We start from the raw sequence: 230686 nt of genomic DNA, 5'->3' as shown, positions 1-230686 counted from the left end.
TTGTTGTACAACATGCAGGGCAACGGAGTGGCCTGGAACACCGCCGCCACATGCGCCTTCATCTCGCGCCAGTCGCCGCAGTACACATAAGGTGGCAGCACCATCAACCCGCTGCAGCCCGCGTCTGCCGCCATCTTGGCGATCTTCACCGCTTCGTCCGTACTCAACGCCGACACCCCGGCCACTACCGGCGAATTGGGCCCAATCGCCTTCACCGCCGTCTTCAGCACGGCTTCCTTTTCTTCGAATGTCAGCGTTGCGCCTTCGCCCAACGACCCCAGCGCCACTACGCCGGAACACCCGTTCTCGATCTGCCACTGGCAGTGCTTCGCAAAAAACTCGTGATCCACGCTCATGTCTTCCAGGAATGGCGTGGTGATGGCCGGAATAACTCCGTTCCAGTTCATGATTGCCTCGTTTCTATCAAGCTCTCGACCTTCACCGGGAATACCGGCGGGCGCATCGAATCCGCGCCCCAGCCAAACAAAAATCGTGTCGCTCCGCCGCACACGCGGCCCTGGCACGCACCCATGCCGCACCGCGTCTGCAGCTTCGCCTCGCGCCAGCTCTTCATCCCCTCCAGCGCTCCGCGCGTCACGTCCTCGCAGCGGCACACCAGCGTCTCCGCCTGCGCCAGCCTGCGCAACTCCGGCCGCGGCTCAAAGGCCCGGGCCAGCGCGTCCGCGAACGAATGCGTCCTGGCCCTCTGCGCGAAAAGCGTCTGCGCCAGCCCCTGCAAGCCCGCCGCCGCCAGTCCGGCGATCTCGCCTTCCACCAGCGACTTCTCCACACCGCCAATGCCCGTCACCTCGCCGGCCGCAAACACGCTGTCGACGCTCGTCTCCTGCCACTCGTCCACCACCACTGAGCCTTGCGTGAGGGGGCAACCCAACAGCGCGGCGAGTTCCGTATTCGGCGTCAGCCCGTAACCGACGGCCACGGCATCACAGTCCTGTTCCACCAGGCGTCCGCCGCAGCGCATGGCCACTCGCTCCACACGCCCCCGGCCTTCGGCCGACTCCACCCAACTGCCTGTATAGAACGGCACGCCCCACAGCGACATCATCAGCCCCGCGCCCTGCGCCAGCTTCCCGGGCTCCATCAGCAGCCGCGCGCCGAAGCCCGCCATCCGCGGCCATTCCGCCTGTTCGACCACCGCCGCCACAGCCGCCCCGCGCTTCCGCAGCAGCGAAGCCACCGCCATCAATAGTGGACCCGACCCCGCCACCACAATCCGCTTGCCCGCCACAGCCAGCCCCGACTTCACCAACGCCTGCATTCCACCCAGGCCAAAGACACCCGGCAACGTCCATCCTGGAAACGGCACAAACAGCTCGCGCGCACCGGTCGCCAGTACGTAGCTTCGTGCTTCCGGCAGTGTATCGGCGGCCACACATCCTGCGCGCAGCTCCGCCCCGCATTCCGCAAACCGTGCAAGCCACGGCTGAGCCAGATCGTTCCGCCAGATCTGCCCGCCAGCCGCTGGATTGTCGTCCAACACCAGCACCCGCGCGCCCGACTCCGCCGCCCGGCACGCCGCCGCGATGCCTGCGGGACCCGCGCCCACCACCACCACGTCCCAGCGCCTCATGACGTGGTCACCTGCATACCCTCCGCGCAAAGCGTCTGGCAGCTGCGGCAGTGCTCCACGCCGTCCACCGTCACCCGGCATTCAAAGCAGATGCCCATGCCGCACAGCGGAGCCCGAGGCTCGCCCGTCACCGAATGCCGGAACGCCGTCACACCCGCATTCAGCAGCGCCGCCGCCACCGTCGTACCCGCGTCCACCTGCACCGGACGTCCATCGAGAATCACCGTCAACCGCTTACTCATGCATGCACCGCCCGGGCAAGTAGGGCTCCACCGGAATCGGAGGCGTGCGCTTCAGAATCTGGTCCGCCAACAACCGCCCAGTGCCCAGGGACGTCGTGATCCCCAACCCTTCATGCCCCGTCGCCAGCCACACACCCTGCGTTCCCGGCACCGGTCCAATCAAGGGCAGCTTGTCCGGAGTCGCCGCTCGGAAGCCGGTCCACGTTCGAATCGCCGTCAACCCCGTGATCTCCGGCATATACTCCGCCGCACGGCTCAACATGCGGCTGAGAATCGGCCGGTCCACTCCACCATGCTCCACGCCATACTGCCGCGACGACCCAATCAGCACCTGCCCCGTCTTCCGGGGCTGCGCATTGAATGCCACCGAATCGCCACTCGACGAATGCGCGCTCTTCAAATACCCCAGTTCAATCAACTGGTGCCGCACAAAGCCGGGATAGCGATCCGTGATCACCAGATGCCCCTTGCGCGGAGCCACCGGGATTCCTGGCGTCAGCCGCACCGCTTTTGCTCCGGCCGCATTCACCACGGCGCCGGCCGCAATCACCTCGCCATCCGACAGCGTCACCCCACCATCCCGCAGTGTCATCACGCCCACTCCGGAAACCACCTTCGCGCCGCACTCGCGCAGCAGCCAGCTCGCTGCCACCGGCGGGTACACCACGGAATCGCCGGGCACCAACAGTCCGCCCGCCATGCCTTTGCGCAGATGAGGCTCCGCCTCTTCCAACTGCCGTCGATCCAGGATCTCCGCAGCCACGCCTCGCTCGGCGTAAAACGCGTGCTTGCGCCGCACTTCGGCCATCTCTTCCTCGTCCGCCGCCACCCACAACGTGCCGCACGGCAGATGCTCGACGCCCGCCGGCATCGCCCCCACACGCTCGTTCCACATCTTCACCGACAAGGAGGTCAACTGGAACTGCGCCTCAGAGTCGTCCATCACCACAAGATGACCCATGCCCGCCGCGGTCGCTCCGCCACCCACGACAGACTCCTCCAGCACCATCACCGACAATCCGCCCGCCGCGCACTCATAGGCGCACGCCGCCCCCACAATCCCTCCGCCCACAATCACTACATCGGCGGAGCGGCTGCTCATCCGCGGATCCCCCAACAAAACGGATCGTCCTCGTTTAAAACAAGGCGCGCCTCCGCGTTCACAAAGGCGCTGCCGCGAATACTCGGATATACCTGATCCCCGGCCGCGCGCACCGTGCCCTCAAAAACCGAGCCCACGATGCTCTCCTGCCGCCACACCTGACCCTCGGCCAGCTTTCCATCGGCGTAAAGACACGCCAGCTTGGCGCTGGTGCCCGTCCCGCAGGGCGACCGGTCATAGGCCTTTCCAGGGCACAACACGAAGTTCCGGCTGTCGGCCACCTGTGAGGGCCCAAACACTTCGATATGGTCGATCTCCTGCCCGTTCGCGCCCGTAATCCCGCGCGCCGTCAGCGACTGCCGCACCTTCCAGGTGAACTCGGTCAGGGCCTCCAAGTTCCGGAACTCCACCGGCACCGGCGACGAGCCAATCAGGTAGAACCAGTTCCCGCCCCAGGCAATATCGCCGACCACCGTCCCATAGCCCTTCACATCCACCGGCACGTCTTTCGCCAACCGGTAACTGGCGACATTCGAAACCGTGACCTCGCCCGACTCGTGCAGCTCCGCGCTCACCTCACCGACAGGTGTCTCGATCCGCACCGTCCCCGGCACAATCCGTTCCAGGTAGGCCAGCGTGGCCACCAGCCCGATGGTTCCGTGACCGCACATCCCCAGGTATCCGACGTTGTTGAAGAAGATGACCCCGGCGGCGCAATCGCGGTCCACCGGATCGCACAGCAGCGCCCCCACGACCGCGTCCGAGCCGCGCGGCTCGTTCACAACGGCAGACCGGAACTCGTCATGCCCGTCCCGGAACGCAGCCAACCGTTCCGCCATGGACCCCTGTCCTAAATCTGGTCCGCCGCCCAGCACCACCCGGGTCGGTTCCCCGCCCGTGTGCGAATCCACCACATGCACTTCCCGCCGTATCTTCATCATTCATCCCTCAGTATCGCCCGGACCCATTCAACCCCGGTGCCAACGCAACCATCCCAACATCACCAACTGCGCCCCCAGCATTACCCCCGGCGTAGCCGGGGGCCCGCCGCGATCCCAACCTCGCCATCCACCACCCATCAACAATCCCATCCCAACACCACCCCCAGCATTACCCCCGGCGTAGCCGCAGGCGAAACCGGGGGCCCATCCCAATCCCAACGTCGCCATCCGCCACCCAACAACCGCACCATCCAAAGCCCGTCCCTCACTCATAAAACCGCCAGCTCGTGTTGAACTTCTTACTAAAAGGCACATTCAGCAAACTCGCCCGCACCAGCTCAATCGGAATCGAATTCTCCTGCAGGATCCGGTCGTGAAACGCCCGGTTCGTCATCTTCCCCGACTCCACCAACTCCTTGTGCAGCGCCCGAATCTGTAATCCACCCAACAGGTAAGCAGCCTGGTACAACGGCCCGTAATCATCGCTCTCGAACGACCGCCTCACTTCCCCCGCCGCGTTATCCCGCTCATGCCCCACCCGTTCCACCAGGAAATCGATACACTCCTGCGCCGTCATCTTCTCCAGGTGGAAACTCAGCGAAAAGATGATCCGCGCACAGCGGTGCATCCGCCAGAACAATGCACCCACCCGATCCTCCGGCCCCTGCTGGAACTTCATATCCCACAGCAGCATCTCCCAATACAGCGCCCAGCCCTCCACCCCAAACGGCGTATTGAACCCCTGCCGCCACGGCCGGTAGCGGTCGCTCATGAACAACTGCAGGTGATGCCCGGGGATCAGCTCATGAAACACCGTCGCCCGCGAGAAGTGGATATTGTTCCCGCGCATCGACATGAGCTTCTGCTCCTGCGTCATGTCATCTGTCGGATAGGAAACACTGATCACTTCCCCGCCCGTGAAGAACGGATTCACCAGTTGCCGCGACGGAGTCATCATCTCCATCCGCCAGATCTCCTTGGCCAGCGGCGGCACCGTCACCAGGTCATGCTTCTCAACAAATGTTTCGGCCTCCAGGGCCAGTTGCCGGATCAGCTCCGGCTGCTGCCCCGGCTCCACATGCAGTGTTTTCACCTTCTCCAGCGCCTTGTGCCAGTCGTCGCCCAGCCCCATCTCCCGCGACGCCCGTTTCATCTCGTTCTCGCACCACGCAAATTCCTTGTTCGCTAGCGCGATCAACTCCTCCGGCGTATACGGAATCATCTCGGCCTGCAGTTCGCTGATCAGTGCTTCCCGGCCAATCGGCGACCCCACCACGGTCGTCTTGTCATCCGGCTTGACGCCCACAATCTTCTCGCGCAGAAACACGGCATACCCGTCCAGCGCCTTGTCCGCGTTTTTGTAAGGATCGGCCGCCCACCAGGTGAATACCGGATCATAGCCGGCATAGAACGTGTACCAGTGCTCCATCGTCCGCCGCAGCTTCTGCACAGCCGTGGCAGCCCGGTTCGCCGTCGTCTTCCTGATCCCGGTGGCCCCCGGCTTCAACTCCGCTTCAATCGACTTCCGCAGCGCCTCGATCTGCTTCCGGATCTGGTCCAGCGTGGCCGCCGCCTTCGCCGAATCCACCTTCTCCATGCGCTGCCGCGTCTCTTCCAACTCGACGATCGCTCCCCGGAACGGCAGCAGCGCCGCGGCCTCGGCGTCAATTTTCGCCCGGAACTCCAGTTGCCGCTGCGACCGCAGGATGTCATTCCTCAGCAGCAGCCAGTCGATGCGGCTCTCCTGGTTCAGCTTGTCGAAATCCATCCCTTCGACGCGAGCCAGCCATTCTGTATTGAACTTCTGGAACCGCGCCCTGCGGGCCGCCGACGATTCCACGCGGTACCGCCGTTCCAACGCCGACCGGTCGTTCTGATACCGCTCCACAGCCGGCCGCAGGGCACTCTGATTGCCGTCAAACTCGGGATCCGCGCCAAAAACGGCGCCAACGAAGACACTCGACAAACCAAAAACCAGGACGCGGAGAAGCAAAAGGACCTCCATGCAAGCGCTTTAGTATTTCTACCGCGCAAGCCGGTCCCGGCGCCACTCCAGGGGAGTCACCCACCGCACCCCTGGGCACCGCTCGCAAGCTGAAAGCTGAGAGCTGACCGCTGAAGGCTCTCAGCTCATACCTGACAGCTAGGGAAACTCCTCGCCTAGCCCTTCATCTCCGCCCGAGCCTTCGCCACCACTTCCAGGAACTGCTGGGCCCGTTCCGTGAACACTTCATACGTCCCGGCCTTGATCGTCTTCGCGTCCACCAGTTCGCCGCCCACGGCCACCGCACACGCGCCAGCCTTCAGGAAGTCGCCAGCCGTCGTCAGGCTCACACCACCGGTCGGAATCATCTCGATCTGCGGGAACGGTCCCTTCAGCGCCTTGATGTACTTCGCGCCGCCCACGTTGTCGCAGGGAAACACTTTCACAATATCGGCGCCGGCCTGCCAGGCAGCCAGTACTTCGGTCGGCGTCAGCGCGCCCGGGCAGATGGGCCGCGAGTAGCGCTGCGCCATCTCGATCGTCTTCAGGTTCAGAGCGGGCGTCACGAAGAACTGCGCACCGGCCAGCATGCAGATCCGCGCCGTCTCCGGGTCGAGCACCGTGCCCGCGCCCAGCACCATCTTGTCGCCGAATTCATCGGCCAGCTTCTCAAGCACCTTCACCGCGCCCGGCACCGTCATCGTCACTTCGGCCGCGCGGATTCCGCCCTTGTAAATGGCCTCAATCGCCTTATAAGCACTGTCAGCGGTAGGAGTACGTACGACCGGAACGATGCCGATCTCGAGCATTGCGGAGAGGATACTCTCTTTTTTCATGTATTCAATGTATCAAAGGCGCCGGAAATCAGGCAGCACCGTGCCGTGCCACGACGCCAGCCGGTCCAAAGTCGCCTCGTCGCCCGAATGCTGCCATTACACCACCCCAGCAGAAACCTGCGCCCGCTCCGCCACCGCCCGTGCCCCGGCCCGCCCCAGATAGCGCTCCAACTGCTTCTGCTCACACCGCTCCAGGTCCACCACAATCAGCCCGTCCAGGCAATCGCCAAACCCTCGGTCCAAATGGAACCCGCACAACTTCCCGCCCAGCCTCAGGTACTGCCGCACCAGCACCGGCACGCCCTTCCCATCCGGCTCCAATTCGCGGATCAGCCGGTCCAGGTCGTCGACATCCGCCGGCCGCGGCCAGTCCGCTGACGGTCTCCCCCGGTACGGCGACCGAGCCGCCGCCCATTGCGAAAGTTGCCCGTCGAAACAATGCTCCGCCAGGAACCGCGCCAGCAGCGCGCGCGATGCCGGGCAATAGTCGGCGCTCACGCTCACCGGTCCAAACAGGAACCGGTACTTCGGCCGAGCCACCACATACTGCCCAATCGCCTTCCACAACAGCAGCAGCGGTTGGAAACCCCGTTGAAACTCCGGCGCAACAAACGACCGCCCCAACTCCAACGCCGGCCCCAGGCGGTGAAAAAAAGCGTCACTGAACCGAAACAGCGTTGAAGTATACAACTCCTGCCCCGCATCGGCGCCGCATAGCCGGTAAGCTCCAGCCACCTGCCGCTTCTCCTCATGCCACAGAATCAGGTGGTCATACCAGGAGTCGAACCGGTCCAGATCATACGGCCGCCCCGTACCCTCACCCGCCGCCCGGAAGGTCACCTCTCGCAGCCGCCCCACTTCGCGCAGCGACATCGGAGCCTCATCCGCCCGCGCACAATACACCCGCAGCGCACCTGCGCTCGCCAACAGCCGCTCCGGAGCCAGCGCCCGCAGTTCCCGCTCCATCCACTCCGCCGGCACCGCCGCCCCCACCGGCTGCAGCCGCCGCACCACCCGCGGCTTCACCGGCTTCCGCTCCGCCAGCCAGTACGTCCTCCGCCGCAGCTCGGCCGTCGAGTGATCCTCGCTGCTCACCGCATGGCCCACCCGCGCCTCAATCTCCCGGTCCCGCTTATTCAGCAGCTCATGCGGCAACAGCGCCGTCCTCAGCCGCGGATGCACCAGCCCCGCAATCTGGAACAACGCGCTGTTGCACCCCGCAAAATACACCGGCACCACCGGAGCCCCGCACTGCCTGGCCAGCCGCGCCGCCCCTTCATTCCAGGGCGGATCCACGATCTCCGTCTGCCCCCACCCCGCATGCGACACCTCGCCCGCCGGAAACACGATCAGCGCGCCTCCTCCCCGCAACCACTGCCGCGCCTCGCGCATCCCCCGTGCGTTCTCCCGTGCCGCTCCGCCAAACGGATCCACCAGAATCAGGCTCTCGCGCAGCTCCGGCACCATCCCCAGCAGCGAATTCGCCAGCAACCGCACATCCGGCCGCACCCGGGCCAGCATCGCCTGCAACACTGCACCCTCTATCAACCCATACGGATGATTCGCTACCACCACCAGCGGACCCGTGGCCGGAATACGCGCCATATCCGCCGCCTCCACCCGGATCGTCACACCCAGCGCGCGCAGCACCTCCTCCGGGAACGCCCCTGCGTTCTGCCGCGCGCGCACGCCCTGGACTACCTCCTCCAGGCGCTCAATCCGAAGTAACTTCCCTAGCGCACCCGCTACCGGTTCCGGAGCGAACCGCCGCAGGGCGCTTTGAAAAACGGGTGTAGGCTGCATCTACCCCGACAAGGTAGGCTTTGTGTTTGAATCCGGCGTGACGCCGCCATGAATACTGGAAAAACGCCGGTTAACCCGCCAATTCCCCTTGCACCGCGTTGGTACGATGGGAGTATGAGGATGTTCTCAGCCCTATTTTCGACTTTGGCCCTGGCCGGCGCTCTCGCCGCCCAGACTCCGGCCCCCACCGCCGCCGCCCCCGCCGCGCCCAAACCCGCGCGGGAAAATGGCCTCTACACCACCATTCAGATCACACAGGGCGGGCAGCCCTTCGGCACCGTCGTCCTGAAAATGTACGAAACCGAATCGCCCATCACCGTGAAGAATTTCGTCGACCTCTCCCTCGGCCGCAAGCTCTGGACCGATCCCAAAACCGGGGCCCGCGTCCGCCGTCCCCTCTATAACGGACTCACCTTCCACCGCGTCATCCCCGGCTTCATGATCCAGGGCGGCGACCCCACCGGCACCGGCATGGGCGAAACCGACGTGATCAAGGATGAGTTCCATCCCACGCTGAAGTTCGACATCCCCGGCCGCCTGGCCATGGCCAACGCCGGCCTCGGCACCGGCTCCTGCCAGTTCTTCATCACCGACGGACCCACGCCGCACCTGAACGGCAGACACACCATCTTCGGCCAGGTTGTCGAAGGCCAGGAAGTGGTCACCAAAGTGACACGCGTCCCCAAGCTCGGTGAGAAGCCCGCTACGCCCGTCGTCATCGCCAAGGTCAGCTTTGAACGCGTCGGACCTGTGCCGGTCGGCGGCGTGATCCTCGGACCCGCGACCCCGGCCGCCAAACCGGCGACGAAGGCACCGGCTACCAAAGCCCCGGCCACCAAAGCCCCTGCCACCAAGGCGCCGGCAACCGGTACGCCTGCGACGAAAGCTCCGGCGACGAAGGCGCCCGCCACAAAGGCTCCGGCCGCCACGCCCGCCAAGAAGTAGCTCTACTCCGGCGTCGGCTCGTCCAGCGGCACCTCGGCAAAGAAGACTTCTTTGTTGGTGATCGCCTCGCGGATGCCGGTGATGTAGATGACCGCACTTTTGCGATAGCGCGTCTCGAAATAGAAGAATCCAGACGCGCTATCGTTTTTGATAATCGACTTCGCCCCGAACGCCCGCGTCTGGAGCTCGATCGCCGCCAGCGGATTCTTCTTCTTCGGCAGCGGGATCGGCATCGGATACTTCACACCGCTACCCGGCCTCTTCACACCCATCAGGTAAGGCAGATCGGTCGCCGCGATCGGCAGCACCTCGTTCCCCGGGAACTGATACGCCACCTTCATCCGGTCCAGCAACAGCGTCTGCTCACCGGTGTTTTCGAAGATCAGCAGCACCGGCAACACCCCGTATTCGTTGGGGTTCACTTTGCCAAACGCCGGCTTCGTATCCGTGTCGCTCTCATAGCGCACAGCCGCGATTTTCAGCGTCCCGATGGTCTGCTTGGAGGGGTAGGACGACGCCGGACCATGCTTAAAAGTGCTCTGCGCCAGCAGAAACGCCGCCGCGGCGACTCCACAAAGGGCTAAAATCAGGGGTTTGCGGGCCAAACTCATTTATCTCCTCTACTGGACCCTACAGGCCCTCGCCTTTCCATTTCTCCTACTGTATCTCGCGCTCCGCATCCACCGGAATGCCGCCTATGCCAATAAGGTCATGGAACGCTTCGGCTTCCTGCCAGACTCCCTGCACCGGACGGTGCCCGGAGCCATCTGGTTGCACGCCGTTTCCGTCGGCGAGGCCATCACCGCCGTCGGCTTGTTGCAGCGGCTGAAGCAGGAACTGCCCTTCGCCCCCATCTACGTCTCCTGCACCACCCTTGCCGGACGCGCCATGGCCGAGCAGAAACTCACGGGCCTCGCCGACGGCGTCTTCTATGCCCCTATTGACTACCGCTTCGCCGTCCGCCGAGTCCTCCGCGCCCTGAAGCCCTCCGTGGTCATCGTCATGGAGACCGAGATCTGGCCCAATCTCTATCGGGATACCTGCCGCTCCGGCGCCCGACTCCTCGTCGTCAATGGCCGCATCTCCGACAAGGCCCTCCCCAAATACCTGCGCTTCCGCTGGTTTTTTCGCGCCGCCCTCGCCTGGCCCGACGCCATCCTCGCTCAGGACGCCATCGCTAGCGCCCGCTACGAACAACTCGGTGCTCCTCATGCAATTGCCGCCGGAAACCTCAAGTACGACTTTGACCCCGAATCCACATCCATCGCGCCCGCCGTGCACGACTGGCTCCGCCGCTACGACCCCGAACGAATCTGGATCGCGGCGTCCACCATGCCGCCCGCTGAACCCGGCGACCCCGACGAAGATGACATCGTCCTCGAGACCTTCGAACTCCTCCGCGAACGTTTTCCCCGCCTCCTGCTGATCCTCGTCCCCCGCCGGCCTGAGCGCTTCGACGAAGCTGCCGCCAAACTCACCGCGCGCGGCATCCCCTTCCAGCGCCGCTCCAAGCTGACCGAGGAATCCGTACCCGTCCTTCTAGTCGATACCATCGGCGAACTCAGCGGCCTGTTCCGCGTCGCCGACGTCGTCTTCATGGGCGGCACTTTCCCCCATCGCGGGGGCCACAACATCCTCGAACCCGCTGCCTTCGGAGTCCCTGTCGTCACAGGGCCCCACATGGAGAACTTCTCCGAGATCGCCGCCGACTTCCGAGCTGCCGGAGCAGTGGTCACCGTGAAGGAACCCGTGGATCTGGCGATCGCCGTCGGCCGCCTGCTGTATGACCGCTCCATCGGCGAGATCGGCCGCCAGCTTTCCGACGAACGCCGCGGAGCCACCGGCCGCGCCGTCGACGCCGTCGTCCATGCCTACGAAGCAGCCGTCGTCCGGCCGATTGGCTGGAATCAGCTGGGCTGGCTCTGGCAAGCCGGAGTCGCCGTCGATCGCGCCCTCAAGACCATGCGGCTCGACCAGCCGCCCCAACCTGTCATCAGCGTCGGCAACCTGGCCATGGGCGGCACTGGAAAAACCCCATTTGTTCTATGGCTTTGCGAACGCCTGGCGGAACGTGGCCACCGTCCCGCCGTGCTCACCCGGGGCTATCAACGCACCACCTCCGAGCCCGTCACCACCCTGCTGCCCGGCGAACGCGCCTCCGTCGAAAGAACCGGCGAAGAAGCCCAGTTGATCCTCCGCGCCGGTCATGCCGCGCTAGGCATTGGAGCCGACCGCCAGGCCGCCCGTTGGGCGTTGTCCAAACAGTATCTCTACGACGTGATTGTCCTCGACGACGGCTTCCAGCACTGGCGCATACGCCGCAATCTGGACATTGTCCTCATCGATGCAATCGACCCGTTCCGCAACGGCCTGCCGCCCAGAGGCACCTTGCGCGAGCCGTTCTCCGCCCTCCGCCGTGCCCAGGCGGTCGTCATCACCCGCACCCAACCTGGCCGCACCTACCAGGGCCTGCTCGACGAGATCCATCGCCACAACCCGCGGGTCCCCATCTTCCAGGCCAGCGTCCAGGCGGAAGTGCCAGCCGTCCCGCCCGGTACAACGGTAGGCGCTTTCTGCGGCCTCGGGCAGCCCGAGGGCTTCAAGCAAACTCTTCAGAACCTCGACTTATCTATTTCATTTTTCAGAGTTTTTCCGGATCATCACCACTACACCGAACAGGACCTGCAACCCATGTCGATGCGCTCGCAGTTGCTGCTGACGACAGAGAAAGACCTGTTGAATATCGATCCGGACCTGGCCCAGACCTGCAAAGTGGAAGCCGTGCGCATGAAGCTGATTTTGACGGACGAACCCAATTTGCTGGACCTGATCGGCAGAGTCCTGCCGCCGCTCGAGTAGGCTCCTACTCCTCGCCCAAAGGCAAACCCTGCTGCACCGCAGCCCCCTCCAGCGCCAGCAACGCCCTCTTCACTTCCAACCCAGCCGAGAATCCGGTGAGCGACCCGTCGCTGCCAATCACCCGGTGACACGGCACAAACACCGGCAACGGATTGCTCCCATTGGCCGCACCCACAGCCCTCACCGCCTTGGGCCGCCCGATCGCCTGTGCGACATTCGCATAGCTCCGTACTTCGCCGCACGGAATCTCCGTCAACTGCTGCCACACCTGCTGCTGGAAAGCCGTTCCATCCAACCGGAAAGGTACAGTAAACAGGCGCAGCCGTCCGGCCACATACTCCCGCAATTGCCGCCGTGCCTCCACCAGCACCGGCAGGGCATCGTCTCGATCCTCGGCCCGCCAACCCGGAGGGGTATCCTCCTCGCGTTTCGCAAACCACGCGCGGCGCAAAACATCACCTTCGGCTTCGACAAACAGCACCAGCCGGGTTCCCAGGGGGACGCAGGTCCACTTCGACATGCCTTCAGTATAGGGCGAGCTCAAACCGGGTCCGGACGCGCAGCGGCCGGGCGTTCATGCGGCGCGCCAGCTTGAGTGTGTCGCGGTTGTCGTCACGCGATTCGAAGCGAAAGTGGGACGCCTGATGGGCCATCCCCAAATCGACCGCTGCGCCCAGCAGGATCGCATTCGCCACCCCGGATTGATAGCCGCGAACAACAAACCGCCCTTCCACCTTCCAGACATTACCCAGTTTCTCGGTGATCAGCGCGCCCACCGGACGACCATTCTCCAAAATGACGGGCGAACGGTCCCACCGGCCCGCCTCGCGATCAAGCCGCAGAGGCGCCTCCGCTAGATCTTCCCGTTGGGCGACGTACGCGGCAAACAATTGGGCCACGGCTTCCAGCGGAGCCCGGGCCAAGGTGGTAATCACCCAGCCGGCCGGCACGCGGTGGCGTGCCACCAATTCATCGCGCATCCTGCCGAGAATCTGCGCCGTGGCCGGAAAATTGGCTTCGAACGTCGTAATTCGAGTGACGGCCTCAAAACCGTGCTTCTCCAGGAACGGCTGGGCACCTGGTTCGGCCAGCGTGTCGTAAGCAGTCACCATGCGCCGGGCGCCGCCTGCCCTGGCGGCCTCCACGGCAGCTTCGAAGACGTACGAACCCAATCCTTGGCGCCGTACCGGCGGCACCACCCTGAGCCCCAGCCAGGCGTCATGCCCATCGAACCGCAGCACCGCGGCGCCCCCCACCCGCGGCCCACTCTCCGGGTGCAGGATCAGACCTTCAATCGGGCAATCGGTCCGTCCACAGGCTTCCGGCACCAGCGCACGGCAAATCGCCCAATCCGCACCCTGCGCCCGCCGGATCCGCCCCTTCATGGCTTGGCCGCCAACTCTGCCGCGCGCTTACGGTGGAACCGCGCCTTCTGCGGGTTGACGATGGCCTTCTCGCTCAAAAACGCAAGCCAACGATGCGCGGCGGAGGTGGGCCGGTAGCGGACCGACGTCTCCAACGCCTGAATCGCCCGTTCCGCCTGACCTTCCTGAGCCAGCGCAACGCCTAGCAGCAGGTGCGCCGCATGGTCGTCATAGCGCAGGTTCACGGCGTCCAGCGCCATCGACGCCGCCTCGGCATTGCGCTTCAATTCCAGCAGCGCACGAGCCCGGCTCATACAGGCTGGCTGAAACTGCGGATCCAATTCGAGCGCTCGCGCCTGGCACTCCTCGGCATCACTCCACCGCCCCAACCTCTCGTAGACAAGACCCATGCGGTGCTGCAGTTGCGCGTTCCCCGCCCCGCGCCGGCCGGCCTCCGTCAGCAGTTCGAGAGCAGCCCCGGTCTCCCCAGCCGCCAGGGCCAGGTTCGCCCGGATCAGCCAGCCATGCGAACGATGTGGGTCTTCCGTCAGTACGGCGTCCACCGCGGTCCGCGCCTCGTCCAGCCGTCCAACCATCTGATAACAATGTGCCAGTGCCAGGCGCGCCGTTGCCGACGGTTGCACGGTGATCACGCGCTCCAGCAGCGGAATCCCCTCGGCGAAGCGGTTCGCGGCCATGTGCACATGCGCCAGCGTGCCTTCGTTTTGGGCAGTGACCCGCTCGAACTCGGCCGTCCGCCCGGGCTCGACATAACCGAGCTCCGCCAATTCGGCCAGGGCGCCGGCGCGGTCCCACTCGTCTTTTGGCTCCTCCACCGGCGCAGCTTCCCAGGTGGGAATGCGTACATCGTCTGGAGGATTCACAAACGCGTCGGGCAGAATCCGGCCCGGCATATCCTGTCCAGCCGGCAACCCGAACAGTTGCAGGACAAAAGGAACCACGTCCAGCAGCCCGGCCCCAAACACCAGTTCATCCTGGCGCAGCCCTGGTCCGGCGGCGGCAAAGACGCCATGCCCGCGCTCCCACCCGCTCGCGGGGTCGTCGAGCGTGGGCTTACCCGAAGGTCGCAGCCCGTCGCTGTGAAATCCATTCTCGGAAACAAGCACAATCGCCGCATCCGGGCCCGCCAGCGCAATCAACCGGCCCAGCAGGGCGTCGTGATAGCAGTAGACGCGTTCCACCACCGCCTGGTAGATCTCGAAATCCCCCTCGGAGACGTGCTCCCTGCGAGGCGGATGGAATGGCATGAACGTGCGGCAAACCGCATCCAGCGAGGAGTAATGAACGGCCAGCAGATCCCAGGTTTCGTTCTCCATCAACCAGGTTGCCGCCCCGTGCACGCTGAGAGCCTCGGCCAGGGCGATGGCCAGCGTCAGCGGGCGAGTGTCTGAAACTTGGTCCACCCGCTCCAGCGCGGGGATGAACGCCTTCAGGTCGTCCCCTGTCAGATCGCCGGCATGGATGCGGTATTCGGAGAGTGTGTCACTGAGGGAGCGGGGCTGAATGCAACCACCGGGGAGCGCCCAGGGCTGGCCATACGCGGCCCTTGCCTTGGGGTACAGATTCGAGATGACGACCCCTGCTACAGATTCCGCCGGCTGGCTGGCAAACCAATTCACGGCCAGCGAGCGCAATCCGGACTGCGCCAGGAGGTTCCAGAGGGCTTTGACTTGGCGGGCAGTGGACGAGGCCAGGCGGGCCGCGCCTGTGGCTTCGTCCGGTTCGAAGGGACCTAATACACGATGGCGATCGGGGGTGTGACCAGTGACGATCGAGGTCCACAACAGCGGCGACAGCATCGGACTGAGGGAGGCAAGGTCACCCTTGACACCCTGTTCCACGAGAGACTGCAGGGCCGGCAGTTCTCCGGCGTCCAACAGCGGATTCAGTACTTTCCAATCCGCCGCGCTCCAGCCAACCAGGACGACCCTGCGAGCCAGACGCTCCGCCATCTTTACTTGGCAGCTTTACGGCGGCGCATGGCGGCGATGCCGGCAGCACCAAGGGCGAACAAAGCCAAACTGGACGGTTCGGGGACGGACGAAGTCTGGCCGACAGCAATCCCAGCCCGGTTGTTCGTCTCGTAGGCATATTCCATCAGCCGGACATCCAACTGGCCTTGCGCAAGCAAACCATTCACCTCAGGAGTACCTGTGCCGTAGACTTCCAGCCGCGCCCAGCCATAGTGGGCAACTCCACCTATATCAAAGGTCAGGCCCATATACTGATTGGGCGCAATGGCGTAAGGCCCGCCGCTGGAAGTGACAACACCCGCCTGATCGACGGCGCCTTTGGTGAGCTTGTACGGTGAAGTAGCGTTGAATGTTGTGGTCGCATTGACCGGTGTCGCGAACGCGAGCGGGTCGGTCACGCCTCCACCGGGGAAGCTCACTACAGCATCAAAGGTCGTGGCTGAGTCACCAGCACCGGACTGGAAGGTGAAATCGTTCACCAGATCTCCGTCCAAGTCCAGATTGAACGAGCTTCCAGCCGTGTCCAGCGTCGGCCCGCCATAGTGGATGACCGCCGCATTGGCGGGGGTTGCGCTGACCAGCGCCGCTCCTCCGGCCAGGGCATAAGCAAACAGGCGGGAATCGAGCGATTTCGATTTCCCTGTTACTGCACTTCTCATTTGTATCCTCGGTGGTTATCGATTAATGACATCCGCTGTACCTCCGGGGATACAGCGCCCTGCGGACATGGATGCGAGTGTAACATTTTGTGTATCTCGACCCCACGAGCCACCCGGCCGGGGCGCCGCTTATAATCGGAGTGCACCTCCATGCCGCGCGGATTCCCTCTCTTTGTCATCGGCTTCTGCTTGCTGATCCTGCTGTGTTGGATCGGTCTTAGCATCACTCATCAGGACCGCACCATCGACACCGAGATCACCATCGCCGCCCCTCCCGAAGCCGTCTGGCGCATCCTCACCGACACCGGCAACTACGCCATGTGGAACCCATTTATCCTGACGCTCTCCGGCACTTTGTCCGAGGACGAGAAACTGCACGTCACCATCCGTCCGCCCGGCGATAGTGAAATGGATTTCATGGCCCGCATCCTCACCATTACGCCGAACCGCGAACTGGCCTGGCGCGGCGGTCTGCCCGTCCCTGGACTCTTCACCGGCGACCATCGCTTTGTCCTCGAGCCCACCGGTGACGGACGCACTAAGTTCAAGCAATCAGAGAACTTCTACGGCCTGTTGGTGGGCCCGCTGTTCGCCGGCATGCTGGACCGCACCGAGATCGGCTTCCGCGCCATGAACGAAGCACTCAAGGCCCGTTGCGAGTCCCATCCTTAGCCAGACTCGCCGCGATTCCGCATGTCACCCGGCAGTGCGGATTGCTACAATTGATTGAAATCCCATGGCTGTCAGTCAAGAACTGTTGGAAATCCTGGTGTGCCCGGTCTGCAAGGAATCCGTGGCCCTCACCGACGACAAAAGCGGCCTGAAATGCCCGGCGTGCCATCGGGTGTACCCGATCCGCGACGACATCCCAGTCATGCTGGTGGATGAAGCGCGGGTTGAGGAGTAACGCCCCCTAAGCGGCGCTCCCATGGCCACCGTCGTCGAGCAGTTGCCCCCCGGCGCACGGGTCCTGGTTGTGCGGTTGAGATCGCTGGGCGACTGTGTTCTGACGACGCCCGCCCTTTCCCTGCTCAAAAACCATAGGCCGGACCTGCAGATCGGAATTGTGGTCGAAGACCGCTTCGCCCAGCTATTTGAGGGCAACCCCGACGTCTCGGCCATCCTGCCGCCCTCCAAACGGGCTGTCCTCGGTTTTCATCCCACATTGGCGTTGAACTATCATGGCGGCTCGCGCAGCGCCACACTCACCGCCCTTTCCCTCGCCCCGCGGCGCGCCGCCTTCGGCCACTTCCGCCAGCAATGGGTCTATAACCTTCCCATTCCGCGGGCCCAGCAGATTCTGGGCGAAGAAAGAACAGTCCACACCGCGGAACACCTCGCTTCCGCCGTGTTCTATCTGGGAGTGCCCATCTCCGAAATCCCCCGCGCCCGCCTGTTCGCCGCACCCCCGGCGCAACGCCCGGCCTACTCTGTCCTGCACCCCATGGCTTCGGCCCCGGATAAAGCCTGGCCCGCCGCCCGCTTCCTCTCCGTCGCCCGCCATCTGCGCGACTCCGGACTGCCGCCTGTCGTCATCGGCGGCCCCGGCGACGACCTCTCCGCCTTCGCCGGGTTCGAAAAACTGGAGGCCGCCCCCTTGGAACAGGTGAAGTCGCTGCTCTCGGGCGCGGAACTCTTTGCCGGCAACGACAGCGGCCCGGCTCATATGGCCGCCGCCTTCGGGGTGCCCGTTGTGGTCCTTTACGGAACTTCCGATCCCATCATCTGGGCGCCCTGGAAAACCCGCAGCCAAGTCCTTTCCAGCCCCTCCGGGCTGGCCGGCGTCGCGGTGGAGCAAGCCATCGCGGCCGTGGAACGCCTGCGGGGGGTGACGCAGTGAAGGAACTCGTCCGCCTGTTGGGCTACGCCCGGCGCTACACCCCGGCCCTGCTGCTGGCCGTCTTCCTGATGCTGGTCTCCGGCGTGGGCCGCACCATGCTGCCCATCCTGTTGAAGCCCATCTTCGACCGCGTCCTGCAGCCCGATACCGTGGATACCCGTGTCGCGCTGCCCATCCCCGCGTGGACAGGCATTCACCTCTATCTCGATCAACTGATTCCGTTCCCCATCCACAACGTCTGGACGCTGGTCGCGGTCGCCATTCTCGTCGTGTTCCTGCTGAAGGGCATTGCGGACTACTTCGGCAACTATCTGGTGAGCTACTCCGGCCTCTCGGCCGTGACAGATCTCCGCCAGCAGGCCTTCGACAAGGTGGTGGGCGAGGAGCACGAGTTCTTCGGCAGCCACTCCACCGGACGCCTGATGTCCTCGCTGATGAGCGATATCGAGAAGATCCAGCTCGCCGTCTCGCAAATGCTGGCCGACTGGCTCAGGCAGGTCTTCGCCGCCCTGGGTATGATCTACGTTTTGTTCCAGAGCGATTGGATCCTGGCCCTGGTTTCCACCACCGTCCTGCCGTTTGTCCTGCTGCCCACCGCCCGCCTGGGCAAACGCATCCGCCGCTCGACCCGCAGCGCGCAGGATCACGCCGCCGAAATGAGCGAGATCCTGCAGGAAGCGTTCAGCGGCCACGCCGTCGTAAAGAGCTTTACCGCCGAGAAGATCGAGAGCGACCGCTTCCGCCAGGCGGCCGCCAAGTTCAAACGCTCGTCCCTGCGCTACATTTCGTTCCAGGCCCTGCCGTCGCCCATCATCGAATTCTTCGGCGCCGCCACCATCGTCGGCCTGCTCACCTACGCCCGCACGCAAATCAAAGCCAATCACATGACCAGCGGCGACTTCATGAGCTTCGTCGTCGCCCTGCTGCTGCTCTACGAGCCCGTCAAGCGCCTCACCGGCATCCACAATATCTTCCAGCAGGCCGAAGGCGCCAGCCAGCGCGTCTTCGAATACATCGACCGGCCGCAGCAGATCATCGAGAAGCCGGCCGCGCCGGAATTGCCCGATTTCCGCGAGTCCATCCGTTTTGAGAAGGTCAGCTTCCGCTACCCGAACACGCCCAATGGCTTCGCCATCAGCGAGCTTCAACTCGAAGTCCATCGCGGCGAAGTGGTGGCCCTGGTCGGGCCCAGCGGCGCCGGCAAATCGACCATCGCCGGACTGCTGCCGCGCTTCTATGACGTCGAAGGCGGAGCCATCAAAATCGACGGCCGCGATATCCGCGACGTCCGCCTGCACAGCCTGCGCCGCCGCATCTCCGTGGTGAGCCAGGATACATTTCTGTTCAACGATACGGTGGCCGCCAACATCCGCTATGGCCGTCCGGACGCCACGCTCGACGAGATCAGGGACGCCGCGCAAAATGCGATGGCGGCCGACTTCATCGAGGCCCTGCCGCAGGGCTACGACACCCTGGTGGGCGAGCGCGGAGCCAATTTGAGCGGCGGCCAGCGCCAGCGCCTGTCCATCGCCCGCGCCCTGCTGAAGAACGCCCCCATCCTGATCCTGGACGAGGCTACCTCGCAGCTCGACACCGAAAGCGAAGTGCTGGTGCAGCACGCCCTCGGCAACCTGATGCGCAACCGGACGGTGATCGTCATCGCCCACCGCCTCTCCACCATCCGCCGGGCCGACCGTATTGTCGTCATGGACTGCGGCGCCATCAGCGAGATCGGCACGCACGACGAACTCATCGGGCAGGGCGGCATCTACCAGCGCCTGCACGAGTTACAGTATGTTGATTTGGAGCACTGAGATATGAGTCTCCGCAGTATGACGGGCTTCGCCCGGGTCCGCAAAACGAACGAACTGGGCGAGATTACGTCCACCGTGAAGAGCGTGAATCACCGCGCGCTCGACCTGCACACGCACATTCCGGGCGAATTGGAGCAATTCGAGCCGCTGCTGCGAGGCGTGGTCAAGAAGTATGTCTCGCGCGGTCACGTCGATGTCCGCATCAGTTTCACCCCCGCTCATGCCACCGCCGCCGCGGCGCTCAACCGGCCCCTGTTCGAAGCCTACCTCACGGCTTTGAAGGAGGCCCAATCCGCCTATCAGATCGCGGCCGAGCCCGACGTCCACATGGCCCTGCGCATCCCCGGCATGTTGGCCCAGCCGACAGGCGAGGAAGACGCTCCGGCTGAGCTCGAGCAACTGGTGACCTCGGCCCTGGAAGAGTCGCTCAGCGCGCTGAACGTCTTCCGCGAACGCGAAGGCGCCGAGATCCGCCAACTGCTCAAGAGTCACAACGCCGACATCCGGCGCGACGCCCTGGAGATCGAGAAGCTGCGCGCTCCGGCTGTTGAACACTTCCGCGCCCGGCTGGAAGAACGCCTGGCGGAACTTCTGAAGGGTGTCGCCATGGATCCGCAAAGACTGGCCCAGGAAGCCGCCGTGCTGGCCGACCGCAGCGACATCACGGAGGAGCTCGGCCGCCTGCAGGTGCACTCCCGCGAGTTGGATGTGCTGCTCGACAAAGGCGGCGAACTCGGCAAGAAACTGGACTTCCTGATGCAGGAGATGAATCGCGAGACGAACACCATCCTCTCGAAGACCTCCGGCGTCGGCGAATTGGGCCTCAAGATTACCGGCCTGGGCCTGGAAGCAAAGGCGAACATCGAGCGCATCCGCGAACAGGTGCTGAACCTCGAATGAGCCAAGTCATCATCATTTCCGCGCCTTCCGGCTCGGGCAAATCCACGCTGGTCCGGAATCTGCTGGAACGCGACCCCAACCTGATCTTTTCGGTTTCCTATACGACCCGCCCGCCGCGCGGCCAGGAAACGCATGGCCGCGAATATAACTTCGTGAGCCGTGAAGACTTCCAGGCAATGATCGAGCGCGGCGAATTCATCGAATGGGCGCCTGTATTCGACGATTTCTACGGCACGCACCGCTGCTATGTCGACCAGGGCCTGCGCGAGGGCAAGGACGTGGTCCTCGACATCGACGTAAAGGGTGCGCGACAATTGAGGGAGAAGATCCCGGAAGCGATCAGTGTCTTTATCCTGGCCCCCTCCCGTGAGGAATTGGAGAAACGGCTTCGAGCCAGGGGGGATGTGTCGGAGGAGGTCATCCGGAAGCGGGTGGCTGAAGCAGCCCGGGAGATTCGCGATTTCGGCCGGTACGATTATGTGCTGGTCAACGACGATGTGGAAGTCGCTTCCAATCTGCTGTGTTGTATCGTGATGACCGCACGCGTCCAGCGCAAAAACGCCGGGATGCAGTCACGGGTTGAGCAGATTCTGGCGACGTTTGAGAAAGAATAAGAGGTCGCAAGATTATGGCCGACAAAGTCAACCGCACTCCGATCCACGCAATTCCGGACGATCCGGAAGGCAGCGCCTACCGGTTTATCATTGTGGCCGCCAAGCGCGCCCGGCAGTTGCAGGGCGGCGCCCGCTCGTTCCTGCCCAGCACGTCGAAGAAGCCCACCGTCGCCGCCATGGAAGAAGTCCGCCGCGGCCTGGTCAGCTACTACGACGCGGCCCTGCAGACCCCCAATCCGGACGGCGAACCCGAAGCCTAGACTTTAGCCGACATGGCGTCCTATTCTGCGATTTTGGGCGTAGGCGGCGGAATCGCGGCTTATAAGGCCGCTGAATTAGCGCGCGCCCTCATGGAACGCGACTTCTCCGTCACCACCGTGATGACCGAAGCCGCCCAGGAATTCATCCGCCCGCTCACTTTCGCCGCCCTCACCGGGCACAAAGTCATTACCGATATGTTCGGCGCCGGCTCAGCCGACGACGTTTTGGCATCCAGCGTCGAACATATTCGCGTCGCGCAGGAACATCAGATCCTTGTCGTTGCGCCCGCTACGGCCGACCTGTTGGCCCGTTTCGCGCACGGCCTCGCCAACGACTTCCTGACTACGCTCTACCTGGCGTTTGAAGGGCCCGTCGTCCTGGCTCCGGCCATGAACACCGCCATGTGGCAGCACCCGGCCACCCAGGCCAATCTGGAAACGCTGAAGGCGCGCGGTCATGTGATCCTCGATCCCGACGAAGGCTTGCTCGCCTGCGGCACCACCGGCCCCGGCCGCCTGCCCGATCCGCAGCGCATTGCCGACCGCACCCTGCGCGCCCTCACCCAGCGTCACGACCTCGACGGAGAAACCGTCCTGCTTACCGCCGGGCCCACGCGCGAGCCGCTGGATCCCGTCCGCTTCATCTCCAATCGCTCGTCCGGCAAGATGGGCTACTCCCTCGCCCAAGCCGCCGCCCTGCGCGGCGCCCGCGTTGTCCTGGTCAGCGGACCCGTCAACCTGCCCGCGCCGGAAGGTGTCGAAATGGTGCCGGTGCAGACCGCCCAGGAGATGTACACCGCGGTGATGGACAACCTGGAAGCCAGCACCATCGTCATCAAGGCCGCCGCCGTCGCCGACTATCACGTCGCCAACGTACCCACGCAAAAGGTCAAGAAGAGCGCCATGCGCCTGTCGCTGGAGCTCGACCCGACACTGGATATTCTGGCCGAAGTCGGTCGCCGCAAACAGGATCGCCTGCTCATCGGTTTCGCCGCCGAAACGGAAAACATGGTGGCCGAAGCGCGCCGCAAAATGCAGACCAAGAACTGCGACATGGTGGTGGCCAACAACGTCTCCGCCGATGGCGTAGGCTTTGAAAGCGACCAGAACGAAGTAGTACTGGTGCTCAGCACAGGCGAAATCCAGCCGCTGCCCCGCGCCTCCAAACGCGCCCTGGCCGACCAGATTCTCGACCAGATTCTGAAGCTGCGCCTGGCGCTGCACCAGCGGCAGTAAGGGCCTCAACGGACCATGGACCGCGACCAGCTCAAGCAGTACCTGGAGTTTTACCGCGACCTGGGCGTGAAGAGCGTCTTCGTGGACCAGGCCCAGGCTCCGCTGGCCGCCGCACCCCAACCCTCCGTGACGCCTCCTCCCCCAGTTCGAGCCAGTACGCCACCGCCACCCCGTGTCGAAATCCCGGCCCTCCGGCCAACCCCTCAACCGGATATGAGTAGATCCACCGAGCCGCCTAAGTTGTTTCCCTCTGATTTCCCCGTATCTCCAGATAATGACACTCTTGTCAAGATTCGCGAAGATATGGGTGACTGCCAGCGCTGCCGGCTGTGTAAGGGCCGGAAGACCATCGTCTTCGGGTCAGGGAACGAGCATGCCCGGTTAGTGTTTGTCGGGGAGGGGCCCGGTGCAGACGAGGACGAGCAAGGATTGCCGTTCGTCGGCCGGGCCGGCCAACTGCTGACGCAGATGATCGACAATACCGCCGGCAAGGAGGGCTTCTCCATCCGGCGGCCCGACGTCTACATCTGCAATGTGGTGAAATGCCGTCCGCCGGAAAACCGCACGCCGGAGACGGACGAGATGGAGATCTGCGGCCAGTTCCTCTCCCGCCAGTTGATGGTCATGAAGCCGCGCGCCATCTGCGCCCTGGGCGGTACGGCCGCCAAAGCGTTGCTCGGCACCAAGGAAGGCATCACGAAGATGCGCGGCAAGTGGCACATGTGGCGCGAAATCCCGGTGATGCCCACTTACCATCCCTCTTACTTGTTGCGCCCCACCAGCGGCCAGGTCGCCAAGCGCGAAGCCTGGGAAGATCTCAAGAAAGTCCTGCACTATGTCTATGACGACCCGCCGCGGCCTCTTTCTGACTTTTGAGGGCCTGGACGGCTGCGGCAAGACCACGCAGATGCGGATGCTGGCCCAGCGCCTGCGCGCCTGCGGCGAGACCGTGATCGAGACGGCTGAACCCGGCGGCACCGCCATCGGGGGAGCCATCCGCCGCATTCTGCTCGACCCGGCCAATGAACACCTGGGCCCTACGGCCGAGATGCTGCTCTACTTTGCCGCCCGCGCCCAGAATCTCGACGAGATCGTCACGCCCGCCACGGCGCGCGGGGAGATCGTGCTCTGCGACCGCTGGACCGACTCCACCTGGGCCTACCAGGGCTATGGGCGCCAACTCGGGGTCGATGTCATCCGCTCGCTCGATCGCATCGCCTGCCGCGGCCGCCAACCTGACCTCACGCTCTGGATCGACGTCGATCTCGAAACCAGCCTGAATCGCGCCAAGTCCCGCAACGAAGAGACTGAATCGGCCGACCGCATGGACGACCAGAGCCGGTCGTTCTATGAGCGCGTCCTGCGCGGCTATGAGGCCCTGGAAGCCGAGGAACCGGGGCGCGTGGTCCGAGTCGACGGCCGGGGCGATCTCGACACCGTCGCCGAACGCGTCTGGCGTGTCTTCCACGATTACCGGGAGATCCATGTTTAAAGACTTCTGGGGCAATCCCATCGTCGCCGGCGCACTGTGGAAGATGATCGAGACCGATCGCATTCCGCAGACCATCCTGCTCGCCGGCCCGGAAGGCGTCGGCAAGGCGACCCTCGTCCGCCGCTTCGCCGCCCAACTGCTGGGCGATGCCGGGAAGATCGAGCTCGACGATCTGAGCCGCGAAGAGAACCGCGCCATCCTGGCCGACCGTGAGAAGTGGCCCAGCGAAAAGCGCTCAGAAGATCCCCTGCTGTTCGCCTCGCACCCCGACTTCCTCACCTTTCCACCCGATGGCCCGCTGCGCCAGATCTCCATCCAGCAGATGCGCCAGGCGAAAGAACGCGCCCAGATGCGCCCGCTCAAGGGCAAGTGGCGCGTCTTCCTCATCGACCAGATGGATCGCGCCAACATCCAGGCCGCCGATTCGCTGCTCAAAACGCTGGAAGAGCCGCCCAGCCACATGATCCTGTTCGTGACGGCTGAAAACTCCTACGACCTGCCCTCCACCATCCGTTCGCGTTCCGTCATCTTCTACCTCACGCCCGTCGCCGAAGAAGAGATGAAGGCCTTCGCCAAGTCCAAGCAGTTGAAGGATGCCGAACGGCGCGTATCGCTCGCCGGAGGCTGCCCCGGCCTGGCCTGTTCGCTCGACCTGGCCGCCTATGAGAAACGCCGCGGCGTCATGCTGGCCCTGCTGGAAGCCGCTTCCGGCCAGACCAACTTCGCCGCCTGGGCCCAGAAATCAGAGTCATTTCTAGCCAGTAAATCGGAAAAGCTCGACTATCACTTCAAGCCTCTGTATTCGCTATTGGAAGACCTCGCCATCCTGCACGGCGGAGGTACGCACATCCGCAATCGCGACCTCCGCGAAAGCCTGCAGAAGATCGCCGGGCGCATTTCCTTCGACTGGCTGCGGCAGGCTGTCGAACAGGCCGATCTCCTGGTCACCCTGCAAAGGCGCAACGTACAGAAGGGTCCTTCCGTCGACAACTATGTAGTGTCGCTCCGGGGAATTTAGCCGCCCGCACGGCTAAAAAAATCGGCGTGCCAGATAGAACCGGCACGCCGATGCTTGCAACAAAAACTCACTTACCGTCAAACCGCGTTAAGCACTCAGGCTGGTCACCGGAACGGGCTCCGGCAACAGGTCCGGAATCGCCTCACGGAACACATCGTCGATCCGCGTGGCGTAGAAGAACTGCATCTCCTCGCGCACGTGCTTGGGCAGGTCGCGCAGATCTTTGCGGTTCGCCTCCGGAATGATCACCCGGTTGATACCGGCCCGCCGCGCGGCCAGCACCTTCTCCTTCAAGCCGCCGATGGGCAGCACACGCCCGGTCAGCGTGATCTCACCGGTCATCGCCGTATCGTGCCGGGCCTTCTTCTTCGTGTAGAGCGAAGCCAGGGCCACGGCCAGCGTGATGCCGGCCGAAGGACCGTCCTTCGGAATCCCGCCCGACGGCACGTGGATGTGCACGCCGAAGTCGGAGAACGCCTGCGGATCGATGCCATACTCCTCGGCATGCGCCCACAGGAAGCTCTGGGCCGCCTTGGCCGACTCCTGCATCACCTCGCCCAGTTGTCCGGTCAAGGTCATGCCCTTGCCCTTCGGCAGCAGCGTCGCCTCGATGTAGAGGACATCGCCGCCCGCCGGGGTCCAGGCCAGGCCCGTCGAGACGCCGGCCGGCAGGTTCTCACGCGCCGGCTCCGGCACGTAGAACTCAGGTCCCAACAGCTCAACCACCATGGCGGAGTCCATCGCGATGGGTTCCGTCCGCCCTTCGGCGAACTTCAGCGCCGCCTTGCGGCACAGCCTCGAGATGCCGCGCTCCAGGTTGCGCAGCCCGGCTTCGCGTGTGTACGACTCAATCAGTTTGCGCAGCCCGTCCGCGGGGAACGTCAACTGCTCTTCCGTCATGCCCGCCTCGGTCATCTGCCGCGGGATGAGGTACTTGTTCGCGATCGCGACCTTTTCTTCCTCGCTGTAACCGGCCAGCCGCAGCACTTCCATGCGGTCCAGCAGCGGTTGCGGCAGGCTGTCCAGCGTGTTCGCCGTCGTGACGAACATCACCTTCGACAAGTCAAAGGGCAGGTCCAGGTAGTTGTCGCGGAACGTCGAGTTCTGCGCCGGATCCAGCACTTCCAGCAGCGCCGCCGCCGGATCGCCCCGGAAGTCGCGGCCCAGCTTGTCCACCTCGTCCAGCATCAGCACCGGGTTGTTCGCACCCGAGCGCCGGATGGCCTGGATCAGGCGGCCGGCCATGGCACCGATGTAGGTCCGCCGGTGGCCGCGCAGCTCGCTCTCATCGTGCAATCCGCCCAGGCTCATGCGCTCGAACTTACGGCCCAGCGCACGGGCGATGGACTGGCCCAGCGACGTCTTGCCGACGCCGGGAGGTCCCACAAAGCACAGGATGGGCGCCTTGGCCTTCGGATTCCGCTGCAGCACACCCAGGTGTTCCAGGATGCGCTCCTTCACGTCCTCCAGGCCATAGTGGTCGTCGTTCAACACCTGCCGGGCACGGGCGATTTCGAGGTTGTCCTCGGTCTGCTTCGCCCACGGCAGGTCGAGCACCAGGTCGAGCCACGTGCGCAGCACATGCCGCTCCGGCGACTGGTCCGGCAGACGCTCAAAGCGCTTGAACTCGCGTTCCGCTTCCTTGCGCGCCTCGTCCGGCAGCACCGTCTCGGCCAGCCGCTTGCGCAGCTCTTCGGTCTCCGCCTTCGAAGGATCGTCCTCACCCAACTCCTGCTGGATGGCCTTCATCTGGCGCCGCAGCACATAGTCGCGCTGCTCCTTGGACATCTCTTCCTGCGCCTCGGACACGATCTTCTGCCGCACTTCCAGCACGCGGATCTCTTCCGTCAGATACTGCACGGCGAGCTCCAGCGCTTCCTTCAAAGTGCCGGCGGAAAGCAGCGTCTGCAGCTTCTGCATGTCGAGGTTGAACGCCGTCGACAACAGCCACATCAACTGCTGCGGATCGTCCGCATTCGTCATCAGGTTCGAGATCTGCTCGGCCGCCTGCGGATTGATGCGTTCGATGGCCTTGGCCGCGACTTCAAACAGGGCGGTCTGCAGCGCTTTCTCTTCCGTCGAATGGTCGGCCGCCAGCGGCATGGGCGATGCCTTGGCGGTGAGATGTCCGCCGGTCTGCTCCACGCTGACAATTCCTACGCGGTCCAGTCCGGCCACCACAATTTCAATCAGGGCCGGCGACGTCCGCAGTACCTTGCGGATCTTGGCGCGCGTCCCGAAGTTGTGCAGATCTGAAGCCCCGGGGGCCTCATTGGCGGGGTCGCGCTGCGCGAGCAGGATCAGCTCGCCTTCATGGTCCTTGATGGCGGATTCCACCGCGGCGCGCGAGGCGTCGCGGCCCACCGACAGAGGGAGCACCAGCTTCGGAAAGAGCACGATATTCTTCAAAGGAAGAACCGGCAACGTCACGAATTCGATTTGGTCTGGCATTGGGCTCCTTACTCAAGCAATACGGCCTCAGCTCTCCGCTATAGCCTATTGCATAACTCTCTTCTCGTTGCTGCTTCTTTGATTGCCGCCGGCGCGGTTTGGGTTCCGCGCCGGCGGCAATTTACTGCTTACTGCGCGGCGACCGGTTCCCGCTGTTCGAAAACCAGCTCGCCCTTATGGGCCGAGACGAAGATGTGCTGGCCGTCCCGGATCTTGCCTTCCAGCAGCGCGCGCGCCAGTCGCGTTTCCAACTCACGCTGGATCGCCCTCTTCAGCGGACGGGCGCCGTAATCCGGCTCGTAACCCACGCGCACCAGGTGGTCCTTAGCTTCGTCCGACAGATCCAGTGAGATGTGCCGGGCCGCCAACCGCTTCCGCACCAGGCCCAATTGGATGTCCACGATCCTCCGGATGTGTTCGCTCCGCAAGGCATGGAACACCACCGTCTCATCCACACGGTTCAGGAACTCCGGCCGGAACGACCTGCGCAATTCCTCCAGCACGGCGAGCTTCATCATCTCGTACGCCGTGCCGGCGGTCTCACCCGAATAGTTCCTGATCCGGTCGCTACCCAGGTTCGATGTCATGATCAGGATGCTGTTGCGGAAGTCCACCGTCCGGCCCTGGCCGTCCGTCAACCGCCCATCGTCCAGCACCTGCAACAACACGTTGAACACGTCCGGGTGCGCCTTCTCGATCTCGTCCAACAACACCACCGCATAAGGGCGGCGCCGGATGGCTTCCGTCAACTGGCCACCCTCTTCAAAACCGACATAGCCAGGAGGCGCGCCGATCAGCCGGGCCACCGTGTGCTTCTCCTGGTACTCCGACATATCCAGCCGGATCAGCGCCTTTTCGTCGTCGAACAACGTCTCGGCCAAGGCCCGCGCCAGCTCCGTCTTGCCGACACCCGTCGGCCCCAGGAACAGGAAACTGCCGATGGGCCGGTTCGGATCGCTGAGCCCGGCACGAGCCCGCTGCACCGCCTCCGCCACCACCTGCACCGCCTCGTCCTGGCCCACCACTCTCGTATGGAGCTGGCTCGCCAGGTGCAACAGCTTGTGCAGTTCGCCTTCCAACAGCTTGGTGACCGGAATGCTCGTCCAGCGCGCCACCACGTGCGCGATGTCCTCCTCGTCGACCACTTCCTTCAGCAGGCGCTTGTGGCTCTCCTGCTCGTGCAGGCGCTTCTCTTCCTCGAAAACCGAGCGCTCCAACCCGATCAGCGTCCCGAACTTCAGCTCGGCCACTTTGCTCAGATCATAGGCCCGCTCCGCGATGTCGATCTCGCGCTTCGTGTCCTCGATCTTCTCTCTCAGCGACCGCAGCCGCGACACGGCGTCCTTCTCGCTGGTCCACTGCGTCTTCAGCGCATTGGTCTCTTCCTTCAGCGAGAAAATTTCCTCTTCCAGCTTGGCGAGCCGCTCCCGCGAGGGATCGTCGGTCTCCTTCTTCAGCGCCTGGCCCTCAATCTCCAGCTGCATCGTGCGCCGCATCTTCTCGTCGAGCTCGGACGGCATCGAATCGATCTCCGTCCTCAACCGCGCAGCCGCCTCGTCCACCAGGTCAATCGCCTTGTCCGGCAGGAAACGGTCCGTGATGTAGCGGTTCGACAGCGTAGCCGCGGCCACCAGCGCCGAATCCTTGATCCGCACGCCGTGGTGGACTTCATACCGCTCCTTCAACCCGCGCAGGATCGAGATCGTGTCTTCCACGCTCGGCTGATCCACCACCACGGGCTGGAAGCGGCGCTCCAGCGCGGCATCCTTCTCGATGTACTTCCTGTATTCGTCCAGCGTCGTGGCGCCAATGCAGTGCAGTTCGCCGCGCGCCAGCATCGGCTTCAGAAGGTTGCCGGCGTCCATCGCGCCCTCGGCCTTCCCTGCCCCCACCACCGTATGCAATTCGTCGATGAACAGAATGATCTGGCCTTCGCTGGTGGAGACTTCCTTCAACACAGCCTTCAGCCGCTCTTCAAACTCGCCGCGGAACTTGGCTCCGGCAATGAGCGCGCCCATGTCCAGGGCAACGACTTTCTTGGATTTGAGCCCTTCCGGCACGTCGCCGCGCACAATGCGCTGGGCGAGCCCCTCGGCAATGGCCGTCTTACCCACACCCGGTTCGCCGATCAGCACCGGATTGTTCTTCGTCCGCCGCGACAACACCTGGATCACGCGCCGGATCTCCTCGTCGCGCCCGATCACCGGGTCCAGCTTGCCCTGCGAGGCCATAATCGTCAGGTCGCGGCCATACTGCTCCAGCGCCTGATAGGTGGTCTCGGGATTCTGCGAAGTCACCCGCTGGCTGCCCCGGATCTCCTTGATGGCCGCTTCCAGCTTCGTCCGGTCGCCCACCACCTGCCCCGCAACGCCGTTGCCGGCCTGCAGCGCCAGCAGGATGTGCTCCACCGAGACGAAATCGTCCTTCAGCTTCTTGGCTTCCTGCTCGGCATTGCCGATCACAGCCGCCAGGCGCTGGGTCAGGTACATCCCCTGGCCCCCGCCGCCCGACACCTGCACCTTCGGCAGCTTCTCCAGTTCGGACATCAGCCGGCGGTGCGCGGATTCCAGATTGATCCCTGCTTTCAACAGGATAGACGGCGCCAGGCCGTTCTCCTGTTCCAGCAGGGCCAACAGCAGGTGTTCATTGTCGACCTGTTGGTGCGACAACCGCGCGGCCAGAGTCTGGGCGCCGCGAATGGCTTCCTGTGACTTTTCTGTGTAGCGATTGAGGTCCATAGTTGAGTACCTAACGAGCTCAAGCGGAGTCTATCACACTTGAGCAAATCCTTGTATGAAAACGTGAGCGTTCAACTGTCAGATGTAGAGACCCACCCGAAGGTTTCAGCTTTCCTGCTACCCCCTCCCGGCACAACTCCGCCCCCCTCATCGGCCAAATCGGCCGACACCTCCGGCTCAACTCCGTCCGTCTTTCAGTTTTCAGCTAGTTTTTGGCAAGGACCCGGAAGTCCCAGATCTGGATCTCACCCTCGCCCTCGGCGTATTGCACCATCGCATACTCCCCGGGCGTCAGCGGCTTCGTCGGCCACACCTTATAGAGGTCGTCGCTCAACTGCTGGCGGAAGACCTCCACCAGGTCCATCTCGAAGCTCACTAGATTGGTCACCGGCTGGCGCGTCCACACCGCCACTTCCCGGACGCCCTTGCCCGGCTTCAGGCGCACAATGGAGAACCGCTGGACGTTGGCGATGCGGAAATAGAAGTTCTGCACCGGATCCGTCACGGAAACGGCCGAGTTGTCGCCAGGCAGTTCCAGCACGGCCTTATTCGAGATGATCGGCAGCGGCGACATCGCCTTCAGGAACGACCGTTTCTTGTCGCCCCGCATCTTCATCTCGGCCGTCTTCACTTCGAGGACCTTGTCGTTCTCCACGAAGTAGACACCCGAGTCCACCGGGATCCGCCCAATCTCGCGCTTCATCGCCCGATCGAACTTCTCCTCGGCATCCTCAATTGCCGCGTCCTTCTTCTCGGCCTCGACTCGCGCCTTCCGCTCGCCTTCGGTCTTTTTAAGATCGACCAGCTCCAGCGGAATCTCTTCCCAATCCCCGCGCTCCGTCGAATAGTAGCGGACGCGGTCCTCCAGCACCTTGTATTCGGTCACCGAGTGGTAGCCGCCCTCCTTCAGATACAGCTTGAAGGTATCGGCCCAGGCCAGGGCGGTCAGGAGAATCAGTGTGAGTACGACGCGCATGGCACTCCCTTCCTCTATTATGGGAGTCGTGATTCATAGACGCACGCTCGGACGCACAGGTTGGCAGATTTCTGAGATCGGCTACGGAGCCTGGGGCCTTGGTGGCAACCAGTGGCGCGGCCATGCCGAAGACGACGCGCTGGCCGCCCTGCGCCGCGCCCTGGAGCTGGGGCTCAACTTCATCGATACCGCCCTCGCCTATAACGAAGGCCATAGCGAACAGCTCATCGCCCAGACCCTGAAAGAGACCGGAGCCACGCCCTACGTGGCCACCAAAGTCCCGCCCAAGAACCGCATCTGGCCCGCCCAGCCAGGCATCGGCCTCGACGACGTCTTCCCCTACGACTACGTGGTGGAATGCACCGAGACTTCCCTGAAGAACCTCGGCGTCGAGACCCTCGACCTGCAGCAGTTCCACGTCTGGAACCCCGAATGGATCGCCCGCGACGAGTGGAAGAAGGCCATCGAGGACCTCAAGAAGGCCGGCAAAGTCCGCTTCTGGGGCATCTCCATCAACGACCACCAGCCCGACTCCGCCCTGGAAGCCTGCCGCACTGGCTTGATCGATACGGTCCAGGTGATCTACAACATCTTCGACCAGACCCCGGAAAAGCAGCTTTACCCGCTCTGCCAGGAACTCAACATCGGCGTCCTCGCGCGCGTTCCTTTAGATGAAGGCGCTTTAACCGGAGCGATTACCCCCGATACCGAATTCGACCCGGCCGAATTCCGCGCCTGGTATTTCCGCGGCAATCACAAACAACTGGTGTACGACAAAGTAAATTTATTGCGGGCCGCTTTGGAACCCGCCGCCCTCAATGAGACCCTGGCAGAGACGGCTCTGCGCTTCTGTATCTCGCACCCCGCGGTCTCCACCGTGATCCCCGGAATGAGGAAGATTCGAAACGTAGAACAGAATATGGCCGTCTCAGAGAAGGGGGTCTTACCCGCCCCGGTTCTCGAAATCTTACGACGCCATGCCTGGGAAAAGAACTTTTACTCTTAACCTCCTTGTGGGAGGAATTCTGCTGTGGGGCGGATCCGCCCGCGCGCAAACCGACTATTTCCCATTGCAGGCCGGGAATCAGTGGATCTACCGCTCCACCGCCGGCTCGTTCACCCTCCAGGTCGTGGAATCGCAGGCCGCCGGAGACCAGGAGTACTTCCTGGTCCGCGGCCTGCCGTCCCAGCCCGAAGTCCTGCTCCGCAAGGACGACGCCGGCCGCATCTTCATCTGGGACGCTGCCTCGAAGACCGACAAGGTCTGGCTCGACCTCACCGCCGCCGAAGGCGTGGAAACCGAAACCGGCGTCGACTCCTGCAACAAGTCCAGCGTCGTCACCAGCCGCCAGGCCGCCTACAAAGGTCCGGTCGGCGAGTTCAGCAACGCCCTGACGGTCCGCTACACCATCGCCAACTGCGCCGACGCCGGCATCGACTCTGATGCCTGGCTGCCCTCCGTGGGCTTGCTCCGCCGCACCTGGCAGACCTTCGCCGGACCCCGCCCCTACGACCTCGTCTACGCCAAACTCGGCGGCCGCACCGTCATCTCCGAGCCCGAACTCGCCTTCGGCCTTTCACTCGACCGCGCCGTCTATGTCGCCGACCTCATGCCGCCCGTCGACCCCAACAAGGCCGTGCCGCTCCTGCTGCTGCGCATGACCCTGCGCAATACCACGAGAGACAATTTGACCTTGAATTTCCCCTCCGGGCAGGTCTACGATTTAGTCATTCGCAGCGCCAACGGCAGGCAGGTTTATCAGTGGTCGGCCAGTAAAACCTTTGCCGCCGTGCTGCATAGTGAGACGATCAAAGGCGAATCGAATTGGGTGGTGAGCGTCCCGCTGGGCGACCAGACCACAGCGGCCAGCCAGCCCTGGCCCGACGGCCGGTATACAGTGGAAGCCTGGCTGACGACCGATGGCGGCAAGTTGTATGGGGGGACCGTTGCTTTTGAAATCATGGCGGTGCACTAATCTCCTGATCGCGCTAGCCTGCGCTCCGGCGCTGCTGGCAGCGGACTGGCTGCCCCTGCAGACGGGCAACCAGTGGGTCTACCGCGGCAGCGGTACCCGCCAGACTGAGCCGCTCGTGCTGCGCGTGGGCGAATCGCGCGAGTTCTCCGGCCATACTTACTATCAGCTCCAAGGCCTGCCCGACGGCTCCTACTGGCTCCGCAACGACGGCGATCGCGTCCTGCAGTGGAAGGAAGATACCAGCGAGGATGCTCTCTGGTACGACTTCTCCCGCAAAGTGGGAGAAACCTACGGCACCTCGCTCCCGGGCGGCATTGGCGCTGCGGTCATCACCAGCAAAGAGGAATCGATCAAAACCGTCGCCGGGAAGTTTTCCAACGGCATCGCCTTCGCCTATCCCAGGGTCTTTCAGGTCGGCATCACGAAGGAAGTCTTCATCGACGGCGTGGGCTTGGTGACACGCGCCGTCAACACCGGCGGACCCTCAACGGCCAGCTACGAACTCGTCTACGCCCGCCTCGGCTCCGCCACCGTCCTCAAAGGACCCGAGAATGGCATCCAGCTCTCCCTCAACGAAGACAAAACCTGGGCCCGCCTGCAGGTGGACGCGCAACCGTCCTCCGGCAAAGTCCTACGGCTCTACGATGAGACCGGCAGTGAAGTCTGGTCCTGGTCGAGTGAACAGAAGTGGTTCAGTGTAACGGGCGATCCCAACGTGGAACTCCCGGCCATGAAACCCGGCCCCTACGTCCTGACCGCCGAAGCGGGCGACAACCGCATCAGCCTGCCCTTCACCGTCCAGCAGCCTTAATCCGCCGACTCAATCCGCAGTTGATGGTTCAGCCGGATCAGCCGCAGCACCTGCTGCATGCCGCCCGCCCGCTCCAACCCAGGAATGAACAACGGCCCCGGCTGGTCGTTCAACGCCGCGATCTCCGGATCCAGCAGGTCCACACTCAACGGCACGCCGGCCGGAGTCACCGCCGCCGCCACCACGCACCACGACCCCGCCTTCCCGTTGCACGACATCGTGATCCGCGTCGGCCGCGTCGAATTCAAATACGACAGCGCCGTCAATATGTCCGATACCCGGTTCGCATCGTCGCTGCGCTGGAACGTCAGGCACGTCCGCCCGCAACTGATGCCCGGCGTCATCGCACTCCCCGTCTGATACACATCCACCGTCAGCAGCGATGCCCCCCGAGCCAGGAACTGCGACACCGGCCGGCTGCGCCGCGCCGCCTCCGACCCGCCTGGATCGATCACCAGCGCCGCCTCAGATGTCCGCCCCGGAGCCCAGCGCGCCGGAACCCGTTCGCCCGACCCCGCCCGCTCCAACAAGACCATTTGACCCGCCTGGATCGCTTCCACCCGCCGCGGCCAAGTAGCGCCCACCGTCGACGCCAGCAACCGCCGCGCATCCTGGTCCGACAACGCCTTCACCCGCTGCCGCGACATCTCGCGCCAGCTCGCGAACACTTCATCCTGCGACAACGGATGCAGATCCGCCGGCAGCGCGCCAATCAGCAGATCCTCCGGCTTGAACTTCGCCTGGACACTCTCGCGAGCCGCCGAAAACGGGATGTCCGGCTTCAAAACATTGAACAGAAACCGGTAAGCCTCTTCCCTGCTCTTGCGGTTGTAGTTGTGGCCCGAATCGATCTGGATCGACGAGACCGCATCCGGATTCCCATACAGCCGGTAAATCGACTGGATCGCCGGATACTCTTCCTCCGGCGTCCGCTTGGTCCAGTCCTTCTTCGAAGACAGCAGCAGCATCGGCTTCGGAGCCATCAACGCCGCAATCTCCATATTGTTGGTGCCCAACCGCAGCCCCGGAGCCTCTTCGCACGTGCAATCGCCCTGGAACGTCGCCGACACCATGCAAACCGGAATCGCGGCCTGTAACCGCTCGTCCACCGCCGCCAGCAGCAGCGATTGCGTAGCTCCGCCCGACGCGCCCGTCACCGCGATGCGCTTCGCATCCACCACGTCCAGCGATTCCAGGAAATCCAGCGACCGGATCGAGTTCCACAACTGCAGGCCCAGCGGGCTGAAACCCCACTGCTCTTCCTGTTCTGACTTCCCAAACGTGTGCGAAGTCTGCCGCGTATCGTTGTAGCCCACCATATCGTAGGCAAACGCGGCATAACCCTGCGCAGCCAGGTTGGCGCACAGTGCGGGCACGGAATAATCCGAGGCATCATGCACGCGGCCGTTCTTCCAATGACCGTGCGGCACTAATACAGCCGGTATCTTCTTAGTACTTCCTGTATTCTTCGGGAGATAAAGATTGCCAGCCAGATAATAACCGGGAATTGTCTCCAGCAGGATCTTCTCAACAATGAAGCTGCCTTGGTCCAGCGCGTCAAATCTTCGCGCATGCAAAGCCGACTTCGGCAGCATCGGCTCCAGCCCCGCAGCCGTTAGAATCTGCGTTCTCAGGTGCGCGCGCCGCAGCCGCCATTCATCAAGGTTTCGATAACTGGGGATCGAATAGTGCGTCCCGACATCCCGGCGAAACAAGGATCGGATGTCGCCCCACCGGGATTGTCCCCAGATCAGGCCAATGATGAACAACCCAAGTAGGCACGCACTCCACGCTCTCCGCATTTTGCAGTTTCCAATCGGTTATTAACTGAGTTAGGCACTGCGCCAAGGGATTTTCCTAACGTAGAATTCCCCTATCGGATTAGACGATCCAGCCCTATCGAGGGGTTACAAATTCTTCATGCGAACGATAACCATCCTTGGATTGGCCAAACAGGGCTATCGCCCTTAACGCCCTTTACAATTCCACCCACCCGGCCGCGTTACACTCTGAAGAATGCGAATCGGGATCCATTGCTCCACGTCGGGCGCGCTGGTCAACGCGGCCAAAAAAGCCCAGGAATTGGGCGCCAACTGCCTCCAGATCTTCTCCGCCAGCCCCCGTATGTGGCGCGCCTCCATGCCCTCTGAGGAACAGACCAAAGAGATGAAGGATTTCCGCGCCGCCAACGACCTCACCCCGCTCGTCATCCACGACAGCTACCTCATCAATATGGCGTCCGCCGACTCCGCCATCCGCGAGAAGTCCGTCGCCGGTTTCCGCGGTGAACTCGAGCGCGCCATCGCCATCGGAGCCGAGTACCTCGTCATCCACCCCGGCAGCGCCAAGGACCATACCCTCGAGCTCGGCATCGAAACCCTCGCCCGCTCCCTCGAACGGGCTTCCGAAGGCCTGAAGCCCAAAAACCTCACCCTCCTGCTCGAAAACACCGCCGGAGCCGGCTCCACCATCGGCCGCACCTTCGAAGACCTCAAAGCCATCCGCGACCTCGCGTCTGAAAACGTCCCCTACCCCATCGGCTACTGCCTGGACACCTGCCATCTCTACGTCTCCGGCTTCGACGTCTCCACCGAGGAAGGCCTGGAGAAAACCGTCCGGGAAGCCGAGCTCATCCTCGGCCTGGAGCACATTCCCGTCATCCACACCAACGATTCCAAGGGCGCTTTCGCCTCCAAGCTGGACCGGCATGCGAACATAGGAGAAGGTCACATCGGGTTGGAAGGGTTTCGCAGGATTCTGAACCATCCAAAACTGCGGGACAAGGCGTTCGTGCTGGAGACTCCCATCGACCAGCCGGGCGACGACCAACGCAATGTGGACGCACTAAAATCTATATGCCGGAAAAGCCGTACAACCACCAGGAAATCGAGCTGAATTGGAGCCAGCGCTGGTCCGCCGATCCTGAGCTCTACAAAGCCGTCAACGACGGCGCCAAGCCCCGCTACTACGTCCTCGAGATGCTGCCCTACCCCAGCGGCCGCCTCCACATGGGCCACGTGCGGAACTACTCGATTGGAGACACGCTCGCCCGCTATCAGTGGATGCGCGGCTTCGACGTGCTCCACCCCATGGGTTGGGACGCCTTCGGCCTGCCCGCCGAAAACGCCGCCATCAAGAACAACCGCCATCCCAGCGAGTGGACCCATTCCAACATCGCCCACATGAAGAAACAGCTCCTGCGCATGGGCTTCGCCTATGACTGGGATCGCGAAGTCTCCACTTGTGAGCCCGAATACTACCGCTGGAACCAGTGGTTCTTCCTGCGCATGATGGAACGCGACCTCGCTTACCGCAAGGTCTCCCTCGTCAACTGGTGCCCGGAGTGCGCCACCGTCCTCGCCAATGAGCAGGTGGTGGACGGCTGCTGCTGGCGTCACGAAACCACGCCCGTCGAACAGCGCGAACTCGTCCAGTGGTTCCTGCGCATCACCGCCTACGCCGAGCAACTGCTCGACGACATGAAACAGATCGAGGCCGGCTGGCCCTCCCAGGTGCTCACCATGCAGCGCAACTGGATCGGCCGCAGCGAAGGCACCGAGGTCGATTTCGGCCTGGCCGGCACCGACCAGAAGATCCGCGTCTTCACCACACGCGTCGACACCATCTACGGCGCCACCTGCGTCATCCTCGCGCCCGAGCATCCCCTCTCCAAACAGCTCTGCGAGGGCGCGCTGGCCGTCCAGTTGAAGGCTATGGTCGACGACCAGAGCCGCAAGGACCCCGAGAACCTCGTCAAGGAAGGCTTCTTCACCGGCCACTACGCCGTCAACCCCTATAACGGAGCCACGGTCCCCATCTGGATCGCCAACTTCGTCCTGTGGGGCTACGGCACCGGCGCCATCATGGCCGTCCCCGCGCATGACGAACGCGACTTCGAGTTCTGCACGAAATACGGCATCTCCATCGTGCCCGTCATCCGCCCCGTCGATGGTCCGCTCGCCATCATCGCCACTGAACCGTTCACCGAATACGGCATTGTCGAGAACTCCGGCGAATGGTCCGGCCTGGCCAGCGCCGACGCCCGCAAATTGATGAGCGCCCGCGCCAAGGAAAACGGCTTCGGCGAAGCCTCCATCACTTACCGCTTGAAGGATTGGGGCGTCTCCCGCCAGCGCTACTGGGGCACGCCGATCCCTGTCGTCCATTGCCCGGCCTGCGGCGTTGTGCCCGTGCCCGACGACCAGTTGCCCGTCCTGCTGCCCTCCGACGTCGAACTCACCGGCCAGGGCAAATCGCCGCTCGCTAACCATCCCAGCTTCCTCAATACCACCTGCCCTAAGTGCGGAGGGCCGGCCCAGCGCGAAACCGACACGATGGATACGTTCGTCGACTCCTCGTGGTACTTCTTCCGCTACGTCGATCCCAAGAACGACAAGCTGCCCTTCACCCCGGAGACCGTCCAGCCCTGGTTCCCGGTGGACCAGTACATCGGCGGCGTCACCCACGCCATCCTGCACCTGCTCTACTCGCGCTTCTGGTGCAAAGTGATGCGCGATATCGGCTTGGTCAAGGTAGACGAGCCCTTCAAGAACCTGTTCACGCAGGGTATGGTCCAGCTCAATGGGCAGACCATGTCCAAGTCCAAGGGCAACATCGTCGACCCCGATGACATGGTCGAAAAGTACGGCGCCGATACCTGCCGCCTGTTCACACTCTTCGCCGCTCCGCCGGAGAAGAACATGGACTGGAACGAGTCCAGCGTCGAAGGCCAGTATCGCTTCCTGACGCGGCTCTTCAAGTGGGTGACGCGCAATGCCGACGCCACCGAAGGCAGCGGCGAGACCGATGCCCAGGCCCTGCGCAAGCTCCACCAGACCATCCGCAAGATCACCTCGGACTTCGACAACCGCTGGCACTTCAACACCTCCATCGCCGCCTTGATGGAACTGCTGAATGCCCTCCAGGCCGCCGAAGCCGGCATGTCCCCGGCCGTCCGCCAGGAAGTGGCCGCCAAGCTCACGCTGCTCATCGCGCCCTTCGCGCCCTATGCCGCCGAGGAACTCTGGGCCACCATCGGCAACACCGGCCCCGTCTTCCGCCAGTCCTGGCCCGCCTTCGATCCGGAGCTGGCCAAAGAAGAGGCATTGGAGATCCCCGTCCAGGTCAACGGCAAGCTGCGCGGCCGCATCACCGCCGCCCACGGCTCCACCAAAGAGGAGCAGGAGGCGCTCGCCCTGGCCGACGAAAAGGTGCTGGCGTTCATCGCCGGCCGCCCCATCGTCAAGGTCATCACCCTGCCCGGCAAACTGGTCAATATCGTCATCAAGGGCTAAACCGGCCAGCGGGCTCGCCCCACGCGGGCCCGCTGCTACTTCCGCCGCAGCTTCAACGTCATCCCCACCGTGATCGTCCGCCCATAGCCCGGGGTCGCATGGATCCGCGACATCGGCTCTTCCCCCGGCAGCCGCGACTCGAAGTAGTTCTGCGTCTCGTAGTAAAACCGGTTCATCAGGTTGTCCACGCCCACGTGCAGGTCGATGTTCCGGCTGACCCTGCGAGAAACCCACAAATCAAAGACCGTGTTGCCCGAAGCCACAATGGAGGCGTCTTCACCATCCAGCCGGTAGTGGTCAATCGCCCGCATCCGCAACGACCCGCTCCAACTCCGCCAGCCCGACAACGTCACCCCCGCGTTCGCCACGAAGTGCGGAGCGCTATCCACATACACCCGCGGCGTCCCCAGGTAAAACGCGTTCGTCACCTTCGTAATGCCGCCGTTCAACGAAACAAACCGGTTGAACTCGACTGACGCCTTCGTCTCGAAACCGTACGACCGGCTGGGCCCTTTGAATTCAATCGTGCCGTCATCCGGGATGTACACCTGCTCATTCGACCGCGCGATGTGGAACCCCGCCGCCTGCAGCGCCAACCGGCCCGTCCGGAACGCCACGCCCGACTGCGTGAAATCCGTCGTCGCCACCCGCTCCATCTGCGGGTTCTTCACAATCGCCCGCGCATCGGAAGTCGAGATCCCGCGCCCATAGTTCGCAAACAACGTCACCGGCACCCTGTGCGAAGGAGTGTAGGAAGCGCTCGCCTTCGGCTGCCACCGCCCTGCATTCTCCACACCGCTGCCCAGCGGATCCACGCGATCTGCCAGGTCGAACCGGAACGCATCAAACCGCAGCCCGGCGCCCAGCAGCAGCTTGCCTTGCAGCAGGCTGAAGTTCTCCTGCACATAGCCCGCGCCATTCGTAATATCGGCCTGGGCCCGCGAAGTCACACCCGTCGGTGTCCCGTCGATCCGCGGATACAGCCCGACGTTGATCTGGTTCGCGTGGAAGTTCGCGCCAGTCGACAAGTAACCCGTCATCCCCAGAAACTTATGCGGCCGCAGGTACTGCACGTTCGCCCCCTGCTGCAACCGCGAATCGTGCTGCTGGAACGCATCGCCATTCACCGGATCGTTCAGATAAAAGGTGAAGTCCATGAAGTGATCGAACAACGACCGCCCCACAAACGCGTCCACCTTCCACACCTGCCCGTTGTCGCCCTCCTGGCGCAGATACCCGGCCAGCGTCCCGTTCCACTGCCTGATCCCATTCGTCGGATTCACGGCGCCATACGGGCTCAGCCGCCCCGCGATGATCTCGTCCACCGGCAACTGCCCCGAGGAATAGGAATCCGCCCGCCCGGCATTGAACTTCAAGGCCACCTGCCGCCGCTCGCCCATCCGCTGCGTCACGTTCGCCGTCACGTTGTCCCGCCGGTACCCCAGCGGATTGAGGAACGGTCCGTTCGAGAACGACCCCTCATACGCAAACAGCGCGTCCGTATTCTGCAGCGTCGGGCTATAGGAGAAGAACCCCCGGGCCGTGTCATACGACCCACCCTGCATCCGGAACGTCAGCTCATCCGGCATCGTGTCCCGGGTCAAAATGTGCACCACGCCCAGGCCGCTGAAATCGCCATACTCCGCGCTGAACGGCCCGTTGATCAGGTTCACTTCCTTGATCAGCTCCGGCGACAGGCTCTTCAAACTGCCCAAATAGCCCTGCCCGTGCCCCTGCGTCGACTGGTTCTGACCCACGCCGTCCGTCAGCACCTTCAAGCCGCCGCTCACCCCGCCGTGATCCAGGTTGAAGCCAAACCGCCGGATCTCCACGCTCTTTGCGCCACCCTCGTGCTGCCCTGCATTGATCCCCGCATCCAGGATGTGGAAGATTTGGTCGTCCCGCGAAAACATCGTCTTCTGCACCACTTCGCCGTTGCGCCGGTCGATCGTCACCTCCACCGGACTCCCCTGCACCACCACGCTCTGATGCAGCACCGGAATCACCGGAGGCTCGTCCTTGGCCTTGGTTTCTTCCTGCGCAATCGCGCTTCCAGCCACCATCAACAGGCACATCGAGAATCGGTACATCGGGTTCCTTTGTGGCATGGTATCACGATCATTAGAATCGTATGCGTAAAATCCCGGAGGCTTCTCAGACACCTACGACATCCAACTGCAATCGGATTCCGTACATCTTCGTGAAAGGCAAAAACACCACGTGAGATCGTTTGCTTGGATGTGTGTCTGGATCCTCGTCCCGCTCGCCACCGCCCTGCTGCGGACCCCGGAAGATCGCGCCTTCCTCGAGCGCCTGAAACGCCGCGAACCCGATGCCGCGGCCGAGCTCTACGACCGCTACGGTCGCCTCATCTATTCGCTCGTCTTCCGCATGGTGCGCAACCAAGCCGTCGCCGAAGAGCTCGTGCAGGAAGCGTTCCTGCGTGTCTGGCATCGCTCGCAGTTCTTCGATGCCGAAAAAGGCGGCTTCACCACCTGGATCCTCGCCGTCGCCCGCAACCAGGCCATCGACTACCTGCGCTCCGTCACCGGCCGCCAGTGGAAAGGCGAAGTCGCCATGGACCGCATGGACGAACCCGCCCTCTTCCAGGGCATCGAAGAGGATCTCATCCAGTCGGACCGCATCCACCAGGTTCGCGCCGCCATCACGAAGTTGAAGGATACTCACCGCCAGGTCATCGAGCTGGCTTACTTCGAGGGCCTCTCCCAAACCGAAATCGCGGAACGCATCAGCCAGCCCCTGGGCACCGTCAAAACGTGGCTGCGCACCGGCCTGAAGCTGCTGCGCGATGAACTCGACGCGAAGGTGCCCGCATGAACTGCGACAAGTACGTCGAGGAGTTCGAACTCTACGCACTCGGCCTGCTGGAACAGGCCGAGCAGGCCGAACTCAGCGCACACCTCAATACCGGCTGCGAAACCTGCCAGGCCCGCCTCCGCCATGCCCTGGCGCTGAACTCCATCATTATGCGAAGCGTCGACGAACTGGCTCCGCGCCGCGGCCTGCGCGGCGCCGTCATCCGCACCCTCACCGGCCGCGAATCCTCGCCTGCCTGGTCATTCATCTGGGCCGGAATCGCCGCCGGACTCCTGCTGCTCACCGTCTGGATGGGCAACCAGAATCACGAACAGCAGACCCTGCTGGCCGACGCCCGCCATCAGCTCGAATCGCAAAAAGAGCGTTCCGCGCGCATCCAGCAGGCCTTGGCGGTTCTCGGCGATCCCGGCACCCGCCTCGCCACCGCCGGCCGCGAAGAGGTCAAACCGCGGGCGACTTACTTCCTCAATCCGCGCCGCGGCGTCGTCGTGATCGGCGCCAACCTGGCTGGCCTCGATTCCGCCCACGTCTATCAGATGTGGATCATTCCCAAGGGACAGAACCCCAGGCCCGCCGGCCTGTTCCGGCCTGATGCGGCAGGCAACGTCGTCCACCTGTTCGAGACCCAAATTGCGCCCGGAAGTACGGCAGCGCTGGCACTTAGCGTCGAGCCGGAAGCAGGCTCGGCTGCTCCGACGACGACCCCGATGCTGGTGGCTCCGGTAACCGGCGACTAGGAAATTGCGGGCCGCCGCAGCCCCCTGCGGTGCGCCCGCCACACCAGGATCGACGTGATCCAGTAGTTCCAGACCGACGACAGGGTGACACCCGTCAGGCTGGCCAGCCACAACGGGAACCCCTGCGCCCTCAAGCTGTTGGCGATCTCCAGATTCACCATCAGGCCGATCAGGCAGGCCAGGTAGAACAGCACCAGGCCCACCATCAGCCCCGCGCCCTGCAGCCTTCTGGAGCGGAACGTGAACGCGTTGTTCAGGAAGAAGTTCACGGCAATCACGATCGACGAAGACCAGATGAAGGCTTGCGAGAACTCCACCCCAAAGCGCAGCATCAGCAGGATGATGGACAGATTCACCAGCACGCCGAAGGCGCCCACCATGCCGAAAATCACATAGGTCACCGGCACATAGGCGCCCACCCACTTGTCCAGCAGCAGATGCAGGTACTCCAGGCTGACGATGATGTTCAGTTTGCTCTCGCCGCGCGCCCGCACCCGGAACGTGTAGCCGACTTCGCCCAGCTGTACCGGGCGGCGCGCACTGGCCAGCAAGTCCAATAGAATCTTAAAGCCGGTGCTCGAGAGATCCCTCACGACTTCGTCCAGGAAGCGCCGGTCCAACAGGAAAAAGCCGCTCATCGGATCCGACACCGGCGTCTTCGAAATCGAGCGGCTCAGTGCCTTGCCGGCATTCGACAACAGCACCCTCGACTGCGAGAACTCGCCCATCCCGCCGCCTTCGACATGCCGCGAGCCGACGACGATATCCAGCTGCTGTTGCTTCAACTTAGACAACATCTGGGGCAGCACGCGTTCGTCATGCTGCATGTCGCCGTCGATCACCGCCAGGTAAGGCGTGCTGGTCGACATCATGCCCTCAATTACGGCCGAGGCGAGGCCTTTCCTATTGATTCTTTGGAGGATCCGGATCCGGGGATTGGTTTGGGCGACAGCACGGACATGCTCGGACGTGCCGTCGAGCGAGTCATCGTCTACAAATACGATTTCATACTCAATGCCGGCCAGCGCCCGGTCCACTGCTTCAATCAGGGGCAGAACGTTCGTTTTCTCATTGAAAGTAGGGACGATGACCGCGAGTTCCGGCATTGCGGGGAGAATACCACACTAAAAAGCCCCGGCGAGCCGAGGAGCTTCACCGGGGCCTTCAGTCGAAATTTTTAACGCGCACCAGATGCTGGCGAGCTGAGTTCAGGCTACCTGCGTAGCCCGGTGCCGGTTCATGATCTCCTGCATCTGATCTTTGATGTGGAGCTTCAGTTTCTTCAGCCGGTGTTCCTCAATCTCGTCTTGATCAGTCAACGGCGACTTGTGTTCGATCGCATCGATCTGCCGCTTATACTCAGCATGCTTCTCAGCGAGGGCTCGAAACTCGTCGTTGGCTTGCATCAGGTACGCCTTGAGCTCTTCCTGCGAGAATTTCTCCATATGGGTGGTTCTCCTTGTATCGGGATCCACGCCGAGTCGGGTTGACTTGGACACTGGCTCGGTGTGCTCTCAACAACTGCATCATAAGGTTCAGCGGAGCCCCTCAGGGCCGCTGACACCACGACACTATCATTTTTGCCAGCATCTTACAATCCCATGAACGCCGTACGATGGGTGGACCGCCAGACCCCTTGAAAACAGGGGCTTTTGATCCTGTTATCCGCGGGTCATCATGATCGAATCTTCTACGGGGTAGTTGTAGTACTTACGGCGGTGACCCGTTTTCTTGAACCCGTGCTTGCGATAGAACTCCAGTGCGGGCCTGTTCGTCTCGCGCACATCCAGATACAGGACCTGAAAATCGAGAGTCGCCAGCAGCTGAGTGGCCACGCCCCGCCGCTTCTGCGCCGGTTCAATCGCAACATTCAGGATCTCCGCCTCTGTCCGTCCATCCACCCCATTCGGCAGGGGATGGAAGCACAGGAACCCGATCACGGCGCCGTCTTTCTCGGCCATCATGGTGCTATAGGCCAGGTAGTCGATCGGGTTCCATTGCGCCCCCGTGGGGTTCGCCTTCTGGAGCCGCTCGATTGCATCCATGTCCGCCATCGTCATCGGTCGTATCGTCATTGCTTCCGCCATACTTCCACCTGTTTCGCGGCCAGCGCCGGCCAGCCGTAGCGTTCGATCGCCAACTCGTACGCGGCCTGCGCCAGCGCCGTCCTGCGCTCTTTGTCTTCCAGTAGATACTGGATGCCCTCGGCAAACTCCCGGGCCGTGTCTGCAATCCACACACTCTTGCCGTGTTCCAACCCCAGCCCCGCCACACCCGAAGGTGTTGATACGATGGCCCGCTGGGTCGCCATCGCTTCCAGGGCCTTCAGGTTCGTACCCGCCGACACCACCGTGGGAATCAGTACTAGATGCGTATCTTTATAGAAAGGACGCACGTCCGAAATGAAGCCATGCAGCCGGATGCGCGGGTCGCCCGCGGGCTGGCTCCAGTACAGATGCGGGTCCGGACCGGCCACCACATCCACCTCCAGATCCCCTAACTCCTTCGAAAGAATGGGCCAGACCTGCTCCCGGAAGAAGCGGTAAGCAGCCACGTTCGGGAAGTGCCGAAAGCTGCCAATGAACAGCAACCGCCGCGCCGGTCCCTCTTCAGGAGCCGGGAGGAACCGTTCCAGGTCGACACCATTGGGAATCACGGCCGCACCGGGGTGGTTCAGCAGGCCGGCATCCTTGTCGCTCATCGCCACCACCCGGGGGAACCGCTTCAGCACTTGCTTCTCATACCGGCGCCAGCGGTACAGATCCCACCACGAGCGCAGCGACCGCTCCTGCGCATGCAGCTGCTCGAAGAGATCCCAGGTGACATCGTGTTCCACCAGGACGTCGCCGCCGTAGCGGCCCAGCATCGTGTACTCCACCTGGAGGATTTGGCCGTTCAGTTCCCGCCGGAGTTGCTCGTGCAATTCCGGGGTGTAATACTCGCACGCCTCGGGCGGCAAAAGGGTCGACCAGCGCGGTTCTCGATAGCGCGGTTTCTTCGCAATATACAGAGTTGTGCAGAATTCAGTGAGCTGCGCGAAGTCCGATTCCGACTGTCCATCTTCAAAGGCAAATATCGTCACATCGCAATATCTCGATGCGTTCCGTAGCAAATTGTAGATCCGGACGGCTCCGCCATGCGACAGCGGGTAGGGGCAGTAGGGGCTGAGGACCGCGACTTTCAGTGCGCCGTCGCGAGCCGGACGGCCCTCGATCTTGCGCCAAACTCTAGGCAAATCAGAGACTTCGCGCTTCCGTCCGGGCCACCAGGAGGGCCGCAACCAGATGCGGTCCAGGGGCACGCCGGCGACAAAAAGGGCCGAAGCGAGGGGTGTCGACCAGTGCAAATGGTGACGGTCCAAATTACCGTGAAAAGCGAGCACTTTGCCGGCACAAACGGTGCAGGCCGCCGTGAGTACTCCACGGTGGGAAACCGGAGCCGCGGCCAGGCCCACCCGGTAAGGAGCCAGCGCCCGTCTCGCCCTAAGCCAGATTTCGCCGGTACTATCCCCCTCCTCGACGGGGATATATACCACTCGCCGATCAGGGACTAGTTCGCGCAGCTTGTCGCCATGCGGACCCGGACCGAAGATGGCGATGACCGCTTCGGGTTCCTTGCCGAGCAGCGAGAAGAACGCGCGCTTGAGAAACTGCTTCATGCTTTCGGGCGGAGGGCGATTTGCAGGACCAGCCACGAGGCCATGGGCAACACAGCGACCCCGAGGCAGACCGGAGTGAAGCCATACCGATCGACGACGCGGCCGACCCCACTCGAAAATACACCCTGCAGCAGCCCGTAGACGCTCGTCAGGCCCGAGACGGCGAAGGCGGCGTGCCCTGCTCCGAAGAGGTCGAGCGGCAGCGCGTAGATGTTCACGCTGGAGGCGACGCAGGCAAAGAACGACAGGCAGATGAAGGCGGTGGCGAGTCCCGGAGTGGGCATGAACGGCACCAGCGCCCCGAACAGCAGCAGCAGCGAGCCGCACAGGATGACGCGCAGGCGGGCCGGGGTCACGTCGGCCTTCTGGCCGGCCCAGCGCATGGTCAGCCAGCCTCCGAAGAGGCCGCCGGCGGTAGCGAAGATGGGCGGAATCCAGGCGAGCTGGAAGTTGGCTTCGTGCTGCGGCATGTGATGAACACGCACCAGGAATACTGTAGTCCAGTTCACCCACAGCGAGTAAACAGACATGAGCAGAACGTTGGCCGCAAGCAACGCCCAGTAGCGGCGGTCCTGTAGGATGGCGCGGGCCGGCGCGGCCGCTTTTGTTTCCGGCAGCTGCGGAACACGCTTGGAGACGAAGAACCAAAGCGGGATCCAGAGGAACCCGAACGCGCCGAGCATCACAAACGCCATGCGCCAGCCGTAGAGTCTCGAAATCGTTTCGGCCAGCAGGGGTGCGGCGATGGCTCCGAGGGTGAGTCCGATTTGAAAAACGGCGGCGCCCATGGCACGTTCGCGGGGCGGCAGGTAGATGGCCGAGGCTTTGCCGGTGGCGGGGATGCCGCCGGATTCGCCCAGGCCCAGCAGCCCGCGCGTGGTCATGAGGCCCCTGAGGGAACTGGTGAAGCCGGTGGCCATGCCGGCGAAGGACCAGAGCCCGACGGAGAGGGAGGCTCCGATGGGAAGGCCGAGACGATCGATCAGCAGTCCGGCCAGCGGCGCGGCCAAGGCGTAGGTTAGCGAGAAGACGAGGATCACGTCGCCATAGCCGCCGGCGTTGATGTGGAACTCGCGCATCAACTGGGGCGCGAGCGCGGCCAGGATCTGGCGGTCCATGAAGTTGAGGGCGTTGGCCAGCGCGAAGACGGCGATCGCCAGCCAGCGTAGTTGGGAGACCATTACTGGAGTTCGACCGTCACGACTTCCTTGGGACCGGGCTTGTCCACATATTCGATCTTCACACGGCGGGGCGGGCGCTGCGGTCCGCAGGAGAGCTGGATCTGTGCCTGGTTGGCTCCGAAGACGGCGATTTTGCCGGGGTCGTTGATGATGAACGAGACGGGCTTGCCGTCGGAGCCACGGGCGGAAAGAGTGGCTTTGCCGCCGGCCCGGCATGTGACGCCGTCGAGCGTTCCGGTGAAGCCCACGGCGGGCGGACCGTCCCACCACTGCTCCACTTTCTTATTGCCGACTCCGCCGCCCTTGGCGTTGGCAGCGGCCTCGGCGGCGCGGATGCTGGCCAGGCTCTCGTTCTTCACGCGCTCGAGCTCGTCCTGTTCTTCCTTCTTGAGACGGGCCTTTTCGGCGGCTTGCAGATCGTAGCGCGTCTGTTCGAACTGTTCGCGGGCGGCGGTGATGACGGCGCGTTCCTTCTCGTTGGGAGCGACGCGTTCGGCGGCACGCCAGGCCTTCTCGGCGTCGTCGTATTTCTTGCCGTCGAATTGGGCCTTGGCGAGTTCGATCCAGTATTTGGGATTGCGCGGAGTGAGTTCCGTAGCCTTCTTATAGAGGGCCGCTTTGCGGATGGGCCCGGGCTCCATCGCGGCGAGCTGGGCATAGGGCTCAGCCCAACGCGGATTGCGCGTGGCGGCGCGCTCCAGCAGTTTCTTGTCTTTGTCGAGCAGGCCGAGTTCGTAGAGGCCGCGGGCCCCGGCATTTTCAGTATCGAGGGCCATCTGCTGCAGGGCCTTCTTCGCGTCTTCGGGCTGCTTTTCGGCAAGCAGGGCGAGGCCGAGGCCTTCAAAGCCGAGGGGACCGGGGCGGTCGTTCTGGGCGGTCTGATAGGCGATGCGGACCTTGTCCGGGGCAGCCTGTTGGGCCATGAGTTCATCGCCGGGCAGGACACGCAGGCGGGAGGGCAGCATGGGCACGAAGGTGAAGGCGCGGTCGGGGTCGAGCGGGCGGCCGGCTAGCGTGACGGTGAGGAAGTTGCCCGATTTCAAATACTGCTCGACTTCGGCATCGATGGCGGCCTTGGGCTTGCCGAACGCATTGCGGAAGGCAGCGTCGGGCTCGGCTCCGTTGGCGAGGTTTGAGAGCAGGACTTTGGTGCGGACAGCGGATTCGGGATTAGTGAGCAGGTATTGGAGCAGGGCCCAGGTTTTGGTGCGGGCGTCCTGCGGCGGAGGGACTCCGAGGACGACCTTGCCGCCCTTGAGTTCCATGGTGGAGAAGAGGTCGGCCATGGCGGCTTCGTACTCGTCGGGGATGCGGCCGGTAAGGTTGTCCTCAATGAACATGACGGCAAGCTGGCGGAACCAGGCGATGGGCGGGGTGCTGCCTGCAGGCCAGGTGACCAGCCAGCCGTCGCGCGTGAAGCCGATGCGCGGAGGAGGCGGGTTTTTCGAAGGTTTGGAGACAATGACGGTGATGGGCCAAACGGAGGTGAGTTCCTTGCGGCCGACGGCTTCGCCGAAGATGAAACGGAACTGTTCCAGGTGGTAGAGGGCGGCGCGGGCGCGGTCGTCACCGGCGTCGGTGTAGACGATGAACGGGCCGGACTTGGTTTCGTTCCAGGCGGCGGAGATGGGTAGGGTGGCCAGAACGATGGCAGGCATCCAGGAGGAGGTTCGAGCGCGCATGATTCAGGAGATGGGTCCTTCGCCGCTGGACAACGCGGAGAGGATCGCCTCTCTTCTTTTATCGGCGGCTTGCACGGACGCGTCAAGGGATACCCAGTAAGTCATGCCCGCCACGAGGAACGCGCTGCTGAGCACGATGTAAAACGCCCAGTGGGAGTCGAAGGCGTAGCGCGCCAGATAAGCCAGGGCCACGGGAATCGCCAGGATGGGGTAGAAGAGCAGCAGCATGCCCTGCACTTTGCCGCTGGAAGAACGGCGCCAGGACTGCGACGCATCCACAGGCCGCGGGAAATGGGTGGACGCCAGGTTGCCCATGGCCAGCAGGAAGGTGCAGAGCAGAAGGGTGACCGCGTAGGCTTCCGGGATTTTGTAGAGCGGAAACTTCAGGCGCAGCAGCAGCACGACGCAGGTGACGATGGTGACTTCCAGCAGCAGGAAAAAGACCGCCGTGATGTTCTTGGCGAGCAGTACCGTGGTGAGGGTCACGGGCATCACGTAGTAAGCCTGCGTGGCCGTGCGGTCGAAGCCGAAACAGTTCCAGAAGAGCACCTCGCCCAACAGCAGGGCGGCATAGAGGCTGACCCAGACCAGGATGTTTTCACTGAACACGCCGCGGGTGCTGTTGCGGCCCAGGATCATGGGCAGCCAGATGACGAGGCCGAAACTGAAGCCCATGAAGAAGACCAGCCGGAAACGGGGCGCGCGGATGAGGGAGCGGATCTCCTTCTCGACCAGGATGCTGAGCGGCTCCGGCAGCACTTTGCCGGGCCAGCGGTAGAAAGCCTCGGCGAGGGAGATGGCCCGGGCGGAGGAGGTGGAGCGTTCCTTCGAGATCACCTCGGCGGCATCCCAGCGCAGGCCGCGCTGGAATTGCGAGTATCCGAACCAGGCGGCCACGGCTACCCAGGCGACGAGTGCGAGCAGTGGCAGCAGGGCGAAACCGCCGGCGGCCAGCTGGGCGGTGGCGCGCCAGGGCCAGGGGAAATCGGGGATGCGGCTGCCGTACTGCTGGTAGAGGCCCTTCCATTTGTCGGGCGGGAAGAAGGTGACGATCAACTGCGGCAGGGCGCTGAGCAGGACGAAACCGAAGACCACCACTTCGCGAACGCCGCGGCGGGCCAGCAGGCGAGTGAGCAGGTCGCGGACTCCGGCAGAGAGCAGCAGGTTGAAGGCGCAGAAGGGGATCAACGCCAGGGCGCCCCACCAGGGCACGATGGGGCTGCGCAGGAGGCCGATGGCTCCGCCAATGATAATGAGGACGACCTCGGCGCCCGTGGTGAGGCGCAGCAGTACTTCGATGACGAAGAGTTTGGCCGGCAGGATGGGGTAGACGATCAGGCGGCGAAGGTCGAGCGAGACGCCGGTGGTGGCCAGCATGACGGGGACGAACTGCCAGTAGACGGTGGCGACCAGCAGGCCGGTGCCGATGACGGTGGCCAACGTGTTGTTGGTGGAGATCTGCGGGATGCCGGTGGCAGCCAGGAAGGCGAGGAAACAGACGCCGCCATACCAGACGAGTGAGGAGATCCAGTAGACCGCGCGCCCGGAACTGGAGCCGCCGCCGGAGAACTTGTTGTAGATCCCCTTGAACTGGGCCCAGAGAATGGCGCGGACCTGATCGTTGAGGAAGTTCATTGGCGTTTCACAGCCAGTCGATGGATTCAGAGGCGCGGGCCGGTCCGCCGACGACGCGAACAAAGATGTCTTCCAATGTTTCGGGGGCGCCGGGACGGTCGGGATCGGCGGCGACACCGGCTCGGAGTTCGGAGAGTGGACCATCGACGGCAATGCGGCCCTGGTTGATGATGGCGACGCGGTCGCAGAGGCGTTCAACGACTTCGAGAACGTGGGAGGTGAGGAAAATGGTGGCGCCCTGGCGGACCTGATCGAGGAGGATGTCCTTCATGAGGCGCGCGCCGACGGCATCGACGCCTTCGAAGGGCTCGTCGAGGAGGTAGAGTTCGGGCCGGTGGATGAGGGCGGCGGCCATGGCGACGCGCTTCTTCATGCCCTTGGAGTATTCCCCGATCAGTTTGCGGCCGGCGCCGTGGAGTTCGAAGAGTTCGAGGAGCTCGGAGGTGCGCTGGTGGGCGAGGTCGCGGCCGAGGCCGTACATACGTCCGACAAACTCGATGAACTCGCCGCCGGTGAGGTGATCGAAGAGGAGGGTATCGTCGGGCACGAGTCCGATTTTGCTTTTGATGGCGACGGCATCGCCGGGCATGTCGTGGCCAAGGATCCGGATGGAGCCGGAGGTGGCCGGAGCGAGGCCCATCAGCATGCGGATGGTGGTGGTTTTGCCGGCGCCATTGGGACCGAGAAAGCCGAAGAAGCAGCCGCGTTCGACACGGAGGGTGAGTCCGTCGACAGCGGCTTTCTCGCCGTAAACCTTACGTAGGTCTGTCACTTCGATGGCGGGCCCGGGTTCTGGAAGCACTCGAATCTATCGTAGCTGGTTAGCAGCCCGTGACAGTAGTCGCGCAGCCGCGTTCGCACCGCCGCCGGTAACGGAATGAACCTCAAGGCGATTTCGAAGCCATTCCGCATAGGGTCCCCTCATTGAGTGGGGGAAGGCCGGCGCCGGAGCGAACCCAAAGGGCGACAAGGGGTTGCGGCCCATGGCAGTGTCGAGCCGACCTCCGAGTGGCCGGCACTCGTTCGGCCGGCTCTTCGCGCCCTGGGCTCGCAAGCCCTTGCCGCGCGGCTAGCGGGACTCCTGTCGCGGACTGCTATCAGGTGATTTACATTAAGGCCCTGGGGAGGCCTAGTTCTAGGTAATAGTACTGGCCAGCCGATAGGGACAAAGAAATTAAAAAGCCTATATCGCCCTGGATACCGTGGCGTGTGAGGCCGATAGAGATATCGTGAGCCCGAGTATCCTAAACCGCGTCTCCTACCGCGAACTGGCTATGCGCAGCCTCGACAAGCTGCCGCCGTTTTCGCCGGTGCTCAACCATCTGATCGCGAGCCTGGCGGATGACGACGTGTCGTTCGCGCGGCTGGCGGATGTGATTGAGCGGGACACGGTCTTGTCGGGCAACATCCTGCGGCTGGTGAATTCGGCGCTGTATGGGCGGCGCGGGACGATCAGCAGTGTGCGGGCGGCGGTGTCGATTCTGGGCATCAATAAGCTGCGCAACTACCTGCTGGGCCTGTCGGTATCGAGGATGTGGGCCAAGGTGGCGACGCCGCCGGGCTGGTCGATGGCGCGATTCAACGATCATTCGGTTTCGGTGGCGATTCTGTCCGATCTGCTGGTGCAGAAGACCAAGGTGGACTTCCCGGAAGGCGCGTTTGTGGCCGGGCTGCTGCACGACCTGGGGCGGATGATGATTGCGATCGCGCTGCCGAAAGAGTTCGTGCTGATCCAGAACGAGCATCGGGATTCCGGGCAGCCGCTGGAAGTTTGCGAGCACAAGATGTTGGACGTGACGCATGCTGAGTTGTCGGCGGCGGCGTTATCGCGCTGGAATCTGCCGGTGTTGATCCAGAAGGCGGTGTTGTACCACCACCGGTCTGAGATCGATCCGACGGTGGGCAGCAAGGGCCCGTTGACGTTAAGCGCCGTGGTGGAGACCGCGAATTCGCTGGCGAATGAAGCGAAGCACGGGATCACGGATACGGATGAGCAGTTGGCGGAGCCGACGGCAGAGGCGCTGAAGCGGATTGGGCGGGTGGATCTGGAAGAGGGGCTGATGGTGCAGTTTGAGGCGGAGCTGCATGCGGTGCGGTCGCAGTTGTAGGGACTTCGGCGCTCCGATCAAGCTTTGTGTTTCAGGGATTCAACGGTCATTCAGTATAGATGCACGCGCCGGCTACCTGACCGGATGGCGCGGTTTACCCAACTCTTGAATGATTCGGGTGGCGGCTACTGACCCGATCTCAGCCGTGTGTGTACACTGCCCGCTGATGAGGATCCGGCGGCCGACGGGCAGGACGCCCTTCCAGGGATCGGGCCACTCGACGTTGCGGTCTTCCACTCGGACGATGACGTGTTTTGTGGCTTGGATTTTGCGCGCGAATACGACGTATTCCTTGCCTAATTTGAAGCCCCAGCCACCGCAGTCGCCGGCAGGATTCTGGTCGTAAACTGCCAGTTCCTTTGAATCTGGCCCCTTCCAAATCGACATAACCTTGAACCGGATTCGGTACCGGTGACGACCGTATTCGGAGGGTGCCAGTTCCTGCCTCTCGATGACCTGGCCGGTGAAGACTGCTGCGGCCTGACGGACTGCCTCCGGAACAGGCGGAGCTTTGCAGTCGCAGGCGTAGAGCGGTACGAGTGGCAGGAAGGCGGCCAGGGCGAGCTGAATCGCGGACGAACGGAATGAACAGGTTCCCGATGACATGCTGCCCCTGCCTGGGAATCTAGGCACCAAAAACCATTTGTCCTAACTGGTCGCCGAGCCGGGCTACTTCGACCGGATCGGTTGAGTTGCGGAAGCTTTCAGCGAGCTCGACGAACATCTGGTCTTCCCTTCCCGGCAATCCGTTTGCTGCATCTGGGGGATTGTGATCGCACTTTTGCGGCGCCGGCTCGCGCGAGGGACTCATTCCACCAGTTTGCTACTAAATATCGAGGAATGCCCAGCTATTTCGTGGCCGCGATCGGGCCCGGCTTGGCGATCTCCGCCAGGCTCCCCATCTGCTTCGCCGTCAGCGCCCGGTCGAACACCGCGACACCTCCGATATAGCCCGTAAAGCCCACGCTTTTGGACGTGTGGATCACCCGCCCTATCGTGAAGGGGCCGCCTTCCTCCTTCGTCTTTGGGTTGTACAGGTCGTGGCCGAACCAGAACGGGTTCGCCTTCAGGGCTACCAGTTCCCTTTGGACCACCTGCCAAGGGCCCTTCCCTGCCCGCCGCAGATGGACGCGCACTTTCGTATAGCGAAACGTCTGCAGTTCCTGCCGGCTCGTCGGCGTCGATTGCTCCACTTGGCGGCGTAGCGGTTTGCTCTCCGGGGGCTCGTAATACTGGTCTGCGGGAAAGGCCGGGTCCTCGCCCTCCTGCAGGCCCGGTTGACGGTGCAGTTGAGCCTGCTGCCAGCCTTTGGCCGGCCATTGGAAGAAGGGGTGCTTCTGCGGATTCTCGATCCAGAATTCCGTCGCCTTGCCGTTCAGATACGCCGTCACCTCGTTCTTCCGGTTGTCGAAGGTGAAGCCGGCGAGCTGCCACGACTGGTCCAGGACCTGCTCCGGGGCGCCGGACGGGACGGCAGGCAGCACCTCCGGGGTCGACGCCAGGTTTCGGGCGTAACGGTCTCCGAAGGAGCTGCGGCCGTTTTCGGAGACGTGGACCGCCGATGCTCCGTTGTTGGCCGCGAGTCCGGCGAAGAGGGCGTACTGGCGCATGCCTCGTTCCACACGAGCCACGCCATTGCCGAGGTCCGTGCCTTCGTGCCAGATGCCGGCCAAGGCGTGGTTGCCGCTTTCGCGGATCAGCCAGACGAGCATGGAGACGGAACGGTTCGGGCCCTTCACGTCCAGCGGCGTGTCATGCAGACGGTCTCTCGGGAGGATCAGGCATGGGCGGAAGTTCGGGTCCGTTTCCTGACGGATCTGGATCGCCTGGCCGAAGGGGCCACGGCCCAGCAGTGGGAAGTCGGCATAGGTGGCGGGACGGCCTTGCTGCCAGTAGTCGTGGACGTAATTGATGGCGTCGAGATGGAAGTCCGCTGTCGCGCCTGGTCGCTGATGAGCCGTGAAGCAGCCTTCGGCGTCTTTCTCGACGAAGTCCCAGAGGGCTACGAAGCCCGGGGTTCTCGTCACCTGGCGGGTCCGTTCCTGGACTTGGGGGTCGGCGGCAGGCAGCATGGCGGCGGACAGCAGGAGGGTTACGAACAACTTCCACATTTCACGGATATTGTTTCACCTGGAGGTTCTTCGGTTGGGGGACGTTCCGGCCATGGCCACCTGGGGTCTACTTAGAACTTGCAGACTCACGGCGTTTTGGGCCACGGCGGAACGTCCCCACTGGATTAGTTGTGGGCCGACATTGCTACTACGGCGTCGTACTGGAAGCGCAGGAAACGGTAGAGTTCGTCTTCCAGGATGCGCTCCTGGTCGGAATGAGCGCCGTAGCCCTTCTCCAGTTCTTCGACGTCCAGCAGCGGACCTACGCCATAGCACTGCATGCCCTTGGCGCGGAAATACGACATATCCGTGGCTCCGGTGAGCATGCTGGGCAGCGTCACGGCTCCGGGGTAGTGCTTGCGCTGCATGGCTTCCAGCGTTTTGAACATCTCGGTATCGAGCTTGGAGACGGGCGCCGCCGGACGGCCGAGGGGCTGGCGCTGGATCTCCACCTGGTCGTCACCAATCTTGCGCTTGAGTTCGGCGAAGAAGGCGTCGAGGTCTTCACCGGGCAGGGCGCGGATGTCGAGCGTCACTTCGGCGGCGGCCGGGATCACGTTGTTGCGATAGCCGGCATGAAAGATGGTGGGCGAGATGGAGGTGCGCAGCATGGAGTAGTGCGCGGGTTCGTTGGCGCGCAGGTATTCCTGGATGGCGGCGGAGCGGTCTGGGTTCGCGAGACCGTTGTAGCGGGCGGCTTGCTCGGGTCCGCTCACGGTGGCGAGGCGTTCGAAATAGGTGCGGGTGGTGTCGTTGAGCTTCATCGGCGGCTGCCAGTTGGCGGCTTTTTCCACGGCGCTGGAGAGACGGGCGATGGCGTTGTCGACGCGCGGGACGGAGCCGTGCCCGGCGGTGCCGGAGGTCTTGAGAACGGCGCGGGCCGGGATCTTCTCAGACGTCATGATGTTCACAGAGATGAGCTTGCCGCCGCGGCGCATGGCTCCGCCGCCTTCGGCCAGGCAGAATTCGGCGTCGATCTCGGCCCAGTGCTCTTCGGCGATGAAGCCGGCTCCGATGGAGGAGTTGCCCTCTTCGGCGGCTTCCGCGAGGAAGATGACGTCGCGGTCGAGGGTGACGCCGAGGCGCTTCAAGGTGACCATGGTCATCAGGCAGGCGACGAGGTTGTCCTTGTCATCGACGGTGCCGCGGCCGTAGATGTAGCCGCCGGCGCGGTCGGCTGAGAAGGGGCCGTGATCCTTCCACTTGGTGGGGTCGATGTTGACGACATCGGTGTGGCCGACGATCAGGATGGGCCGCTTGGAGCCGTTGCCTTTCAGGCGGGCGACGAGGTTGGGGCGGTTGGGCACCTTGGTGAAGGTCTTGACCGGGATGCCTTCAGCTTCCAGCACCTGTTTGACGTAGTTGGCGGCCTCGGTTTCGTTGCCGGGCGGGTCGCTGGTGTCCATGCGGATGAGGGCCTGGAAATGTTTGAGGGTTTCGGCCTGGATCTTCGGCCAATCGGGCTCGGCGGCAAGGGCGGCCAGACAGAAGGGCAGGAGCAGGAAGAGCCGGGGAGTCATTGGGCGAGTATAACAATGGAGCCGCAAGCGGATAGAATGTGACCGAGGTATCCGGATTATGAGATGGTTTGCTCTCCTTCTGATTCTGGCGCAGGCGGTGCTGGCGCAGGCTCCGGCGGGTCCGCCGAAGATCAAGACGCTGCTGATTACGGGCGGTGCCGTGGGCGGTCACGACTGGAAGACGGTGTCGCCGCTGCTGGTTAAGGCGTTGACGGAGACGGGCCGTTTCGACGTGCGTGTGACCGAGGAGTTCAAGGGTGCCGGCGATGAAACCTTGGCCGGGTATGACTTGGTGGTGCTGAACTTCTACGACGGCCGGAATAAAGAGATGTGGTGGGGCGACCGGGCGCAGACCGCGTTGTTGAACTACGTGCGCGAGGGCAAGGGCCTGGTGATGTACCACTTCTCCACGGCGGCGTTTGACGGCTGGACGGAGTACGAAAAGATGTCGGGCGGCAACTGGCGTCCGAACTATGGCCACCACTCGGCGGCGCACGATTTCACGGTGGACATTACGGATGCGAACCATCCGATCACGAAGGGGCTGGCGAAGAAACTGCGGCAGCCGAATGATGAGCTGTATGCGAATCTACGCTGGCAGCCAACGGGCACCTATCACGTGCTGGCCACGGCGTGGGACGACCACAAGCTCTACAACGCCAACGACAAGCAGCCGAAGCCGGGCGACGGGCTGAATCAGCCGATGCTGTGGACGCTGGAATACGGCAAGGGGCGGGTCTTCGGGACGGCGTTGGGGCATGACGGTCCGGCGGTGAAGACGCCGGCATTTGTCACGACGTTTGTGCGTGGAGCGGAGTGGGCGGCTACGGGCTCGGTGACGACCGCGATTCCGCCCAAGCTGGCTGACGGACCGAAAGTGGAAGAGGCCCAGCCGAGCGTAGTGACTCCGGGCGTGGGCTCGGCTCCTGCTTCCGATGCGGTGGTCCTGTTCAACGGCAAGGACATGACGGGGTGGGTGAAGAAAGATGGAACCCCTTCGGGCTGCAAGGCGGTGAAGGGCGAGATGCACTGCAAGACGGGCGCGGGCGATGCTTATACGGCGGCGAAGATCGGCAGTGCACAGATTCACCTGGAGTTCCAGATTCCGGCGATGCCGGACCAGAAGGGGCAACTGAAAGGGAACAGCGGCGTCTATCTGCAGTCGTTGACTGAGCTGCAGGTGCTGGACGGGTATCAGAATCCGACCTACGCCACGGGCGTGGTGGGTGCGATATACGACCAGTATCCGCCGCTGGTGAATGCGTCACGTAAGCCGGGCGAGTGGTCGAGCTATGACATCGTGGTGCGGCTGCCGAAGTGCAAAGAGCGGAAGCAGCAACTGGAGCCCGGCTATGTCACGCTGCACCTGAACGGTGTACTGGTGCAGGACCGGAGCGAGCTGCGATTCCGGCCTGGAATGTGCGAGGCCGCTCCGTTGATGCTGCAGGATCATTCGGGGTTCCCGGGGGCTCCGGATACGACGATGAAGTTCCGGAACCTGTGGTACCGGCCGTTGGAATAGCGCTACTTCAAGGTGACGCGGCGCCCGGTCTTGGCCGATTCGCGGGCGGCTTCCAGGATCTCGGTGACCACCATGTTGTTCTCGAGAGACGAGAGGCCTGAGGGTTTGAGGGTGCCGCGCACCACGGCCGTGAGGTAAGAGATCGAATCGCTCTCGTCGGCCGGCAGGGCGGCGGGCGTCTCGGTGCGTTCATCATTGCGGCCCGGTTGGCGGGTGCGCAGGATGTTGCCTCCGACGGCGATGGCCGTGCCCTTCTCGGTGTAGACTTCGAGGTCCTTGCGGCTGTAGGGCCAGTTCCAGGAGCCTTCGATGATGCCGATGGCCTTGGGATACTCCACAAGCACATTGGCTTCGTCGTCGACATTCGGATAAATGGCGGGCTTGATGCGCTGTGTCATGGCGGTGACGGCGAGGGGCCGCTGGCCGTCCATCAGCCAGGTCATCAGGTTGGCGCCGTAGCAGCCGAAGTCGAACAGAGCGCCGGCGCCGTTCTTGACGGGATCAGCCAGCCAGCCGAGGAACTCCGGCCCGACTCCGATCTCCTTCGGACCCTGGTGGCCATCCATCGCGACCATCTTGCGAATATCGCCGATCGCCTTCTGCTTCTTCACCAGGTTGTAGATGGCGGCGTGGCTGCGATACCAGGTGGTCTCGTAGTTCACGATGACGTGGATGCCGGTGGTGGCGGCGGCATGTTGGATGGCCCGCGCGTGTTCCATGTTCACGGCCAGCGGTTTCTCCATCATCACGTGAATCTTTCGGATAGAGGCGGCCTGGACGATGATGGGGTGATCGAAGGTGGAGGTGAACGACGCGACGGCCTCCGGCTTGGTCTTGTCGAGCATGACATTCAGGTCAGTGAAGAACAGGCCGGGCTCGAGGTGATACTTTTCGGCGTACTTGGCGTGGAGTTTGGTGTCGGGGTCGTAGAGGCCGACGATCTGGACGCGTTTGCCTTGGGCGTTGCGCAGGAATCCATCGACGTGGCCGTGGACCAAGCCGGCGATGGCGAGGCGCAGCGGCGGCGCGGAATCCTGGGCAAAAACCGTGGCGGCGAGGGAGGCGAGAGCGAGGGTCCGAAAAAAGGTCACGGCAGCATCATATCCTGGAAGGAACCCCATGGGTGCGAGTAATCAATATCTGGACTTCCTGCATGAGTGGCTTTCGCCTCTGGGCGAGATCTCGGCACGAGCCATGTTCGGCGGCCACTGCCTGTATTGCGACGGGCTGACATTCGCCCTGGTGGCCGGCAACACGTTGTATCTGAAGGCGGATGAGCTTTCCAAGGCGAATTTCACGGACCTCGGACTGAAGCCCTTCCAGCCGTTTCCCGACAAGCCGGAGGTGATGCAGTACTACGCTCCGCCGCCTGCATTTTTCGACAATGAGGAAGAGATGGAACGATGGGGGCGCCTGGCCGTCGAGGCCGCCCGGCGGGCGAAGGCCAGGAAGGGGAAACGCAAGCGTGCCTGAGCCGCGTCAGAAGATAGCCGGGACGATACAATGGCTATGGGAACCAGAGCCTCGAGATTCTGCCCTCCGGACCTTGAACGCGGCCTGTTGCCGCGAGCGAATAACAAACCAGTGAACGAATCCAACAACAGTCACCAAGCGCATCACCCGACCTTCCGCGTAGCTGTCAGCGCTAACTTTACGGCCGAGCCCATCCGGCCGGTGCTGGCATTCTGGGGCCGGGTCCTGAATCGGGAATTGGATCTGCGCTTTGCGCCCTACGACCAGATCCTGCAGACCGTGCTGGATCCATCCGGCGAATTCGCGCAGAACGACCATGGTGTGAACCTGGTGTTGTGCCGTTATGAGGATCTGGGCCACTTTGAGAGCTACAGCACGGAGAGCCTGCAGCGCCTCGAAGAGATCGTGCAGGAAATGACCGGTGCGCTGAGGTCAGCGCCCTCACACCTGCCGGCGCCCATCCTGTTCTGCCTCTGCCCGCCGTCACCGGAATTTGCCGCCGATCCGGCCTGCGCCGCCAGCCTGGAACGCGCGCGGCGTGTGATTGCCCATACACTGGGCGAAACACCCGGCATCCAGTGCATCGACTATACGGAGATCGACCGGACTTACCCGGTGGAGAACCAGCACGATGCCGAAGGCGAGCGCCTGGGCCGGATCCCCTATACGGAGCAGTATTTCGCCGCCCTGGGCACCGCGCTGGTGCGGCGCGCGCAGGCGATGTTCATGCCGCCTTACAAGGTGATCGCGGTGGATTGCGACAACACGCTGTGGCGCGGCATCTGCGGGGAAGACGGCCCGGCCGGCGTCACGTTGGACGCGCCGCGGAAGATGCTGCATCAGTTCCTGCTGGAGCAGCGCGAGGCCGGCATGCTGCTGGTGATGGCGAGCAAGAACAACGAGCAGGACGTCTTCGACACCTTCGCCGCCCACCCCGAATTCCCCCTGCAATTGCGCCACTTCACCGCCTGGCGGCTGAACTGGGAATCGAAAGCCGGCAACCTGTCGTCACTGGCTGAGGAACTGAATGTCGGCCTGGATACGTTCATTTTCCTTGACGACAATCCGAAAGAGTGCGCCGAAGTGGCCGATGGGGCGCCCGAGGCCCTGCCGCTGGTGCTGCCTGAAGACATCGAGGAACTGCCCGATTTCCTGCACCACATCTGGGCCTTCGACCACCCGGTGATCACCGAGGAAGACCGGCAGCGCAGCACCCTCTATGCCCAGACCCTGGAATTCGGCCGCGAGATCAAGCGCGCCACCAGTCTGGAGGAGTTCATCGCCGGCCTGAACCTGCGGGTGGACTTCCAGGCGCTGGCCGCGGAACGCCTGGGCCGCGTGGCGCAGCTTACACAGCGCACCAACCAGTTCAACTGCACCACCGTGCGCCGCAACGAGCAGGAGATCCAGGCGCTGCTGGCCGACGGCCGCTACCGCTGCTTCACCGGCGAAGTGTCCGACCGCTTTGGCGAGTACGGCCTGGTGGGTGTGCTCATCGTGGAACGTCGCGAGTCCGAAATGCGGGTGGACACATTCCTGCTGAGTTGCCGCGCCCTGGGCCGCGGCGTGGAGCATCGCATGCTCTCCGCGCTGGCCGAAGAGGCCCTGGACCACGGCATCTACACAGTGACCGTGGCCTTTCGCCCGACCTCAAAGAACATGCCGGCTCGGCAATTCCTGGACAGCATTGGGTTCGGGACGGTCGAGACCGAAGGCGACGAGATCGTCTACCGCTACCCGGCCACGGAGTTGCAGGCGCTGCGGTGGAAGCCGAATCGTCTCAATGCCGATGAGGTGGCGCCGAAGTCCAAGTCGAAACCCAAGGCGCCGGCCGTACGGCGCTTCGTCGAATTCGCGCGCATTGCCCATGACCTGCGGACCCCGGCCCAGGTGGTCAACGAAGTTCGCCGCCAGGCGCAGGCCGTGCTCGCCAATTCCACGGCACCCGATGCTCCGGCCAGCGATGTCGAACGCCGGCTGGCCGCGATCTGGACAGAACTGCTGGAGCGCCCAGCCACCTCGGTCAACTGCAACTTCTTCGACCTCGGCGGTCACTCGCTGCTGGCCGTTCTCCTGCTGATGCGGGTGAAGGAAGAGTTCGGCGTCGAGCTTTCGGTAGACGATGTCTACTCGGGCACATTGACGCTGGGTGAACTGGCGCGCACCATCGAAGCGCACCAACTGGGCGCCATGGACGCCGATGAGTATCACGCCCTGCTGGCCGAGATCGAAGGGCTGTCGGATGAGGAAGTACAGGCCCTGCTGCAACAGGAAGAGCAGGCAGGCGAGAGCGGGCAGCACTAATGCGCATCCTGCTGACGTCGAACGCGTCGTATGATCCGCCGCGGGGCGGGTCGACGCGGTCGAACCTGGCCTGGCTGCGGCACCTCGCGTCGAAGGGCCACCAGTGCGTGGTGGTCTCACCCACCGTCGACGGCGCGGCCGACCGCACTACGGTGGTCGACGGCATCACGATCCACGGCGTGAAGGACCTGTCGTTTCGTGTGACTGTCCTGGCTGCCCACATTCAAACATTCCAGCCGGATTGGGTGCTGGTGTCGAGTGAAGACGTCAGCCACGTGCTGCTGCGCGAAGCAGGCACAGTGGCTCCGGGCCGCATCGTCTATCTCGCCCACACGCCGCAGTTCTATCCGTTCGGGCCGGAAAGCTGGAATCGCGACACGGCCGGCACGGAGATCGCCCGGAACGCCGTCAGCGTGGTCGCGATCGGCCATCACATGGCGGGCTATATCCAGGAACACCTGGGCCGCGGGGCCGTAGTGATCCACCCGCCGCTTTACGGGCAGCCGCCTTACCGGCAGTTCGGGCGCTTCGGCTCGGGCTTTGTACTGATGATCAACCCCTGCGCGGTGAAGGGCGTCAGCATCTTCCTGGAACTCGCCGCGCGCTTCCCGGACATCGAATTTGCGGCCCTGAACGGCTGGGGCACCACCGCCGCTGACCGCGCCGCGCTGGAGCGCCTGCCCAATACACGATTACTTAAGAATGTTCCGGACATCGAGGAGGTGCTGGAGCAGGCCCGACTCCTGCTGATGCCCTCGGTCTGGTATGAAGGCTTCGGGCTCATCGCCATGGAGGCCATGCTGCGCGGCCTGCCGGTGATCGCCAGCAATTCCGGCGGCCTGCTGGAAGCCAAGGCCGGCACCGGCTTTGTCGTACCAGTGCGTCCTGTGGACCGTTATGAGCGCACCTTCGACGACACGTTGATGCCGAAAGCGATTGTGCCGCCGCAGGACCTGGAACCCTGGGCCGCGGCACTGCACACGCTGCTGACCAACGAGTCTGCCTACTGGCGCGAGGCGCGGCAGTCGCGCGAGGCCGGCCTGCGTTTCGTCGCCACCCTGGACGTGGCCGACTTCGAGAAGCACCTGCGCAGCCTGCCGGCCGCCACCCAGCCCATCGGCGAGCACAAACGCATACAATCGGCGGAGGAGAAGCTGAAGGCATTGGACCCGGCGAAGCGGGCCCTGCTGCTGGCGCGGCTCAAGCAGAAGAAGGAGCAGTCGTGAAGGTTCTGCTGGCGCACAACTCCACTTACTTCCCTTCCCTCGGCGGCGGCGACAAATCGAACCGGTTGTTGATGGAAGCGCTGGTGGAACGCGGCCATGCGGTGCGCGTGGCGACCCGCGTGGAGCAATTCGGCCAGGAAGGCCACGACGCGATGTTGCAGGCGTTGCGGTCGCGGGGCGTGGAACCGGACGGGTCGGACGGCACCGGGATCCGCTATGAACTGGGCGGCGTGGTGGTGCGAGTCCTGTCATTGAGCCCACACCTGCGCGGCTTCTTCCAGGCGCAGATCGACGAGTTCCAGCCCGACATTATCATCACCTCGACCGACGATCCCGGCCAGCTCCTGTTCGACATCGCGGTGAAGGCGCCCAACGCCCGGGTCGTCTACCTGGTGCGCGCCACCATCGCCGTACCCTTCGGACCCGACAGTTCGATGGTCTCGGCCTCGAAGACCGAAGTGCTGAAGCGCGCCGACGCTACCGTGGGCGTCAGCCACTATGTGGCCGGCTATGTGCGCGAATGGAGCGGCATCGATGCCATTCACGTCCCCATCTCTCTGCTGGAGGACACCCGCGACTTCCCCCTGCTGGGCCGCTTCGAAAACCCCTACGTGGCGATGGTGAACCCCTGCGCCGTGAAGGGCATCTCCATCTTCGTGGAACTGGCTGACCGCATGCCGCACGTCCAGTTCGCCGCCATCCCCACCTGGGGTACGCAGATCGACGAGCTGGCGGCCATGCGTCAGCGGCCCAACATTACGCTACTCAACCAGATGGACAACATCGACGGCCTGCTGCGCCAGACCAAGGTGATGCTGGTGCCATCGGTGTGGGCCGAAGCGCGTTCGCGCATCGTACTGGAAGCGATGTCGCGCGGCATTCCAGTGGTCGCCAGCGACGTCGGCGGCCTGCACGAGGCCAAGCTCGGCGTGCCGTACCTGATCCGCGTCAACCCCATCGTGAAGTACAAGCCGTCAGTCGATGCCAGCATGGTGCCGGTGGCCGAGGTCCCGCCGCAGGACGTCGCTCCGTGGCACAAGGTGATGGAACGCCTCACCACTGACGAGCCGCATTGGCAGGAACTGGCCGCCGCCTCGCGCAAAGCCGCGCTGGAGTATGCCGCGAATCTGAACGTGCTGCCGTTCGAAAGCGTGTTGGAAGGACTACTGCAGAAGCCCAAGCGGCAGCCACCGGCCCCGGCCGTGCGGCCCGTCCTGAGCGAAGAAAAGAAGAAGCTGCTCGCCCTGCGCCTGAGGCAGCACAACACGGCCGCCAAGCCCGACAGCAACCCCTGGCTCCCGGGTATCGAAGAAGTCCCGGCCGGCCGCACGAAGCTCTTCTGCTTCCCCTGGGCCGGAGGCGGAGCCCTGCCCTACCGTGCCTGGCGCGACAAACTCACCGCTCTCGCCTGCGTCGTCCCGGTGCGCCTGCCGGGCCGCGAGACCCGCGCAGCCGAGCCCGCCTTCGAACGCATGGGGCCTTTGGTCGAGGCCTTGCTCAAGGAGCTGCGCCCGTTCCTCGATGCTCCGTTCTCCTTCTTCGGCCACAGCATGGGCGCCGGCATCAGCTTCGAACTGGCCCGCGCGCTGCGCCAAGAGGGGCTGCCGATGCCCGTCTCGCTGCACGTCTCCGGAGCCCGCGCTCCGCAGTACCGCCTGAATCACGTCCCTCCGCCGGAGCCGTCGATGCGCGACTTCATTGAGGAACTGCGGCGCCTGGAGGGCTTCCCGCCCAGCGTCCTGAACAACCCCGAGTTGCTGAAGCTGGCGTTGCCGGCGCTGCTGTCCGATGCGCGACTCTACCGCCACTACGCCTACGAAGCCCAGGGGCCGCTGGACCTGCCTCTCTTCGCGTACGGCGGCGAAGCTGACCCCAATGTCACGGCGGAACATCTCGCCGCCTGGGGCCTCCAAACGACGCAGTCCTTCCGCCACTCCGAGTTCAAAGGCGGACACTTCTTCCTGGAAGCGGCGCAGGCGGCGCTGCTCTCTACGTTGAAGGCCGACCTCACGCTGGCGTTACAGGTTCGCTGAACTCGCGCTTTGGCTCCTGCCAATCCTGCTCCGGCTCCGTGAGCTTGCCGGCCGCGTTGGCCCAGGCCCAAAACAGCGCCGTCGACGCGCTGAGGCCGCCCGCCACCACACCGATCTCGCGCGCCGAATAGTGCGTCGAGGCCACGCCCGCCGCGCCCATCGACAACATCATCACTGCATTGGCCATGGTCTCCACCGTCGTGAACACGCGCCCGCGCAACCCGTCCGGGATATGCAGCAGCAGGATCGTGCGGTTCAGCACCGAATTGAAGCCCATCGCCACGCGCGAGAAGGCGATGAAGATCATGGCGCCCCAGATCTCCGGCATCACACTGAAAATGACGTAACACAGGCCATGCAGGAAGAACGCGATGGTCACGGCATGTTTGTAGCGCTCGAACGTGTACTTGGGGCCCATGCGATGCCCCAGCATGCCGCCGAGAACGAGTCCGATGCCGGCGAAGCTCCAGATGAGCCCGATGCCTTTGGGGCCGGCCTTGAACACTACTTCTCCGAACAGCGTGAACAGCACCTGCGCCGCGCCGCCGCCCGTGGACCAGCCCACGCCCAGCAGGGCGATGCCGAGGATCAGGGGCCGCGTCGACATGTACCGCAGGCCCTCACGGAACTCCTGGTAGTTCGATTGCCGCTTGGCCGCGGCCACATCGCGCAGAGGCCGGAAGTGGCCCTCGGGCGACTTCAGGCTCCAGATTGCGATGGCGCTGAACAGGAAGCTCATCGCGTTGGCCACAAAGGCCCAGCGGTACCCCAGGGCTCCGGTGGAGATGCCGCCCAGCATGGTGCCGATGGAGAGCGTCAGCCAGGACGTAGTCTGCGTCAGCGCGTTCGCACTGTGCAATTCTTCGCGACTGGCGATGCGCGGCAGGATGGCGGAGCGCCCGCTATTGAAGAACGGCGACGCGAACATCAGCAGGCCGCTCAACACATAGAGCAGCCAGGTTTCGCGGTAAGTCAGCAGCAGGATGTGGAGCAGCGCGACAACGCAGCGCAGCAGGTCCGACGCTACCATGATCTTGCGGCGATCCATGCGGTCCAGCGCCAGGCCGGCGATGGGTCCGGCGAGGATGGCCGGCAGCACGCGCGCGATCATCACCGCGCCCACCGTGGCTCCGCTGCCCGTCAGGTGCAGCGCCAGGCTGAGAACGGCGATGGAATTGAAATGGTCGCCGACCTCGCTGACGATCTGACCCAGCCAGCAATTGCGGTAATTGCGGTTGGTTCTGAGAATGTCGACGAATCCACTCACTCGTTCCAGGATAGCGGGCGCGGCGGCCGGAGCGGTGCATCGGGCCAACGGATGCGATAGTCTCAAAGCCCGGAGGTGCTCCCATGATCACAGCCCAACTCAGCCGCCGCACGCTGCTACGCGCCCTGGCCGCGCTGCCTGCCGCCACCGTGTTTCCTGGATTGCAGGCGCTGGCCGCGCCCGAGGCCGGCAAGGTGAAGATCACAGCCGTCAAGGCGATGGCGATCAAAAACATCGCTAACAACTGCCTCATCAGAATTGAGACCGATGCCGGGCTGGTGGGCTATGGCGAGGCCGGAGCGTCGGGTCCCATGGCGCGGGCACGCATCGAGACCATGCGCAATCTCCTCATCGGGAAGGACCCGCTGGCGATCGAGGTCCACTTCCACCAGATGACCTCGCTCATGCATACATACATGGCCCAGATCGGCGTGATCTCGGGCATCGACATGGCGCTGTGGGACCTGGCCGGCAAGATCCTGAACAAGCCGGTGTGCGTTTTGATGGGCGGGCCGTTCCGCGATGCGATTCCGATGTACTCGCACGGCCTGGGTTTCAACATGCTCGACAAAGGCTCGTGCCGCGAATGGGCGGCGCGCATCAAGGCCATGCCCGAAGGCTTCAACGCCTTCAAGAACGGCATTGATCCGGTGTTGGGTGTGCCGGCGGCGCGCTATGCCAACACGCTGATGCCCGAGGATCTGCGCAAGGTGCATGCGGCGTATACGAACACTCGCGACGCGGTGGGCGACGAGATCGACATCGCCGTGCACTGCCACAACGAGATGGACACGCCCAGTGCGATCGGCGTGGCAAAGGCCGTGGAGTCAATGAACCCGCTGTTCCTGGAAGACCCGCTGAACGTCACGTTCCACGAGGGCTGGGCGGCGCTGAAGCGCTCTACACGAATCCCCATCCTGACCGGCGAGAAGCTGGAACTGGTCCGCGGCTTCAAGCCCTTCCTCGACACGCAGGTCGCCGACATCGTGCATCCGGATCTCGCCTTCGCGGGCGGCCTGACGGGTACGAAGAAGATCGCCGATTATGCCGCGTTGACCCGTACGCCGGTTGCGCTCCACAACGTGGGGTCACTCATCCTGACCATCGCGAATGCGCATTTCGGAGCCTCGATCCAGAACTTCTACCGCAGTGAAAGCGCGCTGGGCCGGCCGACAAGACATGTGGAGAAGATGGCGGCTTCGAATCCTCCGGAGGTGCGGCAGAGCAAGTTAAAGGTGCCAATGGGCGCTGGGCTCGGGCTGGATCTGAATCAGGAGTATCTGAAGGCGAACCTGGTGGACGGGGAGCCGTGGTGGGGGTGAGGTGCTCATCGCGCCGGGTCCGGTCTGCGTGCCTGCCCTTCTCCGCACGCCTCTGTACCTTTGGCAATCGACGCCACGTACCATCCATCATCCACCCGCTTCAGTCTGAAAGCGCTCAAATCGATGTCGAAGGTGGCCAGACAGACCAATGCGTTGTCAGCAATCCTTTGACCTGACTGGGACATGATCATCCCAAGGGAATTGGCCTCCCGGAAGTCTTTTCCGGGGTTGGAGTCGCGCGCCTTCTCCAGGAGGGAGGTAGCCGCGGCAATGGCTTCTGGGGAGGCCACTCGTGTTGCCGGTTCGCCACGCGTGAGCCGGTAGAACAGCTCATCCACGGCATCCAGTTCAGGTACCGTGCTGATTTCGCCCAAATCCTCGACGCCATCCGGAGTCACACGCATGATCCAATCGGTTTGACGTTCTTCGCAGCCGGCGCACGCAAAGAACATTCGAAATTGCCTCTTCTCGTGGACCTTAAGGATGTCTCCTTCCAGCCGCGTGATTTTGGATTGGAACCACGTCACCCGATAGTCCCGCATAACCAGCGCGCGCGCCGCCTGCCCGTCCCAAATCCACAGGCTGAACTGCTTCGTACCGCTGCCGCCCGCGGACTGCGCATACGCCGCATCGATATAGAACCGCGCCCTACCCTGGCGATCCTCAGGCAGAGCGCCCAGCGCCGGCACAAGAGAACCCGGCGACCCGGCCCGCCAATCTGCCAGCGTGTCGGCAAATTTCGCGGGTTGCCCACCGGCTTGATCGATGCTCCAAGCTACGCGGTGCCTGTCAGAGGCCTTGATGACAATGAAAACGTTGCCAATGGCCCCGGGCGCTGCCACCAACACGGTGTTCTCGTTCAATACAAGGATCCGGGGGGACTCAGAGGGAGCAATGGTTGTGAGCGCTGTCTTCGCGCCTTGCATGCCTTCGGCAGGGTGAGCATCCATCCAGGCGGCGACCCACTCACGGACCAGCGCCCAATACCGTGCCAGCACTTCGGGCGTGCCGGGCTCATTGTCCAGCCACTGCTCGAATTGGAGGTGCCTGTGCAGCTCGGCGTCGGCCGCCGCATAGTCCGCCTGAATCCGCGGCAGCTCCCTCTGCGGCCAGGCAGGCTGCGCCAGGCCTATGGAAATTGTCAGAACCGCCAGCGTAATTCGAGCACAACTGCCACGCACACTGTCTCCAATTCACTCGAATTAAGCCTAGCCGATTTAGCCGGCCGGCAGGCAGGTCCGGCCGATAAACCAAAAGGCGCAAGGCAATCGAAATCGCCCTGCGCCTTCTTCCCTAGTCCGGCTCCGGTGGATCCGGAGTCTCTTCCCAACTCAATCTCAGAAGCGGATCATCGACTGCCTACCAGCGGCCCCGGTCATGACCCCGGCCGCGGTCGTGATGCTTGTCATAGCGCTTGTCCCAATGCTTGTCATAGCGCCGGTCGTAGCCGCGGTTGTAATTCCGGTCGTAACCCCGGCCATCATAGAATCCATTGCCCCGCGGCGCGTACGAGTACCCGCCGTAGTAGCGGGGCGGCGGTGGAGGCGGCGCGTAATACCGGCCACGCGGGCCGTAATACGAGTCGAACGCAGCCATCGGCACGCGGTAACGCGAGCAGATGCCGTCCCAGCCATAGCCGCGGCGGTACATATCGACCACCACCGTGGGATGCACATGCGCGTAGCGCGCAATTACAAACACGCGCGGCATGTCGTATTCCGGCACGTACCGCTGTACGTACGCCACATCCGGCGGCGCGTAGCCGTAGTACGGAGCTGATCCGATGTTTATGCTAATGCCCACGCCCGCTTGCGCGGTGCAGGCCAGCATCAGGGTAAAAAGTGTGGTTGTGAGGAGTCTCATGCTCCGCTTCTCCTGTCACGGTTGACGCGGTGGAGAAGCGGAGCGTTTCTAAAAGATAGGATCGAACTCAGACCTTGGCCGGAACTTCAAAGCCCTTGCGGTAGTTGCGCGTCAGGTGCGTGTCGGCTTCCTTGTCGTTCACGAACTTCTCCTTCGCCGGATCGAAGTTCAGAACGCGGCCCAGGCGATACGAAATATTGCCCAGGTGCGCCAGGCCGCTGGCCAGGTGCGCCGTCTCCACCGGACCGTGCTGGTCTTCCGTCTTGCGGCTGCGGATCGCCTTGATCCAGTTGGCGTAATGGTCGCCGCCCGCCTTGCCCGAGGGACCCTTCTCCTTCTTTTGGCCCAGATAGGTCTCGTAGGTGTCATAGCCTTTGATCACCATGTAGCCTTCGGAACCATAGAAGATGTTGCCCACCGACGCGCCGTCTTCGTTGTTTGTACACCACGGACGAACTTCGAACTGGATCAGCTTCTTCTCGTCGGGGTAGTGGTAGAGCGTGGTCAGCACTTCGGGCGTGATCTTGTCGTCGTCAAAGAGGAACTTGCCGCCCATGGCCGTGATCTTCGACGGGAACCCCTTCACACCCAGGCCCCACATGCAGAGGTCGGTCTCGTGGATGCCCTGGTTGCCGACGTCGCCGTTGCCGTAGTTCCAGGTCCAGTGCCAGTTGTAGTGAACAATGCGGCGGCTGAAAGGTTCCTTCTCCGCCGGGCCGGTCCACATTTCGTAATCGAGCCCTTCCGGTACCGCCTCGACACCCTTCTTGCCGATGGACGGACGCCACCGGAACACCAGGCCTCGCGACATGTACACGTTGCCGATCACGCCCTTTTCCAGGTGCGCCACGGCTTCGCGGACCGCGGTCGACGAGCGCAGCTGCACACCGTGCTGCACAATCCGCTTGTACTTGTGGGCCGCTTCCACCAGCTTCCGGCCTTCATAGATGTTGTGCGAACCGGGCTTTTCGACGTAAACGTCCTTGCCGGCCTGGCACGCCCAGATGGCGGCGAGCGAATGCCAGTGGTTTGGCGTCGCGATGGTCACCGCGTCGATGTTCTTGTCATCGAAGACGCGGCGCATGTCCTGCACCACTTGCGGCTTCTTGCCATATTTCTTTTCGAACGCCTCGGCACGGGCATTGCCGACCTTCAGGTCGACGTCGCACAACGTGACAACCTCCGCGTCCGGCTGCTGCATGATGCCCTGAATGTGGTCTTTGCCGCGGCCGTTGGTGCCGATTACGGCAATGCGAAGCTTGTCATTGGCGGCCATGGCCTTCTTCGCGGCAAGGTGGGAGACAACTACGCCGCCTGCGCCGGCGACGAAGGTTCTTCGTGTACTCATGACGAACTCCTAATTCAGACAGTCAAAGAGGGGAACTGAAATACCACTAAGTTCTATCACATGGGGGCGAGCGCAGGGAGGGCGAGGTTACCTTTCGATCTAGTCCAGCCGCCGAATTCTCACGCTGCGAAACCACACCACCGAGTGGTGGTTTTGCAGCACGATGGGGCTCTCTTTCACTGGTGCTTCGTACTCCAGTTCCTTCACACCGTTCAGCCAGTGCTCCACGTGTCCGCCGTGTACGACAATGCGCGACAGGTTGAACTCGCCCGGCGGCTTCACGGCATGCGTGGCCGGCGCAATCTTCCCGTACAGGGACGCGGTCTGCTTGTCCGGACGGCCCTTGGAATCGGCGTTCACGTCATCGTCAATCAACTGGTATTCCGGACCGCGGCCCCGCGCGTTGTTCCCTTCCCCTTTCGGAGCCTTCCAGCTGTCCACCTTCTCTATGAGGTACTTCACGCCCGAGTTGCCGCCGGGCTCGATCTTCCACTCAAATTCGAGCTCGAAGGCGCGGAATGTCGCTTCGCTGCGGATGTCCTGAAACCCGCCGTCCACCACACGGGCCTTCAGGCAGCCGTCCTCCACTACCCACGACTTGGCCGGAAACGGCTGGCCTGTCACCTCCAGCCAACCCGCCGGGGTGCGGCCGTCAAACAGGGAAACCCAGGGCGCCGCAGGCTGCAGCAGCAGCAGGAACAAAATGAGCATTCCAAGAGTGTACACGGGGCGCACAATCCGGTTTCTCCCGGCGAAGGGGTGCGGTTAGAATCATATGAGGGTTTTGCAGGCCGTGTTCGAATGGCCGCATGCAGTGACACTGGGTTTATCCCATTCAGTCAGGAGGACTTCGATGATCAGAATGAAATTGCAGATAGCCGCCATATCGTGCCTTGCGATGGGCCTTGCCGCACAGGCACAGTCCGTCGCCACCTACCAGGCCACGGTGAATGGCTCCAATATCGAATCGGGCAAGTGCACCATCGAGGTGGTGGTGGATGCGGTGGCCGAGGTGGAAGTCCGCGGCACGCAGGGCCGCATCCGGACATTGACCGGACAGCCCTCGCAGTGGCGCCGCTTCCAGTGTGACGGCACCATGCCTCTCAATATGTCGGACTTCCGCTTCAAGGGCATCGACGGCCGCGGGCGCGTTGAGCTCATCCAGGATCCTCGCAACAATCGCGGCGTGGCCGTGGTCCGCATTGAGGACTCCAAGGGCGGCACGGAAGGCTACACCTTTGATCTCGAATGGCGCGGCGGCAATGGCAGCGCCGGCAGCGGTGGCGGCTGGGGCGGTGGCAATGGCAGCGGTTGGGGCAGCGGCGGGGGTAGAGGCAACGGTAGCGGCTGGGGCAGCGGCGGCAATGGCAACGGCAACGGGTGGGGCAATGGCGGCGGCGGCGGACGCGCCCGCATCAACGATTCCATCCGCGCCTGCCAGGACGCGCTGCGCGCCGACTCGCAGCAGCAGGGTTACTCCAACATCCGGTTCCGCACCACCAATACGGACAACAATGCGGCCCGTCGCGACCGCATCACCGGCACTCTCGATGCCCGCGGACGCAACAACCGCACCGACACATTCAACTACTCCTGCGATGCCGACTTCAGCAACGGCACCGCCACCAACGCCAACGTTCGCCGGCAATAGCCGGTCAAAGGAAACACCCGCCTCGCCGGGGCTCCGCAGCAGCTCGCCATTTACTGACATGTCTGTAAGGCGATAGAATTGCGGGTGACCCGACAAGGCGGGTGGTTCCATGCCGTTCATCCACGAAGATTTCCTGCTCTCCTCTCCTTCCGCGCGCAAGCTGTACCACGAGTACGCTCAGGATCAGCCCATCCTCGACTACCATTGCCACCTGCCTCCGCGCGATGTGGCGCAAAACCGCCAGTTCGCCAACCTGTTCGAGATCTGGCTGGAAGGCGACCACTACAAGTGGCGTGCCATGCGGGCCAACGGCGTGCCCGAGGACCTGGTCACTGGCGACGCCTCGCCCAAGGACAAGTTCCTGGCTTGGGCCAGGACCGTCCCGGATACGCTCCGCAACCCTCTGTATCACTGGACCCACCTCGAACTGAAACGCTATTTCGGCATCGACGAACTGCTGGATGCGTCGAACGCCGAGAGCGTCTGGGCACGCGCCAATGAACAGCTCGCCACCGGCGGCCTGCGCGCCTGGGGCATCCTCGATCGTTTCCAGGTGAAGGCTGTCTGCACCACCGACGATCCCACCGACGACCTGGCCGATCACCAGGCGATCGCGACCTCGGGTCTCGCCACCAAGGTTTATCCCACCTTCCGCCCCGACAAGGCGATGAATGTCCATCTGCCCGTCCAATTCAATGAATGGCTGGGGCGGCTCTCGCAGGCGGCCAACACCGACATCAACGGTCTGCCGTCGTTCCTCGACGCGTTGAAGCAGCGCCACGACTTCTTCCACTCCATGGGCGGCCGCCTGAGCGATCACGGCATCAACGCCGCCTTCGCCGAGCCCTGCACCCAGGCCGAAGCCACCGAAATCTTCTACCAGGCCCGCGCCTGCGTGGCAGCCTCCCCCGAAGACCAGGCGAAATGGGCGTCGTTCCTCATGCTCTTCTTCGGCCGCCTGGATGCCGAGAAGGGCTGGACCAAGCAACTGCACCTGATGGCCCGCCGCAGCAACAACACCCGCCTGTTCGGCAAGCTGGGGCCTGATACCGGCTTTGACTCCATCGGCGACTGGCCGCAGATGGATGCCCTCGGCAAGTTCCTGGACACGCTCGACCAGGAGAACGCCCTGCCCAAGACGATCCTCTACAACCTGAACCCGTCGTGGAACTACGCGTTCGCCACCATGATCGGCAACTTCCAGGACGGCTCAGTCGCCGGCAAGATGCAGTTCGGCAGCGGCTGGTGGTTCCTCGACCAGAAAGAGGCCATGGAATGGCAGATGAACGCACTCTCCAACTGCGGCCTGCTGTCCCGCTTTGTTGGCATGCTGACAGATTCGCGCAGCTTCATGTCCTACCCGCGGCACGAGTACTTCCGCCGTACGCTCTGCAACCTGCTGGGCGATGATATGGAGAAAGGTCTTCTGCCCAACAGCTTCGATCTGGTCGGCGGCATGGCGCGCAACATCTGCTTCGCCAACGCCCGCGACTTCTTCGGCCTCACCCTGTAAGCGGAGTTTGTTACACGAAAGGCTGTAGACAACCTACATGCTTGGCAGTAGACTGCCTACAGCCATGAAGACCGACTTAGTTTGCCTCACAGGGAGCCGTCCATGAACCCGTGGCTGCTCTTTCAACGCAAGCGCCAGGAGAGCGAGCTCGACGAGGAGATTCGGGCTCACTTTGCCATGGCCGTCCGGGAACGTATTGAGCGCGGGGAGGATCCGCACGAAGCCGAACTGGCCGTCCGCCGCGAGTTCGGCAACGAGGCACTGGTCCGCGAGGTGACCCGCGACATGTGGGGTTGGCGCTGGCTGGAGGATGTCCTGCAAGATGTCCGCTATGCCTTGCGCGGCATGCGCCGCAGTCCCGGCATCAGCGCGGTGATCATCGCGTCGCTCGCCTTGGGCATTGGCGCAAACACCGCCATCTTCAGCCTCGTCTACTCCATCCTGCTGCGCGCGCTACCTGTCCAGCAGCCGGAGCAACTGGTCGAACTGCTGCAGAAGTACCCGGGCGAGCCGCGCGGCAACGGCTACTGGTCGTCGCGCAGCTACGAGTACTACCGCGACAACAACCATGTGTTCTCGGCGGTCACCGGCCTCGGCATCGACAACATCGCCCGGCTGAGCACGGGCCCTACGGACGACCTCACCTGCGTCGCCGAGTTCGTCGCCGGCAACTACTTCCAGACTCTCGGTGTCCGGCCAGCCCTGGGCCGTGCCATCTCCGAAGCGGACCTCGCCCAGAAGCAGGATGGCGCGGTCGCGCTCATCAGTTGGGATCTGTGGACGACGCGCTTCCACCGGGACCCTGGTGTGCTGGGCCAGCGGATCAAGGTCAACGACAAGCTGGCCACCGTGGTGGGCGTCGCGCCGCCGCAATTCAGTGGTGTGCGGGCCGATGCCCAAACCGCTCTCTGGCTGCCGTCGGACCCCAAAGGCAACCTCCATCTGATTGCCCGCCTGAAGCCCGGCATCACGCTGCAGCAGGCGCGGGCCGAGATGACGCTGCTCTTCCGCTTCACGGTCGAGGAGCGCGTTGCCGCGGAGAGCGCTCGCAGCAGCCCGGATCCGCAGGTCCGCCAGTTGCGTTTCGAAATGGAACCGGCCAGGGCCGGGCTGAACGGGGTAAGGGACAAAGTCGGCCAGAAGCTAGTCGTGCTGATGGCGATCGTCGGCTTACTGCTGCTGCTGGCCTGTGTGAACGTGGGCGGGCTGCTGCTGGCCCGCGGGGCTGCGCGGTCCCGGGAGATGGCGCTACGGCTGGGCTTGGGCGCAAGCTCCGGGCGGCTGATGCGCCAGTTGCTCACCGAGTCGCTGGTGCTCTCCTGCTGTGGAACGCTGGGCGGGCTGGCCATCGCCTACTTCGGGACGCAGTTGCTGCTGCGGATTATGGATAGCGGACGCCCGCATGAGCGCATCCATCTTCTGGTACAGACCGATGTGTCGCTGCTGATCTTCTGCATCGCCGTCGCCGTTTGCTGCGGGCTCCTGTTCGGCCTCGCGCCCGCCTTCAGCGCCATCCGCCATGTGCCGGCGGACGCGCTGCGGCAGTCTGGCCGGGCCTCCGGCAAACGGTTCCACCGCGTCTTCGGTCGAGCCCTGGTAGCCGCGCAGGTGGCGCTGTCCATGTTCCTGCTCAGCACTGGAGCTCTCTTCGTCGCCCATCTGGCGAAGCTCAAGAGCGCGGACCTCGGCTTCCGCCGTGATCATGTCCTGCTGGTGTCGCTGGACCCGTCGCGTTCAGGCTACAAGCCGCAGCAGCGAGCCGCCGTATATCACGAGCTGTTCGACCGCATGAACTCCATCCCCGGCGTGCGCTCCGCCTCGATCGTCGGGCCCAGCCCGCTGCATGGCTCCGGTGCGTCGGGCTTCGGCAGCTTCGAGGGCTTCCAGGAAAGAGAGGAGGACAAACGCTGGATCTCCATCGCCTGGGCCGCGCCCCGCTGCTTTGAAACGCTGGGCATCCAGTTGCTGGCCGGGCGTGAGTTCTCCTTCGGCGACCAGGCGCAGCCGCGCGTCGCCATCATCAACCAGACGCTGGCCCGGCGCTACTTTGCCGGCGGCAACCCCATCGGCAAACACGTCACCCTGGACCACGTCACGCTCACTCGCGACCCGGCGACCTACGAGATCGTTGGGGTCGTCTCGGATTCGAACTACATGGAGATCCGTGAGGAGCGGCGGCGTACCATCTATTTGCCCGCCTTCCGGGACGGCAGTGTCATTGCGGGGACGTTCGTCCTGCGCACGGGCGTCGAGCCGGGCAGCATTGCAGGCGATGTCCGGCGCATCGCGCACGGCGTGGCGCCCACGATCCCAGTCTCTAAGATCACGACGCTCAGCGAGCAGATCGACTCGTCCATTGTGCCGGAACGCATGATGGCCGCGTTGTCGGGCTTCTTCGCGCTGCTGGCCGCGCTGCTGGCGGGCATCGGGCTGTGGGGGCAACTGGCTTACACCGTCACGCGGCGCACCAACGAGATTGGCATCCGCATCACGCTGGGCGCGACGCCAGGATCGGTCTCGCGAACGATCCTGCTGGAGGCATCCACCATCGTCGCCGCCGGGATCCTAGTCGGCGTACCCGCGGTGCTGTGGGGCAAGCAACTGGCGGTGAAGCTGCTGACGGATGTGGCCGGCAGCACCGGTACGACCCTCGGCCTGGGCATGCTGGCCATCGCGGCCGTAGCGCTGCTGGCGGCCTATGGACCGGCGCGCCGCGCGGCCCGGCTCGACCCGATGGAGGCGCTGCGCCAGGAGTAGCCCTCGCGCTTGGCACGCGCCGCGGAAGGTGGGAGGATGGAACGATTCGGGAGGGTATCGACATGTTTGGCCGTAGACCGTTCCTAGGAGTCCTCAGCAGCCTGCCTTTCGCGCCGGGCCTGAAGGCCGCAACGAAGAAGCGCGATGTGATCGCCGAGCTGGGCGTCCGTACGTTCATCAACGCAGCCGGCACCTATACCGCCCTGACGGCATCCCTGATGCCGCCCGAGGTGATGGAGGCCATGCGCACCGCCTCGCGCCAGTATGTGAACCTGATCGACCTGCAGGATGCCGTGGGCAGGCGCATCGCGGGCCTGCTGGAATGCGAAGCCGCGATGGTGACCTCCGGCGCCGCCTGCGCTCTGACCATCGGCACCGCTGCCTGCCTCACCGGCAAGGATCGCGCGAAGATCCAGCGCCTGCCGGATGTGACCGGCATGCCCGGCGAAGTGCTGGTGCAGAAGAGCCACCGCTATGGCTACGACCACGCTGTGCGCGCCTGTGGCGTGAAGCTGGTGGAGGTCGAGACCGCGGAGGAATTGGAGAAGGCGGCGGGGCCGCAGTCGGCGATGATGCTGTTCTTCAACGATGCCGAGCCGCGCGGCCGCATCAATGCCGAAGAGTGGGCGCGCCTGGGCAAGAAGCTCAACATCCCCACGTTCAACGATGCGTCGGCGGACGTGCCCCCAGTCAGCAACCTGAAGAAGTACACGAAGCTGGGCTTCGACCTCGTCACGTTCTCGGGCGGCAAAGGCATCTGCGGACCGCAGAGCGCGGGCCTGCTGCTGGGCCGCAAGGATCTCATCGAGGCAGCCCGCATGAACACCTCGCCGAACAGCGACACGATCTCGCGCGGCATGAAGGTGAACAAGGAAGAGATGGTGGGGATGCTAGTCGCGCTGGAAGCGTTCATGCAGCGTGATCACGAAGCCGAGGGGCGCGAGTGGGATAAGCGCGTCGCGACGATCCAGAAAGCGGTGGAGAAGTTCAAGACCGTGTCGTGTTCGGTGGAGGTGCCGCCCATCGCGAACCACACGCCGCACCTGAAGATCAAATGGGACCAGGGCGCAATCCGCATCGCTCCGCCGGACGTGTTCAAAGAGCTGCGGGACGGTTCACCGTCGATTGAGGCGTGCCCGATGACGAACAAGGAAATGCTCGTCTTCACGGTGTGGATGATGCAGCCGGGCGACGCAGAGGTGGTGGCCCGCCGCGTCGCCGAGATACTTAAGAAAGCCAGCGCCTAGATATAGGCGATCACGTCGATCTCAACCAGCGAGTTGCCGGGGATGTCGGCGGCCGCGATGGTGGTGCGCACCGGCGGCTCCATGCCGAAGCGGCCGAGGAAGGTCTCGTTCATGCCGGCGTAGTCTGCCATCGTCTTGATGTAGACGTTGCACTTCAGCACCTTGTCCATGGAGGAGCCGGCGTTCTTCAATTCAGCCTCGATCTCATCCAGCACGATCTTGGTGTGAACCTTGATGTCGCCGGGGACGTGCGCGCCCTTGCCGGCAATGAAGAGAAGGTTGCCCAGGGACACGGCGCCTGAGAACAGCGGCTGCTTCTTTGGCTTGTCGCCCTTGTAGTGGACCTTCTTCGTGACTTTGTCTTGCGCTACTGCGGCGGCGGGCACGGCGAGTGCGGCGCCACCGGCTATAAAGTTCCGGCGAGAATTGGCCATGCGCTGACTTGTATCAGCCCAGGGTTACTTTACGCAAGTCTATTTTCGCGCGCTCCCATACGCCGAGGCCCATGGCTCCGCAAATCTCGACGTGCTCGGGCTGCTTGCGGACGAAGGTGCTGAACTTGTCGGGCAGGTCGTCGGCCAGCGGCTTCTTGCCGACTTTGGCGCGTTGGGCGTCGATGACCTCCCAGCCGATGTGGTCGAGCGAGACGGGGTCGGTGGAGAAGTACATGGACTTGTGCTCCCACACGAACTCGGGCCGGGCGAAGGGTCCGCCGTGATAGACGCCCTTGATGCCGTCGCAGATGTGGAGCACCGCCTTGTTGCGGATCATGGGAATCGAGACGGAGGCGGGGATGAAGGCGCCGCAGGCGTTCAGCGACTTGGTGGCGTGGCTGCGGGCCACATTGTTGACGAGCCCGTGCGAGAGGTTCTTGAGCGCGACGGTGACACCGGCGGACTGGTGGTCCTTGATCAGGCAGAGGTTGATGAGCTTGTTCACCTGTTTGGTGATGTAGAGGGCGGCATAGGAGCGGCGGGCGGTCTCGTTGGAGATGTCCTGGCCGGGCAGCACCAGCGCCATGTCCATGTAGTGATCCGGATCATAGCCCTTGATGTCCTGTTGGATGGAATCGCCGCCATTCACCGCGGTGGTCCAGCGGACGCCTTCGGGCAGCCACTTGTCGAAGCCGGCTTCCAGGAACTCGGTGCGGTAGCGGTCGTAGACGACGATGTCCTGGGCCTTGATGCCGGCGGCCTTCAAGCCATCGACGATCTCGTGCAGGACGCTGGCGTCTGACATGCAATGCGGGCGTCCGACGGGATTCAGTTTGATGCCGACGACGTCGCCGGGCTCGACGAACTGCTTCCAGGCATCGGGCCAACCGGCGGCGCCGGTAAGGTCCTTCATGCCGCGCTGCATCATCTCTTTGATCACGGCCGGCTGGTACTGGCCGGAGACGATGGAGCCGGGATGCTTCACTTCGATGACACGCCCCGGATAAAGTCCGGGCATGCCCCATTTCGTGCGTTCGGCGGCGGCAGCCACTTTCGCCCCGAAGGCGAGCGTGGCCACGGTGGCGCCCGCAGCTGTCGCGAGCCAATCCCTACGGTTGATGCGTCGATCCATGCAGTCCCTCTGGGCTGAGTATAGCTCTCAGCCGAGGGCCTTCATGAGGTCAGCCGAGGTAGTGCTGGGACACCAGTTGCGTTCGATGTACTCGATGACGAGCTCCGTGCCGCGCGCGTGGCTGACAAAGGGCCGGTCCTGGGGATCGTACATGGCATCGGTCATGTCGCGCAGCAGGACACAGCGGACGCCCCATTTCGACATCTGCTTGATGGCGAAGGTGCGATTGAGGATGCACATGTTGGTGTGGACGCCCATGACGAACAGGCGCTGAATGCCGCGCGCCCGCAGCGCGTTGTAGACTTCCCCACCCTGGTCGGAGATGAGGTCGTTGGGCGCGATGACGATGCCGGCATGCTGGCGCGACCAGGCTTTGTGCTGTTTGTCGCCGGGGGTGTCGCAGCCGCCATCCGTGTCGTCGATGGGCAGCGCGGGTGCGTTGAGGTCGAGCGGTTTGGGCGGGGCGACTTTTGGTAGAGCCTGCATGGCCTTGCGCTGCGGAGCGCCGGTGTAGAAGTCCATGGTGTCCGACGGCGCGTGGATGATGAGCATGCCGCTGGCGCGGGCCTTCTCCAGCAGTGGTCCGGTGCGTTTGACCAGGAGGGCGACGCGGCCGTTGGCGCCTTCGCACCAATGCCGGTCCCACATGTCGCAGAGGATGATGGCGGAGTGGCGCGGGTCGATGGCTTCAGTGAACTCGATGGGCTTGGCGTCGTCGCGTTTGCGGAGTTTCAGCATGGGCTTGGACTGGCCGGCGAGGGCTGCTCCGAGGGTTGAGAGGATGAGGGTCCGGCGTCGCATGGTTACACCTCCACCTGGCTGGTTGCGCGGTTCCACTTCATACGGCGGCCGTTCTTGAGCGACAGGTTGGCGAGCTGGACGACGAGCGCCGCCTGAAAGCCGAGCCACATGGGCGCGGCGGGGGCTTTACGGGTACGGACGCAGTCGAGGAAGTTCATGACGTGGAGATCGGTGGCCCAGCCGAAGCCCTTCTCTGAGCGCTTCTCGAGGATGGGGGTCTCTTCCCCGCCCTGGGCGAAGACCCGGAAGTCCTCGCGGCCGATGTCCATGCGGGCTTTGCCGCCGTCGAGGTGGTTCATCTGATCGTAGCGGCTCTTGTAGCGCATAGCGGCGTAGTTGATGGTGAAGACGCCGATGAAGTCCTCGGGGTACTCGGCCGTGACGACGACGGATTCGGGGGTGTCGCCGCTGGCGGCGTGGGGGCGGCCGGCGGCGGCGGTGACGGCGAGCGGGGCTCCGGCGCCCATCAGCATGTGGATGCCGTCGAAGACGTGGGCGCCCTGGTCGGCTACGATGCCTCCGGCGAACTCGCCATAGAGGCGCCAGCGGCTGAAGATGTCGGGATCCAGGGGGCGCTTCGCGGTGGAGCCGAGCCACTGCTCCCAGTCGAGCGGACCTTTCAGTTTGGTGACCTTCTCACCGCCGAGCTGGGTGTTCAGCCACCAGGAACGGACCATGCGGACGTCGCCCAGGGTGCCGGCGGCGACGACTCGGCGGCCCTCCTGATAGAGGTCGTAGCTGCGCCGCTGCATGCCCACCTGGACGATGTTCTTCGAGCGCTTCTCGGCCTCCACCAGTTCGACGCCCTGCTGGGGCGTGTGGCAGAGGGGCTTCTCGACGTAGACGTCCTTGCCGGCGGCCAGGGCGTCGAGGACCATGCGGTGGTGCCAGTGCTCGGGGGTAGCGATGAGGACTGCATCGAGGGATTTGTCGTCGAGGAGCTGGCGGTAGTGGCGGTAGGCTTTGGGGGTCACCCCGCCCTGGGCCTTGGACGCCTCGGAGAGGGCCCGTTCCAGGTTGGGTTCGTAGACGTCGCAGACGGCCCCGACGCGCAGGGACGGGTCCTTCTGGAAGACGCCCATGACGAAGGTGCCGCGGCCTCCGGTGCCGATGACGCCCAGCGAGATTTTCTCCGCGGCGTAGATCTTCTGCGCGGCCGCCGCGGCGCCCATCAGGAAAATTCTGCGATTCAGTGGCACCGCGTTGCGCCTCCCGGATGACTATTTGAAAACGATCTCTTCGGCGTGCGTGGTCTTCATGCCGGCGTCCACCAGCGAAGTCCAGCGGCGGCCATCGACAACTACGTCTTCAAAGACTACACCACCGATGGCGTGCTTCGCGTCAAAGCCTTGTAACAACGAGGGAATTTCCTTGTGATCGACTCGGATGCGGCGGAACTGGATGTTGCGGATCTGACCGCGCTGCTCGTCCTTGCTGTAACGCGACTTGAGGATTTTGAAGTCGACGAGGAGGCCGTGCGAGTCTTCGACGCGGCAGTTGTCGTAGATGACGTCGGAGATGACGGCGCGATCGCCGTTGTGAATGGTGAACGTCCCTTCGGGGCCTTCGACGTGAATGAGGTCGTTGTCGAGGAAGCGGATGCCGCTGATGCTGGCGGCGCGCGTTTCGAAACCGATCTCGAGGCCGTTGCCCCAGGCGCCGTTCCACAGGACTGAGCGTTTGACGATGACGTTGCTGACGTCGTGCTGGTTGTTGAACTTGGTGAAGTAGTCGACGCCGGCCTTAATGGCGATGCAATCGTCCTTGGTGCGGATGAAGCACTGGTCAACGGTGACGTTGGTACTGCCGACGATATCGACGCCGTCGTCCCAGTCGTTGTCGCTGACGAGTTTGACGTTGCGCAGGGTGACCTTGTCGGAGGCGGTGACGGGTATGGTCCAGTGTTTGCTGTTGGTGATGATGATGCCTTCGACGTCGACGCCGGTGGAGCGGTTGACCTCGATCATGCGGGCTTCGCCGCGTTTGTAGAGACTGCCGTCGAGGACTCCTCGGCCGAGGATGTGGACGTCTTTGGCCTGATCCATGAAGATGGAGCCGCGCACGATGGCTCCGCCGGCGATGTAGACGATCTGGCCGCTGGTGACGGTGATGCGTCCGACATTGTGGATGGTGCCGGCGGCGAAATAGTGAACGCCGGTAGGCCCGGGTTTGGGCGGAGCGCTTTCCGGGGGGTTGGCGAAGAGGAGCAGCGGGTGTTTGGTGTCGCCGTTGATTTCGATGCTGAGCTGGGCAGTGCGGTCGAGGCGGAAGGTGATGACGTTGCCGTTGACGACGGGGCGGATGTTGAGGCTCTTGGGCCGGATGGCGACGGTTTCGACGGGCCGGGCGACGGTGATCTCGATGTCGGCGCGGCGGGCGAAGGAAGAGTAAGAGAAGTACGTCATGCCGCCGACGGGCAGACTGTAGACAAAGGAGGACTGGCCGGCCACTTTGACCTGAAAGACCTTGTCCTGTTCGACCCCGTGCGGGGGGTTATAGACGGTGGCGCCGGCGAAGAGCGCCACGGGGATGAGCAGGCTGATGCAAAGGGGCTTCACTGACTTTTCACTCGTGCAGGATTCTACCACCTGCCCGGCCAGCGTGCGGTGCTACTTGGCGGCGAGCTCGATGGACCGTTCGTCGAACATGGGCTTGTCGTTGCCCAGCCGGATGAAGAGATAGCGGATTTTGGATTCGGCCGGGTGGTATTCGAAGTACTGTTTCTGGTCGAGTTCGCCGTAGAGGCCGCAGACTTCGGCGCCGGGCTCGGATTCGCGGATCTTATCGGCTTCCCTTTGATAGAGGGGGTTGGGGGTGATCTGGAAGACGGCCTTGTTGGCATCGCCCAGGGGGAATTTCTCGTTGGCATCGGTGACGACGCAGCCCATCTGCTGGCGCGAGGTCATTTTGGGATAGAAGCGGCGGTTGATGGCTTCCTGGACGCTCTGCCGGGCTGGTTTCTCCCAGACCTCGATGACGGCGCTGCCCATGGCGGCTTCCTGGCCGGGTTGGACCAGGCGGATCTTGTTGTTGAGAACCTTGAATTCGCGGGCGGCGCGCCCTTCGCACTTCTGGACGGACATGCGCAGGCCAAGATCTTCGCTTTCCCACTGGACCCACTGGCAACCGGGCTCGGGCTTGCGCTGGGCTGAAGCGGAAGCCAGCGCGACCAAAAAGAGAAACCACCTCATGGATTCTATTCTCTTACGTATGGGGCGGTAATGCGAATGGATATTGGATAGGGGGCGGGTGGTGACTGGGTTGCGGCGGGCCCCCGCCTTCGCCTGCGGCTACGACGGGGGTAAGGCTGGGGGCGCGGTACGGGGCGTTGCAGCCGCCGTTCGGCTTGTGGCTCGCGCTGGCTTGCGCCGTGCCCCAGGTGCCGGATGTTCGCCGGCTGGCTAAGGGAGAGCTATGACGGTGCAGCTTCTGGCGCCGTGGGCTCCGATGACGAGGGATTGCTCGATGTCGGCTGTCTTAGAGGGGCCGGAGATGAAGACTCCGAAGCCGGGGCGTTGCAGGTTCAGGTTCTCGTAGGCCTGCTGCATGTTGTGGACGACCGAGGTTGCCTGGATGACCAGCACCAGGTGCTGGGCGATGACGAAGATCGCCCGTTGCGGGCCGAGGTTCGTGCCGGGTACCCAGACGGCTCCGTTCTCGGCTACGGCGAAGTCACCTGGCAGGATCGCCAGGTCGATGCCTTCCAGTTCGTGGGGGTTCTGCAATTCCTGCAGATTTACGTTGCCCGGGAGGGAAGGAACGGTGGAGGCGATGCGTTTGGCGGCCTGGTAGACGTCCAGGCTGGAGAGTTGGAGTTGGAGATCGGCTTCGCCGGCGGCTCTGAGGAAGCGGCCTCCTACGCCGGCTAGCGTTGCGGCGAAGTGCTGCAGCGGGTCCGGGTAGGTGATGGCTTGGGGCGGGTCGGGTAGGGGCCGGAGGTTGGGGGCGTTGGCCCGCATGGCTTTCAGGATGGTGTCGCGGCTGGTGGTTGGCGAGGCCATTAGGAGCGTCCCCTTTCTTGATGACACTCGGGTAGCCCGGCGCTTGCGCTCCGGGACTGGGGTTTCGCCCGGCTTAGCCCGTCGCTTACGCTCCGGGACTGGGTCGGGTGAGCGGCCGCGTCCGCTTCGGTGTGCTGGCGGGGCATGGGGGACGCTGTTCGGGATGCGCTGACGTCCGTGGCCCGCTCCTTGCCAGTCGCGGTTCGCAACGCGGTGGGGACCCCTCCCTGACGGTCGGGGTTCGTAGCGGTGGGGGACCACTCCGTTGAAGACGTGATTGTGCCGGATGCCCGGGGCATGCGGGATTCCCTCACAACTGAAACCCTGTTGGCCTTGCTACTGGACCTGCTGCTGCTGGTTTGGGCGGCCATTACTTGGGCTCCTTCCTGAGGAGGTCTCGGAAGGATTCGCGGGGCATTGGGGGGAGTTCGCGCTGCTTGCCCCAGGGGTTCCAGGGGCCGTAGACCAGGGCTCTCGGTAGAAGGGGCATGAGAGATCGCATCAGCTTGCCTCCCAGGAGGAAGGCCCACCTGCGGGCGAGCACCTGGCCCATGACCCACATTGAGAAGCGCTTCTGCCAGGGGAGGTAGCCCTTCTTCGCCAGTTCCTGCCGGAAGGCCAGGAGTTCGTGATGGAGGTCGATTTTGACCGGGCAGACGTCCGTGCAGGAGCCGCAGAGGCTGGAAGCGAAGGGGAGCGAGCCGTAGGCGGCCGGATCGCGTTGGGGTCCGAGGATGGAGCCTATGGGACCGGGGACGGTGTAGCCGTAGCTGTAGCCTCCGGAGCGGCGGTAGACCGGGCAGGTGTTCATGCAGGCTCCGCAGCGGATGCAGCTGAGGGAGCGGCGGAAGGCTTCTTCACCCAGGATTCTCGCCCGGCCGTTGTCGACGATGACGACGTGCATTTCGCCGCCGGGCAGCGGGCCGTGGAAGTGGGAGGTGTAAGTGGTGACGGGCTGGCCGGTGGCGCTGCGGGCGAGGAGGCGGAGGAAGATGGCGAGGTCCTGCGGACGGGGCACGATCTTCTCGACGCCCATGCAGGCGATGTGGAGGGGCGGCAGGCTGGTGCCCATGTCGGCGTTGCCTTCATTGGTGCAGACGACGACTCCGCCGGTGGAGGCGATGGCGAAGTTGACTCCGGTGAGGCCGGCCTGGGCTCCGAGGAAGCGCTCGCGGAGATGGCCGCGGGCGGCTTCCGTGAGGTACTTGGGATCGGAGGCGCCCTTCTCGGTTCCGAGCTGGATGTGGAAAAGCTCTCCGATGTCTTCCTTCTTGAGGTGGATGGCGGGCAGGACGATGTGGCTGGGTGGTTCGTGGCGCATCTGGACGATGCGTTCACCGAGGTCGGTGTCGGTGACTTCGATGCCGTGGGCTTCGAGGTAAGGGTTGAGGTGGCACTCCTCGGTGAGCATGGACTTGGACTTCACGAGGCGCTTGACGCCGTGATCGTTGAGGATCTTAAGGACGATGGCGTTGTGCTCGGCTCCGTCGCTGGCCCAATGGACGTGGATGCCGTTGGCGGCGGCGTTGCGTTCGAACTCCTCGAGGTAGTCGGCCAGGCGGGAGAGGGTGTGGGCCTTGATGGCGGAGGCGGTGGAGCGAAGGTCTTCCCACTCGGGGACGGTGGCGGCCTGGCGGTCTCGCTTCACGCGGACAAACCAGAGTGACTCGTCGTGCCAGTGGGCGCGGGGCTCGTTGGCTACGAAGGGTGCGGCGCTTTCGGCGTGGCCTTTCACGACAGCCTCGCATGTTCGAGGATCTGGGCGACATGGAGGACCTGCATGGGCTTTTTGTCGCGGGTGAGCAGGCCTTCGAGGTGCATGAGGCAGGACATGTCGAAGCCGGCGATGACTTCGGCTCCGGCCTGCTCGTGGTCTCGGATGCGGTCGTGACCCATGAGGCAGGAGACGGCCTCTTCGGCGACGGCGAAGGTGCCACCGAAGCCGCAGCATTCGTCGGGGCGTTTGAGGTCGACGAGTTGGATGCCGCGGAGCTGTTCGAGGAGCACCTTCACCTTATTGAAGGGCGCGCCCACGCGTTCAGAGGAACTGGCCATGCGGAGTTCGCGAAGGCCGTGGCAGCTCATATGGAGGCCGACCTTGCGGGCGAAGTCGCCGTCGACCTTGGTGACCTTGGCGATGTCGACCAGGTATTCGCAGAGCTCGAAGGTGTTGTCGCGCAGGTGCTCGAAGCCGGGCTTGCCGGCGAGCCACTGTTCATAGTGGTTGCGGACCATGGAGACGCAACTGCCGGAGGGGGCCACGACATGGTCGTAGCGGGCGAAGATGCGCAGGAACTTCTCAGCCAGCGGGCGGGCGTCCTCGCCGCAACCGGAGTTGGCCATGGGCTGGCCGCAGCAGGTTTGTTCCTCAGGGAACTCGATGTCGAGACCGAGGCCTCGCAGGACGCGGAGGGTGGCGAGACCGACCAGTGGATAAAGCTGATCCACGTAGCACGGTATGAAGAGCCCAACTTTCGGCATGATCCTATTTAATCCCAAGGAAGACACGGTCGAGTTCGCGGATGACTTCGTCGGACATGGGCGAGAGCTCGCCGACGGCCCGCGAGTTGATGAAGGCTTCGGCGGTGGACTCGATGACTTCGAGGCGATCGAAGACTTCGAGGACGTCGGAGCCGGTGACGAGCACGCCGTCGTTCTCGAGGATGGCGGTGGGCTGCATGGGGGAGAGGATGGCGGCGAGAGCGGCGGGGTCTTCGAACTGGAGACCGTAGGGGGCCATGGCGGGGCGGCGGACGACGACGTAGCTTTCGGGGATGGTGCGGGTGTCGACCATGGCTCCGGTGACGCTGAAGGCGGTGGCGTTGACGGGGTAGGCGTTGATGATGGAGCCGATGTGGGGGTGGGCCTGATAGATGGCGTGGTGGGCGGCGGCGGCGCGGCTGGGTTCCGAGCCGGCGGGGCCCTGGCCGTCGCGGACGAGGACGAGGTCTTCGGGCTGGATGACGCCGCGATCGATCTGATAGGGCGTGATGAGGAACGAGGACGAGTCGACGCGGGCGGAGTAGCTGCCCTGGGTACTGATGAAGAGGCGCTGGCGGTAGGCGCGTTGGACGAATTCGGCGAGGCGGTGGCGGGCCTCCTTTTCCTCGCTGGTGGGGAGGATCTCGACGGAGGAGGCGGCGGGCTCGGGGAGCGGCTGGCGGCTGCGAGAGAGAGCGAGTTCGGCATCCGTGAGGTAGTGCACGGGGCGGCCGAGGAGGTGTGCCTTGATGATGGTTTTGCCGGTGAACTCGAAGGTCTCGAAGCGGTGGAAGGCTTGCTGGAGGTCGGAGCCGGCGGTGACGATGCCGTGGTTCTCTAGGATGACGCAGTCGAAGCCCTGTTGGAAGGTGGCGGCGGTGGTGGCGCCGAGGGCGGCGCTGCCGGGGAGCTCGTAAGCAGCGAAGCCGCCGGCTCCGCAGACGTGCCAGGACTGGTGGAAGAGGCGGGTATCGGGGACGGCGCGCACCATGCTGAAGGCGACGAGGGCGACGGGGTGGGCGTGGACGATGCCGCGTACGTCGGGCCGGGCTGCGTAGATCGCCTGGTGGAGCGGCAGTTCGGAGGAGGGCTTGCGGGTGCCTTCGAGAGAGCCGTCGGCGCGGACGAGGACGATGTCTTCGCGGCGGAGGGCGCCTTTGTCGACGCGGGCGGGGGTGATCCAGACGTCGCCGTTGGGCTCGCGAATGGAGAGATTGCCACCGGACGTGGTGGTCATGCGGTAGCGGTAGATGCGCTCCATCAGGCGGAGGATCTCGTCACGGGGATGGAGGTAAGGGTTCATGAGGGGTTTGGTGGTTGGACGGTTGGGGCGAAGCAAATGGCACGGGTTAAGGCCAGCGGATGGGGGCGGGCCGGATTGAGGATGTCTGCGTCGAGCACCTGGATACTATTGTGCCGTGTAGAGGAGGTTCGTGGGGTGCGTCGGGTTCGTTTCGTAGTTGGGCTGCAGGGGGTTGTGTCCCCGGTGGAGTGGATTGGCCTGTTGATGGTGCTGCTGGATTGGGTGGGGTCGGTTTGGCTTTTGGCTTCGTTTCGTTTGTGCGGCGAGGTGGGCTTGTCTTCTTCCTCGGAGAGGCGGCGGAGCTGTGGGCTAAGACCACTCCCTGACGGTCGTGGTTCGTTGCGGCTTGCTTCGTTTCGGCGGAATCGAGGGCCTACGGGACTTGGTGGAAGACGCGCGGGTAGCCCGTCACTTACGTTCCGGGACTGGGGCTGGGGGTAGCCCGTCACTTACGTTCCGGGACTGGGGTTGGGCCCGCTCGGGTGGCCCGCTGGGGACTCCCCGGAGGTGGGATTGAGGTGAGGTTGTCAAAGATCCGGTCCGGAGGGGCGAGTCCGGTTGGCTTCGATTCGTCAAGTCGCGGCGACGCTGCCTGAACGTGGTGGTTAGAAGCCAGCGACGTCGTAGTTCAGGTTGGGCAGTCCGTCCTCGCCGACCAGGTTGGCTTGGTTTCGTGAAACACGGATGGGCTGGAGATCGGCTATGGGGTCCTGGTTGTCGGGGTGGTTGGAATCGAGGCCGGTGGTGAGGTGTTCGAGGGCCCGGCGCGGGCGGCCATAGCCTTCGTAGAAGAAGAGTTCTTCGGTGTTTTTGGTGAGACGGGAGACTTCGGCCAGGGGGACGTTCTCGCGAATGCCCTTGACGACATCGGGGTGCTGCTGGCCCAAGGCGGCGCGTTCGGTTTGGAGTTTGCTGAGCTCTTTGATGGCGCGATAGAGGCCGCGTTCGAGGTCGCGACGGTAACGGGCGTAGCGGTCGAGTTTGGCGGCGTGGGGATCGGTTTCGGCCAATGGGTCCGTTTCGGCGAGGATGAGGGATTCGAAGTATTCGATGCGGCGCAGGTTCCAGGTGTGGGAGAGGACGCGATGGAAGATCTCCTCCTCGAGGCAGCCAAACGGGCGGGTGTCGAGGCGCAGGGTGGCCTGGAGGGCATTGAATTCAGCGCGGTCCTCGGGGGTGATGTCGAGGTTGCGAGCAGTGAAGCCGTGGCTGCGGGCGTTCTGGGCAGCGCGGGTTTTGCCGGGGACGGTGACAGGTCCGGTGGACAGTTGAGCGTTGGCCTGGTTGGCAGCGATCTGGGCGGCGGAAGCCATGATGAAAGTCTCCTTGGAAATGAAAATGGCCGGCATGAGAGCCGGCGCGATTCCAGGGTAGCTGGCGGGGTCAAGGCGGCTTCGCCGTTTCTTCACAAGTACTGGTGCAAATAAAGGAAATAAAGATCTGCAACTACTGTGACCGGTGGATTGGGTGAGCTTTGAATGACTAGACGCAGGGTCTGGTCCTCTGGAATCCGATCTCGCCGGAACCGGCGAAGCCTATCGCGAGAGCGGGTGCTGCTACCTGGTAAGACTGACAAATGTCTCCCACGCCGACCTTTCGACGCGGTTGTGCAGCAGTTTTCCGTCCTCGCGCACACTCCAGATGGCAGTCCCGGTGAGGCTGATGGGTTGCTGATCAGGCGGTGTCCCCATCATGCCGTTGTTCCTACCTGTGAGGCGCCAGAGCGAGGCAACGCGGCTGCCATCCTGGTTCTGGAAGGTTTCCAGGACCTCAAACTGAAGGTCATTGATTCTGGATAGGAAATCCCACGCCCAGGCAATGAACTTATCCCTACCCTGAATCGCCACGCCGCCGGTAGTGATGATCACGTCGTCGACAACAAAGTCCGCGATGGCGTCTGGATTCCGGGACTTCCAAACGGCCGTCCAGAACTGATCGACGATCTTGACTGAGTCCACTGGACCTCCCATCGAGCCAGACGCTCCACCTATGGGATGTCGAATCAGGTAAGAACGTCGCAGCGAAAGCGGCGTGCGGATGGGCAGCGATCGCATGCTGATCCATCAGTGAGACAGCAAGAGCCAGCAAACGATCAGGAACCCCCAAGGCGTGCCGTGACCTTTCGCGCGGCAGCAGAAGCTGCTGATGGCTGTGGAGAGGATGCGGTGCTATTATTTCGGATCATCAGGTCTGAAATCCTGACTAGGAGCACCATGTCGAAGCTACTGGTCCTGCTTGCCTTGTCCGGGCTGCTGTCGTCGGCCCAAACGCTTCCGCCATCCTTCAGCATAACCACCTATGCGGGAGCCTACTCACCGGGAGACGGCGGCCCGGCGGTGAAGGCCCTGATCCATGCGCCCTGGGGTTTGACCTTCGACCGGCAGGGCAATCTCTATTTCTGCGAGTGGTACCAGGAGCGGATTCGCCGCATTGATAGCGAAGGGACGGTTCACTGGGCAGCCGGTGCGCCGATGACGCGCACAGCTCCGTACAATCTCTCGGAGGGCCCGGCCGATCGGGTGTACCTGAACTATCCGCAGTTCCTGACGACTGCGCCTGATGGCACTATCTGGTTTACGACATCGGGGAACATCTACCGCCTGAACGCGGATGGCACGATCACGTTCGTGGCGGGGCGAGGCGGGGGCTCGACCTCCAGTCCGGACGGCACGGCAGCGCGTTCGGCCACGATCGTCAACCCGCGAGCGATTGCGGTGGACGCCCTGGGCCGGCCTTACTTCGCTGAGTTCGGGAAGAACACCGTGAGACGCTTCAGTACGGAGGGACTGCTGGAGACGGTGGCGGGCACGGGCGCGAGCGGGTCGGCTGGCGATGGGGGAGCGGCCTTGAGCGCGACGTTCAACGACATCACGGATCTCGAGTTCGACGCCGCCGGAAATCTCTATGTGTGCAACTGGATGTCCATCCGGAAGATCGATTCGACCGGCAAGATCAGCCGGTTTGCTGGTGACCCCAATGCCTCGTATGGCGTGATTGGCAGCAGCGCGCTGACGACGAGCGTGGTGCCGACGCTGTTCAAATTCGCGCCGGACGGGCAGGCATATATCGTGGAGCCTTCGCGAATCCTGAAGATCGACAAGGCAGGCAAGGTCAGCGTGGCGCCAGCTCCGGTGGGGGCGGTGAGCTCGCCCAACGACTTCGCGGTGGACGCACAAGGCAACATCTATTTGTCCGACAGCAAGGAAATTGGGCGGATCACCAAGATCACGACAGACGGCAAGGCGGAGATCGCGGCCGGCGCCTCCTTCTACAACGGCGATGAGATTCCGGCGGTCGAGGCGTATTTAGCGGGGCCGGAAGCGATTGCGGGTGACGGGAAGGGTGGGTTTACGTTTGTCGAGGCTTTCAACCAGCGGCTGCGCCATGTGGATGCGGAGGGAAAGATCCATACTCTGGCAGGCGCGTCCGCTCCTTTTGTCACAACTGGTGTCACGGCTGTCGACAGCGCGGGGAACACCCTGTTCTGCAGCGGCAACCTGCTGTTCCGGATCAGCGCAGAGGGAAAAACGACTGTGATTGCGGGCAAAAGCGGGTCGGGTTCCACGGCACCCAAGGAAGGCGAGCTGGCTGTCGAGCAACCGATCCGGTATGTAACCAGCCTGGCGTTCGATCCCCAGGGGCGTGTAGTGTTTGGCGATTCAGCCACGATCTGGCGCATCGAGACGGACGGGCGCATCTACCGACTGGCGGGCACAGGGGTGAGCGGGATCTCGACGGAGAAGGGCCTGGCGCGCGAATTGAAGCTGAGCAATCCGAGATCCTTCGTCTATCTGGGAGAGGTGCTGTACCTGCTCGACAGTACCCGCATCAAGAAGATGACGGCGGATGGGGTATTGGAGGTGGTTACCGGCGGGGGCAGCGACACCAGTTGGTGGATCACTGGCCGGCTGAGCCCGGCGGCCACGGCCAGCATCGGGGCCAGTAGCATCACCCTAACACCGGAAGGGGTGATTTACGGGGTCACCAGCACTGAATACGCCTTCCGCGTGCGGCCCGACGGCTTCATCGAGCGAATTGGAGGCGACGGCGCGGCCCGCCTGCAGGGCGATGGCGGCCCGGCTCTGCTGGCCTCCTTCAAAGCGCCCGCCGGCATCACCTTCGATGCACAGGGCAACTTCTATATCAGCGACCGGAACAACAACCGCATCCGGAAGCTGACTCCGCTGGTGGCCGCCGTGCTGAACAAACGGGCGGGCGACGAGCAGTCCGCAATTGCCGGCAAGGCATTTGAGTTGCCGTTGGAAGTGGAGGCGGTGGCTGAGAACGGCATTGGGGTAGCGATGGTGCCGCTGGAAGTGACGATGGTCGAAGGCGACGCCAGTCTGGACAAGGGCAGTTCCACAACCGGCGCGAATGGCCGCCTGGCGATCAAGGTTACGGCGAAGGATGCCGGCCCGCTTGTGATCCAGGTGGCAGCAGCCGGTTTGGCGGCGGTGGAGTTCCGGCTGACCGTGATGCCCGATGTGCCGCCAGCACCGGAGGCACCGGTTCTGGCTGCGCACGAGCAGCCGGCGGCGCCGGGCATGATTCTGATCCTGCAGGGCGACAAGCTGTCGTATACGGGCAAGACCATTGCCGCCGTCGAAGCGGACCTGGTGGAGGGGCGGGTACCGGGCTCGCTGGGCGGGTTGTGCATCTACTTCGGGGAGACGCCGGCCCCTGTGATTGCGGTATCGCCCAAGGCTGTCGCAGTCCAGGTTCCGCCCGGACTGGAGCCGGGCCTGGTGGCGGTACGCGGCGTGAATTCCTGTGGAAGCGAGACACCGCTGGCGGGCGAAGCAGTGGAGATCCAGATTGTGGAAACGGCACCGGAGTTCTTCTTTGCCACCAGCGGAGAGCAGCGAATGGTGGTGGCCCACTCCGGGACAGAGGGCCGAATTCGGATGTACCTGACGGGGCTGGGCCTGCCGGAGCCGGCGCCGGCCGGCGGCGCCATGGCAGCTGAACCGCTGCCGGTAAAGGCGCCGGTCTATGTATGGCTGCAGGGGCGGGAGTTGACCACGGAGCAGATTGCGCTGGCCGCCTGGGCGCCCCGGGCCGACGGATGGGCGCCGTTGGTATTGCCGGCCTTGTTTGGGGAGGCGGTGCTGCTGGCGCCTGGACTGGCCGTGGTCGAGATTGTCCCACCGGAGGACATTGGGGACGAGCCGTGGGCAGTGACCGTGAAAGCGGGTGAAGCGATGACGGCGGATCCGGCCTGGGTGAAGCGTCCGCCAACGCCTTAGGCGGCAGGCGAGCCTAACAGCCTGTGGCGGAAGTCGCGCAGCCACGTTCGCACCGCCGCCGGTACCAGAATGGCAGCTCAAGTGCGATTTCGAAGCCGCTCAGAAGAGAGTCGCCTTTTTCTGGGAGGAAGGCCGGCGGCGGAGCGAACCCAAAGGGCGACAAGGGGTTGCGGCCCATGGCAGTGTTGAGCCGACCTCCGAGTGGCCGGCACTAGTTCGGCCGGCTCTTCGCGCCCTGGGCTCGCAAACCCTTGCCGCGCGGCTAGCGGGACTTCCGCCACAGACTGCTAAGGTCAGGCTCCGCAGCATTTCTTGTGCTTGCGGCCGCTGCCGCAGGGACAGGGGTCGTTCCGGCCGACCTTGGGTCCTTCGCGCAGGATGGGGGCAGTGATGGGGGCGACGTGTGGGCCCCGCCCTGCCGAGGCACTGGCGGGCAGGCGAATCTCGTCGTAATCCAGATCCTGAAAGCAGCTCCACGAGCCCATCGCCGCAGCCGTGTCTTCGACCAGGCGGTAGTGATGGTCGGCGGCGAGCCGGGCCAGAATGCGATCCTGCCCCAGCGCGAGTTCGTCCTGGACATGGTTGAGGTCGACGTGGCTGGGGTCCACCAAGCCGTCGTCGAAGGCGCGTTTGATGTCGTCGAGGAGTTCAGCGGGATGGAGGTCGCAGGCGCACGAGATGAGCTGGTTCCAGACGTGAGACCGCGCGCGGCGCAAGCCGCCCCGGAACAGCGTCTGGAGATAGCCCACGATTTCGCCCCTGCTCTTTTTACCTTCGCCACGAGGGTGACGAGACTGCAGAGGGCCGCGACGCGTACCCATTCGCCGGCGTCTTCGTTCTCGATGAGGGACTGGATGCCAGTCAGGTCGCCGGCACACACGGAGGCCAGCACATTGCCGAGGTGCTCCATGACGAAATCCCCGCAAAGAGAGTCCACCAGGTCGCCGGGCAGTGAGGCAAAACGCACGACGACGGGATAGGCGCGCGCCTCGCGGAACTGGGCCAGCAGAAACATGGCGTAGAGGTGGGCCATGTAGCTACCGCCGATCTTGCCTTCCTGGGCGAGGGTGATGGACCGATCGAGGATGCGGAGCAGCTCGGGTGTGATCTCCTCGCGGCGTTCCACCGCGGCCTGCACACAGGCACGTGGGAACTTTCCGTTCGCGCTTTCGAGCCCTTTCAGAATCTCTGGGATTTCCATATTCGTAACCGGGAAAAGCTCCTGTCGCGATTCCCCTACAGAACCTATGCCGGACCTAACTCCGAGCCTTCAAGGGGGGCCGCGTTCGAGGTCGCGGCGATAGCGGGCGTAGCGGTCGAGTTTGGCGGCGTGGGGATCGGTTTCGGCCAATGGGTCCGTTTCGGCCAGGATTAGGCATTCGAAGGATTCGATGCGGCGGAGGTTCCACGTGTGGGTGAGGATGCGATGGAAGATCTCCTCCTCGAGGCAGTTGGCGGGGCGGGTGTTGTGGCGCAGGGCGGCTTCGAGGGCATTGAATTCAGCGCGGTCCTCGGGTGTGATGTCGAGGTTGCGGGCGGTGAAGCCGTGGCTGCGGGCGTTCTGGGAAGCGCGAGCCTTGCCGATGGGGGACACGGGTCCGGTGGAATGTTTCGCATTCGCCCGGTTGGCGTTGATCTGAGCTGCGGTCGCCATGATGTCAATCTCCTTGGTAAATGAAAATGGCCGGCTCATTGGCCGGCGCGATTCCAGGGTAGCTGGTGGGGTCAAGGCTGTTTCGCTGTTTCTTCACATGCGGTGTGGCAAGTGAAGGAAATAAAGATCTGCAACTGCTGTGACCGGAGGCGGCTCTCCGTGGGAATACGGGGAGATGTGAGATCGGGGATTGAAATCTGCCTCATCAATCGACGACTAATACCGAAGCTTCTAAGGGCAGTGGAGAGGGCAAGAAGGTAGCGGACGCGGAAGGAGGCAACATTACCTCTACATACTGGATGCAACTAGAACTCGAGTTACTTAAACAACCTCGATTCGAACCAAAGATGAGGTGTTTGCAGCACGGACGATGGGACACCCGCGTGGAGAGTGGCCTTATTCCGGCCACCCAGGTTGGACTGTAATCGAACGGCGCAGGAATAAGATGATTTATCGGATCTCATGCAGTCCACGTTCGGCCCACCCGCGGTGAACTGGTGGCGCCACGAGACGACGCGGTTTTTCGAAGCACCATCATTTTGGTCAAGATTGTGGCAGCAGCACCGCTCAGGGTAGGGATGCGGCCTTCGGTCCACCGACGAGTTGGGCTTCTCAAGAGCTGTGATAAAATCTCACCTAATTTGAACTTGTGCCCGCAGAGCCGGTATTCGACCCGGAAGCGGCCGACCCTGCCATGAAGATCTTGCTGTCCAATTTCGGGGCACACGTGCCGAGCGTTCCGCAAAGCATTGAAATGTCCACGGGCCTAGTCCCCCCGATCGTGATCACCGAGGGTCACATTGACCTGGACTACTCCGCCCTTCTCTTTTTTGATCGCATCATCCTGGACCGTGACTGCTACGAACGCGTAGTGGCTTCGCGAATCGCGCCCTTTGCCCATCTCCGCTCCTCTCTCCGCTATTTGCGGGAGGAGGGTTATCTGGATTTAGTCGCCTTCAAGACCCACGCGGATGCGAATCGCGCGCGCATTGAGGAGACGGCCGCAGCTGCCAGCCGGGACCTCGATACGTGGTTGCCGGAACTGCGGAAGCAGATCGAGAACTGGGAAAAGATCAAACCGGGCATGGTGCAGGCGCTCGGCAAGCATATGACACCCTGGGACCAATACAGCATTGGTATTGAGTGTTATCTTCACGAAACCACAGGCAAGATCGAACAGGCCGAAGCGGAAAAGCTAAAGAGCCTGGTCTTCTCCAAGAAAGTCCGGCGGAGCGCGGGGGAAAGGGAAGTGTTGTCGCGGTTGTTGGTTCCATTTCTGGAAATGACGCACTTGAATCTGGTCGTAGGGGAGGTAGTCGGCTGCCCACAGATCTTCGACTGGCAGACCCTGGATGGCTTCTACCGGAAGAAGTTCGAATATCATCTGCTCCGGGATTTTGAGAAAGAGCGCGTCCCAATGAGTGCGATGAAGGAACTGTTTTCGCTCGCTTTCAAACGGTATACCCCCCAGACAGCCCAGGAGTGGGCCAGTCTACTGCAAGACGACCGGATCCGTGACTTGCGCGAGCGCGTAGTGCAGGCTCGCGCCGAGGGCGAAAACTTCGACCAAGACTTTGCCCAGGATGCACTCGCCGCTTTATCGACCGACCAAACCCGGTTACAGCAGATTCAAAAGATCGTCGGCTATATCACGCTGCCTTTGGAGTTGCTGCCTTTAGTGAGCCGTGTCGTAACGGAGGTTGCGACACGTTATTACGAGCACAAGATCCTGAAACCGCATCGTTGGCTGTACTTCAGTTCGCGGCCTGCGATGCACCGGTGATCTCGGTTTGGGCTGACGCTGGGAGCCCCACGCCGAGATCGGAACCGACTGCAAGGGGTAGACGGGCGGTGCTCGTCCGCAACGAGATCGTTCTTCCCTGTGGCGTGCCCGTTTTACCCATCTGAAGCGGCTTTTCCGATCGTCAGGCGCTGGCAGAACGACTCGAAACCACCGACTTCCGCATGCCCATCCGGTGAACCCTCTTGTTCGGTACTGGAGTTTCTCCTCGTGGTCTTCACGTCGCTCAGCTCTACTACCGGCGCCGGGGGCTGGTTCGCGAAAGGAATGCCGGATCAATGCCCACTGGAGGCTGGTGGGGAGGTTATCAGAGGGGAATTGGGAGGTATCGGGGTGGAGGGTCACTCAGGGGTCACGTTCACACTGCGTTACCGAATTGTAATGACATTGACACATATCCTGACAGACACTGGAAGCGGCAGATTGGCCTTCGGAGCCGGTGCAAGCCGGAAGCGCGAAGGGGCCGAGAATCGAGCTGTTGGCTGAGCATGTCGCGGAGTCTCACTCGGAAGGCACCTGGTCCACTGGTCCTCGAGCCGGTGAAACGGGAGCCGTTGATGAGCGACAGCCTGGACGGCAGCAAGACTACCTGCCCGGTGTCCCGCAAATCCCCTGAACAGTTAAAGAGGCGGCCGTGCAACCGGCCGAAGATTGCCAGGGCGGAAGCGCGCGTGCCGGTTGGCGGGCCAAGGCCGGAAGGCCAGGCCAGAAACGAAGTAGCGGCGAGGCCGGCCGGCCCGCCGGGAGGAATTTCACGATATGTCCATTCTCAGCGCAGTGCTGCTGGGGTTTGTGGTGTGGATGGTGGTGCGGTTTATTCTGATGGGGCTGTACACAGTGGATCAGAACGAACGCGCCGTGAAGACTGTCTTTGGCCGGGCGCAGCGTGTGGAGGGCGGCAAGACCACGCTGGAAGACGCGATCGCGGAACGGCTGCGGCCGGAGGAGCGGGAGCGGTACTGCTATCCGCAGGTGCGGGTGATTCCGCCAGGCGGCCCGTATTTCCGGCTGCCCTGGGAGCGGATCCACAAGATCTCGATTGCGACTTCGACGGTGAACATGGCCGTCGACGTGGAAGACCGGTCGGCTAACAGCGGCGGCACGTTGCTGGAGGCGGTGACCAAGGATCAATTGAATACGGGGTTGACGGGACAGATCCGGTTCCGGGTGAGCGAGTCGAACCTGTATGCGTATCTGTTCGGGATCAAGCAGCCGATTGTGCATGTGATGGCGTACTTCGTGAGCGTGCTGCGGCAGAAGATCGCGAGTTTCGAGGCGAAGCCGATTGTGGCCTTGACGCTGGACGGAACGACTCCAGCGGCCGACATCATCCGGATCTCGATCAACGACTTGAGAAAGAACCTGCGCGACCTGAACGATTACATGGACCAGGAGTGTGTGGCGACGTCGGCGCGCTATGGCGTGGTGTTCGACGCTTCGTTGATCACGGGGATCGATCCACCGCCGGAGGTGGAATCGGCGCTGGCCGCGATCAATACGGCGCACAACCAGGTGTCGAGCGACATCAGCCTGGCACAGGCGGGTGCGGACCAGAAGATTGTGCAGTCCAAGCGGGCCGTGGAGATTGAAACACTGCGGGCGCAGGCCGAGGTGGAGCCTTTGCGAATGATGGCGGCGCAGTTAGCCGACCTGAAGGCGGAGGGCGCGCCCGTGCTGAAGTCCTATACGAGAAACGTGAAGCTGGCGCTGTATGGCAAGGCGCAGTCGATCTACCTGGGCAAGGGCGCGGAGAACGGACCGGAGGTGAGGTCATGAACAACATAGAAGCCGTGATCGCTTTCCTGGCGGCGTCGATGGGGCTGCTGCTGGTGGAGCCGGTGGTGTTGGGGCTGATGCGGTTGCTGGGCTTGTACGCGACGGTGGAGGAACGGAAGTGCCGGGTGTATGTCCTGTTCGGCAAGGTGATTGGCGAGATCTCGGAACCGGGCCTGCACATCCTGCCGTTCGTGTTGGGGCCGAGCGCCTTCATCGTCAACCTGTTGGGCAAATGTTATGTGCTGGACCTGCGGCTGGACCAGGAGTATCTGCGCAGCCAGCCGGTGAACTCGGAAGAGGGCGCGCCGATGGGGATTGGCATCTGGTATGAGATGCAGATCAGCAATGCGGTGGCTTACCTGTTCAAGAATACGGATCCGCGCGGTTCGCTGCGAGCGAATGTCAGCAATGCGACGGTGCGCTGCCTGAGCAACATGCCGCTGGCGGAGATGCTGGAGACGCGGCACAAGATGAGCCAGACGGTGCGGGATGAGGTGAGCGAGAAGTCGCAGGCATGGGGCTACCAACTTGGATCGATCTACATCCGGAAGGTTCATTTCCGGGATTCGGGGATGATCCGGCAGATTGAGGAGAAGGTGGTGAACCGGCTGCGGCAGGTGACGTCGGCGATCAAGCAGGACGGAGCCAACCAGGTGAGCATCATCACCAGTTCGGCGGAACGGACGGCGGCGGTGGCGTTCGCGCAAGCCGCGGTGATCCGGCCGAAGATGATCGGGGCCGCGTTGAAGGTGATCTCAGGAGATCCGGAGGTCGCGGACACGTTGTTCGAGATCCTGGAGACGCAGAAGATGCTGGAGAACAAGGGCAAGCTGACGCTGTTCGCCGAGAGCGGGCCGAGGCCGCTGCTGGCGGAACTGCTGGCATCGCGCGAGGTTGGGGCCGCGGGTTAGGGCGGAGTGGGGGCTACTGCTCCCGCAACGCTTCGGTTGGCTGAACTTTGAGACTGCGGCGGGTGGGGCCCAAGGCCGCCAGGAGGCCGACGGTGGAGATGAAAAGGACCACCGCCGCAAGGACCGCGGGGGCATCGTCCTGGGTGAGGCTCGAGCCGAATGAGCGGGTGAGCAGAATGCCGAGGATCGCGCCGATGGCCACTCCGGCGGCGAGTTGAACGAGGGCGCGGGAGAAGACGGCCACGACGATGCGGGTACGGCTGGCGCCAAGGGCCACGCGGATGCCGATCTCCCGGCGGCGCTGGGAGACGGTGAAAGACATCAATGCATAGATGCCGGCCGAGGAGAGTAGCAGGACGCTGAGAGTGACGCCGAGGAGCACTCCGGCCTCGAGGCGGCGGATCCACTGTTCCTTGCGCAAGGCTTCGTCGAGGCTGCGAATGTCGCGCAGGTAAAGTTCAGGATCGACGGAGCCCGCGAGCGCCCGCAGGCGCTGGCTGAATGTGGCGGGCGGGCCGCTGCGCATACGCAGCGCGAGGGTGGCCGGCAGCACCTGGCCCGGGGTGACGGCGTGGTAGACCTTCATGTCGGCGTCATCCATGCCGGCGCTGACGCCGGTGGGGAAATCGGAGACAACACCGGCGATTTCGTACCAGCGCCCGGCTTGCGCGGAGCCGCGTGTGTTGTCGACATAGCGGAGGTGCTTTCCGAGGGCGTTGCCGCCGAAGAGGCGCTGGGCGAGGGTGCGGTTCACCAGGACGGCCGGCCCTGGCGGAGGTTCCGAAGGTTCCGCCGGCGCGGTATCGGAAGGGTGGAAGCCGCGGCCAGCCAGGATGGGCACGTCGAAGGTGGTGAAGTAGTTGACCGCCACGCGGCCGGACCGCACCACCTGGACCGTTCCGGGGTTGTCCTGCGCCTCGATGTGGGCACCCGGTTCGTCACCGGGTTCCGACATCGAGAAGGTGACGCGGGCGATGCGCGGTTCGTCCTCCAGGCGGCGTATCAACTCGGCTTGGCGAGAGGCGAAGCGGGCGGACTGGGACGGACCAGCAGCGGAGTCGCCATGATCTCCAGAATCGATGCCGAGCCGGGCGGAAAGAAATTGATCGGCGGCGAAGCCGGGCCCGGCCAGGCCCGATCGGAGGCTGCCCCAGACATTGAGGACGGACGGAGGGAGCAGGGCGACGGCGAAGCCGACCTGGGCGACGATCAGGACGGTCCAGGTTTTGCCGAGGCGCATGCCGGCTCCGCCGGAGCCGACGACGCGGAGGCCGGACTGGACCTGGCGGCCGGTCGCCTGGAGGCCAGGGACGACGCCCACGATGACGGCGGCCAGGACGCTGAGCGCGGCGGCATACAGGACTCCCTGGGGCGAGAGCTGGAACGTGACCCAGAAAGGCAGGTCCGCGGAAATGTGCTGTGTGGCGCCGGTGACTGCCCGCAGAGCGAAGGCGGCGATCACGATGCCGACCAGGGCGGCGGCGAAGGAGAGGACCAGCGCTTCCAGGAAGAGTTGGGCGACGATGCGGCCGCGGCTGGCTCCGAGGGCGGTGCGCAGGCCGATCTCCGCCTGGCGCATGGCGGTACGGGTATACACGAGAATCGCCACGTTGAGGCAGACGAGGACGAGCAGGGAGACCACGAGCCCCTGCATGGCGAGGAGCCCGGCCATGTCTCCGGAGCCATGCACCTGGAGGATGGGCAGTGGATAGGGGGACACCTGCGGACGCAGGGACGTATAGAGCGCGGGGTAGGCCCGGGCCGTGCGCTGGCCAACGGCGCTGAGTTCCACCTGGGCGGAGGCGAGCGTGGCCCCGGGCGCCAGGCGTCCGAAGACGGCGAGGGGCGGGCCGGTGAGCGGCTCGACGCCGGGCAGCCCGGTCTTCAGGGGCACCCAGAAGTGGTGGTTGACCGGGAAGGCGAAGCCATTGGGCATGACTCCGACGATGAGGTGAGAAACGGCGCCCAACTGAAGGGTGCGGCTGAGGATGGCGGGATCGGCGGCGAAGCGGGTACGCCAGACGTCTTCGCCGATGACAACGACGGGCGGGGCGGCGTTGTGTTCGTCGCCTGGGGTGATAAAACGGCCGAGAAGCGCGGGTACCCGGACGACGCCAAAGCCGGAGGCGCTGATGGCGGCCACGTGAACACTTTCGGGAGGGACTCCAGCGGTGATGAGGTTTGGAGTGAGAGAGCGATAGGCGCTGATCTCCCGGATGGACTTGAGCCCTTCGCGCCAGGCGTGGAAGTCATGCAGGATACGCGGCTCGGGCTGGTTGGCCTGGGCGTCCCAGAGTTCGATGGAAACGATGCGGCTGCCCTCCTGGAAGGGCAGCGGAGCGAGGTAGTTGCGCTGGACGACGCTGAAGCCGCCGGCGGCGATGGCCACAGCGACGGCGATGCCGATACCGCCGGAGAGTGCCAGGCCGGGGTATTTGACCAGCATGCGGAAGCCGAGCTTCACGTCCAACCGCCACGAGGTGAAAGCGCTCATATGCTTATCTCCATAACGAGCGGGGGGCCCAGTTATTACAGGCTAGGAGCAACGAGAGGGTGCAGCCGGGAGGGTAGCGGCGCCGGCCTTGACCATCCAGGCGCCGTCCTTTCACAATGGACCATGACGGATGCAAGGATGACGAGGCGCTATGTCCTGGCGCTGACGGCCGCGGCCCAGGCACTGCGGGCGCAGACGCCGGAGCAGGCCGCCAGGAATGAGGATTTCTGGTTCCAGACGCGGCTGGCGTTCTCGGTGGACCGGAATCTGCTGAATTTCAACAATGGGTCACTGTGCCCGGCGCCGGTTGTGGTGCAGCAGGCGATGGAGCGGTACTGGACGGTGACGAACCTGTCTCCGTCACACTATGTCGATCAGCTGCTGCTGCCGGAAACGGAGGTGGTGCGGGCAGAGCTGGCGCGGGAGTTCGGCTGCTCCAGCGAGGAACTGGCACTGACGCGGAATACGAGTGAGGGGCTGCACACGGTCATCTACGGGCTGGACCTGAAGGCGGGCGACGAGGTGTTGACCACGACTCAGGATTACCCGAGCATGCTCACGAGCCTGGAGCAAAGGGCCCGGCGGGATGGCGTGGTGACGCGGCGCTTCCCGTATCCGTCGCCGCCGAAGTCGGCGCGGGAGCTCTCGGAGCTATTCTGGCAGCACGCCACTCCGAAGACGCGCGCGATCCTGGTGTCGCACATGACCTTCACGACGGGGCAGATATTCCCGGTGGCCGAGATTTGCCGCGAGGCGCGCAGGCGGGGGATCTATTCGATTGTGGATGGCGCGCACGGCTTCGCCCACCTGGTGTTCCGGCGCGATGACCTGGATTGCGATTTCTATGCGACGAGCCTCCACAAGTGGCTGACCGCGCCGGTGGGCACGGGGTTTCTGTATGTCCGCCGCGACCAGATCGCCAGGGTGTGGCCGCTGATGGGCGCGCCGGCTTCGATGACGGGCGACATCCGCAAATTCGAGAGCGTGGGGACGCAGCCGGTGGCGATGCGGAATGCGATTGCGGACGCGCTGGCATTTCATCGCGGCCTGGGGCCGGAGCGGAAGCAGGAGAGGCTGCGCTATCTGCGCCGGCGGTGGTCTGAGCCGTTGAGCCGGCATGCACGGATCCGGTTGAGAATCAGCGACGATCCGGCGCAGGCGTGTGGAATCGGCGCGCTCTCGATTGAGGGGATGCCCGCGGCGCGCATTACGGAGTTGCTGGAGCAGAAGTACCGCATCCATGTGCGGACCAGGGTGATTGCCAACGAGTTCGACTGCATCCGGGTTTCGCCGAACATCTACCATGCTCCGGAGGACGTGGACCGGTTTACTGAGGCAGTGCTTCAGATTGCGCGGATGTGAGGCGGAACAGTGGTCAATTCATGTTTCAATCCAGCTGGGCGCCAGCTACAAGATACTCCGTGTCAGACGGCGTCTCCAAGTTATACTGATCCAACCGGCGAGGGGCGACATGGCGGCCACAAAAGTCAGCTACTTCTATCAGAAGGTTCTCAGCAAGACACTCAAATGCTCTCAGGTCCTGGACCTGATGATGAATCAGCCCACGGCTGATGAGACTTCGCACGCGCACCTCCACACGTGCGACGGCTTTCGCCTGGATCCGGCGAAGATCACGGTGAATGTATTGGGGATGCCGATCGATCAACTGCGGCAGCAGAAAGAAAGGGAGTGGGCGTATGACACCCACCTTTTCCCGGCCGGCAACAACCCGTTGACGCGATACCAGGCGGACGCGTACGGGGCTCTCGACCTGAATACGCGGAAGAGCCAGGTGATGCTGGACGGGAGCCGGATTGCAGGATTGAACCAATACAACGAGCGCACGGGCTTGGGGGAACTGGCGAGGGTCGACGCCGTGCATGGTACGCGGTACTACGTCAAGAGACTCGCCCCGGGCAACAAGGGCAAGCCGATTGATGTGGACATTGCGGGTCCTGCCGCCACAGGGGGGTTGAATCCGGTCGACTATGTGTGCCAGCCGCCTGGGGTGATCAAGGTTTTCCAGGGGAGAGGTCCGGAGATCGCGGCGGCGTTGCCGATGGTGCCGGCGAAATCGACGCATACGATGTTTGAGGATTCGGAGTCGATGGTGATGCACCTGACCGCGGCGCTGTTGTCGGACGCAGGACTGGCCGTGCTGGAGACGCTGAAGCGCCGAGGCAACGATGGGGGCAAGACGGTGGGCGTCTTCTCGAAGACAGCGGTGATGGCGGTCGCACGGCATTTCCAGAATGTCGCGCAGCAGAAAGTGACCGCCTACAACCCGGCACAGACGCTGGATCGGAAGTCCGATACGGACGCCCTGAATCCGAGGCAGTTGACGGGGACTTTCACCAGGACCACCAGGAACATCGACCACGTCGTGCTGGTGATGGCGTGTTCACTGCTGAACGACCTGGTGGTGGTGACGTGCTACCCGAGTCCGGCTACGACGCAGGCGACGATCGGTACAGCCACACGGGACGGGGAAGACATCGCCGAGCACAAGTTCGGCGAGCACAAGAAAATGCCGAGGCAGGTTTCCCTGCCCTCGCTGGTGTGGTGAAGCGGCCCGGTGAGCGGACTAGCCCGCCCGCTTGGCGGCGCGCCTGGGCTTCGGCTTGTTCTTCGCTTCGAGATTCAAGGCCGCGGCGGCGCGGATGAGGTCCTTCAAGGCCGCTTCGTTCACTTTTTCGCCTTCGTGGATATCGATGGCGCGACGGACGTTCCCTTCCAGGCTGGAGTTGAACAGGCCGGCGGGATCGTTCAACGCAGCGCCCTTGGCAAACGTCAGCTTAACTACGCTTTTGTAGGTCTCGCCGGTGCAGAGGATGCCGGCGTGGGACCAGATGGGCGTGCCCATCCACTTCCACTCCTCGATGACCTCGGGATCGGCCTCATGGATGAGCGCGCGGACCTTCGCCAGCATGGTTCCGCGCCAATCGCCCAGCTCCCTGATCCGGCCGTCGATCCTGGCCGACGCAGATTCCTCCGGTAGGGACTGCTTGTTGGTGTTTTCCATTACGCGCTCCATTTTAAACACGCGGAGTGCCGGACAGAACCGGCCTTGCAGCCTGGCGGCGGCGCCAGGAGAGGTAAGAGATGCCCCAGAGCGCGAAGGAGCCCGCGGCCCAGCTCCAGGCATCGGGACCATCGCCCACAGAGAGGTGAGCGATGAGGGCTGAGGCAAGGTTGATGGCGAAGCCGGCGTAGGCCCATTCCTTGAGGCGTGGCGGGATGGGGGCCAGAAGTAGCGCGACGCCGAGAAGCTTGGCGCACGAGAGCTCGATGCGGAAGTAGGCTGGGAAACCGAGGTGAGTGAAAGCCTGCGCCACCTGCGGGAGGGTCAATTGCGCGTAGGCGGTGAAGGTCATCTGCAGGCAGAAGAGCGCGGTGGCCGTCCAATATAAGGCGGCTACCGTTTTGGGGTTGATGAGCGGAGCCACGAAGGCCGGTTTTTGCAGGGTGGATTCCATTGGAGTCTCCTTTCCTCACTTCAGGGTTTCGGGGCCATGGGCGACGGCCCGGCGGATTCGAGGCCGAACTGTTTCGCGTACTCGGCTGTCAGGCGCTGCCAGCCTTCCAACTTCATGGCCTCCGGGCCGACGATACGGCCCAGCGGATGATTGTCGAGGAACCGGTCCAGGACATCGAAGCAGAGGTGCCAGCCGGCGGCGCCCCAGGAGATGAAGCGGCGATCGATGTTGTGCCAGAGGGTGAGGCGGGTGCCGCCACCCGCGGCGTCGAGCTGCCAGCGAAGGTCCTGGCCGCCCCAACTGTATTCGAGCAGCCTGGGGGCTTCGGCGCGAGTTATCTTCGTCTCGGCGACCATTGGTTTGGGCGCGCCCACGGTGGTGAGTTTCACCGCAGAGCCGGCCGTGGCCAGGCTTGCGTCCGCATCGAAAGGCGCCCATTCGCGGAGGTGTTGTGGTTCGGTGATTGCCTGCCAGACTTTCTCAGGCGAGTGGCGAAGGTCCCTGACGAGGACGAGCGTCCACTTTTCTCCGTCTTTTTCGATCCGTGCGCCACTGGCCGGACCTGGTGTGTACTGCTCGCGATCGTTCATGCTGATTTCCTTTCGGTTTTCGTTTCGCTGGTGGATCCAGATCCACGCAGGACCACTACCGCATTGCACACTGGCGCCGGAGCAGGGCTTCCACTCGCGGCCGTTCGGACGATGCTGGCCGGGTCAGCGGCTTCTCCTTGTTTTCTTTGGGGCTACGACTGGTTCCTCCATGCGATCGAGGTGAAGCTCGAGGGCATCCAGGTGAACGGACCAGAATCGGCGGAAGGGGGCCAGCCAGGCATCCAACTCCTGCAGGGGTTCCGGTTTCAGCCGGTAGAGGCGGCGTTGTGCGTCGACGGTGGATTCGACGAAACCGGCGTCGCGCAGCACGCGCAGGTGCTTGGAGACGGTGGGTTGCGGCATGCGGAGCTGCCGTTCGATCTCGCCGACGGACTGCTGCGAGGAGACCAGAAGGCTGAGGATGGCGCGGCGGTTTGGCTCGGCGATGATTTCAAATACAGAGTCCACTCTCTTGATATACTCCGGAACGCATATACCTGTCAAGGCATATAATGATCCGCCTGGAGGCCGGGAACACCGATCGAGCTGGAGCGGGCAGAGCGCGCTATTGCGGTTTGAGGCGAGTCCACAAGTCAGTGAACTCGATGGTGTCGAAGAATGCGGTGACTTCCACGATGCGGCCCTCGCGCATCCGCATGAACCAGGTGTAAGTGTTCCGGTAGGGTTTGCCATCGCGGGCCACGGCTTCGGCGTCGAAGAGGGCGATGACCATGTCGTCGTCGGCATAAATGGCCCGCACAGCCGGTATCAGGCGCCGGGACAGACGGACATTGAAGGGACCGATGACAACATCGAGGAAGTCCTGCTTGCTCTCGTAGGTACGGGACACGGTGGCGTGGCCGGTGATGGTCCACCGGGCCTCGGGGGTGAGCAGGTCGAAGGGACTGCCGGTGCCCGCGGCCCAAGCCTGGAAGGCCGCCTGGACAATCCCTTTGTTCTTCACTTCCTGGCTTCGTTCCGCCGCTGGCATGGTTCCGCCTCCTATGGTGAGCAAGACAAACAACACGGCCCGCAGACTAAGGGACGCGGGCGTAAAAGGGTAGTTGAGACGGCGACGGGGGTTAGTCGAACACGATGACGGCCCGGCCGACGAGTTCGCCGTGTCCCAGTAGTTCAAGGTTCTCATTCACGTCCTCCAGACGGATTCTTTTGATGGAGTGCTTAATCCGGCCAGCCTGCGCCAGGGCCATCACCTCAGTGAGATCCGTATAGTTGCCCCAGAAGGAGCCGTGATAGGTGAACTCGCGAGCGACGAACGGGAAGAGTGGAATGTCGATGCGATTGCCCACGAGGCCGACTGAGACGTAGACACCGGCTGTGGCGAGGAGGCCGAAGCCGGTGCGAATCGTCTCCTCGGCGCCCACGCAGTCGAGCGCGCCGTCGATCTCCCTGCGGCCGGTTGCCTTGATGAGTTCACCGCGAATGTCATCCAGCGACTTGTTGCGGGTATTGATGACATGGTCTGCTCCATGCTCCTTCGCGATCGCCAGTTTCTCGTCACTCCGGGCAAAGACAACGACGGCGGCACCTGAGGAGAGCAATTTGGCGTACTGCACTCCGTAGGTGCCGAGTCCGCCGGCTCCGAAGACTGCAATGATACGGTCTGGCCCTGCGACGCCGGAGGCCCTGAGTTTCTTCATCCCGCGGTAGGGTGTCATGCCGGCATCGGTGAGGGGCGCGAGTTCTTCGGGTTTCAATGCAAACTTCCGGTCGACGGGAATGAGGTATTTGTAGGGCACCGGGACGAAGTGACTGAAGCCGCCGTAAGGGCCAAATCCCGGCCAGGCGCCATGTCCGCAGAGCTGTTCATCGCCAACCCGGCATTGACGGCAGGTGCCATCGCCCCAGCCCCCGACGACGACCACCTGATCGCCCGGGGCTAAGTTGGCAGAGGCGGGCACACCGGGGCCAAGCTCCGCGACGGAGCCCGCGATTTCGTGACCGGGCGTGGCAGGCAGTGGGAGGTCGAAGCCCGAGCGGAAGTAGCCATCCACCAACTGGAAGTCCGTGCGGCACAGTCCGGCCGCCTCGACCTTGACCAGCACCTGATCTGCGGTAATGCCGGGTTTGGCGACCTCTTCGATCACCAGCGGCTGTTTATAGCCATGCATGCGTGCAGCTAACATGGAAATCCCTCCTGGGGTTTGCGTTCGAAAAACCGATCTTTTCGGGACTAGCCAAAGATAGCCAGTGGAGCTCCGTCGCACATCCCGAGTGCGGGGGCAGCGGTTATCCCTCAATAACACTGCGACGCAGTACCACTTTTTGGGGAGGCCGCAATCACCCTTGGCCGCGGAGGGGTCCAGCCTCCCGGGTATCGGCTGACTCAGGGAACCTTGTCCAGCAGACCTTCGTATCTGATTACATGGCACTGTTGCAGGACTTCCGGCTGGCGGCCAGGATGCTGGCGCGCAATCGCATTTGGACCATTGTGGCGGTGCTGGCGCTCTCGCTTGGGGTAGGCGCCAACGTCGCCATCTTCTCGGTGGTCGGCCTGATGATTTCGGTGCCACTGCCCTACCCGCATCCCGCCGAACTGGTATCTGTCCCGCAGACCAACGCCTTACGTGGTTTCCGGCAGGCGTCCGTGAGCTGGCAGGATATCGCCGACTGGCGGGCCGCGGCTGGGGTGGAGTCGATGGCCGCCTATACTTCGCGGCCTGCTGCGTACAGCGGCGAGGGCGAACCGCAGAATCTGCCCGCCATGCAGGTGACGCCTGATTTCTTCCCTACCCTGGGCGTGGCTCCGGCGATGGGGCGCACGTTCACGGCAGCGGAGGGACCGCAGACAGAGGCTCGTGTGGCGGTGATCTCCTACGCGCTGTGGCAGGGTTTGTTCCGTGGCGCGCCGGACGTGCTGGGCCGCGAAATCCGGCTGAACGGGCGAAATTACGCGGTGATCGGGGTGATGCCCGCCAGCTTCCACTTCCTGTACAGGCAGTCCGACCTCTGGATGCCGCTCTCGCTGGAACCGGCCCAACGAGGGCGCGGCTGGCGGGGCCTGAATGCCATCGCGCGGCTGCGTCCCGGGGTCAGGCCGGCCCAGGCGGATGCCCAGATCCGATCGATCTCCGAGAGAGTAGAGAAGGAAGACCCAAAGAACGGGGAGAACTGGCGGGGCGCCGTCCGCCCGCTGGCCGACCGGGTGATCCCAAAGACCGCGCGGGCCTCGGCCGGAGCCATGTTTGGCGCTGTCGGACTGGTCCTGCTGATTGCCTGCGCCAATGTGGCCAGCCTGCAACTGGCTCGCGGGACGCAGCGCAGCCGCGAACTTGCCTTGCGTGCCGCCCTGGGCGCGGGTCGCGGCACGCTGGTGCGCCTACAACTGGTGGAGAGTCTCCTGGTTTCGATACTCGCCGGGGCCGTTGGCGTGCTGACGTCGTATTGGACGGTGCCCCTGTTGAAACGTGTTGCTCCGCCGGAGATGCAGATCTTCGACCTGGCGCGCGTCGACATCACGGCGCTCGCCTTCGGGCTGCTGTTATCCCTCGGATGCGCGGCTGTTTTCGGGTTCCTCCCCGCCCTGCTGCTGACGCGCGGCAATCTGGCGGGCTCCCTGCAGAATGCGGGGCGCGGGTCCTCAGCCGGCCGCCATGTCGCGCTGAACAGCCTGGTGGTGGCGGAGATGGCACTGGCGCTGGTTCTTGTGACGGCCAGTACGATGATGATCCGCAGCCTGATCCGCCAACAGTCGATGAGCCCGGGCTTTGACACCAACCACCTCACGGTGGCCTATATCCTGCTGCCGCAGTCGCGTTACGTCTCTGACTCGCAGGTGGCCGGCTTCTACGACCGTGCCCTGGAGAACCTGCGCCGCGACGCGCAGGTGGAGTCCGCCGCGCTGGTGCAGACGCTGCCGTTGTCGGGTGACAACAGCTATCTCAGTGTGAAGGTGGAGGGCTCGCGCGAAGAAGACCGTGACCAGGCTGCCGGCAGTATGATTGTGAGTCCCGGTTACTTCCGGACACTGAGGATTGCCCTCATCTCCGGCCGCGAATTCGTGCCACAGGATGACCCGTCCGCTCAACGGGTCGCCATCGTGAACGAGACTTTCGTTAAGCGCTATTGGCCGCGCGAGGCGACCCCGGTGGGCCGCCGGGTGCGGATTGCCAGGCCAGGAGAGCCTTGGCTGACCGTGGTAGGCATCGCGCGCGACGTCCGGCACGAGGGGTTGGATGATCCGCCGCGCCCAGAACTCTACCGTCCGCACGCCCAGGCGCCGGAACGCACGATGACGCTGGTCGCCCGCAGCCGGCAGGCCGGACAGTCCGCCGCCGGATCGATGCGCGCCGCGGTGTGGCAAGTGGACCGCGAGCAGCCCCTGTTCCGCCTGATGACCATGGAGGAACTGCTGGTATCGCGCAGTTCCGGGCAGCGCGCCACTACGAAAGTGCTGTTCGGACTGGCGTTGATCGCACTCATCCTCGCCGCCGTCGGGACCTATGGCGTGATGGCGTACACGGCCGCGCGCCGGATGCGCGAGATTGGGATCCGCCTGGCATTGGGCGCGACGCACGGGTCTGTCTTCGGCATGGTGCTGCGGGGCGGTGCGCGCCAGGCTGGTCTCGGACTACTGGTGGGCCTGCCAGCGGCCTATGCGGTGACGCCGCTGCTGCGCGCCGCCAGTGATGGGCTGGAGCCGCAGGATCCGCTGGTCTACGCGGGTGTGGCCCTGCTGCTGTTCCTGGTCGCCGTGGCCGCCAGCCTGGCCCCCGCACGGCGAGCCATGGGAGTGGATCCCGCGGTGGTGCTGCGCAGCGAGTAAACGCGCGGGCAGGTGGATGCCTAGCTTCGCGCTGCGCCTTTGAGGATCGACTCTTCCAGGAGTTCGATCATGGCGACGAGCAGTTCGCTGTCGGGTGTGGCGACGCCCAGTGCCTGGCCCCGGCGGACCACATAGCCGTTGAGCGAGGCGATCTCAGTAGGGCGGGTGCGGGCCAGATCCTGCGCCATGGAGGATGTTGCGCGGGTCATCTTCTCAGCCAGGAGCAGGGCGGCGTCGACGGTTGGTTTTTCTTCCAGCGGAATCCCTTCGGCGCGGGCGACGGCCACCGTTTCCGCGATGATACGCAGGCCGAAGGCGCGAACCGGCTCCGACCGGACGATCCGGCCATATTGCGATCGGGTCAGGGCCGAGAGGGCGTTATAGGCGCAGTTCATGACCATCTTGGCCCAGAGGTCGGCCGCAATGTTGCTGGAAATCCGGCAGGGGATTTCCGCCTGCTCGAACATGGCGGCGAGCGGCTCCAGTTCGGGATTGCGGGGCCAGCCGGCATGGTAGCCGATGATGAGGTCTCCACGGCCGGTGTGGGTCACGCGGGCGGGCGCGGTCATTTCGGCGGCCACGTAGACAGCGGTCGGGATGGAATACGCTTGGATCGCCGAGTAGATCCGATCTGGATTGTCGACACCGTTCTGGAAGCTGAGGATGGTGGTCCCGGGCGCCAGGTGGGGCTGCATTTCCAGGGCGGCCGTCACCGTGCTGCCTGATTTCACGCAGAAGAGAACGATGCCGGCATCGCGCAGGCCATCCTGCATGCTTGTCGTGGCGGCAATGGGGATGCGTTCCTGAAGGTGCAGGCCGTCGAACTGGAGCCCCTCGCAGAGAATTGCTTCGACGTGGGACGGCCGGCCGATCAGATTGACGCGTACTCCGGAGCGCGCCAATAAGGCTCCGAAATAACAGCCCACTGCGCCCGCGCCGACCACAGCCACCTTCGGGTAATGCTCTGGTTTGCCCATGCAGTTTCATCATATCGTCCGGGCGCCCCGGGCCAAGTCAGACGGGGCGTGCCGCCACGATCCGGAGGGCCTCCTGGTAGCGGGCCTGGCGCACATTCTCGACGAGCTGTTCCCAATGGGCGCGGCCGTAGATCAGCTTCTGCGCGTTGTCCGCCAGATCCACTTCGTGCGCCCACATCCGCCGGTGGTATTCGCGGAAGGTGGGTACGGGTTCGCTCCAATCCACAGGCTGGCCGCCCGAGCCCAGGGTGAGGAACGCCATGGTGTAGAAGAGGTGGACGAGTTGCCGCATGAGATGGAACCGCGCCCGCTGATACTCGCTGGGTGGCGCTCCGAAGTACTCCTGGAGAAAGGCGAGTTCCCCGGCGTCGTTCGTCACCACATGATTCGCGACCACAGCCAGGTCGGCATAACGGTCGTTCAGGAAAGCGGCTTCCCAGTCGATCAGCCACGGATGCCGGCCATCGAACAGAATATTGTCCGGCTTGAACAAGTCGTTGTGGCTTGCCACCATCTCCGCATCATCATATGGATAGACCGCGGCCAGTTCCGCATAGCGCGCGGCCCATTCCCCGGCATCGGCTGGGGAAAGCGTGTGCCCGTTCTGAAATCTATGCAGGAAGCCATCCAGGGCCGGACCTTTGCCCAGGAGGAACGTGCAGGTGGTGTTGAAAGGAGCGCGCTCGAAGGCAGGCAGCGCGTGCAGGGTGCGCAGGACAGCGGGCAGACGAACCAGCGCCTGCGGGACAGGCAGCGGCTGGACTGTCACGAAGTCCGTGATGGAAATGTGGTCCTCGACGCTGGTGTACCAGACACGCGGCGCCAGGCCTGCTTCGGCCGCCGCGCGCATGCAGTTGTAGTGGCGGGTGGGGTCTTCGGCGCGGGTGATGATCTTCAGGACATAGGGCGAGCCGGCGACGACGATGCGGAAAACGAGGGATGAAGTGTGGCCCCCGGTGAGGACGGAGATGTCGTCAAACCCGGATACTCCGAAAGCGTCCCGCAGACCGCGTGAGACGGCTTCGCTTTTTTCCTGTGGAATCATGAAGTGCTCCTTTCGAATCGAGGCGGATCCACCAACCGCGGCGAACCGCCGTGCGGGCGCAGTCCGGCCGTGGCGACGCTTCGCCGGCGATGGCGGCGAGCCCTGTTTACAGTCAGTGGATGGCGCTTGGTTATGTCGATGCTAAGCCAACGCGAATGGAAAATCCAGTCTTGTTTTCAATGATTTAAATTGCTATTCTCTAAGTGGGCAGAGGCCCGGCGCCGCTCTTGATCCCACCTGTTACCCTCAAATCCCGCTGGCACCGAAAACTTCGATAATAGGGACGCTATGGATGACATCGCTTCCATCGTTCTGGAGGATGGCGAATTGCGCCTGCAGTTCGTAAAGCTGGGACCTCATCCGGTGCACAAGGCGCCGACCTACTACTTCCGGATGCTCCACCGGCTGACAGGCGAGGAGATGGGCGGCATCAATCTGAGGGCTGGCTCATCACCGCATATGGAGCGTTATGCCGGCCACATTGGCTACACGGTATTTCCAGAACATAGAGGGCACCGATACGCTGCGCGCAGTGTACGGCTGCTGCTTCCTGTCGCCCGCCGACTTGAATTATATGTAATTTGGATTACATGTGATCCGGAGAATGTCAGTTCGAGAAGAAGCGCGGAGCTGGCTGGCGCAGTGTTTGTGGAGATCGTGGATGTGCCCGAGGATTGCGTAATCTATCAAAGCGGGCATCCCCGAAAATGCAGGTACCGGCTGGAGGCCGCCGCCCAGTTCGCCTGAACCCCGCCCGGATTCCCCGCGCATCTATACAAAGCAGATATTATTATCCAGAGGTCATCTTGCTCATTCCTTCCCTCCGGATTTCTATTCTGGCCTCGTGCCTGGCGTTGAGTGCACCTTTCCTGTTTGCCGGACAGCCAACTTCTCGGCGATTCCACACTCCCGCACTGCCTCTGTTGTCGCAGAACCTCATTCCCCGGCAAGGCGAGGCTCCGGCCGCCGCGGGACCGGACCTGAGCGTCCAGCTCACCCATACCAGCAGCTTCCTGCGGGGGCAGACCAATGCGGTGTACCTGATCCGGGTGATGAATAGCGGGGGTGCCCCCACTGTGGGAGGCATCTCGGTGGTCGAATCGATGCCGGCGGGCATCACCATCACGGCAATGTCGGGGCCCGGCTGGTCGTGCGCGGCGGGCACCTGCACCCGCAACGACAGCTTTGCGGCGGGGCAGATGCTGCCGACCATCTCTGTCCTGGCGACAGTGAGCGCCAATGCCGCGGCGTCGGTCAGTAATGTGGTGACGGTTTCCGGCGGCGGCGATTCGAGTATCGGCAACAACCTGGCCACGGACGTGACGAGCATCGCGTCTGAGGGCTGGGTATACGGATTCGGGGAGCCGGGGGTGGCCAATTCGCCTTTGACGTACACCCGGACCGCACTCTCGGATGTCGTCGCGCTGGCGGTGTCGGTCAATGACGCCCTCGTCCTGCGGAAGGATGGCACGCTGGTGCAATGGGATGGCTACGGCCAAGACACCCCGGCAGAGGCACGGGCGTTAACGGGTGTGGTCGCCATCGCAATGGAAGAACGCATCTACTATGCCCTAAAAAGTGATGGCACGGTGGCCGCGTGGAGCAGGCGGCTGCTGGCGCCCGACACCTCTGGGCTCACGAACATAGTCGCCATTTCCGCGCGGGGTAGTTCTGCCCTGGCGGTGCGGGCGGATGGTTCCGTGGCGGCGATTTCCAACGGTGTGAATGCGATCCTCACCCTCCCTGCCGGGTTGGCGAACGTGGTGCAACTTTCGGTGGGAGGCAACCTGGCGGTGGCCCTGGACGCTTCCGGCTTCGCCACGTCCTGGGGGAGTGCACCCGCGCTGCCGGTGCCCAGTGAGCCACTGGCGCAGGTGTTCGCAGCCTCGTCTTCCACCGGCGCCGGGATCCGGCCCGACGGAACAGTCGTGGTGTGGCAGACCTTTCCAACCGGAGATCTGCTGGCCGTGCCATCGAGTCTCAGCGGAGTCACCGCGCTTACCGGCGTGGATTATCTCATCGCCCTGAAGGCGGACGGCACGGCACGCGGTTGGGGCACCCAGCCTTTCTTCCATCCCGAACAGGCGAATGCGCTGGCACAGGCGAGGGCGGTAGCCGGGACGTACACGTATGCGGTGGCGATTCTCTCCGCGCCGACTGTGACGCTCTCGTTCCAGGGCACGGCCCAGGCCGTCAATCTGTCCACCTCGAGTGGAACCACGGCGTCCATCACTGTGGACGGCATTGCCAGGGTGCTGCCCTTCTCCCTGGAAGTTGCGCCAAACAGCACGCACACCATCTCAGCGGCCGCGGTCCAACCGGGCGGCAACAACCCGACCCAGTACTATTTCAACAGCTGGAGCGATGGAGGAGCAGCCACACACGCCATCACATCCGGCACGGTGGACTCCGTTTACACCGCCGATTTCAAGACCAAATTCCTGCTGACCACCGCGGCTGGAACAGGCGGCACAATCAACCCGGTGGGCGGCCTGTACGATGCGGGCGTCTCTGTCCTGGTCAGCGCCACACCGGCCAACGGGTATCTCTTTGCGGCATTCAACATCGGCTCAGTGGGACGGGATGGCAGCAACCCGATCCGGATCACGATGAACCAGCCGGTCGACGTGTCCGCGGTATTCACCCCACTGGCCCAGGGCTCGCTGCATATCACCCTGAAGCCGCTGCATACGATGATCAGCGGGCAGCTGAATGCCGTCTTCCTGGCACGGGTGGTGAATGAGGGGACAACCGTTCAGAATGGAGTTCAAGTGCAATTCGGCGGCCTGGCGCCGATTGCCTTCGCCGGTGCAGGCTGGACGTGCTCCGGCAGCACCTGCAGTCGGGCAGACGCACTGGCTCCGGGACAGGCGTATCCGGCGCTGATGATCACCGCGACGGTGCCCGAAGTTTCCTATGCCAGTTTGAATGTTGGCCTTACGTCCAACCTCTCTTGTCCAGCTTGCATGGGCTTGGTGACCATGCCTGTTTACGCGCCGACGAACACATTGACGGGCTGGGGTGACGGGCTCTCCGGGCAGATTACCGCGCCCAATGGGATCACCAACATCGTCGACGTGGCCGCCGGCGCGGAACACACCGTGGCGATGCTGGGCACCGGCAAAGTGGTGGCTTGGGGCGACAATACGCGGTTGCAGACCCAGGTTCCGGGCAGTCTCTCCAATGTGGTGTCGGTCGCCGCCGGAGGCAATCACACGCTGGCGCTGGTTTCGAATGGCCAGGTGGTGGCCTGGGGCGACAACCGCAGTGGACAGACCACGGTTCCGGGTTCGCTGCCAGCCATCGTCGCGGTGGCGGCGGGGCAGAATCACAGCCTGGCGCTGACCAGCGCGGGTGCGGTCGTCGCCTGGGGCGCGAATGGCAGTGGACAGACCACGGTGCCCGCCGCTGTACAGAATGCAGTCGCCATTGCCGCCGGAGGAGATCACTCGCTGGCTTTGTTGAGGGACGGAACCGTGATCGCCTGGGGTAGCAATCCGGACGGAGAGAGCACGGTACCGGCCAATCTGGCGGGTGTGGCAGCCATCTCGGCGGGAACGCACTACTGCACGGCGGTACGTGGCGACGGGAGTGTCGTTGTGTGGGGCAACAATCCGGCGAGCATCCAGAGTGGCATACCAGCGGGCCTGGCCGATGTCCAAACCTTGTCAGCAGGCTCGGGCCACGCCCTGGCCCTGAAGTGGGACGGAACCCTTCTGGCCTGGGGCGCCAATCCCAGCGGTCAAGCCACTGTCCCGGCCGGCCTTTCCGGGATTACCGCGATCGCAGCCGGAGCGGAGCATAGCGTGGCCGTCACCTCCGGTCCGCCCGCAGCCCCGATTGTCTTCTCAACACTGCCGGTTGGCGCCGCGTATCGCGTGGACGGCGTCGCCTATACAGGCGACCAGACGTTGCAACTGACAGTCGGCCAGCACCATACGGTGACGATTTCGCCCCTGCCGGCCCAGACCATCCCCGGTGCGGAGTACACCTTCCAAGCCTGGGGGGACGGCTACCGAGGCACGACGCGGACGATCCTTCCCACGGGCACCAACACTTTCGTGCTCGTGTACAACGCCAGGTACAAATTAACAACCGCAGCCTTACCCGCTGCCGCGGGCTCCATCGCCGTCTCCCCCTGGAGCGCTGACGGCTGGTATGCCGACAATCAATTACTGCAAATCACGGCAGTGCCCACCGCCGGCAATGTCTTCAACACCTTCACGGGCGACCTGAACGGCAACGCGAATCCGCAATACCTCAACATGTCCGCGCCACATAGCGTGACCGCGAATTTCTCGGCGATCAGTTCCCTGCCCAACGCGGTGAGCGTGACGCCCTCTTCCGGTTCCGGCGCCTCGGGCAATTTCGCGGCCGTCTACTCGGCAGGGCTCGGCTACCAGAACCTCGCGTGGGTCCAATTGCTGATTGCCGCGGCGCCCGATGGCGGGGGACAACCCTTCTGCTTCCTGCATTACGACGTGCAGGGCAACCGGTTCTGGGTGTACGGCGACGGAGGCTTCTTCCAGGGTCCGGTTCAGCCTGGTGTAGCCAGCGCGCTATTGCAGAACACACTCTGCGGACTGAATACCAAGACCTCGACAGTGACCGGCAGCGGTACTTCCCTGACCTTCGATGCCCATGTGGCCTTCAAGGCGGCCGCCAGCCTAAGCGTCTATTTAAGGGCGCAAACGCTGGGTCAATTCGATACAGGCTGGGTGCAGCGCGGCATCTGGACTACCGGGACCACCGCACTGGGTACGATGAGTGTCCAGCCGTCAGCGGGGTCCGGCAGTCAGCAGACATTTGTTCTCACTTATCCAGACCCGGTTGATTTTGAAGATACGACAGCCGGATGGTCGCAGTTCCTGGTGGCCGCGGCCACCGATGGCGGCGGCCTGCCGTTCTGTTTCGTCCACTATGACAAGGCGGGCAACGGGCTATGGATGTACTCCGGCGACGTGGGTTTCTTCCTGGGCCCGGTGAGCCCGGGTACCGCCTCGAACGCCCTCGACAGCAGCGCATGTTCTGTCAATCCGGGGCTCGCGACGGTCACTCACCCAACCGGTGTGGTGAATGTGAGCGTCCCCGTCACCATGAAGCCGCCGATGGCCGGCGTCAGGAATCTGTATCAACGGACTCTCGATCCGCTCTCCAGGGATTCGGGCTGGGTAAAGACAGGTATCTGGACAGTTCCATAGAATGCGACGGAGCGGGCGGTTCGCCTTGTGAATACAGGGGCGGCCCTGCCCTCATCGCCGAAGCGAGGCAATACGGCATCCATATTGGTCAGGACTTTATGACTAATTGGATACAAGATGCAAGGTGATGACAAGCCGATCGCTGAGTCTTTCTCAACACTTCAATGCAAACCTGCATTGACTTAATCAGGAGGCGCATGGCACTTTGATCTAGGGGTTTTCTTGCGTATCCACAACTGCGGTCTCTTCCTGTTGGCCTCCTGTCTGTTTGCTCTCCAACCGGCCGCGGGTCAAGGATTCCGCGCCCTCGCGGACCAGCCTCACGCCTTGCCTCCCGCTCAGGGCCTGGTGTCGCGTCCTTCGGAGACTTCGGCGGCCTCCGGGCCCGACTTGAATATTCAACTGACTCATACCAGCAGTTTTCTGCGTGGGCAGAGGAATGCGGTGTATCTGATTCGCGTGACCAATGTGGGCGGCGGCACCACGGCGGGGACCATCTCAGTCGTGGAATCAATGCCGTCCGGGATTGCGATCACGTCGATGTCCGGGCCTGGCTGGACCTGTCAGGCGAATCAGTGCACCCGAACAGACAGCTTCCCGGCGGGCGCGATGCTGCCGACGATCACCGTGCTGTCGGCCGTCGATGCCAATGCGCCCGCTTCCGTCGCCAACGTGGTAACAGTTTCCGGCGGCGGGGATTCAAACGCCACCGACAACCAGGCCACTGACGTGACGACAATTGCGGCGGAAGGGTGGTTGATGGGCTGGGGCTCCCCGTACTCGATTGCGTATGGCCCTCCGGGGAATTTGTCCGACGTCGTGGCCGTCTCCATCAGCAATGATCATGGAATTGCACTTCGCAAGGACGGCACCGTGGTGGAGTGGATGCAAAGCACCGACATTACTTCAGCCATAGCGCTTTCCCTCAACAATGTGATTGGCGTGGCCGCGGGCAACGACGTTAGTTATGCACTAAAACGCGACGGCACGGTGACGGCCTGGAGCCGATACGCGACAGTGCCGCCTACAGCACAAATGACAAATGTCGTTGCGATTTCGGCGCTATCCGACTTCGCGCTCGCCCTGCGTGCGGACGGCACCATGGTGGCTGCCGGCGCCAGCCCGTATGGCGAGACGAACCTGCCGGCAGGACTGTCCAACATTGTCCAATTCTCGATGAACGCAGGCGCCGCATTCGGACTCTCGGCCCAAGGCGGCATTACCGCCTGGGGCAACAATGCTCCACCCACGCCACCCGGTCTGGGGAAACTGGTCAAGGTCGCTTCGATAGGATTGCGTACCGCGGTCGGCATCCAGCCCGACGGCACGGTTGTGGGCTGGGACGACTTGCACGCGGGGGGCTTATTCACGCTGTCGCATTCGATGACGAACGTTACTGACGTCACCGGCACCACGTACATCCTGACACTGAAGGGGGATGGGAGCGTGGAGGGCCTCGGCTCACCCGAGTACAATCTGGTACCTTTCTCCGCCACGCTGACGAATGTCCGGGCGATCTCGGCCAATCAGATCTACGCGGTGGCGATTCTCACTTTGCAGCCGGTCGTGCTGACGATCAGAGCCAATGTGTACGGGATTGGGCCTCCAGCCTACTACCTGCCTGGCCCGCAACTCACACTGGATGGCTACCAGTATGTGGCTCCTTACTCGCTGACTGTTTCCAGAGGCAGCTCACACTCGCTGTCGACTCCGGTGACGCAACCACAGGGAGACCTGACTTATCGCTACACCTTCGCCAACTGGAGCGACGGAGGCGCGATCGGCCATGCTGTCACTGTCAACGGAGACAGCACTTACACCGCGAATTTTGCCGTGGAGTACAAATTGGCAACGTCGAGCGCGGGCGGCGGGACGGTCGTCCCTGCTACCGCCATGTACGCGCATGGCACTGCGGTGCTGGTCCGCGCCGTGCCTGATGCCGGGTATGCGTTCTCCCACTTCTCGTCGCCCGTGTCCACGAACGCCAACAATCCTGTCCGCGTGGTGATGGATCAACCGGTTGATCTGACCGGATATTTTTCACCTTTGAGCGGCAAGGCGCTTCGCATCAGCCTCAAACCGCAGCGGAATGTGGTGCAGGGGCAGCAGAACGCCGTGTATGCCGGACGGATCTGGAATGAAGGCTCGACCGCTGTGAGCGGCGTGCAGGTGAGGTTCGAAGGCCTGACCCCCAATCATCTGTACGGTGCGGGCTGGACGTGCAGCCAGGCGTCCTGCAGCCGTACGGACACGCTTCAGCCCGGACAGGCATATCCGGCCATCCTGATCATCGCGTCGGTCTCAGCTTCCGCAAGCGGTACCGCCGTACCCATGCTCACCATCACTCCAAACGGACCAAGTGCCACCGCGCCTTCCCCGATCAGCGGCGCCGGCAATCGCGTAGTTGGCTGGGGCGACAACACGTTCGGACAATCGGTCCCCCCGCAAGGACTCAGCAACCTCGTGGGCGTCGCGGCAGGCAGCCGTCATAGCGCGGCGCTGAAGGGCGATGGCACCATCGCAGCGTGGGGCAACAACACCAAGTCACAGACACAGATTCCGGCAGGCCTCACCGGGGTGATCTCGATTTCCGCCGGCGCGAATCACACGCTGGCATTGACGAGTTCCGGGGGCGTGGTTGCCTGGGGGGACAGCGGCAGCGGTCAAAGCTCCGTTCCCGCCAATTTATCGAACGTCATTGCTGTGGCGGCCGGAGCGAACCACAGCCTGGCGCTGACGAGTTCCGGGACAGTAATCGCGTGGGGCGCCAACGGCAGCGGCCAGGCCACGGTGCCCGCCAGTGTGCAGGGCGCGATTGGGATCGCCGCAGGCGGAGACCATTCGCTGGCTGTCCTCAGGGACGGAACGGTGGTGGCGTGGGGTTCCAATACAGATGGAGAAAGCAGTGTGCCCGTCAATCTGGCGAGAGTGGAGTCAGTCTTTGCCGGAGCCCATTTCAGCGTGGCGCTACGAGACGACGGCACGGTCGCCGTTTGGGGTAATAATCCTGCCGCGATTCTCAGCGGGATGCCGGCAGAGCTCACTAATGTGAGAGACCTCGCCACCGGTGCATCGCATGCGCTGGCTGTTCAATGGGACGGAACCGTCCTGGCCTGGGGGTCGAACGGCAGCGGCCAGACGACAATCCCCCCTGGGCTTGCAGCCGTCACCGGGATCGCGGGCGGCAGTGCCCATAGCCTGGCGATTGCCGAGGCGACGGCGCAGATGAGCACTACGATCTCGACGACGCCAGCCGGTGCGACTTACATGGTGGACGGAGTGACTTATTCGTCGAACCAAATTCTCAATTGGACCTACGGAAGTTCTCACACGATTTCCGCGGCGGCGACCCAGCCGGGCTCATCGCCCGGCACCCAATTGGTCTTCCAGTCCTGGGATGATGGGATCAGGGGAACGACCCGGACCTTTGCCGCGACTGGCGCCCAGAACATCGGGCTGGTTTTCAAACTCCAGAACCTGGTCACGGTTACGGCGACGACCGGAGGTTCCGCCACGCCCGCTACGGGCTATGTGGATGATGGCAGCCCAATCACGATCGCGGCTACGGCGGCGCAGGGATTCGGGTTCTCCGGCTTCAACGGTGACCTGGTCGGCAGACAGAGTCCCAGGACATTCATCGTCCGCCAGCCGGTCAACATCGTGGCCAACTTCAGCCAGCTACAGGCGAAGGCAATGCTCGCTGTGGATGTCCGCCGCGCCAGCATTCTCCTAAGAGGACAGACCAATGCCGCCTACCGGGTGCGTGTCGGGAATATGGTTCCCGGCGGAGCCACTTCCGGGGCGGTGCAATTGACAGCGACACCGCCCACGGGATTGACGATTACTTCCATGAACGGCCCGGGGTGGAATTGCAACGGCATTTCCTGCACTCGTTCAGACACGCTGGCGAGCGGGCAATACTTCCCCGTGCTGACGGTGATCGCCAAGGTGGAGAATCTTGCGCCCAGCACAGTCGCCGTGCAGTTCACGGCATCTGGCGGCAGCGATCCGACCGGCGTGACCGTGACCGATTCAGCCGCGGTGAATGCGACGGCGACGCCAGTGACGTGGAATGTCAGCCCCGCCATCAACCCCACGCTGCCCTTCCCAGCAGGCCTCTCGGATGTCGTTGCGGTCTCAGCGAGCAGCGAGCATTTCCTGGCTCTCAGGAAAAACGGCACGGTGGCCGCCTGGGGTGGAAACCAGCATCACGAATGCGAGGTACCGGCAGGGCTGAGCAATGTCATTGAGATCTCCGCCGGCGGCGCTTACAGCATTGCGGTGAAGGCGGATGGGACCATTGCCATCTGGGGCGAAGGCCTGCCAGTGACAGGGGTGCCGTCCGGATTGTCAAATATTGCCGGGGTCGCGAGCGGGCGGGCGGCTGTGATCGCGATCCAGAGTGATGGTTCGTTGATCACCTGGGGCGACCCCTATTACCTGGATCTGATGGAACTCGGACGAGCCAGGAACGTCGTCGCCGTGAGCGCCGGCAACGGCGCGGTTGCCCTGACCATCGATGGGGCGGCCATCACGATCAGTCAGGCCAATACCGACGCCACGCCCGCCGGCACACCGAAGCTCAGCGCGGTGTCCACCTTCGGGAACACGTTTGCGGGCATTGCAGAGGATGGAAAGCTGGTGGCCTGGGGTTCCGGCGGTTCGCTAACTCTGCCCAGCGACTGGGTGGACCTGGCCGCGATCAGCCTGGGCTTTCCCTGCAGCCTCGCGCAGAAGAAGGACGGCTCTGTGACCCAATGGGGCTGCACTTTCGCACCTGGCACGATGCAGCCGACAGACCTGCAGGGCGCAGTATCGGTGAGCGCCCGCGGCACCCAGCTTGCGGTGCTGACCACAACGCCGCCGGCCACCACGGTGGAGGTACAGGCGACCGACGGAACGGTCAAAGTGGATGGAATCGAGTATCCATCGCCGCGCAGCTTCGCCTGGACGTTTGGAAGTGCACACACAATCGAGGCGGCGGCCGTGGTACCGGGAACGCAGGGTAGCCGCGCCAGATTCGCCGCCTGGAGTGACGGAGGGGCGCCGTCGCACACCTACCTGGCGACCGGCACGCAGCCCACCGTCCTCCTCGCCTCCTACCTGCACCAGTCTTTTCTGACCACAAATGCCACGCTGGGCGGCACCATTACCCCGGCTAGCGGCTGGTACGACAACAACCTGCCAATCCTGATTACCGCAACCCCCAGCAGCGGCTACTTCTTCTCCGGCTTCGCCGGCGCGCTCGTAGGAACAGTCCCGGCCAGGTATCTGTATCTTCAGACGCCCAATACGGTCACCGCGATGTTCACCCCCGTCGATCCGCAACCCGGCGCCGTCAGCGTTACCCCTTCCACGGGATCGGGCAATTCGGCCGGCTTCACCGCCATCTACTCAGACGGGTTCGGTTACTCCGATCTATCCTGGATCCAGTTCCTTGTCGCGGCGGCGCCGGACGGAGGCGGACAGCCGTATTGCTTCCTGCACTACGATGTCCAGGGGGATGGGTTCTGGCTGTACGGCAACGGCGGCTTCTTCGTAGGTCCGGTTAAACCGGGCACGCCCAGTGCACAGCTCCAAAACTCGCTCTGTGCCGCAAATACCAAGACATCAACTGTCTCCGGCAGCGGCGCTCTTCTCACTTTGAAGGCCAATCTCGTGTTCAAGGCCGCGGCAGGGCTGAGTATATATATGCGAGCCCACAGACAACTCGACCTCGATACCGGCTGGATCCAGCGCGGGACATGGTCCACGGCACCAGTTCCGCTGGGCACGATGAGTGTCCAGCCGGCAACGGGGTCCGGCAGTCAGCAGACCTTTGTCCTCGCCTATCCGGACCCCGCCGGATTTGAAGATACGACAGCCGGATGGTCGCAGTTCCTGGTGGCCGCGGCCACCGATGGCGGGGGCCAGCCTTTCTGTTTCGTCCACTATGACAAAGCGGGCAACGGTCTGTGGATGTACTCCGGCGACGTGGGTTTCTTCGTGGGCCCCGTGAGCCCGGGCACCGCCTCGAACGCCCTCGACAGCAGCGCATGCTCCGTCAATACAGGCCTCGCGACGGTCACTCATCCAACCGGTGTGGTGAATGTGAGCGTCCCCGTCACCATGAAGCCGCCGATGGCCGGCGTCAGGAATCTGTATCAACGGACTCTCGATCCGCTGTCCAGGGATTCGGGCTGGGTGAAGACGGGTATCTGGACAGTTCCATAGGCGTAGTTTCCTCGGCGGAAATCCTCGCAGCAGCGTGAGATTGGATCCGTACTCAAAGTTCCATTTTTCGGCCGATCCCATGAATTTGTGCCTGGCTCCGGATTTGGGAGGGCGGATATTATGCAAGTTAATTCGCGAACCTGATTGACCTGCCTAAATCGGCTGTGACATTTTAGTGCAGAGGTTGGTTTGCCACTCAACACTCGCTTATTTTCCAGGCTGGCCGCATATCTATTTCTGGCGTTTGCCGGCGCGGCCACCGGCCAGGCCGCAGCGGGCCCCGATCTTACTATTGCGCTCACGCACACCAGCAGTTTCCTGCGCGGGCAGACCAATGCGGTTTACCTGATCCGGGTCAGCAATTCCGGCGTCGGCGCCACTTCGGGTGCGATCTCGGTGGTGGAATCCATGCCGTCGGGCATCACCATCACCACAATGTCCGGGCCCGGGTGGGCGTGTTTGGCGAACACCTGCACGCGGAGCGACAGTTTTGCCCCGGGACAGATGCTGCCCACAATTACCGTACTGGCATCAGTCAACGCGGCCGCCCCCGCCTCAGTCAGCAATCTGGTGACGGTCTCCGGAGGCGGGGACACGAATATCTCGGACAACCTGGCCACCGATGTGACGAGCATTGCTTCGGAAGGGCGGCTGTATGGCTTCGCGGCGGTCAACAATTCAAGGCTGCCGCTCACTTACCTGCCCACGTCGCTCTCCGACGCAGTCGCCCTGGCGGTGTCGGAACGCGAAGCCCTGGTACTGAAGAAGGACGGGACACTCGTCCAGTGGGATTATTACGGCCAGACCACGCCCAACGAAGCCAAAGCACTCACCGGTGTGGTCGCCATCGCGATGGGCGAGCTCGTCTGTTATGCCCTGAAGAGCGATGGAACAGTGGCTGCGTGGTCGAGGTACGGCAGTCCGACCCTGGCAACCGGCCTCTCCAATATTGTGTCGATCGCCGCCAGCACCAGCGCCGCCGTGGCGGTGCGCGCGGACGGAACCCTGGCCGCCATCGTGGAGAGCACTCACCCGCTGCTCACGTTTCCCGCCGGCCTGGCCAACGTCGTGCAATTGTCTCTTGGGGTCAACATCGCGGTGGCGCTGGATTCCGCTGGCCAAGTCAAGTCCTGGGGCGGCTCGCCTGCCTTGCCGGTGCCCACGGAGAAACTGTCCTCCGTTTTCGCCGTGGCGAACGGCACCGGCGCTGGCATCCGGCCCGATGGAACCGTGGTGGTCTGGCAGACGGTGGCCGGCGGATCAGTGGCTGCCGTGCCTTCCGGCCTGGGTGGGGTCACCGCACTCACCGGCACCGGCTACCTGATCGCCTTGAAAGCGGATGAGACGGCTCGAGGCTGGGGCGCCCACGCCTACTTCCGGCCCGAACAGGCGAACGGCCTGGCGCACGCGAGAGCGGTCGCAGGCTCCACTACTTACGTCATGGCCATCCTCTCGGCCCCGGCCATCACCATTTCATTCCAGGGCACGGCGCAGTCAGTCGATCTTTCCAATTTGTCCATCTGGCCGCGGCCCACGATCACGGTGGATACGGTCGCCAGGGCGGTGCCCTTTTCAATGCTGGTGCCGCCGGATAGCACGCACACGATCTCAACGGCAGCCGCGCAACCCGGCGGAACCGAGCTTATCCAGTATTACTTCAACTCCTGGAGCGACGGAGGCGCAGCCGCGCATGCCATCACCACCGGCACCTCGGACGCCGTCTACACCGCGGACTTCAAAACAAAGTTCCTGTTGACGATCTCTGCCGGGACCGGAGGAACGGCCACCCCCGCCAGCGGGCTATATGACGCAGGCGCCACCGTCCTGGTCAGGGCCACTCCGTCAAACGGCTATTTCTTTTCCAATTTCAGTCACGATTCCTTCGGCCTGGATGCGGCGAACCCCCAGCGGGTGATCATGAATGGCCCGCACACGCTGACGGCGAATTTCCAGGTGCAGGCGAATGCCACCTTCCGCCTGTCCCTCAGGCCGCTGCACCGCCTGATTTTCGGACAACAGAATGCCGCCTACGTGGCAACCGTCGTCAACGAAGGTCCGTCGGTGCAGAACGGAGCAATAGTGCGGTTTGATTCCTCCCGGCCGGCCTTGATGACCGGTACCGGGTGGGCTTGTTCCGGAAGCAGCTGCAGCCGATCGGATGCACTGGCTCCCGGCCAGGCCTATCCAGCCATCCTCATCGTGGGCCAGGTACCCGGGTCCACCAGCGGCAACGAAGCGGTAGGACTCTCCATTCCTTCTGGCTGCCCGGGATGCAATGTCCATCTATTAGAGCCGGTTTACATGAATACCAATGCGGTGGTGAGCTGGGGCTCTGGTCTTGCAGGCCAGACCGCACACCCCGCCGGACTTACGAATCTGGTCGATGTCACAGCAGGCTCGGCCCATACCGCAGCCCTGTTGGGCGATGGCCAAGTGGTGGCCTGGGGCGACAACTCCAAATTACAGACGCAGGTGCCGGCCAATCTCCCCATTGTGGTTGCCCTTGCCGCCGGCGGCCAACACACGCTTGCCCTGGCTTCGGCTGGACAGGTTGTGGCCTGGGGCGACAATAGCAGCGGGCAGACAACGGTGCCGGGCTCCCTGCCTACGGTGATCGCGGTCGCCGCCGGCCGCCTGCACAGCCTGGCCTTGACCAGCGACGGGTCTGTTGTGGCCTGGGGCGCGAACGGTAGCGGCCAATCAACCGTACCCGCGACGGTGCACGACGCCATCGCGATCGCCGCCGCCGGCGACCATTCCCTGGCGGTACTGCGGGATGGCACAGTGGTGGCGTGGGGCAGCAATGCGGCCGGAGAAAGCAGCGTACCGGCCAACCTGCAGGGCGCAGTCTCGGTCTCGGCCGGCACGTCCTACAGTGCCGCGTTGCTGGACGACGGAACTCCTGTGATCTGGGGCAACAATCCGCCGAGCATCCTCAGCGGGCTTCCCGCCGGCCTGACGGATGTCAGGACTCTTTCCACGGGCTCAGACCATGCCTTGGCCTTGCGATGGGATGGCACCCTGCTGGCCTGGGGCTCCAATTCTTCCGGCCAGACGAGTATACCGGCCGGCCTTTCCGGTATTACGTCCATCGCCGCCGGCGACCAGCACAGCGTGGTCATCCTCTCCGGTCCACCCAAGCTATCGATTTTCATCAATACCCAGCCCGCTGGAGGTGCTTTCAGTGTCGACGGCGTCCCTTACACGGGGTCGCAGCTCCTGCAATTGACGATCGGCCAACCCCATGTAGTGACGACTTCTACCGCGCCGACGCTTCTGGATCCGGGGACGCAACTGACCTACCAATCCTGGAGTGACGGCTATCGTGGCCTGACCCGCACGATCAACCCGATGTCGAGCACCAACTACTACATCAATTACCTCTCACGATATAAGCTCACAACGACGGCCTACCCCAGTTCCGACGGCAGCATCGCCGTGTCCCCCTCCAGCCCGGATGGCTGGTATGACCGCTATCAACAACTCCAGATCACAGCCGTCCCCACGCCCGGTCACAGATTCACAGGCTTCACGGGAGCTCTGACCGGAACCGCCAATCCCCAATTTCTTACTATTCAGAGCCCCCTGTCCGTCACGGCGAATTTTGCGACCTATGATCCGTATCCGGCTGTCGTCAGCCTTGCCCCCGCGGCAGGCTCCGGTGCGGCAGCCACTTTCAGCGCGACCTACTCCGCGGGGCTCGGCTACCGGGACCTGGCCTGGGTCCAATTGCTGCTGGCGGCTGCGCCCGATGGCGGCGGACAACCTTATTGTTTCCTGCACTACGATGTACAAGGCGACAGGTTCTGGGTCTACGGCGACGGCGGATTCTTCCAAGGCCCGATCCAACCCGGAGTCGCCAGCGCTCTGTTGCAGAACCAGCTCTGCGGCCTGAACACCAAGATCTCCAGCGTGGCGAAGAGCGGCACTAGCCTGACGTTCAACGCCCGTGTGGCGTTCAAAGCCTCAGCCGGCTTGAACGTCTACCTGCGGGCGCAGACACTCAGCCTGCTCGATACCGGGTGGGTGCAGCGCGGCACCTGGAACACTTTGCCGGCCCCGCTCGGAACGATGAGCGTCCAGCCAGGAGCAGGTTCCAACGGTGCACAGACCTTTACCCTGCTGTATCCCGATCCTACGGGCTATGAGGACACTTCCTCCGGCTGGTCACAATTCCTGATCGCCGCCAGCCCGGACGGCGGCGGCAAACCCTTCTGTTTCGTCCACTACGACAAAGCGGGCAATGGTCTTTGGATGTACTCCAGCGATGTGGGCTTCTTCCTGGGCCCGGTGAGCCCGGGTACCACTTCGAACGCGATGGATAGCAGCGCGTGCTCGATCAATTCCGCACTCTCCGGAGTCACTCACCCATCGGGCACGGCCATTGTTTATGTGCCGGTTACGTTGAAGGCGCCGATGCACGGTACGAAGAACCTGTACCAGCGCACGCTCGATTCGCTCTCCAGGGATTCAGGTTGGGTGAAGACCGGCACCTGGACCATTCCTTAGCAGGGTTTTGAAGTAGCACCGGAGAGCGGCCTCATCATGGTGCCTGCCTGCTTGATTCTGCATTCACAAGTATATTTAGTTTGATATCCGGACTATTTTCTCAAGCGCCACCCTCTCGACAATTAGTTATTATCCGTTTATTTTTGTGGCGTGGATTGACGCAGCCAAATCGCGTGTGCAACTTTGATTCAGAGGTTGAATTGAAAATCGACACTCGCTTTTTATCTACACTGGCTTCCTGCCTGTTCCTGACGCTTTTTTCCATTTCCGCGGGTCAGCCTTTCCACGGTCTCCCGGGCATTCACAACAGCCGCCCCCTCCTGCAGATCCTGACTCCACCCCAAGGCGAAGCGACGGCCGCCGCCTCCCCCGACATGAGCATTTCCCTGTCGCACACCAGCAGTTTTCTCAGGGGCCAGACGAATGCTGTCTATCTGATACGGATAACGAACAACGGCGGGAGTCCAACTTCCGGCGTGATTTCAGTGATCGAGTCCCTGCCTGCCGGCCTGCACCTCACTTCGATGTCCGGTCCGGGCTGGTCGTGTTTGTCGAATACCTGCAACCGGTATGACAGCCTGCAGCCCGGCCACATGCTGCCAGCAATCACGGTGCAGGTGACGGTCGATTCGAATGCGCCAGCCTCGATCAGCAATTTTGTGACCGTCTCCGGCGGAGGCGACTGGAATATTGCGGATAACCTGGCCACGGACATCACGAACATCGCGGCGGAAGGCTGGCTTTATGGCTTCACTTCCGGCGGCGTGACGAATTCGCCGATTTCCTATATACCCGCAGGAGTTTCCGACGTGGTCGCTGTGGCTGTCGCGGAGAGTGAAACGCTGGCGCTGAGAAAGAACGGCACCGTCGTCCAGTGGGACGGATTCGGCCGGGGCACTCCGGCGGTGGCGCAGGCGTTGACCGGCGTGATTGCCATCGCAACCGACGAACTCCATTCCTATGCGCTGAAGAGCAATGGGACGGTGGTCGCCTGGGGCCGGCTCTCTGCTCCGCCCGATACCTCGGGCCTGACGAATATTGTCTCGATTGCGGCAAATGGCTCGTCCGCCCTGGCCGTGCGCGCGGATGGCTATGTGTCGACGATCACGCAGGGTACAACCGCGTTCCTGACCATTCCCTCTGGCTTGACCAATACCGCCCAACTCTCCATTGGGCCCAACATCGTCCTGGCGTTGGACACGATGGGCCATGTCACCTCGTGGGGCGGTTTTCCCGCCGTGCCCGTACCCACCGAAAAGCTCACACAGGTGCTGGCAGTGGCGAATGGCACAGGTGCGGGCATCAGGACGGACGGAACCGTACTGGTATGGCAGACTTCACCCGGCGGCGACCTTGGCACGATCCCGTCCGGCGTGAATGGCATCACCGCACTGGCGGGCTCCTCCTACCTGGTGGCATTGAAGGCGGACGGCACGGCCCGCGGCTGGGGCACCCAACCCTTCTTCAGCCCGGCCCAGGCAAACGGCCTGGCGCAGACCACCGCCATCGCGGGTTCCTACTCCTACGCCTTGGCCATCCTGTCCGCTCCAACGGTAACTCTCTCATTCCAAGGCACGGCCCAGGCTGTTGACTTGGCTGATGCGAACACCGTGATCCGGCCCGCCATCGCTGTCGATGGCGCTACCGCGACGATTCCCTTCTTCCTGCGGGTGGCGCCGGGCAGCACGCATACGATCTCGGCGGCGGCAGCCCAGCCCGGCGGTAACGCCGCCGTCCAGTACTACTTCAATTCCTGGAGCGATGGCGGAGCGGCCACCCACATCATCAACGCCGGGACAGTGGATACCTTCTACACGGCGAATTTCAAGACGAAATTCCTGCTCACCACATCAGCCGGCGCCGGAGGCACGATCAGCCCGGCGAGTGCACTGTACGATGCAGGCTCGGCCGTCCTGGCCAAGGCCACCCCTTCTATCGGGTACCTCTTTTCCGGCTTCAACACGGATGCGCAGGGCACCGATGGGAACAATCCCATCCGGGTCCTGATGAACGCACCGCACAGCCTCACCGCCAACTTTGTGGCGCAGGCGCAAGGCTCGCTCCGACTGACCCTGAAACCGTTGCACACGCTTCTGAGCGGACAGCAGAACGCCGCCTACGTGGCGCGGGTCATCAATGATGGACCGAGTGCGCAGAATGGTGTTCAGGTGGTTTTCAGCGGAGCTACGCCTTCGTCTCTCACCGGAACCGGCTGGACGTGCTCAGGCGCCTCCTGCAGCCGGCCGGACGCGCTGCCGCCCGGCCAGGCTTACCCTGCCATTCTCATGGTCACGCCACTGCCGGAATTCGCCGGCAACAAAGTGACAATCAGCGCCGCCACCAATCCGACGTGCGCCTCCTGCGAAGCTCGGGCCACGGCGCCGGTCTATTCGGCGGCAAACTCGGCCGTCGCCTGGGGCGGCAACAACCAGTCCGGTCAACTCACCGTGCCGGGCGGCCTGACGAAGATCGTCGACGTCTCTGCCGGCTCGAAGCATTCGGTCGCCCTGTTGGGTGACGGCAAAGTAGCCGCCTGGGGCGACAACACCATGTCACAGACACAGGCCGCGGGCAGCCTCGCCGGCGTGGTGTCCGTCGCCGCCGGCTCGAATCATACCCTGGCCCTGATTGCAGACGGGCATGTGACCGCCTGGGGTGATAACAGCAGCGGCCAGGCGACCGTCCCCGATACGCTGCCTGCCGTCATCGCCGTGGCCGCCGGAGCGCAACACAGCCTGGCTTTGACCAGCGCGGGCAATGTCGTGGCGTGGGGCGATAACAGCAGCGGCCAGACTTCCATACCGGGATCGGTGCAGGACGCCATCGCCATCGCGGCCGGCGGTGATCATTCGCTGGCCGTACTGCGCAATGGAACAGTAATCGCCTGGGGCAGCAACACCAACGGCGAGAGCAGCGTGCCCGGAACATTGCAGGGCGCGGCCGCGGTAACAGCGGGCGCGCACTACAGCGCGGCCATCCTCGATGACGGCAGCGCCGTTGTGTGGGGCAATAATCCGGCCAGCATCGTGAGCGGTCTGCCAGCCGGCCTGGCGGATGTCAGAGTCCTGTCCGCCGGCGGAGCGCACGCTCTGGCCCTGAAGTGGGATGGCGCCGTGCTGGCGTGGGGTGCGAACCCAGCGGGCCAGACCACCTTGCCGGCCGGCCTGTCCTCAGTTACGGCGATCGCGGCCGGAGCAGAGCACAGCCTCGCCGTCAGTTCCGGGCCGCCCACCATCGCAGTGCCCTTCAGCACGCTGCCCGCGGGCGGCTCTTACAGCGTGGACGGCGTCAGCTACACTGGCGCCCAGAACCTGCTGCTGGCCTACGGCCAACCGCATGTCGTGACGGTGTCTCCATTGCCGGCACAGCCCAGCCCGGGCACCCAACTGACGTTCCTGTCCTGGGGTGACGGCTACAAGGGCACCACCCGGACCATCACGCCGATGCAGAGTACCGGATACACGCTGACCTTCAACGCCAGATACAAGCTCACGGCCGCGGCCTCGCCCAGCAATTACGGCACGATCAGGATGACCCCCTCCAGCGCCGACGGCTGGTACGACGGCAACCAATCGGTCCAATTCACGGGCACTCCGGGCGCCGGGTACATGTTCACGACCTTTAGCGGCGATCTCTCCGGAACCAACAATCCTCAATCCCTGACCATGGCGGGACCACGCTCCGTGACAGCCAATTTCGCGGTCATGGATCCGCATCCGAACGCGGTCAGCGTCACCCCCGCCTCAGGCTCGGGCGCAGCCGCGACCTTTGTCGCCACGTACTCCGCCGGGCTCGGCTACCAGGACATCTCCTGGGTCCAATTGCTGATTGCCGCGGCGCCCGATGGCGGCGGCCAGCCGTATTGTTTCCTCCACTACGATGTCCAGGGCGACCGTTTCTGGGTCTATGGGGACGGCGGCTTCTTCCAGGGGCCTGTCCAGCCCGGCACGGCCAGCGCCAAGCTGCAGAATACCCTGTGCGGGCTGAATACCAAGACCTCCACGGTCACAAAAAGCGGCTCGACCCTCACGTTCAACGCGCACGTTGCATTCAAGTCGGCAGCCGGCTTGAAGATCTACCTGCGGGCGCAGACGATTGAGCAACTCGACACCGGTTGGGTGCAGCGTGGCACCTGGACCACCGCGCCTACCCCGCTCAGCACGATGATCGTGCAGCCTGCGTCGGGCTCCAGCGCCCAGCAGACCTTCACCCTGCTCTATCCGGATCCGGTTGGGTATGAAGATACAACCTCCGGCTGGTCCCAGTTCCTGATCGCAGCGGCTACGGACGGCGGCGGTCAGCCCTTCTGTTTCGTGCACTACGACAAAGCGGGCAACGGCCTCTGGATGTATTCCAGCGACGTCGGCTTCTTCCTGGGGCCGGTCGCCCCAGGCACCGCGTCGAATGTGCTCGACAGCAGTGCGTGTTCCGTCAACACCGCGCTGGCCGGGGTGCTGCATCCCTCAGGCACCGACATCGTGTACGTCCCGGTCACGCTGAAAGCGCCGATGGCCGGAGCCAAGAACCTGTACCAGCGGACGCTGGATGCGCTGTCCAGGGACTCGGGCTGGGTGAAGACCGGCACCTGGACCATCCCGTAAACGCAGTCAATAGCAAAGGCGGGCGGCCGCCGCGCCACTGTGGCCGCCGCCTTCCGTTCACCAGTCTGGCGGATGGGGTTTATTCCAGTCGCAAAACCTCCTGCGGGTCGACACGGCAGGCCCTGTCCGCCGGACCAAGAGAGGCCAGCAAAATGGCCAGAATCATCAGCCCCATACTGGCGGAATAGGCCGCGAAGTCGTCGAGGCGAATCGCCAGATCCCATTCGGAGGCGGCATAGCGGAGTGCTCCGGCGGCAAGGATTGCGCCGCACAGCAGTCCAGCGGCAGCCATGCGGGTGGAATAGCGGAGGATGAAGAAGGCGACCTGTCCCGTGGTCGCGCCCAGTGCCATGCGGATCCCGATCTCGCGCGTCCGCTGGCTGACGAGATAAGACATCACCCCGTAGAGCCCGGAAACGGAGAGCAGCAAGGCGAGCAGGCCCAATAGCCCGGACAACCACGAGGCCGCCTGCTGTGGATAAGTCTCCCAATCGAGGGTCTCCTGCAGAGCCACGACACGAGCGCCATGCGTGGAGCCGGGCGCCCGGCCGAGCGCCGTCGCCAGTTGCCGTCTCGTCTCATCGGCCGGTCCACGGCCCCTGACGACTACCATGGTCCCGGTCCGCAGAACATCGGGAAAATGAATGCAGGCGCGGGCTCCGGCGTCTCGTACCTTGGAAACAAAATCGCCGCTGATGCCGATGACCGTGGCCTGCTGGAATGGAGGGAGCCGCACATTGTCCGACTGCTCGTGCTCGATGAGGATGGTTTTGCCGAGAGGATCCTCACCAGGCCACAATTGACGGGCAGCCATTTCGCTGACCACCGCCACGGGGGCGCGGTTCTCCGCCTCCTGCTGTGTGTAGCCGCGCCCCCGCACGATGGACATGCGCAGCAACCGGAACCCCTCGCTGGAGACGCGATTCATATAGACGCGCTGCGAGCCCGATCGCCCGGCATCGCGCACCTGAATGCTGTCCAGGTCATTCAAGGGGCGGCCCATGACGGCCACGGTTTCCAGCCAGGGTTCGCGGCCAAGAATTTCCAGCAACGCACGTGCGTCGTCCAGCCCCTGGTTGGCGATGCCGAAGACACCCGCGGCCGTATAGCCCCGCTCAATCTGCGTCATCTGCCTGACTCCTCGCAGCAGCACGCTGGCGGTGACCAGCAGCATCACGCAGGCCGAGATCTGGCCCACTACCAGGACATCCCGCAGGCGGGAAGCCCGCAGGCCCGCCACTTCCCCCCTCAGCGCGGAAGCCACGGCGAGGCGGGTGGCCTGCGCCGCCGGCGCCAGCGCGAACAGCACAGTGGTCAGGATCGACACCAGCAGCATATAGAAGAAGACATGCCCGTCGAGCACCATGTCCGGGATCCGCATGCGGAACAGGATCGTCGGCGGAGCCGTGGCGTAGATCAACTGCAATAGAAAGTGAAGGGCCACCCGCGCCAGCACCAGGCCGGCAGCCGAAGCGGCGAGTGCAGTGATCAGGCTCTCAGTCAGGAGTTGCCGGACCAGGCGGCCCCGCCCGGCGCCGAGGGAGAGCCGTACGCCGAACTCACGCTGCCGCGCCATGGCGCGCGAGAGGATCAGGTTGGCTGCATTCGCGCACGGAATCAGCATGGTGAGGCCAAAGGCGATGAGCAGTGGCAGGGAGTAAGTGAGCGCAGTCCAGGTGACGGGGATGTCGAGCTCATCCAGGCTCGCCCGGGAGACGTGAAGCCATTCCGGACGGTCCGCCGTGAGGCGCCGCACATAGGCAGTGAGAATGGCTTGGGCCTGCTGTGTGCTCATACCGGGCCGCAGCCGGCCGACCACGCCGCGCGCCGGGACTTCAGGCAGGCCGGAGACGCGATTCCAGGCCTCAATGGGGATCCAGAAATCGGGCGCGCCCACCCCATAGCGAGCAAGTTTGGGATCGGCCACCTCCACAGTGCCAACCGGAGCCCCTGTGAATTCCGGAACGGTCACACCAATCACCTCGAAGGGGATGCCGTTGACAGCCAACCGACGTCCGAGCACCGCCGGGTCGCCGCCGAAGCGGCTCTTCCAAGCGGTGTGGGTGAGTACCAGCACAGCATCGTGTTCCCCGGCCTGGAAGGAATGCCCCAGGGCGGTGGTGGCGCCCAGAAGTGAGAAGTAATTGCCGCTCACCAGTCCGGCGCGGGCCGCCTGCCCATCCAGGCCCGTACCCTCCACTGTGCTGACAGCAACTTCGGAAAAGGCGGTCACATGCTGGGCGACCGACTCAATGTCGCGCAGGCCCAGGTGGACCTCGCTACCCTGGCGGGTTTCGAAGCCAAAGGACACCAGGCTCGCCGGATCCCGTACGGCCAGGGGCTTGAGCAGGAACGCATTGAAGACGGTGAAGAAGGCCGCGTTCAGCCCCAGGCCCAGGCTCAGCGTGAGTACCGCGGCGAGCGCGAAGCCGGGGCTCCTGCCCATCGAGCGGAGCCCGAATCGAAGGTCCCGTGGCAAATCCCCCAGCCATTCCAGCAGCCGGCTGGCACGCGTTTCGCCCTCTGCCAACTCCCGCACGATGGGTACGGCCGCGCCTCCACGCAAGTAGTCGGCCCATTCGAGATGGAACTGTTCCTGGGCCTGGCTCGTTCCTTCGCCGCTCATGCTGAAGGCTTCCAGCTCAGGATCCAACCGCTCCTCATAGCGGAGGGCAAGCAAGCCCCAGCGGCTGAGACGGGCCTTGCGCAGGCTCCACCAGACCACGACTTCGATAGATAGAAAGGTCAGGAACCCGAAGGGATTGACGGCGCTGTGGTAGACGATCCAGGTGATGGGCACCAGCAGCAACGCCACGCTCAAGCAGATCGCACAGGTGAGAATCAGGGGCCGCTTGCTGGGCAGGTAAGAGCAGGTAAACGGCATCTTGCGCCAGTCGCGGAAGAGGAACTCAAAGACCGCGGCGGCCAGCAGGCCCATGACCACCGGCCAGGCGACAGCCGTGAACAAGCCCTCGGATCGAACCAGGAACGTCATAGAGCCGATGGCGATGGGAACGGCCACGCAGGCCAGGACGAAACGCTCCACTGCGTTCATCCAGGCGCGGCGGCCCTCCCGCTCTGTCAGTTGGAAGATCCAGTTCGAGCGAAGATCCGCAGGCAGGGAGAAGAGATGGCGCAGACCGGCGAGGAGAAACAGGACGAGCGTCAGGGCGCAGGCAGTCAGCACCATCCCACCCATCCCCTTGTCCGACCCGGAAGCATCGGCCACATCGGCGGCGGACTTCACGGTCCAGGCCACTGCGACAGCCGCATATACAATGGCGGCCAGCCGGTGAATACGGCTGCGGTAAAGCGTCTTGCAGATGAAGAAGAGTGCCGCCTGCGCACGCGGGTCCGGGACCAGGAGTTCCAAGAAGCGAGACAGCAGGTCAAACGGTCCAGGGGTTTTCGATGTGGGCGCTTCCAGCAGCAGGCGGCGATAGCGTTGGAAGCTGATGAGATAAATCAGCACGGCCAGGACAGGTGCCGCGGCAGCAGCCAGCTGCAGATCGCGGCCGGAGAAACGCAGTGCCCCCAGGATCGCGCCTGCCGCTCCGGCAGCCAGGGGGAATCCGGCGATCGCAGTCGCGGCCAACGCGGCCTGCAACCAGATCATGAGCCGCTCAAAGATCCGCGCGGGCATTACATTCAACAGGGCACCCTGCAGGGCGACCGGCGCAAAGAACGCGACGGTGCAGGCCGAAGCCATGAAGGAGAAGCTGCTCCCGACGGCCGCACCAGTGACCAGGCTCAGGACGGCGGCTGCCGGCAAAGTGAGCAGCAGCACGAATAGTCCATAGACAAGGAGCACAGCCGAGAATTTGGCGACGAAGATGTCCGCGAAGCTGACCGGGCGTCCGGCCAGGGCCAGGCAGTCGCGGAGGCTGGGATAGAACGATTGCCACAGCGCGGCGACCAGTAGAGTGGTGAGGCAGACGGCCAGGCAGGTGAGTGCGTTCAGGTCGGCCGTGACTTCGAGCGGAATCCGCGCCAGTTGCCGGGTTTCCGCAAGCTGGCGGTATTTGAAGAGCAGCGTCACGAAGAGCAGGATCCAGCTCGAGGCGAGGATGGCCAGGGCCCCGGCAGCGGTACGGCTCCAGTCCCCCGTGACCGCCATCAGGTCGCTGTCGAAGAACCTCGGTAGGAAATGGCGCACGAGTTCGAAGCGCGCGCCGTGTGTCTCGGCCAGCCAGCCGCGCAGCCAGCCGCTCATCGCGCGACGGTCTCCAGGATGCGGTTGGCGATGGCGTCCGTATCTTCCGCCTGGGTGAGCTGGGCGAAGACCCCTTCCAGCGAGGCCTGCGCCATCAGGAGGCGCAGATTCGCCACGGAATCGTGGGCCACGACTTCGCCTTTCCTGAGGATGAGCACGGAAGTGGCGACCTTTTCCACCACCTCCAGGACGTGGGAACTATATAGGACGATCTTCCGGCGCTCGGCCAGCGCGCGCAGCAGGCTGCGGAGGATCATGGCCGCGCCGACGTCCAGGCCGGAGAACGGCTCATCCAGGATGAGGAGTTCCGGGTCGTGGAGCAGAGCCGACGAAAGCAGGATCTTCTGCCGCATGCCCTTCGAATAGGATGCCAGCAAGGAGTGCCGATCCTCCCAAAGTCCGAAGAGCCGCAGCAGTTCGTCGGCTTTGTCGTCCAGGACATTGCGGCGCATGCCCTGCAGCCGCCCGGAAAGCAACAGGTACTCACGGCCTGAGAGGTGAGGATAAAGGTGGGCCTCTTCCGCCACATAGCCGATGCGGCGCTGGAATCCCTTCATATCGCGCACTACATTCACGCCCTGGAACAGGATTTCCCCCTCGGATGGTTCGATGAGGCCGATCAGCATCTTGACCGTGGTGCTCTTACCTGCGCCATTCGGACCGAGGTAGCCCAGGATTTCGCCTGGACGAATCTGGAAGCTGACGCCGTTAACGACAGGCACGCCCGAGTAGCGCTTGGTGAGATTGCGGATTTCCAGCATTGGGCGAATAGACGCCGGTCTACCGCCCTTGGTTCCGTACTACACCGAAGAAACACTCGCCGGATTGCGCCTCTCCCCCACCGCGCGCTCGAGCTTCGCCAGACCTTCGCGGTGAATCCCCCTGCCCGGCCTTCACTGAACGAATCCCCTTGAAGCGGTGCCCTCCGGTCAATCACCTACTGACTGTATTTAGCCGCCTGCTGACATGGAATTTCGCTGACGAATCATTCGACAGCCTGTCTCACGTTCAGCCATGAGTCCGCTATTGCTTCCACCCGCCTCCGCGCTCTTGACTTTTCAACAATCATAATCACCAGATCTTCGCAGAAAAGAGAAAGCGGTATTTCCATAATCTTCGCCACTCCTTCGATCTGTTAAATACAAGCGCTATTAGCGATCTTTTGGCATAGCTCTTAATCGCTTATCTATAGATCGGTATCTAAATGTTCATTAATCCTGGACCACAATGATAGCCTCTGGGTTTTAATTATCAATAGGGTCTCAACCCTTACATCAGGAGAAGACGAAATGAGCCGTTTCCGCTTTGTAGCGGGGGCTGCAGCCGTGTGGGCTGCTGCCGCCTTCTTGTGTGTGCCCGCGTATGGGCAATCTGACCTGGGCTCAATCCAGGGGTACGTCCGTGATCCATCAGGAGCGACCATTCCCAATGCCAAGGTAACCGTCAACAATGAGACGGGCCTGGAACGGCAATCTACCACGAACGAGTCTGGACGATATGTCATCACCAACATCCCGCCCGGCTTCTACCGGGTGTCGGTGACGGCGACCGGATTCAAGAAGTACGATAGCAGTGGCAACAAGCTGGATCCGAGTGCCGCACTGGCGCTGGACATGACATTGACGGTTGGCGCGGCGAACGAATCGGTGGTCGTGACCGCCAACTCCGCGGCGCTGCAAACTGAGTCGGCCGCGGTACAGAAAGTCGTCACGCGGCAGCAGATCGACAGTCTCGAGTTGAACGGCCGGAATCCCATTTTCATGGCGAATCTGGTGCCGGGCACGAGGGGCGGAAACCTCTCCTCCCTGTCGTTTTCATTCAGCCAGGGGCCGAACAATATCAACGGCGCGCGCACGCAGGACAGCCTCATCACGTTCGATGGAGCGCCCGCCGTCCGCACGCGCTCGAACGGCACCAGCCTGGGCTCCGCGGATGTCGATTCCACGTCCGAGATCCAGATCCTCACTTCCAATTACGCAGCGGAATATGGACGCTCTTCCGGCGGACAGATCCGCATCCTGACCAAGAGCGGCACCAATGAATTCCACGGCGCCGGTTATGAGTATTTGCGCAACACCGCGTTCAATGCGAATACGTGGACCAGGAACAATACCCTGGGCCAGGACTTCGTTCCGCCGTTCCACTATAACCAGTTTGGCTACAACGTAGGAGGACCTTTCTATATCCCGGGGAAGTTCAATAAGGACAAGAATAAGTTCTTCTGGTATTGGGGCCAGGAGTGGGTCCGCAATCGCTATCTGGACACTAACTCAATGACGGTGCCGTCCCTGGCGATGAGACAGGGCGACTTCAGCGAATTGCTCAACCCCAGCAACGTCTATTACGGCAAGGTAGTGCAGATCAAGGACCCCACCACGGGCAATCCGTTCCCCAACAATGTAATCCCCACGAACCGGCTAAGCCCCAGCGGCGTGGGCATTCTGAGCGAGTTCCCGAAACCCAACCTGGTGGTGCCGATCAACACCAACCAGTTCTGGTATGCGGCCCTGCCACACCCCCAGGATCAGCGCAAGGACACACTCGCCGCCGACATGAACATCACAGATACGCAGCGCATCCAGTTCCGCAGAATGAACTACAGCTTCAATGAATATCAACCTCTGGATGGCGGCACACCCTTTACTCCGAAATACTTCAACCGGCCGAACCAGACCAATTCGTTGAGCCATGTGTGGACGCTCAGCCCCACCATGGTGAACGAGTTCCTGGCCACGGTCAGCCTGGATGACGTCTACATCCCGGTGGATACCGCCAACTTCCTCGACAGGACGACGATCGGGATCAATTATCCGTACATCTTTCCGCAGGGCAAACTGATTCCGACACGCATTCCCACTGTGAATATGACCGGCTTCAGCGGCGTCAGCGGCGGGCCGTATCCTTCGCATTCCACCGGCCCCATCTACACGCTGTCCGACAGCTTCACCTGGATCAAGGGGAATCACACCCTCAAGTTCGGGTTCTCTTTTGAGCGCTCGGGCGAGAACGACAACGATGAAATCAACGTGAGCGCCTGCCCGACCTGCACGAACAACCAGAACGGCCAGTTCAGCTTCACCGATACGCGATCGGGCCAGCCCACCTCCGGCAACGCCGCGGCGAATGCCGCCCTGGGTTTGTTCGACACCTATTCCGAACTGGGCCAGCGGGCGTACACCATCTTCCGCGGCAACATGTACGAGGGGTTTGCGCAGGACCGCTGGAAGGTGAATCAGAAGCTGACCATCGACCTGGGCATGCGCTACACCGTGGTGGTCCCGTTCCATGCCGAGTGGGGCAACATGATCGTGTTCGATCCGTCCCTCTATGATCCGGCCCAGGCCGTGAAGGTGGATCCGAAGACAGGCGCCGTGGTGCCCGGCTCCGGCGACCGCTACAACGGCATGGTGATCCCCGGCAACGGCTGGCCGGATTCAGCGTCCGGACGCTTCCCGGAAGCGACGGATCCGCAGTACAACTACCTGTTCCGCAATGGCGTGTCGTCCAACCACTACTCGGACACCCGCTGGAACCAGTGGCAACCGCGCGTCGGTATTGCTTACTCCCTGAACCCGAAGACCGTGGTGCGTGCCGGCGCGGGCCGGTTCTTCACCAAGCTGGGCGTCAGCGATTCCATCTTCCTGGGCGGCAACCCGCCCTTCCAGCCCACCGCCAACGTTTCGTTTGGCAGCGTGGACAACCCCGGCGGGACACAGGCCAATTCCCTGCCCCTGACGGTGACGACACAGAGCAAGGCTTTCAAGAATCCCGAGTCTTGGGAATGGAACTTCACAGTGGAACGGGACTTCTTCTGGAAGTCGGTTGTCTCGGTGGGCTATGTGGGCCGTCGCGGCCTGCACCTTCAACGGGAGGCGAACATCAACCAGCCGACCGTGGCAACCGTCCTGGCGAATCCGGGTGTGAACCTGGATGCGCTGCGCCCCTACGCAGGCTATAACTCGATCCGCGAATCGGACAACGTGGCGAGCTCGATGTACAACTCGCTGCAGTTAAGCTGGAACCGGCGATTCGCCAACGGCTTCTCGTTCGGTGCGGCTTACACCTACTCCAAGAGCATGGACGACGGCTCGGCACAGCGGGACATCATTCCCGACACCTACGACGCCCACAACCTTTGGGGCCTCTCCGACTTCGACGTCACCCATATCCTGATCGTGAATTACCTCTACGAACTGCCGTTCTTCCGCGACCAATCGAAGCTCAGCGGCAAAATGCTGGGCGGCTGGCAGTTGAGCGGAATCGCCCAGTTCCAAACCGGTACGCCCTGCAGCGTGGCCAAGAGCAACGACTACGCCGGTGTCGGCCAGGACGGCAGCATGTCCTGCGCCGGCCAGTTCTGGAACATGAACGGTTCTCCCTCGGTGATTGGGCAGTTTGCGGCGAACGGTTCCAACGATCCAAAGCAGTGGTTTGCCGTGAATAACCCGGATGGTTCACCCATCTTCACCGCACCAGCGGCCGGAACCTTCAACACCACCCAACAGGTGCGAAACATCATTCACAATCCTGGTTTGCAGAATTGGAATATCGGTCTGTTCAAGCGGTTTACCGTGACCGAGAAGACCGGTCTCCAGTTCCGGGCCGAAGCGTTCAACGCCTTCAACCATCCCAACCTGGGCGGCGCCAATTTCGACCCGACCAGTTCCTCGTTTGGCAAGGTAACGGGCAAGACGGGTGACGTCCGGAACCTGCAATTGTCCCTGCGGTTCTTCTTCTAGTCAGACACGAATCCGTGATGGCTGGAGTTCGCGCTCCGCCGGGTGAGGCCGTCGCTGCGTAGCGGCGGAAGCATCCGGTGGAGCGCGATCCGCATTTAGGCCCGCACCCTGGCCCGGCTCCTCTATCAATTCACCAATATGAGTGAATATTGCCGATTAAATGGGTGATGGGAGTACTAGGCCTTCACAGAACATGTCTGCTGTGGTAGTGTTGAGGCGATTTTCGCATGGGTGGTAATGGGTGAAAACCAGCCTCTTTGGTCGGAGGAAGCCCCTGCAGAATCCGGCATAGTCGATGGCATTAGAAGAGGGACATTCTGTGGAGGGGTCGGCCTTCGGCCAGAGTGGTGATGGGTGGGCTGCCTGGTGGAGTCACCCCGGTCCGCAGCGGACACGCATTCGCGGGTACGCCGGATACATTGCTGTCCTGACGGTTCTATTCCTGCTCCCGATTACCCAACTGTTGGTGCACGCCGCGCAAAGCGAGCTGCACTCGCATATCCTGCTGGTGCCGTTCATCGCCGCCTATCTCCTTTCCATACAGAAAGGACAACCGCTGGCGCCGCTGAGCACCTCATTCTTTGGTGCGGGTGTGGCCGGCTCCCTGGCAGCCGCGGCCCTGTTCGCAGGCATCGGCTGGCGGAGCAACCTCAGTTTGAATGATGGGCTGGCTTTGCTGACATTGGCCTTTGTCGGTTTCCTCGCCGCGGGCGGCTTCCTGTTCCTCGGCTGGAGGTGGATGGTGGCAAACGCCTTCCCCGCCGCCTTCCTGATTTTCATGGTCCCTCTGCCGGATGCGGTGGTCGATGGGTTGGAAAAGGCTTCCGCACTCGCCTCGGCTGATGCCGCCGCTTTCTATTTCCGGTTGACAGGCACCCCTGTATTCCGCCAGGGCATGGTCTTCGAATTGCCTGGGATCGCGCTGCAGGTCGCGCAGGAGTGCAGCGGCATCCGCTCAAGTTTGGTCCTGTTCATCACCAGCCTCATCGCCTCCCATCTCTTCTTGAGAAGCCCCTGGCGCCGTCTTGTCCTCGTCGCCTTCGTCATCCCCCTGGGCATTCTCCGCAACGGCTTCCGGATCCTGGTCATCGGCCTGCTCTGCGTTCATGTCGGGCCCCATATGATCAACAGCCCCATCCACCACAAGGGCGGCCCCCTCTTCTTTGCGCTCTCCCTGATTCCGTTCACACTCGTCCTGTGGTGGCTCCGGCACCAGGAACAAAGGCGGATTCTGCGAGGCGGCGGCTAAGTGGCATTTTTCCCGTTTCTGCCGTTTGTGGCTTCCATCTTGGGCCTGTTGCTGGCTGCGGCCAGTCTTGTCCCTTCCAGGCGATCGTTCGCCAGATGGTGCTTTGCGGCCGGAATGGTGGCGCTCAGCCTGGACAGTTACGTCTCAGGCCTGGCCCTGCGGACCTCCGTGCTTTCCGACACGCTGCAGGCACTCACACTGGGGTTGATCATCAAGTCGTTTGTCCCGGCGGCCTGGCTGGGTTTCAGCCTGGCCTACTCCCGCGGCGACTTCCGGACCTCGCTGAAACGCTTGAGCCTCCCGCTGGCGATCACGGTGCTGCTGCCCATCGGTCTGTCGCTCGGCTACCGGCAGCAACTCATCGATATTATGTCGACCGGACAACCGGGAGAGCCGCCCTTGCTGCACCTGGGCGTCATGGCCAAGGTTCTGAATGGAATCCTGCTGATCGCGCACGTCTGGATCCTGACGAATCTGGAACAGACATTCCGGTCGGCGGTCGGAACCATGAGGTGGCGGATCAAGTTCGTCGTATTGGGCCTGGGGCTGATCTTCGGCGCCCGGCTGTATGCGCGCAGCCAGGGTCTGCTCTACTCCATCTATGACGTGAATTGGTCCGCGGTGGAGTCCATCGCCTTCCTGATCGGCTGCGGCCTCCTCGTGCTGGCTTATCTGCGCAGCGGTGTCGCCGAGATCGATGTTTACCCGTCGCAGGCCGTCCTTGGATCCTCCGTAACCGTCCTGATGACCGGCGCCTATCTCTTCATCGTCGGGATCCTGGCCAACATCATCAAGGAATTTGGCGGTGAGGAGAGTTTCCAGCTCCAGATCTTTGTCGTGCTGCTCGGCATGGCCGGACTGGCCCTGCTACTGCTGTCTGACCGGCTGCGCCAGCGCGTACACAGCTTCGTCAACCGTCATTTCGCGAGGGCCCAGCACGACTCCGTCAGGATCTGGACAGAGTTCTCCCGGCGCCTGGGCAACGTCAAAGATCAGGCCGGCCTGTGCTCGGTGTCTGTCAGCATGGTCTCCGAAACCTTCGAAGTGTTGTCAGTGTCGATCTGGCTGGTTGACGAGCAGACTGAGAAACTCACCGCCTGCGGCTCGACCGCCCCGCAAACAGAACTGGGCACCCCGGGTGTGGCGGCTGCTCCGGGTCCCTCTGGGCTTCTGGCCGGTTCCTCGCCTTTCGACCTGGAGGGCATCGAAGAACCGTGGGCGGACGAACTGAGACGGCTGAATCCTACGACCTTTCCAAACGGCGGCGATCGGTGGTGCGTACCGCTGCGGGCCGGGGCACGCTGCCTGGGCGCCTTCATTCTCGCCGACCGGGTGAACGGCGCGACCTATACCATCGAACAGCTCAGCCTGCTGCAATGCATGGCGGACCAGGTGACTTCGGTGCTGCTCAACCTGCGGCTGGCCAACGAGGTGGCGCGTTCCAGGGAACTGGAGGCCTTCCGCACCATGTCCGCCTTTTTTGTCCATGACCTGAAGAATGCAGCGTCGTCGCTGAACCTGATGCTGAAGAATCTGCCGGTTCATTTCGACGACCCCGAATTTCGCGCGGATGCCCTTCGCGGCATCGGCAATACAGCACGCCGGATTGACGGGATGATCGGACGGCTGACAGACTTGCGGCAACGGCCTCAATTGAAGCCCGTGGAAGCAGATGTGAACCAACTGGTGAGTGAAGTTCTGGACCGGCTGGAAGCGATGCCGAATATCGAGTTGACCAGGGAGTTGGGGCCGCTGCCCCTCGTGCTGGCTGACCGCGATCAAATCCGAAGCGTCGTGACCAACCTCTTACTCAACGCACGGGATGCCCTCAGCTCAGGGGGCCGCATCCAGATCCGCACGGAGAAGGCAGGCGGCAACGTTGTCCTGACCGTCGTCGACAACGGCTGCGGAATGAGCCCCGAATTCGTCAGGGACTCCCTGTTCCGGCCGTTCCAGAGTACAAAGCAGAAGGGGCTGGGGATCGGGATGTTTCAGGCCCGGATGATCATCGAGGCGCACGGCGGCAGCATCCGGGTGGAAAGTGAAACGGGCAAGGGCACAACATTTCGTGTGAGCCTGCCCGTTGAGGATGGAGCATGACGAAAAGCAAGCTGTTGATCGTCGAGGACGACGTAGACATCCGGACCCAGATGAAGTGGGCGCTGGCCAATGAATATGATGTTCACCTGGCAGGCGACCGAGCCAGCGCACTGGCCGCATTCAGCAGCATTGGACCGGCGGTGACCCTGTTGGACCTCGGACTCCCCCCTCGCCCGAATGATCCCGAGGAGGGGCTCGCCGTCCTGTCCGCGATTCTCTCCCAGGACCCGTTGGCCAAGGTCATCATCGTCTCCGGCCAGGGCGACAAGCAGAACGCCTTGCGGGCGGTCGGCGCCGGCGCCTACGATTTTCTGTGCAAACCGGTGGATCTGGACGAGTTGGCCCTGGTGCTGCGGCGCTGCGTCTATCTGGCGGATCTCGAAAAAGAGTACCGCGAGATCCAACATGGGGCGAACGCCGAAGTCTTCGAAGACATGCTCGGAGCAAGTCCGCAAATGCAGGCGGTCTTCGACTTCGTCCGCAAAGTCGCCCCCACCAGCGCGCCCGTCCTGATTCTGGGCGAGAACGGCACCGGCAAGGAAGTGGTGGCCCAGGCACTGCATCGCCGCAGCGCACAGGGCGCGGGCCCATTCGTTGCCATCAATTGCAGCGCAATCCCTGAGCACCTGCTAGAGAGCGAGCTCTTCGGTTACGAGAAAGGCGCCTTCACCGGCGCTCAAGCTCAACGCAAAGGGCATATCGAGTCTGCCGCCGGAGGCACTCTCTTTCTTGACGAGATTGGCGAACTGCCGGCCCTGGTCCAGGTGAAGCTGCTGCGCTTCCTGCAGGAGAAGTGTTTCCAGCGGGTCGGCGGGCGGCAGGAGATCCCGAGTGATGCCCGCATCATCGCAGCCACCAACCGCAACCTGCAGGAACTGACCACCAGCGGCAAGTTCCGGGAAGACCTGTATTTCCGTCTGGCGGTAGTTGTGGTCAGGGTGCCGCCCCTCCGTGAACGCGGAGACGATATGGTCATGGTGGCCAAGGCGTTCCTGCACAACTATGCCGTGGAGCACGCAAAGCCAAGCCTGACCTTCGCCCCCGACGCGTTGCGAGCCCTGGGCGCCCACCGCTGGCCGGGCAATGTCCGCGAACTCCAGAACCGCGTAAGGCGAGCCGTCATCATGGCGGACGGCAAGCGGGTCACAGCCAGGGACCTGGAACTGACTGATACGCTCAGCGCCCTGCCCCCGCAAACCCTCAAGGAAGCCAGGGAAAGCGTGGAGCGGGAGCTGATCCAGGACGCGCTCCGCCGGCACAACGGCAAAATCACCTCGGCCGCCCTGGAACTCGGCATCAGCCGGCCGACCCTGTATGAGTTGATGGAGAAACTGGGCATCGGCCGGGAAGGTTGACGAGAGCCGCAAAGCCCTGCCGCCAAAGGGCCTTTCGTCGGATTACCTTACACTGGGGATTGCGCTGGTCCTGCCCGTAAGCAACTAGTTGATATCGGCTTACCTGGGGCTTCACCGCCCATCAACCGCCGGGTACGTCGGAATTCCTTACAATCGTATACGTCGAGTCACCTGCCGCTGACGATGAATGCTCACACGTTCAATTTTCACTATTTCATCAAGTAATTAATAACACGGTACTTGCGTCCGCCAGATATCAACTTCTATCTCAGAAAATGGAAGGGGCTTTGGCGTGGCAGAGCAATTGCTTAGCCTTATCGGTAGCCGCCCGCGAGGATCAACGCTTGTAGTTCGATGGATGCCTCTGGAGTCACGGGAAAGTGAGGATGCGACAACAACTCGAATCTACAGGATTCGATACTGTCCAAATCGAACTGGATGGTGTTCATGTTGAGAAGAGCGTTGTCTTGTCCAAGTACGCGCAGGCTGAGTGTCGCTTCACTCGGCGACGGTGATGCTGCTGGGCAGCGCCCTGTTCGGCCTGGAAACTCTTCGACGGAAGTTCCGAGCCTAGACCCTCCTCCTCTCCGCATCGGAACGACGATAAGGGCCGGAGCAATCCGGTCCTTTTTCGTCTCTGAACCTAATTCGGACCCCACGCAAGACAGACCGTCGGACCCCAGGGCTCTGCGTCTTGCAGTGGCTTGCTGCGCGCCTGAACAAGCGCCGCTGTCCGATAGCAGCATCCCATCAAGTAGCGTACTTTTCCGCTATGATCTCGGTCAGTTTTCCCACCATCAACGCGCTAACGGCCCAAGTCGTGCCTCATTCAGAAGCATCTGCCACACAGAGACTAGGACTGGACTCACCGGTCTCATATACCTCAGGAATCGAAGGAGGGACCCGAGCTTGCGGCGGATCTGGGCATTACGCACTCCGCTCTCCGCCTCTGGATTTTGGGCTTTGGCGAGTCCGCGAAATCGAATAGAGTACTGATTCCTTACTTTTAGATCTTGTAGTGAAACGGACCGGAGGATAGGATCACTTAGTCAGGACGGTCGCCGATTCCGGCCTATTCCCCGACTGGGGGTTCTTCATTCGTCTTCGGGGGATTGAGCCGCGGCGACCACTACTTAGGAGGGGCCCTCGTGTACACTCGTTTCGATGTCGTTCGAAGGAGCGCCAGAGCGGTTTTCTGCGTTCTCGTCTTCAGCCTCATGCTGGCCATGCACGCAAGTGCCAGCGTGATTACCTTCGGAACCTATCAGGAGTTCGGCTTTACCGATGCCGGCGTCCAGGCCACCGGGTGCGATCCAGCCGATCCGGCGGGGCCGTTCTGCATCGAGAGCTCCGGGACGGTCATCGTCCTCCTGGGATCCGTCCCTTGGACGTTCACCGCGCCCGCCGGCGGCGCCGTACTCACCGTCACCGACGCGTTTCTCTCCGGAGACCGCTTTGAAATCTTCGACTTCGGGACATCGGTCGGACTGACTTCCGTACCGGTTGACAACATCGATTGTGGCGACGATCCGGTGCCCTGCCTGGCCACACCAGGCGTCAGCAGCGGCGTCTTCAACCTGGCAGCGGGCAACCACTCACTGACCATCACGCCTACCATTTCCAACGGAGGCGGCTCCGGCTACCTGTTCGTCGACGCCCCGACAACCTCCAATGTGCCGGAGCCGGATTCCTGGGTACTGCTCTGCCTCGGCCTGGGCCTCATCATCCTCTCGCGGCACTGGCCCTCCCTCCACTTCAATCGCCAACGCCGAAGAAGAATGGGCATCCCCCTCGCCTGCCTCGCTTTAGCGGCAATCGTCCGCCTCGCCTGGCAACCCGTGCCCGTACACGGCGCCGGCCCCACCCTGTTCAGTGGACCCACCTCTTCCCAACCCCTGGCCCTGACCGCGGACGATGCCTTTCTGGTTGTCGCGAATCCGGACAATAACAGCGTCAGCTTCTTCGATCTGCGCCAGGACCGCAACCGCCGTCTCGCCGAAGTGCCGGTTCAGTCGGAACCAAACGGGGTAGCCATCCTCCCCGACGGCTCCAAGGCCTATGCCGCCAACACGGTCAGCGGCACCGTCACCGTCATCCCCCTCAACCTCAAGAATGGCGTTATCTTCAAGCCCAGCAAGCACATCGCGGTGGGCACCGAACCCTACGGCCTCGCCCTCAGTCCCAATGGGCGGAAGTTGTATGTCTCCAATTCGCGCTCAGAGTCAGTCTCCGTCATCGATATCGCCACCGACACCGTCACCAAGACGATCTTCGGGGTAGGCCCGGAACCGCGCGGCCTCGCCATCACCAATGACGGAGATGCGGACGACACGGACGAAACCGTCTACGTGACCCAGTTTCTGGCGCTCCCTGTCGCCGGCAAGGTCGACGGCCAGGATGATGCGAAAGCTGGACACGTGACGGTCATCGCCTCCAGCACCGACACGGTGACCGGCAGCATCACCATCAACCCTTTGGCGGACACGGGCTTCAATGCGACGGGTGACGCCATTGCGCGGGTCGCCCCCGGAGATCCGGCCAACCCTGCCAATTTCACCTTCCCCACGGGCGCTTACCCGAACCAGCTCAACAACATCGCGGTAAAGGGGGGCTACGCGTTCGTACCCAGCGTGGGCGCTTCGCCCAACGGACCGGTACGGTTTGACGTGAACACCCACAGCCTGCTGTCGGCGCTGGACAGGACCACGGGCCTGGATGCTGGCCAGACCATCAACATGCACCTGGCAGTGAAGAACCAGACAGCAGCCCCAAAGCTGTTCAATACCCTGCCTTGGGCCATCGCATTCAAGCATGCGGCGAACGAGGGCTACGTCGTCATCGCGGCCAGCAACGTCGTCATCAAGGTGTCGGTGAATCCGTCTACCGGCGCGGCGACGGTGCAGGCCGATCCGCTGAACTCCGCCCGCGTCCTGCAATTGCCCGTGGGCAAGAACCCGCGCGGAATCGTCATCAACTCCACCGATACGCGGGCGTATGTCATGAACTTCGTTTCGCGGGATATGACAGTCCTGAACCTCACCGGCCCCGAGAATCCGATGGCCACCGTGCTGTCGGCGAAGCAGCCTACGGTCGGCAGCCTGGCGGAAAAGGTCCAGATCGGCAAGGAGCTCTACAACACCTCAGTGGGCACATTCGATCCGCCCACCCTGGGCTCACCCGCGATTACGGGACGCATGTCCGCCAACGGCTGGGGCGCCTGTGCCACCTGCCATCCGTTCGGTCACTCCGACAACGTCGTCTGGATCTTTCCCTCCGGCCCGAAACGGACGATCCCGCAGCACACGGATTTCGACCTGACCGATCCCAACCGGGCCTCCATGCGGCCGCTGAACTGGTCGGCTGAGCGGGATGAGCAGGAGGATTTCGAGTTGAACATCCGAGCCGTCTCCGGAGGCCAGGGCCTGATCGTGCTCGGCGACGGTGTCACTCAGGACACCGCGGTAACCAACCTGACCCCTCTCGCCAACGGCGGCCGCAATCAGCTAAAGGTGCGCGGCATCGGCGCCTGGGACGCGTTGAAGGCGTACGTGCAGTACGGCATCCGGCCCCCAATTTCGCCGTTCTCGAAGACCGAACCGAACGCGATTGCCGGCCGGGCCCTGTTCATTTCCGCCAACTGCCAGCAGTGTCACGGAGGTCCGCAGTGGACCAAAGCAAAGATCCGCTTCACCCCGCCACCGGCGGCCGGCCTGATCAGCGCGGGCGGCGAGATCAGCGGAGAACTGCGGTCCGTCGGCACCTTTAACCCCGCGGCCCTGAACGAAGTGCGGCAAAATGCCGGAGCCCCGCTGGGCGCCAACGGCTTTGTCCCTCCCTCGCTGCTGTCGATCTTCGCGTTTCCCCAGACCTTCCTGCACAACGGCGCGGCCAAGAGCCTCGATGAGGTCCTGAACAACGTGACACACCGCAGTGCCGGCACCAGCGGAGTGGACGTCCTCTCGAGTCCCGCCGATCGCAGCAAAATCGTGGACTTCCTGAAGACCATTGACGCACTATCCACGCCGGTTCCTTAGCCGGCTATGTCTCCCAGGCTGGGCGGAGTTGTACCAGCGCCCAGCTTCCGCTTAAATAAGGAGATGCGTTCGCCCTGGATTTATGCCGGAGTTGCCGGCTTGCTCGGCGCCACTTTTCTGCCTCATTCGGCGGCACAGACACCAGGCGACAAAGAGATCTGGGAAAAATCCAAGCGATCGGATACGCCCCTGTTCCGGTTTGTCGAGCATGGCCGTGCCGGCTACATCAATGCCCAGGGGCAGGTGGTGATCCCGGCGCAGATTCGAGTGCTGGGCGATGACAATCGGGATGATTTCCATATGGGCATCGCGGCCCCTGGATTCGGACGCTCCTACTACATTGACGAGCACGGCCGCCCGCTGGAACCCCTGGCCAACGCAGCAACCCGGATCGGGCCCGCTTCTGAGGGCCTCATCCGGACCTACCGCATCGTCGACGGCGCAAGAAAAGAAGGGTTTGTGGACTTGCGCGGGCAACCGGTAATTCCCGAGCAATTCGACCATGTCGAGGACTTTTCCGATGGTCTCGCCGCCGTGCGGGTGGGCAAGCTCTGGGGCTACATCGACAAAACCGGAGCGTTCGCCGTTACACCACAATTTCTGGACGCGAAGCCGTTCTCGGAAGGCCGGGCACGGGTTATCGGGGAGGGCCCCTGTTCGCGCTTGGCCGTAGGTGGCTGCCTCGTTTCTGTCGAGAAGTTGGGCGTTCCGGCCGAAGCCGGTCAACCTCCAGCGAAGCTACCCGGCTGCCGGTTCACCTTCGTGGACAAACAGGGCTCGCCCTTGTGGGCCATGAGTTATGGGGCTGCCGGAGATTTTTCTGAGGGGTTGGCGGAAGTCAGCGAAGGCGGAAAATCCGGGTTCATCGACAAGTCCGGCGCACTCCGAATCCCGTTACGGTACGAAAATGCCTGGCCATTTTCGGACGGTCTGGCCCGGTTCCAGCAAGGCCGGAACTGGGGCTATCTCGACAAAACCGGCCGCGAGGTATTTCCAGCTCAGTTCGAGTATGCCGACGACTTTTCCGAAGGCGCCGCCGTGGTGGGCCGCCTCTACGGGCCTTTGCACTACATCGACCAGCAGGGGCGAAAGCTGTTTGGCGCGGAGTACACCAAGGCCAGCTCATTCCGTTTAGGACTGGCCCACGTCTGCCAGGGCCTCAATTGCGCCTATATCGACCGGTCGGGCCAGCCGGTGTTCCAATACCAGAGCGGCAGATAACACTCGCGCACAACTGAACACGCCGCATCCGGGCCTGGCGATCAGAGTTTGGTGATATTCCCCCCACAGCCGCCGCCCAGCCGTCCCGGTATACCCTGGAGTTCGGACCATCGGCCGCCTGATTCGCGTCACTGTTCTTCACAGGATCCTCACCATGACTCGCAAGGACTTTCTCAAATCGCTCTCGGCCGCCCCGCTGCTCACCGCAGCCTGGCCGGCGGCGTCCCTCCTGGGCCAGACACCGGGTACAGTCTGCCCACCATGGCAACCCGGCGGCCTGGATATTCACCACATCTCGACCGGACGCGGCAACTGCACCCTGTTCATCTGCCCCGACGGCACGTCCATGATGGTGGATGCCGGCGCCACCTCCGGCGGCCTGAAGTACACGATTGCGCCCAAGCCGGACGATTCGCGCCGGCCCGGCGAGTGGCTGGGCCGCTACGCCAAACGGCACCTGCAGGCGGCTGGACGCAATGAGATCGACTACTTTGTCCTGACCCACCTCCACGGCGATCACATGGGCGACGTCCTCATGGAGTCCCCCACCGCGCGCCTCGGCGGCTACAAACTGACAGGCATCTCTGACGTCGCCGAAATCGTGCCGGTGCGGCGCATCCTGGATCGTGGCTACCCCGACTACTCCTATCCAACGAAACAGGAAGGCGCGGCGGCGCTCAACTACATCGAGTTCGTGAAGGCCCAGCAGAAGAACGGAGCCGTGGCCGAGAAGTTCCGCGCCGGATCTTCGCAACAGCTCCGCCTGCTGCGCAAGCCTGCGGCGTTCACCGATTTCTCCGTGCGCAATCTGGCCGTCAATGGCGAGGTCTGGACCGGCGTAGCGGAAACAACCAGGCATCACTTCCCCGCCCTGGAGACGCTCAAACCGGCCGAATACCCGTCTGAGAACATGTGCTGCCTGGCACTGCGGCTCAGCTACGGTCCGTTCGACTACTACACCGGCGGCGATCTACCCAGCGGGATCAACGATGGCTCCGCCGCCTGGCGCGACATCGAGTCGCCCGTCGCCCGCGTAGCCGGGCCGGTCGAAGTGGCGATCCTGAACCATCACGGGTATACCGACACGACAGGCGCGGAATATGTCCGGTCGCTGCGGCCGCGGGCGTTCATCCTGCTTGCCTGGGATTCGGCCCACCCGGCCATCTCGAGCCTGCAGCGAATGTTCAGCACAACGCTGTACCCAGGCCCCCGCGATGTCTACGCCACGGCGCTCAAGCCCGAAAACAAGATCGCCAACAAAGGGCTGGCGAACCTGAAGAGCGACGACGGCCACATCCTGGTGCGGGTGTCGCCCGGTGGCAAGGAGTTCCGCGTCATCATACTCGATAACACCTCGGAATCCGATCGCGTGAAGTTGGAATTCGGCCCGTTCCCCTGCGGATGACCCGTCCGTGCGGCTTCTGACAGCCAGCCAAAGCTGTCGCGATTTTCTCTACACATCCGGAATCCTGACCGATATGCGTACGCGGAGGCAGTCCCACGTACGCCCGAATACCTGTTTGGAAAATGATCTGGCTGGCCGCCGCGTTCCCAGCGGCGCTGGCCCAGCCTGGAGGCCAGTCCCAGGGCCTCCTGGCCCGATATGCGGGCGCTGAACTGCCTGCCTGGCTGAGGGTGGGTGGAGAGGAACGAGTCCGGCTCGAAGCTCTCGGCGGCGTCGGCTTCACACCGTCCAGCAATGCCTACCTGCTGCAGCGCTTCCGGCTCAATATGGACGCGACTCCGCTGCCCTGGCTCAGATTCTCATTCCAGGCGCAGGACTCTCGCGTCTTCCTCACCAACGTCTCGCCCGCGCCCAGTTCTCAGAACAACCCCTTGGACCTGCGGCTGGGCTTTGTACAGGTGGGTGATGCGGAAGCCGGTTGGATCAGTGTCCGGGGCGGCCGGCAGAGCCTCAGCTTCGGCGAAGGTCGCCTGGTGGCAGACCCCAATTGGTCGAATGTCGGCCGCACCCTCGACGGAGTACGTGTGACGGTGCACCACCGTGGCCTGCGCCTGGACGTCTTCAGCGGCGCCTCCGACCGCATCTCTACCGACGGCTTTGATCTGCCGGCGCCCGGCCAGCACTTCCACGGTGTGAACGGCATCCTGGACAGGCTCGTCCCCAACGCAGTCGTGGAACCTTACGTGTTTTGGCGCCTGGAGCACGATATCCGCGGGGAGAAGACGGCCCCGGGTCATTTGGACACCAAGACAGCCGGGGTGCGCTGGGCAGGCAAACTGCCAGCCCGCATGGACTACAGCTTGGAACTGGCGCTGCAGCGCGGGCGGCAGGCCGGCGAACCGGTGAACGCCTGGGCCGGTCATTGGGTGATCGGCCATACCCTGCCTGAGCCCAGGCACCGCCCGAGATTCTATGCCGAGTTCAACAGGGCTTCCGGCGACAGCGATCCCCGGGACGGAATGCACGGTGCCTTCGACCCCCTGTTTCCCAGCGCGCATGACAAATTCGGCATCGCCGATCAATTCACGTGGACCAACAGCATCCATGCCCGCACTGGGCTGCAGTACCGGCTGCGCCCGGATCTCATGCTGGGCTCGGCATACAACTCATTCTGGCTGGCTGACCGCCGTGATGGCCTCTACAGCGGCGGCAAACTGTGGCTTGCCTCAAATGGCCTGCAGGGCGCGCATATCGGACAGGAACTTGACGTCCAACTTCAATGGAACGCCACCCGGCTCACCGTGGTCGACCTCGGCTTTGGCCACATCTTTCCAGGTGCATTTCTTCGCCACGCACAGCGCGGCTCGGCCTATGACTGCTTTTTCCTGGGCATCACCCAGAAGTTCTGAGGACACGTCAATGCGGACCCGGAAGGCAAAAGGAAAACATCAATGAGAGTCTCCACGAAGCTGTATGCGGCCGTTGGCGCGCTGGCAGCAATTGGCCTTCTGGCCGCGGGAACAGGCATCTGGTACTTGCGCGAACTGGGACGGGAACTGACGGCGGCCACCGGCCGCACGGCCGTCAATTTGGACCTCATCAATGCCACCAGGGCCCGCTCGTGGGAAATGATCGCGTCGCTTCGCGGCTCTTTCATCCTCCAATATCTGAAACACGGCCCCGAGGCCGAGCAGAACGTGCAAAAGGGGGCGGCCGCCTTCCGCAGGGCCCATGCGCAGATTGCAGAACTGCGGCCCCTGATCTCGACCACGGAAGACAGTGCGGATCTGGATCGCTTCGCGAGCAGCCTGGAGGAATTTGGCAGGACCTCCGAGGAGTACACACGGCTGAGCAGGCAGGGCAACTTCGAACAGGTGGGCGCGCTCGCGCCAAGAATACTCAGCTTCTCCAATGCGGCGGACGAATCGCTGAATCGCATGAAGGATCGCCAGCGCTCCCTGCTGCGGGCATCGCAGCAACGGGCCGATTCGCTGAAGTGGTGGAGCGTGGCCAGCAGCAGCACGCTGGGTGGATTCCTGGTGCTGATCGTCGTCCTCGTGGTCATCGTGGTTCGCGGCATCAACCGGACACTGGTGATGGCGGTGAGTGAACTGGAGGCCGGCGCACAGCAGGTGACAGCGGCGGCCGGCCAGGTGGCACAGGCCAGCCAGTCGCTGGCACAAGGATCTTCAGAGCAGGCCGCCTCGCTCCAGCAGACGTCCGCCTCAGCGGAAGAAGTCAATGCCATGGCCCAGCGCAGCAGGGGGAGCGCCCAGGCCGCGGCAGACCTGGCCATGCAGTCAAAACAGGAGTTCGCCCGGACGGATGGGTCGCTGGATGCAATGGTAGCGGCCATTGCGGAGATCAACACCCAGAGCGACAGGATCTCCCGCATCATCAAAGTAATCGACGACGTAGCCTTCCAGACGAACATCCTGGCCTTGAACGCGGCCGTGGAGGCCGCCCGGGCCGGCGAGTCGGGCAAGGGTTTCGCCGTGGTCGCGGAAGAGGTCCGCAACCTCGCGCAGCGCTGTGGCCAGGCGGCCAAGGATACCTCCGCTCTCATCGAGGAATCCATCGCGAAATCGAAGCATGGCAAAACCCGTGTGGACGAAGTGGCGACCGCCGTGCGCAGCATCTCAACCGATTCCACCCGGATCCAACTGCTGGTGGAAGAGGTGAGCCAGGGCAGCAATCAGCAAGCCACCGCAATGAGCCAGATTGGCAAGGCCGTCGTCGAAATGGAACAGGTGACCCAGAGCATCGCAGCCAACGCCGAGGAAGGCGCATCCGCCGCCCAGGAACTCAACGCACAATCAGAGACTTTGAGGGATGTGGTCCGCCAGCTCAGTGCCATGGTCGGCGGTGGAGCATCGCAAACAGGGAGGCGCGTCCGGTAAGCCAATCCCTACGCCTGCTCCCAGCGGTCCGCCCTTTCGCCCCTAGCTCATTCCGTCAATGGGCCGGAAATCCCATCAAACGGCAACCGGCTCATCAAAGCGCTGGTCCTCATCACGCCCCAGCAAGACTGCTGTCGAACCACAGGACCGGGGTTACGATATACCGTCACTGCTGGCCCCATTCTTCGCAGCGCTGTCTCATTAGTTCTTTATCATCAATACTTTGCGAGCCGTGCGTTTCTGGCGAGTGATTTGCAACTACGGTTCCCGTAGCCACCACATGCCAAATGCATCGCATTTCCCCGTTCGCCTGGCTTGGATCGTCCTGCTGCCCGCCCTGCTGGCGGCACCGGCCCACGGCATGAGCGCCCTCGCCCGGCAGGGCTTCCAGCATTTCTACAATCTTGAATACGAGCAGGCCATCACCGCCTTCCAGCAGGAGATCGCGAGCCAACCGGCCCAGCCCGACGGATACAATTACATGGCTCAGGCGATCCTCTATCGCGCGATGTACCGCTCCGGTTATTTGGAAAATACGCTGGCGACCGGAGACGACGTCGTCATGTCTCTCATCCACCAGCCGAACCTCGTGCTCAGCCGGGAAGACGATGGGGCGTTCCATCAATCCATCGCGGCGGCCATGCAACGCGCCGGCGCCCTGCTGTCTCGCAATCCCAACGACGCAGCCGCTCTCTACTCCCTGGGCGTGGCGCACAGCCTGAAAGCCAGCTACGATTTCCTGGTGCGCAAGGCATGGCTTGCCTCTCTGCGCGAGAGCAGCGCGGCCCGCAGACTCCACGCCCGTGCAGCCGAATTGAATCCCTCCAACGTGGATGCCCAATTGATGCACGGCATCCAGCAGTACGCCCTCGCCTCCCTGCCCGCCGCCCTGCGCATGATCGGCGCAGTCGCAGGACTCAGGGGTGACAGAGAGGCCGGCCTGCGCACCCTGGAACGCGTCGCCGCCGAGGGCTCCACCTGCTCAGTCGAGGCGCGCATGCTGCTTTTTACCCTCTACCGTCACGAGAAAAGGCCCTGGTCCGCCATGTCCATGGTGCACGGGCTGCGCCGCGACTTTCCTCGCAACTACGTGCTCCATCTCGGCGAAATCTACACCTTGGCCGAAATGAACGACGAGCACGGCGCCTTCGCTTCGGTCCGCACGCTGGATCAACTGCACCGCGACGGCGCCCCGGGCTACGTTGCGCTGCACCCGGCGAAAATCGAGTACACCCGTGGCATGATCCAACGCCGCTTCGGCCACCTGGACCAGGCCCTAGAGTCAATGAACCGCGCCGCCACCCAGCAGGACCCGGCCACGCAACTCCTGGCCTATGAGCAGCTCGGCATGATCCATGACCTGAAGGGCGATCGCCACCACGCGGTGGAGGCCTATCGCAAAGTCGTCGATAGCGCACCGAACAGCCGTGTCGCGAAGGAGTCGCAGCGCTACCTCGCCCGCCCCTTCCAGGCCGCCTCAGTCGATTGACGGTCAGGGCGCCCAAGAGCTACCAAACGGAAAAATCGCTGTGCCGCCCCACGGCGTTTCGGATACGATACTCCGTATGAAGAGTCTCCTGTCCCTGCCCCGCGCCGGCTGCCTGGCCGCGATCAGCCTTCTCCTCGCCACCCAGGCAGCCGCGCAGCCGGGTGTCTTCTCCAAAGCGGAGCTGATCAAATACACACCGGAGTGGAAGGGCGAGCGCTTCCCGGACGGCCGGCCCAAGGTTCCCGATACCATCCTGAAGCGAATGAAGGACGTGAGCCTGGAAGAGGCGTGGGCCGTCCTGCGCAACGAGGGCTTCACCTTCCAATACGAGGACAACTGGCTCTCCATCCACCCGGAGAAGACGCTCGTCGGCCGGGCGCTCACCGCCTCCTGGATGCCGGGCCGCCCCGATCTCCACAAAGTCATCGCCGAACAGGGCAAAAAGGACGGCCGCATCGGAGGCCAGAACGCCTGGCCTGTCGACATGCTGCAACCCGGCGACGTCTATGTCTGCGATCACTTCGGCTTGAAGATCAATGGGCCGTCGATCGGCGACAACGTCGGCAATTCCATCTATGCCAAGAGCGGCAATGGCATCGTGTACGACGGCGCCGTCCGTGACATCGAAGGTCTCGAAGAGCTGGAAAACTTCACCTCGTTCGTCCGCTCCTACCATCCCTCGCATCATTCCAGCAGCATCGGCCCCGGCCTGAATTCGACCCTCGTCGGCGTCAACGCCCCCACCCGCATCGGCCAGGTCCTCGTGATGCCCGGCGACGTCGTGCTCGGCAAGAAGGGCGGCGTCGTCTTCATCCCGCCGCAGCTCGCTGAGAAGGTGGTAACGACCTCCGAAGTCGTTCGCCTGCGGGACCTGTTCGGCCATCAGCGGCTGCGCGAGGGCAAGTACACCTCCGGCCAGATCGACACTCGCTGGGCGACGGAAATCGAGCGCGACTTCTCCCAGTGGCTGCGCGATCACATGGACAAACTGCCCATCCCGAAGGAACAGATTCAGGAGATCCTCAAGGCCCGCACCTGGTAGGCGGGCCCGCGCCGCTCAGGCCTCAAACCATTTCGAGCCCGGCATCTGCGACTTCCGGGCGGCCTCCTCGTTCATCTCCACGCCGAGGCCCGGCCGGTCCGTCACGGTCACATAGCCCTTCTCAATAATCTCGCCTTCTTTCACAAAGTCGCGCCACAACGGCAGACGGCTGATCCAGTGCCACTCCAGCACCAGGAAGTTGGGCACGGCTGCACAAACATGGCACGAGGCCATCGTCCCAATGGGCGAGACAACACAATGCGGGGCGAAGGGGACGTAGTAGGTGTGCGCCATGTCGGCAATCTTGCGCGACTCCAGCAGGCCGCCGCACTTCTGGATGTCCGGCATGATGATATCGGCCGCCCGCTTCTCCAGCACTTCCCGGAAGCCGTGGCGCAGGAAGAGATTCTCGCCGCAGCAAATGGGCGTCTTCGTCGACTGCCGGATGTCGCGCATCGCGTCGATGTTTTCCGCCGGCACCGGCTCCTCCAGCCACAGCAGCCGGAAGGGTTCCAACTCGATCGCCACGCGTTTGCCGGTAGTGGCGTCGTAGCGGCCATGCATGTCTACCGCCAGTTCCACCTGCTTGCCCAGCGTCTCCCGGACAAAGGCCACCTCTTTCACCATGCGGTCGATCTCGGCGTTGTTCGCGGTCCAGTTCACCCGGTCGAAGCGGTTCGGATCCATCGCTTCGTCTATATCGATCTTGGCCGCCGTAAACCCCATCTTTTCGATCTCGTTGAGCTTCTGCTTCGCCAGCGGATCGTCGGGATGGTGGTTAGCGGAATCACAATAGATCCGCACCTTGTCGCGCACCTTGCCGCCCAGCAACTGGTAGACCGGTAGCCCCACAGCCTTCCCGCACAAGTCCCAAAGGGCGATCTCGATGCCGGTCAACGCTGTGATGTATTGCCCCGACTGCGCTCCGGCGAACACGCCAGCCGTCCGGATCCGCTCCCAGATCGCCTCGACGTTGAGCGGATTCTGCCCAACCAGAAACCGCCGGAAGCCCGCGATAATAGCCGCTCCACCCAGTGCCGAGTCGGTCGCCTCGCCCTGCCCGATCAGGCCCTGGTCCGTGTAGATCCGCACATGCAACTGCGGCCCGTGGACCGTCACATACGCCGTGCGGACGTCCGTGATCTTCAGCTTTGGGCGCTGATAGGGGGTTGTATTCTGCTGCATCGCGGAGGCTAGACCGCTCAACGAAAGCGCGCCGGCGGAAGACTGCAGCAGGCTGCGGCGGGAAATCAAAGACATGGGTGGACCCTTCCAGATCAGAGTTTCAGGCTCGGAAGTGCCATATTATCTACTCGCGCCGCATAGCGCAATAATTTACGCTGGATGCCCGCCCGCCGCCAGACCACTATCGCTTTGTCGCGGGATTGGCGGCAATCCGCTGGCGCAGCTCTTCGGCGAACTGGAAACCGGCCGGATTGGGCACCAGCGCCAGAGCCCGGCGTGCCGCATCCACGGCCTCCGGCATGCGTCCGGCTTCGGCGTAAAGCCGGCTCAGCAGGGCTAGCATATTCGGATCCCTGCCCCCGGCGAGCTTGACGGCCTGCGCCGCCTGCGGCACGGCTTCCTTCACGCGGCCCATGCGATACAGCGCCAGCGCCAGGTTGCGGCGCGCGTTCGCGTCGTTCGGTTTGTACTCGACGCTCTTCTCCATGTGCGGCAGAGCCCGGTCGATCCGGCCCTGCTGCGCCAGCGCCGCACCCAGGTTCGAATGCGCCTCCGCATAGTCGGGACTGTACTGCAGCGCCTTCTCGAAATTCCCAATCGCCTCGTCCACACGCCCCGCGCTCAGCAGCAGCCCGCCCAGGTTGTTGTAGGCATCGGGGAAATCGGCCGAAAGCGCGATCGCCTTGCGGTACTCCACCACGGCTTCTTCCGGGTGGCCGGTGCGGCTCAGCGCCACCCCCAGGCTGTTGTGGATCATCGGGTCGTCCGCGTCATCCGCCAGCGCCTTGCGGAAGCCCGCGATCGCCGGTTCCAACTCGCCCTTCCGCAAATGTTCCTCAGCCACGTCAATCAGCCGGTAATACTCCGTCACCGGAGCATTGATCTTCATCAGCCCGTCCTGCGGGATATTCACAAACTCAGGTATATTCACAGCCCGGTTGGCGGCCGTCGAATTGTCGATCAGGATCGCCGGGCTGTCGTTGCCCTGCTCATCAATGTGCGTCAGGAACAGCTGCGTGTACGGCGACCGGCTCTTCGACGAGAACACCAGCCAGCGGCTGTTCGGCGAGAAGCTGTGCCACGAGTTCATCAGCTTCGTATTGGCATTCATCAGCCGCGCCTCACCGCCGCCGGCCGGAACAATGTACAACTTGCCATCGGGCCGCATCAGCAGGCCGTTGCCGCACTTCACGAAGATCAGCCAGCGCCCGTCCGGCGAGATCTTCGGAAAGCTGTTGCTCATCCCATTCTTCGAGGCGCCGGCAACCGGTTCAGCCACCCCGCCTTTTCCCCCATTGAACGGAATGCGATAGATCTCGAACTTCATCTGCGTCTCGTTTGGATCATTCGCCCGTTCGGCCAGCTTCACCCCTAGCGCATAGGGCTCCTTCGCTTCCGCCCGCGCGAAGTACAGATACTTGCCGTCCGGGCTCCAAACCGCATTCGTATGGACAAAGCGCGCATCGTCGGCACCGGGCAGCGGCTCCAGGCGGCCGGTCGCCCGGCTATACCAGGCCAGAATGCCGCGCGTGGGATAGAACACCTGCAGGAACCGGTAATCCTTGAAATTGGCGACGTAATAGTTCGAGTTGAAGTCGCGCCGGTATATCCGCCGCTGGTAGTCCGATTCCGCCTTGCCCGGATCGTTGATCGTCGTCACGACATACTGGCCGGTAGGCGAAACCTGCGACATGAACCCTACTCGCAGCTTACCGCCCAGCTTCCCCCGGAACGCGCTCCAGGCCACCACGTTTTCCTTCGTAATCGTCGTCTGCGGCTTGATCGGATACAGCGCATACAGACCCTTGTCATTGCGCGGCCCGTCCAGGTCCATGCCCATCGTCTTGCCATCGCCGGAAAACGAGTGGCAGTTCGCGCACGAATGCATCCCTTCCAGCACCACCCGGCTGCTGGTTTCGGCCACATTCCTCAGACGCCAGGCGATCAGCGGGATCGCCGTCGAAGCCAGCGGCTTGATGACCCCCTTCTCCGCATCGGAGGGCATCAGCGGAACATCGCGATAGAAGATCGGCGCGCCCACCGGATCGCGCGAAGTCTGGATCGTCACCCGCCCCTGCGACACCACCTTCGCCGGATCCGCGGCGGCATAGCCGGAGAGCGTAATCGTTGCACCGCCATCTGTGGAATACCGCTTGATCGCCGCCCACGTGGCGGCATCCGGCTTCCAGGTATGCCCTACAGCCTGTTCCGGCGTCAACGCTGGCGGCTTGTTATTGGGCGACACACAGCGCGGATCAATCTTGCCCAGCGTGTAGCGCTCCCCAGCCGATCTCGCGTGAAGCCCCGGCTGCCCTCCGCTGAAGCTGACATCGATCGTCCAGCTGGTCGCCTCCGCCGCCGCATCGCGCCACTCAAAAACAGGCGCCGGAAACTCCGGCGGAAACACCGCTCCATTCAGCGGATAATCCACAGTAATCGCCGGCTTGACCGCGGGACGGTCCTGGCCGGCCAGGGCCAGCAACAGCGTGGCCCCCAGTGTGACGCGGGCGAAAGTGGCAATCAATGCGGGCATCCTGAGAGTCAACAGTCGGGGCGGTACGGCCAGAAGCATCTTATCGTGTTTCCCAAACCGGCCCAACTGGCTCTTTTGGCCAACCGCTCAAACAACCGGTCGCCTGCCCGCATGGAGCATCGCGTCCACCTTCCGCCGGATCGTCTCCGCCGCCTCGGGCACATGCAGCACATCGCACTCGGAACCCAGAATATGCGGATGCCCGCACTCCGCCATCTTCCCCCGCAGCTCCAGTGTGAGGCGCGTCACCTCCTCCACCGGCATCACGGAATCCGAATAGAACATCCGCGTCGGCAGATTTCCAAACAGGACAATCTCCCTCGCAACCACCGCCGCATCCTCCCATAGTTTCCGGCTGCTGCCCAGGCTCATCACCGACGGTCTCAACTCGGCGGCAAACTGCCGCACCATGTCCGTCGTCAATACTCCGCAATTGTGAAAGATCAGGTCCACTCCGTGCTCGCCCAGCAGGGCGCGCAGCCGCCGGTTCGGTTCCAGCACAAACCGCTCCAGCAGGCCGGAGTCTCCGCGCAACTGGCGGGGCGAAAGGTAGGTTGTATTCGCCGCCGGCTCGCAGACAATCATGGCCTTCGCGCCCGCTGCCATCTGCGCCCGGGCGGAACGCAGCACGGTCAGCAGCGCCAGCTCCAGGCAGCGCTCCACCATCCGTACCCCGTCGTCCTCCTCCGCGGTCACGCCTTTGCCCGCCATCGCCACCGGAGCAATCGGATCCGCCACCAGCTTCGTCATCAGCGAAAACGGCCCAATCAGCATCCCCACCGGCACATACCCGGTGGATTCCGCGATATACCGCACTGCGCCCTGGTTCGCCTGAATTCTTGGGGAGAAAGGCCGCGCCGCCCCACCGCGCAACTCCTCGATCAGCGATTCCGACGGCGGCTCGCTGAAGTGGAAGGCGTCAGCGGCCTCTTCGGCCACCCCGCAGAACGCCAACAGATCCGCCTTCTCCAACCGCAAGTCCATCAGGGGAAAGGCCAGCGGAGTCGCATAGCGATCAGCAGCCGCGGCCACCACCTGCCCCAGCCGACCCGCATCCAGCAGGATCGCCTCCGGCTCGGCTTGCTCCTGCAATACCAGATCCGCCCCAACTGGCATGCGCAGGCCCGCTTCCGCCAACTCGAGATAGAACCGCTGCTGCATCCTAGTTCCCCAACTGCCGGTCCGGCCCGGCATTCAGCAGCCTATCACCGTTCCTTATTGCCCCGCGCCCGCCCAGTAGCCCGGCCGCGCTCGCAGCACGAACTCACCCTCCCGCTTCAGCTTCAACTCGATCCGGTGATAGCCCACAGTCCGATCCTCGGGGGTAAAACTAAGAACATATTGGGTTTGCAGCTCAGACCCAAGCTTCTGCACCACTTCTTCCAGGGCGGACTGGCGCGTAAACGGCATCACCAGCCCGCCCGTCAGAGTGGTCAGCACCTGCGCCGTATTCGATTTATCCAATCGAGCGAGTTCCTCCCCCGCCGCCAGCACGTCGACGCGCTGCTCCGGCGGGGTGGACACCGGCTGGCGTGCCTGGATCGGCGGACTCGTCGGTTCGTTCCGGCCAGGAGTCGTTCGCCGCAGGCCAATCGGGAACCGCGTGATCGGATTCGACTTGGTCGTGAACCCGGTCACAAACGCCGAATACGTGAAGGCATAGACACTGACAGCCGACGATTCGCACATCCGCGCCACTGCCTCCAGGCTGGTCTCACTGCCGCGATCCTTCGATTCCGAGATCAACAGCAGCACATGCCGCGAATTGGGCCGCGCATTCAGCCGGTCCACCGCCTGGGCCACCGCATCCAGCATGCGGCCCGCTCGGGGCTCGGCCGGTTTCAGCCGGTTGATTGCGCCGTCGATTGCATCATTACTGTTTGTACACTCCTGCAACCATTCCACTCTTTCCGAGAAAGTGACGACAGCCGCGCACCCGCGCTCGCCAATGATCAGAGGCTGAATCATCGCCCCGATTTTTCGGACCTTCTCCAACACCGGAGCGGAAATACCAGAGGACTGCACCGCGATCACCAGCGAAATGGGCGCCAGCCCGCTGCCCAGCGAATCGACCACGAACTTCTGCGGCTGGCCGTTGTCGAAAAGTTGAAAATCGGACGCTTCCAGCCCGTCCAGGCTATTGCCCTTGGCATCCGTCACCAGGACCGGAACCTGCACCAGCCTGGATTGCACATCATATTTTTGCGGCTGGCCAAATACCGGCAAAATCGCGAGACCGGCCAGTACAACCACCCACCCAGGCAGAAATCTGATGTTCATGGCTTCTGTTTGACGCGCGGTGGAGTCCTCCAGTTGCGGCGGAGATAGCGCTCATCCCCATTCGCTGCATTGACTTCGCTGTGGGCATTGAGTAGCGTTACGGCAGAGGTTTCCCAGCGCAGCCTCGATCCCTTGGGACGCGATTCCGGCTGGATCAAACCCGGTACGTGGACCATCCCCTAAAGCCACAAATCCGCGCACCCGGCCCAAATGCCCCCTCGCGCCCGCTATGAAATATTTCTAATAACGTAGTACTCCTCCGAACCCTGATCCCCATTAGATTGACCGGCAATACCGCTGTTTATCTGTAAGAACCCTTACACATCCAACTGCGTCTCCATACCCTCCAGGCCAGCCAATAGCAGCTTCCGCGGCCTTTCTGCAGTTTCTGTCCGCACCTGATTTGTGCACGCTTACGTGTCAAAGACGTACAGATTCGGCGTATCAGTTGACTTAGGCCGATTACGCATGTAGGTTTATCCCAGAGGTAGCCTTGCGCTTCAATTTCGGTCAATTTTCCCGCCTGGCACTTTGCCTTTCTTCGATCGGACTTTTCCTAGCTTCGGGTCAAACTCAGGACCCCGCGCGGCCGCCGCCACGCACGATGTCCTGGCCGCCGGCTCGCCCAGCCCGGATCTCTCCGTCAACCTGACTCATACCAGCGCCTTTCTGCAAGGCCAGACCAACGCGGTCTACCTCATTCGCGTCACCAACGACGGCGGAACCGCCACCACCGGCACCATCTCCGTCGTCGACATGATGCCCTCCGGCATCACCATCACGTCCATGTCCGGACCCGGCTGGTCCTGCCTCTCCAACACCTGCAACCGCAACGACTCCGTTCAGCCCGGCCAGATGCTGCCCACCATCACCGTCCTGGCCAGCGTCGCGGCCAACGCGACGCCCTCCGTCAGCAACATGGTCACCGTCTCGGGCGGCGGCGATCCCATCATCACCAACAACATCGCCAATGACGTGACGACCATTGCCGCCGAGGGCCGCCTGCTCAGTTGGGGTAGGCACTTTACCGTGCACGACTCGACACCCAAGGACCTCTCTGATGTGGTGGCCATCTCGGCCGCAACCCAGCATGCGATTGCCCTGAGGAAGAACGGCACGGTCGTGGAATGGGCCAACGGCGGTCTGCTCAATTCTCCGGTCGCCCAGGCTTTGACCAACGCCGTGGCGGTTTCCGCCGGCTTTAGCAGCAGCTTTGCACTTCTGAGCGATGGCACCGTCGTCGCCTGGAGCGCCAATTCCACTCCACCTTCGACGGCGGGGTTATCGAATGTTGTCTCCATCGAAGCTTCGGACTATCTCTGCCTGGCGCTTCGGGCGGATGGCACGGTGAGCGGCGTCGGCACGGACAAATACAACCTTCTGATGGTTCCCGCAACTCTCTCCAACGTAATCCAGATCTCCGCTAGCATCGGCATGGCGCTCGCCCTCCAGTCGAACGGGACTGTCGTCCCCTGGGGCCTTTATGCGCCGACCACTCCGTCCGGGCTGGAACCCCTCGCCCGGATCGCAGCCATCGGTTCGATCACTGGCTCAGGCATCAGGTCCGATGGGACAGTTACAGTTTGGAGCGGCAATTCCAACCCGATCACCACCGTACCTTCAGGCGTAAATAGTGTGGTAGCCCTGGGCGGGGGGGGCTATGGATACATCATGGCCGTGAAGAGCGACGGCACGGTGAAGTCGTGGGGCAACTCCAACGCCGGACTACCGGCGCTCGCCGAGACCCTCACGTATACCAGGGCGGTCAGCGCCTCCATTGATCACGCTCTCGCCATCCTCAGCAAGGCGCCCGTCCTGCTCAAGATCCAGTGGAGCTCAAAGGACCTCAATCTCCTCAGCAGCAGCAACTACTACTATTCGAACCCTCTTATCACCTTGGACGGAGTGAGCCTCATCTTTCCTTACTCGGCGCTCGTGGGGCCCGATAGTACGCACGCGATTTCCACCGCGCCGACACAAGCACCGAGCAATGGAGACATCCAATACCTCTTTGCCAATTGGAGCGACAGCGGTGCAGCCTCTCACAGCTTCACCATTCCGGCCGACACCACTTATACCGCCAACTACACCGTCAAGTTCCGGCTGTCGACATCGGCCGGCACCGGCGGAACCATCAGCCCCGCAGCCGCCTCAGCGTACTACGACCCTGGCGCCAGTGTACTTGTCCGCGCTACCCCATCTCCCGGGTATGTCTTCTTTAGTTTCAACTTCAGTTCAAGCGGGAATGAACAGAACAACCCGTTCCGGGTGGAGATGAAAACGCCCTTGAACATCACCGCCATCTTCAGCCTTCCCAAAGACACCTACCCGCGGATGTCCTTGAAACCGATGCGCCAACTCGTTCAGGGGCAACAGAATGCCGCGTACATCGGCCGCCTCTCCAATGAGACCCTGAACACCATGACCGGAGCACAGGTCCAGTTCTCCGGGCTCCCCGTAGTCAAGATGTCCGGCACAGGATGGGCGTGCACCGGCGCCACCTGCTCCCGGACTGACGTGCTCGCTCCTGGCAAAGCCTACCCGGCAATCCTGATCATCGCCGCGGCGGACTCCACCGCCACCGGCACAGTGACGCCGAGCCTTGACCTCAGTAACTATTCCTACGTCAGCGCGGCCCGGGCCCCCTCCAAAGTCTATGGGGCGGGTAACGCCGCCATCGGTTGGGGTAACAACGCCTCGGGACAGGCCACCGCGCCGGCTGGCCTCACGAACCTGGTAGACATCGCGGGCGGCATCAGCCACAGCGTGGCCCTGCGAGGCGACGGCACGGTCCTAGCCTGGGGCGACAACTTGAAACTGCAGACGAAAGTCCCGTCCGGCCTCGTCAACCTGGTCGCCATCGCGGCCGGCGGCAATCACTCCCTGGCTCTCACAGAAATCGGCAAAGTAGTAGCTTGGGGCGATAACGCCAGCGGCCAGTCCACCGTCCCTGCAAGCCTTCTCGATGTGATCGCCATCGCAGGCGGAGCCAATCACAGTCTCGCGCTCACCGGCAGCGGAACCGTCGTTGCCTGGGGCGCCAACTCCAGCGGCCAGTCCAACGTCCCCGCCACGGTCAAGGATGCCGTGGCCATCGCGGCCGGGGGCAATCACTCCCTCGCCGTGCTGCGCGACGGTTCGGTAGTCGCCTGGGGCAGCAATGCCGCCGGAGAAAGCACTGTGCCAACCGGCTTGGCCGGAGTGGAATCCGTCGCCGCGGGCAACCAGTACAGCATGGCCCTTCTGGACGACGGCACAGTCATCACCTGGGGCGCCGTTCCACCCTCCATCGTCAGCGGCATGCCCGCCGGCCTCACGAATGTCAGGGTGTTGGCAGCCGGAGGAGCACATGCCGTCGCCCTCCAGTGGGATCAGACCCTGCTCTCCTGGGGCGTGAATACCAATGGACAGACTTCCGTACCGCCCGGCCTCTCGCAAATCACGGCAGTCGGCGCCGGCGACACCCACAGCCTGGCCATCACCTCAACCCCCGCCCTCGTCGACATCACGTTTGCGGCCCAGCCCCAGGCCGCTGCTTATGTGGTCGACGGAGTCACCTATACCGCCCCTCAGAAGTTTCAGTGGCTGGCGGGCAGCACGCACACTGTCACCGTCCCCTCGCCACAGCCGGCGACGGCGCCCGGTATGCAGTATGTCCTCCAGGAATGGTCCGACCGCTTCACCGGTACCACCCGGACCCTCGTGGTCGGCGCTCCGCAGGACTTCACCCTTACCTTCAAAACACGCTACCTGCTCACCACTTCCGCCACAGCCGGCGGCAGCATCAGCCCCTCCACCGGCTACCTGGACGCAGGCAGCCGCACTACAATCCTGGCCGTGCCGGATCCCGGTTACGCCTTCTCCGGCTTCAGCGGCGATCTGACCGGCTCCGCCAATGCCCAATCGCTCGCCATGCTCGCGCCCGCCAGCGTCACCGCCCACTTCACCGCCGTCGGCCCGCAGCCCCTCTCCGTCGACCTGTCGCCCACCGCGGGCTCCGGAGCCTCCGCCTCCTTCACGGCCTCCTATCTCGCCCCCCTCGGCTACCGCAACCTCTCCTGGGTCCAGTTGCTGCTCGCCGCCGCGACCGACGGAGGCGGCCAGCCCTACTGCTTCATCCACTTCGATGTCCAGGGCGATGCCTTCTGGCTCTACGGCGATGGCGGCTTCTTCGTCGGACCCGTCGCCCGCGGCGCCGCCAGCGCCCAGTTGCAGAACTCACTCTGCGCGCTCAACACCAGAACCTCCACCGTCACCGGCAATGGCTCCGCGCTCTCCCTAAAGGCCGACGTCGTCTTCAAATCGGCCGCGGCCAGAAACGTCTACCTGCGCGCCTACACCCAGGGCAACCTCGACACCGGCTGGGTGCAGAAAGGCGCCTGGACGGCCGCAGTCTCCGCCTTGGGCGCCATGTCCGCCCAGCCCAATGCCGGCTCCGGCTTCCAGCCAACCTTCACCGCCTCCTATGCGGACCCGGCCGGCTTCGACGGCACCACCGCCGGTTGGTCGCAATTCCTCGTGGCGGCAGCCACCAACGGCGGCGGGCAGCCCTTCTGCTTCGTCCACTACGACCGCGCGGGCAACGGCCTGTGGATGTACTCCAGTGATGCCGGCTTCTTCCTCGGCCCGGTCACCCCCGGCGCCGCCTCCACCCTCCTCGATAGCAGCGCCTGTGCCGTGAACACCTCCTCCACAGCCACAGCCCAACCGTCGGGCGCCTTGCAGGTAATCATCCCCCTCACCCTCAAGGCCCCAATGGCGGGACCAAAGAACCTCTACCAGCGCAGCCTCGATCCCTTGGGACGCGATTCCGGCTGGATCAAAACCGGTACGTGGACCATTCCCTAAAACCACAAATCCGCGCACCCGGTCCGAATCGGCCTTCGGGCCCGCTACAAACTATTTCGAATAATGTGTTACGCGCCCGGCCCCCGAGCTCCATAAGATTGCACGGCAATACCGCTGTTTATCTGTAAGCACCCTTACGCATCCAGCTGCGTCTCTGCGCCCGCCGGGCCCGCCAAGAGCAGCTTCCGCGTCGTTTATGCAATTACTGTCTACACCCGATTTGCGCACGCTTACGTGTCAAAGATGTACAGATTCGGCGTATCAGTTGACTTAGTCCGATTACGCATGTAGGTTTATTCCAGAGGTAGCCTTGCGCTTCAATTTCGGTCAATTTTCCAGCCTGGCACTTTGCCTTTTTTCGATCGGACATTTCCCAGCTTCGGGTCAGACTCAGGACCCCCACGCGGCCGCCGCCACGCACGACGTCCTGGCCGCCGGCTCGCCCGGCCCGGATCTCGCCGTCAACCTGACCCATACCAGCGCCTTTCTGCAGGGCCAGACTAACGCTGTCTACCTCATCCGCGTCACCAACGAGGGCGGAACCGCCACCACCGGCACCATCTCCGTCGTCGACCTGATGCCCTCCGGCATCAACATCACGTCGATGTCCGGACCCGGGTGGTCGTGTCTCTCCAACACCTGCAACCGCAGCGACTCCGTTCCACCCGGCCAGATGCTGCCCACCATCACCGTCCTGGCCAGTGTCGCGGCCAACGCGCCCCCCTCCGTCAGCAACATGGTGACAGTCTCGGGCGGAAGCGATCCGATCATCACCAACAACATCGCCAATGACGTCACGACCATTGCCGCCGAAGGCCGCCTGCTGAGCTTTGGGTACTACTACTCACCCTCCTCCGGGACGCCCAAGGACCTCTCCGACGTGGTGGCCATCTCGGCCGGTTCTGCGCGGGCGCTTGCCTTGAGGAAGAACGGCACGGTCGTGGAATGGGCCAACGGCGGACTCCTGAGTTCCGCCGTAGCTCAGGCTTTGACAAACGTCGTGGCGGTCTCCGCCGGGTATGACAACAGCTTTGCGCTCTTGAGCGACGGCACCGTCGTCGCCTGGACCTATGGTTCGACCGCACCGCCGGCGACGGGATGGTCGAATATTGTCGCCCTCGAAACTTCCGACAATTTCTGCCTGGCGCTGCGGGCCGATGGCACGGTTAGCGGCGTCGGCACAGACAACAACGGAACTTTGACGATTCCCTCAAATCTCTCCAATGTGATCCAGGTTTCCGCCAGCAGCGGCATGGTGCTGGCCCTCCAGTCGAACGGGGTGGTCGTCCCCTGGGGCAGCTACGCGCCGCACACTCCGGCCGGTCTGGAACCCCTCACCCGAATCGCGGCCCTCAACTCGAGCACCGCGGCCGGCATCAAGCCCGATGGCACGGTCGTTGTTTGGAGCAACAACGCGACTCCGCTCACCACCATCCCTTCCGGGGTCAACAATATTGTAGACATTACAGGCGAGCAGCTCGTCATGGCCGTGAGAAACGACGGCACAGTGAAGGCGTGGGGCAATACCGGCTACGGACTCTCGGAGTTTGCCGCGAACCTCGCGCATACCAGGACAATCAGCGCCTCCTTCTATTACGCACTCGCCATCCTCGACAAGGCGCCCGTCCTGCTCAAAATCCAGGCTGCCGCAAAAGGCCTCGATCTTACCAGCAATTACTACTATTCGGGTCCAGTCGTCACTTTGGACGGCACAGCCCTCTCTTTGCCTTACTCAGCACTGGTAGCGCCCGACAGTACGCACACCATTGCCACCGCGCTCACGCAAACACCTGGCGGTGGGGGTATCCAATTCCTCTTTGCCAATTGGAGCGACGGCGGCTCGGCTTCCCACACTGTTACGATCCCGGCCGACACCTCGTACACCGCCAACTACACGGTCAAGTTCCAGCTGTCGACGTCAGCCGGCACGGGCGGAACCATCAGCCCCGCGCCCGCTTCCACATTCTACGACCCCGGCACCAGCATCCTGATTCGGGCCACGCCGTCGGCCGGGTATGTCTTCTCTGGCTTCTACTCCAATTCAACCGGAACAGAGCAGAACAACCCATCCCGGGTGGAGATGAGCGCGCCTGTCAGCATCTCGGCCAATTTCCTACTGCTAAAGGACGCCAGCCTGCGGATGTCCCTGAAACCCATGCGCCAACTGGTTCAGGGTCAGCAGAATGCCGTCTACATCGGCCGCCTCTTCAATGACAGCCCGAATACCGTTACCGGTATACAGGTCCAGTTCTCAGGGATGCCAGTCGTCAGGATGTCGGGCACGGGATGGGCGTGCACCAGCGCCAGCTGTTCCCGGACTGACGCGCTCGCTCCAGGCTCAGCCTACCCGGCAATCCTGATCATCGCCGCGGCGGACTCCACTGCCACCGGGACGGTGACGCCAAGCCTCGCTCTGAACACATACCCCTACAACAGCGCGGCCCGAGCCCCCTCCAAAGTCTATGGAGCCGGCAATGCCGCCATCGGTTGGGGCAACAATGCCTCTGGACAGGCGACCGCCCCAGCTGGCCTCACGAACCTGGTCGACATCGCCGGCGGCATCAGCCACAGCGTGGCCCTTCGGGGCGACGGCACGGTAGTAGCCTGGGGCGACAACTCGAAACTACAGACGAAAGTGCCGTCCGGTCTCGTCAACCTGGTCGCCATCGCGGCCGGTGGCAATCACTCTCTCGCCCTCAACGAATTCGGCAGTGTGGTCGCCTGGGGCGATAACACCAGCGGCCAATCCACAGTCCCCGCCAACCTTCTGAATGTGATCGCCGTCGCCGGGGGCGCCAATCACAGCCTCGCCCTCACCAGCAGCGGCGCCGTCGTCGCCTGGGGCGCCAACTCCAGCGGCCAGTCCACCGTCCCCGCCACTGTCAAGGATGCCGTGGCCATCGCCGCCGGGGGCGATCACTCCCTCGCCGTCCTGCGAGACGGTTCCGTCGTCGCCTGGGGCAGCAATGCCGCCGGAGAAAGCAATGTGCCAACGGGCCTGGCCAGAGTGGAATCGGTCGCCGCCGGGCCCCAGTACAGTATGGCCCTGCTGGACGACGGCACAGTCATCCCATGGGGCACCGTTCCGCCCTCCATCGTCAGCGGCATGCCCGCCGGCCTCACCAACGTCAGAGTCCTGTCAGCCGGGGGCGCCCACGCAGTTGCCCTCCAGTGGGATCAGACCCTGCTGTCGTGGGGCGTGAACACCAATGGTCAAACCTCCGTACCACCTGGCCTCACGCAAATCACCGCCGTCGGCGCGGGCAGCACTCATAGCCTGGCTATCGCCGCCACACCAGCCGTGGTCAATGTGTCGTTCGCTACAAATCCTTCAGGTGCCACCTTTACCGTCGATGGTGCGCCCTACACCACCAACCAAAGCCTCCAATGGACCTACGGCAGTACGCACACCGTCTCCGTCCCCTCCCCTCAACCCGGCGTGACACCCGGATCTCAGTTCGTTCTCTCCAGTTGGTCAGACGGCTCTGCCCTCACCACTCGCACGTTTACGGCGACCCAAAACGCATCCTACACGCTGACATTTAGGACGCAGTACGCGCTCACCACCTCCGCGTCAGCCGGCGGCTCCATCAGCCCCTCCACCGCCTACTTCGATGCCGACAGCACCGTCACCGTCAGGGCGACCGCCAATCAGGGCTACGTGTTCGCAGGCTTCGGCGGCGATATCTCCGGCTTGTCAAACCCGCGTAGCTTTGTCCTGAAAGGCCCCGTGAATGTTTCCGCCAGCTTCGTGGCTCCACAAGGGAAGGCGAAGTTCAAGGTCAACCTGAGGCATACCAGCGCGTTCCTGCGCGGCCAGACCAACGCCGTTTACCTGGTTCGCATCGGTAGCGATCCCACGGGTGGTGCAACCTCGGGACAAGTACAGATGACCCCCACCGTCCCGGCCGGCCTCCAGATCACCTCCATGTCCGGACCCGGTTGGACCTGCACGGCCAGCACCTGCACCCGCAGCGACGTGCTCACCAGCGGACAGTCCTATCCCGCCATCACCGCCCTCGCTAAGATCGACGACTTCGCGCCCGGCAGCCTCACCTTCCAGGCCGGCGTCTCCGGCGGCGGTACCTCCGGAGTGACCACCGCCAGCGACACCGCGGCGGTCAATTCCATCGCTTATCCCATCTACTGGGCCTACTACTACTATTCGTACAACAACAACGAAAAGCCGTTCCCCGAAGGCCTCAACGATGCAGTCGCAGTCGCCTTGGGCGGCGGCTTCCGGGTGGCCCTCAAGAAGGACGGCACCGTTGTGGCCTGGGGCACAAATCAGGATGGTCAATGCAACGTCCCCGCCGGGTTGACTAACGTAGTTGCCATCTCCGCGGGGAGCTCCTACACACTGGCTCTCAAGGCCGATGGCACAGTGGTCGCCTGGGGCAATAGCCAGGTGGTCACCGGGCTGCCCGCTGGCCTCACCAACCTGGTCGGCATCGCCGCAGGGACTGATAATGCCATCGGCATCAGAGCCGATGGCACGCTCACCTGGTGGGGCAATCAGTATTACTATCTGGATTTGACGGCACTCGCCCAGGTTCGCAACGCCGTGGCGGTGTCGATGCGATACAATGCCGTGGCCCTGACAGCCGATGGCATCCCTGTTTCGCTCACCAGCGACGCTTCCACGTTGCCCCCGCCCTCGCTGTCGAATGTAGTCTCGGTTTTCTCAGGTTACTCGGGCTACAGTTTCGGCGCCATCACACAGGCTGGAACGCTCACCATCTGGCCGCCCACAAGCAACTCCCCCCCCCCGACTGACTGGGTGAATCTCTCCGCCGTCGCCCTCGGGGGCAGTTGTCCCCTGGCGCTGAAACAGGATGGCACCATCTCCCAGTGGAACTGCACTATGTCCTGGGTCACTACTCAACCGAAAGACGTCCCCAACGTGACCGCGCTTGTCGGCACCGGCGATCAGGCGCTCGCCCTCACTTCGACGCCCCCGCAGGTGCAGGTCAGTGTCGGCGCTAGTTCGACCAGCTTCACGGTCGACGGCACCCTCTATCAGCAGCCCCAGACCTTCACCTGGCCCTACGGCAGCATCCATACCGTCTCCGCCACCTCGCCCATTGATGGCGGAGCCGGCAGCCGGAGCGTGTTCTCGAACTGGTCCGACGGTGGAGCCATCGCCCACAGTTTCGTCGCCGCCTCAGCCGGACAAACCCAGCTCACTGCCTACCTCAAGACGCAGTACTATATGACGACCAAGGCCACCCAGGGCGGCACCATCAGCCCCCCCAGCGGCTGGTACGACGCCAACTATACGCTCGTCTTCGCCTCACCCGACCAGGGCTATACCTTTAAGGACTTCACCGGCGCCACCGTCGAGAACGGCACACGGGGCTACCTCTACCTCAACGCCCCCACCACGGTGACCGCCAACTTCGTCTCCCAAACCGCCGGACCGAAACTGGCCATCACCAGCACACACACAGGCAGCTTTACCCAGGGCCAGCAGGGCGCGGCTTACACCCTCACCGTCGGCAATGCCTCCGGGTCGCCAGCTACCACTGGCACCGTATACGTCACAAATACCCTGCCCGCGGGCCTGACCCCCATCTCCATCACCGGCAACGGCTGGAACTGCCAGAACCTCAGCACCTGCTACCGCTCCGACACCCTGGCCGGCGGCTCCAGCTACCCGCCCCTCATCGTCACCGTCAACGTCGCCATCAACGCCACCTCCCCACAGGTGAATCAGGCTACGGTCACGGGCGGCAACTCGCCCCAGGCCTCCACCACCGACTCCACGGCCATCCTCACCCTGGTCAACCTCACCAGCAATCCCAGCGGGATGACCATCGTTGCCGACGGCACTGCCTACACCACTCCAAAGTCCTTCGGCTGGGCTGCAGGCTCCTCGCACACCCTCAGCGTCGGTTCGCCCCAGACCTTCGGCAATTCCCGCTATGGCTATCTCAGCTGGAGCGACGGCGGAGCCCAGGCCCACACCATCACCGCACCCTCCACCTCCACCACCTATTCGGCCAACTTCAAAACCCAGAACAAGCTCACCCTTGTCGCCAACCCCGGCGGCAGCATCAGCGCCTCACCCGCTTCCGCCGACGGCTGGTATGACACCACGCAGGTGCTGCAGATCACCGCCGCGCCCGCCGCCCTCTATACCTTCTCCAACTTCTCGGGCGACCTGGTGGGGGGGGCGAATCCGCAGTCCATCGCAATGGTCGTCCCCCGTTCGGTGACGGCCAACTTCCTGGCCATCAATCCGCAACCTTCCGCCGCCAGCGTCACGCCTTCCTCCGGCTCCGGAACTTCCGCCTCGTTCACCGCCACTTACACCGCCGGCCTCGGCTATCAGGATCTGCAATGGGTGCAGTTGCTCATCGCTACGGCTGCCAACGGCGGCGGTCAGCCCTACTGCTTCGTCCACTTCGACGTCCAGGGCGACTCCTTCTGGGTCTACGGCGACGGCGGCTTCTTCGTCGGTCCCGTGAAACGCGGCACCACCAGTGCCCAGTTGCAGAACTCGCTCTGCGCTCTGAACACGAAGACCTCCACCGTCACCGGCAACGGCACCGCCCTCACCCTCAAAGCCGACATCGTCTTCAAGGCGGCTGCGGCTAAGAACATCTACCTCCGCGCCTACACCCAGGGCAATCTCGATACCAACTGGGTACAGAAAGGCACTTGGACCACGGCCTCTTCCGCCTTGGGCTCCATGAGCGTCCTGCCCGCTTCCGGCACCGCCGCCCAGCAGACCTTTGCCGCTTCGTTTGCGGATCCGGCCGGCTACGACGGGACAGCCGCCGGCTGGTCGCAGTTCCTGGTCGCCGCGGCCACTGACGGCGGCGGTCAGCCCTTCTGCTTCGTACACTACGATCGGGCGGGCAATGGCCTGTGGATGTACTCCGGAGACGTCGGCTTCTTCCTGGGACCGGTAAGCCCGGGCACGGCCGCCAACACGCTCACCAGCAGCGCCTGTTCGGTCGACACATCCGCGTCCACCGTCACGAACCAGGCCGGTACGGTCAAAGTGAACGTGCCCATCACCCTCAAGGCGCCCATGTCCGGAGCCAAGAAACTCTTCCAGCGGAGCCTCGATCCCCTTGGACGCGACTCCGGCTGGCTGCAAACCGGCACCTTTACCATCCCGTAATCGAATCAACCACCGGAGCGGCTGTCTCTACGGCCGCTCCGCCACCACCTCGACATAGTCCAGACCGGCCTTCTCTCCGCCCTCCGGCTGCCCTTCGATCCGGATCACATCCCCCGGCCGCAGGGCGATTCCCGCCAGGCTGCGCCGTGTCGACGTCGAGCTGTCGATCTTCGCCGAAGGCACCCAGTTGCCCGCCGCCCACTCATCCACCACCTGCTCCCCCACCTTCACCCGGTACCGAGCACGTCCATTATTCTGGTCGAAGTATTGGACCCGCAGCGTGTACCACGCCGACTGCCCCGCAAACGTCGTCGACGCCGAACACGTGGCCCCCTCGCACACTATGCCCTTGCCGCCCGATCCACCCTCCCACGGCGTCACCGGCGTCTCCACATACCCCTCCAGCTTCATCGCTTCCGCTTCCACCCGGCCCGGATGCTGCCCCACTCGCCCCTTCCCATCGGCGATCCCTGACGCCCGCCGGAACCAGTTGTTCACCGCATCCCGCCACACCTGCGCCTGGCCCGCGTGATACTCCAGTTGCGCCAGGACTTCCGCGTAGCGCTGCTCGTCCACTCGCCCCCTGAGCGCCCGCCAGGAACGCACATAGCCCTCCACCGACGCCGCCCCCTCGTAGTGCAGATCGTACAGCGTCTGGATCACCGTCTTGCCAGAATGCAGCACATGCGTGTACGGCACATGGTGGAAGAACAACAGGAGTTCATCCGGGCACGTCGCCAACCCTTCATACCGCTGCGCCACCGCCGGCCGGTATTGCCCCGCATACCCCGTACCCGTCGCCACCGTGCGGTCCATTCCCGCGCCCTTCTCATCCGACCGGTGCCACTGCCCCCAGCCGTTGCGCTCAGACGCCTCCACCGACACCCCATAGTGGTTCCCCACGATGTCGGTCAGCGTCTGCAACCCCAGCGGACCGGTATAATTCTCGAACACCCGCCACGACTTCAGTTGCAGCGCCTCAATCGTCTGCGCCACCTGCGGATCCGCTCCAAAGGTCAGCCGCGTCCACTCGCTGGCAATCTGCTGCGACGTCAAATCCGGATTCCACGCCAACCGCCCAAATCCGTACAAATTCGCCTGCGACAGATGATTCCCCAACCAGTTGGCGTCCAGCCCCACATTCGACACCCCTACAAACCCGCCCGCCGGACGCCGGAACACTCTCCCGGCCGCCAACGCCTTCACTGGAGTGCCGGCGCCCTTCGCCTGCATATCGAAATCCAGCACCTCTTTCCACATCGGAACCAGGAAGACCAACTGTCGCGCCTGCCCGAAATACTCCTGCGTCACCTGCAGCTCAATCGCCTGATTCGACTTCTCCAACGCCCCGAACAATGGCGACGCCGGCTCCCTCACCTGAAAATCAATCGGCCCATGCTTGATCTGGATCACCACGTTGTCATCGAACTGCCCGTCCAGACGGTAGAAGTTGTCGTATGCCGCCCGCGCCCGGTCATTCTTCAAATTCCGCCAGTCCATGTGGTGGTCATAAACGAACCCGCGGTAAAAGAACAGACCGCCATGCGGCTTCAGCGCCCGCGCAATCACATTCGCCGCATCCGCATGCGTCCGCCCATACGCCGATGGCCCGATGCGCCCCTCGGAATCCGCCTTCAACAGAAGTCCGGCCAGGTCAGGCACCGCCCGGTACAACTCATCCGTCTTTGCCTTCCACCACGCCGCTACGCCCGCATCCAGGGGATCAAAGGTTGCCAGCCCGCCCACCCGCTGCGGGCTCCCGAAATCCACCGACAACACGACCCTCACACCCCACGGCCGGAACGCCTCGGCAATCCGCGCCAACTGCGGCAGATACGCCGGGGTCAGCACCCGTGGATCCGCGTTCACGTTGTTGATCGAACACCCGTTGATCCCCAGCGACGCCAGCAGCCTCCCATACTCGCTCACCCTGCTCAAATCCTCGCGCACCACGCCCTTGTCCCAGAAGATCGACCGCCCGCCATAGCCGCGCTCAATCGTGCCGTCCAGGTTGTCCCAATGATTCACCCAGCGCACCGGCGCATAGGGCACAGACCGCTCGTTCCACGCCTCCACCGGCTCGCCCATCGCAATCTTCCGCAGCAGTGCGAATGTCCCGTACAGGACACCCCGCTCGCTCCCGCCCAGGACGGCAACCCTCCGCGACCCGCCGGCACCTCGCACGCTCAGCGCATATCCGTCCTCGGTCAGCGCCGCACCCGCAGGCAGTCCAGGCGCCGCCTTCCGCACCACGCCCTCCAGCCCCAGCACAATCGCGCCGTCCGCTGGTACCGTGGAACCCACCCGCAGCGTCACCCCCAGCATGCCTTTGATCCCGCGAATCAACTCGGTCCGGGCAGTCCGTTCCACCGGGGAATCCCCCATCAGGACGACCGTAGCCGGCAGCGCGCTCACATACCGCCGGGCCGTCGCTGCATCCAGCGCGGAGTATCTCAACCAGGCATCGGCGCCCGTCTCGGCCTGCAGTCCGGCCAGGGGCAACAGGGCCCACATCCATCGCAGTTTACGGCTCATCAATCCTCCCGCGAACCATGCAGGCCCGGCCGGTAAACCGATTCAGGCCGGATCCCGGGCGTTGCGCAGCGCAGCCGTCCCGGGACGCCCGCGCTCAACCGTATAGTGTTATCGCAACCTGGAACAAAAGACAATCAGCGGCTGAATCCGTTCATTCCTACCCCACCCGGCCTGCTTCGAACTCCTGTGCCGCCTCGACCAGCGCCCGGATGTTCTCCGCCGGCATCCCCGGACTCGCTCCGCCACCCAGCGACAGAATCAGGTTCGTCCCGCCCGTCTTCCGCAGGACTTCCAGCGCCGCCACCTTCACCGCCTCCGCCGTACCCCGCACACCCAAATCCAGCGGCGATACATTCCCCATCAGGCACATCCGCCCGCCCGTCCGGCGCGCCGCCTCCGCGATGTCCACCTTGTGGCTGAAATTCAGCACATCAAAGCCGGTCTCCGGCAGATCGTCGATGAACTGCTTGATCGCCGCGTCGTTGTGATACACCTTTACCCAGTCCTGCGGAAATGCATCACAGATCCGCTTCAGGTAAGGGGCCGCAAACTCGTTATAGGAAGCCCTGGATAGGAAACCCACCACGTCATCCAGGACGAAGATCCCTTCCACACACGGGCCAATCGCTTCCGCCTGCGCCTTCAACCACGCAATGATGCCTTCCGTGACAAACGACAGCAGCCGGTGGACCCCTTCCGGATCGTCCACGATGTTCGTCATCAGGTTGTTCACATCGTGCACAAAGGCCGCCGTGCACAGCGGACCCCGCGCCGCCACCACCGGAATCGTGTACCCCGCATCGAAAATCCGCTGCTTCTGCATCCGGTAGCGGTGCAGCGCCAGCGGCATAAACCCGTCCCGCCACGGATCCACCGCCACCATGTGGTCGAGATCGGACAAACGGTGCAGCGTCGCCACCTGGCTTGGCGGCTGGTCCGGTTGGAACGTGATGCGCGCACCCATCGCCGAAGGCTCGATCGCCATCCCGTACTCCACCCACCAGGAGGGGAACATCGTCACCTCCGGAAACTGCTCAGCTACCTTCAAATTCGATTGGAACCAAACCTCCGGATCCAGGAAGTAGTCCAGGTGGCCCGTACCCAGATAGCCCGGCATCCACGGGCTGTCCACAATCAGCGCCAACGGCACCTTGTCGACGGGTTGCCGCTTGGCGGCTCTCTTAAAGGCATCCCACTGCTGCTGTCGCATCGACGTCCTTCCAGTTGGCCGGTCTCTCGCTGGCCTCACTATCGACGGGAATCATTCCAGTCAATCAGGCCTGCAAGTATCATAATTGACCACCGGCACCGGTTGCGCCGCATTCAGAAACACGAGTCAGGAGTCCCCTACTCCTGGTCTGGATCCTTGATCTCGCTCAGCCGGGGCTCGTCTTTGCGCACCCGCGTCACCGGATCCGGCTGCCCCCGCATCTCGCGGATCACCGACTCACCCGTCAGCCGCCCGCTCTCCATCGCCCCCTGCATGCTCGGCGTGGACCGGTGATCGCCGCAGACATACAACCCCGGAGCCAACCTGCTCTGCTGCTGCCATTCCATCGGCGAAACCACCGGCAACCCATGCTCAATGCGGTACATCCGCAGCAGCCGCCACTCATCCGCCACCAGCCCGTACCAGTGCCGCAACTGGCCGCGCACCATGCTCACCACCGTCTGATCGTCCCGGCTCGGCCAGCCCAAGACCGTGATGCTCACCAGATTCTCGCCCGCCGGCGCGTACCCCGGCGCAACCACGTTCATCACCGCCAGATTGTTGATCGGTCCCCGGCTGCTGCCGCTCAATACCAGCATCGGCTCTTCCACCGGCGCTTCCTTGGCCGCGAAATACAGCGTGCACACGCTGCGCGACGACACTGTCCGCTCAAAGCCCAACAGCCGCGATGCCTCCGGACCTTCCGTCGCCACCACCACGTGCTTCGCCTGCAGAATCTCACCCGTCGACAGCTTCACCTGGTTGCGGCCAATCGAATGCACCCGCTCGTTGAAACGGATCGTTCCAGCCGGCAGCGTCTCCGCCAGTTGCCTCGGAATCGCCTGGATCCCTTCCGCCGGCACCGCCGCATCCCCTTCGGCAAACATCTTGAAAACGAATTCGAACAGGCGGTTCGATACCGTCAGCTTCGGGTCCAGCATCACGCCCCCGATGAACGGCTTGAAGAAGCGGTCGATCATCGCCTGCGAGATCTGCCTCCGCCGCAGCGCCTGCATCGTCGAGATGTCTTCCCCATCGAAGATCTCCTCGATGGTTCTGGATACCACTGAACTTCGGATTCTCGACAGCCGGAACTTGTCCGCCAACCCGCCGACCGGAGAAAACAGGCTCGTCATGAACGTGCCCGGCTCCCGCCATGGGTCGGGGATCCGGTAAAACCGGCCGTCGCAGCGGACCATCGCACCAGGCGCGAAGGCGCACAACTGCAGCCGGTCGTAATCCAGTTGCGCCAGCGCCTCGGGATAGGCCGTCAGCAGAACCTGAAAACCACGGTCCAGCAGAAACCCATCCACCCGCTCCGTCCGGACCCGCCCGCCCACACTGTCCGACGCCTCAATCAGTTGGAATGAGACGCCTTCCTTCGCCAATGCCCGCGCACAGCAGATGCCGGCGAGCCCCGCGCCGACAATTACAGCATCTAAGTTAGACATTTCACCCAATACCCAATTCAGCTCCCTGGGCAGAGTCGCGTGACCAGCGGCCCTTCCGAAGCACCAGAAATCCTGAGAGATTCCCGCCTATCAGTAACCCGTCTAGTTTCTCTCGTTTGAACACCAATGTGCAATTCCCGGACAGACCCATCAAAAGACTGGCCATCCATTCCATCCGCCGCCGCGAAATTCGCACCCGGCCCCGGCCTGCCCCCTGCGCTATAGTGTGAATTCCGGTCCATGCCGAACCTCAGTCAGTCACTACGCGAGATGGGTGTCGTTGGCGCCGGTGGCGCCGGCTTCCCCACCGAAGTCAAAGCCAAGTCCCAGGTCGAGTTCATCCTCGCCAATGGAGCCGAGTGCGAACCCTTGCTCCACAAGGACTTCGAGCTCATGAAACGCTATCCCGCCGAAATGGTCTCCGGCATGGCGCGCATGATTCAGGTCACCAGCGCCCGCGAAGGCCGCTTCTGCGTCAAGGAAAAGAATAAGGAAGCCGTCGAAGCCGTCTCTCCGCACGCCAAAGCAGCCGGCATCGAGATGACCTATCTCGGCGACTTCTACCCCTCCGGCGACGAATACGAGATCGTCTACGCCGCCACGGGCCGCCTCATCCCCGCCGCCGGCATCCCGCTCAACGTCGGCTGCGTCGTCAATAACGTCGAAACCCTCTATAACGTCGAACTCGCTGCCCAGGGCACGCCCGTCACGAAAAAGTTCGTCTCCATCAGCGGAGCCGTCAAACACCCCTGCAGCTTCTGGGCCCCCATCGGCTGTACCTTCGCTGACCTCCTCGCCATCGCCGGCGGCGCCACCGTCCCCGACATCGGCATCTTCGTCAGCGGCATGATGATGGGCACCCTTACCTTCGACCTCACCGGCATCGTCACCAAAACCACCTGCGGCCTCATCGTCCTCCCGCGCGAACATTCCCTCGTTCAGCGCAAAAGCAAACCCAAAGAGGTGATGGCCCACATCGGCAAATCGGCCTGCGACCAGTGCAGCTATTGCACCGAATTCTGCCCGCGCTACCTGCTCGGCTACGATGTCCAGCCCCATAAAGTGATGCGCACCCTCGGCTTCACCCTCTCCGGCAAGGAGAATTGGAGCCAGTGGGGCGAACTCTGCTGCTCCTGCGGCCTCTGCACCCTCTACGCCTGCCCCGAAGACCTCTTCCCCAAGGAAGCCTGCGATGACGCCAAAGTCACGCTGCGCACCGCCGGCATGAAGTACGTCCAGCAGCACCCCGTCCGCGCCCATCCCATGAAGGAGTATCGCCGCGTCCCGCAGTCGATGCTCCGCCAGCGCCTGAACGTCGAAGCCTACGAAAGCCACACGCCCTTTATCCCGGACGAACCCAAACCGGCCCGCGTCCGCATCCTCACCAAACAACACGCCGGCAAGCCCGCCACCCCTGTGGTCAATGAAGGTGACCGTGTGGAAGCAGGCCGCCCCATCGCCCGCATGAACGAAAACGAACTGGGCGCGGACGTCCACTCCAGCATCACCGGCCGCGTGGCCCGAGTCACCGCCGAAGCCATCGAAATCGAAGCCTGAGCCAAAGGAACAACCAAGTGGCCCGCAACTCCATCGGATTGATTGAACTCTCGAGTATCGCCGCCGGCTTCCTGGTCTGCGACTGCATGCTGAAAACGGCGGATGTCGAACTCGTCCTGGCCCGCACCATTTGCAGCGGCAAATACATGGTCCTGATCCGCGGCGACGTCGGAGCCATCCAGGCCGCGGTCGACGCCGGCAAACAGGCCGGCGACTTCTCCATCATCGACTCCTTCGTCATCGCCAACCTCCACGAAGACATCTTCCCGGCCATCAGCGGCACCACCAACGTAGGCCAGCTCGAGTCCCTGGGCATCGTCGAATCGTTCTCAGTGACCAGCCTGATCGAAGCCGCCGACGCCATGGCCAAAGCGGCGAATGTCCGTCTAGTAGAGGTGCGTTTAGCCATGGCCCTGGGAGGCAAGGCCTTCGCCTCCTGCACAGGAAGCGTCTCCGCGGTGAGAACAGCCGTGGAAGCCGGAGCCCAGGTCATCGGCCGCAAAGGCCTGCTAGTGAATAAGGTAGTAATCCCCCAACCGAGGCCGGAACTATTGCGCGAAATGATCTAACAGAGCCGCGCGCGTCAGCAAGCGGATACTTCGAATCAGGCTCCAGCCAAAATCATGCGAACCGCAGGCAACCGGGAAGCCCGCGGCTCCTCGAAGTGCAGCGCCAGGGCCTCTTCGAGATGAGCGAGCGCCTCCACCTCAGTCTCCCCCTGACTGGCGACGTCAACATCCAGGCACTGGGAAACGAACCAGTTCCCTTCCCGCCAAACCGCCGCATGGAACCTTTGTTTCATTCCGGCATTCTTTCAAACAGCGCCGCGGCCCGGCAACCCCTCCCACCCTCCCGCAGCCACCACTTATGCGAATCTATGACAGTGTCCGGCCCAGACCGTAGCATCGCGCCCCCGCCCCGCCTCAGCGTTCTTCTCGCCGCCCAAGCTCCCGTAGGCATCGTCTTCCGCCGCGGCCCCTCGCGCACCGTCCGCGTCATCCATTGGGATCGCACGCAGGACGTATTCACACCCGGAGCAACCTTCAGAGGCAGGATCTACACCGATCGCTCCGACATCTCGCCCGATGGACGCCACATGATCTACTTCGCCATGGGCGGAGCGGCCTGGGCCATCGCGGGCGCTGGCTACACATGGACAGCCATCTCCGAAGCACCGTCCGTGACAGCTCTCTCCCTGTGGGGGCCAGGCGATACCTGGGGTGGCGGCGGCTACTTCCTTTCGAACGACTCCTACTGGCTGGAGTCAGACGGCAACACCAGCCTAATTCGCGACAATGCGCCTCTGCGCCGCGAAACCAACATCAAAAACCGCACCTTTCCCTCAGCACTCGATCGCGATGGCTGGATCAACAGAAGTCCCACCCGTTGGGACACTCTCTACGAAAAGGAGCTCATCCACGACTGGCTACTCCGAGCCGCCGGCGAGCCCCGCCGCTACGAACTGGAGCAGCGCGGCCGCGCCCCGCAGCCCTGCCCGAATTGGGAGTGGGCCGGCTGGGATCGCAACCGCCTCGTCTGGGCCGAATCCGGCTGCCTGCGGGCCGCATCATTGGAACCGGAAGGACTCTCTATCACAAGCACGCTCATCGATTTCTCAACCACCCCAGCCCCCAATACTGCCGCGGACTCCACCTCCTCCCGGGCGGAAAGTTAAAACATGCCGGATCGGACGGGAACCCACTCCATGCTGACGACCGATCAAGCAGCGCTTCAGGAGATCCAACCCGAACTGACCGCTGGTGAACGCGTCCTTTGGGCCGCCCAGCCGCGTCCCGGCTTTGTCTTGCGGAGTTCCGACGGTATCAAAATTCCCTTCAGCCTGGTGTGGGGCGGGTTTGCCATATTCTGGGAACTGGGAGTGCTTGGCGTCTTCAATAAGTCAAGCCACGGCACGTTCCATTTCGACATCTTCATGATTTGGGGCATCCCCTTCGTCCTCGCCGGGCAGTATATGATCTGGGGCCGGTTCCTGTTCGAAAGCTGGATCAAGAAACGCACCTTCTACGCTGTAACAAACCTCAGAGTCATCGCTGTCCAGAACAGCTTCACCCGGCGGACAACTTCCAACTATATTGACTCGTTGCCCGCGCTAACCAAAGAAGCAAGCTCAGGCAGGCACGGCTCTCTGAAGTTTCGCGAAGACCCAAACGCATGGATTCGGGGCCAGGGCTCCGCATTTTGGAACGAATTTTCTGTCTTGGACGGCCCCCGCTTCCTGGACATTGATGAGGTAGATTCCGTTTACAATCTGGTAGCGGAGCTGCGCAAAACCGCAGCTCGCACCCCTGACTAGCCCAGTACCTGTTGCGTGAGCATCTCGGACCGGCATACCCGGTTGATACCTGCAAATTGGCGCGAAAATAATCTGTCGCGAAAATAATCTGGACACTTTTTTCAAGTTCGGCTAACATACGTCCTCAGTGGACGATCATCCCCTCCCGTTAAACACTCCCGAACCACAGCCGCCGCACTCTCCTGAGGCTCCGGTGGAGTCTCCCCCTGCGCCGGCACAGCCGGACAAAGACCACTTCTCCCGGCTCGAAAAGCTGGCAGCCACGCATTTCGACCGTGCTCAGACATTTAGTTCGGGAACAACCAAGACGGCCCTGGCGTGGACCGTCGCCCTCGCCCTTGTCTGGTTCCAGGTACTCGAGCATCGCCTCAAACTGATCCGCGATGAACAGCTCAGCCGCGGCCAGTTGGTCTCCGTTGTCGGCCTGCGGCCAGCGGAGTTCGGCGCGGATCGAATGATCGATCGCGCCGAGGAGTCCACCGCGAAAGTGAATCAGGCTGAGGCGGCAGCCGCCAGCCCGACCATTGAACTTCCTTTTTCCATCAAGCTGACCCTCCCCCCGCACTGGGTTGCTACCCTCTGGCTTCTCCTCGCACTTGGCTTGGCGATCTATCTGGATGTCTCTCGTCGCAGGATATTCCGGCTCATCGTACGTGGCATCGAGCTCAGCGAGGAGTCCGGTGTACGCGACGATCGCTTCCGGACACTGGTTGGCGGCGGCGTCTGGTGGTTAGCGCCCATTCGGCCCGTACTCAGTGGCTCGCTCAGCACTGACTCAATCCGCACCACGCTTGGGTGGTCCAACTTGCGTGCTCGCACAGCGGTCGTTGCGGGCATCGCCGCGACGGTCTTCCTGCTCCAGGCACGCGTCCAATACTTGTCGCTGTGCGTCGCGGCACATCTCCTGCACAAAAATGCGCCGCCCGGACTTACCTCCATAGGCACAATTTCGTGGCTTGGGCTGACCGCGTTCAACCTTCTGCTGGGCGCGCTCATCGCTCTTGTGATTTGGCGCTGGTTCTCCAATCCCGGCGCTGTGCCCAATATCGCCAGCGGGCAAGCCGAGGTGAACATGTCACGGCGGCGTGCCCTGAGCGCTGGCGGAGCCGCCGGCTTCGCACTCCTCGGGTTTGGTTCCAATCTTGCCGCGCTCTATGGATTCGGATCTCTCAACTCCGGAAGGAAACTTGGATTCACTCCGGCCAAGCCAAACGAAAACCATGTTCGCAGCCGCCGCCGGCGGGGAGGACTCTCCAAACGGGGCAAACTCGCCACTCTGGCTTATGGCCTTTACATGAATCCAAAGTCCGGGGTGGTCCATATCGCCACAGGAGCTGTGGCGGGCAAGACAGCGCTTTGCGCGTCATGTATCCGCGAACCCTGGGCTCAGCGGCTGAAAGCGCTAGCACCCAACGCTGTGCTCTGGAACCGCGGCAATCATCAGTTGCATGCCGCTATCGAGAGCATGCCCCGGGTGAAGACCGTAATGGGTAGCCCCGCCGCCCCTATTACGAAGGTCATTCCACGGCCGCACATCGCTCACCGTACGTTCATGGTGGAACAGCAGACCGTTGCCTACCTCCATCATGGCGGACCCAAGGTTGCAATAAGATTCCTATCCGAAGCGGTCCAGGCCGTTCCGGAGTTCGGCATCCAGTCCGGAATGCGCCTCTACGACCTGCTCGCCGGGCTCTCCATCCGCTATCAGGACGCGGAATCCCTCAACCAACTCACCCACATCCTTCAGTCTGAAATCTCAAAACTCCAGAACTTCCTGAATCGGAGCGAACACCTACCGAACCGGGCTGAGCCCGCCACGAACCGGTATCTCGACTTCGCGCTCTCGCTCACCGGCCTGGAACGCCTTTTCAACTCCGGATCCAAATCAACCAGTCCTAAAGCGACCCAACGTCCGCGAGTCAAACAGAGGAAAGCCGATCTCTCTGGCGTGCCGGCGAACCACGAAGCATACCTCCTGACGGAATTGCAGTCACGCCTGGGAAAATGGTCTCAGTCTAAGAGCGATTGGAGCCTGCGCTGGAGAAAGAGCGAAGCTGTAGTATGGGCCGGCATCACGCTGCCCGCACTTTAATATGCTGACTGCCGGAAAGACGTTCAAGAATGGGAAACTTTGTGCTAATCTACCGTTAATCTCGTCTTCTAATTGCGCAAGGATAGATTCACACTGAATCAGGTGGAGTCTCGCAAGCTCCCGAGATTACAGTCCTCGACTGCCCCCCTAAAACTCAAACTCATACTCCTTGCAAATCTGCGACTTCGGCAGATCCTGCGTCGAGAAGTACTCGCTCTCCTTCTGCAGTTCCGCCACCAGCGTCGATCGCGGCACTTCCGTATGCGACTGCACACTCCCATGCTTCCCCGGCTTCGTCGACACCACTGTCGTCAACCGGTCCGCCGCCGGCGTCTCGTGCTTGTGCTCGAACAACGCCCATAGCGACTTCGGTGTCGCATTCAGACTCCCATGGTGCCCTACCTTGTAGACATCCACCACCTTCAGCATCTCCTTGATGGGTTCCTGGCTCAATGCAAACTGCCAGTTCTCAATCTGCGCATCGCCCGGAAACAGGAAACTCTTGCCGCCCACCTGGAACAACAGAATCACACTCGTGTTGTTCATCGCCGTGTCCAGCGATCGCACCAGCTCCATCAACTGCTCGCCGCGGATCTTCTGCGCCCGGCCCACAAACCAGCGCACATTCGGCGGAATGGAGTGCGCTTCGTGCGCCTCTGAGCCCGGAAACAAGGGAACTTTCGAATCCACTGACTCGCCCGCCGCCGCCTGAAACTGCCAGAAGGCCGCAAACTGCCAGAACTCGTTCGCGTCGCGATCCTTCTCCTTCTTGATCGACTGCGTCTGCTTCAACGTCGGCGGCCCCAGCACATGCACTTTCACCCTAGGCAGCACCGGCTCCAGACCCGATTTCGAGCCCGCATGGATATAGGCGGCCCGGCCCTTCTTGCCCATCTCCATCAGGTTCAATACCGCCGACTTGTTCGGCAGATTGTTCTCGCCCAAAAAGCCCATCTGCGCCGACATGCGCATCGACAACCCCAGGTGCTCGTCTCGCGACGCCTGTGCAATCGCGCCCGCCATGCGGTTCATATTGTGCAGGCTGGCGATGAAGGCCTTCGCGTCTGGCTGTCCGCCTGTGAACGTCGTCGCCGTCGCCTCATCGGCGTCGGGCTGCGCCTCCGGATCCTCCGTCCACGGCTGGATCACCACCCCCGGATTCATCCGCGCGATCACCCCGCCCGTGCCGTCACCGTCTGTCGAAAACCCGCTAATGTGATCCCGATGACGGTGCGTTGCCACCACCGCATCCAGCCGCGCCACTCCATCGGCATCCGTGCACTGCGCCTCGATGTCCTTCGCGATCGCCATCATGTAATCGTCATCGGCGTTCTTCGGAGCCGCCGTGCTGCCGTAATCAATCAGAATCCGCCGCTTGAACTTCGGATACTCGAACGTCAGCAGGAAACAGTCGCCAAAGCCCACGTTGTACGCGCGCAACGTCAATTTCGTGGGACCCTTGCCCGCCGCCGCCTTCTTCGCGGGTGCCTTCTTAGCTGCCTTCTTCTGAGCCGGAGCTGTTTTCTTCAACTGGATCTTGGCCATGTTACTCCGCCTCCTGCGGCTGCTCCACATGCTCTTCGTGCGCCGTCCAATCGGCTAGCGCCGCGCCACCCGCCTGGCCCCACCCCGACATCCTCTTCCGGTGCATCCCCGCAAAGCGCCGCAGCTTAGACGACCCCGGCTTGAAGAACCCGTACTGCCACAGGTACTTCAGCCGCCGCGTCTGCCGCTCCGCATTGAAGATCGAATTGCCCACGTTGTACTTCAGCCGCCCGAACTGGTCGAAGATCATCGCGTTGCCGCCGTACAGCGTCACTTCCAAATCCTTCGGCATGCCCTCCGGTTTCTCAATCTTCAGCCGCTTCAACTCGCGCGCCCGGATCGTCAACTGCTGGATGTACTCCACCACCGTCTCGCGCAGCGTGAACCCGTCATCGCCCACGCGCACGCACGGCCGCACCGACTGCACCCGCGTATAGGCATCCTCGTTCAACTTGAACGCCCTGCGGTTCTCCCAGATGAAGCGGAACACCTCGTCGTAGTCGCACTTCATCTCCTCGAAGTGTGTGCGGTCATACACCACGCGGTGCTCCTTGTCCCCTTCCGGCGGCGGATCCCACGTGCCCGGCTCGCGCTCACCTTTCGACGTCGGCACAATCCCATAGGCGTTGAAGGACTTGAAGAGTTGTTCGCGGAACCTGTACTTCAGGTCTTTCGGATACATCTCCCAGTCGGCCGTCAGCAGCGCGCTGGCGAAATCGCAGAACTCGAGATCGGTCGGCGGACAGTAATCAATCGCGCGGACACAGATGGTCAACAGGTGGTCCGCAACCTCGGCCCCCTCTTCCACGGCGCGCTTGCGGTCCAGCGTCTTGTCCGGGTGAATGTAGGGCTGCATACGCGCCACCCACACTTCCAGAAAGACATTGATGATCGCCGCCACCAGCACTTCCCCGCGCCGGTGCGGCTCTGCAAACTCCGGATCGTGCAGATAATCCTGGCCCGGCAACAGCGTCACCGAACGCCGCAGCGCATTGCCGCGAATGCCCGAAAGCTCCTCACCAAACTGCTCCGCCAGCCCCGTCAGAATCGACTCCCGCAGGGCCTTCAACGTGACATTCGAGGCGTTCATCATCACGCGGCGCCCCGTCGGATCCAGCACCTTCGCCACCACGTCGCGCATCGAGAAAACGCTCAGGATCGCCACAATATCGGCGAATCCTTCGTGAAAACCGGCCTGCTCCGGCGACGACGGATCAGTGAAGCGCTCCCTCAACCCATCCAGCAACGCATGCGTCGTCTCGTGCGCAATCACATCGTGCGCCAGGCAGCCGAACACATAGCCCTTCGTTTTGACCTTCGGAAAATAGCCGAACATCAGGGCCTGGTCATCCGGCGAGTAGAACGCATTCGCATCCGCAAAGGCATGCGGAGCCACCTGCAATTGATGCCCCTGGAAACTCCACGACACCCGCCGCCCCAGCGCAAATTCGAAGCGCGACAACGTCCGCATCACAATCGCATAGACGTTCATCGCATGGAAATCCGGGCTCGCCAGCAACTGCGCATCCGTCATCGCAGCGAACGGGTCCTCCGGCAAATCCTCAGCATGGTTCACCGGTTTAGGCAGGGTTCTGTAGAGAGTGTTGGTGGTGGAGTCGTAGTCGACAACCTGAACCCGATAACCGCGCGGTCCCGGCTCCAACTCTTCATTGGGAATTTCGATCTGTGTCCGGACGATCTTCCCTCCCACCTGGATGCTGGGGTCCTGGGCAAAGATCGTGGTCTTGCGAATGGGGTAGTAAGGCACGGCGTCTCTCTGAGTGTGAAGAGTACACTCATCCCGTTTCAGAATCCATGCATTCTTTGTTGGTTGACCAAAGCAACAAAACTACTTGACAGTGTCAAGTAATTTTAAGCGCCAAAACACCGTCAAAAACGGAACCGGCGCCGTACCACGCGGGTGCGGCGCCGGCTGCTTGCGGTGTGTTCCGTCTAGAAGTAGTACTTCAGGCCGAACTGGATGTTCCGCGGGTTCTGAATCTGGCCCGTGATCTGCCCAAATGTGGCCGGCGTGTTGATCGCGCGAGCAGGGGGTCCCCAGCTCACATGATTAAGCGCATTAAACATTTCCATGCGGAAGTCGAAGTACTGCCGCTCGGTGACGTTGAACTTCTTGCCGATGGAAGCATCCATGTTGAAGAAGCTCGGTGCGCGTTCGGTGCCGACGCCGGCCGAGCCGAACTGCCCGTTGGCGCCCTGCCCGTAAGCGCAGGTGCCATCGTTGATGCCGTCGCCGCAGAACACGATGCCGGTACCGAAGAAGGTGTCGACGGAGCGGGTGCCCTGGACGACAAAATTCCGGTAGCGCATCGCACGAACGTTGCCGCGGGCGGCCTGGCCGGTGTTGTCACGAGCTGTGATCGTCACCGGGAAGCCGGAGTGGGCTGAGAAGAAGTAGTTCAGATTCCAGCCGCCGACGATGAGATCGGCCACTTTGTTCAGGCTGGAGCCCCACTTCTGTCCTTTGCCGACAGGCAGGTTGTAGAGCCCGCCCAGCGTAAAGTTGTTTCTGGCGTCGAAGCAGGCCGGGCCGCGGTTGGCGAGCCGGTCGTATGCATTCTGCCAGTAAGCGCCGTCAGAATTGACGCTGCCACAACCGTAGTAGCCCAGGTTGTCCATCATCGTCTTGGAATACGTGTAGCTGCCCAGGAACTCGAAGCCCTGGCTGAGGCGCTTGCGGGTGCTCATCTGTAAAGCGTTGTAACTGCTGCGCGCGGAGCCCTCGGTCAACGCGATGTTGCCGACGTTGGGCAACACACCGACCAGCGGACGGCGGTCGTTGATATTCGCCCAGCTGGCGAACGCGCCGGTGCCGGCCAGGGCCTGATTGGCTTCGTGCGGCACAACCAGGTGCGAGCCCTTCTGTCCGACATACGCGCCGGTCAGCGACCAGGTGTTGGAAACCTGATATTCCAGCGAGAAGTTGTACTGCTGGGTGAACTGCGGTTTCAGGTCCTGATCCCAGGCGCGGCCCTGATAGAACGGGGCGGAGCCGGTGCGGGGTCCGCTGAGCACGCCTGTCGCGGCCACATCGGTGAAACCGATGGCGATGTCGCTGGGGGTGCGGGTGTCGTAGGTGACGTTCGATTCCAGGAAGAACGGCGGGTTGAGCGGCAGCCGCAGGTTGGCGCCGGTGCCTTCCATGAAGCTGGTAAACGCATAACCGGCGCGCATCACCATCTTGTTGTGCAGCATGCCGGGCGTCCAGGCGAAGCCGAGACGGGGCTGGAACTGCTTGTAATAGGGACGATACAGGGCTCGGCTGTTGCCGTCCTTGCCGGCATAGAGCAGCTTGCCGGTGTAGGTGTCGATGTTGACCTGGCGGTCGGCCACCTCGTAGATAGGCTGGGCATATTCCCAGCGGATGCCGAGGTTCAGGGTGAAGTCCGAGCGCAGTTTGTAGTCGTCCTGGAAGAATATGGACGATCTCCAGCTGCGGTGGCCCCACTTGCCGGTGACGCTGCCACGGCCTTTGGCGCTCAGTGCGTTGAGCAGGAAGTCGCCGTAGTTGACGCCAGAGTACACGTTCCCATAGGTGAACGAGCCCAGCGCGCCGTTGTTGCCGGCGTAGTAGCGATTCTGTTGATAACGCACGGCCGAACCGCCCATCTTGATCAGATGGCGGCCCTTCACCCAGGTCAGGTTGTCGAAGTACTGATACTTGTTGTCCATCGTGGAGCCGATGGAAGCAATACTGCCGATACCGGTGAGGCCGTCACCCAGGGAGATGGAGCTAAGTCCGGGAATGGGCTGGCCGCCGCCGATGCCGAAATCGGCATTGCCTTTGGTGAGCTTGCCCGACCAGTCGACCACGTTGTCATCGATGCCGATGCGGCTGAAGCCGACGCGGAATTCGTTGACGATCGTTGTCGTGAAGGTACGGTTCCAGTTGATCACCGCGGTCTGCGTGGGACCGGTGGTGCCGCCGCCCATCTGTTCGATGAGGGGGTTCAGGCTGGTGTAGCTCTCATAACGGCCGATGGACCAGCGGCCACTGATGTTGTCTTTGTCGCTGAGGCGGTAGTCCAGCTTGACGTCGGCCTGATGGTTCTTGGTCAGGCTGGCGGTGCTGGCCAGGTAGTTGCTCGTAATCCCCAGTGTGCCTGAGCCGGCCTGGTTGGGCAGCGGGTAGTAGAGGGGGTCGCTGAACAGCTTCTTGGCCACGGGATTGGTGATGCGGGAAGCCGGGATCTGGTTGTTCGGGAACGGGGTGCGGTCGGTCAGGATCGCGCCGGTATTGGGATCGCGAACAAGCTGGGGTGTGGACAGTTTCAGCCAATCGCTGAGGTCGCCGGTACGCCAGGCCGCCTTGGCCACGCTGGCGGTGGAAGCGCCGCTGGAGCGCTGCTCGGTCCCCTCATAATCCATGAAGAAGAAAGCCTTATCCTTCTTGATGGGACCGCCGAAGGTGCCGCCGAAGATGTTGCGGCGGAACGGCGCGCGGGGCGTCAGGTTCTTATTGCGGAAGAACCCATTGGAATCCAGCTTGTCATTCCGGAGAAATTCGAACACATTGCCGTGGTACTGATTAGTGCCGCTCTTGATCGACATATTGACGATCGCGCCGCCGACATTACCGAACTCGGCGCCGCCGTTGCCAGTGATCACCTTCACTTCTTCGAGGGCGTCGACACTGGGCTGATAGCCGATGCGGTTGTCGATGGAATCGTTCACGTCGATACCGTCGAGCAGGAAGTTGTTGGTCTGCTCGCGGTTGCCGTTCACCTGGGGACGGCTGCCACTGCCCTGGAACCGGCCCGACGTATTCATCGCGTTGGGACTGGTGCTGATGGCGCCGGGGATCAGCAGGGTCAGGCTGGCGAAGTTGCGGCCGTTGAGCGGCAACGCGGTGAGTTTCGAGGCGCTGAGGGAGTCGCCGGTGGCCGTCGATTCCGTCTGCAGGATGGGGGCAACATCTTTCACCTCAACGGTTTGAGTAGTGTCGCCGACCTCCATTTTCACATCCACGCGAGCGATCTGGTTGACTTCGAGCTTGAAGGGCCCAAGCGTGGATTTCTTGAACCCCGATACGGAGATGCTGAGGGTGTAATCTCCGATGGGCAGGAACGGCAGGTTATAGAATCCTGACTCGTTCGTCTGCGTTTCTGAGGAGATATTGGTCCCCTTGTTGGTTGCCGTCACTTTCGCGTTCGGGATGATCGAACCGCTGGGATCCGTTACCGATCCAGTGATGGCGCCTGTGATTGTCTGCCCTTGAATGCCGATCGGCAGGGCAAGAAGGCCAAGGCTGAATGCCAAGGTCAATCTATTGAAGGTCATTAAGATTTACCCCTGTGTCACGAGACTGTAGCAGGCAACGGAACCCGAATCAAGGGATAAGTGCATGAATAGACTAGCTCAAACGGACGATTTAATATTCTTAGGACAAACCCGTCTGAATCGTTGCTATTCTATATGAACCGATTCATTCGCTATGGCGGCTTCAGCGCTGGAAGATGTCAGGTTTCGCGGGACGCCCGGCTACCAAGTCCTTCATGGTGTCGGCGGCGCCTCGGATGATGGGATCTCCATGTCCGACACAGAGCACCTCGGCGTGAACCATGTCGGACAATTTCCCGACCGATTCACGATTCTGCTTATTGTCCAGGGTAATTTGGGGCCATCCGAGAGCGACTTCGGGCCAGGTGGTCACGATGTCGCCGGCGATGAGGGCCTTTTTTTCGGGCCAATAGAAGGTGAGGCTGCCGGGCGTATGGCCGGGAGCACCCATGACGGTGAGCGGGCCGACGTGGTCGCCGTCCTTGATGTTTTCGTCCACTTCGCAGGGCGGCGGGACGCCTAACCCGAGCACGAACGCGGCTTGCAGGTAGTAGATCTTCAGCGGCTTCTGCGGCCAAAGCGTGGTGGTCGGCGGCACCTGGACCTTCTTACGGCCAGCCAGGATATCGGCCTCCCAGAGATGGGAATAGACCCTGGCGCCGGTCGCTTTCTTCAAAGCAGCGAGGCCTCCGAAGTGGGACTGGTGGGCATGCGTCTGGATGATGGCTTTGACATCCGACGGCTTTTTGCCGATCTTTGCCAATTCTTCCAGTACGAGTTTGCCTGTTTTGTCCAGCAGCGTGTCGATGAGAATCAGGCCATTGCCGTCATCGATCAGGTAGGAGCGGACCTGGCCGCCGCTGTTGTCCCCCAGGCAATAGAGGCCGGGCAGAATCTGCATTGAATCCTCCAGAAAAGGCGACGGAAAAATCCGCACGCCGAAGTATGGGTAGGCTAACAGAAAGTCCGGAAAGAGGATAGAGGTAAATCGGTCAGGGTTTATGGGCGATGGCCAAAAGGTGCTGGCTGGCACCGAGCAGGGTCTCTTCGCGTTCGAGGCGGCGCAGAACCTCGAGGAGAAACGCGCGGCGGATGGGATCGCGCCAGCGCGCTTCTAGATCGGGCGCGACATAGGCGGGCCCTTCGACGCCAAAGATCTGGGGGTCGACAAAGCCGCCGCGCTCGATTTCGAGGCGCAGTTCGGAGGGCAGGTGGTAGTGGGCGGAAGTGAAGTAGGAGGGGTCGCCGGTGTTGTTCTCGTGGATACCGGAGTCGATTGTTTTCAATATGATGGGCTGGAAAAGCGGGTCGTCGATAAAGCCGCGGTTGAGGCCGTCGAGAAAGGCGGTGAAGCGGCCGATGGCGGCGGCGGCGAGAATGCCACCGCGCTTGAGAACGCGGCGGGCCTCGAGCAGGGCGGTCTGGCGGGCGGCGGGCTCGGACAAGTGGTAGAGGGGCCCCATCAATAGGATGGCGTCGGCCTGGTTGCCGGACCAGGGCAGGCGGCGGGCGTCGCCCTGGGTGGCGCTGGCGATACCGCGGCGGCGGGACGCTTTTTCGATGTGGCGCGGGATGGGATCGAGCAGATGGGTTTCATAGCCTTGAGCAGCAAGGGCTTCCGAGTAGGGTCCGGTGGCTCCGCCGATGTCGAGAATGCGAGCGGGAGGGGGCGGCAGATGGCGGGCGAGGATGTCGAGGGTACGGGTGAATTCGAACTGGCCGGCGGGGGTAGACAGGCGGGTGTCCTCGTCGTAGAGGTCGTAGAATTCGAACACCGCCGGGTCGAGCATACCTCCATTGTCCCACTGGCCGGTGGACGAATGGTGTGGCTACCAGGCCACAGCCGACCGGTAGCCGTAGGGGTCGGCTCCGGCTTCGATGACGCCGTTGGGGCGGATGCGGATGGCGACGGGGGCGGCTCCGCTTCCGTAGCGCGAACGGACTTCGACGCGGTGGCCGCGTTGCATCAGGTCCTTTTGCGCTGCCTGGCCCATGCGTTCGTCAAGGATGAGATCGGCCGGACTCATGGAGTGATTGTCGAAGCTCGAGACGAGGTGGCGGGTCTGGTAGCGGGCGGCTTCCACAGCCTGCTGGGGGTTCATGCCGAAGTCGAGGATATCGAGCATCACCTGCAGGAGCGACTGCTCCTGGTTGTCGCCGCCGGGGGTGGCCAAGGCGAGGTAGGGTTTGCCCTGGAAAGTCACAAGCGTCGGGCTGAGGGTGACGCGGGGCCGCTTGCCTCCGGCGACTGCATTGGGGTGGCCGGCGATGAGAAGGAAGCTCTGGGCGCGCTGGGTGAGGGGAATGCCGGTGTCGCCGGCGATGACGGCGGGGGTCCAGGCTCCGGAGGGTGTGGAAGAGAACACGATGCCGTCCTTGTCGGCGGCGGTGACGCAGGTGGTGTCGCGCTGCATGAGGGCGTCGTCGATGTTGGCGACTTTGCCGGCGTGGGCGGAGGGATGTTCGCCGGTTTTGCCGTTGAGCAGGCCGGGCCGGAATTCGGCGGAAGCTTTCGGGCCGATGAGTTGGGCGCGCTGGCGGGCGTAGTCGAGGGACAGAAGTTCGCGAGGTTCCGGTGTGAACTTCGGGTCGCCATACCAGGTGTCGCGATCGGCGTAGGCGAGTTTCAGGGCTTCGACGGAATTGTGGATGTATTCCGGCGAATTCCAGCCAAACCGGGTGAGGTCCTGGAGTCCGAGGATGTTGAGGGCTTCGATCATCGACGGCCCTTGGGACCAGAAACCGGGCTTATAGACGGTGTAGCCGTGATAGTTGCCGGAGACGGGTTCTTCGGGGGCGAGGTGAAAGGCGGCGAAGTCTTCGTAGCGGAGGAGGCCGCCATTGGCCTTGGAGAAGTCGCCGATGCGGCGGGCGATGTCGCCGCGGTAGAAGAAATTGCGAACGGCTTCGATGGCCTGTTTGCGGGAGGGTCCTTTTTCGGCGGCGATCATGGCCTGCAGGGTGCGGGCGAGGTCGGGCTGGCGGAAGAGATCGCCGGGCCGGGGCACTTTGCCATCGGGCAGGAAGACGGCCCGGGAGGTGGGCCAGAGGGCGAGGATGTGACGGGTGGCCTGGATTTCGCGGACGCGGGGCTCGTCGATGGGTGAGGACTGGGCGAGCTCCAGGGCGGGCTGGGCGACTTCAGCGAAGGTGAGGGAGCCGAATTCCTGGAGGGCGACGAGGACGGCGTCGACCATGCCTGGGACGAGCGCGGCGTGCAGGCCGGCGGTGGGCAGCATGTGATCCAGGCCGTTCTCCTCGATTTCGTAGACTTCCTCGGTCTTGAGTTTGCGTTTCAGGAAGTAGTCGAAGGTGGCGGCTTTGGGCATGGTGCCGACGCCGGCGATGCTGTAGACCTTGCCCTGGGCGGTGCGGATGAGGATGGGGGCTTCCCCGCCGAAGCCGAAGTGGGAGTATTCGGTGACAGCCGCGGCGAGGGTGGCGGCGACACCGGCATCGACGGCATTGCCGCCGCGGTGGAGGATGCGGAGGCCGGCCTCGGTGGCATAGTCGGAACCGGCGGCAACGGCGCCGTGGAGACCGCGGGCGGAGTAGCGGACGGGGATGGTGGGCCGCTGCGCGGGGAGGAGGGCTGTCCATGCGGCGAAGACTACGAGAAGGTTCTTCAGCATCGGATCTGGCCAGTATAGCGGGCCGGATGCATGGGCCGTGGGGTTACACTGTTCGAATGGAATTTGAGCCGGGGCGCGAGGGCGAGGAGCGGGAGCAGGCGGCTGGGGATGCTGACGAACCGATGTTGTGGTGTCCGGTGTGCTCGTCGCGGCTGACTCCTCATAAGTGCAAGCTGGTGTGTGAGAAATGCGGCTATTATATGAGCTGCGCCGATTACTATTGAGCGCGACCGGTTGGAAGTTCCCATGCGAGCCCGCGGCTCGAATTCACGCCTTGGAGGCGCCCCATGAATGTGCCCCTCACTCCGCTGCGCTGCCTGCAAAGGGCGCAGGACTTGTTTGGGCAGAAGACCGGTGTGGTCTGTGGCCCGCTGTCGTTCACGTATCAGCAGTTCGCGGAACGGTGCCAGCGGCTGGGGACAGCGCTGCCGAAGCACGGGGTCGTGGCTGGGGACCGGGTGGCCTACCTGAGTTTCAACACGCACAAGCTGCTGGAAGGCTATTACGGCGTGATCCAGGCGGGCGCGATCGTCATGCCGTTGAATGTGCGGCTTTCTTCGGGTGAACTGACCACGATTCTGAATCATGCAGGCGTGAAGGTCCTGTTGTTCGAGAACGATTTCGCCTGCCTGGTGGAACTGCTGAAGCCGCACTGCCCGACGGTGGAGCGGTGGGTGTCGCTGGACGACGGGCATGCGCTGGCCGATTGCGCGTATGAAGCGCTGCTGGCGGATGGACGCGTGGAAGAGCCCGACATCTTCTCGGTGGACGAGAACGCGGTGGCGGAGTTGTTCTACACGAGCGGCAGCACGGGCACACCGAAGGGCGTGATGCTGACGCACCGCAATTTGTACCTGCATGCGTTGGGGGTGCTGAACCTGGCGCAGGATCCGAACTACACGGTGGACCTGCACACGATTCCGCTGTTCCATGCGAACGGCTGGGGCAAGCCGCAGTGTTCGACGATGAACGGCTTCAAGCAGGTGATGGTGCGGCGGTTCGATCCGGTGACGGTGTTCGGGTTGATCCAGGAGCACAAGGCGACGGAGATGAGCCTGGTGCCGACGATGGCCAACATGCTGCTGAATTCGCCGGAGCTGGGCAAGTACAAGTTGGACAGCATGAAGGTGATCATGCTGGGTGGCGCGGCGGCTTCGCCGGAGCTGGTGTCGCGGCTGGAAGCGGTGTTCCACTGCGATGTGCGGGCCGGGTATGGGTTGAGCGAGACGTGCCCGGTGCTGACGTGCGCGCGGCAGAAGTCCACGGTGGTGTATGCGGACGACCAGGACCGGTGGCGGCGGCAGGCGATGGCGGGCTGGCCGGTGCTGGGCGTGCGGGTGCAGGTGATGGACCTGTACGACAAGCCTGTGCCGCAGGACGGGCAGACGATTGGGGAAGTGGTGGCGCAGGGCGACCACATCATGGCGGGCTACTACCGGGAGCCGGGCGCGACGGAAGCCGTGGTGCGCAACAACTGGTTCCACACGGGCGATATGGCGGTGTGGGACGAAGAAGGCTATATCCACATTGTCGACCGCAAGAAAGAGATCATCATCAGCGGCGGCGAGAACATTTCCTCGATCGAGGTGGAGCGGGCGATCTGCATGCACGAGGCGGTGCTGGAGTGCGCAGTGGTGGCGGCTCCGGATGAGGAGTGGGGCGAGGTGCCGGCGGCGGTGATCTCGATCAAGCAGGGGTACGAGCTGGACGAAGAAGCGCTGATGGTATTCCTGAAAACGCGGCTGGGCAAGTTCAAGCTGCCGCGCATTTGCGAGTTCATCGACGAACCGCTGCCGAAGACCGGCACCGGCAAGATCCGGAAGCTGATCTTGCGCGAGAGATTCTGGTCTGATAAAGAGAAGCGGGTACAAGGTTAGCCCGATCACAATGTATTCGTTATTCCTCGAGTGTCCGGAGCAAGACGCGGAGCTGCTCTCCTCGGAGTTATGGGAGGAAGGCGCGAGTGGAATCCAGGAGGAGTCGCTGCCTGGAGCGCGCTGCCAGCTGCGGGCATGGTTCGACGACCCCACAGGGCTGCTGCAGCGGTTTGCGCCATTCCAGCCGCGGATCGAGGCGGACCAGGAGATCGACTGGGAGCAGGCGTCGCGGCAGGCGTGGCAGCCGTTCGAGATCGGGAAGAAGTTGTACCTGGCTCCGGAGTGGGACGAGGATCCGACGCCGCGCGGACGGATGCGATTGACGATTCATCCGGGGCAGGCGTTGGGGACAGGCGACCATCCGGCGACGCAGCTTTGTCTGGAAGCGTTGGAGAAGCATCTGCCGCGGGCGGCGGTGGTGCTGGACGTGGGCGCCGGCACAGGGATCCTGATGGCCGCGGCAGCGTTGCTGGGCGCGCGGCATGTGGCGGGCTGCGACATCGAGTATGACTCGATTGCCGTGGCTTACCGGAATCTATTGACCGATGGGCTGCCGCCGCATGTGTTTGCGGGGTCGACGCGGGCAGTGCGGTCGCAATCAGTGGATCTGCTGGTGGCGAATATCAATGCGGTGACGCACGAGACGCTGGCGGGTGAGTATGCGCGGGTGGCGCGGCGCTGCCTGATCCTTTCGGGCTTTCCGGACCGTCATGCGGGGCGGGTGCGGGCGGCGATGAAGGGCCACGGATTCGAGCTGGTGGAGACGATCGAGAAGAACGAATGGGTGTGCCTGGTCCTATGGAACGAAGACATTTCCTGAGTGTGCTGGCGAGCGCGCCGGCCCTGATGGCGGCTCCGGCGGCTTCGAGGATATCGGCCGTCGAGATGTGGCGGCTGGCGGGCCGGCGGATGGTGACGCCGGGCCAGGACGGCCAGTACCAGGTGCAGGCGACGCACGTGTATGACGCCTTGCGGCCGAAGCCGTACAAGGACAATCCGCAGGCGCAGCGCGAGTCGGCTGTGAATGCGATCTACCTGAACATCAAGACCGCCGATGGGTTGGAGGGCTGGTATGGACCGGTGGACCAGGAAGCGGCGCTCGTCATCGAAACGCAGATCAAGCCGTTCGTGATGGGCAAGGACGCGCTGGCCGGGGAAGCGCTGTGGGACCAGATGTGGCGATCGAACCGTCATGCGCGGGCGGGCTTGTTCCTGATGGGGATCTCGGCGGTGGACAACTGCCTGTGGGATCTGCGGGGGCGGTATTACAAGACGCCGGTGTACCGGCTGCTGGGCGGGCCGACGCGGGCGGATGTGGAAGTCTACGGGTCGTGCCTGGGGTTCTCGGTGGAGTTGGAGCCGGCGTTTCGCAAGGCGCAGGAGTTGAAGGCAGCGGGCTACAGGCACCAGAAATGGTTTCTGGCGTACGGGCCGGGCGACGGGGACGAAGGACTGGAGAAGAATGTCGCGCTGGTGCGGACGCTGCGTGAGGCGGTGGGCGAGAATGTCGAGCTGATGTTCGACGTGTACTCGGGCTGGTCGCTGGATTACGCGATCGCGTGGGCGAAGCAGGTGGAGAAGTATCATCCACGGTGGCTGGAAGAGGCGTTCAATCCGGACAAGCTGGAGTCGTTTGTGGCGCTGCACAAGGCGACGTCGATCCCGATTGCGTCGGGTGAGCATTTCTACGGGCGGTGGGAGACGAAGCGGTATCTGGAGTCGGGTGCGATTTCGGTGGTGCAGGCGGATCCGGAGTGGTGTGGGGGCTTGAGCGAGCTGGTGAAGATCTGCGGCATTGCTTCGTTGTATGACGCGCAGGTGTTGCCGCACGGACACAGTATCCACGCGGCGCTGCATGTGATTGCTTCGCAGAGCCCGGCGGTGTGCCCGCGGGCGGAGTATCTGATCACGAAGATGCGGTCGTACTACTGGTTTGAGAAGAACCAGATGATGCCGGTGCAGGCGCGGATTGCGCTGCCGGACGGACCGGGGTTCGGGATCGAATTTGACGAGGCGCGGGTGGAGAAGAAGACGCTCTTCAAAGTGTAGGGTCCACTACGTCCGCAAATCAGGCGTCCGGACACCCCCTCTTGGGGGGAGCCTAACGGCGTGTAGCACAATTCTACATTCACCGGTCTGGATGGATGATTCCACAGCAAATGCCACGCAATGGCAGGGCGTGCCGCAGGTGTAGGCGGCGGAACGGCCAATGTGGAGTTAAGCGTACTGGAGTTAACCGTCCCGTCCTTGAATCAGTTGAGGACGAAGCCTAGGATCTGAGCCAGTGGTTGCTCGATTCGGAGGTATCTGTGCGATTTACTCGTTCTCTCGTAGTGTGGGCGGGCGTACTCGGCGTCCTGGCCACAATGCCGCTTGCGGCTGCGATTGATTGCAGCGCGGAAGTAACGGCGAAGGTCGGTGCGACGCGAAGCGGTTACAGGTTGGACCGGCGGAGTGGCAAGTTCATTCAGACGGTCACATTCAAGAACAACGGAGCGACGGTGGTGCAAGGGCCGGTGTACTTTGCGCTCCAGGGCCTGACCAGTGGGGTGACGCTGGCGAACTCAGCGGGTGCGGCGGGCTGTGCGGGGGCGCTGGCGACGGCACCCACGCTGACGGTGAATGTTGGATCGGACAACACGTTGATGCCGGGCGAGACGGCGGCGGTGGTGTTGCAGTTCACGAATCCCTCGTATGCATCGATTGGCTACACGGGCCGGGTGTTTGCGGGACTGGCGACGCTGGAGCCGATCAGCGGGATCACGGTATCGCCGGACGGGTTCCCGATCAACACGCCGACGAATGTAACCATGCGGGCACTGGTGCCCTACCCGTCGGGCTCACCCAAGCCGGCGGTGACAGTGGTGCGGGTGGATGCCGGCAACAACGTGATTGGGACGATTGGGACGATGTACGACAATGGCGCGCTGGCGAACGGCGATGAGATTCAGGGTGACGGCATCTTCTCGGCGATTGTGGCCATGAGTTCAGTGGCGGAGGAGACGTACCGGCTGAAGGTGAAGTCGGTGGACGGCGGGGCGACGGAGTTCTCCGGCATGTTCACGGTGCTGGCGTACAAGCCGATTTCGGATGCGGAGTTCAGCGCGCTGACCACAATGCAGCAGAATGCGTTGAAGAACTTCACCGATAAGGTGGGGACGCTGGGCAAGAACGGAGCGCTGCAGGATACGTTGAACCGGATTCTGGCGGACGGGACGGTGGACCAAGCTGGATTCTCGGGAGGAGACAACGGGATCTGGATTGTGTACAAGGGTGGGATCCTGGGCGGCCTGATGTTGAATCCGGAAGGAACGCTGGGCGGCCCGGCGCAGGAGCAGGCGCAGTTGACGGCGCAAGGCGCGTTTGGCATGAAGGCGCCGGTGTCGATGGCCAGCGCGGGCAATGTCGAAGTGGGCAACAAGAAGGTATTGCTGCTGTCGCCGTTCTGGTCGGACCTTTCGGGCGTTGACGCGAACGCGAGCATGAAGACGCTTTTCGAAGGATCGACGTGTCCGAAGTATGACGTGACGTGGCTGAAGGATGGGGCGGTGACGGTGGACGCGTTCAAGTTGCTGAAGAACTACGGCGTCTACATTCACTACGGGCATGGAGACACGTACTACAACGGGATTCTGAATCTGTGGGAGGACGAATTCGGCTGGAGTTCGTGGGGCGCGCAGGTGGTGATCCTGACGGGCCAGACGGCCACAGCCGCCAACAAGGTGACGTACCAGACCGATTTGAAGAAGGGCCGAATTGCCATCCTGACGGGCGGCAGCGCGTACTATGCGATTCTGCCTTCGTTCATCAGCTATTACAACAGCGGGATGCCGTCGAGCCTGGTGTTCATCAACGCGTGCCGTTCGTTCTACAACAGCACGATGGCGAACGCGTTCACGGGCGCGGGGGCGAAGACGTACCTGGCGTACAGCGACTATGTGTTCGCGTCGTTTGCCACTGCGAGAACGAACGACTTCTTCAACAAGTGGGTGCTGGATTCGACGAACCTGGTGACCACGGGTGAGTCGTTCACGGCCGGGTTGAAGGACGGCAACACGCCGCCGGCGGAGTGGAAGATGACGGGCGCGACCAACCTGGAAGCGGGGTTGGGGAATGAGCTGCAGAACGGTGATTTCGAGACCGGCAACCTGGGCGCCTGGACGGCGGCGGGCGACGGGCGCGTGGTCACCCAACTGGGCGGCTATTTCTATCCCCAGGATGGTGTCCAGATGGGGATCATCTCGACGGGGCTGGGCTACACCACGTCGTCGGGCCAGATCAGCCAGAAGGTCTGCATGCCGAAGGAGGCGAAGACGCTGACGTTCAGTTGGAACTTCACTTCGGAAGAGTTCAAGGAGTGGTGCGGATCGCAGTATCAGGACTACTTCCGGGTGTCGGTGACAACAGAGACGGGGACGACGAACCTGATGTATGTGAACGTGGACTCCATCTGTGGGGCCACTTACAAGGTGCCGTTCAGCTTTGACCGGGGTGATGCGTACAGCAACGGCTGGAAGACGGCGTCGTTGAACGTGGCGGCGATTGCGACAGCCAACGAGGGCAAGCCGGTGACGCTGACCTTCGCGGCGGGTGACGTGGGTGACAGCATCTACGACACGGCAATCCTGCTGGACAAGATCGTGATCAACAAATAGTTCTGTGCCTGGAGGGGCGTCGCGGACCGTCACGGCGCCCTCTTCTGAAGGAATTTGTGAACTGGTTTCTGCTTCTATTCGGGTGCGTGTGGTTGACCGCCGGACCGGCTCGGGCGGCGGAGGGTGTACGTGTGCTGGTGCACGAGAAGGGCCAGACGCGGACACTCACCGGTGCGGCGGCGGACGCGGTGCAGCGTGAATGCGAGCGATTGCTGGCAGGCGCGAAGGACCGGCGGCTGCTGATGGTGACTCCGGACAGGATTCAGGCAGTGGAGCGAAAGGCGGCCGCGGTGGAGGTGATCTATCCCGAACCGGCGCTGTTGGAGATGGAAGGCCGGCGGGTGCGGGTTATGGCGCTGCTGGCTCCGCTGGGTGGACCGTTGCCGGGGGATCTGATGCTGTACCGGCTGGAAGGCGGCACGGGGTATGGCGCGACCGACCATGTCGTGTGTGAGCACGGCGTGGAGGATTTGAAGCAGGTTCTCAAAGCAAACAATATCAAGCTGAAATGATTTGGAGGAATTGATGTCGGCATATAGAAATTTGATGGCCCAGGCGGCCGCGGGCGCGTTGCTGCTGTTGTTACTGGCAGTGCCTTCGCAGGCCGCCGTGATTCTGGTGAGTATCGACACGACACCGCTGATGACGGGGGTAACCGGGCCGTACTCGATTGAGTTCCAGCTCGTGGACGGGGACGGCCTCATCAACAACATGGTGACGATTGATACGTTCACCTTTGGAGGAGGGTCGGCGAGCGGCGCGGCGACGGTGGCAGGCGGGGTGACGGGCGACCTGTCGAGCAGCGTGGTGATGAACGATACGTCGTTCTTCAACACGTTCTACCAGCCGTTTGTGCCGGGCAGCCTGCTGACGTTCCAGGTGACGCTGACGGGCGTCTATGTGGCGCCGACGCCGGACGCATTTTCCTTCGCGATCCTGAACGGTTCGATGTGGGAAGTATCGACGACGGGCATGGCGAACGAACTGGTGTTTGTCGATCTGAAGACGCCGCCGGTCATCAGTGTGTATCAGGGGCTTGCCGTGGGCGACGACCCGGTGTTGGGCGCGCCCGTGGCGGACCTGCAGGGTGTTCCCGAGCCAACGACTGGGATCATCTGCCTATTGGGGCTCGGGCTGTTGGCCTTGCGGCCGAGGAGGCGGTAAGGCCCTGTAGAGGTGGCCGGGGGCGTAGGTATCGGGCTGCCGGCCACCTCTCATTTGCAGTTACAGAGGTCAGGCGAAGGCTTCGGCTGCGGAGGCCACGGTGATAGCTTCGGCGCGGACGGGAACGGGCCGCTGCTGGACGAGTTTGTCTTCCTCGAGAATCTCTTCGGGCTTGGGTGAATTGTAGGTCATGGGCGAGACGCGGTTCTCCAGGATGGCGTCGCGAAAATCCTGCATGCCTTCGCCGACGGCGACGATGCGCAGGCGGTCGTAGCGAAGGTGGCGGCGGATGGCGGCGTTGACTTCCTCCAGGGTGAGTTGCGAGAGTCCTGTCCGCACGTATTCGGGATAGGACGGGATGCCGTAGTAGGCACTGTCCACCGCATAACCGAGCTCTTCCGATTTCGTTTTCAGCAACAGGTTGACGTATTTCGAGAGGAAGCTGCGGGCGCGTTGGAACTCGTCCTGCGTCAGGCCTGTGGTGACGAAGCGCTCAAGTTCGTGCAGGGCGAGGCGGAGGGCGAAGAGGGACTGTTCGCGATCGACGGGGCGAATCCAGAGCTGGAAGATATCGTGGGCGCGGGCGTGATTGGGGCTGGGCTGGAGGGTATACATGCCTCCGGGAAAGTACTCGATGTAGGCGTAGTCGCCGTAGTTGAGGCCGCGGTGCTGGCGCATGCGGGTGAAGAGGCGGCCGCTGCTCATGCGGTGCTGGCCCAGAGCGGAGGTGGCGAGCAGGAGGGCCGGGTAGTCGGGGTGGCCGCGGCGCACATCGATGGGAAAGCCCAGGGAGATGGCGACGCCACGGGCGGGTTTCTCCAGGAGATAGAGTTCAGTTTCGGAGACAGGCGGCGCGGGTGGGATTTCGACCGCGGCGCGGGCGCGCAGCGGGAGGGTGGAGAAGTCCTTGCGCAGGCGCTGTTCGAAGCCCTGGGGATAGCCGCCGCCGAGGGCGATGATGAGGTTGGAGGAGGCGAATTCAGCCAGGTAGAAGGCCTTGAGCTGGTCGAGGGTGAGGGCTTGCAGGGAGGAGACGCTGCCGGCGTCGTGGCGTTCGTAGGGGTGGCCCTGGTAGATGCGCTGGTAGAGGATTTCCTTGGCGAGTTCCTCGTCGTTCTGGCCGCGCAGTTCCACTTCCAGCATATTGACGGCGTCGTCGGTGAGGCGCGAGAAGTCGTCGGCGCGCCAGCCGGGATCGAGCAGCATGCCGCGGAAGATCTCGTAGAACGCCTCGAGGTGATCGGCATGGACTTCGGCGGTGAAGGTGATGAGTTCCTTGTCGACCTGGCAGCCGACAGTGACGCCCATGGGGAAGAAGGCGTCGAGGATCTGCTTATAGGTGAGGGTGCGGCTGCCCCCGCCGGCGAGCATCATGGCGGTCATCCAGGCGGCGCCGCCCTGGGCGGGGGGATCCTGGGAGGCTCCGGTCTGGAAGACAACGCGGAGGCTGATGAGCGGAGTGGTGTCGGGGAGAGTGATGAACTTCACTGCGCGTCTCCATTGGCGAGCGTGACGATGGTGCGGCCGTTGGGGTGAAAGTAGCGGGCGGCGACGCTTTGGAGGATCTGGGGGGTGACCTGCTCGTAGAGATGGTAGAGGCGGTTGATGGTCTCGGGCGTGCGGCGCAGTGAGACGTAGTGGGCGAGGGTGGAGGCGATGGCTTCGCTGTTATCGAGGCTGAGGGCGAAGCGGTAGCGGAGGTGGCTTTTCACGTTGGCCAGGAGCGCGTTGTCGATGGGGGCCTGGGTGAAGCCGTGGAGGGTGTCGAGGATGGATTGGCGGACGGCGGGAAACATGGAATCCTCTTTGACGCGGGCCATGACCGTGAAGAGGTAAGGGTCGACGTGGTCTGAGTTGCTGGCCCAGAGGAGGTCGACGCTCTGATCCTCGATGACGAGTTTTTCGTAGAGCGGCGCGCTTTCGGAGAAGCCGAGGAAGCTGATGAGGTCGAGGGCGGCGCCGTCGATGGCTTCGTCGTTATAGGCCGGTGAATGGTGCGCGATGAGGAGATAGGGCAGTGTGTGGGTGGGCCAGGGGATGTGGGCTGCGCGGGGAGCGGACTGGGCGGGCTCCACGGCGGGGGTACAGATGTAATTGCCGCGCTGCCAGGCGCCCCAGTGGCGTTCGACCTGGGCGCGGACTACGGCGGGGTCGACATCGCCGGCGACGATGAGGGTGGTGTATTCGGGGCGGTAGAAGCGGTCGAAGAACGTGCGGCTGTAGTCGTACATTTGCGGCATCTGCTCGATGTCGCGCAGGAAGCCCATGGTGGTGTGTTTGTAGGTATGGGCGTCGAAGGCGGTGTCGCGCAGGACTTCCATGAGCTTATTGATGGGCTCGGTGCTGTCCTTGTTGTACTCGCCGAGAACGGCCAGGGCTTCGGTCTGGAAGCCTTCGAGGGGGTAGTCGAGGTGTTGGAAGCGATCGGCTTCCATGGCGAGGAGGGTTTCGAAATCCTCTTTGGTCAGGGTGGTGTGATAGACGGTGCGGTCGTCGTCGGTGTAGGCGTTGGAGGAGGCTCCGGTCTCCTGGAGGACGGCCTCGTAGCGTTCCGGGGGAAAGGTGGGGGTGCCGCGGAACATCATATGTTCGAAGAAATGGGCGAAGCCGCTGCGGCCCTCTTCCACTTCATTGCGCGAGCCGGCCTGCACCACGATGTAGAGGCTGACTACCTGGGGGTAGGGCGCGGGGACGGTGATGAGTCTCAGACCGTTGGGGTAGTCGTGTTGGTCGTAGTCGTAGGCAAAGATCTTTGCGTCAGCCATCTGCTTCCTCTTGCAGTTTCGAGCCGGACCCCAAGGTCCAGCAGTAATTCATCGGTCCAGGGGGCGCCAATGAGTTGGACGCCGGCGGGCATACCTTCAGGCGTAGTGAGCATGGGGATGACCAGGGCGGGCATGCCCAGCAGGTTCCAGGGGGAGACAGGGCGGATGGCGTCCATGAGGTCCATGGGGCACTGGCGATGGGGGTAGGCCGTGACTCCGAAGGCGGGCGCGATCAGGACGGAGTCGGTACCCAGAAATTCGAGGAGGCAGGCGCGCATGCGATCGCGTTCCAGCAGAATCTTCGCGAGGCGGGGGGCATCGATGGTTTCGCGGGCATAGCGGGTGAGCTCGAGGCCGGTCCAGGCGCACTCGTCTTCCCTGCCCCTGACCATGTCGCGGATGCCTGGGGTGAGGTAGTCGACGAAGAGCAGGCGCCAAAGTTCGTGGGCGTTTTCGATGAGGGCGAAGGGGAACTCTTCGACGGAGTGGCCGAGATCGCCCAGGAGCATGGCGGCCTTTTCGGCGGCCTGGGCGCAGGCAGGCTGGGTGCGGTAGCCGGTAATGACGAAGATGCGGGCATGTCGCGAGGGCTGGGCCTGGAGGGGGACGGGCGCGGAGAAGGGGTCGCGGGGGTCGTAGCCGGACAGGACTTCGAAGAGAAGGCGGACATCGGCGGCGGTGCGGGCCATGGGTCCGGCGACGCCCATGAAGCCGGTGGGGTGGGCGATTTCCGGCCAGTGTCCGCCGGCGCCGACGCGGCCGGGGGTGGGTTTGAGTCCGCAGATGCCGCAGAAGTGGGCGGGTTCGCGAATGGAGCCGCCTCCGTCGCTGCCGACGCCTCCGGCCGACATACCCGAGGCGATGGCCGCGGCTTCGCCTCCACTGCTGCCGCCGCTGGTGCGGGTTTCGTCACAGGGGTGATTGGTGCGGCCGATGAGGCGGTTGTCGGTCTCGTAGTAGTAGAGGAACTCGGGTGTGGAGGTTTTGCCGATGAGGATGGCGCCGGCGTCGAGCAGGCGTTCGACGGCGGTGGAGTGGCGGGCGGCGATGGCGTCGCGGCGCAGCAGGCTGCCGCAGTTGGTGACGCGGCCGGCGATGTCGAAGGAGTCTTTGACGGTGACGGGGACCCCGGCGAGCGGGCCGCTGAGGGGGCCGCGGGCCTGGGTGCGAGCCTGCTCCGCGTAGATCTCGATGAAGGCATTGATGCGCGGGTTTTTGGCCTCGATGGCGTTGAGGTGAATGCTGGTGAGTTCGAGGGGGGAGATGGAGCCTTGCGCGATCGCATCCGCCATCTCTGTGAGTCCCAGCAATTCGGGCATTTCAACAGGGTAGCAAGTGGATGGCCACTGCTACACTGGGCAATGTGGAAGCCCTTTCTTTTCTGAAGGCGCGGAGTGAGGTGCTGGCCCGCGTGCGGGCGGCGCGGATCACTCCACAGGTAGAGATTTTGCCGTTGGAACAGGCCGGGGGCCGAGTGCTGGCCGAGCCGGCTTTCGCGGATCGCGATTATCCACCGGAACCGCGCTCGATGCGCGATGGGTTTGCAGTGCGGGCGGCGGACCTGCCGGGCACATTCACGATCGTGGGCGAGGTGCGGGCGGGACAGCCGGTGAACTGCCGGGTGGAGCCGGGCGAAGCGGTGGAGATCATGACCGGCGCATCAGTGCCCGATGGCGCCGATACGGTGGTGATGATCGAGCACGTGACGGTGAACGGCGACCAGGTGGAGATCCCGAAGGCGCTGGAGATGGGCGCGAACGTGAATCCGCAGGGGCGGGACGCAATGGCGGGGGCGCTGATCCTGAATCCGGGCACCCGGCTGGGGTATGCGGAGATTGCTCTGCTGGCTTCGATTGGCCAGGCGGAGGTCTCGGTTTATAAGCGGCCGCGGGTGGCGATTCTGGCCACGGGCGATGAACTGGTGGAGTTGGAAGCAGAGCCGGAGCCGCACCAGATCAGGAACTCGAATTCCTGGTCGCTGGCGGCGCAGGTGATGCGGGCCGGAGGCGAGGCGGTGATCCTGCCGGTGGCCGCGGATGAGTTGGAAACGACAAAGTCGTTGATTGCCGAAGGGCTGGAGTGCGACCTACTGCTGCTGTCGGGCGGCGTCTCGGCCGGGAAGTACGATCTGGTGGAGACGGCGCTGCAGAGTTTCGGCGCACAGATGCACTTTGACCGGGTGCTGATCCAACCGGGGCAACCGTGCGTGTTCGGCCAAGCCCGGGGCACGTTCTTCTTTGGCTTGCCGGGCAATCCGGCGTCGACGATGGTGTGTTTCGAGATCTTCGCGCGGGCGGCGCTGGAGTTGTTGGGCGGGATTGTGGAGCCGGCGCTGGCGGTGACGGGCGCGAGGCTGAAGGCTCCGTTCCGGCAGAAGACGGGGTTGACGCGATTCCTGCCGGCGCGATTGGATGCGGAGGGGCTGTTGACGCCGGTGGGCTGGTCTGGGTCGGGCGATATCGCGGCGCTGACGCGGGCGAACGTGTATCTGGTGTCGGATCCGGAAAAGCCCGAATATGCGGCGGGCGAATGGATTGGAGTGATGGCGCGATGAAGAAGAAGCTGTCGCATTACGACGATGCGGGCGTGGCGCGCATGGTGGACGTCAGTGAAAAGACGGCGACTAAGCGGACGGCCAGGGCTCGGGGGTTTGTACGGATGAAGGCGGCGGTGCTGAAGGCGCTGCCAGAGAATCCGAAGGGGAATCCGCTGGAAGTGGCGCGGATCGCCGGAGTGATGGCTGCGAAACGAACCCACGAGCTGATTCCGCTGTGTCATCCGCTGGCGCTGTCGCACGTGGATGTGGACGTCAAGGTGAAGAAAGACGGGATCGCGGTGGAGGCGACGGTTTCCACGACTTCGCAGACCGGTGTGGAGATGGAGGCTTTGACGGCGGTGAGCGTGGCGGCGTTGACGATCTATGACATGACGAAAGCCCTCGACAAGTCTATTACCATCGAGCGGATTGAGCTGGTGGAGAAGACGGGCGGGAAGTCGGGGCACTACAAGCGGTGATGCGGGCGGTGGTGCTGACTATTTCGGATTCTACTTGTGCCGGGACACGGGTGGACCTGTCGGGACCGGAACTGGCCGGGCTGTGCGAGTCGCAGGGCTGGACGGTGGTGCACCGGCAGGCGTTGCCGGACGAGGCGGAGCAGATCAGTGCGGCGCTGGTGGAGTGGAGTGGGCGGTGCGAGCTGATCCTGACGACAGGCGGCACGGGGGTGGCTCCGCGGGATGTGACTCCGGAGGCAACTAAAGCCGTACTGGAGAAGGAGTTGCCCGGATTGGGCGAGATGATGCGGGCGGCGGGTTTAAAGTATACGCGGAGGGCCGTTTTGTCGCGGGCGGTGGCTGGAACGAGGGGACAGTGTCTGATTGTGAACGTGCCGGGGTCGCCGAAGGGGGCGAGGCAGTCGATGGATGCTATCTTGGATCTCGTGCCCCACATTGTGGAATTGCTGGCGGGCCACACGGCCCATCCCGAAGCGGGCACAGACGAGTCGAAACGCCGGTAGGTCCTGAAGCATCCAACTCTATGATGAGAATCGTCCTTTTGATTGCCACTATCTGTTTGCTGCCGATGTTGCCGGCGCAGACACAGACGAGGATCATGCCGGGCACGCCGGCGCCCAAGCCGCCGGAAGATCAGAAGAGAGTTGCGCCGGGGACGCCGGCGCCGAAGGACGAGGGTCAGAAGCCTGGCGCGCTGAAACCGGACGAAGGCGACTTCGTGATCCAGACGCAGGTGCAGGTGGTACTGGTGCCGACGACGGTGACGGACAAGAAGGGCAACACCGTCAATGGGTTGAAACCGCAGGACTTCGTTCTGCTGGACAACGAAAAGGCGCAGCAGATCAACCGGGACGTGACCTTCCTGCCGTTGTCGATGGTGGTTTGTATCCAGCGCAGCAGCAACGTGGATATGGTGTTGCCGAAGATCAAGCAGATGGGCAACGTGATGCACGACCTGCTGATTGGCCAGGATGGCGAGGCGGCCATTATCGGGTTTGACCACCGGGTGGAAGTGCTGCAGCCATTCACCAACGACGCGGAGAAGATCAATGCGGCGGTGGAGAAGCTGAAGCCGGGCAGCCGGACGAGCCGCTTGAACGATTCCATCCAGACCGCCGCGCACATGCTGCGGGTAAAGAAAGACCGCCGCAAGACGATCCTGCTGGTTTCCGAGACGATGGACCGGGCGAGCGAAGCCAGTGTGAAGGAAGTCGCCACGGAGTTGCAGTTGTACAACATCGACGTGTACACGTTGAACATCAGCCGGATCATCACGCGGTTTGGTGAGAAGCCGGGCATTCCGCGGCCGGATCCGTTCCCACCGGGGGCGCGTCCGTCGCCGGGCATTGCGAGCAGCGATCCGACGACGCAGAGCCAGATGTCCGGGGCTCCGGGCTACGGGATAGACTTCGTGCCGGCGATCGAGGAGATTTTCACGGCGGCCAAGGCTATTTTCGTCAAGAATCCAGCCGAGGTTTACACCAAGTTCACGGGCGGCCGCGAGTATTCATTCATGTCCCAGAAGGACCTGGAGAACTCGATTGCGGCCATTGGCTCGGAGATACGTTCGCAATACATTTTGTCGTACTCGCCGAATAACAAGATTGAAGGCGGGTTCCACAAGATCCAGGTGACGGTGAACCGGCCTGGGCTGAAGGTGCGGACGAGGCCGGGCTACTGGATGGCGGGCGTTCCGAACTAACTCAACACTATAGGTTTAGAGACCAGTCACCGCCTTCTCGCGGTCGCTGTTCGCAGCCGGAACCGGCATAGCGGGCGCGATGGCGAGAGGGCGGTTTCTTTTTGCGGAAAAAAAACCGGCCGGTCATCGGAGGAGGTGATGACCGGCCGCTGAATTTGGAGGAGGAGAAACTTGTTCTCTACTCCTTCCAGTGTCCCTTTACCCTCATGAACTGACTATCCCCTGGGGGATATAGGACGTGTATTTATTGTACTAGTACTCATAGTTCTTTGTGAAAGGCCATAGCGCCGAAGGTGACCACGCTCTCGGCATCGATATTCCAGTGCTCGTAATGGCGGAGTTGGCCGACGGCCTGGGGTACGGTGCTGAGGAAGGTGTAGAAGGGGGCGCTGCCGCACCATTTGAGGTCATCGTGCTCGGGCTGGACACGGTCCCAGAATCCGCGGGCATCGCCGGCGGCGAGTTGCTCGATGCGCTCCTTATCGCGAGCGGCAACGGCCAGCATGCCTCCCGCGTGGGGTTCGGCGGCAAATTCGTCGCCGTAGCGGCGGCCCATGTGGGCCATGTCGACGCCGAGCACCCAGTGGAGGCGCTGCGCCTCGCGGGCGTAGACATCACCAAGGGCCTCGAAGAATTCGGCTACGCCCTCGTCGTCCTCGGGTTTGCCGCCGACGTAGAGGCTTTTGGCGAAAGGTCCACAAAGGATGGGCAGCACTTTGACGTTGGGGCCGTAGATGGATTGCAGGAAGATGATCTGGAATTCGATGGAGTGTTCGATGGCGTGGCAGTAGTCTTCCATGCGGACGGCGCGAGGGGCTTTGGCGGCGAGGCGGTTGACGAGATCGATGTCGGTTTGAGCGGCGCCGAAGGGGGTGACGAACTGCTTGCGGGTGAGGCCGAAGGTTTCGGGCTGGCCGTAGTGGGAGGTACCGAGGACGATGAAGGTCTTATCGGCGAGATCGGGGGTGAGGGCCTGGTAGGCAGCGCGGTAAGAGTCCCAGCCGCCGTCGGGACTGACGTGGGGGGCGGCGATTCCGATTAAGCCGTCGGCGGCCGCGGACGGGTGGGCGGCGCCGTCGAGGTTTTCGGTCATCCAGGCGGCGAGTTCGTTGGGGTCGCCCGGGTAAGCGCCGTTGGCGTGGGCCGGTTCGCGGACATCTGATTCGGCGAAGGCGCGTTCCGTGGCGGCGCGCATTTCTTCGAAGCGTTCGCCGACGAGGAAGCCGGCCTGTTCCAGCGATTCCAGCAGGTGGCGTTGCAGCTCGCCGACGCGGACGTCGCCGGTCATGTCGAGCAGGACGCGGCACATGGCGTCCTCGGTCTGTTCTCCGTCGAACATGGCGAGAACGGGCACGAGGGGCGGCGGGATGATGAGGGTGACGTCGGAGTAGTGGAAGGGGTCACGAATCATCAGGCCAGGCCGGTCCTCGACGGGGGAAGGCATGAAGTCGAGGTCCATGCGCAGGCGCGGTAGAGGTTTAGACACCACTCCATCATAATGAGATTTCATGAAGCTGCTCTTGGGCAAGACCATATTGATCACTGGTGCAACGGGCGGACTGGGCGAGGAAGTGACGGCCGCCTTTGTAGAAGCGGGGGCATTTGTAGCGGCCTCGGCGCGAAAGGTGGACAGTTCGAGTCCCGCGCAATTGGCGTTGCCGGCGGACCTGACCACGGCGGAAGGCGCGGAAAGCGTGGTGCGGACGGTGCTGGCAGCGCGGGGGCAATTGGACGGAGTGGTGCATGTGATGGGCGGGTTTGCGACGGACGGCGGGACGCAGGACACGTCGGAGCAGACCTGGGACAAGATGTTTGCGCTGAATACACGGTCGCCCTTTCTTGTTTTCCGGGCCGCGTTGAAACCGATGCGGGCGGCGGGCTCCGGTCGAATCATCGCCATCGGCTCGCGGGCGGGTGAGACGTCCCCGGCCGGGCTCTCAGCTTATGCGGCATCGAAGGCGGCGCTGCACTCGCTGGTGAAGGTGATCGCGGAGGAGAATAAGCTGACGGGGATCACGGCGAATGTCGTGCTGCCGTCGACGATTGATACAGCGCAGAACCGGGCGGCGATGCCTGGTGCAGAGTTCACGAAGTGGGTGAAACCGGAGTCGATTGCGGGGCTGCTGGTATGGCTGGCCTCGGATGCTTCGGCTGATGTGAGTGGTGCCCTGATTCCGATATATGGAAAGGCGTGACCCATGAAGAAGCTGACAGCGGAAGAACTGGAAGCGGGCCTGGCGACACTGCCGGGCTGGGCTGTCGTGGCAGAGAAGTTGCATCGGTCGTACAAATTCCCCGATTTTACGCACGCCTTCGGCTTCATGGCCACGGCGTCGACGGCGATTGAGAAGATGAATCACCATCCGGAGTGGTCGAACGTCTACAACCAGGTGGTAGTGGACCTGACGACGCACGACGCCGGCGGCATTACGAAGAAAGACCTGGAACTGGCCGTGTTGTTGGAATCGTTCGCCAAGAAACTGCAATGAAGTCAATACAATTCGCTCCGCTGTGCGCCCTGGTGGCGCAGACGCTACTGGCGCAGGCGCCCATATCCTATTCGGCTTCGCCGGACCTGGACCGCGTAATTGAAGAGGCCATCAAGGAAGACCGGATCCCGGGCGCTGTAGCGCTGGTGGGACAACCGGGCCGGATCCTGCACTTCAAGGCCTATGGTTACCGGGCGCTGGTGCCGGACAAAGAGCCGATGACGCTGGATACGATTTTCGATGCGGCTTCGCTGACGAAAGTGGTGGCCACGACGTCGTCGATCATGAAGCTGTTCGACGAGGGGCGGATCCGGCTGAACGATAAGGTGACGGTGTACCTGCCTGGTTTTCAGGGTGGCAAGAGCGACATCACGATCAGGCAGTTGTTGACGCATTTCTCGGGGATGAGGCCGGACCTGACGCTGACGCCGGAGTGGTCGGGCTACGATACGGGGATTTCGAAGGCGCTGGTGGACCGGCCGGTGGCGGAACCGGGCGAGCGGATGATCTATTCCGATATCAACTTTGAATTGCTGGGCGAGATTGTCCACAAGGTGAGTGGGGTACCGCTGGACGAGTACGCGCGGAGGGAGATCTTCCTGCCGCTGGGGATGAAGGAATCGATGTTCAATCCGCCGGCGGCGTGGAAGCCGCGGATTGCGCCTACGGAGATGTGGAAGGGGGCGGTGCTGCGCGGAGTCGTACACGATCCCACGTGCCGCTTCATGGGCGGGGTGGCGGGCCATGCGGGGCTGTTTACGACCGCCCTGGACCTGTCGCGTTTCGCCACCTTCATGTTGAACCTGGGCCAGGTGGAAGGATCGCGGATCGTATCTCCGTTGACGGTGCGGAAGTTCACGGAACCGCAGACGCCTCCGCTGCAGACGACGATGCGCGGGCTGGGCTGGGATATCGATTCGCCGTTCTCGGGCAATCGAGGAGAATTATTCCCGATCGGGAGTTACGGGCATACCGGTTTTACCGGTACGTCTATCTGGATGGACCCTTACACCAAAACCTACGTCGTTTTGCTGACGAACAGCGTGCATCCGCACTTGCGGCCGGCGACTACGGCGTTGCGGGCGAAGGTGGCGACGATTGCGGCGGCGGCGGCGGGGCTCGATGCGCAGAACGTGATTCTCACTGGTTTCAACGAGTTACTTCCGGCGCGGGCGGTGGGCCGGACGGTGGAAACATTAACAGGCATTGATGTTCTGGTGCAGGAGAAGTTCGCGCGGCTGGCCGGGAAGCGAGTGGGGTTGATTACGAATCACACGGGGTTGACGCGGACGGGCGAGCGGAACATCGACGTGATGCTGGCTGGCGGAGTGAAACTGACGGCATTGTTCTCGCCGGAGCATGGGATTTCGGGCAAGGAAGACCAGGAGAACGTGGCAAATGCGAAGGACGAGCGGACGGGGCTGCCAATTTACAGTCTTTACAGAGGGGAAGACCGGACTCCGGGCCAATCGGTACTGAAGGGTGTCGAAGTACTGGTGTTCGATATTCAGGATATCGGCACGAGATTCTACACATATCCATCCACAATGAAAAACGCGATGAAGGCGGCGGCGGCGGCAAAGATTCCGATTCTGGTGCTGGACCGGCCAAATCCGATTACAGGGCTGCATGTGGAGGGTCCGGTACTGGAGGAAGACAAGCTCTCATTTGTGGGCTGCGCTACACTTCCTCTGCGGCACGGCATGACGATTGGAGAATTGGCGCGGTATCTGAATGACGAGGACGGGATCCACGCGAGGCTTGAGGTGGTAAAGCTGAAGAATTGGCGGAGGGCGGACTGGTTTGATGCCACAACCCTGGGGTGGGTGGATCCGTCGCCGAATATGCGAAGCCTGAATGCGGCCTTGCTATATCCGGGGGTGGGGATGCTGGAATACGCGAAGAACTACTCGGTTGGGCGAGGCACGGACGCTCCGTTTGAGCAGGTTGGGGCGGATTGGATCAACGGTCCGCAATTGGCGGCGTATTTGAACCACCGGATGGTGCCGGGTGTACGGTTCTATCCGACGCGATTCACGCCGACGGCTTCCAATTTGAAGGGCAAGCAGGTGCAGGGAGTGCGGTTTGTGATCCTGGACCGGGAGGGATTCTCCTCGCTGAGGCTGGGGTTGGAGCTGGCGGTGGGGCTGCAGAAGCTGTATCCCGGAAAGATCGACGTGAGCGTCAACCGGAACCTAATTGGTTCAAACGAAACGATGGAAGCGATTGGGCGGGGCGAGGATCCGAGGAATCTGGAACCAAAGCTACAGGAAGAGCTGCAGCCATTCCTGGAGAAGCGGGCGAAGTATCTGCTGTATCAGTAGGGGCGAGAGCAGTCCAGGGACAACAAAAGGGGCCTGACCGCTGAATCAGCGGTCGAGGCCCTTTTTGTTTCTCCTCCAAATCAGGTGCGTTAGCACCTAATCGGCCGGCTGGCTGGCTGACTTGGGGGGGCGGCCACGACGCTTGGGTGTAACCACAACTTTCTCGTCAAGTTTCTTCTTGTTAATAGCCGCCATCCAGGCTGGGGGGCGCCCACGACGCTTGCCCTGACCCCGGGCCAAGCGTTCGAGGGTTAGAATTGCTTCCTCTATCGCCTCGCGTTCCTGGCGTAAGTCCGCCAACATTTTCATTACGTCCATTGTCATGCTCCCTGCGTTTCTGACCCGGCTGGATTCATGTCTTGCGTCGAGGCAGTTCTGAAATCGGAACAGAACCAGCCTCCAGTCCAGGTCTACACGCAGTTGTACCCCATTTTGTGTTAGGAAACAAGATTCTTGTTCTGAAAACGGAACAAAACTTCCAAAGCTGGTACTCGGAGCGGGTTTCAACGGCCGTGGGAGAGCTGTCGTTTCCAGTGACGGTAAAAAGGGAAACCCGCGGCAATCAAAACGAGGCCGAGGATGGATTCGCGGGGCGAATTCCGCAGCGTGAAATACAAAAGGAGAACGGCGACGAGGACAAATAGGACGGGTACGACAGGATATCCGAGAGTTCGGTAGGGGCGGTGCAGATCGGGCCGTTTGCGGCGGAGAACGATGACGGCGGCGGTGGCCATACCGTAGAGAATCCAACTGGGAAAGATGACGAGATTCAGCAATTGATCGTAGCGGCCGCTGAGCAAAAGCACGCAGGACCAGGCGCTGAGGGCGAGGATGGAGAAACCGGGCACGTGGTGGGCCTCGCTGACAGTGGCGAAGCGGCGAAAGAAATAGCCATCGCGGGCGAGGGCGTAGGGTACGCGGGAGCCGGTGAGGATGGAGCCGTTGAGGGCGGCGAAGATGGAGACCATCGCGGCGATGGAGACGGCGTTGGCGCCCCAGTTGCCCAGCACGCGGTGCATCATCGTGGCGGCGACACGATCAGAATGGCCCACCTCGTTGGCATTGAGTACGTGGAAGTATGCGAAGTTGGTGGCGAGATAAATGGCAACGACGGCGCCAGTGCCGTATATGAGGGCCAGCGGGAGATTACGTTGAGGATTCTTTATCTCACTGGAGACCATGCTGACGTTATTCCAGCCGTCGTAGGCCCAGAGGGCGGCGACGAGGGCGGCGAAGAATCCGGCTACTCCGCCAGTGGCGCCGACGAAAGCGCCTCCGGCACTGGGGCCGCTGCCGCTGCCACTGCCGAACAATCCGACACCAATAATGCCGCCAATGAGGGCGACTTTGAGGATAGTGACGCCGATCTGGACGCCACCGCCGACTTTGACGCCGAACCAGTTCAGTACTCCTAGAGCAAGAATCAGCCCAATAGCGAAAAGTTGTCCGGTGCGGACTTCCAATGGCGCGAAATTCTCGCCGAGCGGCAAAGGGATGACGAAGGCGACGACGCTGAGTTCAGGCCGGAAGTTGGCGAGGTAGAGATAGAAGCCGGTAGCGAGGGTGGCGATGGAGCCGCTTTTGGCGACCCACATCTGAGTCCAGCCGTAGAGGAAGCCCCAGAAGGGGCCGTAGGCTTCGCTGAGGTAGTTGTATTCACCTCCGGCCTCGGGCAGCATGGCGGCGAGTTCAGCGTAAGTGAGGGCACCGGCGAGGGAGAGGACGCCGCCGAAGATCCAGACGGCGAAGAGCATCCAGGGATCGCCGACCTGCTGGATCATGGTTTTCGGCACGAGGAAGATTCCGCTGCCGATTACAGTGCCGACGACGATGGAGGCGGCGCCCCAGAGGCCCAGATCCCTACGAAGTTGTGTCAATCGATTTCTCCCTGAGAACCAAAGATGCGAGTAAGGCGGTGCCTGCCGTGACGATGGTGCCGATGAGCACGTACCAGGTCCAGGCGACGGGCGTGGCGAATTTGATGTAGAGATTGACGGCGAGACCAGCGGTCATGCCGATCATGGCGGCGCGTTCTTTGACGTTTTTGGTGAGGACGCCGAGGAGGAAGACGCCGAGGAGGGCTCCGTAGAGGATGGACGCGATGCCGAGGCCGGCTTCGAGAACGCTATTCACGCTGCGAGCGAGCAGGCCGATGACGAACAGGACGCAGCCCCAGCCAACGGTGGCCCATTTGGCGAGGCGCAGGTAGGACGATTCCTGGCGGCCGGGGCGCATGACGCGATAGAAATCCATGATGGTGGTGGAGGCCAGGGCGTTGAGGGCAGCGCTGAGGTTGGACATGGCGGCGGCGAGGATGGCGGCGATGACGAGGCCGGCTACGCCGATGGGGAGGGAGTTCCAGATGAATTGGGGGTAGATGCGGTCGGCTGGTTTGGGTGGAGTTTGCCCGGTATTGCCGTAGTAGACCCAAAGGATGAGGCCAATGACGAGAAAGAGGGTGAATTGGAAGAGAATGACGATCCAACTGGCGAAGAGCGCGCGGCGGCTCTCGCGCTCGTTGCGGGCGGAGAGCAGGCGTTGGACCATGAGTTGCTCCGTGCCATGGCTGGCGGTGGTGAGGAAGCAGCCGCCGAGGAAGCCGGCCCAGAAGGTGTAGGGCTGTTTGAAGAACTCCATGGTCCAGGCGAAATGAAAGTCGAAGATGTGGAGTTTACCGGCGGCGCCGGCGGCCTGCCAGACTTCGGGCCAGCCACCTGGGATTTTGGCGAGGATGACGAAGAGGCTGACGATGGCTCCGCCGACGTAGAGGAACATTTGAACGACGTCGGTCCAGATGACGGCGGTCATGCCGCCTTCAAATGTATAAAACAGGGTCAGGCAGACGATAAGGACGATGGAAGCGACTTCGCCGGTGCCGAGGATGATGGAGACGACGATAGAGATGGCGAAGACGCGGACGCCTTCGGCGAGGGCGCGCAGGAGGAGGAAAGTACCAGCGGTGAGTTTGCGGAGGCGGGGCCCGAAGCGGCGCTCCATGAGTTCGTAGGCGGTAAATAGTTCTCCGCGGAAGTAATGCGGGAGGAACAAAGTGGATATAAAGATGCGGGCTAGAAGGTAGCCAAGAACAACCTGAAGAAAGCCGAAGTTGCCGTAGTAGGAGAGAGCGGGGGTTCCGATGACGGTGAGGGTGCTGGTTTCGGCGGAAACGATGGAGAAACCGATGGCCCACCAGGGGGTATTGCGGCCGCCGAGGAAGTAGTCGCGGAGGCTCTTCTGGGACTCCTTGAAGCGGGATCCAAACCAAGTGATCCCGATGAGATACAAGACGATGACCGCCAGGTCGAAGTACCGCATGATGAGTTACCAGATTCTCACATTGAAACCGGAGGCGGGGCTGGCAGCCCACGGGAGAGGCCGTTTGAGCGTATTGGCACGGTTGCGGGCCATGAAGGGGGAGAGCCGCGGCGATGGCAGCAGGGGCATGAGTGGGATGGGTGTTCGTTGGCGCGGAATTGTTCTGGAAGCGCGAACCCGAAGAGCGACAGATAGTTGCGGGCACGAAGGTGGTTGGGGTGGCGGCGAGACGCTGTCAGGATGGGGGGGGTGTGGAGTGCGCCGGGGCGGCGGAAGCGGGGTTGGGGCCGGCCCGGGGGTCTACGGCAGCGAGGGACAGGCGAAAGGTGGCCATCCATAGCGCTTGCGCATTTGATAGTGTGGAAAGCCGCAGGCGGGAACAATTTAGGAACCGTCAGCATCTAACCGGCAGTCAGTACTATGATGATGTTTTTACGACGTGGTTCTTAGGCTTGCGGCTGAATCGGCCCTTCGGCTATACTCCGCAATTGCGAAGCTGGTAGGCGAGCGGGGTTCCCAGTCGTGGCCCGGAGCCTGCAAGGATTGCATCTGACCCGACCTTTAGGAGGCATGTGGTGCTGTTTTCATGGAAACGTGCAGTTGTGGGAGTCGCTACGGCTTCGCTGCTTGGTCTTACCCTCTGGGGCCAGGCGGCCGCGCCGCAGTGGAAGGATCGAGCCGAGTACGACCTAGTCGAATCGATCAAGAAAGAGACTAACGCGCAAACCAAGCTTGGTTTGCTGCAGAGCTGGGAGCAGAAATACCCGACCTCTGATTTCAAGGAAGGCCGCTATGAGCTGATGGTCGGGACCTATCAGGCCCTCGGCAATGCCAAGGGCATGCTGGAGACTTCGAAGACCTGGCTGGCGGCGAACCCGAAGGCAGTGCAGGCACTGGTTTGGGTAAACCTGCTGACTATCAGCATGAACGACACCTCGCCCGCATCATTGGATGCTGGTGAGCAGGCGGCGAAAACGATGTTGGGCCTGATGGACGACACATTCAGTCCGGCCCGTAAACCTGCGCAGGTGACGGACGACCAGTGGAAGCAGCAGCGGACGGGCACGGAATCCGTTGCGTACCGCACTCTCGGCTGGGTGGCCTTGCAGCGCCAGCAGTATGAAGAGGCCGACAAGCAGCTGGTGGAAGCGCTGAAGCGGAATCCGGGCGATGCGCAGGCTTCGGCCTGGGCGGGCACGGCGAATCTGCGCACGAAGAAGCTGGAACGGCAAGGTACGGCGCTGTTCCATTTCTGCCGTGCGGCCGTGTACGAAGGCCCGGGCGCATTCCCTCAGCAGACTCGCGATCAACTGCGGAAATCATTCGAGAATAACTATAAGAACTTCCATGGCGATACCAACGGCATGGACGATGTCATCGCGAAGGCCAAGGCGAGCCCGATACCTCCGGACGGCTTCAAGCTCGAGTCGAAAGACGAACTGCTGATCAAGCAGGAAGAAGAGCTGAAGAAGACCAATCCGACACTGGCGCTGTGGATCAGCATCAAGCACAGCCTGGCGGCCGAGAATGGCGCGGCCTATTTCGATTCGACGCTGAAGAATGCGGCGATTCCGGGCGGCGTGGATGTGGGCGGCACGAAGGTGGAGAAGTTCAAGGGCAAGGTTGTGAGCTGCGATGCGCCGAAGAAGGCGAAGAAAGTCGTACTCGGCATCAGTTCAGCGGACATGAGCGAAGTGACGCTGCTGTTTGAGAATCCGCTGCCGGCGTGTCCGGATCCCGGTGTGGAACTCGAGTTCAGCGGCGCTGCGTCGGCGTTCACTCCGGATCCGTTCAACCTGACGATTGAAGTCGAACCGAAGGATGTTTCCGGTCTCCCGGCTGCTCCTGCGCCGGCTGCCCGCAAGGCAGCTCCGGCCAAGAAGGCCGCGCCGAAGAAATAAAGCCGACGGCGAGTGAGTGTGTTGTTGAAAAGGGCGGGCCTCACGTGGGTCCGCCCTTTTACTTTTTGAACGCGGTCACAATCTGACGCGCGCGGCGGAAGGCGGCCGAGGCTGCCTGGGATTGGGCCCGGAGAGGATCAGGCTGTACGTCACGCGGTCCCAGAAGCCCAGTTTCTGGCCGCTCTGATCAATGGCGTGCATGTAAGAGAAGAAACGTTGCGCGGTTGCAGGCAGGGCCCGCACCGGTTCGATCGCCCCCAGCCCCAAGGAGACCATCACCAGTACGGCACCGGCGAGAACCGGAGTGGAAGTTCCGAACTGAATTGGCCTGCTCACACCATCAAGGACGCGGAATCGCAGCCGGAAGTCCGAGGGCTGAACTTTAAGATCTGTAAAACCAGCCAGCGCCGCTGCCTCGTTCCTTCAATCCAGATGTTCCGCGAGGCACTGACCGATGTCTCAACCCGACAGTTCCAACTGGAGGGTGTTCATGAAGAGACATTTGGGCGCAGGGATTTTCTGCCTGGCGTTGGCCGCCTTGCCGGCGAGCGCATTCAGTAGCGGACCGCGGGTGCGATTTACGGGCGCACCGGGCGACAATCCGCTTGCCTGCACACAGTGCCACACGGGAACGTTGAATTCTTTCAGCGGCTCAGTGCGGGTAGTTTACCCGGGAGGCACTTCCTACAAACCGGGGGCGACCTACCGGCTGTTGGTTCAGGTGCGCGACCCGGAACAATTGCGCTGGGGCTTTCAACTGACGGCACGGCTGGCGTCCGAGCCCATCAACGGGCAGGCCGGAGACCTGAACAACATCGACGGCAATGCGCGAGTGCTATGTGACGGCAGTGTGGCGGGCACGCCGAAGCCTTGTGCCGCGGCGACACCCGTGCAGTTTGCGGAGCACGTGGTGGCAGGCACGCGGCCGGGAACGGCGAATGGAGTGGACTTCGAGATTGACTGGACGGCTCCGCCGGCGGGGTCGGGCGCTGTGACGTTTTACGCCGCGGGCAATGCCGCCAATAACAGCGGAACACCCCAGGGCGATCACATCTACACCACCAGCTTGAGCATCACCGAGGCTACCGGCAATAGCGGTGGACTGCAGGTTCCGGCAACAGCCTACGATGTGCGGCACATGACCTCCGACCTGACGGGCGGCTGGGGTGAGCGCATCGACCCGAATCTCAAGAATCCTTGGGCGATTGCGATGAGTCCGACCTCGCCGTTCTGGATTTCGAATGCGGGCAGCGGAACGGCGACAGTCTATGACACGAACGGAGTTCCGGCTCCGGCGGCCAATCCGCTGATCGTGAAGGTGCCGAACGGTGCGGGCAAGAATGGTCCAGGGCGCCCGACAGGCCAGATCTGGAATGGTACGGCGGGTTTTGAAGTGGGCAGCGGGAAACCGGCGGCGTTTATCTTTTCGACTGAGAATGGCGGCATCGCGGGCTGGAACCGGGACGTGGACCCAGGCAACGCGATTCTGAAGGTGGACAATGCGGGTGCGATCTACAAGGGCCTGGCGATGGGTGTGGGCAGCAGCGGCCCGATGCTGTACGCGCCGAACTTCAGCTCGGGCAATATCGACGTGTTCGACTATACGTACCAGGCGGTGCCGGCGGCGGGCGGCTTCAAGGATCCGAATCTGCCGGCGGGCTATGCTCCGTTCAACATCCAGCGTTTCGGCAAGCGGCTGTTCGTGGCCTATGCCAAGCAGAACGATGCGAAGACGCAGGATGTGCCGGGCGACGGCAATGGGATCATCAGCGTGTTCGACCTGGACGGCAACTTCCAGCAGCGGTTGGTGACCGGCGGGGCGCTGAATTCCCCCTGGGGGATGGCGATTGCGCCGGGGTTCTTCGGGGACTACAGCAACACGCTGCTGGTGGGCAACTTTGGGGACGGGCGCATCAATGCGTTCGATCTGACGAGCGGCAAGCCGGTGGGGATGCTGACGTACCGGGACGGTACTCCGGTGGCCCTGGAGGGCCTCTGGGCGCTCACATTCGGCAACGGACGCAGCGGTGGAGACGCTAACACACTGTATTTCACAGCAGCGGTTTCCGGCGGCCCGTCCGGGGCCAAGGGTGACCACGGCGTGTTCGGTTCGATCACCATGCTGCCCTAGTCTGTGGTTGAGGTGGTTAGAGAGATCCACTCTCAACCCTGTGGCCGGCGAGTGCGCCTGAGACTCTTTCAGCGCACGCGCCGGCCTTTTCGCGCCGGGCAGCCCAGCGGTCCGGTCTTCGTTCAGGTGGGTGGGTGAGAACCGGGTTCGCTAGATGCGGCCGACGCGGGCCCGGACCGGCCGGGTCTGCTTCGGATTGGGACCGGAGAGAATGAGGCTGTAGGTGATCTTGTCGGAGAGGCTGAGGGTCTGACCGCTCTTATCGATGGCGTTCATGTAGGAGATGAAGCGATGGGCGGTGATGGGCAACGCGCGGACGGGGGAGATGGCGGCAAGGCCGAGGAGGGTGAGAGCCAGCGCGGCCGATGCGACCACCGGAGTGCTTTTTCCGAACTGTTTATTTCTTCTCACAATAGGTAAGACGAGCGAACGCCGGGAATGGGCACTACGGCGAACGTAAGGATCTGTAAATTATTGGAACGGCAGGCCGGTGGGAGCACCGGCCCGCAAAAGTGACGCCTGCCCCGGCAGCGGGGCGAAGGGAATGGATTCAGGATCGCGTAGACGGAATTGTCAGATGCGGGCCTGGGTGGGGTTGGGTTGCTTGGGATTGGGTCCCGACAGCATCAGGCTGTAGGTGACTTTGTCCCACAGGCTGAGATGCTGGCCGCTCTGGTCCAGGGCGGTCATGTAGCAGACGAAGCGCTGCGCCGTAGCGGGCAGTGCACGCAGGGGCGAGAGAGCGCCCATACCGGACAGGACGAGAGCGAGCACAGCGAGGGTCGCCATCGGGGCGCCGGTTCCGAACTGTGTTTGTCTCTTCACACCTAGTAATACGGTGGAAAGAGGCGGTTGTTAGCGCAAAGCTGACTTCAGATCTGTAAAAAGCCGGCGGGCGGCCTCGGCTTCGCCTGGCTGGGCCGGCCGTTCCTCGCCTTTGGAGACGAACCAGGACTTCCCCGCCCTGTCCACAAGAGCGGCGAAACCGCCCTTTTCGATGAGGAGGCCGGGTGAGCCGACGGAGCCGAAGCCTTCGCCGCGGCGTTCGACGAGCACGACGCAGCCATCGCGCGAGAAGACGAAGTGAGAGGGGATCTGCGGTGTGGGAATGATCTCGATGCCCGCCGCCGCGACCTTTTCCAGTTGAATCAGGATATCCGGGTTCAAGTAAAACCTACATTTTATAACGCCCGAAGTCCTCGTCGTTGAGCCCCTCGAGCCAGCGCCGGAGTTCCTCATTGGTCACCTTGTCGGAGACATTGGCCGTGCTTTTGGAGGTTTTTAGGACCTGCTCCTCGACATAGATGGGGCAGTCCAGCCGCAATGCGAGGGCCAGCGCGTCGCTGGGGCGCGAATCGATGCTGATGATTTCGCCTTCGCGTTCGAGCCAGATGACGGCGTAGAAGGTGTCGTCGCGCAGTTCGCTCACAACAACTTTGCGTACTCCTGTTTCGAGCCCGAGCAGCACGTTCTTGATGAGGTCGTGCGTCATGGGCCGCGGCGTACTCACCTTTTCGATCTCCAGGGCGATGGCGTTGGCTTCGTAGATTCCCACCCAGATGGGCAGGATCTGCCCGCCGTTGGCATCCTTGAGAATCACGATGGGCATATTGGTGACAGGGTCCATCATCAGCCCGCGAATCTTCATCTCGACTTCCATTGGAGTCCCGCCTTCCTTACACCGCTATAGCACATTCACCCACCAGAGAGTTCGGACCGGCGCGCGTGACGCGTACCGGCAGGTAGTTACCGATCATCCGCTCGCGCGGAATCGCTGTGCCATCGGGGCGCGGCGCGGTGGTGAAATTGAGAATACGGTTCTGGGATGTGCGGCCGATCCACTGGCCGGTAGAGCTGTTGGAGCCTTCCACCAGCACCTCCTGGCGGCCGCCCACCAGGTTGGTGTTGCGGCGCATCTGGATGGCGCGCTGGCGCTCCTGCAGGATGGTGAGGCGGCGGCTCTTCTCTTCCTCGGGGATCTGGTCCTCGAGCTTCAGGGCCGGCGTATTGGGGCGCTGGGAGTATTTGAAGCTGAAGATGCTGTCGTACTCCACTTCGTCCAGCAGGCGCAGAGTGTGTTCGAAGTCTTCGTCGGTCTCACCGGGGAAGCCCACGATGATGTCGGTGGAGATGGCGATGTTGCGCTTCGCATTCTTCATCCACTCGATGCGCTGCATGTACTGGTCGCGGGTATACTGCCGCTGCATGGCCGCCAGCACGCGCGACGAGCCGCTCTGGACCGGCAGGTGCACCTGGTTGCAGAGAACTTCGTTGCGGTCGATGGCGTCGATGATCTCCTTGACGAAATCGCGCGGATGGGAGGTGGTGAAGCGGACGCGGCGGATGCCCTCGACACTGCCTACGGCATCCAGCAGGCGGGCGAAGTCCCAACCGGCCGGAGAAGGATCGCGGTAGCTGTTGACGTTCTGGCCCAGCAACTGGATCTCGGAGTAGCCGTTGGCGGCGAGTTTGGCGGCTTCGTCGATGACGCTTTGGGAGGTGCGGCTGCGCTCCGGTCCACGGGTGAAGGGGACGACGCAATAGGCGCAGCTCTTGTCGCAGCCTTCAATGATGGTGATGTAGGCGCGATGAGGGTTGTCGCGGCGCGTCAGGGGCGTTTCGAAGGTGTCTTCCGTATCGAGGCTGAGACCGGTGACCTTGCGCTCGCCGGCTTCGATGCGGACGAGGAGTTCCCCGAGTTTGGTGTAGCTGGCGGAGCCGACGACGAGGCTGACGTGCGGAGCGCGCTCGAAGATCTTCTCGCCCTCCTGCTGGGCGACGCAGCCGAGGACTCCAAAAACCTTGTTCTTGACCCGTTTGCCTTCCTGGAGGCGGTGGAAGACTTTCTGTTCGGCTTTGTCGCGGATGCTGCAGGTGTTGTAGAGGACGAGGTCGGCCGCATCGGCGGTGTCGACCTGCGAGTAGCCGCGCTGCTCCAGCGTGCCGATGACTTTTTCAGAGTCATGGACATTCATCTGGCAACCGAAAGTTTCGAGGTAAAAGCTTTTCATGGCCCCTATCCAACAATTGTAGCGTTTTCTGTCAGATTCCCCCATGTCCAAAGATTCCTGTGGACACGCCACATGAATTATGGCATATATGTGGTCATCCCAGAGGAGACTGCACGATGTCGGAACCGGAACGTTTGGAACTGCTGCAAGGGACGCTGGACCTGATGGTCCTGCAGACGCTGCTGGCGCTGGGGCGGCTGCACGGATACGGCATTGCGCGGCGCATCGAGCAGGTGAGCGGCGACTCCATCCTATTGAATCAAGGGACGATCTACGCATCGCTGGTGCGGCTGGAACAGCGCGGCTGGATCAGTTCAGAGTGGGGCGAATCCGACAACAAGCGGAAGGCGAAGTTCTACGCGATCAGTGAAGACGGGCGCAAACAGTTGGCCAGTGAGACGCACAACTGGCAGCGGCTGTCGGATGTGATGGAGAAGCTGTTTGCGCTGAAGGGGGGTGGCCCGGCATGAGGAAGCTGCTGCTGGCGAAACTGCGGGCGCTGTGGGGCAAGCGCCGCCTGGACGCTGAATTTGACGAGGAACTGGCCGCTCACCTGGCGATGTTGACGGACGAATACCGGGCGAGGGGGCTGAGTGAGCGGGACGCGCGGCGGGCGGCGCGGCTGAAGCTGGGCGGCGTCGACTCGTTGAAAGAAGAGAACCAGGACCAGCGGGGCTGGCCGCTGCTGGAGTCGGCGTGGCAGGACATCCTGTATGCCCTGCGGGGCTGGCGGCGGAATCCGGTCTTCGCGGCGGCGGCGATTGGGACGCTGGCATTGGGCATTGGGGCGAACAGCAGCGTCTTTAC

Annotated in this window: 164 protein-coding genes and 1 pseudogene (2 of these 165 running past the window's edge); 78 read left to right on the top strand and 87 right to left on the bottom strand. The window is 63.0% G+C overall.

All coding sequences use genetic code 11. From position 1 onward, the window contains the following. The 8 genes from ACR9Y2_RS33460 to ACR9Y2_RS33425 form a co-directional block, all read right to left on the bottom strand. Positions 1-407, bottom strand: the beginning of a protein-coding gene (locus ACR9Y2_RS33460) for a dihydrodipicolinate synthase family protein (protein WP_435046228.1). The gene continues 481 nt to the left of window position 1, outside the view; only the first 407 of its 888 coding nucleotides appear in the window; it begins with the start codon at positions 405-407; its stop codon lies beyond the left edge, outside the window. Continuing rightward, positions 404-1591 (bottom strand): FAD-dependent oxidoreductase, encoded by a 1188-nt coding sequence (locus ACR9Y2_RS33455; protein WP_435046227.1) that lies wholly within the window; start codon positions 1589-1591, stop codon positions 404-406. Before ACR9Y2_RS33455 ends, ACR9Y2_RS33460 begins: the two co-directional genes overlap by 4 nt. Beyond that, positions 1588-1833 (bottom strand): (2Fe-2S)-binding protein, encoded by a 246-nt coding sequence (locus ACR9Y2_RS33450; RefSeq protein WP_435046226.1) that lies wholly within the window; start codon positions 1831-1833, stop codon positions 1588-1590. Before ACR9Y2_RS33450 ends, ACR9Y2_RS33455 begins: the two co-directional genes overlap by 4 nt. Further along, positions 1826-2935 (bottom strand): NAD(P)/FAD-dependent oxidoreductase, encoded by a 1110-nt coding sequence (locus ACR9Y2_RS33445; RefSeq protein WP_435046225.1) that lies wholly within the window; start codon positions 2933-2935, stop codon positions 1826-1828. The genes ACR9Y2_RS33450 and ACR9Y2_RS33445 overlap by 8 nt, the downstream gene beginning before the upstream one ends. Beyond that, entirely contained in the window at positions 2932-3873 is a 942-nt protein-coding gene (locus ACR9Y2_RS33440) for a 4-hydroxyproline epimerase (protein WP_435046356.1), read from the bottom strand. The genes ACR9Y2_RS33445 and ACR9Y2_RS33440 overlap by 4 nt, the downstream gene beginning before the upstream one ends. A gap of 268 nt (positions 3874-4141) precedes the next feature. After that, positions 4142-5869: a DUF885 family protein gene (locus ACR9Y2_RS33435; RefSeq protein ID WP_435046224.1), complete on the bottom strand. Its 1728-nt coding sequence runs from the start codon at positions 5867-5869 to the stop codon at positions 4142-4144. A 167-nt stretch (positions 5870-6036) separates the two neighbouring features. After that, positions 6037-6696, bottom strand: coding sequence for a bifunctional 4-hydroxy-2-oxoglutarate aldolase/2-dehydro-3-deoxy-phosphogluconate aldolase (locus ACR9Y2_RS33430; protein WP_435046223.1), 660 nt, complete (start codon positions 6694-6696; stop codon positions 6037-6039). Positions 6697-6792: 96 nt separating this feature from the next. Beyond that, positions 6793-8499 carry a lysophospholipid acyltransferase family protein gene (locus tag ACR9Y2_RS33425; RefSeq protein WP_435046222.1) on the bottom strand — a complete coding sequence of 569 codons (1707 nt, stop codon included), beginning with the start codon at positions 8497-8499 and terminating at the stop codon, positions 6793-6795. Positions 8500-8619: 120 nt separating this feature from the next. Between ACR9Y2_RS33425 and ACR9Y2_RS33420 the strand changes: the two genes are divergently transcribed. Then, the gene (locus ACR9Y2_RS33420; protein WP_435046221.1) at positions 8620-9444 is read left to right on the top strand and encodes a peptidylprolyl isomerase; all 825 of its coding nucleotides are present in this window, start codon (positions 8620-8622) and stop codon (positions 9442-9444) included. Between the two features lie 2 nt (positions 9445-9446). Here ACR9Y2_RS33420 and ACR9Y2_RS33415 read toward each other — a convergent pair whose 3' ends face one another. Next, positions 9447-10049, bottom strand: coding sequence for a hypothetical protein (locus tag ACR9Y2_RS33415; RefSeq protein ID WP_435046220.1), 603 nt, complete (start codon positions 10047-10049; stop codon positions 9447-9449). Here ACR9Y2_RS33415 and lpxK point away from each other — a divergent pair. Beyond that, the gene (gene lpxK, locus ACR9Y2_RS33410) at positions 10039-12303 is read left to right on the top strand and encodes a tetraacyldisaccharide 4'-kinase (protein WP_435046219.1); all 2265 of its coding nucleotides are present in this window, start codon (positions 10039-10041) and stop codon (positions 12301-12303) included. The two genes, ACR9Y2_RS33415 and lpxK, sit on opposite strands and share 11 nt — an antisense overlap. Before the next feature lie 4 nt (positions 12304-12307). Here lpxK and ACR9Y2_RS33405 read toward each other — a convergent pair whose 3' ends face one another. Genes ACR9Y2_RS33405 through ACR9Y2_RS33390 form a run of 4 tightly spaced genes read right to left on the bottom strand, consistent with a single transcriptional unit; the run spans position 12308 to position 16320 of the window. After that, on the bottom strand, positions 12308-12823 hold the full coding sequence (locus ACR9Y2_RS33405) for a methylated-DNA--[protein]-cysteine S-methyltransferase (protein WP_435046218.1): 516 nt from the start codon (positions 12821-12823) through the stop codon (positions 12308-12310). A gap of 4 nt (positions 12824-12827) precedes the next feature. Next, a complete protein-coding gene (locus ACR9Y2_RS33400) occupies positions 12828-13688 on the bottom strand; it encodes a GNAT family N-acetyltransferase (protein WP_435046217.1) in 861 nt (286 codons plus the stop codon). Further along, positions 13685-15640, bottom strand: a complete 1956-nt coding sequence (locus ACR9Y2_RS33395; protein WP_435046216.1) for a tetratricopeptide repeat protein — start codon at positions 15638-15640, stop codon at positions 13685-13687. The genes ACR9Y2_RS33400 and ACR9Y2_RS33395 overlap by 4 nt, the downstream gene beginning before the upstream one ends. 2 nt (positions 15641-15642) lie before the next feature. Then, positions 15643-16320, bottom strand: coding sequence for a PEP-CTERM sorting domain-containing protein (locus tag ACR9Y2_RS33390; protein ID WP_435046215.1), 678 nt, complete (start codon positions 16318-16320; stop codon positions 15643-15645). Between the two features lie 150 nt (positions 16321-16470). Here ACR9Y2_RS33390 and ACR9Y2_RS33385 point away from each other — a divergent pair, with 150 nt between their 5' ends. The 11 genes from ACR9Y2_RS33385 to ACR9Y2_RS33335 all read left to right on the top strand — a co-directional run bounded on the left by ACR9Y2_RS33385 (position 16471) and on the right by ACR9Y2_RS33335 (position 25494). Next, the gene (locus tag ACR9Y2_RS33385; RefSeq protein ID WP_435046214.1) at positions 16471-16992 is read left to right on the top strand and encodes an SRPBCC family protein; all 522 of its coding nucleotides are present in this window, start codon (positions 16471-16473) and stop codon (positions 16990-16992) included. 64 nt (positions 16993-17056) lie between these two features. Next, positions 17057-17227, top strand: coding sequence for a Trm112 family protein (locus ACR9Y2_RS33380; RefSeq protein ID WP_435046213.1), 171 nt, complete (start codon positions 17057-17059; stop codon positions 17225-17227). 21 nt (positions 17228-17248) lie between these two features. Further along, complete coding sequence (locus tag ACR9Y2_RS33375) at positions 17249-18160, top strand: glycosyltransferase family 9 protein (protein ID WP_435046212.1); 912 nt, start codon at positions 17249-17251, stop codon at positions 18158-18160. After that, positions 18157-19974 carry an ABC transporter ATP-binding protein gene (locus ACR9Y2_RS33370; protein ID WP_435046211.1) on the top strand — a complete coding sequence of 606 codons (1818 nt, stop codon included), beginning with the start codon at positions 18157-18159 and terminating at the stop codon, positions 19972-19974. The genes ACR9Y2_RS33375 and ACR9Y2_RS33370 overlap by 4 nt, the downstream gene beginning before the upstream one ends. Positions 19975-19977: 3 nt before the next feature. Next, positions 19978-20874, top strand: a complete 897-nt coding sequence (locus tag ACR9Y2_RS33365; protein WP_435046210.1) for a YicC/YloC family endoribonuclease — start codon at positions 19978-19980, stop codon at positions 20872-20874. After that, entirely contained in the window at positions 20871-21488 is a 618-nt protein-coding gene (gene gmk, locus ACR9Y2_RS33360; protein WP_435046209.1) for a guanylate kinase, read from the top strand. The genes ACR9Y2_RS33365 and gmk overlap by 4 nt, the downstream gene beginning before the upstream one ends. A 14-nt stretch (positions 21489-21502) precedes the next feature. Next, entirely contained in the window at positions 21503-21748 is a 246-nt protein-coding gene (gene rpoZ, locus ACR9Y2_RS33355) for a DNA-directed RNA polymerase subunit omega (RefSeq protein WP_435046208.1), read from the top strand. A 12-nt stretch (positions 21749-21760) separates the two neighbouring features. Then, positions 21761-22984, top strand: coding sequence for a bifunctional phosphopantothenoylcysteine decarboxylase/phosphopantothenate--cysteine ligase CoaBC (gene coaBC / locus ACR9Y2_RS33350; protein WP_435046207.1), 1224 nt, complete (start codon positions 21761-21763; stop codon positions 22982-22984). Positions 22985-22999: 15 nt separating this feature from the next. Then, the gene (locus ACR9Y2_RS33345; RefSeq protein WP_435046206.1) at positions 23000-23860 is read left to right on the top strand and encodes a uracil-DNA glycosylase; all 861 of its coding nucleotides are present in this window, start codon (positions 23000-23002) and stop codon (positions 23858-23860) included. Beyond that, positions 23820-24476 carry a dTMP kinase gene (tmk, locus tag ACR9Y2_RS33340; RefSeq protein ID WP_435046205.1) on the top strand — a complete coding sequence of 219 codons (657 nt, stop codon included), beginning with the start codon at positions 23820-23822 and terminating at the stop codon, positions 24474-24476. The genes ACR9Y2_RS33345 and tmk overlap by 41 nt, the downstream gene beginning before the upstream one ends. After that, positions 24469-25494, top strand: coding sequence for an AAA family ATPase (locus ACR9Y2_RS33335; protein ID WP_435046204.1), 1026 nt, complete (start codon positions 24469-24471; stop codon positions 25492-25494). The genes tmk and ACR9Y2_RS33335 overlap by 8 nt, the downstream gene beginning before the upstream one ends. Positions 25495-25581: 87 nt before the next feature. Here ACR9Y2_RS33335 and lon read toward each other — a convergent pair whose 3' ends face one another. From lon to ACR9Y2_RS33320, 3 genes are all read right to left on the bottom strand, one after another. Next, a complete protein-coding gene (gene lon, locus ACR9Y2_RS33330) occupies positions 25582-27933 on the bottom strand; it encodes an endopeptidase La (protein WP_435046355.1) in 2352 nt (783 codons plus the stop codon). 140 nt (positions 27934-28073) lie between these two features. Continuing rightward, on the bottom strand, positions 28074-30683 hold the full coding sequence (gene clpB, locus ACR9Y2_RS33325; RefSeq protein WP_435046203.1) for an ATP-dependent chaperone ClpB: 2610 nt from the start codon (positions 30681-30683) through the stop codon (positions 28074-28076). Positions 30684-30888: 205 nt separating this feature from the next. Further along, entirely contained in the window at positions 30889-31659 is a 771-nt protein-coding gene (locus ACR9Y2_RS33320) for a hypothetical protein (protein WP_435046202.1), read from the bottom strand. A gap of 28 nt (positions 31660-31687) precedes the next feature. Between ACR9Y2_RS33320 and ACR9Y2_RS33315 the strand changes: the two genes are divergently transcribed. The 3 genes from ACR9Y2_RS33315 to ACR9Y2_RS33305 are packed head-to-tail and all read left to right on the top strand — an operon-like array spanning position 31688 to position 34446. Continuing rightward, positions 31688-32665, top strand: coding sequence for an aldo/keto reductase (locus ACR9Y2_RS33315; RefSeq protein WP_435046201.1), 978 nt, complete (start codon positions 31688-31690; stop codon positions 32663-32665). Positions 32666-32672: 7 nt separating this feature from the next. Beyond that, complete coding sequence (locus ACR9Y2_RS33310; protein ID WP_435046200.1) at positions 32673-33635, top strand: BsuPI-related putative proteinase inhibitor; 963 nt, start codon at positions 32673-32675, stop codon at positions 33633-33635. After that, positions 33613-34446 (top strand): hypothetical protein, encoded by an 834-nt coding sequence (locus tag ACR9Y2_RS33305; protein ID WP_435046199.1) that lies wholly within the window; start codon positions 33613-33615, stop codon positions 34444-34446. The genes ACR9Y2_RS33310 and ACR9Y2_RS33305 overlap by 23 nt, the downstream gene beginning before the upstream one ends. Here ACR9Y2_RS33305 and ACR9Y2_RS33300 read toward each other — a convergent pair. Further along, entirely contained in the window at positions 34443-36041 is a 1599-nt protein-coding gene (locus tag ACR9Y2_RS33300; protein WP_435046198.1) for an alpha/beta hydrolase family protein, read from the bottom strand. The genes ACR9Y2_RS33305 and ACR9Y2_RS33300 overlap by 4 nt on opposite strands. A 421-nt stretch (positions 36042-36462) precedes the next feature. Here ACR9Y2_RS33300 and ACR9Y2_RS33295 point away from each other — a divergent pair, with 421 nt between their 5' ends. Together ACR9Y2_RS33295 and leuS are read left to right on the top strand one after the other, a co-directional pair. Beyond that, positions 36463-37341 carry a deoxyribonuclease IV gene (locus ACR9Y2_RS33295; RefSeq protein ID WP_435046197.1) on the top strand — a complete coding sequence of 293 codons (879 nt, stop codon included), beginning with the start codon at positions 36463-36465 and terminating at the stop codon, positions 37339-37341. After that, the gene (gene leuS / locus ACR9Y2_RS33290) at positions 37302-39740 is read left to right on the top strand and encodes a leucine--tRNA ligase (protein WP_435046196.1); all 2439 of its coding nucleotides are present in this window, start codon (positions 37302-37304) and stop codon (positions 39738-39740) included. The genes ACR9Y2_RS33295 and leuS overlap by 40 nt, the downstream gene beginning before the upstream one ends. A gap of 35 nt (positions 39741-39775) precedes the next feature. Here leuS and ACR9Y2_RS33285 read toward each other — a convergent pair whose 3' ends face one another. After that, on the bottom strand, positions 39776-41848 hold the full coding sequence (locus ACR9Y2_RS33285) for a TonB-dependent receptor (RefSeq protein ID WP_435046195.1): 2073 nt from the start codon (positions 41846-41848) through the stop codon (positions 39776-39778). A gap of 112 nt (positions 41849-41960) precedes the next feature. Here ACR9Y2_RS33285 and ACR9Y2_RS33280 point away from each other — a divergent pair, with 112 nt between their 5' ends. Both ACR9Y2_RS33280 and ACR9Y2_RS33275 read left to right on the top strand, forming a co-directional pair. After that, positions 41961-42578, top strand: coding sequence for a sigma-70 family RNA polymerase sigma factor (locus tag ACR9Y2_RS33280; protein ID WP_435046194.1), 618 nt, complete (start codon positions 41961-41963; stop codon positions 42576-42578). Next, the gene (locus tag ACR9Y2_RS33275) at positions 42575-43315 is read left to right on the top strand and encodes an anti-sigma factor (protein ID WP_435046193.1); all 741 of its coding nucleotides are present in this window, start codon (positions 42575-42577) and stop codon (positions 43313-43315) included. The genes ACR9Y2_RS33280 and ACR9Y2_RS33275 overlap by 4 nt, the downstream gene beginning before the upstream one ends. On the opposite strand, the gene ACR9Y2_RS33270 is transcribed toward ACR9Y2_RS33275, so the two are convergent. From ACR9Y2_RS33270 to ACR9Y2_RS33235, 8 genes are all read right to left on the bottom strand, one after another. Next, positions 43312-44421 (bottom strand): glycosyltransferase, encoded by a 1110-nt coding sequence (locus tag ACR9Y2_RS33270; RefSeq protein WP_435046192.1) that lies wholly within the window; start codon positions 44419-44421, stop codon positions 43312-43314. The genes ACR9Y2_RS33275 and ACR9Y2_RS33270 overlap by 4 nt on opposite strands. A 102-nt stretch (positions 44422-44523) precedes the next feature. Beyond that, on the bottom strand, positions 44524-44760 hold the full coding sequence (locus ACR9Y2_RS33265; protein ID WP_194451413.1) for a YdcH family protein: 237 nt from the start codon (positions 44758-44760) through the stop codon (positions 44524-44526). 216 nt (positions 44761-44976) lie between these two features. Further along, positions 44977-45390 (bottom strand): GNAT family N-acetyltransferase, encoded by a 414-nt coding sequence (locus ACR9Y2_RS33260; protein WP_435046191.1) that lies wholly within the window; start codon positions 45388-45390, stop codon positions 44977-44979. Beyond that, entirely contained in the window at positions 45387-46973 is a 1587-nt protein-coding gene (locus ACR9Y2_RS33255; RefSeq protein WP_435046190.1) for a glycosyltransferase, read from the bottom strand. The genes ACR9Y2_RS33260 and ACR9Y2_RS33255 overlap by 4 nt, the downstream gene beginning before the upstream one ends. Continuing rightward, positions 46970-48154, bottom strand: a complete 1185-nt coding sequence (locus tag ACR9Y2_RS33250; protein WP_435046189.1) for an MFS transporter — start codon at positions 48152-48154, stop codon at positions 46970-46972. Before ACR9Y2_RS33250 ends, ACR9Y2_RS33255 begins: the two co-directional genes overlap by 4 nt. Beyond that, positions 48154-49812 (bottom strand): tetratricopeptide repeat protein, encoded by a 1659-nt coding sequence (locus ACR9Y2_RS33245; RefSeq protein WP_435046188.1) that lies wholly within the window; start codon positions 49810-49812, stop codon positions 48154-48156. Before ACR9Y2_RS33245 ends, ACR9Y2_RS33250 begins: the two co-directional genes overlap by 1 nt. Before the next feature lie 27 nt (positions 49813-49839). Continuing rightward, on the bottom strand, positions 49840-51471 hold the full coding sequence (locus ACR9Y2_RS33240) for a hypothetical protein (RefSeq protein WP_435046187.1): 1632 nt from the start codon (positions 51469-51471) through the stop codon (positions 49840-49842). Positions 51472-51478: 7 nt separating this feature from the next. Next, entirely contained in the window at positions 51479-52273 is a 795-nt protein-coding gene (locus ACR9Y2_RS33235; RefSeq protein ID WP_435046186.1) for an ABC transporter ATP-binding protein, read from the bottom strand. 427 nt (positions 52274-52700) lie between these two features. On the opposite strand from ACR9Y2_RS33235, the gene ACR9Y2_RS33230 reads away from it, so the two are divergent. Further along, on the top strand, positions 52701-53579 hold the full coding sequence (locus ACR9Y2_RS33230; protein WP_435046185.1) for an HDOD domain-containing protein: 879 nt from the start codon (positions 52701-52703) through the stop codon (positions 53577-53579). 72 nt (positions 53580-53651) lie between these two features. On the opposite strand, the gene ACR9Y2_RS33225 is transcribed toward ACR9Y2_RS33230, so the two are convergent. The 3 genes from ACR9Y2_RS33225 to ACR9Y2_RS33215 all read right to left on the bottom strand — a co-directional run bounded on the left by ACR9Y2_RS33225 (position 53652) and on the right by ACR9Y2_RS33215 (position 57210). Next, positions 53652-54185, bottom strand: a complete 534-nt coding sequence (locus ACR9Y2_RS33225; protein ID WP_435046184.1) for a hypothetical protein — start codon at positions 54183-54185, stop codon at positions 53652-53654. A 242-nt stretch (positions 54186-54427) separates the two neighbouring features. Further along, positions 54428-55690: a hypothetical protein gene (locus tag ACR9Y2_RS33220; RefSeq protein ID WP_435046183.1), complete on the bottom strand. Its 1263-nt coding sequence runs from the start codon at positions 55688-55690 to the stop codon at positions 54428-54430. Between the two features lie 125 nt (positions 55691-55815). After that, on the bottom strand, positions 55816-57210 hold the full coding sequence (locus ACR9Y2_RS33215) for a M20/M25/M40 family metallo-hydrolase (RefSeq protein ID WP_435046182.1): 1395 nt from the start codon (positions 57208-57210) through the stop codon (positions 55816-55818). Positions 57211-57268: 58 nt separating this feature from the next. On the opposite strand from ACR9Y2_RS33215, the gene ACR9Y2_RS33210 reads away from it, so the two are divergent. Further along, positions 57269-58732 carry a ThuA domain-containing protein gene (locus ACR9Y2_RS33210; protein ID WP_435046181.1) on the top strand — a complete coding sequence of 488 codons (1464 nt, stop codon included), beginning with the start codon at positions 57269-57271 and terminating at the stop codon, positions 58730-58732. A 2-nt stretch (positions 58733-58734) separates the two neighbouring features. Here the strand turns inward: ACR9Y2_RS33210 and ACR9Y2_RS33205 are convergent, their stop codons facing one another. Continuing rightward, positions 58735-59823, bottom strand: a complete 1089-nt coding sequence (locus tag ACR9Y2_RS33205) for a Gfo/Idh/MocA family protein (RefSeq protein WP_435046180.1) — start codon at positions 59821-59823, stop codon at positions 58735-58737. Between the two features lie 28 nt (positions 59824-59851). Between ACR9Y2_RS33205 and ACR9Y2_RS33200 the strand changes: the two genes are divergently transcribed. The 4 genes from ACR9Y2_RS33200 to ACR9Y2_RS33185 all read left to right on the top strand — a co-directional run bounded on the left by ACR9Y2_RS33200 (position 59852) and on the right by ACR9Y2_RS33185 (position 65768). Continuing rightward, entirely contained in the window at positions 59852-60205 is a 354-nt protein-coding gene (locus tag ACR9Y2_RS33200) for a TfoX/Sxy family protein (protein WP_435046179.1), read from the top strand. 111 nt (positions 60206-60316) lie between these two features. Beyond that, positions 60317-62509: an HAD-IIIC family phosphatase gene (locus tag ACR9Y2_RS33195; RefSeq protein ID WP_435046178.1), complete on the top strand. Its 2193-nt coding sequence runs from the start codon at positions 60317-60319 to the stop codon at positions 62507-62509. Then, positions 62509-63735: a glycosyltransferase family 4 protein gene (locus ACR9Y2_RS33190; protein WP_435046177.1), complete on the top strand. Its 1227-nt coding sequence runs from the start codon at positions 62509-62511 to the stop codon at positions 63733-63735. Before ACR9Y2_RS33195 ends, ACR9Y2_RS33190 begins: the two co-directional genes overlap by 1 nt. Beyond that, entirely contained in the window at positions 63732-65768 is a 2037-nt protein-coding gene (locus ACR9Y2_RS33185) for a thioesterase domain-containing protein (RefSeq protein ID WP_435046176.1), read from the top strand. The genes ACR9Y2_RS33190 and ACR9Y2_RS33185 overlap by 4 nt, the downstream gene beginning before the upstream one ends. Here the strand turns inward: ACR9Y2_RS33185 and ACR9Y2_RS33180 are convergent. Further along, a complete protein-coding gene (locus ACR9Y2_RS33180) occupies positions 65743-67101 on the bottom strand; it encodes an MFS transporter (RefSeq protein ID WP_435046175.1) in 1359 nt (452 codons plus the stop codon). The genes ACR9Y2_RS33185 and ACR9Y2_RS33180 overlap by 26 nt on opposite strands. Positions 67102-67118: 17 nt before the next feature. On the opposite strand from ACR9Y2_RS33180, the gene ACR9Y2_RS33175 reads away from it, so the two are divergent. Further along, complete coding sequence (locus ACR9Y2_RS33175; protein WP_435046174.1) at positions 67119-68357, top strand: mandelate racemase/muconate lactonizing enzyme family protein; 1239 nt, start codon at positions 67119-67121, stop codon at positions 68355-68357. Positions 68358-68362: 5 nt separating this feature from the next. Here ACR9Y2_RS33175 and ACR9Y2_RS33170 read toward each other — a convergent pair whose 3' ends face one another. From ACR9Y2_RS33170 to ACR9Y2_RS33155, 4 genes are all read right to left on the bottom strand, one after another. Then, positions 68363-69538, bottom strand: coding sequence for a hypothetical protein (locus tag ACR9Y2_RS33170; protein ID WP_435046173.1), 1176 nt, complete (start codon positions 69536-69538; stop codon positions 68363-68365). Positions 69539-69716: 178 nt separating this feature from the next. Beyond that, positions 69717-70220, bottom strand: coding sequence for a hypothetical protein (locus ACR9Y2_RS33165; RefSeq protein WP_435046172.1), 504 nt, complete (start codon positions 70218-70220; stop codon positions 69717-69719). Positions 70221-70287: 67 nt separating this feature from the next. Beyond that, on the bottom strand, positions 70288-71568 hold the full coding sequence (locus ACR9Y2_RS33160; RefSeq protein ID WP_435046171.1) for a Gfo/Idh/MocA family protein: 1281 nt from the start codon (positions 71566-71568) through the stop codon (positions 70288-70290). 99 nt (positions 71569-71667) lie between these two features. Then, positions 71668-72294: a 3-keto-disaccharide hydrolase gene (locus ACR9Y2_RS33155; RefSeq protein ID WP_435046170.1), complete on the bottom strand. Its 627-nt coding sequence runs from the start codon at positions 72292-72294 to the stop codon at positions 71668-71670. Positions 72295-72421: 127 nt separating this feature from the next. Here ACR9Y2_RS33155 and ACR9Y2_RS33150 point away from each other — a divergent pair, with 127 nt between their 5' ends. The 4 genes from ACR9Y2_RS33150 to ACR9Y2_RS33135 all read left to right on the top strand — a co-directional run bounded on the left by ACR9Y2_RS33150 (position 72422) and on the right by ACR9Y2_RS33135 (position 78736). Then, positions 72422-73219: a hypothetical protein gene (locus tag ACR9Y2_RS33150; protein ID WP_435046169.1), complete on the top strand. Its 798-nt coding sequence runs from the start codon at positions 72422-72424 to the stop codon at positions 73217-73219. A gap of 109 nt (positions 73220-73328) precedes the next feature. Then, positions 73329-74732, top strand: coding sequence for a glucuronate isomerase (gene uxaC / locus ACR9Y2_RS33145; RefSeq protein ID WP_435046168.1), 1404 nt, complete (start codon positions 73329-73331; stop codon positions 74730-74732). A gap of 102 nt (positions 74733-74834) precedes the next feature. Further along, positions 74835-77489 carry an ADOP family duplicated permease gene (locus tag ACR9Y2_RS33140; protein ID WP_435046167.1) on the top strand — a complete coding sequence of 885 codons (2655 nt, stop codon included), beginning with the start codon at positions 74835-74837 and terminating at the stop codon, positions 77487-77489. 62 nt (positions 77490-77551) lie between these two features. Further along, positions 77552-78736: a selenocysteine synthase gene (locus ACR9Y2_RS33135; RefSeq protein ID WP_435046166.1), complete on the top strand. Its 1185-nt coding sequence runs from the start codon at positions 77552-77554 to the stop codon at positions 78734-78736. Here the strand turns inward: ACR9Y2_RS33135 and ACR9Y2_RS33130 are convergent. The 12 genes from ACR9Y2_RS33130 to ACR9Y2_RS33075 form a co-directional block, all read right to left on the bottom strand. Then, entirely contained in the window at positions 78733-79170 is a 438-nt protein-coding gene (locus ACR9Y2_RS33130) for a RidA family protein (protein ID WP_435046165.1), read from the bottom strand. The genes ACR9Y2_RS33135 and ACR9Y2_RS33130 overlap by 4 nt on opposite strands. Before the next feature lie 13 nt (positions 79171-79183). After that, complete coding sequence (locus tag ACR9Y2_RS33125) at positions 79184-80302, bottom strand: DUF362 domain-containing protein (protein ID WP_435046164.1); 1119 nt, start codon at positions 80300-80302, stop codon at positions 79184-79186. A 27-nt stretch (positions 80303-80329) separates the two neighbouring features. Beyond that, complete coding sequence (locus ACR9Y2_RS33120; RefSeq protein WP_435046163.1) at positions 80330-81103, bottom strand: isochorismatase family protein; 774 nt, start codon at positions 81101-81103, stop codon at positions 80330-80332. Positions 81104-81105: 2 nt separating this feature from the next. Further along, positions 81106-82302 carry a Gfo/Idh/MocA family protein gene (locus ACR9Y2_RS33115; protein ID WP_435046162.1) on the bottom strand — a complete coding sequence of 399 codons (1197 nt, stop codon included), beginning with the start codon at positions 82300-82302 and terminating at the stop codon, positions 81106-81108. 21 nt (positions 82303-82323) lie between these two features. Beyond that, the gene (locus ACR9Y2_RS33110; RefSeq protein ID WP_435046161.1) at positions 82324-83661 is read right to left on the bottom strand and encodes a glycosyl hydrolase family 28 protein; all 1338 of its coding nucleotides are present in this window, start codon (positions 83659-83661) and stop codon (positions 82324-82326) included. 51 nt (positions 83662-83712) lie between these two features. Then, positions 83713-84294 carry a hypothetical protein gene (locus tag ACR9Y2_RS33105; protein WP_435046160.1) on the bottom strand — a complete coding sequence of 194 codons (582 nt, stop codon included), beginning with the start codon at positions 84292-84294 and terminating at the stop codon, positions 83713-83715. A 210-nt stretch (positions 84295-84504) separates the two neighbouring features. After that, positions 84505-85104, bottom strand: a complete 600-nt coding sequence (locus ACR9Y2_RS33100) for a LutC/YkgG family protein (RefSeq protein WP_435046159.1) — start codon at positions 85102-85104, stop codon at positions 84505-84507. 370 nt (positions 85105-85474) lie between these two features. After that, positions 85475-86839, bottom strand: a complete 1365-nt coding sequence (locus ACR9Y2_RS33095; RefSeq protein WP_435046158.1) for a lactate utilization protein B — start codon at positions 86837-86839, stop codon at positions 85475-85477. Then, on the bottom strand, positions 86836-87585 hold the full coding sequence (locus ACR9Y2_RS33090) for a (Fe-S)-binding protein (RefSeq protein ID WP_435046157.1): 750 nt from the start codon (positions 87583-87585) through the stop codon (positions 86836-86838). The genes ACR9Y2_RS33095 and ACR9Y2_RS33090 overlap by 4 nt, the downstream gene beginning before the upstream one ends. A 4-nt stretch (positions 87586-87589) precedes the next feature. Beyond that, positions 87590-88888, bottom strand: coding sequence for a class II aldolase/adducin family protein (locus ACR9Y2_RS33085; protein WP_435046156.1), 1299 nt, complete (start codon positions 88886-88888; stop codon positions 87590-87592). 605 nt (positions 88889-89493) lie between these two features. After that, positions 89494-90201 (bottom strand): hypothetical protein, encoded by a 708-nt coding sequence (locus ACR9Y2_RS33080; RefSeq protein WP_435046155.1) that lies wholly within the window; start codon positions 90199-90201, stop codon positions 89494-89496. Positions 90202-90444: 243 nt separating this feature from the next. Continuing rightward, positions 90445-90858, bottom strand: coding sequence for an ester cyclase (locus tag ACR9Y2_RS33075; protein WP_435046154.1), 414 nt, complete (start codon positions 90856-90858; stop codon positions 90445-90447). A gap of 243 nt (positions 90859-91101) precedes the next feature. Here ACR9Y2_RS33075 and ACR9Y2_RS33070 point away from each other — a divergent pair, with 243 nt between their 5' ends. Next, positions 91102-94134: a hypothetical protein gene (locus tag ACR9Y2_RS33070; protein ID WP_435046153.1), complete on the top strand. Its 3033-nt coding sequence runs from the start codon at positions 91102-91104 to the stop codon at positions 94132-94134. A 293-nt stretch (positions 94135-94427) separates the two neighbouring features. Here the strand turns inward: ACR9Y2_RS33070 and ACR9Y2_RS33065 are convergent, their stop codons facing one another. The 3 genes and pseudogenes from ACR9Y2_RS33065 to ACR9Y2_RS33055 form a co-directional block, all read right to left on the bottom strand. Continuing rightward, a complete protein-coding gene (locus ACR9Y2_RS33065; protein ID WP_435046354.1) occupies positions 94428-94619 on the bottom strand; it encodes an SEC-C metal-binding domain-containing protein in 192 nt (63 codons plus the stop codon). 36 nt (positions 94620-94655) lie between these two features. Next, positions 94656-95335, bottom strand: a pseudogene (locus ACR9Y2_RS33060) (DUF1186 domain-containing protein); the annotation flags it as partial. Between the two features lie 69 nt (positions 95336-95404). Beyond that, positions 95405-95788, bottom strand: a complete 384-nt coding sequence (locus tag ACR9Y2_RS33055) for a hypothetical protein (RefSeq protein WP_435046152.1) — start codon at positions 95786-95788, stop codon at positions 95405-95407. Positions 95789-96482: 694 nt separating this feature from the next. Here ACR9Y2_RS33055 and ACR9Y2_RS33050 point away from each other — a divergent pair. From ACR9Y2_RS33050 to ACR9Y2_RS33040, 3 genes are all read left to right on the top strand, one after another. Next, positions 96483-97571, top strand: a complete 1089-nt coding sequence (locus tag ACR9Y2_RS33050; RefSeq protein ID WP_435046151.1) for a hypothetical protein — start codon at positions 96483-96485, stop codon at positions 97569-97571. 777 nt (positions 97572-98348) lie between these two features. Further along, the gene (locus tag ACR9Y2_RS33045) at positions 98349-99365 is read left to right on the top strand and encodes an SPFH domain-containing protein (protein WP_435046150.1); all 1017 of its coding nucleotides are present in this window, start codon (positions 98349-98351) and stop codon (positions 99363-99365) included. Continuing rightward, entirely contained in the window at positions 99362-100276 is a 915-nt protein-coding gene (locus ACR9Y2_RS33040) for an SPFH domain-containing protein (protein WP_435046149.1), read from the top strand. The genes ACR9Y2_RS33045 and ACR9Y2_RS33040 overlap by 4 nt, the downstream gene beginning before the upstream one ends. A 13-nt stretch (positions 100277-100289) precedes the next feature. Here ACR9Y2_RS33040 and ACR9Y2_RS33035 read toward each other — a convergent pair whose 3' ends face one another. Further along, the gene (locus ACR9Y2_RS33035) at positions 100290-102770 is read right to left on the bottom strand and encodes an ABC transporter permease (RefSeq protein ID WP_435046148.1); all 2481 of its coding nucleotides are present in this window, start codon (positions 102768-102770) and stop codon (positions 100290-100292) included. Between the two features lie 138 nt (positions 102771-102908). Here ACR9Y2_RS33035 and ACR9Y2_RS33030 point away from each other — a divergent pair, with 138 nt between their 5' ends. Next, positions 102909-104132, top strand: coding sequence for an aminotransferase class V-fold PLP-dependent enzyme (locus ACR9Y2_RS33030; RefSeq protein ID WP_435046147.1), 1224 nt, complete (start codon positions 102909-102911; stop codon positions 104130-104132). A 109-nt stretch (positions 104133-104241) separates the two neighbouring features. Beyond that, complete coding sequence (locus ACR9Y2_RS33025) at positions 104242-105336, top strand: hypothetical protein (RefSeq protein ID WP_435046146.1); 1095 nt, start codon at positions 104242-104244, stop codon at positions 105334-105336. Between the two features lie 18 nt (positions 105337-105354). On the opposite strand, the gene ACR9Y2_RS33020 is transcribed toward ACR9Y2_RS33025, so the two are convergent. The 6 genes from ACR9Y2_RS33020 to ACR9Y2_RS32995 form a co-directional block, all read right to left on the bottom strand. Then, positions 105355-105792 carry a DUF1801 domain-containing protein gene (locus tag ACR9Y2_RS33020; protein WP_435046145.1) on the bottom strand — a complete coding sequence of 146 codons (438 nt, stop codon included), beginning with the start codon at positions 105790-105792 and terminating at the stop codon, positions 105355-105357. Between the two features lie 13 nt (positions 105793-105805). Beyond that, positions 105806-106246, bottom strand: a complete 441-nt coding sequence (locus tag ACR9Y2_RS33015; protein WP_435046144.1) for a DoxX family protein — start codon at positions 106244-106246, stop codon at positions 105806-105808. Positions 106247-106266: 20 nt separating this feature from the next. Further along, the gene (locus ACR9Y2_RS33010; RefSeq protein ID WP_435046143.1) at positions 106267-106836 is read right to left on the bottom strand and encodes an SRPBCC family protein; all 570 of its coding nucleotides are present in this window, start codon (positions 106834-106836) and stop codon (positions 106267-106269) included. A 123-nt stretch (positions 106837-106959) separates the two neighbouring features. Continuing rightward, positions 106960-107304 carry an ArsR/SmtB family transcription factor gene (locus ACR9Y2_RS33005; protein ID WP_435046142.1) on the bottom strand — a complete coding sequence of 115 codons (345 nt, stop codon included), beginning with the start codon at positions 107302-107304 and terminating at the stop codon, positions 106960-106962. Between the two features lie 97 nt (positions 107305-107401). Then, entirely contained in the window at positions 107402-107827 is a 426-nt protein-coding gene (locus tag ACR9Y2_RS33000) for a nuclear transport factor 2 family protein (RefSeq protein WP_435046141.1), read from the bottom strand. A gap of 91 nt (positions 107828-107918) precedes the next feature. Then, positions 107919-108983, bottom strand: a complete 1065-nt coding sequence (locus ACR9Y2_RS32995; RefSeq protein ID WP_435046140.1) for an NAD(P)-dependent alcohol dehydrogenase — start codon at positions 108981-108983, stop codon at positions 107919-107921. Positions 108984-109222: 239 nt separating this feature from the next. Between ACR9Y2_RS32995 and ACR9Y2_RS32990 the strand changes: the two genes are divergently transcribed. Further along, positions 109223-111622 (top strand): ABC transporter permease, encoded by a 2400-nt coding sequence (locus tag ACR9Y2_RS32990; protein WP_435046139.1) that lies wholly within the window; start codon positions 109223-109225, stop codon positions 111620-111622. A gap of 20 nt (positions 111623-111642) precedes the next feature. Here ACR9Y2_RS32990 and ACR9Y2_RS32985 read toward each other — a convergent pair whose 3' ends face one another. Beyond that, entirely contained in the window at positions 111643-112599 is a 957-nt protein-coding gene (locus tag ACR9Y2_RS32985; RefSeq protein WP_435046138.1) for a ketopantoate reductase family protein, read from the bottom strand. Between the two features lie 37 nt (positions 112600-112636). Then, a complete protein-coding gene (locus tag ACR9Y2_RS32980; RefSeq protein WP_435046137.1) occupies positions 112637-113644 on the bottom strand; it encodes a phosphotransferase in 1008 nt (335 codons plus the stop codon). A 288-nt stretch (positions 113645-113932) separates the two neighbouring features. On the opposite strand from ACR9Y2_RS32980, the gene ACR9Y2_RS32975 reads away from it, so the two are divergent. The 5 genes from ACR9Y2_RS32975 (at position 113933) to ACR9Y2_RS32955 (ending at position 134168) form a co-directional block, all read left to right on the top strand. Continuing rightward, positions 113933-114391 (top strand): GNAT family N-acetyltransferase, encoded by a 459-nt coding sequence (locus tag ACR9Y2_RS32975; protein WP_435046136.1) that lies wholly within the window; start codon positions 113933-113935, stop codon positions 114389-114391. Positions 114392-114567: 176 nt separating this feature from the next. Further along, on the top strand, positions 114568-118845 hold the full coding sequence (locus ACR9Y2_RS32970) for an InlB B-repeat-containing protein (RefSeq protein ID WP_435046135.1): 4278 nt from the start codon (positions 114568-114570) through the stop codon (positions 118843-118845). 444 nt (positions 118846-119289) lie between these two features. Continuing rightward, positions 119290-125058 carry an InlB B-repeat-containing protein gene (locus ACR9Y2_RS32965; RefSeq protein ID WP_435046134.1) on the top strand — a complete coding sequence of 1923 codons (5769 nt, stop codon included), beginning with the start codon at positions 119290-119292 and terminating at the stop codon, positions 125056-125058. Between the two features lie 189 nt (positions 125059-125247). Then, positions 125248-129567, top strand: a complete 4320-nt coding sequence (locus tag ACR9Y2_RS32960; protein WP_435046133.1) for an InlB B-repeat-containing protein — start codon at positions 125248-125250, stop codon at positions 129565-129567. Positions 129568-129767: 200 nt separating this feature from the next. Next, positions 129768-134168, top strand: a complete 4401-nt coding sequence (locus ACR9Y2_RS32955) for an InlB B-repeat-containing protein (RefSeq protein WP_435046132.1) — start codon at positions 129768-129770, stop codon at positions 134166-134168. Positions 134169-134247: 79 nt separating this feature from the next. Here the strand turns inward: ACR9Y2_RS32955 and ACR9Y2_RS32950 are convergent, their stop codons facing one another. Both ACR9Y2_RS32950 and ACR9Y2_RS32945 read right to left on the bottom strand, forming a co-directional pair. Next, on the bottom strand, positions 134248-138381 hold the full coding sequence (locus tag ACR9Y2_RS32950; RefSeq protein ID WP_435046131.1) for an ABC transporter permease: 4134 nt from the start codon (positions 138379-138381) through the stop codon (positions 134248-134250). Beyond that, positions 138378-139142, bottom strand: a complete 765-nt coding sequence (locus ACR9Y2_RS32945; protein WP_435046130.1) for an ABC transporter ATP-binding protein — start codon at positions 139140-139142, stop codon at positions 138378-138380. The genes ACR9Y2_RS32950 and ACR9Y2_RS32945 overlap by 4 nt, the downstream gene beginning before the upstream one ends. Positions 139143-139670: 528 nt before the next feature. On the opposite strand from ACR9Y2_RS32945, the gene ACR9Y2_RS32940 reads away from it, so the two are divergent. From ACR9Y2_RS32940 to ACR9Y2_RS32890, 11 genes are all read left to right on the top strand, one after another. After that, positions 139671-143120, top strand: a complete 3450-nt coding sequence (locus ACR9Y2_RS32940; protein ID WP_435046129.1) for a carboxypeptidase regulatory-like domain-containing protein — start codon at positions 139671-139673, stop codon at positions 143118-143120. A 295-nt stretch (positions 143121-143415) separates the two neighbouring features. Further along, entirely contained in the window at positions 143416-144369 is a 954-nt protein-coding gene (locus tag ACR9Y2_RS32935) for an exosortase/archaeosortase family protein (protein WP_435046128.1), read from the top strand. Next, positions 144370-146469, top strand: a complete 2100-nt coding sequence (gene prsK, locus ACR9Y2_RS32930) for an XrtA/PEP-CTERM system histidine kinase PrsK (protein WP_435046127.1) — start codon at positions 144370-144372, stop codon at positions 146467-146469. Continuing rightward, on the top strand, positions 146466-147824 hold the full coding sequence (prsR, locus tag ACR9Y2_RS32925; RefSeq protein WP_435046126.1) for a PEP-CTERM-box response regulator transcription factor: 1359 nt from the start codon (positions 146466-146468) through the stop codon (positions 147822-147824). Before prsK ends, prsR begins: the two co-directional genes overlap by 4 nt. A 1148-nt stretch (positions 147825-148972) precedes the next feature. Further along, complete coding sequence (locus tag ACR9Y2_RS32920) at positions 148973-151858, top strand: beta-propeller fold lactonase family protein (protein WP_435046125.1); 2886 nt, start codon at positions 148973-148975, stop codon at positions 151856-151858. Between the two features lie 63 nt (positions 151859-151921). After that, complete coding sequence (locus ACR9Y2_RS32915; RefSeq protein WP_435046124.1) at positions 151922-153079, top strand: WG repeat-containing protein; 1158 nt, start codon at positions 151922-151924, stop codon at positions 153077-153079. A gap of 154 nt (positions 153080-153233) precedes the next feature. Beyond that, on the top strand, positions 153234-154484 hold the full coding sequence (locus ACR9Y2_RS32910) for a ComEC/Rec2 family competence protein (protein WP_435046123.1): 1251 nt from the start codon (positions 153234-153236) through the stop codon (positions 154482-154484). Positions 154485-154606: 122 nt separating this feature from the next. After that, positions 154607-155893, top strand: a complete 1287-nt coding sequence (locus ACR9Y2_RS32905) for an alginate export family protein (RefSeq protein WP_435046122.1) — start codon at positions 154607-154609, stop codon at positions 155891-155893. Positions 155894-155935: 42 nt separating this feature from the next. Next, a complete protein-coding gene (locus ACR9Y2_RS32900) occupies positions 155936-157384 on the top strand; it encodes a methyl-accepting chemotaxis protein (RefSeq protein WP_435046121.1) in 1449 nt (482 codons plus the stop codon). 280 nt (positions 157385-157664) lie between these two features. Beyond that, complete coding sequence (locus ACR9Y2_RS32895) at positions 157665-158873, top strand: hypothetical protein (protein ID WP_435046120.1); 1209 nt, start codon at positions 157665-157667, stop codon at positions 158871-158873. Positions 158874-158949: 76 nt separating this feature from the next. Further along, positions 158950-159915, top strand: a complete 966-nt coding sequence (locus ACR9Y2_RS32890; protein ID WP_435046119.1) for an RraA family protein — start codon at positions 158950-158952, stop codon at positions 159913-159915. 15 nt (positions 159916-159930) lie between these two features. Here the strand turns inward: ACR9Y2_RS32890 and ACR9Y2_RS32885 are convergent, their stop codons facing one another. From ACR9Y2_RS32885 to ACR9Y2_RS32870, 4 genes are all read right to left on the bottom strand, one after another. After that, positions 159931-161175, bottom strand: coding sequence for a mandelate racemase/muconate lactonizing enzyme family protein (locus ACR9Y2_RS32885; protein WP_435046118.1), 1245 nt, complete (start codon positions 161173-161175; stop codon positions 159931-159933). Positions 161176-161281: 106 nt separating this feature from the next. Then, on the bottom strand, positions 161282-163624 hold the full coding sequence (locus tag ACR9Y2_RS32880) for a tetratricopeptide repeat protein (protein WP_435046117.1): 2343 nt from the start codon (positions 163622-163624) through the stop codon (positions 161282-161284). Between the two features lie 96 nt (positions 163625-163720). Continuing rightward, positions 163721-164794, bottom strand: coding sequence for a uroporphyrinogen decarboxylase family protein (locus ACR9Y2_RS32875; RefSeq protein WP_435046116.1), 1074 nt, complete (start codon positions 164792-164794; stop codon positions 163721-163723). Between the two features lie 54 nt (positions 164795-164848). Next, a complete protein-coding gene (locus ACR9Y2_RS32870; RefSeq protein ID WP_435046115.1) occupies positions 164849-165913 on the bottom strand; it encodes a VWA domain-containing protein in 1065 nt (354 codons plus the stop codon). Positions 165914-166444: 531 nt separating this feature from the next. On the opposite strand from ACR9Y2_RS32870, the gene ACR9Y2_RS32865 reads away from it, so the two are divergent. Together ACR9Y2_RS32865 and ACR9Y2_RS32860 are read left to right on the top strand one after the other, a co-directional pair. Further along, complete coding sequence (locus ACR9Y2_RS32865) at positions 166445-170761, top strand: InlB B-repeat-containing protein (RefSeq protein WP_435046114.1); 4317 nt, start codon at positions 166445-166447, stop codon at positions 170759-170761. A 310-nt stretch (positions 170762-171071) separates the two neighbouring features. Beyond that, a complete protein-coding gene (locus tag ACR9Y2_RS32860; RefSeq protein ID WP_435046113.1) occupies positions 171072-177893 on the top strand; it encodes an InlB B-repeat-containing protein in 6822 nt (2273 codons plus the stop codon). 27 nt (positions 177894-177920) lie between these two features. Here the strand turns inward: ACR9Y2_RS32860 and ACR9Y2_RS32855 are convergent, their stop codons facing one another. From ACR9Y2_RS32855 to ACR9Y2_RS32845, 3 genes are all read right to left on the bottom strand, one after another. Beyond that, a complete protein-coding gene (locus ACR9Y2_RS32855; protein ID WP_435046112.1) occupies positions 177921-180428 on the bottom strand; it encodes an alpha-glucuronidase family glycosyl hydrolase in 2508 nt (835 codons plus the stop codon). Positions 180429-180585: 157 nt separating this feature from the next. Continuing rightward, entirely contained in the window at positions 180586-181638 is a 1053-nt protein-coding gene (locus ACR9Y2_RS32850) for a uroporphyrinogen decarboxylase family protein (protein ID WP_435046111.1), read from the bottom strand. 137 nt (positions 181639-181775) lie between these two features. Further along, a complete protein-coding gene (locus ACR9Y2_RS32845) occupies positions 181776-183089 on the bottom strand; it encodes an NAD(P)/FAD-dependent oxidoreductase (protein WP_435046110.1) in 1314 nt (437 codons plus the stop codon). A 240-nt stretch (positions 183090-183329) separates the two neighbouring features. On the opposite strand from ACR9Y2_RS32845, the gene ACR9Y2_RS32840 reads away from it, so the two are divergent. Together ACR9Y2_RS32840 and ACR9Y2_RS32835 are read left to right on the top strand one after the other, a co-directional pair. Further along, positions 183330-184646, top strand: a complete 1317-nt coding sequence (locus ACR9Y2_RS32840; protein ID WP_435046109.1) for a 4Fe-4S dicluster domain-containing protein — start codon at positions 183330-183332, stop codon at positions 184644-184646. 17 nt (positions 184647-184663) lie between these two features. Then, positions 184664-185215 (top strand): BMC domain-containing protein, encoded by a 552-nt coding sequence (locus ACR9Y2_RS32835; protein WP_435046108.1) that lies wholly within the window; start codon positions 184664-184666, stop codon positions 185213-185215. Positions 185216-185250: 35 nt separating this feature from the next. On the opposite strand, the gene ACR9Y2_RS32830 is transcribed toward ACR9Y2_RS32835, so the two are convergent. Next, positions 185251-185448: a type II toxin-antitoxin system HicB family antitoxin gene (locus tag ACR9Y2_RS32830; protein ID WP_435046107.1), complete on the bottom strand. Its 198-nt coding sequence runs from the start codon at positions 185446-185448 to the stop codon at positions 185251-185253. Between the two features lie 75 nt (positions 185449-185523). Here ACR9Y2_RS32830 and ACR9Y2_RS32825 point away from each other — a divergent pair, with 75 nt between their 5' ends. From ACR9Y2_RS32825 to ACR9Y2_RS32815, 3 genes are all read left to right on the top strand, one after another. Further along, a complete protein-coding gene (locus ACR9Y2_RS32825; protein ID WP_435046106.1) occupies positions 185524-186321 on the top strand; it encodes a hypothetical protein in 798 nt (265 codons plus the stop codon). Between the two features lie 30 nt (positions 186322-186351). After that, complete coding sequence (locus ACR9Y2_RS32820) at positions 186352-186960, top strand: hypothetical protein (RefSeq protein ID WP_435046105.1); 609 nt, start codon at positions 186352-186354, stop codon at positions 186958-186960. A gap of 193 nt (positions 186961-187153) precedes the next feature. Then, positions 187154-189052, top strand: a complete 1899-nt coding sequence (locus ACR9Y2_RS32815; RefSeq protein ID WP_435046104.1) for a hypothetical protein — start codon at positions 187154-187156, stop codon at positions 189050-189052. A gap of 147 nt (positions 189053-189199) precedes the next feature. Here ACR9Y2_RS32815 and ACR9Y2_RS32810 read toward each other — a convergent pair whose 3' ends face one another. From ACR9Y2_RS32810 to ACR9Y2_RS32785, 6 genes are all read right to left on the bottom strand, one after another. Next, positions 189200-190597, bottom strand: a complete 1398-nt coding sequence (locus tag ACR9Y2_RS32810) for a hypothetical protein (protein WP_435046103.1) — start codon at positions 190595-190597, stop codon at positions 189200-189202. 1 nt (position 190598) lies between these two features. Continuing rightward, positions 190599-192365 carry a hypothetical protein gene (locus ACR9Y2_RS32805; RefSeq protein WP_435046102.1) on the bottom strand — a complete coding sequence of 589 codons (1767 nt, stop codon included), beginning with the start codon at positions 192363-192365 and terminating at the stop codon, positions 190599-190601. A gap of 185 nt (positions 192366-192550) precedes the next feature. Continuing rightward, the gene (locus ACR9Y2_RS32800) at positions 192551-195898 is read right to left on the bottom strand and encodes a carboxypeptidase regulatory-like domain-containing protein (protein ID WP_435046101.1); all 3348 of its coding nucleotides are present in this window, start codon (positions 195896-195898) and stop codon (positions 192551-192553) included. A gap of 163 nt (positions 195899-196061) precedes the next feature. Continuing rightward, positions 196062-196799: an MBL fold metallo-hydrolase gene (locus ACR9Y2_RS32795; RefSeq protein ID WP_435046100.1), complete on the bottom strand. Its 738-nt coding sequence runs from the start codon at positions 196797-196799 to the stop codon at positions 196062-196064. Between the two features lie 91 nt (positions 196800-196890). Further along, a complete protein-coding gene (locus tag ACR9Y2_RS32790; protein WP_435046099.1) occupies positions 196891-197688 on the bottom strand; it encodes a class I SAM-dependent methyltransferase in 798 nt (265 codons plus the stop codon). 39 nt (positions 197689-197727) lie between these two features. Then, the gene (locus ACR9Y2_RS32785) at positions 197728-199530 is read right to left on the bottom strand and encodes a gamma-glutamyltransferase family protein (RefSeq protein ID WP_435046098.1); all 1803 of its coding nucleotides are present in this window, start codon (positions 199528-199530) and stop codon (positions 197728-197730) included. A gap of 287 nt (positions 199531-199817) precedes the next feature. Between ACR9Y2_RS32785 and ACR9Y2_RS32780 the strand changes: the two genes are divergently transcribed. The 6 genes from ACR9Y2_RS32780 to ACR9Y2_RS32755 all read left to right on the top strand — a co-directional run bounded on the left by ACR9Y2_RS32780 (position 199818) and on the right by ACR9Y2_RS32755 (position 207226). After that, positions 199818-201407 (top strand): long-chain-fatty-acid--CoA ligase, encoded by a 1590-nt coding sequence (locus ACR9Y2_RS32780; protein WP_435046097.1) that lies wholly within the window; start codon positions 199818-199820, stop codon positions 201405-201407. Between the two features lie 10 nt (positions 201408-201417). Next, positions 201418-202227 (top strand): 50S ribosomal protein L11 methyltransferase, encoded by an 810-nt coding sequence (locus ACR9Y2_RS32775; RefSeq protein ID WP_435046096.1) that lies wholly within the window; start codon positions 201418-201420, stop codon positions 202225-202227. Continuing rightward, the gene (locus tag ACR9Y2_RS32770) at positions 202206-203456 is read left to right on the top strand and encodes an enolase C-terminal domain-like protein (RefSeq protein WP_435046095.1); all 1251 of its coding nucleotides are present in this window, start codon (positions 202206-202208) and stop codon (positions 203454-203456) included. The genes ACR9Y2_RS32775 and ACR9Y2_RS32770 overlap by 22 nt, the downstream gene beginning before the upstream one ends. Before the next feature lie 260 nt (positions 203457-203716). Next, the gene (locus ACR9Y2_RS32765; protein ID WP_435046094.1) at positions 203717-206062 is read left to right on the top strand and encodes a choice-of-anchor L domain-containing protein; all 2346 of its coding nucleotides are present in this window, start codon (positions 203717-203719) and stop codon (positions 206060-206062) included. A 56-nt stretch (positions 206063-206118) separates the two neighbouring features. Then, the gene (locus ACR9Y2_RS32760; RefSeq protein WP_435046093.1) at positions 206119-206574 is read left to right on the top strand and encodes a hypothetical protein; all 456 of its coding nucleotides are present in this window, start codon (positions 206119-206121) and stop codon (positions 206572-206574) included. Positions 206575-206587: 13 nt separating this feature from the next. After that, entirely contained in the window at positions 206588-207226 is a 639-nt protein-coding gene (locus ACR9Y2_RS32755; protein WP_435046092.1) for an NF038129 family PEP-CTERM protein, read from the top strand. A gap of 69 nt (positions 207227-207295) precedes the next feature. On the opposite strand, the gene ACR9Y2_RS32750 is transcribed toward ACR9Y2_RS32755, so the two are convergent. Genes ACR9Y2_RS32750 through ACR9Y2_RS32740 form a run of 3 tightly spaced genes read right to left on the bottom strand, consistent with a single transcriptional unit; the run spans position 207296 to position 211310 of the window. Then, the gene (locus tag ACR9Y2_RS32750) at positions 207296-208714 is read right to left on the bottom strand and encodes a M16 family metallopeptidase (protein ID WP_435046091.1); all 1419 of its coding nucleotides are present in this window, start codon (positions 208712-208714) and stop codon (positions 207296-207298) included. Beyond that, positions 208711-209991, bottom strand: coding sequence for a M16 family metallopeptidase (locus ACR9Y2_RS32745; RefSeq protein WP_435046090.1), 1281 nt, complete (start codon positions 209989-209991; stop codon positions 208711-208713). Before ACR9Y2_RS32745 ends, ACR9Y2_RS32750 begins: the two co-directional genes overlap by 4 nt. After that, positions 209931-211310: an amidase gene (locus ACR9Y2_RS32740; protein ID WP_435046089.1), complete on the bottom strand. Its 1380-nt coding sequence runs from the start codon at positions 211308-211310 to the stop codon at positions 209931-209933. The genes ACR9Y2_RS32745 and ACR9Y2_RS32740 overlap by 61 nt, the downstream gene beginning before the upstream one ends. 20 nt (positions 211311-211330) lie before the next feature. Here ACR9Y2_RS32740 and ACR9Y2_RS32735 point away from each other — a divergent pair, with 20 nt between their 5' ends. From ACR9Y2_RS32735 to ACR9Y2_RS32720, 4 genes are read left to right on the top strand one after another with little or no spacing between them, the layout of a single operon-like run. Then, positions 211331-212545, top strand: coding sequence for a molybdopterin molybdotransferase MoeA (locus ACR9Y2_RS32735; protein ID WP_435046088.1), 1215 nt, complete (start codon positions 211331-211333; stop codon positions 212543-212545). After that, positions 212542-213006: a cyclic pyranopterin monophosphate synthase MoaC gene (moaC, locus tag ACR9Y2_RS32730; RefSeq protein WP_435046087.1), complete on the top strand. Its 465-nt coding sequence runs from the start codon at positions 212542-212544 to the stop codon at positions 213004-213006. Before ACR9Y2_RS32735 ends, moaC begins: the two co-directional genes overlap by 4 nt. Before the next feature lie 11 nt (positions 213007-213017). Beyond that, the gene (locus tag ACR9Y2_RS32725) at positions 213018-213509 is read left to right on the top strand and encodes a MogA/MoaB family molybdenum cofactor biosynthesis protein (RefSeq protein ID WP_435046086.1); all 492 of its coding nucleotides are present in this window, start codon (positions 213018-213020) and stop codon (positions 213507-213509) included. A 20-nt stretch (positions 213510-213529) separates the two neighbouring features. After that, positions 213530-214708: a VWA domain-containing protein gene (locus tag ACR9Y2_RS32720; RefSeq protein WP_435046085.1), complete on the top strand. Its 1179-nt coding sequence runs from the start codon at positions 213530-213532 to the stop codon at positions 214706-214708. 259 nt (positions 214709-214967) lie between these two features. On the opposite strand, the gene amrB is transcribed toward ACR9Y2_RS32720, so the two are convergent. Beyond that, positions 214968-216194 (bottom strand): AmmeMemoRadiSam system protein B, encoded by a 1227-nt coding sequence (amrB, locus tag ACR9Y2_RS32715; RefSeq protein ID WP_435046084.1) that lies wholly within the window; start codon positions 216192-216194, stop codon positions 214968-214970. 22 nt (positions 216195-216216) lie between these two features. On the opposite strand from amrB, the gene ACR9Y2_RS32710 reads away from it, so the two are divergent. The 3 genes from ACR9Y2_RS32710 to ACR9Y2_RS32700 are packed head-to-tail and all read left to right on the top strand — an operon-like array spanning position 216217 to position 219521. After that, positions 216217-216903: an SDR family oxidoreductase gene (locus ACR9Y2_RS32710; RefSeq protein WP_435046083.1), complete on the top strand. Its 687-nt coding sequence runs from the start codon at positions 216217-216219 to the stop codon at positions 216901-216903. Positions 216904-216906: 3 nt separating this feature from the next. After that, positions 216907-217197, top strand: coding sequence for a 4a-hydroxytetrahydrobiopterin dehydratase (locus tag ACR9Y2_RS32705; RefSeq protein ID WP_435046082.1), 291 nt, complete (start codon positions 216907-216909; stop codon positions 217195-217197). Continuing rightward, complete coding sequence (locus tag ACR9Y2_RS32700) at positions 217194-219521, top strand: exo-beta-N-acetylmuramidase NamZ domain-containing protein (RefSeq protein WP_435046081.1); 2328 nt, start codon at positions 217194-217196, stop codon at positions 219519-219521. The genes ACR9Y2_RS32705 and ACR9Y2_RS32700 overlap by 4 nt, the downstream gene beginning before the upstream one ends. Before the next feature lie 503 nt (positions 219522-220024). On the opposite strand, the gene ACR9Y2_RS32695 is transcribed toward ACR9Y2_RS32700, so the two are convergent. Next, on the bottom strand, positions 220025-221398 hold the full coding sequence (locus ACR9Y2_RS32695) for an APC family permease (RefSeq protein WP_435046080.1): 1374 nt from the start codon (positions 221396-221398) through the stop codon (positions 220025-220027). Continuing rightward, positions 221382-222836, bottom strand: a complete 1455-nt coding sequence (locus tag ACR9Y2_RS32690; protein ID WP_435046079.1) for a sodium:solute symporter — start codon at positions 222834-222836, stop codon at positions 221382-221384. The genes ACR9Y2_RS32695 and ACR9Y2_RS32690 overlap by 17 nt, the downstream gene beginning before the upstream one ends. Positions 222837-223438: 602 nt before the next feature. Here ACR9Y2_RS32690 and ACR9Y2_RS32685 point away from each other — a divergent pair. Continuing rightward, on the top strand, positions 223439-224737 hold the full coding sequence (locus tag ACR9Y2_RS32685; RefSeq protein WP_435046078.1) for a tetratricopeptide repeat protein: 1299 nt from the start codon (positions 223439-223441) through the stop codon (positions 224735-224737). Positions 224738-224812: 75 nt separating this feature from the next. Here ACR9Y2_RS32685 and ACR9Y2_RS32680 read toward each other — a convergent pair whose 3' ends face one another. After that, on the bottom strand, positions 224813-225073 hold the full coding sequence (locus ACR9Y2_RS32680) for a hypothetical protein (RefSeq protein ID WP_435046077.1): 261 nt from the start codon (positions 225071-225073) through the stop codon (positions 224813-224815). Positions 225074-225227: 154 nt separating this feature from the next. Here ACR9Y2_RS32680 and ACR9Y2_RS32675 point away from each other — a divergent pair, with 154 nt between their 5' ends. Beyond that, entirely contained in the window at positions 225228-226868 is a 1641-nt protein-coding gene (locus tag ACR9Y2_RS32675) for a TIGR03118 family protein (RefSeq protein ID WP_435046076.1), read from the top strand. Positions 226869-227018: 150 nt separating this feature from the next. On the opposite strand, the gene ACR9Y2_RS32670 is transcribed toward ACR9Y2_RS32675, so the two are convergent. The 5 genes from ACR9Y2_RS32670 to miaB all read right to left on the bottom strand — a co-directional run bounded on the left by ACR9Y2_RS32670 (position 227019) and on the right by miaB (position 229879). Beyond that, complete coding sequence (locus ACR9Y2_RS32670) at positions 227019-227243, bottom strand: hypothetical protein (RefSeq protein ID WP_435046075.1); 225 nt, start codon at positions 227241-227243, stop codon at positions 227019-227021. A 198-nt stretch (positions 227244-227441) separates the two neighbouring features. After that, positions 227442-227693, bottom strand: coding sequence for a hypothetical protein (locus ACR9Y2_RS32665; protein ID WP_435046074.1), 252 nt, complete (start codon positions 227691-227693; stop codon positions 227442-227444). Positions 227694-227723: 30 nt separating this feature from the next. After that, the gene (locus ACR9Y2_RS32660) at positions 227724-228035 is read right to left on the bottom strand and encodes a hypothetical protein (protein ID WP_435046073.1); all 312 of its coding nucleotides are present in this window, start codon (positions 228033-228035) and stop codon (positions 227724-227726) included. 7 nt (positions 228036-228042) lie between these two features. Next, positions 228043-228528, bottom strand: coding sequence for a bifunctional nuclease family protein (locus ACR9Y2_RS32655; RefSeq protein ID WP_435046072.1), 486 nt, complete (start codon positions 228526-228528; stop codon positions 228043-228045). A 16-nt stretch (positions 228529-228544) separates the two neighbouring features. Beyond that, positions 228545-229879, bottom strand: coding sequence for a tRNA (N6-isopentenyl adenosine(37)-C2)-methylthiotransferase MiaB (gene miaB, locus ACR9Y2_RS32650; protein ID WP_435046071.1), 1335 nt, complete (start codon positions 229877-229879; stop codon positions 228545-228547). Positions 229880-229995: 116 nt separating this feature from the next. On the opposite strand from miaB, the gene ACR9Y2_RS32645 reads away from it, so the two are divergent. Further along, complete coding sequence (locus ACR9Y2_RS32645; protein WP_435046070.1) at positions 229996-230349, top strand: PadR family transcriptional regulator; 354 nt, start codon at positions 229996-229998, stop codon at positions 230347-230349. Beyond that, positions 230346-230686: the beginning of an ADOP family duplicated permease gene (locus tag ACR9Y2_RS32640; RefSeq protein ID WP_435046069.1), read on the top strand. It continues 2323 nt past the right edge of the window; 341 of the gene's 2664 nt are visible here — the first part of the coding sequence; the start codon lies at positions 230346-230348; the stop codon falls past the right edge of the window. The genes ACR9Y2_RS32645 and ACR9Y2_RS32640 overlap by 4 nt, the downstream gene beginning before the upstream one ends.

Origin of the sequence: Paludibaculum fermentans (genome assembly GCF_051172195.1) — a bacterium.
In the GTDB taxonomy this organism is placed as follows: Bacteria; Acidobacteriota; Terriglobia; order Bryobacterales; family Bryobacteraceae; genus Paludibaculum; species Paludibaculum fermentans_A.
This window is presented reverse-complemented; position numbering and strand designations above follow the sequence as displayed.

Coding starts and splice junctions, on each gene's coding strand:
- ACR9Y2_RS32745 (WP_435046090.1), bottom strand. CDS start 209,991: ATGGCTGACGCAAAGATCTTTGCCTACGACTACGACCAACACGACTAC.
- ACR9Y2_RS33250 (WP_435046189.1), bottom strand. CDS start 48,154: ATGGTCTCCCAACTACGCTGGCTGGCGATCGCCGTCTTCGCGCTGGCC.
- ACR9Y2_RS33100 (WP_435046159.1), bottom strand. CDS start 85,104: ATGGCCTCGCCAACCACCAGCCGCGACACCATCCTGAAAGCCATGCGG.
- ACR9Y2_RS33375 (WP_435046212.1), top strand. CDS start 17,249: ATGGCCACCGTCGTCGAGCAGTTGCCCCCCGGCGCACGGGTCCTGGTT.
- ACR9Y2_RS32950 (WP_435046131.1), bottom strand. CDS start 138,381: ATGAGCGGCTGGCTGCGCGGCTGGCTGGCCGAGACACACGGCGCGCGC.
- ACR9Y2_RS33075 (WP_435046154.1), bottom strand. CDS start 90,858: ATGGGAGGTCCAGTGGACTCAGTCAAGATCGTCGATCAGTTCTGGACG.
- ACR9Y2_RS32825 (WP_435046106.1), top strand. CDS start 185,524: ATGACAGTGTCCGGCCCAGACCGTAGCATCGCGCCCCCGCCCCGCCTC.
- ACR9Y2_RS33085 (WP_435046156.1), bottom strand. CDS start 88,888: ATGAACCCTTACCTCCATCCCCGTGACGAGATCCTCCGCCTGATGGAG.
- ACR9Y2_RS33365 (WP_435046210.1), top strand. CDS start 19,978: ATGAGTCTCCGCAGTATGACGGGCTTCGCCCGGGTCCGCAAAACGAAC.
- ACR9Y2_RS32790 (WP_435046099.1), bottom strand. CDS start 197,688: ATGCTCGACCCGGCGGTGTTCGAATTCTACGACCTCTACGACGAGGAC.
- ACR9Y2_RS33030 (WP_435046147.1), top strand. CDS start 102,909: ATGACGAGGCGCTATGTCCTGGCGCTGACGGCCGCGGCCCAGGCACTG.
- ACR9Y2_RS32830 (WP_435046107.1), bottom strand. CDS start 185,448: ATGAAACAAAGGTTCCATGCGGCGGTTTGGCGGGAAGGGAACTGGTTC.
- ACR9Y2_RS33210 (WP_435046181.1), top strand. CDS start 57,269: ATGAGATGGTTTGCTCTCCTTCTGATTCTGGCGCAGGCGGTGCTGGCG.
- ACR9Y2_RS32810 (WP_435046103.1), bottom strand. CDS start 190,597: ATGGCCAAGATCCAGTTGAAGAAAACAGCTCCGGCTCAGAAGAAGGCA.
- ACR9Y2_RS32740 (WP_435046089.1), bottom strand. CDS start 211,310: ATGCCCGAATTGCTGGGACTCACAGAGATGGCGGATGCGATCGCGCAA.
- ACR9Y2_RS32710 (WP_435046083.1), top strand. CDS start 216,217: ATGAAGCTGCTCTTGGGCAAGACCATATTGATCACTGGTGCAACGGGC.
- ACR9Y2_RS32820 (WP_435046105.1), top strand. CDS start 186,352: ATGCTGACGACCGATCAAGCAGCGCTTCAGGAGATCCAACCCGAACTG.
- ACR9Y2_RS32975 (WP_435046136.1), top strand. CDS start 113,933: ATGGATGACATCGCTTCCATCGTTCTGGAGGATGGCGAATTGCGCCTG.
- ACR9Y2_RS33040 (WP_435046149.1), top strand. CDS start 99,362: ATGAACAACATAGAAGCCGTGATCGCTTTCCTGGCGGCGTCGATGGGG.
- ACR9Y2_RS32655 (WP_435046072.1), bottom strand. CDS start 228,528: ATGGAAGTCGAGATGAAGATTCGCGGGCTGATGATGGACCCTGTCACC.
- ACR9Y2_RS33065 (WP_435046354.1), bottom strand. CDS start 94,619: ATGGGCTCGTGGAGCTGCTTTCAGGATCTGGATTACGACGAGATTCGC.
- ACR9Y2_RS33150 (WP_435046169.1), top strand. CDS start 72,422: ATGATCAGAATGAAATTGCAGATAGCCGCCATATCGTGCCTTGCGATG.
- ACR9Y2_RS33445 (WP_435046225.1), bottom strand. CDS start 2,935: ATGAGCAGCCGCTCCGCCGATGTAGTGATTGTGGGCGGAGGGATTGTG.
- ACR9Y2_RS33035 (WP_435046148.1), bottom strand. CDS start 102,770: ATGAGCGCTTTCACCTCGTGGCGGTTGGACGTGAAGCTCGGCTTCCGC.
- ACR9Y2_RS33320 (WP_435046202.1), bottom strand. CDS start 31,659: ATGCGCGTCGTACTCACACTGATTCTCCTGACCGCCCTGGCCTGGGCC.
- ACR9Y2_RS33165 (WP_435046172.1), bottom strand. CDS start 70,220: ATGAGACTCCTCACAACCACACTTTTTACCCTGATGCTGGCCTGCACC.
- ACR9Y2_RS32875 (WP_435046116.1), bottom strand. CDS start 164,794: ATGCAGCAGCGGTTCTATCTCGAGTTGGCGGAAGCGGGCCTGCGCATG.
- ACR9Y2_RS33455 (WP_435046227.1), bottom strand. CDS start 1,591: ATGAGGCGCTGGGACGTGGTGGTGGTGGGCGCGGGTCCCGCAGGCATC.
- ACR9Y2_RS32700 (WP_435046081.1), top strand. CDS start 217,194: ATGAAGTCAATACAATTCGCTCCGCTGTGCGCCCTGGTGGCGCAGACG.
- ACR9Y2_RS32775 (WP_435046096.1), top strand. CDS start 201,418: ATGTATTCGTTATTCCTCGAGTGTCCGGAGCAAGACGCGGAGCTGCTC.
- uxaC (WP_435046168.1), top strand. CDS start 73,329: ATGCCGTTCATCCACGAAGATTTCCTGCTCTCCTCTCCTTCCGCGCGC.
- ACR9Y2_RS33160 (WP_435046171.1), bottom strand. CDS start 71,568: ATGAGTACACGAAGAACCTTCGTCGCCGGCGCAGGCGGCGTAGTTGTC.
- ACR9Y2_RS33450 (WP_435046226.1), bottom strand. CDS start 1,833: ATGAGTAAGCGGTTGACGGTGATTCTCGATGGACGTCCGGTGCAGGTG.
- ACR9Y2_RS33295 (WP_435046197.1), top strand. CDS start 36,463: ATGCGAATCGGGATCCATTGCTCCACGTCGGGCGCGCTGGTCAACGCG.
- ACR9Y2_RS33425 (WP_435046222.1), bottom strand. CDS start 8,499: ATGCAGCCTACACCCGTTTTTCAAAGCGCCCTGCGGCGGTTCGCTCCG.
- ACR9Y2_RS32770 (WP_435046095.1), top strand. CDS start 202,206: ATGGAACGAAGACATTTCCTGAGTGTGCTGGCGAGCGCGCCGGCCCTG.
- ACR9Y2_RS32645 (WP_435046070.1), top strand. CDS start 229,996: ATGTCGGAACCGGAACGTTTGGAACTGCTGCAAGGGACGCTGGACCTG.
- ACR9Y2_RS33090 (WP_435046157.1), bottom strand. CDS start 87,585: ATGCCGAAAGTTGGGCTCTTCATACCGTGCTACGTGGATCAGCTTTAT.
- ACR9Y2_RS33390 (WP_435046215.1), bottom strand. CDS start 16,320: ATGAGAAGTGCAGTAACAGGGAAATCGAAATCGCTCGATTCCCGCCTG.
- ACR9Y2_RS32720 (WP_435046085.1), top strand. CDS start 213,530: ATGATGAGAATCGTCCTTTTGATTGCCACTATCTGTTTGCTGCCGATG.
- ACR9Y2_RS33265 (WP_194451413.1), bottom strand. CDS start 44,760: ATGGAGAAATTCTCGCAGGAAGAGCTCAAGGCGTACCTGATGCAAGCC.
- ACR9Y2_RS33220 (WP_435046183.1), bottom strand. CDS start 55,690: ATGTGGAAGTTGTTCGTAACCCTCCTGCTGTCCGCCGCCATGCTGCCT.
- ACR9Y2_RS33270 (WP_435046192.1), bottom strand. CDS start 44,421: ATGCCGGAACTCGCGGTCATCGTCCCTACTTTCAATGAGAAAACGAAC.
- ACR9Y2_RS32910 (WP_435046123.1), top strand. CDS start 153,234: ATGACTCGCAAGGACTTTCTCAAATCGCTCTCGGCCGCCCCGCTGCTC.
- ACR9Y2_RS33335 (WP_435046204.1), top strand. CDS start 24,469: ATGTTTAAAGACTTCTGGGGCAATCCCATCGTCGCCGGCGCACTGTGG.
- prsR (WP_435046126.1), top strand. CDS start 146,466: ATGACGAAAAGCAAGCTGTTGATCGTCGAGGACGACGTAGACATCCGG.
- ACR9Y2_RS32900 (WP_435046121.1), top strand. CDS start 155,936: ATGAGAGTCTCCACGAAGCTGTATGCGGCCGTTGGCGCGCTGGCAGCA.
- ACR9Y2_RS33440 (WP_435046356.1), bottom strand. CDS start 3,873: ATGAAGATACGGCGGGAAGTGCATGTGGTGGATTCGCACACGGGCGGG.
- clpB (WP_435046203.1), bottom strand. CDS start 30,683: ATGGACCTCAATCGCTACACAGAAAAGTCACAGGAAGCCATTCGCGGC.
- ACR9Y2_RS33275 (WP_435046193.1), top strand. CDS start 42,575: ATGAACTGCGACAAGTACGTCGAGGAGTTCGAACTCTACGCACTCGGC.
- ACR9Y2_RS33045 (WP_435046150.1), top strand. CDS start 98,349: ATGTCCATTCTCAGCGCAGTGCTGCTGGGGTTTGTGGTGTGGATGGTG.
- ACR9Y2_RS33255 (WP_435046190.1), bottom strand. CDS start 46,973: ATGAAGCAGTTTCTCAAGCGCGCGTTCTTCTCGCTGCTCGGCAAGGAA.
- ACR9Y2_RS33080 (WP_435046155.1), bottom strand. CDS start 90,201: ATGGCTTCCGCCGCCCAGATCGCTGCCAACCAGGCCAACGCTCAACTG.
- ACR9Y2_RS33300 (WP_435046198.1), bottom strand. CDS start 36,041: ATGCTGCCGAAGTCGGCTTTGCATGCGCGAAGATTTGACGCGCTGGAC.
- ACR9Y2_RS33135 (WP_435046166.1), top strand. CDS start 77,552: ATGTTTGGCCGTAGACCGTTCCTAGGAGTCCTCAGCAGCCTGCCTTTC.
- ACR9Y2_RS32780 (WP_435046097.1), top strand. CDS start 199,818: ATGAATGTGCCCCTCACTCCGCTGCGCTGCCTGCAAAGGGCGCAGGAC.
- ACR9Y2_RS33120 (WP_435046163.1), bottom strand. CDS start 81,103: ATGCGACGCCGGACCCTCATCCTCTCAACCCTCGGAGCAGCCCTCGCC.
- ACR9Y2_RS32915 (WP_435046124.1), top strand. CDS start 151,922: ATGCGTTCGCCCTGGATTTATGCCGGAGTTGCCGGCTTGCTCGGCGCC.
- ACR9Y2_RS33025 (WP_435046146.1), top strand. CDS start 104,242: ATGGCGGCCACAAAAGTCAGCTACTTCTATCAGAAGGTTCTCAGCAAG.
- ACR9Y2_RS32895 (WP_435046120.1), top strand. CDS start 157,665: ATGCCAAATGCATCGCATTTCCCCGTTCGCCTGGCTTGGATCGTCCTG.
- ACR9Y2_RS32795 (WP_435046100.1), bottom strand. CDS start 196,799: ATGCAGATTCTGCCCGGCCTCTATTGCCTGGGGGACAACAGCGGCGGC.
- ACR9Y2_RS33190 (WP_435046177.1), top strand. CDS start 62,509: ATGCGCATCCTGCTGACGTCGAACGCGTCGTATGATCCGCCGCGGGGC.
- ACR9Y2_RS32940 (WP_435046129.1), top strand. CDS start 139,671: ATGAGCCGTTTCCGCTTTGTAGCGGGGGCTGCAGCCGTGTGGGCTGCT.
- ACR9Y2_RS32995 (WP_435046140.1), bottom strand. CDS start 108,983: ATGTTAGCTGCACGCATGCATGGCTATAAACAGCCGCTGGTGATCGAA.
- ACR9Y2_RS32755 (WP_435046092.1), top strand. CDS start 206,588: ATGTCGGCATATAGAAATTTGATGGCCCAGGCGGCCGCGGGCGCGTTG.
- ACR9Y2_RS32990 (WP_435046139.1), top strand. CDS start 109,223: ATGGCACTGTTGCAGGACTTCCGGCTGGCGGCCAGGATGCTGGCGCGC.
- ACR9Y2_RS33140 (WP_435046167.1), top strand. CDS start 74,835: ATGAACCCGTGGCTGCTCTTTCAACGCAAGCGCCAGGAGAGCGAGCTC.
- leuS (WP_435046196.1), top strand. CDS start 37,302: ATGCCGGAAAAGCCGTACAACCACCAGGAAATCGAGCTGAATTGGAGC.
- ACR9Y2_RS32705 (WP_435046082.1), top strand. CDS start 216,907: ATGAAGAAGCTGACAGCGGAAGAACTGGAAGCGGGCCTGGCGACACTG.
- ACR9Y2_RS33015 (WP_435046144.1), bottom strand. CDS start 106,246: ATGGAATCCACCCTGCAAAAACCGGCCTTCGTGGCTCCGCTCATCAAC.
- ACR9Y2_RS33405 (WP_435046218.1), bottom strand. CDS start 12,823: ATGTCGAAGTGGACCTGCGTCCCCCTGGGAACCCGGCTGGTGCTGTTT.
- ACR9Y2_RS33125 (WP_435046164.1), bottom strand. CDS start 80,302: ATGGATCGACGCATCAACCGTAGGGATTGGCTCGCGACAGCTGCGGGC.
- ACR9Y2_RS33105 (WP_435046160.1), bottom strand. CDS start 84,294: ATGAGGTGGTTTCTCTTTTTGGTCGCGCTGGCTTCCGCTTCAGCCCAG.
- ACR9Y2_RS33400 (WP_435046217.1), bottom strand. CDS start 13,688: ATGAAGGGGCGGATCCGGCGGGCGCAGGGTGCGGATTGGGCGATTTGC.
- ACR9Y2_RS33420 (WP_435046221.1), top strand. CDS start 8,620: ATGTTCTCAGCCCTATTTTCGACTTTGGCCCTGGCCGGCGCTCTCGCC.
- ACR9Y2_RS33020 (WP_435046145.1), bottom strand. CDS start 105,792: ATGGAAAACACCAACAAGCAGTCCCTACCGGAGGAATCTGCGTCGGCC.
- ACR9Y2_RS32945 (WP_435046130.1), bottom strand. CDS start 139,142: ATGCTGGAAATCCGCAATCTCACCAAGCGCTACTCGGGCGTGCCTGTC.
- ACR9Y2_RS32785 (WP_435046098.1), bottom strand. CDS start 199,530: ATGCTGAAGAACCTTCTCGTAGTCTTCGCCGCATGGACAGCCCTCCTC.
- ACR9Y2_RS32675 (WP_435046076.1), top strand. CDS start 225,228: ATGAAGAGACATTTGGGCGCAGGGATTTTCTGCCTGGCGTTGGCCGCC.
- ACR9Y2_RS33130 (WP_435046165.1), bottom strand. CDS start 79,170: ATGGCCAATTCTCGCCGGAACTTTATAGCCGGTGGCGCCGCACTCGCC.
- ACR9Y2_RS32850 (WP_435046111.1), bottom strand. CDS start 181,638: ATGCGACAGCAGCAGTGGGATGCCTTTAAGAGAGCCGCCAAGCGGCAA.
- ACR9Y2_RS33345 (WP_435046206.1), top strand. CDS start 23,000: ATGGACCGCGACCAGCTCAAGCAGTACCTGGAGTTTTACCGCGACCTG.
- moaC (WP_435046087.1), top strand. CDS start 212,542: ATGAAGAAGAAGCTGTCGCATTACGACGATGCGGGCGTGGCGCGCATG.
- ACR9Y2_RS32885 (WP_435046118.1), bottom strand. CDS start 161,175: ATGTCTTTGATTTCCCGCCGCAGCCTGCTGCAGTCTTCCGCCGGCGCG.
- rpoZ (WP_435046208.1), top strand. CDS start 21,503: ATGGCCGACAAAGTCAACCGCACTCCGATCCACGCAATTCCGGACGAT.
- ACR9Y2_RS33225 (WP_435046184.1), bottom strand. CDS start 54,185: ATGTCATCGGGAACCTGTTCATTCCGTTCGTCCGCGATTCAGCTCGCC.
- coaBC (WP_435046207.1), top strand. CDS start 21,761: ATGGCGTCCTATTCTGCGATTTTGGGCGTAGGCGGCGGAATCGCGGCT.
- ACR9Y2_RS32735 (WP_435046088.1), top strand. CDS start 211,331: ATGGCCACTGCTACACTGGGCAATGTGGAAGCCCTTTCTTTTCTGAAG.
- ACR9Y2_RS33055 (WP_435046152.1), bottom strand. CDS start 95,788: ATGGCGACCGCAGCTCAGATCAACGCCAACCGGGCGAATGCGAAACAT.
- ACR9Y2_RS33430 (WP_435046223.1), bottom strand. CDS start 6,696: ATGAAAAAAGAGAGTATCCTCTCCGCAATGCTCGAGATCGGCATCGTT.
- ACR9Y2_RS33175 (WP_435046174.1), top strand. CDS start 67,119: ATGATCACAGCCCAACTCAGCCGCCGCACGCTGCTACGCGCCCTGGCC.
- ACR9Y2_RS33010 (WP_435046143.1), bottom strand. CDS start 106,836: ATGAACGATCGCGAGCAGTACACACCAGGTCCGGCCAGTGGCGCACGG.
- ACR9Y2_RS33260 (WP_435046191.1), bottom strand. CDS start 45,390: ATGACGATACGACCGATGACGATGGCGGACATGGATGCAATCGAGCGG.
- ACR9Y2_RS32905 (WP_435046122.1), top strand. CDS start 154,607: ATGATCTGGCTGGCCGCCGCGTTCCCAGCGGCGCTGGCCCAGCCTGGA.
- ACR9Y2_RS32890 (WP_435046119.1), top strand. CDS start 158,950: ATGAAGAGTCTCCTGTCCCTGCCCCGCGCCGGCTGCCTGGCCGCGATC.
- ACR9Y2_RS33385 (WP_435046214.1), top strand. CDS start 16,471: ATGCCGCGCGGATTCCCTCTCTTTGTCATCGGCTTCTGCTTGCTGATC.
- ACR9Y2_RS33070 (WP_435046153.1), top strand. CDS start 91,102: ATGTCGAAGCTACTGGTCCTGCTTGCCTTGTCCGGGCTGCTGTCGTCG.
- ACR9Y2_RS32935 (WP_435046128.1), top strand. CDS start 143,416: ATGGCATTAGAAGAGGGACATTCTGTGGAGGGGTCGGCCTTCGGCCAG.
- ACR9Y2_RS33200 (WP_435046179.1), top strand. CDS start 59,852: ATGGGTGCGAGTAATCAATATCTGGACTTCCTGCATGAGTGGCTTTCG.
- ACR9Y2_RS33245 (WP_435046188.1), bottom strand. CDS start 49,812: ATGCCTGCCATCGTTCTGGCCACCCTACCCATCTCCGCCGCCTGGAAC.
- ACR9Y2_RS32845 (WP_435046110.1), bottom strand. CDS start 183,089: ATGTCTAACTTAGATGCTGTAATTGTCGGCGCGGGGCTCGCCGGCATC.
- ACR9Y2_RS32690 (WP_435046079.1), bottom strand. CDS start 222,836: ATGCGGTACTTCGACCTGGCGGTCATCGTCTTGTATCTCATCGGGATC.
- ACR9Y2_RS32980 (WP_435046137.1), bottom strand. CDS start 113,644: ATGATTCCACAGGAAAAAAGCGAAGCCGTCTCACGCGGTCTGCGGGAC.
- gmk (WP_435046209.1), top strand. CDS start 20,871: ATGAGCCAAGTCATCATCATTTCCGCGCCTTCCGGCTCGGGCAAATCC.
- ACR9Y2_RS32870 (WP_435046115.1), bottom strand. CDS start 165,913: ATGAACATCAGATTTCTGCCTGGGTGGGTGGTTGTACTGGCCGGTCTC.
- ACR9Y2_RS32855 (WP_435046112.1), bottom strand. CDS start 180,428: ATGAGCCGTAAACTGCGATGGATGTGGGCCCTGTTGCCCCTGGCCGGA.
- ACR9Y2_RS33240 (WP_435046187.1), bottom strand. CDS start 51,471: ATGAACTTCCTCAACGATCAGGTCCGCGCCATTCTCTGGGCCCAGTTC.
- ACR9Y2_RS33395 (WP_435046216.1), bottom strand. CDS start 15,640: ATGGCGGAGCGTCTGGCTCGCAGGGTCGTCCTGGTTGGCTGGAGCGCG.
- ACR9Y2_RS33000 (WP_435046141.1), bottom strand. CDS start 107,827: ATGCCAGCGGCGGAACGAAGCCAGGAAGTGAAGAACAAAGGGATTGTC.
- ACR9Y2_RS32840 (WP_435046109.1), top strand. CDS start 183,330: ATGCCGAACCTCAGTCAGTCACTACGCGAGATGGGTGTCGTTGGCGCC.
- ACR9Y2_RS33285 (WP_435046195.1), bottom strand. CDS start 41,848: ATGCCACAAAGGAACCCGATGTACCGATTCTCGATGTGCCTGTTGATG.
- ACR9Y2_RS32800 (WP_435046101.1), bottom strand. CDS start 195,898: ATGACCTTCAATAGATTGACCTTGGCATTCAGCCTTGGCCTTCTTGCC.
- ACR9Y2_RS33215 (WP_435046182.1), bottom strand. CDS start 57,210: ATGACTCCCCGGCTCTTCCTGCTCCTGCCCTTCTGTCTGGCCGCCCTT.
- ACR9Y2_RS33050 (WP_435046151.1), top strand. CDS start 96,483: ATGAAGATCTTGCTGTCCAATTTCGGGGCACACGTGCCGAGCGTTCCG.
- miaB (WP_435046071.1), bottom strand. CDS start 229,879: ATGAAAAGCTTTTACCTCGAAACTTTCGGTTGCCAGATGAATGTCCAT.
- tmk (WP_435046205.1), top strand. CDS start 23,820: ATGTCTATGACGACCCGCCGCGGCCTCTTTCTGACTTTTGAGGGCCTG.
- ACR9Y2_RS32985 (WP_435046138.1), bottom strand. CDS start 112,599: ATGGGCAAACCAGAGCATTACCCGAAGGTGGCTGTGGTCGGCGCGGGC.
- ACR9Y2_RS33380 (WP_435046213.1), top strand. CDS start 17,057: ATGGCTGTCAGTCAAGAACTGTTGGAAATCCTGGTGTGCCCGGTCTGC.